Annotated in this window: 216 protein-coding genes and 4 tRNA genes (1 of these 220 only partly in view); 129 read left to right on the top strand and 91 right to left on the bottom strand. The window is 65.7% G+C overall.

Translation table 11 applies throughout. The features are described from left to right. Positions 1 to 207 (top strand): hypothetical protein (locus H7X47_RS25905; protein WP_227010644.1); only part of this gene is annotated, 207 nt, incomplete at its 5' end. A 245-nt stretch (positions 208 to 452) separates the two neighbouring features. After that, the gene (locus H7X47_RS19495; RefSeq protein WP_193370427.1) at positions 453 to 1,091 is read left to right on the top strand and encodes an imm11 family protein; all 639 of its coding nucleotides are present in this window, start codon (positions 453 to 455) and stop codon (positions 1,089 to 1,091) included. A 239-nt stretch (positions 1,092 to 1,330) separates the two neighbouring features. Here H7X47_RS19495 and H7X47_RS19500 read toward each other — a convergent pair whose 3' ends face one another. After that, positions 1,331 to 2,242, bottom strand: a complete 912-nt coding sequence (locus H7X47_RS19500) for a LysR family transcriptional regulator (RefSeq protein WP_193370428.1) — start codon at positions 2,240 to 2,242, stop codon at positions 1,331 to 1,333. Between the two features lie 333 nt (positions 2,243 to 2,575). On the opposite strand from H7X47_RS19500, the gene torT reads away from it, so the two are divergent. The 11 genes from torT to H7X47_RS19555 all read left to right on the top strand — a co-directional run bounded on the left by torT (position 2,576) and on the right by H7X47_RS19555 (position 13,996). After that, complete coding sequence (gene torT, locus H7X47_RS19505) at positions 2,576 to 3,649, top strand: TMAO reductase system periplasmic protein TorT (RefSeq protein ID WP_193370429.1); 1,074 nt, start codon at positions 2,576 to 2,578, stop codon at positions 3,647 to 3,649. Between the two features lie 20 nt (positions 3,650 to 3,669). Further along, on the top strand, positions 3,670 to 5,220 hold the full coding sequence (locus H7X47_RS19510; RefSeq protein WP_193370430.1) for a sugar ABC transporter ATP-binding protein: 1,551 nt from the start codon (positions 3,670 to 3,672) through the stop codon (positions 5,218 to 5,220). Continuing rightward, on the top strand, positions 5,217 to 6,245 hold the full coding sequence (locus tag H7X47_RS19515; RefSeq protein WP_193370431.1) for an ABC transporter permease: 1,029 nt from the start codon (positions 5,217 to 5,219) through the stop codon (positions 6,243 to 6,245). Before H7X47_RS19510 ends, H7X47_RS19515 begins: the two co-directional genes overlap by 4 nt. A gap of 13 nt (positions 6,246 to 6,258) precedes the next feature. Beyond that, positions 6,259 to 6,987 (top strand): 5-oxoprolinase subunit PxpA, encoded by a 729-nt coding sequence (gene pxpA, locus H7X47_RS19520; protein WP_193370432.1) that lies wholly within the window; start codon positions 6,259 to 6,261, stop codon positions 6,985 to 6,987. Between the two features lie 31 nt (positions 6,988 to 7,018). Then, positions 7,019 to 7,258 (top strand): acetyl-CoA carboxylase, encoded by a 240-nt coding sequence (locus H7X47_RS19525; protein ID WP_193370433.1) that lies wholly within the window; start codon positions 7,019 to 7,021, stop codon positions 7,256 to 7,258. 7 nt (positions 7,259 to 7,265) lie between these two features. Then, positions 7,266 to 8,657 (top strand): acetyl-CoA carboxylase biotin carboxylase subunit, encoded by a 1,392-nt coding sequence (locus tag H7X47_RS19530; protein ID WP_193370434.1) that lies wholly within the window; start codon positions 7,266 to 7,268, stop codon positions 8,655 to 8,657. Further along, the gene (locus tag H7X47_RS19535; RefSeq protein ID WP_193370435.1) at positions 8,654 to 9,526 is read left to right on the top strand and encodes a 5-oxoprolinase subunit B family protein; all 873 of its coding nucleotides are present in this window, start codon (positions 8,654 to 8,656) and stop codon (positions 9,524 to 9,526) included. The genes H7X47_RS19530 and H7X47_RS19535 overlap by 4 nt, the downstream gene beginning before the upstream one ends. Further along, the gene (locus H7X47_RS19540; RefSeq protein WP_193370436.1) at positions 9,516 to 10,490 is read left to right on the top strand and encodes a 5-oxoprolinase subunit C family protein; all 975 of its coding nucleotides are present in this window, start codon (positions 9,516 to 9,518) and stop codon (positions 10,488 to 10,490) included. The genes H7X47_RS19535 and H7X47_RS19540 overlap by 11 nt, the downstream gene beginning before the upstream one ends. Before the next feature lie 18 nt (positions 10,491 to 10,508). Continuing rightward, positions 10,509 to 11,093 (top strand): biotin transporter BioY, encoded by a 585-nt coding sequence (locus H7X47_RS19545; protein ID WP_193370437.1) that lies wholly within the window; start codon positions 10,509 to 10,511, stop codon positions 11,091 to 11,093. Between the two features lie 144 nt (positions 11,094 to 11,237). Next, positions 11,238 to 12,512, top strand: coding sequence for a 4-aminobutyrate--2-oxoglutarate transaminase (locus H7X47_RS19550; RefSeq protein ID WP_319633641.1), 1,275 nt, complete (start codon positions 11,238 to 11,240; stop codon positions 12,510 to 12,512). Beyond that, complete coding sequence (locus H7X47_RS19555; RefSeq protein WP_193370438.1) at positions 12,509 to 13,996, top strand: NAD-dependent succinate-semialdehyde dehydrogenase; 1,488 nt, start codon at positions 12,509 to 12,511, stop codon at positions 13,994 to 13,996. The genes H7X47_RS19550 and H7X47_RS19555 overlap by 4 nt, the downstream gene beginning before the upstream one ends. Before the next feature lie 392 nt (positions 13,997 to 14,388). Here the strand turns inward: H7X47_RS19555 and H7X47_RS19560 are convergent, their stop codons facing one another. Further along, positions 14,389 to 15,090: a response regulator transcription factor gene (locus tag H7X47_RS19560; RefSeq protein ID WP_193370439.1), complete on the bottom strand. Its 702-nt coding sequence runs from the start codon at positions 15,088 to 15,090 to the stop codon at positions 14,389 to 14,391. A gap of 15 nt (positions 15,091 to 15,105) precedes the next feature. After that, positions 15,106 to 17,046, bottom strand: coding sequence for a PAS-domain containing protein (locus H7X47_RS19565; protein ID WP_193370440.1), 1,941 nt, complete (start codon positions 17,044 to 17,046; stop codon positions 15,106 to 15,108). A 373-nt stretch (positions 17,047 to 17,419) separates the two neighbouring features. Between H7X47_RS19565 and H7X47_RS26180 the strand changes: the two genes are divergently transcribed. From H7X47_RS26180 to H7X47_RS19595, 6 genes are read left to right on the top strand one after another with little or no spacing between them, the layout of a single operon-like run. Further along, positions 17,420 to 18,553, top strand: coding sequence for a PAS-domain containing protein (locus H7X47_RS26180; RefSeq protein ID WP_227010666.1), 1,134 nt, complete (start codon positions 17,420 to 17,422; stop codon positions 18,551 to 18,553). Continuing rightward, entirely contained in the window at positions 18,546 to 19,271 is a 726-nt protein-coding gene (locus H7X47_RS19575; RefSeq protein ID WP_193370441.1) for an ABC transporter ATP-binding protein, read from the top strand. Before H7X47_RS26180 ends, H7X47_RS19575 begins: the two co-directional genes overlap by 8 nt. A gap of 3 nt (positions 19,272 to 19,274) precedes the next feature. Further along, positions 19,275 to 20,507: an ABC transporter substrate-binding protein gene (locus H7X47_RS19580; protein WP_322096519.1), complete on the top strand. Its 1,233-nt coding sequence runs from the start codon at positions 19,275 to 19,277 to the stop codon at positions 20,505 to 20,507. A gap of 32 nt (positions 20,508 to 20,539) precedes the next feature. Further along, a complete protein-coding gene (locus H7X47_RS19585) occupies positions 20,540 to 21,457 on the top strand; it encodes a branched-chain amino acid ABC transporter permease (protein WP_193370442.1) in 918 nt (305 codons plus the stop codon). 3 nt (positions 21,458 to 21,460) lie between these two features. Further along, entirely contained in the window at positions 21,461 to 22,420 is a 960-nt protein-coding gene (locus tag H7X47_RS19590) for a branched-chain amino acid ABC transporter permease (protein WP_193370443.1), read from the top strand. A gap of 50 nt (positions 22,421 to 22,470) precedes the next feature. Beyond that, positions 22,471 to 24,096 (top strand): acyl-CoA synthetase, encoded by a 1,626-nt coding sequence (locus H7X47_RS19595; RefSeq protein WP_193370444.1) that lies wholly within the window; start codon positions 22,471 to 22,473, stop codon positions 24,094 to 24,096. 232 nt (positions 24,097 to 24,328) lie between these two features. Here H7X47_RS19595 and dhaK read toward each other — a convergent pair whose 3' ends face one another. The 13 genes from dhaK to H7X47_RS19660 all read right to left on the bottom strand — a co-directional run bounded on the left by dhaK (position 24,329) and on the right by H7X47_RS19660 (position 35,730). After that, the gene (gene dhaK / locus H7X47_RS19600; RefSeq protein ID WP_193370445.1) at positions 24,329 to 25,321 is read right to left on the bottom strand and encodes a dihydroxyacetone kinase subunit DhaK; all 993 of its coding nucleotides are present in this window, start codon (positions 25,319 to 25,321) and stop codon (positions 24,329 to 24,331) included. A 37-nt stretch (positions 25,322 to 25,358) separates the two neighbouring features. After that, positions 25,359 to 25,823 carry a hypothetical protein gene (locus H7X47_RS19605; RefSeq protein WP_193370446.1) on the bottom strand — a complete coding sequence of 155 codons (465 nt, stop codon included), beginning with the start codon at positions 25,821 to 25,823 and terminating at the stop codon, positions 25,359 to 25,361. Beyond that, positions 25,816 to 27,468 (bottom strand): phosphoenolpyruvate--protein phosphotransferase, encoded by a 1,653-nt coding sequence (ptsP, locus tag H7X47_RS19610; RefSeq protein WP_193370447.1) that lies wholly within the window; start codon positions 27,466 to 27,468, stop codon positions 25,816 to 25,818. Before ptsP ends, H7X47_RS19605 begins: the two co-directional genes overlap by 8 nt. Positions 27,469 to 27,472: 4 nt before the next feature. Then, the gene (locus H7X47_RS19615) at positions 27,473 to 27,769 is read right to left on the bottom strand and encodes an HPr family phosphocarrier protein (RefSeq protein ID WP_193370448.1); all 297 of its coding nucleotides are present in this window, start codon (positions 27,767 to 27,769) and stop codon (positions 27,473 to 27,475) included. Beyond that, complete coding sequence (gene dhaM, locus H7X47_RS19620) at positions 27,766 to 28,155, bottom strand: dihydroxyacetone kinase phosphoryl donor subunit DhaM (RefSeq protein ID WP_193370449.1); 390 nt, start codon at positions 28,153 to 28,155, stop codon at positions 27,766 to 27,768. Before dhaM ends, H7X47_RS19615 begins: the two co-directional genes overlap by 4 nt. Beyond that, a complete protein-coding gene (gene dhaL, locus H7X47_RS19625; RefSeq protein WP_193370450.1) occupies positions 28,152 to 28,766 on the bottom strand; it encodes a dihydroxyacetone kinase subunit DhaL in 615 nt (204 codons plus the stop codon). The genes dhaM and dhaL overlap by 4 nt, the downstream gene beginning before the upstream one ends. Further along, the gene (locus H7X47_RS19630) at positions 28,763 to 29,821 is read right to left on the bottom strand and encodes an ABC transporter ATP-binding protein (protein WP_193370451.1); all 1,059 of its coding nucleotides are present in this window, start codon (positions 29,819 to 29,821) and stop codon (positions 28,763 to 28,765) included. Before H7X47_RS19630 ends, dhaL begins: the two co-directional genes overlap by 4 nt. Continuing rightward, entirely contained in the window at positions 29,814 to 30,926 is a 1,113-nt protein-coding gene (locus tag H7X47_RS19635; protein ID WP_193370452.1) for an ABC transporter ATP-binding protein, read from the bottom strand. The genes H7X47_RS19630 and H7X47_RS19635 overlap by 8 nt, the downstream gene beginning before the upstream one ends. Before the next feature lie 6 nt (positions 30,927 to 30,932). After that, on the bottom strand, positions 30,933 to 31,142 hold the full coding sequence (locus tag H7X47_RS19640) for a hypothetical protein (RefSeq protein WP_193370453.1): 210 nt from the start codon (positions 31,140 to 31,142) through the stop codon (positions 30,933 to 30,935). After that, positions 31,139 to 32,086, bottom strand: coding sequence for a carbohydrate ABC transporter permease (locus H7X47_RS19645; protein WP_322096520.1), 948 nt, complete (start codon positions 32,084 to 32,086; stop codon positions 31,139 to 31,141). The genes H7X47_RS19640 and H7X47_RS19645 overlap by 4 nt, the downstream gene beginning before the upstream one ends. A gap of 2 nt (positions 32,087 to 32,088) precedes the next feature. Further along, positions 32,089 to 33,039 carry a carbohydrate ABC transporter permease gene (locus tag H7X47_RS19650; protein ID WP_193370455.1) on the bottom strand — a complete coding sequence of 317 codons (951 nt, stop codon included), beginning with the start codon at positions 33,037 to 33,039 and terminating at the stop codon, positions 32,089 to 32,091. 114 nt (positions 33,040 to 33,153) lie between these two features. Beyond that, a complete protein-coding gene (locus tag H7X47_RS19655; RefSeq protein WP_193370456.1) occupies positions 33,154 to 34,473 on the bottom strand; it encodes an ABC transporter substrate-binding protein in 1,320 nt (439 codons plus the stop codon). Between the two features lie 459 nt (positions 34,474 to 34,932). Further along, positions 34,933 to 35,730 carry a methyltransferase gene (locus H7X47_RS19660; RefSeq protein WP_193370457.1) on the bottom strand — a complete coding sequence of 266 codons (798 nt, stop codon included), beginning with the start codon at positions 35,728 to 35,730 and terminating at the stop codon, positions 34,933 to 34,935. 816 nt (positions 35,731 to 36,546) lie between these two features. On the opposite strand from H7X47_RS19660, the gene H7X47_RS19665 reads away from it, so the two are divergent. The 8 genes from H7X47_RS19665 to H7X47_RS19700 all read left to right on the top strand — a co-directional run bounded on the left by H7X47_RS19665 (position 36,547) and on the right by H7X47_RS19700 (position 45,321). Beyond that, positions 36,547 to 36,771: a hypothetical protein gene (locus H7X47_RS19665; RefSeq protein ID WP_193370458.1), complete on the top strand. Its 225-nt coding sequence runs from the start codon at positions 36,547 to 36,549 to the stop codon at positions 36,769 to 36,771. Between the two features lie 6 nt (positions 36,772 to 36,777). Beyond that, entirely contained in the window at positions 36,778 to 38,169 is a 1,392-nt protein-coding gene (locus H7X47_RS19670; RefSeq protein WP_193370459.1) for a class I SAM-dependent methyltransferase, read from the top strand. Continuing rightward, positions 38,159 to 39,754, top strand: coding sequence for a sulfatase-like hydrolase/transferase (locus H7X47_RS19675; protein WP_193370460.1), 1,596 nt, complete (start codon positions 38,159 to 38,161; stop codon positions 39,752 to 39,754). The genes H7X47_RS19670 and H7X47_RS19675 overlap by 11 nt, the downstream gene beginning before the upstream one ends. Positions 39,755 to 39,924: 170 nt before the next feature. After that, positions 39,925 to 40,407, top strand: coding sequence for an Lrp/AsnC family transcriptional regulator (locus H7X47_RS19680; RefSeq protein WP_193370461.1), 483 nt, complete (start codon positions 39,925 to 39,927; stop codon positions 40,405 to 40,407). Positions 40,408 to 40,567: 160 nt separating this feature from the next. Then, positions 40,568 to 42,070 (top strand): NAD-dependent succinate-semialdehyde dehydrogenase, encoded by a 1,503-nt coding sequence (locus tag H7X47_RS19685; protein WP_193370462.1) that lies wholly within the window; start codon positions 40,568 to 40,570, stop codon positions 42,068 to 42,070. Between the two features lie 13 nt (positions 42,071 to 42,083). After that, on the top strand, positions 42,084 to 43,460 hold the full coding sequence (locus H7X47_RS19690; RefSeq protein WP_193370463.1) for an aspartate aminotransferase family protein: 1,377 nt from the start codon (positions 42,084 to 42,086) through the stop codon (positions 43,458 to 43,460). A gap of 109 nt (positions 43,461 to 43,569) precedes the next feature. Next, positions 43,570 to 44,886, top strand: coding sequence for a DUF2254 domain-containing protein (locus H7X47_RS19695; protein ID WP_193370464.1), 1,317 nt, complete (start codon positions 43,570 to 43,572; stop codon positions 44,884 to 44,886). A gap of 141 nt (positions 44,887 to 45,027) precedes the next feature. Then, on the top strand, positions 45,028 to 45,321 hold the full coding sequence (locus H7X47_RS19700; RefSeq protein ID WP_193370465.1) for a ferritin family protein: 294 nt from the start codon (positions 45,028 to 45,030) through the stop codon (positions 45,319 to 45,321). A gap of 22 nt (positions 45,322 to 45,343) precedes the next feature. On the opposite strand, the gene H7X47_RS19705 is transcribed toward H7X47_RS19700, so the two are convergent. From H7X47_RS19705 to metC, 10 genes are all read right to left on the bottom strand, one after another. Next, positions 45,344 to 45,484, bottom strand: coding sequence for a hypothetical protein (locus H7X47_RS19705; protein ID WP_193370466.1), 141 nt, complete (start codon positions 45,482 to 45,484; stop codon positions 45,344 to 45,346). A gap of 107 nt (positions 45,485 to 45,591) precedes the next feature. Continuing rightward, positions 45,592 to 45,936, bottom strand: a complete 345-nt coding sequence (locus tag H7X47_RS19710; RefSeq protein ID WP_193370467.1) for a hypothetical protein — start codon at positions 45,934 to 45,936, stop codon at positions 45,592 to 45,594. A gap of 54 nt (positions 45,937 to 45,990) precedes the next feature. Beyond that, a complete protein-coding gene (locus H7X47_RS19715; RefSeq protein ID WP_193370468.1) occupies positions 45,991 to 46,953 on the bottom strand; it encodes a hypothetical protein in 963 nt (320 codons plus the stop codon). A 166-nt stretch (positions 46,954 to 47,119) separates the two neighbouring features. Next, positions 47,120 to 47,395 (bottom strand): hypothetical protein, encoded by a 276-nt coding sequence (locus H7X47_RS19720; protein ID WP_193370469.1) that lies wholly within the window; start codon positions 47,393 to 47,395, stop codon positions 47,120 to 47,122. Positions 47,396 to 47,496: 101 nt separating this feature from the next. Further along, a complete protein-coding gene (locus tag H7X47_RS19725; RefSeq protein WP_193370470.1) occupies positions 47,497 to 47,745 on the bottom strand; it encodes a hypothetical protein in 249 nt (82 codons plus the stop codon). A 99-nt stretch (positions 47,746 to 47,844) separates the two neighbouring features. Continuing rightward, positions 47,845 to 49,023 (bottom strand): molybdenum ABC transporter ATP-binding protein, encoded by a 1,179-nt coding sequence (modC, locus tag H7X47_RS19730; RefSeq protein WP_193370712.1) that lies wholly within the window; start codon positions 49,021 to 49,023, stop codon positions 47,845 to 47,847. Between the two features lie 16 nt (positions 49,024 to 49,039). Beyond that, positions 49,040 to 49,732: a molybdate ABC transporter permease subunit gene (gene modB / locus H7X47_RS19735; protein WP_193370471.1), complete on the bottom strand. Its 693-nt coding sequence runs from the start codon at positions 49,730 to 49,732 to the stop codon at positions 49,040 to 49,042. An 8-nt stretch (positions 49,733 to 49,740) separates the two neighbouring features. Beyond that, entirely contained in the window at positions 49,741 to 50,556 is an 816-nt protein-coding gene (gene modA / locus H7X47_RS19740; RefSeq protein WP_193370472.1) for a molybdate ABC transporter substrate-binding protein, read from the bottom strand. 4 nt (positions 50,557 to 50,560) lie between these two features. Then, positions 50,561 to 50,971: a phosphoribosyl-AMP cyclohydrolase gene (gene hisI, locus H7X47_RS19745; protein WP_193370473.1), complete on the bottom strand. Its 411-nt coding sequence runs from the start codon at positions 50,969 to 50,971 to the stop codon at positions 50,561 to 50,563. A gap of 39 nt (positions 50,972 to 51,010) precedes the next feature. Continuing rightward, complete coding sequence (gene metC / locus H7X47_RS19750) at positions 51,011 to 52,252, bottom strand: cystathionine beta-lyase (RefSeq protein ID WP_193370474.1); 1,242 nt, start codon at positions 52,250 to 52,252, stop codon at positions 51,011 to 51,013. 378 nt (positions 52,253 to 52,630) lie between these two features. Between metC and H7X47_RS19755 the strand changes: the two genes are divergently transcribed. The 5 genes from H7X47_RS19755 to H7X47_RS19775 all read left to right on the top strand — a co-directional run bounded on the left by H7X47_RS19755 (position 52,631) and on the right by H7X47_RS19775 (position 58,165). After that, positions 52,631 to 53,650 carry an amino acid ABC transporter substrate-binding protein gene (locus H7X47_RS19755; RefSeq protein WP_193370475.1) on the top strand — a complete coding sequence of 340 codons (1,020 nt, stop codon included), beginning with the start codon at positions 52,631 to 52,633 and terminating at the stop codon, positions 53,648 to 53,650. A gap of 125 nt (positions 53,651 to 53,775) precedes the next feature. After that, positions 53,776 to 54,966, top strand: a complete 1,191-nt coding sequence (locus tag H7X47_RS19760; protein ID WP_193370476.1) for an amino acid ABC transporter permease — start codon at positions 53,776 to 53,778, stop codon at positions 54,964 to 54,966. A 16-nt stretch (positions 54,967 to 54,982) separates the two neighbouring features. Further along, complete coding sequence (locus H7X47_RS19765) at positions 54,983 to 56,107, top strand: amino acid ABC transporter permease (RefSeq protein ID WP_193370477.1); 1,125 nt, start codon at positions 54,983 to 54,985, stop codon at positions 56,105 to 56,107. 57 nt (positions 56,108 to 56,164) lie between these two features. Then, a complete protein-coding gene (locus tag H7X47_RS19770) occupies positions 56,165 to 56,941 on the top strand; it encodes an amino acid ABC transporter ATP-binding protein (protein WP_319633642.1) in 777 nt (258 codons plus the stop codon). Positions 56,942 to 57,085: 144 nt separating this feature from the next. Further along, complete coding sequence (locus H7X47_RS19775) at positions 57,086 to 58,165, top strand: radical SAM protein (RefSeq protein ID WP_193370478.1); 1,080 nt, start codon at positions 57,086 to 57,088, stop codon at positions 58,163 to 58,165. On the opposite strand, the gene H7X47_RS19780 is transcribed toward H7X47_RS19775, so the two are convergent. The 5 genes from H7X47_RS19780 to H7X47_RS19800 all read right to left on the bottom strand — a co-directional run bounded on the left by H7X47_RS19780 (position 58,152) and on the right by H7X47_RS19800 (position 62,591). Continuing rightward, on the bottom strand, positions 58,152 to 59,165 hold the full coding sequence (locus tag H7X47_RS19780; protein WP_193370479.1) for a GNAT family acetyltransferase: 1,014 nt from the start codon (positions 59,163 to 59,165) through the stop codon (positions 58,152 to 58,154). The genes H7X47_RS19775 and H7X47_RS19780 overlap by 14 nt on opposite strands. A gap of 2 nt (positions 59,166 to 59,167) precedes the next feature. Beyond that, entirely contained in the window at positions 59,168 to 60,043 is an 876-nt protein-coding gene (sseA, locus tag H7X47_RS19785; protein ID WP_193370480.1) for a 3-mercaptopyruvate sulfurtransferase, read from the bottom strand. Positions 60,044 to 60,089: 46 nt separating this feature from the next. Then, positions 60,090 to 60,797, bottom strand: a complete 708-nt coding sequence (locus H7X47_RS19790; RefSeq protein WP_193370481.1) for an alanyl-tRNA editing protein — start codon at positions 60,795 to 60,797, stop codon at positions 60,090 to 60,092. 48 nt (positions 60,798 to 60,845) lie between these two features. Then, entirely contained in the window at positions 60,846 to 61,856 is a 1,011-nt protein-coding gene (locus H7X47_RS19795) for a cysteine synthase A (RefSeq protein WP_193370482.1), read from the bottom strand. Positions 61,857 to 61,979: 123 nt separating this feature from the next. Continuing rightward, on the bottom strand, positions 61,980 to 62,591 hold the full coding sequence (locus H7X47_RS19800; protein WP_227010647.1) for an NUDIX domain-containing protein: 612 nt from the start codon (positions 62,589 to 62,591) through the stop codon (positions 61,980 to 61,982). Positions 62,592 to 62,754: 163 nt separating this feature from the next. On the opposite strand from H7X47_RS19800, the gene H7X47_RS19805 reads away from it, so the two are divergent. The 6 genes from H7X47_RS19805 (at position 62,755) to H7X47_RS19830 (ending at position 71,532) form a co-directional block, all read left to right on the top strand. Continuing rightward, positions 62,755 to 63,987 carry a bifunctional alpha/beta hydrolase/OsmC family protein gene (locus H7X47_RS19805; protein WP_227010648.1) on the top strand — a complete coding sequence of 411 codons (1,233 nt, stop codon included), beginning with the start codon at positions 62,755 to 62,757 and terminating at the stop codon, positions 63,985 to 63,987. 472 nt (positions 63,988 to 64,459) lie between these two features. Continuing rightward, positions 64,460 to 66,175: an ABC transporter substrate-binding protein gene (locus H7X47_RS19810; RefSeq protein WP_193370484.1), complete on the top strand. Its 1,716-nt coding sequence runs from the start codon at positions 64,460 to 64,462 to the stop codon at positions 66,173 to 66,175. 160 nt (positions 66,176 to 66,335) lie between these two features. Then, positions 66,336 to 67,268, top strand: coding sequence for an ABC transporter permease (locus H7X47_RS19815; RefSeq protein ID WP_193370485.1), 933 nt, complete (start codon positions 66,336 to 66,338; stop codon positions 67,266 to 67,268). An 11-nt stretch (positions 67,269 to 67,279) separates the two neighbouring features. Continuing rightward, positions 67,280 to 68,167: an ABC transporter permease gene (locus H7X47_RS19820; protein WP_193370486.1), complete on the top strand. Its 888-nt coding sequence runs from the start codon at positions 67,280 to 67,282 to the stop codon at positions 68,165 to 68,167. 11 nt (positions 68,168 to 68,178) lie between these two features. Further along, positions 68,179 to 70,290, top strand: coding sequence for an ABC transporter ATP-binding protein (locus H7X47_RS19825; RefSeq protein WP_193370487.1), 2,112 nt, complete (start codon positions 68,179 to 68,181; stop codon positions 70,288 to 70,290). 273 nt (positions 70,291 to 70,563) lie between these two features. Further along, positions 70,564 to 71,532, top strand: a complete 969-nt coding sequence (locus tag H7X47_RS19830; RefSeq protein WP_193370488.1) for an SPOR domain-containing protein — start codon at positions 70,564 to 70,566, stop codon at positions 71,530 to 71,532. Between the two features lie 33 nt (positions 71,533 to 71,565). Here H7X47_RS19830 and H7X47_RS19835 read toward each other — a convergent pair whose 3' ends face one another. Beyond that, the gene (locus H7X47_RS19835) at positions 71,566 to 71,796 is read right to left on the bottom strand and encodes a hypothetical protein (RefSeq protein ID WP_193370489.1); all 231 of its coding nucleotides are present in this window, start codon (positions 71,794 to 71,796) and stop codon (positions 71,566 to 71,568) included. Between the two features lie 223 nt (positions 71,797 to 72,019). On the opposite strand from H7X47_RS19835, the gene H7X47_RS19840 reads away from it, so the two are divergent. Beyond that, positions 72,020 to 75,163 (top strand): PAS domain-containing hybrid sensor histidine kinase/response regulator, encoded by a 3,144-nt coding sequence (locus tag H7X47_RS19840; protein WP_193370490.1) that lies wholly within the window; start codon positions 72,020 to 72,022, stop codon positions 75,161 to 75,163. Between the two features lie 90 nt (positions 75,164 to 75,253). Here H7X47_RS19840 and H7X47_RS19845 read toward each other — a convergent pair whose 3' ends face one another. The 21 genes from H7X47_RS19845 to H7X47_RS19945 all read right to left on the bottom strand — a co-directional run bounded on the left by H7X47_RS19845 (position 75,254) and on the right by H7X47_RS19945 (position 95,903). After that, entirely contained in the window at positions 75,254 to 76,228 is a 975-nt protein-coding gene (locus H7X47_RS19845; protein WP_193370491.1) for a type II secretion system F family protein, read from the bottom strand. Continuing rightward, positions 76,225 to 77,235, bottom strand: a complete 1,011-nt coding sequence (locus H7X47_RS19850) for a type II secretion system F family protein (RefSeq protein ID WP_193370492.1) — start codon at positions 77,233 to 77,235, stop codon at positions 76,225 to 76,227. The genes H7X47_RS19845 and H7X47_RS19850 overlap by 4 nt, the downstream gene beginning before the upstream one ends. Continuing rightward, complete coding sequence (locus tag H7X47_RS19855; RefSeq protein ID WP_319633643.1) at positions 77,232 to 78,875, bottom strand: TadA family conjugal transfer-associated ATPase; 1,644 nt, start codon at positions 78,873 to 78,875, stop codon at positions 77,232 to 77,234. Before H7X47_RS19855 ends, H7X47_RS19850 begins: the two co-directional genes overlap by 4 nt. A gap of 5 nt (positions 78,876 to 78,880) precedes the next feature. After that, positions 78,881 to 80,194 carry a CpaE/TadZ family protein gene (locus tag H7X47_RS19860; protein ID WP_193370493.1) on the bottom strand — a complete coding sequence of 438 codons (1,314 nt, stop codon included), beginning with the start codon at positions 80,192 to 80,194 and terminating at the stop codon, positions 78,881 to 78,883. Then, complete coding sequence (locus tag H7X47_RS19865; RefSeq protein WP_193370494.1) at positions 80,191 to 80,913, bottom strand: CpaD family pilus assembly lipoprotein; 723 nt, start codon at positions 80,911 to 80,913, stop codon at positions 80,191 to 80,193. Before H7X47_RS19865 ends, H7X47_RS19860 begins: the two co-directional genes overlap by 4 nt. 10 nt (positions 80,914 to 80,923) lie before the next feature. After that, complete coding sequence (locus H7X47_RS19870) at positions 80,924 to 82,276, bottom strand: type II and III secretion system protein family protein (RefSeq protein ID WP_193370495.1); 1,353 nt, start codon at positions 82,274 to 82,276, stop codon at positions 80,924 to 80,926. Positions 82,277 to 82,296: 20 nt separating this feature from the next. Beyond that, positions 82,297 to 83,190, bottom strand: coding sequence for a Flp pilus assembly protein CpaB (gene cpaB / locus H7X47_RS19875; RefSeq protein ID WP_193370496.1), 894 nt, complete (start codon positions 83,188 to 83,190; stop codon positions 82,297 to 82,299). 96 nt (positions 83,191 to 83,286) lie between these two features. Beyond that, positions 83,287 to 83,793 (bottom strand): A24 family peptidase, encoded by a 507-nt coding sequence (locus H7X47_RS19880; RefSeq protein WP_193370497.1) that lies wholly within the window; start codon positions 83,791 to 83,793, stop codon positions 83,287 to 83,289. A 155-nt stretch (positions 83,794 to 83,948) separates the two neighbouring features. Next, positions 83,949 to 84,140, bottom strand: coding sequence for a Flp family type IVb pilin (locus tag H7X47_RS19885; RefSeq protein ID WP_193370498.1), 192 nt, complete (start codon positions 84,138 to 84,140; stop codon positions 83,949 to 83,951). Between the two features lie 224 nt (positions 84,141 to 84,364). Beyond that, on the bottom strand, positions 84,365 to 85,414 hold the full coding sequence (locus H7X47_RS19890) for a glycosyltransferase family 2 protein (protein ID WP_193370499.1): 1,050 nt from the start codon (positions 85,412 to 85,414) through the stop codon (positions 84,365 to 84,367). Between the two features lie 120 nt (positions 85,415 to 85,534). After that, on the bottom strand, positions 85,535 to 87,376 hold the full coding sequence (locus H7X47_RS19895; RefSeq protein ID WP_193370500.1) for a hypothetical protein: 1,842 nt from the start codon (positions 87,374 to 87,376) through the stop codon (positions 85,535 to 85,537). A gap of 65 nt (positions 87,377 to 87,441) precedes the next feature. Continuing rightward, a complete protein-coding gene (locus H7X47_RS19900; protein WP_193370501.1) occupies positions 87,442 to 88,500 on the bottom strand; it encodes a phosphatase PAP2 family protein in 1,059 nt (352 codons plus the stop codon). Positions 88,501 to 88,631: 131 nt separating this feature from the next. Then, positions 88,632 to 88,970, bottom strand: coding sequence for a HesB/IscA family protein (locus H7X47_RS19905; RefSeq protein WP_193370502.1), 339 nt, complete (start codon positions 88,968 to 88,970; stop codon positions 88,632 to 88,634). 80 nt (positions 88,971 to 89,050) lie between these two features. Beyond that, positions 89,051 to 89,452: an SUF system Fe-S cluster assembly protein gene (locus H7X47_RS19910; RefSeq protein ID WP_193370503.1), complete on the bottom strand. Its 402-nt coding sequence runs from the start codon at positions 89,450 to 89,452 to the stop codon at positions 89,051 to 89,053. 16 nt (positions 89,453 to 89,468) lie between these two features. Continuing rightward, positions 89,469 to 89,939 carry a Fe-S cluster assembly sulfur transfer protein SufU gene (gene sufU, locus H7X47_RS19915; RefSeq protein ID WP_193370504.1) on the bottom strand — a complete coding sequence of 157 codons (471 nt, stop codon included), beginning with the start codon at positions 89,937 to 89,939 and terminating at the stop codon, positions 89,469 to 89,471. 5 nt (positions 89,940 to 89,944) lie between these two features. Continuing rightward, complete coding sequence (locus H7X47_RS19920; protein ID WP_193370505.1) at positions 89,945 to 91,213, bottom strand: aminotransferase class V-fold PLP-dependent enzyme; 1,269 nt, start codon at positions 91,211 to 91,213, stop codon at positions 89,945 to 89,947. A gap of 2 nt (positions 91,214 to 91,215) precedes the next feature. Continuing rightward, complete coding sequence (gene sufD / locus H7X47_RS19925; RefSeq protein WP_193370506.1) at positions 91,216 to 92,535, bottom strand: Fe-S cluster assembly protein SufD; 1,320 nt, start codon at positions 92,533 to 92,535, stop codon at positions 91,216 to 91,218. 8 nt (positions 92,536 to 92,543) lie between these two features. Continuing rightward, positions 92,544 to 93,296: a Fe-S cluster assembly ATPase SufC gene (sufC, locus tag H7X47_RS19930; RefSeq protein ID WP_193370507.1), complete on the bottom strand. Its 753-nt coding sequence runs from the start codon at positions 93,294 to 93,296 to the stop codon at positions 92,544 to 92,546. Between the two features lie 36 nt (positions 93,297 to 93,332). Then, positions 93,333 to 94,784: a Fe-S cluster assembly protein SufB gene (gene sufB, locus H7X47_RS19935; protein ID WP_193370508.1), complete on the bottom strand. Its 1,452-nt coding sequence runs from the start codon at positions 94,782 to 94,784 to the stop codon at positions 93,333 to 93,335. A 46-nt stretch (positions 94,785 to 94,830) separates the two neighbouring features. After that, complete coding sequence (locus H7X47_RS19940) at positions 94,831 to 95,319, bottom strand: SUF system Fe-S cluster assembly regulator (RefSeq protein ID WP_193370509.1); 489 nt, start codon at positions 95,317 to 95,319, stop codon at positions 94,831 to 94,833. A gap of 206 nt (positions 95,320 to 95,525) precedes the next feature. Continuing rightward, complete coding sequence (locus tag H7X47_RS19945) at positions 95,526 to 95,903, bottom strand: hypothetical protein (RefSeq protein WP_193370510.1); 378 nt, start codon at positions 95,901 to 95,903, stop codon at positions 95,526 to 95,528. 293 nt (positions 95,904 to 96,196) lie between these two features. Here H7X47_RS19945 and H7X47_RS19950 point away from each other — a divergent pair, with 293 nt between their 5' ends. The 3 genes from H7X47_RS19950 to upp all read left to right on the top strand — a co-directional run bounded on the left by H7X47_RS19950 (position 96,197) and on the right by upp (position 99,754). Then, entirely contained in the window at positions 96,197 to 96,586 is a 390-nt protein-coding gene (locus tag H7X47_RS19950) for a c-type cytochrome (RefSeq protein ID WP_193370511.1), read from the top strand. A gap of 154 nt (positions 96,587 to 96,740) precedes the next feature. After that, positions 96,741 to 98,993: a mechanosensitive ion channel family protein gene (locus H7X47_RS19955; RefSeq protein ID WP_193370512.1), complete on the top strand. Its 2,253-nt coding sequence runs from the start codon at positions 96,741 to 96,743 to the stop codon at positions 98,991 to 98,993. A 116-nt stretch (positions 98,994 to 99,109) separates the two neighbouring features. Continuing rightward, on the top strand, positions 99,110 to 99,754 hold the full coding sequence (gene upp / locus H7X47_RS19960; protein ID WP_193370513.1) for a uracil phosphoribosyltransferase: 645 nt from the start codon (positions 99,110 to 99,112) through the stop codon (positions 99,752 to 99,754). Between the two features lie 6 nt (positions 99,755 to 99,760). On the opposite strand, the gene H7X47_RS19965 is transcribed toward upp, so the two are convergent. Beyond that, positions 99,761 to 100,939, bottom strand: a complete 1,179-nt coding sequence (locus tag H7X47_RS19965) for a 3-phenylpropionate MFS transporter (protein ID WP_193370514.1) — start codon at positions 100,937 to 100,939, stop codon at positions 99,761 to 99,763. Between the two features lie 240 nt (positions 100,940 to 101,179). Here H7X47_RS19965 and H7X47_RS19970 point away from each other — a divergent pair, with 240 nt between their 5' ends. Then, on the top strand, positions 101,180 to 101,869 hold the full coding sequence (locus H7X47_RS19970) for a cytochrome P460 family protein (RefSeq protein ID WP_193370515.1): 690 nt from the start codon (positions 101,180 to 101,182) through the stop codon (positions 101,867 to 101,869). An 84-nt stretch (positions 101,870 to 101,953) separates the two neighbouring features. After that, entirely contained in the window at positions 101,954 to 102,373 is a 420-nt protein-coding gene (locus H7X47_RS19975; protein WP_193370516.1) for a hypothetical protein, read from the top strand. A 20-nt stretch (positions 102,374 to 102,393) separates the two neighbouring features. Here the strand turns inward: H7X47_RS19975 and H7X47_RS19980 are convergent, their stop codons facing one another. Both H7X47_RS19980 and H7X47_RS19985 read right to left on the bottom strand, forming a co-directional pair. Further along, positions 102,394 to 102,636, bottom strand: a complete 243-nt coding sequence (locus H7X47_RS19980) for an Lrp/AsnC ligand binding domain-containing protein (RefSeq protein WP_193370517.1) — start codon at positions 102,634 to 102,636, stop codon at positions 102,394 to 102,396. Between the two features lie 162 nt (positions 102,637 to 102,798). Next, positions 102,799 to 104,298, bottom strand: a complete 1,500-nt coding sequence (locus H7X47_RS19985) for a DEAD/DEAH box helicase (protein ID WP_437126587.1) — start codon at positions 104,296 to 104,298, stop codon at positions 102,799 to 102,801. A 261-nt stretch (positions 104,299 to 104,559) separates the two neighbouring features. Between H7X47_RS19985 and H7X47_RS19990 the strand changes: the two genes are divergently transcribed. Together H7X47_RS19990 and H7X47_RS19995 are read left to right on the top strand one after the other, a co-directional pair. Beyond that, positions 104,560 to 105,078, top strand: coding sequence for an isochorismatase family protein (locus H7X47_RS19990; protein WP_193370519.1), 519 nt, complete (start codon positions 104,560 to 104,562; stop codon positions 105,076 to 105,078). Between the two features lie 88 nt (positions 105,079 to 105,166). Continuing rightward, positions 105,167 to 105,874, top strand: coding sequence for an alpha/beta fold hydrolase (locus H7X47_RS19995; RefSeq protein ID WP_193370520.1), 708 nt, complete (start codon positions 105,167 to 105,169; stop codon positions 105,872 to 105,874). Here the strand turns inward: H7X47_RS19995 and H7X47_RS20000 are convergent. Continuing rightward, positions 105,871 to 107,157, bottom strand: coding sequence for an MFS transporter (locus H7X47_RS20000; protein WP_193370521.1), 1,287 nt, complete (start codon positions 107,155 to 107,157; stop codon positions 105,871 to 105,873). The genes H7X47_RS19995 and H7X47_RS20000 overlap by 4 nt on opposite strands. Positions 107,158 to 107,263: 106 nt before the next feature. Continuing rightward, entirely contained in the window at positions 107,264 to 109,279 is a 2,016-nt protein-coding gene (gene parE, locus H7X47_RS20005) for a DNA topoisomerase IV subunit B (RefSeq protein ID WP_193370522.1), read from the bottom strand. 156 nt (positions 109,280 to 109,435) lie between these two features. Between parE and H7X47_RS20010 the strand changes: the two genes are divergently transcribed. Continuing rightward, positions 109,436 to 109,891 (top strand): acyl-CoA thioesterase, encoded by a 456-nt coding sequence (locus H7X47_RS20010; RefSeq protein ID WP_193370523.1) that lies wholly within the window; start codon positions 109,436 to 109,438, stop codon positions 109,889 to 109,891. Continuing rightward, a complete protein-coding gene (locus tag H7X47_RS20015; protein WP_193370524.1) occupies positions 109,888 to 110,280 on the top strand; it encodes a hypothetical protein in 393 nt (130 codons plus the stop codon). The genes H7X47_RS20010 and H7X47_RS20015 overlap by 4 nt, the downstream gene beginning before the upstream one ends. A 30-nt stretch (positions 110,281 to 110,310) precedes the next feature. On the opposite strand, the gene H7X47_RS20020 is transcribed toward H7X47_RS20015, so the two are convergent. The 4 genes from H7X47_RS20020 to H7X47_RS20035 all read right to left on the bottom strand — a co-directional run bounded on the left by H7X47_RS20020 (position 110,311) and on the right by H7X47_RS20035 (position 114,684). Next, complete coding sequence (locus tag H7X47_RS20020) at positions 110,311 to 110,826, bottom strand: transglutaminase-like cysteine peptidase (RefSeq protein ID WP_193370525.1); 516 nt, start codon at positions 110,824 to 110,826, stop codon at positions 110,311 to 110,313. A 591-nt stretch (positions 110,827 to 111,417) separates the two neighbouring features. Further along, complete coding sequence (gene glnA, locus H7X47_RS20025) at positions 111,418 to 112,827, bottom strand: type I glutamate--ammonia ligase (RefSeq protein ID WP_193370526.1); 1,410 nt, start codon at positions 112,825 to 112,827, stop codon at positions 111,418 to 111,420. 101 nt (positions 112,828 to 112,928) lie between these two features. After that, the gene (locus H7X47_RS20030) at positions 112,929 to 113,267 is read right to left on the bottom strand and encodes a P-II family nitrogen regulator (protein ID WP_193370527.1); all 339 of its coding nucleotides are present in this window, start codon (positions 113,265 to 113,267) and stop codon (positions 112,929 to 112,931) included. A gap of 229 nt (positions 113,268 to 113,496) precedes the next feature. Then, positions 113,497 to 114,684, bottom strand: coding sequence for a pyridoxal phosphate-dependent aminotransferase (locus H7X47_RS20035; RefSeq protein ID WP_193370528.1), 1,188 nt, complete (start codon positions 114,682 to 114,684; stop codon positions 113,497 to 113,499). Positions 114,685 to 114,872: 188 nt separating this feature from the next. Here H7X47_RS20035 and H7X47_RS20040 point away from each other — a divergent pair. Both H7X47_RS20040 and H7X47_RS20045 read left to right on the top strand, forming a co-directional pair. Beyond that, positions 114,873 to 114,949, top strand: a tRNA-His gene (locus H7X47_RS20040). 320 nt (positions 114,950 to 115,269) lie between these two features. Next, complete coding sequence (locus H7X47_RS20045) at positions 115,270 to 115,605, top strand: helix-turn-helix domain-containing protein (RefSeq protein ID WP_319633652.1); 336 nt, start codon at positions 115,270 to 115,272, stop codon at positions 115,603 to 115,605. 24 nt (positions 115,606 to 115,629) lie between these two features. Here H7X47_RS20045 and H7X47_RS20050 read toward each other — a convergent pair whose 3' ends face one another. Next, positions 115,630 to 115,965 carry a hypothetical protein gene (locus tag H7X47_RS20050; protein ID WP_193370529.1) on the bottom strand — a complete coding sequence of 112 codons (336 nt, stop codon included), beginning with the start codon at positions 115,963 to 115,965 and terminating at the stop codon, positions 115,630 to 115,632. 3 nt (positions 115,966 to 115,968) lie between these two features. Then, positions 115,969 to 116,346 carry a hypothetical protein gene (locus tag H7X47_RS20055; protein WP_193370530.1) on the bottom strand — a complete coding sequence of 126 codons (378 nt, stop codon included), beginning with the start codon at positions 116,344 to 116,346 and terminating at the stop codon, positions 115,969 to 115,971. Positions 116,347 to 116,912: 566 nt separating this feature from the next. On the opposite strand from H7X47_RS20055, the gene H7X47_RS20060 reads away from it, so the two are divergent. The 12 genes from H7X47_RS20060 (at position 116,913) to H7X47_RS20115 (ending at position 127,935) form a co-directional block, all read left to right on the top strand. Further along, the gene (locus H7X47_RS20060) at positions 116,913 to 117,665 is read left to right on the top strand and encodes an HpcH/HpaI aldolase family protein (protein ID WP_193370531.1); all 753 of its coding nucleotides are present in this window, start codon (positions 116,913 to 116,915) and stop codon (positions 117,663 to 117,665) included. A 25-nt stretch (positions 117,666 to 117,690) separates the two neighbouring features. Then, entirely contained in the window at positions 117,691 to 119,235 is a 1,545-nt protein-coding gene (locus H7X47_RS20065; RefSeq protein WP_193370532.1) for an NAD(P)H-hydrate dehydratase, read from the top strand. Between the two features lie 111 nt (positions 119,236 to 119,346). Beyond that, positions 119,347 to 119,616, top strand: coding sequence for a hypothetical protein (locus H7X47_RS20070; RefSeq protein ID WP_193370533.1), 270 nt, complete (start codon positions 119,347 to 119,349; stop codon positions 119,614 to 119,616). A 125-nt stretch (positions 119,617 to 119,741) separates the two neighbouring features. After that, complete coding sequence (locus tag H7X47_RS20075; RefSeq protein ID WP_193370534.1) at positions 119,742 to 120,098, top strand: hypothetical protein; 357 nt, start codon at positions 119,742 to 119,744, stop codon at positions 120,096 to 120,098. A 106-nt stretch (positions 120,099 to 120,204) separates the two neighbouring features. Beyond that, positions 120,205 to 120,289: transfer RNA gene (locus H7X47_RS20080), tRNA-Leu, on the top strand. A 121-nt stretch (positions 120,290 to 120,410) separates the two neighbouring features. After that, the gene (gene tig / locus H7X47_RS20085) at positions 120,411 to 121,859 is read left to right on the top strand and encodes a trigger factor (RefSeq protein WP_193370535.1); all 1,449 of its coding nucleotides are present in this window, start codon (positions 120,411 to 120,413) and stop codon (positions 121,857 to 121,859) included. Between the two features lie 166 nt (positions 121,860 to 122,025). Beyond that, positions 122,026 to 122,694: an ATP-dependent Clp protease proteolytic subunit gene (locus H7X47_RS20090; protein WP_319633644.1), complete on the top strand. Its 669-nt coding sequence runs from the start codon at positions 122,026 to 122,028 to the stop codon at positions 122,692 to 122,694. A 328-nt stretch (positions 122,695 to 123,022) separates the two neighbouring features. Further along, positions 123,023 to 124,288 carry an ATP-dependent Clp protease ATP-binding subunit ClpX gene (clpX, locus tag H7X47_RS20095; RefSeq protein ID WP_193370536.1) on the top strand — a complete coding sequence of 422 codons (1,266 nt, stop codon included), beginning with the start codon at positions 123,023 to 123,025 and terminating at the stop codon, positions 124,286 to 124,288. Positions 124,289 to 124,459: 171 nt separating this feature from the next. Further along, positions 124,460 to 126,871, top strand: a complete 2,412-nt coding sequence (gene lon, locus H7X47_RS20100) for an endopeptidase La (RefSeq protein ID WP_193370537.1) — start codon at positions 124,460 to 124,462, stop codon at positions 126,869 to 126,871. A gap of 194 nt (positions 126,872 to 127,065) precedes the next feature. Beyond that, on the top strand, positions 127,066 to 127,338 hold the full coding sequence (locus H7X47_RS20105; RefSeq protein ID WP_193370538.1) for an HU family DNA-binding protein: 273 nt from the start codon (positions 127,066 to 127,068) through the stop codon (positions 127,336 to 127,338). A gap of 99 nt (positions 127,339 to 127,437) precedes the next feature. Next, a tRNA-Val gene (locus tag H7X47_RS20110) sits at positions 127,438 to 127,513 on the top strand. 344 nt (positions 127,514 to 127,857) lie between these two features. Then, positions 127,858 to 127,935 (top strand) — tRNA-Asp (locus tag H7X47_RS20115). 154 nt (positions 127,936 to 128,089) lie between these two features. Here H7X47_RS20115 and H7X47_RS20120 read toward each other — a convergent pair. Continuing rightward, complete coding sequence (locus H7X47_RS20120; RefSeq protein ID WP_193370539.1) at positions 128,090 to 128,260, bottom strand: hypothetical protein; 171 nt, start codon at positions 128,258 to 128,260, stop codon at positions 128,090 to 128,092. A gap of 78 nt (positions 128,261 to 128,338) precedes the next feature. On the opposite strand from H7X47_RS20120, the gene H7X47_RS20125 reads away from it, so the two are divergent. The 25 genes from H7X47_RS20125 (at position 128,339) to H7X47_RS20245 (ending at position 152,316) form a co-directional block, all read left to right on the top strand. Next, the gene (locus H7X47_RS20125) at positions 128,339 to 128,704 is read left to right on the top strand and encodes an NADH-quinone oxidoreductase subunit A (protein WP_193370540.1); all 366 of its coding nucleotides are present in this window, start codon (positions 128,339 to 128,341) and stop codon (positions 128,702 to 128,704) included. Continuing rightward, positions 128,695 to 129,243 (top strand): NuoB/complex I 20 kDa subunit family protein, encoded by a 549-nt coding sequence (locus tag H7X47_RS20130; RefSeq protein ID WP_193370541.1) that lies wholly within the window; start codon positions 128,695 to 128,697, stop codon positions 129,241 to 129,243. The genes H7X47_RS20125 and H7X47_RS20130 overlap by 10 nt, the downstream gene beginning before the upstream one ends. Positions 129,244 to 129,282: 39 nt before the next feature. Next, positions 129,283 to 129,918 carry an NADH-quinone oxidoreductase subunit C gene (locus tag H7X47_RS20135; protein ID WP_193370542.1) on the top strand — a complete coding sequence of 212 codons (636 nt, stop codon included), beginning with the start codon at positions 129,283 to 129,285 and terminating at the stop codon, positions 129,916 to 129,918. After that, a complete protein-coding gene (locus tag H7X47_RS20140) occupies positions 129,918 to 131,096 on the top strand; it encodes an NADH-quinone oxidoreductase subunit D (protein WP_193370543.1) in 1,179 nt (392 codons plus the stop codon). The genes H7X47_RS20135 and H7X47_RS20140 overlap by 1 nt, the downstream gene beginning before the upstream one ends. Continuing rightward, a complete protein-coding gene (gene nuoE, locus H7X47_RS20145; RefSeq protein ID WP_193370544.1) occupies positions 131,093 to 131,713 on the top strand; it encodes an NADH-quinone oxidoreductase subunit NuoE in 621 nt (206 codons plus the stop codon). Before H7X47_RS20140 ends, nuoE begins: the two co-directional genes overlap by 4 nt. Further along, on the top strand, positions 131,714 to 133,000 hold the full coding sequence (gene nuoF / locus H7X47_RS20150) for an NADH-quinone oxidoreductase subunit NuoF (protein ID WP_193370545.1): 1,287 nt from the start codon (positions 131,714 to 131,716) through the stop codon (positions 132,998 to 133,000). A gap of 11 nt (positions 133,001 to 133,011) precedes the next feature. Beyond that, positions 133,012 to 135,090: an NADH-quinone oxidoreductase subunit NuoG gene (gene nuoG / locus H7X47_RS20155; RefSeq protein WP_193370546.1), complete on the top strand. Its 2,079-nt coding sequence runs from the start codon at positions 133,012 to 133,014 to the stop codon at positions 135,088 to 135,090. Position 135,091: 1 nt separating this feature from the next. Beyond that, positions 135,092 to 136,135, top strand: coding sequence for an NADH-quinone oxidoreductase subunit NuoH (nuoH, locus tag H7X47_RS20160; RefSeq protein ID WP_193370718.1), 1,044 nt, complete (start codon positions 135,092 to 135,094; stop codon positions 136,133 to 136,135). Between the two features lie 16 nt (positions 136,136 to 136,151). Further along, the gene (nuoI, locus tag H7X47_RS20165) at positions 136,152 to 136,640 is read left to right on the top strand and encodes an NADH-quinone oxidoreductase subunit NuoI (protein WP_193370547.1); all 489 of its coding nucleotides are present in this window, start codon (positions 136,152 to 136,154) and stop codon (positions 136,638 to 136,640) included. Between the two features lie 114 nt (positions 136,641 to 136,754). Next, positions 136,755 to 137,369: an NADH-quinone oxidoreductase subunit J gene (locus tag H7X47_RS20170; protein ID WP_193370548.1), complete on the top strand. Its 615-nt coding sequence runs from the start codon at positions 136,755 to 136,757 to the stop codon at positions 137,367 to 137,369. A 4-nt stretch (positions 137,370 to 137,373) separates the two neighbouring features. Beyond that, on the top strand, positions 137,374 to 137,685 hold the full coding sequence (gene nuoK, locus H7X47_RS20175) for an NADH-quinone oxidoreductase subunit NuoK (protein WP_193370549.1): 312 nt from the start codon (positions 137,374 to 137,376) through the stop codon (positions 137,683 to 137,685). A gap of 10 nt (positions 137,686 to 137,695) precedes the next feature. Beyond that, complete coding sequence (nuoL, locus tag H7X47_RS20180) at positions 137,696 to 139,642, top strand: NADH-quinone oxidoreductase subunit L (protein WP_193370550.1); 1,947 nt, start codon at positions 137,696 to 137,698, stop codon at positions 139,640 to 139,642. A 7-nt stretch (positions 139,643 to 139,649) separates the two neighbouring features. Continuing rightward, positions 139,650 to 141,212 carry an NADH-quinone oxidoreductase subunit M gene (locus H7X47_RS20185; RefSeq protein ID WP_193370551.1) on the top strand — a complete coding sequence of 521 codons (1,563 nt, stop codon included), beginning with the start codon at positions 139,650 to 139,652 and terminating at the stop codon, positions 141,210 to 141,212. Then, entirely contained in the window at positions 141,209 to 142,654 is a 1,446-nt protein-coding gene (nuoN, locus tag H7X47_RS20190; protein ID WP_227010650.1) for an NADH-quinone oxidoreductase subunit NuoN, read from the top strand. The genes H7X47_RS20185 and nuoN overlap by 4 nt, the downstream gene beginning before the upstream one ends. Then, positions 142,651 to 143,436, top strand: coding sequence for a biotin--[acetyl-CoA-carboxylase] ligase (locus H7X47_RS20195; RefSeq protein WP_193370552.1), 786 nt, complete (start codon positions 142,651 to 142,653; stop codon positions 143,434 to 143,436). The genes nuoN and H7X47_RS20195 overlap by 4 nt, the downstream gene beginning before the upstream one ends. Before the next feature lie 26 nt (positions 143,437 to 143,462). Beyond that, positions 143,463 to 144,248, top strand: a complete 786-nt coding sequence (locus tag H7X47_RS20200; RefSeq protein WP_193370553.1) for a type III pantothenate kinase — start codon at positions 143,463 to 143,465, stop codon at positions 144,246 to 144,248. A 4-nt stretch (positions 144,249 to 144,252) separates the two neighbouring features. Further along, a complete protein-coding gene (locus H7X47_RS20205) occupies positions 144,253 to 145,932 on the top strand; it encodes a ribonuclease J (protein ID WP_227010651.1) in 1,680 nt (559 codons plus the stop codon). Positions 145,933 to 146,035: 103 nt separating this feature from the next. Then, complete coding sequence (mce, locus tag H7X47_RS20210; protein ID WP_193370554.1) at positions 146,036 to 146,440, top strand: methylmalonyl-CoA epimerase; 405 nt, start codon at positions 146,036 to 146,038, stop codon at positions 146,438 to 146,440. Positions 146,441 to 146,447: 7 nt separating this feature from the next. Then, positions 146,448 to 146,711: a DUF1467 family protein gene (locus tag H7X47_RS20215; protein WP_193370555.1), complete on the top strand. Its 264-nt coding sequence runs from the start codon at positions 146,448 to 146,450 to the stop codon at positions 146,709 to 146,711. Between the two features lie 11 nt (positions 146,712 to 146,722). Then, entirely contained in the window at positions 146,723 to 147,292 is a 570-nt protein-coding gene (locus H7X47_RS20220; RefSeq protein ID WP_193370556.1) for a DNA-3-methyladenine glycosylase I, read from the top strand. Between the two features lie 350 nt (positions 147,293 to 147,642). Continuing rightward, positions 147,643 to 148,104: a hypothetical protein gene (locus H7X47_RS20225; protein WP_193370557.1), complete on the top strand. Its 462-nt coding sequence runs from the start codon at positions 147,643 to 147,645 to the stop codon at positions 148,102 to 148,104. 194 nt (positions 148,105 to 148,298) lie between these two features. Next, complete coding sequence (gene proS, locus H7X47_RS20230; RefSeq protein WP_193370558.1) at positions 148,299 to 149,627, top strand: proline--tRNA ligase; 1,329 nt, start codon at positions 148,299 to 148,301, stop codon at positions 149,625 to 149,627. 12 nt (positions 149,628 to 149,639) lie between these two features. Continuing rightward, positions 149,640 to 150,887 carry a lipoprotein-releasing ABC transporter permease subunit gene (locus tag H7X47_RS20235; protein WP_193370559.1) on the top strand — a complete coding sequence of 416 codons (1,248 nt, stop codon included), beginning with the start codon at positions 149,640 to 149,642 and terminating at the stop codon, positions 150,885 to 150,887. After that, the gene (locus H7X47_RS20240) at positions 150,880 to 151,587 is read left to right on the top strand and encodes an ABC transporter ATP-binding protein (protein ID WP_193370560.1); all 708 of its coding nucleotides are present in this window, start codon (positions 150,880 to 150,882) and stop codon (positions 151,585 to 151,587) included. Before H7X47_RS20235 ends, H7X47_RS20240 begins: the two co-directional genes overlap by 8 nt. Positions 151,588 to 151,851: 264 nt before the next feature. Next, the gene (locus tag H7X47_RS20245) at positions 151,852 to 152,316 is read left to right on the top strand and encodes a PAS domain-containing protein (protein ID WP_193370561.1); all 465 of its coding nucleotides are present in this window, start codon (positions 151,852 to 151,854) and stop codon (positions 152,314 to 152,316) included. Between the two features lie 34 nt (positions 152,317 to 152,350). Here H7X47_RS20245 and H7X47_RS20250 read toward each other — a convergent pair whose 3' ends face one another. Beyond that, on the bottom strand, positions 152,351 to 153,100 hold the full coding sequence (locus H7X47_RS20250) for an SDR family NAD(P)-dependent oxidoreductase (protein ID WP_193370562.1): 750 nt from the start codon (positions 153,098 to 153,100) through the stop codon (positions 152,351 to 152,353). 203 nt (positions 153,101 to 153,303) lie between these two features. Here H7X47_RS20250 and dnaE point away from each other — a divergent pair, with 203 nt between their 5' ends. The 17 genes from dnaE to lpxB all read left to right on the top strand — a co-directional run bounded on the left by dnaE (position 153,304) and on the right by lpxB (position 172,447). Next, a complete protein-coding gene (gene dnaE, locus H7X47_RS20255; protein WP_193370563.1) occupies positions 153,304 to 156,777 on the top strand; it encodes a DNA polymerase III subunit alpha in 3,474 nt (1,157 codons plus the stop codon). Between the two features lie 101 nt (positions 156,778 to 156,878). After that, a complete protein-coding gene (locus H7X47_RS20260) occupies positions 156,879 to 157,376 on the top strand; it encodes a DUF2059 domain-containing protein (protein WP_193370564.1) in 498 nt (165 codons plus the stop codon). Positions 157,377 to 157,630: 254 nt separating this feature from the next. After that, a complete protein-coding gene (gene rpsB / locus H7X47_RS20265; RefSeq protein ID WP_193370565.1) occupies positions 157,631 to 158,485 on the top strand; it encodes a 30S ribosomal protein S2 in 855 nt (284 codons plus the stop codon). 143 nt (positions 158,486 to 158,628) lie between these two features. After that, complete coding sequence (gene tsf, locus H7X47_RS20270; protein ID WP_193370566.1) at positions 158,629 to 159,555, top strand: translation elongation factor Ts; 927 nt, start codon at positions 158,629 to 158,631, stop codon at positions 159,553 to 159,555. A 239-nt stretch (positions 159,556 to 159,794) separates the two neighbouring features. Next, positions 159,795 to 160,541, top strand: coding sequence for a UMP kinase (pyrH, locus tag H7X47_RS20275; protein WP_193370567.1), 747 nt, complete (start codon positions 159,795 to 159,797; stop codon positions 160,539 to 160,541). 39 nt (positions 160,542 to 160,580) lie between these two features. Next, on the top strand, positions 160,581 to 161,102 hold the full coding sequence (frr, locus tag H7X47_RS20280) for a ribosome recycling factor (RefSeq protein ID WP_227010671.1): 522 nt from the start codon (positions 160,581 to 160,583) through the stop codon (positions 161,100 to 161,102). Positions 161,103 to 161,156: 54 nt separating this feature from the next. Next, entirely contained in the window at positions 161,157 to 161,894 is a 738-nt protein-coding gene (locus tag H7X47_RS20285; RefSeq protein ID WP_193370721.1) for an isoprenyl transferase, read from the top strand. Between the two features lie 8 nt (positions 161,895 to 161,902). Next, entirely contained in the window at positions 161,903 to 162,691 is a 789-nt protein-coding gene (locus H7X47_RS20290) for a phosphatidate cytidylyltransferase (RefSeq protein ID WP_193370569.1), read from the top strand. Continuing rightward, on the top strand, positions 162,692 to 163,894 hold the full coding sequence (locus H7X47_RS20295; RefSeq protein ID WP_193370570.1) for a 1-deoxy-D-xylulose-5-phosphate reductoisomerase: 1,203 nt from the start codon (positions 162,692 to 162,694) through the stop codon (positions 163,892 to 163,894). Positions 163,895 to 164,080: 186 nt separating this feature from the next. Next, entirely contained in the window at positions 164,081 to 165,217 is a 1,137-nt protein-coding gene (gene rseP, locus H7X47_RS20300; protein WP_193370571.1) for an RIP metalloprotease RseP, read from the top strand. Positions 165,218 to 165,250: 33 nt separating this feature from the next. Then, positions 165,251 to 167,551: an outer membrane protein assembly factor BamA gene (gene bamA / locus H7X47_RS20305; RefSeq protein ID WP_193370572.1), complete on the top strand. Its 2,301-nt coding sequence runs from the start codon at positions 165,251 to 165,253 to the stop codon at positions 167,549 to 167,551. Between the two features lie 50 nt (positions 167,552 to 167,601). Continuing rightward, entirely contained in the window at positions 167,602 to 168,135 is a 534-nt protein-coding gene (locus H7X47_RS20310; protein WP_193370573.1) for an OmpH/Skp family outer membrane protein, read from the top strand. A gap of 9 nt (positions 168,136 to 168,144) precedes the next feature. Then, a complete protein-coding gene (gene lpxD / locus H7X47_RS20315; RefSeq protein WP_193370574.1) occupies positions 168,145 to 169,182 on the top strand; it encodes a UDP-3-O-(3-hydroxymyristoyl)glucosamine N-acyltransferase in 1,038 nt (345 codons plus the stop codon). Next, positions 169,175 to 169,645, top strand: coding sequence for a 3-hydroxyacyl-ACP dehydratase FabZ (gene fabZ, locus H7X47_RS20320; protein WP_193370575.1), 471 nt, complete (start codon positions 169,175 to 169,177; stop codon positions 169,643 to 169,645). Before lpxD ends, fabZ begins: the two co-directional genes overlap by 8 nt. After that, the gene (gene lpxA, locus H7X47_RS20325) at positions 169,645 to 170,436 is read left to right on the top strand and encodes an acyl-ACP--UDP-N-acetylglucosamine O-acyltransferase (RefSeq protein WP_193370576.1); all 792 of its coding nucleotides are present in this window, start codon (positions 169,645 to 169,647) and stop codon (positions 170,434 to 170,436) included. Before fabZ ends, lpxA begins: the two co-directional genes overlap by 1 nt. Beyond that, positions 170,436 to 171,278: an LpxI family protein gene (locus H7X47_RS20330; protein ID WP_193370577.1), complete on the top strand. Its 843-nt coding sequence runs from the start codon at positions 170,436 to 170,438 to the stop codon at positions 171,276 to 171,278. Before lpxA ends, H7X47_RS20330 begins: the two co-directional genes overlap by 1 nt. Next, on the top strand, positions 171,275 to 172,447 hold the full coding sequence (gene lpxB / locus H7X47_RS20335) for a lipid-A-disaccharide synthase (RefSeq protein WP_193370578.1): 1,173 nt from the start codon (positions 171,275 to 171,277) through the stop codon (positions 172,445 to 172,447). The genes H7X47_RS20330 and lpxB overlap by 4 nt, the downstream gene beginning before the upstream one ends. Positions 172,448 to 172,507: 60 nt before the next feature. Here lpxB and H7X47_RS20340 read toward each other — a convergent pair whose 3' ends face one another. Both H7X47_RS20340 and gltX read right to left on the bottom strand, forming a co-directional pair. Continuing rightward, entirely contained in the window at positions 172,508 to 173,821 is a 1,314-nt protein-coding gene (locus H7X47_RS20340; RefSeq protein ID WP_193370579.1) for a citrate synthase, read from the bottom strand. A gap of 107 nt (positions 173,822 to 173,928) precedes the next feature. After that, a complete protein-coding gene (gene gltX, locus H7X47_RS20345) occupies positions 173,929 to 175,350 on the bottom strand; it encodes a glutamate--tRNA ligase (RefSeq protein WP_193370580.1) in 1,422 nt (473 codons plus the stop codon). A gap of 188 nt (positions 175,351 to 175,538) precedes the next feature. Between gltX and H7X47_RS20350 the strand changes: the two genes are divergently transcribed. Both H7X47_RS20350 and H7X47_RS20355 read left to right on the top strand, forming a co-directional pair. Further along, a complete protein-coding gene (locus H7X47_RS20350; RefSeq protein ID WP_193370581.1) occupies positions 175,539 to 177,704 on the top strand; it encodes a ComEC/Rec2 family competence protein in 2,166 nt (721 codons plus the stop codon). Positions 177,705 to 177,854: 150 nt separating this feature from the next. Beyond that, entirely contained in the window at positions 177,855 to 178,022 is a 168-nt protein-coding gene (locus H7X47_RS20355) for a hypothetical protein (RefSeq protein WP_193370582.1), read from the top strand. 280 nt (positions 178,023 to 178,302) lie between these two features. Here the strand turns inward: H7X47_RS20355 and lexA are convergent, their stop codons facing one another. Further along, positions 178,303 to 179,037 carry a transcriptional repressor LexA gene (lexA, locus tag H7X47_RS20360; RefSeq protein WP_193370583.1) on the bottom strand — a complete coding sequence of 245 codons (735 nt, stop codon included), beginning with the start codon at positions 179,035 to 179,037 and terminating at the stop codon, positions 178,303 to 178,305. A gap of 327 nt (positions 179,038 to 179,364) precedes the next feature. On the opposite strand from lexA, the gene H7X47_RS20365 reads away from it, so the two are divergent. After that, the gene (locus tag H7X47_RS20365) at positions 179,365 to 181,815 is read left to right on the top strand and encodes a PAS-domain containing protein (RefSeq protein ID WP_193370584.1); all 2,451 of its coding nucleotides are present in this window, start codon (positions 179,365 to 179,367) and stop codon (positions 181,813 to 181,815) included. Here the strand turns inward: H7X47_RS20365 and H7X47_RS20370 are convergent. The 5 genes from H7X47_RS20370 to H7X47_RS20390 are packed head-to-tail and all read right to left on the bottom strand — an operon-like array spanning position 181,812 to position 185,973. Beyond that, entirely contained in the window at positions 181,812 to 183,026 is a 1,215-nt protein-coding gene (locus H7X47_RS20370) for a molybdopterin molybdotransferase MoeA (RefSeq protein ID WP_193370585.1), read from the bottom strand. The genes H7X47_RS20365 and H7X47_RS20370 overlap by 4 nt on opposite strands. Then, positions 183,027 to 183,503 carry a cyclic pyranopterin monophosphate synthase MoaC gene (gene moaC / locus H7X47_RS20375; RefSeq protein ID WP_193370586.1) on the bottom strand — a complete coding sequence of 159 codons (477 nt, stop codon included), beginning with the start codon at positions 183,501 to 183,503 and terminating at the stop codon, positions 183,027 to 183,029. Between the two features lie 9 nt (positions 183,504 to 183,512). Then, positions 183,513 to 184,334, bottom strand: a complete 822-nt coding sequence (trpC, locus tag H7X47_RS20380; RefSeq protein WP_193370587.1) for an indole-3-glycerol phosphate synthase TrpC — start codon at positions 184,332 to 184,334, stop codon at positions 183,513 to 183,515. After that, a complete protein-coding gene (gene trpD, locus H7X47_RS20385; protein WP_193370588.1) occupies positions 184,331 to 185,368 on the bottom strand; it encodes an anthranilate phosphoribosyltransferase in 1,038 nt (345 codons plus the stop codon). The genes trpC and trpD overlap by 4 nt, the downstream gene beginning before the upstream one ends. A gap of 17 nt (positions 185,369 to 185,385) precedes the next feature. Continuing rightward, a complete protein-coding gene (locus H7X47_RS20390; protein ID WP_193370589.1) occupies positions 185,386 to 185,973 on the bottom strand; it encodes an anthranilate synthase component II in 588 nt (195 codons plus the stop codon). 186 nt (positions 185,974 to 186,159) lie between these two features. On the opposite strand from H7X47_RS20390, the gene cueR reads away from it, so the two are divergent. Both cueR and H7X47_RS20400 read left to right on the top strand, forming a co-directional pair. Continuing rightward, entirely contained in the window at positions 186,160 to 186,555 is a 396-nt protein-coding gene (gene cueR, locus H7X47_RS20395; RefSeq protein WP_193370590.1) for a Cu(I)-responsive transcriptional regulator, read from the top strand. Between the two features lie 116 nt (positions 186,556 to 186,671). Then, positions 186,672 to 187,844, top strand: coding sequence for a divergent polysaccharide deacetylase family protein (locus tag H7X47_RS20400; RefSeq protein ID WP_193370591.1), 1,173 nt, complete (start codon positions 186,672 to 186,674; stop codon positions 187,842 to 187,844). Here the strand turns inward: H7X47_RS20400 and H7X47_RS20405 are convergent. From H7X47_RS20405 to H7X47_RS20445, 9 genes are all read right to left on the bottom strand, one after another. Further along, a complete protein-coding gene (locus H7X47_RS20405) occupies positions 187,841 to 188,293 on the bottom strand; it encodes a hypothetical protein (RefSeq protein ID WP_193370592.1) in 453 nt (150 codons plus the stop codon). The genes H7X47_RS20400 and H7X47_RS20405 overlap by 4 nt on opposite strands. A 254-nt stretch (positions 188,294 to 188,547) precedes the next feature. Further along, positions 188,548 to 188,985, bottom strand: a complete 438-nt coding sequence (locus tag H7X47_RS20410) for a GFA family protein (RefSeq protein ID WP_193370593.1) — start codon at positions 188,983 to 188,985, stop codon at positions 188,548 to 188,550. Positions 188,986 to 189,247: 262 nt separating this feature from the next. After that, positions 189,248 to 190,054: an HvfC/BufC family peptide modification chaperone gene (locus H7X47_RS20415; RefSeq protein WP_193370594.1), complete on the bottom strand. Its 807-nt coding sequence runs from the start codon at positions 190,052 to 190,054 to the stop codon at positions 189,248 to 189,250. After that, positions 190,038 to 190,931 carry an MNIO family bufferin maturase gene (gene bufB / locus H7X47_RS20420; protein ID WP_193370595.1) on the bottom strand — a complete coding sequence of 298 codons (894 nt, stop codon included), beginning with the start codon at positions 190,929 to 190,931 and terminating at the stop codon, positions 190,038 to 190,040. Before bufB ends, H7X47_RS20415 begins: the two co-directional genes overlap by 17 nt. Before the next feature lie 91 nt (positions 190,932 to 191,022). Further along, on the bottom strand, positions 191,023 to 191,280 hold the full coding sequence (locus tag H7X47_RS20425; protein WP_193370596.1) for a BufA1 family periplasmic bufferin-type metallophore: 258 nt from the start codon (positions 191,278 to 191,280) through the stop codon (positions 191,023 to 191,025). A gap of 36 nt (positions 191,281 to 191,316) precedes the next feature. Next, on the bottom strand, positions 191,317 to 191,568 hold the full coding sequence (locus H7X47_RS20430) for a BufA1 family periplasmic bufferin-type metallophore (protein ID WP_193370597.1): 252 nt from the start codon (positions 191,566 to 191,568) through the stop codon (positions 191,317 to 191,319). 212 nt (positions 191,569 to 191,780) lie between these two features. Then, positions 191,781 to 192,044, bottom strand: coding sequence for a hypothetical protein (locus H7X47_RS20435; protein ID WP_193370598.1), 264 nt, complete (start codon positions 192,042 to 192,044; stop codon positions 191,781 to 191,783). A 180-nt stretch (positions 192,045 to 192,224) separates the two neighbouring features. Further along, a complete protein-coding gene (gene manD, locus H7X47_RS20440) occupies positions 192,225 to 193,433 on the bottom strand; it encodes a D-mannonate dehydratase ManD (RefSeq protein ID WP_193370599.1) in 1,209 nt (402 codons plus the stop codon). An 81-nt stretch (positions 193,434 to 193,514) separates the two neighbouring features. Continuing rightward, positions 193,515 to 194,231 carry a GntR family transcriptional regulator gene (locus tag H7X47_RS20445; protein ID WP_193370600.1) on the bottom strand — a complete coding sequence of 239 codons (717 nt, stop codon included), beginning with the start codon at positions 194,229 to 194,231 and terminating at the stop codon, positions 193,515 to 193,517. Between the two features lie 115 nt (positions 194,232 to 194,346). Here H7X47_RS20445 and H7X47_RS20450 point away from each other — a divergent pair, with 115 nt between their 5' ends. From H7X47_RS20450 to H7X47_RS20460, 3 genes are all read left to right on the top strand, one after another. Then, positions 194,347 to 195,336 carry a C4-dicarboxylate TRAP transporter substrate-binding protein gene (locus H7X47_RS20450; protein ID WP_193370601.1) on the top strand — a complete coding sequence of 330 codons (990 nt, stop codon included), beginning with the start codon at positions 194,347 to 194,349 and terminating at the stop codon, positions 195,334 to 195,336. 126 nt (positions 195,337 to 195,462) lie between these two features. After that, positions 195,463 to 196,017, top strand: coding sequence for a TRAP transporter small permease (locus tag H7X47_RS20455; protein WP_227010653.1), 555 nt, complete (start codon positions 195,463 to 195,465; stop codon positions 196,015 to 196,017). Next, entirely contained in the window at positions 196,014 to 197,291 is a 1,278-nt protein-coding gene (locus H7X47_RS20460; protein ID WP_193370602.1) for a TRAP transporter large permease, read from the top strand. The genes H7X47_RS20455 and H7X47_RS20460 overlap by 4 nt, the downstream gene beginning before the upstream one ends. Before the next feature lie 24 nt (positions 197,292 to 197,315). Here H7X47_RS20460 and H7X47_RS20465 read toward each other — a convergent pair whose 3' ends face one another. The 3 genes from H7X47_RS20465 to H7X47_RS20475 form a co-directional block, all read right to left on the bottom strand. Beyond that, on the bottom strand, positions 197,316 to 197,780 hold the full coding sequence (locus H7X47_RS20465) for a GNAT family N-acetyltransferase (protein ID WP_193370603.1): 465 nt from the start codon (positions 197,778 to 197,780) through the stop codon (positions 197,316 to 197,318). 382 nt (positions 197,781 to 198,162) lie between these two features. Next, positions 198,163 to 199,674 (bottom strand): anthranilate synthase component I, encoded by a 1,512-nt coding sequence (gene trpE, locus H7X47_RS20470; protein WP_193370604.1) that lies wholly within the window; start codon positions 199,672 to 199,674, stop codon positions 198,163 to 198,165. A gap of 5 nt (positions 199,675 to 199,679) precedes the next feature. Next, a complete protein-coding gene (locus tag H7X47_RS20475; RefSeq protein WP_193370605.1) occupies positions 199,680 to 201,560 on the bottom strand; it encodes a SurA N-terminal domain-containing protein in 1,881 nt (626 codons plus the stop codon). 246 nt (positions 201,561 to 201,806) lie between these two features. Here H7X47_RS20475 and tpiA point away from each other — a divergent pair, with 246 nt between their 5' ends. The 4 genes from tpiA (at position 201,807) to H7X47_RS20495 (ending at position 205,973) form a co-directional block, all read left to right on the top strand. Continuing rightward, positions 201,807 to 202,550: a triose-phosphate isomerase gene (tpiA, locus tag H7X47_RS20480; protein WP_193370606.1), complete on the top strand. Its 744-nt coding sequence runs from the start codon at positions 201,807 to 201,809 to the stop codon at positions 202,548 to 202,550. A 198-nt stretch (positions 202,551 to 202,748) separates the two neighbouring features. Continuing rightward, entirely contained in the window at positions 202,749 to 203,096 is a 348-nt protein-coding gene (gene secG, locus H7X47_RS20485) for a preprotein translocase subunit SecG (RefSeq protein WP_193370607.1), read from the top strand. Between the two features lie 234 nt (positions 203,097 to 203,330). Then, complete coding sequence (gene pyrG / locus H7X47_RS20490; RefSeq protein ID WP_193370608.1) at positions 203,331 to 204,956, top strand: CTP synthase; 1,626 nt, start codon at positions 203,331 to 203,333, stop codon at positions 204,954 to 204,956. Between the two features lie 63 nt (positions 204,957 to 205,019). Next, positions 205,020 to 205,973, top strand: coding sequence for an SH3 domain-containing protein (locus tag H7X47_RS20495; RefSeq protein ID WP_193370609.1), 954 nt, complete (start codon positions 205,020 to 205,022; stop codon positions 205,971 to 205,973). Between the two features lie 206 nt (positions 205,974 to 206,179). On the opposite strand, the gene kdsA is transcribed toward H7X47_RS20495, so the two are convergent. Next, a complete protein-coding gene (gene kdsA / locus H7X47_RS20500; RefSeq protein ID WP_193370610.1) occupies positions 206,180 to 207,040 on the bottom strand; it encodes a 3-deoxy-8-phosphooctulonate synthase in 861 nt (286 codons plus the stop codon). Between the two features lie 339 nt (positions 207,041 to 207,379). Here kdsA and H7X47_RS20505 point away from each other — a divergent pair, with 339 nt between their 5' ends. The 13 genes from H7X47_RS20505 (at position 207,380) to H7X47_RS20565 (ending at position 222,601) form a co-directional block, all read left to right on the top strand. After that, complete coding sequence (locus H7X47_RS20505; RefSeq protein ID WP_193370611.1) at positions 207,380 to 209,122, top strand: methyl-accepting chemotaxis protein; 1,743 nt, start codon at positions 207,380 to 207,382, stop codon at positions 209,120 to 209,122. Positions 209,123 to 209,258: 136 nt separating this feature from the next. Further along, positions 209,259 to 211,721 (top strand): ammonium transporter, encoded by a 2,463-nt coding sequence (gene amt / locus H7X47_RS20510; protein ID WP_193370612.1) that lies wholly within the window; start codon positions 209,259 to 209,261, stop codon positions 211,719 to 211,721. A 177-nt stretch (positions 211,722 to 211,898) separates the two neighbouring features. Next, positions 211,899 to 213,176, top strand: a complete 1,278-nt coding sequence (eno, locus tag H7X47_RS20515) for a phosphopyruvate hydratase (protein ID WP_193370613.1) — start codon at positions 211,899 to 211,901, stop codon at positions 213,174 to 213,176. A gap of 222 nt (positions 213,177 to 213,398) precedes the next feature. Beyond that, positions 213,399 to 213,740: an FtsB family cell division protein gene (locus H7X47_RS20520; protein WP_193370614.1), complete on the top strand. Its 342-nt coding sequence runs from the start codon at positions 213,399 to 213,401 to the stop codon at positions 213,738 to 213,740. Positions 213,741 to 213,918: 178 nt separating this feature from the next. Continuing rightward, the gene (pdhA, locus tag H7X47_RS20525; protein ID WP_193370615.1) at positions 213,919 to 214,953 is read left to right on the top strand and encodes a pyruvate dehydrogenase (acetyl-transferring) E1 component subunit alpha; all 1,035 of its coding nucleotides are present in this window, start codon (positions 213,919 to 213,921) and stop codon (positions 214,951 to 214,953) included. A gap of 64 nt (positions 214,954 to 215,017) precedes the next feature. Then, on the top strand, positions 215,018 to 216,400 hold the full coding sequence (locus H7X47_RS20530; RefSeq protein WP_193370616.1) for a pyruvate dehydrogenase complex E1 component subunit beta: 1,383 nt from the start codon (positions 215,018 to 215,020) through the stop codon (positions 216,398 to 216,400). 24 nt (positions 216,401 to 216,424) lie between these two features. Continuing rightward, positions 216,425 to 217,750 carry a pyruvate dehydrogenase complex dihydrolipoamide acetyltransferase gene (locus tag H7X47_RS20535; protein WP_193370617.1) on the top strand — a complete coding sequence of 442 codons (1,326 nt, stop codon included), beginning with the start codon at positions 216,425 to 216,427 and terminating at the stop codon, positions 217,748 to 217,750. Between the two features lie 29 nt (positions 217,751 to 217,779). Continuing rightward, complete coding sequence (locus tag H7X47_RS20540; protein WP_193370618.1) at positions 217,780 to 218,406, top strand: hypothetical protein; 627 nt, start codon at positions 217,780 to 217,782, stop codon at positions 218,404 to 218,406. Further along, positions 218,403 to 219,050 (top strand): hypothetical protein, encoded by a 648-nt coding sequence (locus tag H7X47_RS20545; RefSeq protein WP_193370619.1) that lies wholly within the window; start codon positions 218,403 to 218,405, stop codon positions 219,048 to 219,050. The genes H7X47_RS20540 and H7X47_RS20545 overlap by 4 nt, the downstream gene beginning before the upstream one ends. A 24-nt stretch (positions 219,051 to 219,074) precedes the next feature. Then, positions 219,075 to 220,478: a dihydrolipoyl dehydrogenase gene (gene lpdA / locus H7X47_RS20550; protein ID WP_193370620.1), complete on the top strand. Its 1,404-nt coding sequence runs from the start codon at positions 219,075 to 219,077 to the stop codon at positions 220,476 to 220,478. A 199-nt stretch (positions 220,479 to 220,677) separates the two neighbouring features. Continuing rightward, positions 220,678 to 221,640, top strand: a complete 963-nt coding sequence (gene lipA / locus H7X47_RS20555) for a lipoyl synthase (protein ID WP_193370621.1) — start codon at positions 220,678 to 220,680, stop codon at positions 221,638 to 221,640. A 34-nt stretch (positions 221,641 to 221,674) separates the two neighbouring features. Next, complete coding sequence (locus H7X47_RS20560) at positions 221,675 to 222,145, top strand: type II toxin-antitoxin system RatA family toxin (protein ID WP_193370622.1); 471 nt, start codon at positions 221,675 to 221,677, stop codon at positions 222,143 to 222,145. Between the two features lie 129 nt (positions 222,146 to 222,274). Beyond that, a complete protein-coding gene (locus H7X47_RS20565; RefSeq protein WP_193370623.1) occupies positions 222,275 to 222,601 on the top strand; it encodes a hypothetical protein in 327 nt (108 codons plus the stop codon). 16 nt (positions 222,602 to 222,617) lie between these two features. On the opposite strand, the gene H7X47_RS20570 is transcribed toward H7X47_RS20565, so the two are convergent. The 4 genes in view from H7X47_RS20570 to H7X47_RS20585 are tightly spaced (at most 19 nt apart) and all read right to left on the bottom strand, a layout consistent with a single transcriptional unit that may run on beyond the window. Further along, the gene (locus H7X47_RS20570) at positions 222,618 to 223,343 is read right to left on the bottom strand and encodes a CPBP family intramembrane glutamic endopeptidase (protein WP_193370624.1); all 726 of its coding nucleotides are present in this window, start codon (positions 223,341 to 223,343) and stop codon (positions 222,618 to 222,620) included. After that, complete coding sequence (locus H7X47_RS20575; protein WP_193370625.1) at positions 223,344 to 223,838, bottom strand: CinA family protein; 495 nt, start codon at positions 223,836 to 223,838, stop codon at positions 223,344 to 223,346. Beyond that, positions 223,838 to 224,314, bottom strand: a complete 477-nt coding sequence (locus tag H7X47_RS20580; RefSeq protein ID WP_193370626.1) for a phosphatidylglycerophosphatase A family protein — start codon at positions 224,312 to 224,314, stop codon at positions 223,838 to 223,840. The genes H7X47_RS20575 and H7X47_RS20580 overlap by 1 nt, the downstream gene beginning before the upstream one ends. A gap of 19 nt (positions 224,315 to 224,333) precedes the next feature. Further along, positions 224,334 to 224,394 carry the 3' portion of a bifunctional 2-C-methyl-D-erythritol 4-phosphate cytidylyltransferase/2-C-methyl-D-erythritol 2,4-cyclodiphosphate synthase gene (locus H7X47_RS20585; protein ID WP_193370627.1) on the bottom strand. Its footprint extends 1,127 nt past the window's final position, so 61 of the gene's 1,188 nt are visible here — the last part of the coding sequence; the start codon falls outside the window, past its right edge — the gene reads right to left on this strand; the stop codon is at positions 224,334 to 224,336.

The raw sequence follows: 224,394 nt of genomic DNA on the forward strand, positions 1-224,394 counted from the left end.
GAGGCGCAGCCGTCCTTCGGCCAGATCAGGCCAGAGAGAGGCCGTTTGGTCCGGTCAACCAGCAGAGAAGCCAGGAACGGTACCGAGCATCTGGTTCCTGAGGAGGCTGGCATCGCTACCCGGCGCACCATTTCCGTCCCGGCCCTGAAGGCCCCGCGGCTCGCGGCCCGGCAGCCTTGCGACGGCATTCAGCTCTCTCGCCTCTGATCGGCCGCGAGGCTCCAGTGCCCACCTTCAGAGATTGGATTTGGTTCCTCGGGGTGAGAAGGGGCCAGACTACAGCAAATGTCGCCTCTGGCGCTCCTGACCGACTTCGATAGGTGTCATGTAAAGTTCGGTTTTTGACCCCAAGCGGTACTTCCATATCAATCAGCTCGGCGGTAAGAGTTCGAGATCCGCACGGCAAGATGCCGATATCTAGACTTCTAGCCTAAGATTATTGAGAGTGCTGTATGGCCTTCAAAGTAGACCCTAGCCCCGCACAAAAATTCCAGCCGCTTATAGAATGGGAACGCTTGCCCGAGCGCGGCGCTCCGCGAATATGGGGCGGGGTGGCTCTCATGGAGGAGCAAGTTCCGAAGCGCGGCATTTTGAAATCCAAGCACAAGAGGCTACCGGATGTTTTTCCGTTTAAGGGTGGGCTCGTAGTTTGTGATGCATTCCGCGAGATTGTTGAAGACCTCGAACCCACTGTCCATCAATTCTTCCCTTTCTCGGTGATAAGCAAAAGGGGGCAGCCCGTTCCAGGCAACACCCCCTACTATGTCCTTAATGTGACTCGAAAACTCGACGCCATCCTGGTTTCGAGATCGAACGTCACCTGGATGGATGTTGACCAAAGGCTGGCGGCAGGGGAGAAGTTTCTTATTCCCGGCAGGGGTCCATTGCAACTCGTTATGAGCAGACCAAAGATAGCCGGAAACCACGCTTGGCGTGGAGATCGAGTGTTTGGAACTGACCTTTATTTCTCGGACGGCCTAGTCAGTGCAATCGAAGACGCGGGCCTTTCGAAACTAAAGTTCACTCGGATTGATGAGTCTGATGAGACATGGCGTGAAGAAGGAAACGTGTTTCCTGCCCAGGCAGGATAGAGTCGTCGCTGCGTCCGTTCACTCGCCCCTCACATCTGTCCATTGGAGGGGCGGCGTAGTCAGCGATTGGCACGCCCCCGACATTGGGAGGCAGGTGGAGCATGTCCACTCCGCCTCTGAAAGGTGACATTGGGGGCCGGGCCGCAGAAAACGTCAGCTGAGGGGCTGTTGACGGACCAAGTAGATTGGCACGGGGAAGGCGGCTCGTGACCTAGAGCGGCCTTGTCGGCGGCCGTTGGCTAGCGCGCAAGCTGTTCTTCGCCGATATGCATGAATTCGCGAAATGCCGAGACGGCGGAGTTCTGCTCGACGTTCGTGGCCCAGGCCAGGCCGACATCCATGGTGGGAATGCTGTCGGCGAGCAAGATGACTTCGACGCGGCGGCCGTCCAGTGACCAGGGCCGGTACACCATGTCGGAAAGGATGGTCACACCCATACCGCTGGCGACCATCGAGCGCACAGCCTCTACCGACGAGGTGCGGAATATGGTGTGCGGGCGGTAGCTCGTGCGGTTCCAGTAGCGCTGGGCCGTGTTGCTGGCCTCATCGACCGTCAGCATGATGTAGGGCTCGGCTGCCACGTCGGCGAGCGAGATCGAGGGCTGTTCGAGCAGCGCATGCTGCGACGACAGCCAGAGGCGGCGGCGCGACTGCAGCAGCGTGTCATAGGACAAGCCCTCCTGGTTGACGATATTGGAGGTGAGCATCACGGCCAGGTCGAAGGTGCCGGAGACCAGGCCGTCCTCGATGGCGTTGCGCGAGGCCTCGGTGAGCTTGAGATCCACGCCGGGAAAAGCGTGAACAAAGCGCTCGATATAGGGCGGCAGGAAATAACCAGCCACCGTATAGGTCATGGCCAGCCGCAGCGTTCCCCTGACGTCGTCGCGCCGGCGGCGCGGCGAGCGGACCGCCTCGTCCACCGCCGCCATGATCCGGCGGGCGTGGTCGAGAAAGATGTTGCCTTCATAGGTCAGCGCCACGCCGCCCGGATGCCGTTCCAGCAACTGGGTTCCGACAATCTCTTCCAGCTGTTTGACGGCCGTGGTGACCGCCGACTGGGAGACATTGAGTTCCATGGCGGCACGTGAGATCTGGCCGGAATTCGCCACGGCAATGAAGTAGCGGATCTGTCGGATCGAGGGCTCATTCATTTTTCTGATGGTCCATATCGAAAAAACAGAATCGGAGCTGATGCCTCTTGACCGGCGATTGGACAGGGAGAAGGGCGCGGTTCGGGGTGAGGGGCGATATGAAGTTCATGTATTTCATATAGCTACGCGGCTACCCAACCGCTGCGCAATGAGCGGCGGCGACAAAATGTACCTATTTGTACACCACTCACTAATATTAGAAAATCAGATTTATGGCGTCTGATAATCGTATTTTACTATTTCTTCCCCGCGTTCTTTCATTTTCTGGCCGTCCTCCCGGTGGCGGTCAGCAAAGCGGGCCGTAGCGGCCCGGCGAGAACAGGAGGCTCAATCATGAAAAGAATGCTCAGCGCATTGCCGGCATCTGCGGCGATGGCGCTCGCGCTTACAGGCAGCGCGGTCGCTGGGGACTGGTACCCCTATCCGGTCGAAGTCTGGGACCCGCCGTTCAACATGGAAAGCCCGCGCAAGACGATGGACTACGTGCCACTCGAAAAGGCCGCGGAGAAGTGGGACATCTGCGTTTCCTTTCCGCACATGAAGGACGCCTATTGGCTGGGGGTCGACTACGGCATCACCGAAGAGGCCAAGCGCCTGGGCGTGAAGGCCAACGTCGTCGAAGCGGGCGGCTATACCGAGCTCAACACCCAGATCTCCCAGATCGAGGACTGCGTCTCGGCGGGGGCCGACGCGGTCGTCATCGGCGCGATCTCCTTTGACGGATTGAACAACCTGGTCAAGGAGATTCGATCCAAAGACATCCCGGTCATCGACGTCATCAACGGCATGTCCTCCAGCGAGCTCTCGGCGAAGTCGCTGGTCTCCTTCGGTGAGATGGGCGCTAAGGCCGGTGAGTTCCTCGCCAAGGTGCATCCCGCCGGCGGCAAGGCGGCAAAGGTTGCCTGGTTCCCCGGGCCGGCCGGCGCCGGCTGGGTGGAAGCGGGCAATACCGGCTTCCAAAGCGCGATCGCCGACAGCTCGGTCGAGCTGGTCGACACCAAGTACGGCGACACCGGCAAGGAAGCGCAGGCCAAGCTGGTCGAGGATGCGCTAGAGGCCTATCCCGATCTGAACTACATCGTCGGCACCGCGGTGACGGCGGAGGCCGCCGTACCGATCCTGCGTGCCCGCGGGCTGACCGATCAGGTCAAGATCGTCTCCTACTACTACACGCCAGGCGTCGACCGCGGCATCGCGCGCGGGCAGATTCTGGCGGCGCCGACGGATTCGACGGTCATTCAGGGGCGCATCGCGGTGGACCAGGCCGTGCGTATCCTGGAAGGCAAGGGCTATCAGAAGCACGTCGGGCCGGCACTCTATGTCGTGACCCAGGAAAACCACGGCAAGTTTGACCCCGCGTCGACGCTGGCGCCGAACGGCTTCAGCCCGATCTTCTCGGTCGACTAGGCGCAGGCGACAAACGGACCATGTCGACCTCACAGGCCGCCGTGCAAGGTGGGGGGGCGCCATCATCGCCCTCCCCCCTGCTGCAGACGATAGCCGTGACCAAGGACTATCCCGGCGTCAAGGCGCTGGACGGCGTGCACTTCGACCTGCGTGCCGGCGAGGTGCATGTTCTCTTCGGTGAGAACGGCGCCGGCAAGTCCACCCTGATCTCCATCCTGGCAGGCGCCAGCCAACCGAGCGCCGGCCGTATCCTCATCGATGGAGAACCCGTGACGCTGGCGTCGGTCCACGACGCCCGCGCCTACGGCATCTCCGCTGTGTTCCAGGAGTTTTCCCTGATCCCGCAGATGACCGTGGAGGAGAACCTCTTTCTGGGCGCAGAGCCGACGCGTGGCGGCTTCACCGATCGGGCGCGCATACGCCGCGAGTCGCTGAAGATCCTCGGGGAACTGGGCTTCGCGTTGAAGCCCGAGCAGCGCGTTGATCATCTGACGCGCGCCGAGCAGCAGATGGTCGAGATCGCCAAGGCCTTTCGGTCCGACCTCTCCGTCCTTATCCTCGACGAACCGACGGCTTCGCTCACCAACCACGAGACCGATCGCCTCTTCGAGCTGATCGGCCAGCTGACCGGGCGCGGCGTCGGGATCGTCTACATTACCCACCGCATGGCGGAAATCCAGCGCATTGGCGACCGCATTACGGTGCTGCGGGACGGACGCTACATCGACACCGTCGACGCCAAGACCGCCTCCGAAGACGACCTGGTCCGCCTGATGACCGGCCGGGTGGTTGGCGGCATATTTCCGCCGATCGACCTCGCGGCCCCGGGCGACACGGTTCTGGAGGTGCGCGATCTGACCACGCCCGACGAAGCGGTCGTCCAAGCCTCGATGCACGTGCGGGCCGGCGAGATCGTCGGCATGGCCGGCCTCGTGGGTTCCGGCAAGTCGGAACTGATGCAGGCCTGCTTCGGCGCCGGCCCGATCGCGTCCGGCAAAGTCATGCTGCGGGGCCGCGACATCACCGGACAGGGGCCGCGCCGCAACATCCGCGAAGGATTTCTCTATCTGCCCGCCGACCGGCGCAGCGAGGGCCTGATGATGATGCGCTCGGTGCGCGAGAACGTCGCGCTGGCCTCACTGGGCATCCCCCCCTTTTCCAACGGCCTTGTTCTCGACCGCGCCGGCGAGACGCAGAGGGTTACTGCGTTGGCCGAACGGCTGAACCTCTCACCACCGCGCATCGAGCGTGCCGTGGATCATTTCTCCGGCGGCAACCAGCAGAAGGTGATGTTGGCGCGCAGCCTGACGCGCAACTACGATCTCATCGTTTTCGATGAACCCACCGTCGGCGTCGATGTCGGCACTCGCGCGTCGATCTACGAATTCATCGTGGGGCTGGCACGCAGCGGTGTCGGCATCGTGCTGATCTCCTCCGACCTGCCCGAGATTCTCCACCTGACCACCCGCGCCTATGTCTTCTATCGTGGCGGCGTCCAGGCCGAGTTGCGGGCCGGCGAGCTTACGGAAGAGAACGTGCTCGCCCATTTCTTCGAGAGGGAGGCCGCATGATGGCCAAGGGTACCGCGACTGCGCGGCCGTCGGGCGGCGCGGGCGACGCCGCCAAGCGGCTTTTCGTCAAGCTCGGCATCCTGCCGTTCCTGCTGGTGATCGCTGTGGTGGTGTTCACGCTGATGTCGGACAACTTCCTGACGCCGCGCAACTTGATGAACGTGCTGCGCCAGTCAGTCTATCTGATGATCGTCTCTCTGGGACAGATGATGGCGCTCTTGACCGGTGGTTTCGACCTCTCGGTCGGCACCATCGTGGCGCTTTCCTCTGTCGTGGGGGCGATGGCCATGGCCGCCGTCTTTGCCGCGGCGCCTGACGCGGTGTGGCTGGCGATCGCCGTCGGCTGCCTTGCCGGCATAGCCGCGGGGGTTGCCATCGGCGTCGTCAACGGCATCGGCGTCGCCTTTTTCAATGTCTCCCCTTTCATGATGTCCCTCGGCATGGCCTCGGTCGGCTTCGGCATCGCGCTCTACCTGACTGGCGGCGTCCCCGTCTACGGCATGCCGCAGGCCTTCGGCGACATCTTCGGTTTCGGCATGCTGTTCGGCGTTCCGGCACCAGTCTATGTCGCGGCGCTGCTCGTGGTGGCGCTCTATGCATTCCTCTACCGGACCCCGCAAGGGCGCTATTTCTATGCCGTCGGCGGCAACCTGAAGGCCGCTGCGCTGTCGGGCATCAACGCCACCGGCACTCTGTTCTTCACCTATGTGTTCTGCGCCTTCTTCGCGGCGGTCGCCGGCATGCTCCTGACCGCGCGCCTGGATACGGGCGAGGCCAACATCGGGGCCTCGATGCCGTTGGAATCCATTGCCGCATGCGTGATCGCCGGGGTGAGCTTGCGCGGCGGCGTCGGCCGGCTGGAAAACGTCGTGCTCGGCGCCTTGTTTATCGGCCTGGTGCAGAACGGCATGAATTTGGCGCGCATCGAGTCTTACCTGCAGACCGTGGTCCTCGGCGCCCTGCTGATACTCGCCGTGATCGCCGACCAGATCCGGCTCCGCTATGTCGCCTCGCTCAAGGATTAAGGAGAAAGAGAGTATGCCTGTGGATATTAACTGCGACATGGGCGAGAGCTTCGGTCTTTACAAGATGGGCGATGACGAGGGCATGATGCCCTACATCACGCAGGCCAATGTCGCCTGCGGCTTTCACGGCTCGGACCCGAACCACATGCGGCGCACGGTGGAGCTTGCACAGGCCCACGGCGTGAAGGTTGGCGCGCACTTCTCGCTGCCCGATCTGCCGGGCTTCGGGCGGCGGGAGATGAAGATCGACCGGGAAGAGATGGCGAACATCATCATCTACCAGATCGGTGCCCTGAAGGGTTTTCTGGACGCTGCCGGCGTACCGCTGTCGCACCTGAAACCGCATGGTGCGCTGTATGGGATGGCCGCGCGCCTGGAGCCGATCGCCCACGCCGTCGCCGATGCGGCGGAGGTCTACGAGGTGCCAGTGCTGGGTATGACCGGGACGCTGCATGAGCAGATATACGCCGACCGCGGTGTCGGCTTCCAGGCTGAGTTCTTCGCCGACCTCGACTATGACGACAAGGGCGGGTTGATGATCACCCGTGAACACGACACCGTCGATCCGGCCTTTGCCGCGGCGCGCGCCGTCGAAGCCGTGCGCGACTGCACGATTGCCTCGATCAATGGCAAATCGCTGCAGGTGCGCGCCGAGACCATCTGCGTTCATTCCGATACCCCGAACTCCGTTGCAATCGCCAAGGCGGTGCGCAAGGCGGTCGGAGAATTGGAAGCCGCCTGACAGGCCGCCTGTCCAAGAAGGAGATCAAGCGATGGCAAATCATGAGGTCAAGTCCCCGATCCCGGGCACCTTCTACCGCAAACCGGCTCCCGACCAGCCGCCCTACAAGGAGGTCGGGGATCAGGTCGTCAAGGGCGATACCCTCGGCCTTGTCGAGGTGATGAAGACCTTTCACGAGGTAAGGGCCGACGCCGACGGCACCCTCGCCGCCTTTCCGATCGAGGACGCCGAGCCGGTGATGGCCGGCCAGACCATCGCCGAGCTGGACTGAGGCAATCGTGGCCGGGACTATCAAGAAGCTGCTGATTGCCAACCGCGGGGAGATCGCGGTACGCATCATCCGTGCCGCGCGTGATCTGGGCATTGCCACGGTGCAGGTCCACAGCGAGGCGGATGCCGAAAGCCGTGCGGTGCAAATGGCCGACGAGGCGGTCGACATCGGGCCGCCGCAAGCGGCGAAGTCGTATCTCAACGTCGAAGCGATCCTGAATGCAGCGAAGAAGACCGGCGCCGACGCCATCCATCCGGGCTACGGCTTCCTTGCCGAGAACGCGGACTTTGCTGATGCCGTTGTAGCGGCTGGGCTGATCTTCGTCGGACCGAGCGGGGACACGATCCGCCTGATGGGTGACAAGGCGGCGGCGCGGAAAGAAGCAAAGAAGGCGCAGGTACCAACCGTGCCGGGCAGCGACGGCGTCATCAACGGTATGGAGGTTGCCGCTTCGCAGGCCGAGGCCATTGGCTTTCCGGTGATGATCAAGGCGGCGGCGGGCGGCGGCGGGCGCGGGATCCGCGTTGCACAGGATGCGGCGGAATTCAGCGCACTCGCGCCCCAGGCTTCCTCCGAAGCCAAGGCCGCCTTCGGAGACGGCGGCGTCTATGTCGAGAAGGTCATCGAGCGCGCCCGACACATCGAGGTGCAGGTGCTGGGCGACGGTGAGGATGTCGTCCACTTCTACGAACGCGAATGCTCGCTGCAGCGCCGGCGCCAGAAGGTCTGGGAGGAAGCGCCGTCGGCGGCATTGCCCGAAGCGGTACGCGACTCCCTTTGCACCGCAGCCGTCGCGCTTGCCAAGGCGGTCCGCTACAAGGGCGCCGGCACGGTCGAGTTCCTCTACGACGACGAAAGCGGCCAGTTCTACTTCATCGAGATGAACACCCGCATCCAGGTCGAGCACCCGGTGACGGAGATGATCTGCGGCGTCGACCTGGTGGCCGAGATGATCGCCATTGCCGGTGGAGAGAAGCTGCGCCTACGTCAGGAGGAAATCCGGCGTCATGGCCACGCCATCGAGGTGAGGCTGAACGCGGAAGACCCCGCCAACAATTTCATGCCCTTTCCCGGCATCGTCGGGGCGTTGGCGGTGCCTTCGGGGCCGGGCGTGCGTTTCGACCATATGCTCTACCCGGGCTACGCAGTGCCGCCCTTCTACGATTCCCTGCTTGGCAAACTCATCGTCTGGGCCGAGGACCGTGAGAGTGCGCTGCGGCGGCTCGAGCGCGCCCTAAGCGAGCTGCAGGTGTCGGGCCTGCCGACGACGGCGCCGCTATTCCGGGCGCTGCTTGAAAGCGAGGAACTGCGTGCCAGCTCCGTACACACGCGCTGGCTGGAACCCTGGCTCGAAAACAACATCGATCTCATCAGGCAAAAAGGAGGTGCAGGCGCATGAGCCGATACACATTTGGCGGCGACGAGCACATTTTCGTGGAGGTCGACGAGGCGATGACGCTGGAGGCCTTCTTCGTCAGCCTTTCCATGACCAATGCAGTGCGGGATGCCGGGATCAAGGGTGTCACCGAGATCTGCCCGGCCAATGCCTCCTTCCAGATCAAATTCGATCCTGACGTGATCCGCCCCGACGACCTGCTGGCGGAACTGAAGCGGCTGGAGGCAACGGCCGAGAACGCCGATCGCGTGCTGGACACGCGTATCATTGAAATTCCCGTCTATTACCAGGATCCCTGGACGCACGAGACGCTGATGCGGTTCCGCGAGCGGCACCAGGAACCGAATGCGACCGACATTGAGTACGCCGCTTCGATCAACGGCTTCGACAGTGTGGAGAAGTTCATTGAGGCACACTCAGGGGCGCCGTGGTTCGTCTCCATGGTCGGCTTTGTCTCCGGGCTTCCCTTCCTCTATCAGATGGTCGACCGTCCGCGGCAAATCAAAGTACCGAAGTACCTGCGCCCGCGCACGGACACGCCGCGCCTGACGGTGGGCTACGGCGGCTCCTTTTCCTGCATCTACTCGGTGCGCGGCGCCGGGGGCTACCAGATGTTCGGCATCACGCCCATGCCGATCTTCGATCCAGAGCAGAAGGTCTCCTACTTGAACGACTTCATGGTGTTCTTCAAGCCGGGTGATATCGTCAAGTTCAAGCCCATCGACCGCAAATCCTACGATGCAGCCGTCGCCGAGGTTCAGGCCGGAAGTTTTGCGCCGAAAAGCAGCAGCGTCCGCTTCTCGCTCGACGACTACAACGCCGATATCGACGGCACCAACGCCAAGCTGATGGGGGCCCTCTATGCCGATTAACGTGATCTCCGCCGGTATCGCCACCACGATCCAGGACCTCGGGCGGCCAGGCTATTACCACCTGGGAATTCCCATGGGCGGCGCGATGGACCGCTTGGCCCTGCGGGCGGCCAATCTGCTGGTCGGCAACGACGAAGGGGCGGCGGGGCTCGAATCTGTCTTCGTCGGTCCGGAGCTGGAAATTACCGAAGATGCAATGGTTGCCGTCTGCGGGGCGGAACTGCCGCCCAAGGTTGACGGCGAGCCGCGCGAGACGTGGACCGCTTTCCAGGTCAGGGCCGGCCAGGTTCTGTCCTTCGATTTCCTGCAGTCGGGTGCGCGCGCCTACATCGCGATTTCGGGCGGCATAAATACGCCACCAATGCTCGGCAGCCGATCGACTTACGCCATCGGTGCGCTGGGCGGCGTCAACGGCCGCGCCGTTCAGCCCGGCGACACCCTGCCGCTGGGCAACGGTGCGGACGCTAGAAAGGAAGGCTTGTCCGTGCCGCAGAAGCTGCGTCGCGGGCCGGGAAATGCCGCCGAGCTGCGCGTCCTGCCGGGGCTGTACTGGCATCGCATCACCGAAGCGGCCCAGCAGAACTTCTTCGCGGACACCTGGAAAGTGGCCAATGAGGCCGACCGCATGGGATACCGCTTCCAGGGTGGCCGTACGTTGGAGTTTGTGGAGCGCGAGCAACCATTCAGCGCCGGCGCCGATCCCTCCAACATCACCGATGCCTGCTATCCCTACGGTTCGGTCCAGGTGCCCAGCGGCACCGAGCCGATTGTGCTGCATCGCGACGCGGTCTCGGGGGGCGGCTACTTCATGCTGGGTACGGTCATATCCGCAGACATGGATCTGATCGGCCAGTTGCAGCCGCATACGCCGACGCAGTTCGTGCGGGTCGACATGGACAGCGCGCTCACCGCGCGGCACGACCGCACCGCGACCATGAACGCCATCCGTGAAGCTCTCTCCTGATCCAGAGGACCCAAGACCATGACCACGACCACCTATCCGACCCTCTCCCTCGCCGTCGGCGGCGGCAAAAGGGGCGCGCTTCGGTCGATTCTCCTTGCCCTGGCCGGCTCGGCCTTGCTCTGGACCTCAGCCAAGGTCCAGATTCCCTTTTATCCGGTGCCGATGACCATGCAGACCTTTGTGGTCCTCTTCCTCGGCTTCGTACTGGGGCCACGCCTCGGGGCGGCGACAGTGCTGCTCTACCTTGCCGAGGGCTTGGTCGGCTTGCCGGTCTTTGCCGGCACGCCGGAAAAGGGGCTGGGGCTGGCCTATATGGCCGGACCGACCGGCGGTTACCTGGTGGGTTTTGTGATCTCGGCCTACATCGTCGGCTGGTGTGCGGAACGTGGCTTTGACCGTCGGCTGGTTCCTGCCGCGCTGTCCGCGCTTGTGGGGCTCATTGTACTCTACGTGGCCGGCCTCGCTTGGCTCGGCTTCGTGGTCGGCTGGGACAAGCCGGTGTTGGCCTGGGGCCTCTATCCGTTCCTTCCCGGAGAAGGTCTGAAGCTCGCCCTGCTGGCGGCGACGCTGCCTCTCGTCTGGCGTGGCATAGTCCGGCGCTGAATGGACCAGACCCGGCGTCGTGAGGGACATGCCCTGCGCCGGCAAATGCACGTGCCTTCGGAGGAGTCGAATACTTGGACCCCGACGACGGCTCACGCCCCAACGATATACAGTTTCGGGTCATGCCGGCCGGAGGAGTTGCGCGTGCCTAATGCCAAGATTGAAGAACGCCGCACAGATGCGATAGCCCGCGGCGTTGGTGTTCAGACACAGGTTTTCGCCGACCGTGCCAGAAACGCCGAACTATGGGACGTCGAGGGTCGTCGCTATATCGACTTCGCCTCCGGGATTGCCGTGCTGAACACCGGGCACTGCCATCCGAAGGTCATGAAGGCGGTTCATGAGCAATTGGATCGATTCACGCACACCTGCCATCAGGTGGTGCCCTACGAGAACTACGTTTCACTCGCGGAGCGGCTGAATGCCGTCGTGCCGGGCGGCGGCAGGAAGAAGACGATCTTTGTCACCACCGGCGCGGAAGCGCTCGAAAACGCCGTGAAAATCGCCCGCAGCGCAACCGGGCGCAACGCCGTCGTTGCTTTTTCCGGTGGATTCCATGGCCGCACGTTCATGGGAATGGCGATGACCGGAAAGGTGTTCCCATACAAGGCGGGCTTCGGGTCTATGCCGAACGACGTTTACCACGTCCCCTTTCCGATGGACCTGCACGGCGTGACCGAAGAAACGTCCATCGCTGCGCTCGACCGCCTGTTCAAGTCGGATGTCGATCCGGCGCGCGTCGCGGCGCTGGTCATCGAGCCGGTGCAGGGCGAAGGCGGCTTTTATGTGGCACCAAAAAGTTTCATGCGACACCTGCGCACGGTTTGTGACCGGCACGGCATTCTGTTGATCATTGACGAGGTGCAGACCGGCTTCGCGCGTTGCGGTACACTGTTTGCCATCGAGCAATACGATGTCGAGCCCGACCTCGTCACCATCGCCAAGAGTCTCGCCGGCGGCTTTCCGCTGGCTGCCGTCACCGGCAAGGCGAGCGTCATGGATGCGCCGTCACCGGGCGGACTGGGCGGCACCTATGGCGGCAGTCCGATCGGGATTGCGGCGGCCCATGCCGTGCTGGACATCATAGAGGAGGAGGGACTCTGCGAGCGTGCCAATCGCCTCGGCGCACGATTGAAACATCGGCTGGAATGCCTGCGTGACGAGGTCCCGGAGATCAGTGACATTCGCGGTCCCGGGTTCATGATTGCCGTTGAATTCAAGGATGCCGCCTCGGGCGCGCCCAGTTCGGCCTTCGCCGGCCGCGTGCGCGAGATCGCGCTTTCAAAGGGATTAATACTGCTTACCTGCGGTGTCCATGCCAATGTGATCCGCTTTCTGGCACCGATCACTATAGAGAACGCGGTCTTCACCGAAGCCCTCGACATCCTTGAGGCATCCATCCGGACGGCGCGGGCATGACGCCCTCGATAGAAGACGCCCTGAGTTCGCGCCTCTCTGATCCCACTCTTGTGCGACCGGCCGGCCTGGTGGGGCCGGATTGGATCGATGCTGCCGGAAGCGGCGCCACATTCGCGGTCGACAATCCCTCGACCGGCGAAATCATTGCCAGACTGCCCGAGATGGGTGCGGAAGAAACACGCCGTGCCATCGAGGTCGCCTACACTGCCCAGAAAGAATGGGCTCGGCACACCGGCAAGGAGCGCGCCGCCCTCTTGAGTGCGCTCTATGGGCTGATGGTCCGGCATGCCGACGATCTGGCGGCGATCCTGACCACGGAGATGGGCAAGCCTCTCGCCGAGGCGCGGGGAGAGATCCTCTATGGTGCGTCCTATCTGGAATGGTTCGCCGAGGAGGCAAAGCGCATACATGGCGATCTGCTGCTCGGCCACCAGCGCGACAAGCGCATCATGGTGATGAAGCAGCCCGTCGGCGTTGCCGGCCTGATCACGCCGTGGAACTTCCCAAACGCCATGCTGGCGCGCAAGCTGGCGCCGGCACTGGCGGCTGGCTGCGCAGTCGTCGCCAAGCCGGCCGAGCAGACCCCGCTCTCAGCCATCGCGCTGGGCGTCCTGGCCGAACGTGCGGGGCTGCCGGCTGGCCTGTTCAACCTAGTCCTCGGCACCGACGGGCCGTCGATTGGTCAGGAGATGTGCGCCAATCCCAAGCTGCGTAAGATCAGTTTCACCGGCTCCACCGAGGTCGGCCGCATCCTGCTGCGCCAGGGCGCCGAGCAGGTTCTCAAGATGAGCATGGAACTGGGCGGCAACGCGCCCTTCATCGTCTTTGACGATGCCGACATCGACGCCGCTGTGGAAGGAGCAATGGTGTCGAAGTTCCGCAATGCCGGCCAGACTTGGGTCTGTGCCAACCGCATTTACGTCCAGCGCGGTGTCTATGATCTCTTCGCGGCGAAGCTGACCCAGAGGGTCGCCGAACTGAAGGTTGGAGATGGCTTTGAGGAGGATGTGACGACCGGGCCTCTGATCGACGGCCATGGGTTGGCCAAGGTAGAGGATCACATAGGCGATGCGGTTGCCAAGGGTGCCCGCATCGCCGCGGGCGGCAAGCGCTCGCAGAAGGGGGCGCTGTTTTTCGAGCCGACCATCCTTGCCGGCGTGACGCCGGCGATGAAGATCGCGCGCGAAGAAACCTTTGGACCGGTCGCCCCGCTCTTCGCCTTCGATACTGTCGAAGACGTGATCGTGCAGGCGAACGATACGGAGTTCGGACTTGCCGCCTATTTCTATGCCCGTGACCTGTCGCGCGTCTGGCGCGTTGCCGAGGCGTTAGAGTACGGCATGGTCGGCGTGAATACCGGCCTCATCTCTACAGAAACCGCTCCTTTCGGCGGCGTGAAACAGTCGGGCCTGGGCCGGGAAGGCTCCTACTATGGAATCCAGGACTATCTGGAGGTGAAGTATGTCTGCTTCGGTGGCATCTAATGTGTTGCCGAGGATCGCCTTTTCGAGGTCGGCTTGTCCGGAGTTGGCACGACCCCGACATTGGGAGGCAGGCGGAGCATGTCCACTCCGCCTCTGAAAGGCAACATTAGGGGCCGGGCCGCAGAAAATGTCAGCTGAGGCGCCGTTAACGGACCAAGTAGATTGGCACGGGGAAGGCGGCTCGTGACCCGTTCCGGACATGTGTGTTCCTTCCAATGAAAGTCGTTTCTAAATGGTTGTACCTCTGTCTGCTTGGAATGCGGGGGCCTTCTATTCTTTCCATTTCTCGCGATCACCTGGCCGATACTCGTTCAGACAACAGCGGGCCACATATCGGCTTGGCGTGGCTTGATTGATCGGGGGCATGGGGGCGGCAGGGCCCAGCTTTCGACTCAGCCGGCTTCGACTTTGGCGGTGAACATGTACCCGGCGCCATAGACGGTTCGGATCAGACGCGTGGAATCCGACGCCTGCGCCAGGGTCTTGCGCAGCCGCGCCACGCGGACGTCGATCGCCCGATCCAGCGTGTTCTCCCGTCCCGCCTTGTCGAGAAGATATTCGCGTGACAGCACCCGGTTCGGCGCTTCGATGAAGGCGCGCAGGAGGTTGGATTCGGCGGCGCCGAGCTCGATCCTCTCACCATCCGGCTTGACCAGCATCTGGGCGCCGATGTCGAAGAGATAGCCTTCGAAGCGGACGCTTTGCGCTCCTTCGGCCGGTCGCGCACCGCACTTTGCGCGCCTCAGGGCGCTGCGCACCCGTGCGATCAGCTCGCGCGGCTCGAAGGGTTTGATAATGTAATCGTCGGCGCCCAGCTCCAGGCCAATAACCCGGTCGCTTGTGTCCCGGCGCCCCGACAGGATGATGATCGGAAAACGCTGCGATTGCCGGATCTGTCCCATCAGGGCAACACCGTCGCCGTCGGGCAGGCCAAGATCGAGAATGCAAAGATCGGGCGTCGAAGTAGCTAAGCTTCTCAGGAAGTCGCTGCCACAGGAGTGACTGGCGGTCCGGAACCCGAACTCTGACAGGCAGCGTTCCAGGACCTTCCTGACCTCCGGATCGTCTTCGATGATCGCGATAGTTTCCGGCATCTCGGCACCGCTCCTCTAGACGGTGCGGCCAATCAAGGTGGCCAGCGCCTCTGTCGCGAAGGGCTTGGCCAAAGTGGGATAGGGGCAGGTGGCCGGCAAGTGGCCGTCCCGCGGCTCGGCATAACCGGTGATCAGGCCGATCCGGATCTCGGGAGCGACTTCCTTGGCCGTCTCGGCCAGGGACAGGCCGTTCATTTCCCCCTGCATGACGATATCCGAGATGAGGTAGCGAATCTCCCCCACAGAGTTGATGAACTGCAGCGCCTCCTGTGCGTCTTCGGCTTCCAGCACCCCATAGCCGAGATCGACCAGTTGGCGCCGGACCACCGCGCGCACCGTTGGATCGTCCTCCACCAGCAGAACCAGTTCGCCCTTGCCGTGCGGTGTCTCGACGGCCGCGTCCGGCGTCTTCTCCAGTTCGGCATCGCTCTTTGCTTTGGCGCAGGGCAGGAAGAGCGCGACGCGCGTACCGCCGCCAGGTTCCGATTCGATCGTCACCCCGCCGCCGGACTGACGCACAAAGCCGTAGACCATGCTCAGTCCCAGCCCGCTGCCCGATCCAAACTGCTTGGTCGTGAAGAAGGGCTCAAAGACTCGCCGCCGAGTTTCTTCATCCATGCCCTGGCCGCTGTCCTCGACCAGCAGCCGCACGTAGTCGCCGGTCGAAACCTCGAGGTGCTGTGCCTCGTCCCCCGCGAGGTGCAGTTCCGAGACATCGAAGACGATGCGCCCTGCATCGTGCATCGCGTCGCGGGCGTTGAGCGCCAGGTTCAGCAAGGCGTTCTCGAGCTGCCCCGGGTCGGCCAGAACGCTGCGCGGCACCCCCCGGACCTTGGTCGCCACCTCGACCGAGCTAGGGAGCGAGCGGCGCAGCAGGCGCGACATGTCGGCCACCACTGCCTCGACGTCGACGGACTGCACCTGAAACTCCCCGCCGCGGGCGAAGGTCAACAGGCGGTTGGTCAAATCGGCGCCCCGCTGGGCAGCGTGGACGGCCGGCTCGAGGTAGTCCGTTAACTGTTGCTCGTCCTCGATCTTTCCTCTCAGGGCCACCAGATTGCCGAGGATGATGGTCAGCAGATTGTTGAAGTCGTGCGCGATGCCGCCGGTAAGCCGGCCGACGGCTTCCATCCTCTGCGCCTGGCTCAACACCGCCTCCTGATGCCTCTGCTCCGTTACATCGAGCGAGAGCACGAAACAGCCGCGGATCTTTCCCTCGTCGTCGCGGTCGGGAATCAGGGTCGAGCGCATCTCGGCATGCCGTCCGTCAGGACCCTTGCGGCGATACTCGTAGGTCACCTCGCGACCCTCGAGTGCGGCGCTGACAGGGAGCTGCAACTCGGCATAGAGGTCCGGCTCCAACACCTGTTCCACGCGCATGCCGACGATCTCGTCCACTGTCCGACCGAACCACTCGGCATAGCGCTTGTTGGCGAAGGTGTATTTGGGTTCCGTATCGATCGTGGCGATGAGGGCAGGGATGGCATCCGTTATCAACCGCAAGCGCTGCTCGCTTTCGTGCAGGTCCCGGGTCCGCTCGGCCACCACGCGGGCAAGGATTTCCTGCCGCTGACGCTGCTCGGTCACGTCCGTATAGGTGGTCACGAAGCCACCCTCCGGCAACGGGGTGCCACGAACGGAAATAATTTCCCCGGTCGGCCGCCGACGTTCCAGCTCATGGGGCTCGAAGGCCGCCGCCCGCGTCACCCGCTCCGCCACCAGTTCGTCGATGTCGCCTTCGCCATACTCACCGCGTTCGGCGTTGTAGCGCATGAAGGCAGAGAATGGCGTGTCCATCCGAGCGAGCGATAGCGGAAACCCCAGCAGCTCGAAAAACCGGCGGTTCCAGCCGACCAGCCGCAGGTCGTTGTCGAAAACGGTGAATCCCTGGTTGATGTGATCCAGGGCGGCTTGCAGCAGCCTCAGCTGTGCGCTTTCCGGCGAATCCTTCGTCATGGCTCCAACCTTGCCAGCACCAATCTGCACAACGCGAAAAACAGGCATTTCAAGTCGATGGGCCTGGAGCGGAAGCCGTCTCCGGGCCGGAAGAGGCTTCTCGCAGGTGAGCGGGAAGCAGGTCCTCTTCCTTCTCCCATGCTGCTGCCAAGGTAGCACAGTCTCTGCGGGAAATCGCGACACCTTGTGGCGTCGAACACTTGAACATTGTTTGCAACACTTTGAAACAATCGGCGCATATCAGTGAAAAGGCTTCCTCCTACAGTCGGCGCCAAGAGAAATCGTCAGTACTGGGCGATCACGGAGAGCCGGTCCAAGGCAACAGCCTGCTTCAGGGCCGGAAAGGGAGGAAGGAATGGTGCCTGCCGGTCCGATGCAGGACGACACTCTATCCGCAGCGGCCCAACTGGACGTGCTGCAGGCCGCGCTGGATCAGCTGGACCAGGGGATCACGGTCTTTGACAGTGAACTGCGGCTGGTCGGCTGGAATCACCGCTTTTTCGAACTCCTCGACTTTCCCGCCGAGCTGGCCCGCCGGGGTTCGCATTTCTCGGATTTCATGCGCTACAACGCCGAGCGCGGCGAGTACGGCCCCGGCGACGTGGACAAGCTAGTCGAGGAACGGGTCGCGCAAGCACGCCTGTTCCAGCCGCACAGTATGGAGCGGGTGCGCCCGAGCGGCAACGTCATCGCGGTCAAGGGGATACCTTTGCCGGGCGGCGGCTTCGCCAGTATCTACACCGACATCACCGCGCAGCGGGGTTACGTCCTCAAGACCAAGGGGCTGACCAAGGAGTTCAAGGGCTTCGTCGCGGTCCGGAACGTCGACCTGAATGTCCGCAAGGGCACGATCCATGCCTTAATCGGCCCCAACGGTGCCGGCAAGACGACGGTGTTCAATCTGCTGACCCGCTTCCTTGGGGCCACGGCCGGCACCATCACCTACAAGGGACAGGACATCACCCATACGCGCGCCGATACCATCGCCCGCCTGGGCATCGTCCGCTCGTTCCAGATTTCCTCGACCTTCGCGCATCTCAGCGTGCGCGAGAACGTCCGCGTCGCCCTGCAGCGCAAGCACGGCATGGACATCCACTTCTGGCGGCCCCTGCGCTCGCTCGATGTATTGAATGACGAGGTCGACCGCCTGCTCGCCGATGTCGGGCTGGAGTCTTTCGCGGAAATCCCAGCGGTTGAGCTTCCCTATGGCCGCAAGCGCGCACTCGAAATTGCCACCACGCTGGCGCTCGACCCCGAGATGATGCTGCTCGACGAACCAACCCAGGGCATGGGGCATGAGGATGTCGGCCGGATCGCCTCCCTGATCCGCAAGGTGGCGGAGGGACGTACCGTGCTGATGGTCGAACACAACCTCGGCGTCGTCGCCAATCTGTCAAACTGGATCACGGTCCTGCAGCGCGGCGAAATCCTCGCCGAGGGCACCTACGGCGAGGTTTCCCGCAACCCCGCGGTGATCGACGCCTACATGGGGTCGGCCCATGCCTGAGACCGCGGACCAGCTTCAGCCGCTGATCGAGGTCGAGGGCCTGCACGCCTACTACGGCGAGGCCCATGTGCTGCACGGCGTCGGGCTCAAGATCTGCAAGGGAGAAGTGGTGACCCTTCTCGGCCGCAACGGCGCCGGCAAGACGACGACTCTGAAGTCCATCATGGGAATGATCGGGCAGCGGCGGGGAGCGATCCGTTTCCGCGGCGTCGAGACCATTGCCATGAAGTGCAATCGGATCGCCCGGCTGGGCATCGCCTTCTGTCCGGAGGAGCGCGGCATCTTCTCCAGCCTCACGGTGGAGGAGAACCTTTATCTCCCGCCGGTGATTGCCGAGGGTGGACTCACCATCGACGAGCTCTATGACCTCTTCCCGAATCTGAGCGAGCGGAGGCATACCCGCCAGGGCACGCGGCTTTCCGGAGGCGAGCAGCAGATGCTTGCCATCGCCCGCATCCTGCGCAGCGGCGCCAGGGTTCTGTTGCTCGACGAGCCGACAGAGGGCCTGGCGCCGGTCATCGTCGAGCAGATCGGCAAGGTTATCGAACAGCTCAAGAACCGCGGCTTCACCGTGCTTCTCGTCGAGCAGAACTTCCATTTCGCCTCCCGACTGGCCGACCGGAACTACGTCATGGAGGACGGCCGGATCGTCGAAATGGTCGACCGCAGCGAGCTCGAGGAAAAGGAAGCATTGCTGCAGGAATACTTAGGAGTCTGACCAGTGAAGCAATACAGGAGGAAAAGCCAGATGTTGAAGAGATTAGCCCTAGCGGCCATGGTCGGCGGCCTTGCCGCGCATCCTGCCGCGGCTGCCGAGATTTCAGACGATGCCGTGCGTATCGGTGTGCTGACCGACATGGCCGCGGTCTATGCCGACCTTTCAGGTAAGGGGTCCGTCATCGCCGCCGAGATGGCGGTGGAAGACTTCGGCGGCAAGGCGCTCGGCAAGCCCGTCACGGTGATTTCCGCCGACCACCAGAACAAGGCGGATATCGCAGCTGCCAAGGCCCGCGAATGGATCGATACGCAAGGCGTCGACATGATCACGGACCTCGTGACCTCTTCAGTTGCTTTGGCCGTTTCCGAGGTCGGGCGGGAGAAGAACCGGGTCACCATGGTGGTCGGTGCCGCGACCTCCCGGCTCACCGGCAAGGACTGCTCGCCGGTCGGCTTTCACTGGGCCTACGATACCTACGCCCTGGCCAATGGCACCGGAACGGCGGTGGTCAAGAACGGCGGGGACAGCTGGTTCTTCATCACCGCGGACTATGCCTTCGGTCATTCCCTGGAGAGCGACGTCTCCAAGATCGTCGAGGCCAACGGCGGCAAGGTCCTGGGCGCCGTGCGTCATCCTTTTCCTTCGTCGGACTTTGCCTCCTTCCTGCTTCAGGCCCAGGCATCGGGAGCCAAGATCATCGGTCTCGCCAACGCCGGTGCGGATACCATCAACGCCATCAAGCAGGCTTCCGAGTTCGGAATCGTCGCGGGTGGCCAGAATTTGGCGGGCCTGCTGATGTTCGTCACCGACATCCACAGCCTCGGCCTGAAATCTGCTCAGGGGCTGTACATGACCACGGGCTGGTATTGGGATCTCAACGATGAAACCCGGAAATGGGCGGCGCGTTTCGAGGAGAAGGCGGGCAACAAGCCGACAATGGTTCAGGTCGGTGTTTATTCCTCCGTGCTCAACTACCTGAAGGCGGTCGAGCAGGCAGGTACCGACGAGGCCACTGCGGTCTCCACCACGCTAAAGTCGATGCAGATCGACGATGTCTTCGCCAAGGGTGGCAAGGTCCAGCCAAACGGCCGGATGGCGCACGATATGTACCTCGCCCAGGTCAAGAGCCCTGCCGAGTCCAAGGGCGCCTGGGACTATCTCAATATCGCGCGCACTATTCCGGGTGACGAGGCCTTCCGCGACCCGGCGGCCTCCGGCTGCCCGCTCGTCAACTGATACTCAAACCGACGCGCCGTGGGTGAAGACCGATGACGATGATCTTTGATCTCCCCCTGTCCTACCTCGGGCTTCAGCTCCTCATCGGGCTGCAGAACGGCGCATTTTACGCGCTTCTGTCGCTTGGTCTGGCCGTGATCTTCGGCATGCTGAACGTCATCAACTTCGCCCACGGTGCGCAATATATGATGGGCGCATTCCTTACCTGGATGTTGCTGGATTGGGTCGGAGTATCCTATTGGTGGTCTCTGCTTCTGGTGCCGCTTGCGCTCGGCGCCTTCGGGATCCTGATCGAGCGCGCACTTCTGCGCTGGCTCTACGATCTTGACCACCTCTACGGTCTGCTTCTGACCTTCGGTCTGGTCCTCATCATCGAGGGCGTGTTCGTCGAGAGTTTCGGCGCCTCAGGACTGCCCTATAACAAGCCGGACCTGCTCGCCGGGGCCCAGCGCATCCCCCTGGGCGCACTAACCGGCAATGAGAAAGACGTCATGATGATGCCAGTCTACCGCTTGTGGATTATAGGCGTCTCGCTGGCGATCTGCCTCGCCACCTGGTTCGGGATCGAGAAGACGCGACTCGGCAGTTATCTGCGTGCCGCGACCGAAAATCCGATGCTGGTGCGTGCCTTTGGCATCAACGTGCCGGTCATGATCATGTTGACATACGCCTTCGGTACCGCCCTGGCCGGCTTTACCGGCGTCCTGGCCGCGGGCCTGCAGGCCGTGACGCCGCATATGGGCGCCAATCTCATCATCGTCGTCTTTGCGGTCGTCGTGATCGGCGGTATGGGGTCGATCATGGGGTCGGTCCTGACCGGCTTCGCGTTGGGCCTGGTGGAGGCCTTCGTAAGGATCGCCTATCCCGAGGCCTCCAACATCGTGATCTTCGTCATCATGATCGTCGTTCTCCTGGTCCGGCCGGCGGGCCTCTTCGGACGGGAGGCCTGAATCATGTCATTGTTTGACGGAGGTTACACCATCCGCCGCTTCGCCCTTTCGCCGCGCCGGCTGGCGCTGTGGATCCTCACGGCCGCCGTTCTGGCCTCCTTGCCCTTCGTCGTCTACCCCGTGTTTCTCATGAAGGCGATGTGCTTCATGCTTTTCGCCTGCGCCTTCAATCTGATGCTGGGCTTCGCGGGCCTTTTGTCCTTCGGCCATGCCGCCTTCTTCGGTACAGCCAGCTATGTCGTCGCCCATGCGCTCAAGGTCTGGGGGCTGACGCCGGAGCTGGCCGTTGCCCTTTCCGTGCTCGCGGCAGCTTTCCTCGGCCTCCTGTTCGGCCTCGTCGCAATCCGCCGCCAGGGGATCTATTTCGCGATGATCACCCTCGCGTTGTCGCAGATGATCTTCTTCTTTGCCCTTCAGGCACCCTTCACCGGCGGCGAGGACGGCATCCAGGGTGTGACGCGTCAGCCACTCTTCGGCGTGATCGACATCTCGAATAACCTGACGCTCTACTTCGTCGTGCTCGTAGTATTCCTCTTCGGCCTTTTCGTCGTCTATCGCACCGTGCATTCACCCTTCGGACAGATCTTGAAGGCCATTCGCGAGAGTGAGCCGCGCGCGATCTCACTCGGCTACCGGGTGGATCACTACAAGCTGACGGCCTTTGTCATCTCCGCCGCCCTGTCCGGCCTGGCCGGCGGGACCAAGGCTCTGATTGTCCAGGTGGCCAGCCTGACTGATATCGGTTGGCAGATGTCCGGCGAAGTCATTCTGATGACCTTGCTGGGCGGCATGGGAACCGTGTTCGGCCCGGCCGTAGGCGCCGTCGTCGTCGTGACCCTGCAGAATTATCTCAACGCCTTCGGATCGCTTGTCAGCATCGTGATCGGGGTGATCTTCGTCATCTGCGTCTTGCTGTTCCGGCGCGGGATCGTTGGGGAGATCCAGGCCAGGATTGGACGCTAGCCTCGGCATCGCATTGGGAGAAAGCATTGCATCAGGAAGGAGGAACCATCGTGACCACGCCATACGACACGGGGCTTGACCGTAACAGCGCCAACTATGTTCCCCTGTCGCCGCTTTCCATGCTGCGCCGGACGGCACGGGTCTATCCGGAGCGGACGGCGGTGATTCACGGCAAGGTCCGCCGCAGCTGGGCCGAGACCGAGACCCGTTGCCGCCGTCTTGCCTCGGCGCTGGTCCGCCGTGGCATCGGCCTGGGTGACACCGTTGCCATCATGGCCCCGAACATCCCGGAGTTCGTCGAGGCGCATTTCGGCGTACCCATGGCCGGTGCCGTGCTCAACTCGCTCAACATTCGCCTGGACGCGGAAGCCCTGGCCTTCACCCTGCGCCACGGCGAGGCCAAGGTCGTGCTGACCGACCGGGAGTTCTCTGGGGTGATCGCGGCGGCGCTGGCTCAGCTCGAGGAGCGGCCCCTGGTCATCGACATCGATGATCCCCAGGGCGCTGGTGGCGAACTGATCGGCGACACCGACTACGAAGCCTTCCTGGAGGAAGGCGATCCGGACTTTGCCTACGGTCCGCCCGCGGACGAATGGCAGGCGATCGCTCTCAACTACACCTCCGGGACCACGGGTGACCCCAAGGGGGTCGTCTACAGCCATCGTGGCGCCTATCTCAATGCCATCAGCAACGCGGTGGATTGGGCGATGCCCCACTTTCCGGTCTATCTCTGGACCCTGCCCATGTTCCACTGCAACGGCTGGTGCTTCCCTTGGACGGTGACCGCCAAGGCGGGGACCCACGTCTGCCTGCGCAAGCCGGAGGCCTCCGCGATCTTCCAGGCGATCCGCGAGCACGGCGTGACCCATCTCTGCGGCGCGCCGATTATCATGTCGATGATGGTGAACGCGGCCGAGTCCGAGCGTCGCGCGATCGGCCAGGGCATATCCATGATGACCGCCGGCGCCGCACCGCCGGCGGCGGTGATCGAGAAGATGGAGGCGATGGGCATCGAGGTGATCCATGTCTACGGCCTGACCGAGGTTTACGGCCCTTGCGTGGTCTGCGCCTGGAAGCCCAAGTGGGACGCGTTACCGGTGGCGGAGCGGGCGGCGCGGAAGGCCCGGCAGGGCGTGCCCTACACGATGCAGGAAGACCTTACCGTCATGGATCCTGACAGTCTGCAGCCGGTGCCTGCCGATGGCAAAACCATCGGCGAAATTATGATCCGCGGCAACATCGTCATGCGCGGCTACCTGAAGAACCCCCGAACGACGACCGCGAGCTTTGGAGGCGGCTGGTTCCATTCCGGCGACCTGGGTGTGATGCACCCGGACGGCTATATAGAGATCAAGGACCGCTCCAAGGATATCATCATTTCCGGCGGCGAAAATATCTCCTCGATCGAGGTCGAGGCCGCCCTCTACAAACACCCCTCGGTAGCGGCCGCGGCCGTGGTCGCGAAGCCGGACGAAAAGTGGGGTGAGACGCCCTGTGCTTTTGTCGAACTGCGGCCCGGCATAGCGGCGGAGGAGGGTGAGATCATCGCCTTCTGCCGAGAGCGACTGGCGCACTTCAAGTGCCCGCGCCAGGTGGTCTTCGTCGAACTGCCCAAGACCTCGACCGGGAAGATCCAGAAGTTCAGGCTGCGCGAAATGGCGAAGGCGTTGATCTGATCAGCCGGCTAGTGTGACGTCTGTTTCTGGCACGTAGCGGCAGTGCCGCTGGATCGGCGGACAGGTCTGCTGCCAGGCGGCAAGCCGACAGCGGGCAGCCGCGTCGCTTCCAGCGTCAGCTAAGGCGCAGCAATCCGACGAACGCGAATTGCCTGCCTGAAGGCCCCTTTTGACCCTGGGCAGATTTCCGGAATTCCCAGCCGCGTGGCGGTGTCGCAGCGCTGTTTCCCGATCACATTCCCCAGCGCAGCGCGGCGCTGTGCACCGGCGCGTCCCAGTAGGACGCCATCTCGGCATCCAGCTTGACCAGCGTGAGGGAGCAGCCGGCCATTTCCAGCGAGGTGCAGTAGTTGCCGACCAAAGAGCGGACCACCTTTAACCCGCGCGCGTCCGCCTCGCGCACCGCTGCGTCGTACATGCCGTAGAGCTCCAGCAGCGGCGTGCCGCCCATGCCGTTGACCAGCAGCAGTACCTCCTGGCCTTTGTCCGGCTTGATGTCGTCGCAGATCGCCTCCATCAGGGTAGCGGCCAGGGCATCGGCGGGCATCATCGTGGTGCGTTTGCGACCAGGCTCGCCGTGGATGCCTACACCCAACTCGATCTCGTCGTCGCCGAGCTCGAAGTTCGGTTTTCCTGCTGCCGGCACGGTGCAGCTGGACAAAGCCACGCCCATGGAGCCGGAGGCGGCATTGACCCGCTCGCCCAGGGCGACGCAGTCGGCCAGGGCGGCGCCGGCCTCGGCCGCTGCCCCGACGATCTTCTCAAGGACAACCGTGGCGGCGACGCCACGCCGTCCCTGGCTGTGGGGCGAGTTCTCCCCTGAAACGTCGGCGGTGGGGGGCACCGGGGCCCGTTCGCCCGGGCTCATTTCCGACGCCATCTCGAAGTTCATTACATCGCCGGCATAATTCTTGACGATGAAGAGGGTGCCGGCGCCGCCGTCGACCGCCTCAGCGGCGGCCAGCATCTGGTCCGGCGTCGGCGAAGTGAAGACCTGTCCCGGGCAGGCGGCGTCCAGCATGCCGTGGCCGACAAAACCGGCGTGCATCGGCTCGTGGCCCGAGCCGCCGCCGGAGATCAGCGCCACCTTGCCCTGGCGGGGGCTGCCCTTGCGGATGACGAACATGGGATCGAGGTTGACGGAGACGATGTCCGCGTGCGCATGCCCGAAACCGCGCAGGCTCTCCGTCAGGACGCCGTCGACGGCGTTCATAAGCTTTTTCATAAGATAGGTCTCCCTCTTGACTGCGCTCTCCCGGCGCTTACTTCTCGTCGTCTTTCCGCGGCAGGTCCGGCTGACCGCCCCCCGATTGGGCGAGGGCGATGACCCGCTCGGCGAAGTCGTGAATGAGCTGGCGCACCTGGTTTCGGCGCGTCTCGTCCATACCGTGGGGCAGGGGGATGCGCAGCACGTCCCGCTCGATGGAGGCGAGTTCCTCCATGGCCACGGACTGGGCTGGATGGGCGCGGCCGTAGAGCTCCAGGAAGTGGCGCTGCTCTTCCTCGCTCAAGTGGCAGACACGGAACATCGCCGGGATGTGCTGGGCCGGCAGCGGCACCCGGTAGGCGGGGTTGGTGACCTGGGAGATGAAGCTCTTATGGGTGCCGAAGGCCTCGGCGAGCTTCTGGCGCGTGCCCGAGGGCCGCCGGTCCAGATAGCGCTTCAGCAACACCTTGTATTCGGCGACCGGATCGTCGGCCTCGCGCTTCGGGGCGTCGTCAGCCATGGTCCGCGCCGTTCCTCCCTCTGCCGTCATAGTCTGCAATAGCCAGCTTGACCGGCCCGATCTGGGCCGGCGCGCAGCTTAGCATGGTCAGGCCGCAATCCAGCAGGCTGGAGATCAGGGCGGGCGATGAGGCCATTTCGCCGCAGAGGCTGACCTCGACGCCACGGGCCTCGCCGGCGGCGACCACGCGGCGGATGAGTTCCAGCACCGCCGGTGTGCGCGGGTCGGCCAAGGCGGCTACCGCCGGATTGTCGCGGGCGCAGGCGGCGGTGTATTGGATCAAGTCGTTGGAGCCGATGGAGTAGAAGTCGGCCTCGAAGTCGCCGGCCATGAGCGCGGCGGCCGGGACCTCGATCATAATGCCGAGCGCTGGGTGGGCGCAGGGGATGCCAGCCTGCCGCAGCCCGGCGATTTCCTCGTCGAGCATGGCCCGGGCCTGATCCAACTCCCAGGGCGCGGTGATCATTGGCAGCATGACCTTGAGGTTGCCGGCCTCCTCCGCCGCGCGTACCAGGGCGCGCAGCTGGCAGCGGAAGACCTCCGGCCTGGCGAAGGAAAGCCGCAGGCCGCGCACGCCCAGAAAGGGATTCGTCTCGCCGTCGATGGTGACCCCGGGCAGCGGCTTGTCGCCGCCGGCGTCCAGGGTGCGCACGGTCACCGGCCGCCCATCAGCCCAGGCCAGCAGGCGGCGGTAGAAGGCGAGCTGTTCCTCCTCGTCCGGCTGCCGCCCACCCGCGAAGAGAAACTCGGTGCGGGTGAGTCCGACGCCGTCGCAGATGTCCGATGAAACCTGGTCCAGCAGGGCGGGGGCGTCGATATTGGCCAGGACCATGACGGGTATGCCATCGGCAGTACGCGCCGGCTGGTGAAGCACGGCGGCAATAGCGCGCTCCTTCTCGGCCTCGGCGGCGCCGGCGGCTTCCGCCGCGGCGCGGGCAGCGCTGTCGGGATTGACGGTCAGGCGTCCGGCCGCGGCGTCCAGAATGGCCGTGCCGCCGGCCGGCAGTCCCTCGACGGCCAGGCGGGTGCCCACCACCAGACTGACGCCACGGGCGCGGGCCAGGATGGCGACATGGCTGGTCGGGCTGCCGCCGGTGGTGACCGCTCCCGCCAGCCGGCTCCAGTCGATGTCGAGGAAGAGGGATGGAGTCAGATCCTCGGCCACCAGGATTGCCCCGGCAGGCACCTCGGCCAGCGCCGCCGAAGAACCGGTCAGGGCACTCAGCACGCGGTTCTTGAGGTCGCTCAGGTCCTCGGCGCGGCCTGCCAGCACGCCGTCGCCGTCGCCGCGGTAGTCGGCGATTTCGGCGTCCATTTTGTCGATCCAGGCGCGGTCGGCCGGCGTGCCCCCGGCGATCGCCGCCAGCACCGGAGCGGTGATGTCGTCGTCTTCCAGCAGCGCCAACTGGAACTCCAGGATATCGCCGGCCAAGCTGTCCTCGGCCTCGATCAGGGCCTGCAACGCCGTTGCTGCCTCGTTGAGCGCCGCCTTGAAGGCAGCGGCCTCCTGGACCGGGTCCCCCGCCCGGCGCGCGGTCGCTCCCGGTCCGCGCAGCACGTGCAGCGGGCCCAGGGCGACGCCGCCGCTGACGGCGATGCCTTCGTAGACCTGGGGCTGGGTTTGGGGCTGGGCGGGGGCAGTCATCGGCTCAGTCGTCGAAGTCGCGGTTCAGCAGGTCGATGAGGGCCGCCACCGCCGCCGGGGCGTCGGCACCTGCCGCGCGGACGTGCAGGGGCTCGCCGTGCGCGGCCTTCAGCTTCATCACCTTGTTCGGCGACTTGGCATTGGTCCAGTTGTTGCCGTGATTGGCGCGGATCTCCACCGCGGCCTCGAAGGTCTTCGCCAGTCTGGTCAGCTTCACGGCGGGACGCGCGTGCAGGCCGGTCGGATCCTGGATCACCGCGGCGTCAGAGACCCATTCGACGGTCGGCTCAATATCGCTCATGATTGGAACTCCTCCGCCGTCGCGCAGACCACGGAGAGCGCGGCACCGCCCGCCGCTTCCGTCGCCGCCATCACGGCGCCCTCGACAATGGGTGCGTTGCAGATCTTCACGTTTTCCGCCTGCCCCTCGGGCAGCATCTCGATCGCCATCTCGCTATTGGTCTCGGCTCCGCCCAGGTCGACCAGCACCGCCACGCCCTTGGGCGTGTAGACGCTCTGCAGCGCCTCGAGGATCGCCGCTACGTCGGTGCCCAGGCCGCCGTCGCCGTTGCCGCCGCAGAAGGCCACGCGGACTTCCTCGCCGACCATCTGGCGCACCATGTCGGCCGCGCCCTTGGCAACCTCGGGCGAGTGGGAGACGATCACAATCGAAACGTTGTCGGTCATTCTTCCTCCAGGACGTCGCAGACCGCGTGCACCAGCAGCGCCGAAGAGCGGGCGCCGGGATCGAGGTGGCCGATGGAACGTTCGCCCAGGAAGGACGCGCGCCCCTTGGTGGCCAGCATGGCCTCGGTCGAGGCCAGACCTTCGTCGGCGGCAGCGCGCACGGCGGTGGCATCGCCACCCGCCACCAGGGCCGCCTGGACCGGGACCAGGACATCGAGCATGGTCTTCTCGCCGGCCTCGGACTTGCCGCGCGCCTTCACCGCCTCGACCCCCGCCGCAAAGATCCCGGCGAGCGTGGAGATATCCTCGGGCGCCTCGTCGCCCGCCTTGCCCATGGCCATGAGCAGCGAGCCGTAGAGCGGCCCGGAGGCGCCGCCGACTTTCATTACCAGTGTCATGCCGGCCTTCTGCAGGGCCTTGCCGAAGGGCTGGGCGCCGATCTCTGCCGCCGCCTCGCGCATGGCATCGAAGCCGCGCACCATGTTGTGGCCATGGTCGCCGTCGCCGATCGCCTGGTCGAGGGCCGTCAGTTCCTCCGCGTGGGCGGTGATGGTCGCCTGCGCGGCCTCGATGAAGCGCTGCAGCGAGAGCCTGGTCTGGGCGGCGGTCATGGCCGTCTCTCCTGTAAACCCGTGGTTCCCGTGGCAAGGCGGCGTCCCTCGCCGTCGAAATAGAGCACCGCGCCGGGCCGCACCGCGGCGGTCACGCTGTCGCCCTCTGCGACGCCGCGCTGGCTGCCGAGCAGGGCGTGAACCTGCTGCGGCGCCCCGCCGGCTCCCGCCACCTCCAGCAGCGCGATGGACTCGACGCCGAGGTGCTCCAGGGTCAGCACCCTGGCCGCAACGCCGCGGCCGTTCAATACAACATCCTCCGGGCGTACGCCCAGGGTTTCCGTGCCGCCGGGGCCGTTTTCCAGACCCAGGGTTCCGGGCCGGAGCAGGTTGATCGAGGGGCTGCCCAGGCGCTGGGCGGCATAGACGCTGGTCGGGCGCTCGTAGACTTCCCGCGGGTCGTCGATCTGCACCAGCCGCCCCTCGGCGAGCACGCCGATGCGGTCGGCCAGGGTCATGGCCTCGAGCTGGTCGTGGGTGACGTAGAGGATGGTCGCCCCCAGCTCCCGCTGGATGCGCTTCAGCTCCACGCGCAGGTCCTCGCGCAGCTTGGCGTCGAGAGAGGAGAGGGGCTCGTCCATGAGGAAGAGGTTAGGCTGGCGCACCAGGGCGCGGCCGATGGAAACCCGCTGCATTTCGCCGCCGGAAAGCTCGGTGGCGCGGTTGTTCAGCTTGCTCTCGATGCGCAGCATTTCGGCGATTTCCTGGACCCGCCGGCGGATCGCCTCCGGCGAGCCGCGGCGTCCCGGTGCTCGCAGGGGAAAGGCCAGGTTCTCGAAAACCGTGTAGTGCGGGTAGAGCGAATACTGCTGGAAGACGAAGGCGACATCGCGCTCGGCCGGGGCCTGGCAGGTCACCTCGTGGCCGGCGATATGCACGCTGCCTTCCTCCGGCTGCTCCAGGCCGGCGAAGAGGCGCAGGGTCGTCGTCTTGCCCGCGCCGGTCGGGCCGAGCAGGACGATGAACTCGCCGTCGGCGATATCGAGCGACAGCCCGGAGACTGCCGTGGTCTCGCCGAAGCGCTTGGTCACTTGGTGGAGCGCTACCTCAGCCATGGGCACCTCCTTGCACCGGCGGGGCTTCGAAGAGGGTGCTGGCAACTGAGCGGTCGGTCTCGGCATTGAAGACCACCAGGCGCTCCGCATCGAACGCCAGGCCCACGTTCTCGCCGTAGTCGACGGCGACGGTATTGGGCGCGCGCACGCGCAGGCGCCCGGCGGGGGTGTCGACGGTCACCATCTGGCGCGCCCCCATGTATTCGACGGCGAAGACCTCGCCGCGCAACGGGCCGTCGTCGCGGATGGTGATGTGCTCTGGGCGGGCGCCCAGCACCGCGTTGCGGCTCGTCAGCGGTTCGCGCGTCTCCGGCATCGGTACCCGGGCACCGGGGATGCGGATCTCGCGGGCGCCGGCGGGCAGGCCGCCTTCGGCCTCCAGGAAGTTCATCGAGGGGCTGCCGATGAAGCCGGCGACGAAGCGGGTGGCGGGGCGGGCATAGACCTCCATCGGCGCTCCGATCTGCAGCACTTCGCCCTTGTTCATGATGCAGATGCGGTCGGCCATGGACATGGCCTCGATCTGGTCGTGGGTCACGTAGACCGTGGTGGCGCCGACGCGGTTGTGCAGCAGGCGCAGTTCCTCGCACATGAGGTCGCGGAACTCGGCATCCAGGGCGCCCAGCGGTTCGTCCATCAGGAAGGCCTTGGCTTGGCGCACGATGGCCCGGCCCAGGGCGACCCTTTGCCGGTCGCCGGCCGCCAGCCCGCCGACGCCGCGGTCCAGCAGGTGCTCGATGCGCAGCAGCTTCGCCACCTCCTCGGTGCGCCGCCGCACCTCGCGGCGCGCCATTCCCTGCACCCGCAATGGGAAGGAGATGTTGCGCCTGACGGTCATGTGGGGATAGAGCGCGAAGAGCTGGAACACGAAGGCGATGTCGCGTTGCGAGGCGCGGTTGAAGGTGACGTCCTCGCCGTCCAGCAGGATCCGCCCTTCGCTCGGCAGCTCCAAGCCGGCGATCATCCTGAGCGTCGTGGTCTTGCCGCAGCCCGAGGGGCCCAGCATGACGAAGAACTCGCCGTTTTCGATGGTGAAGGTCGAATCGTTCACTGCGACGAAATCGCCGAAGTGTTTCTTGAGGTTCTCGATGCGGATCTCTGCCATTGCCCTCTACTCCGGAAAATGGCTGACGACGACGAAGCCCAGCGTGCCGGTCAGGATGACCCCGAAGGACCAGCCGTAGAGCCAGGCAGAAAAGGGCTGCATCAGCATGAGTACGCCCAGGGCGATCAGCACGGTGGCCGCGTTCTCCCAGGGACCGCGGCGGAAAAGGCGCCGCTGCCGTGGGGCGGTATCTCGGGTGGTGTTGAGATCGCTCATTTGCGCACCGCTCCGAAAGTGATGCCGCGCAGTAGCTGGTCGCGCAGCAGCACGGTGAAGATGACCACCGGCAGCAGGAAGAGGGTGGTTCCCGCCGCCACCGCCGGCCAGTCCAGCCCGCCCTCGCCGATGATGATGGGAATGAAGGGTGGCGCCGTCTGCGCCTGGCCGCTGGTCAGCAGCAGGGCGAAGGCATATTCGTTCCAGGCGAAGATCAGGCAGAAGATGGCCGTCGCCGCGATGCCGGCGCGCATCTGCGGCAGCACCACCTTGACGAAGGCCTGCAGGCGGGAATAGCCGTCGATCACGGCGGCTTCCTCGTATTCGCGCGGGATCTCGTCGACGAAGCCCTTCAGCAGCCAGACCGAGAGCGAGAGGTTGACGGCCGTATAGAGCAGGATAATGCCCAGCGCCGTGTCCGAGAGGCCGAGTTCCCGGTACATGAGGAAAATTGGGATGGCCACGGCGATCGGCGGCATCATGCGCGTGGAGAGGATGAAGAACAGCAGGTCGTCCTTCAGCGGAATTCGGAAGCGCGAGAAGGCGTAGGCCGCCAGGGTGCCGAGGAAGACGGCAAGGAAGGTCGAGCCGAAACCGATGACGATGGAGTTCCAGTAGCGCCCGAGGAAGCGCGACGGCCCAGTGATGACCATGTTGCGCTCGCGCACCAGCGCATCGTACCAGGTCTGCGGCGGGCCCAGGCTCTCGATGTATTCCGGGGTCTGGCGCGAGCGGCTGGTGAAGAGGTTCACGTAACCTTCCATCGTCGGTTCGAAAACCACCTTGGGCGGATAGGCGATGGAGTCCGGCGGCGACTTGAAGCCGGTCAGCACGATCCAGACCAGCGGGATCATGCTGACCAGGGCGTAGACGACGACCATGCCGCCGGCCAGCCACTTGGTGCGCTTGCCGGACTCGCTGACCGAGTAAGCTTTCGTGCTCACGCTCATGACTTCACCCTGTTGAGCGCCTTGACGTAGATATTGCCGAGGCCGAAGACGGTAACGAAGAGGATGATGGCGAAGGCCGAGGAATAGCCGGTGCGCCACTTCTCGAAGGCCTCGCGCTTCAGGTTGATGGAGGCCAGTTCCGTGGTGGAGCCCGGCCCGCCGGAAGTCAGCTCGACTACCATGTCGAACATCTTGAAGTTCTCGATGCCGCGGAACAGCACCGCCAGCATGAGGAAGGGCAGCACCCGCGGCAGGGTGATGTACCAGAACTTCTGCCAGGTGTTCGCGCGGTCGACCTCCGCTGCCTCATAGAGGTAGTCGGGGATCGAGCGCAGCCCGGCAAGGCAGAGCAGCATGATGTAGGGGGTCCACATCCAGGTGTCGGCGATGACGATGGCCCAGGGCGCCAGCTCGACCGAGCCGATCATGTTCAGCGGCCCGACGTCGGCGAAGAGGTTGACGATGTAGCTGAAGATGCCGGTCTGCGGCTGGTAGAGGTAGGTCCAGAAGGTGCCTACCACCGCCGGCGAGAGCATCATGGGGATCAGGATCACCGTGGTCCAGAAGCTTGCGCCTTTGAAGTTACGATTGATCAGGAGGGCCAGACCCAGGCCGAGCAGCACCTGCAGGGCCATGGTCCAGCACACGAAGTGCGCCGTCGCCTGCATGTAGCCCCAGATGTCCTCGCTGCCCAGCAGGCGCTCGTAGTTGCGCGTGCCGATCCAGCGGATCGCCCGCCCCGGCTGGTTGGCCCGGTAGTTGGTGAACGAGAGATAGATCGTCCACAGTAGCGGGAAGATGTTGATGGCGAGCAGCAGCACGATGGTCGGTGAGACGAAGAGCCAGGCGATGGCGCCGTCCGAGAGGCCGGCGATCCGCCGGGAAAGGCCGCTCGGCGTCGCCTGCGCGACGCGCTCTGCTGCACGCTCGATGGTCTGGGTAGACATGCCTGTCGGTGTCCTGGGCTTCAAGGATTGCTCCGCCTTCGACGGAAGAGGGCAAGGCCCGCAAAATCGGCGCGCCCACCCGCCAAGGCGGGCGCGCCAGTTCAGGGAGAGTAACTATATCTTGCCGTCGTCCTCGAAGGTAATCGTCCAGTCCTCGATCAGCTTGTCGAGGGCCTCCTGCGCCGTGCCCTTGTCGGCTACGACGTAGTCGTGGACGCGCTTCTGCATGGCGAGCAGCAGCTCAGCGTAAGTCGGCTCCTGCCAGAAGTCCTTGACCGAGCCCATGGCTTTCAGGAACTCCCCGGCGAAAGGCGTCGAGGTCGGGAAGTCGGGCGCGCCGGCCACCGCCTTGTGGCAGGAATAGCCGCCCAGCTTCCACCACTTGGCCTGCACCTCCGGCTGGGCGAACCACTTGATGTACTGCAGCGCCTCTTCCTGCTTGTCGGAATAGGCTACCACCGAGATTCCCTGACCACCCAGGGTCGAGCCCTCGACCGTTTCCCGCGGGTTGGCGAAGAACCCGGAGACGTCACCGCCCACGGCCTCGTCCTTGGCGATGCCGGGGAAAAAGGCGAACCAGTTCATCTGCATGGCGACCTGACCGGACTTGTAGGCGTCCAGGTTGGCGACCATGTAGGCGTCGGAGTGGCCCGGCGGGGTGCAGCACTCGTAGAACTTCTTGTAGGCTTCCAGCGCCTCGACGGCGGCGGGCGAGTTCACCGCGCCGTCCATGTCGTACTTGCCGGGAGTGTTCTCGTACTTGAAGCCCCAGGCATAGAGCGCCGCGGTGACGCCCATGGTGATGCCTTCCGAGCCGCGCTCGGTGTAGATGGCGGCACCATAGACCTTCTTGCCGTCGATCTCGCGGCCCTGGAAGAACTCGGCGGTCTCCATCAGCTCGTCCCAGTTCTTCGGCACCTCCAGGTCGCGGCCGTACTTCTCCTTGAAGGCGGCCTGGATCTCCGGGCGTGCGAACCAGTCCTTGCGGTAGACCCAGCCCAGCGCGTCGCCCATGGCCGGCAGGGCGTAGTAGTTGGGGGTTCCCTTCGGCCAGGTGGAGTAGGCGTTCACCGTGGCCGGCAGGAAGTCATCCATGGAGATGCCTTCCTTGTCGAAGAACTCGTTCAGCTTCACATAGTGGCCGTAGACGGCACCGCCGCCGATCCATTGGCTGTCGCCGATCATCAGATCGCAGAGCTTGCCGCCGGAGTTTAGTTCATTGAGCATGCGGTCGGCGAAGTTCGTCCAGGGGACGAACTCGAAGTTCATCTTGATGCCGCTCTCGGCCGTGAAGTCCTTGGACAGCTCCACCAGCGCATTGGCCGGGTCCCAGGCGGCCCAGCACAGGGTGATCTCTTTTTCCTGGGCGTAAGCGCCATTCACGACACCTGCCGTCAATACGGCGGCCACGGCGCAAGTCTTCAGAACTCGCATTCCTTCCTCCCTAAGAGTAGCTGGGGCCCGCGCGCGTTCTGGTGCGGATTATCCGCGGGCCGGAGTGTCCGGCGGATCGAAGTCAGGGCACTAAACTTCCCGCCGGCTGAACTAAACTAAACTTCGTCACTAAACTCTGTCAAACACAAAATGTCGCATGGATGTATTGCAGCGCAGCATTATTGCGCTGAACGTCGCGTGATCTGGGAAACATTGCTGACGAGTCAGGCCGGTAGCGGGCTGGTTTAGTCGAGATTAAACCTCGATGGCTGCGCTGCAGTCGTTGACGGCCACGAATTGGATTCCAGATTTCCCCCGTGAAAGTCCCCTCCTGGCACTAGGCGGAAGTGGGCACGCCCGCTGCGTTGGTGCGGTTTGCCCCGATTAGCAAACCTGGAAGACAGCAATCGTAGTTAAACGGGCGCCGCGAGTGAGTGTTGGTGACCTGCCGGCCGAGCCTCAAAGGAGGCTCATTTGCTCGGCGTCGGGGGCGGGGAGGTTCGTTGACGATGCGGCCTGCTCGGGCGCGCGGTCGGGAAACTCGCAGCAGACAACTTCGCAGCGGGGGGAGACGTCGCGCCAGCCGTCCTGGTGGACCGTCGTGTCGATGCCGCAGCCGGCTTCCAGGTGAAGGCCTGTCTGGCGGGCAAAGCGGCGGTATTCCTCGCTCTCCCGGCGCGCATAGCAGGGAGCACCGGAGTAGACGAAGCCTGCCGACTTCTGAGGAACGATGAAGGCGCCGAAGGTCGCCAGGTCAGAGGCCAAGTCGATGACCTTGTACTCGAAGTCAGGGCCACGGTACCGGGGCGCCGCCGGGCCCTTGATGCCGCGCCCAAAGGGCGGATTGGCGATGGCCACATCGAAGCCCCCCAGGGTACGGCAGACCTTGAAGATGTCGCCGCAGATCCAGGTTGCCTCGGGGAGGACCTTCTTGCCGACCTCAACATAAGCCGGGTTGATGTCAATGCAGGTGATATCGGGCCGCCGGTCGTGGGCCTGGCGGTGGTAGTGCATGAAGCTCAAGACGCCGATCCCGGCGCAGAGGTCGATGACCTTCGAGCCGCAGATCTCAAGCTTGAAGTCGCAGGCGAGGTCCACAGGGGTAAAGAAGGCCCCGGCGGCGGTGTTCAGATGGCTGGCGCCCTCGTGCCAGTTCTCCAGAACGAACCATTTCTCATCGAATGTCAGTTCGTCCTTCTCCAGCAGGGCGCAGGCCTGCTCGTGCCGGCGGGTCTGGCTCTTGGTGAGTTTTGCCATGTCGCTGTCCTCCGTTGTTGTTCAATCCCCGAAGGGGGTTGATGCCGTGCATCAACCCCTGCCTCGTGGCGAACAGCGGAGGGGAAGGGGGCAAGGGGAATCTGCCGGCGTGGTGCGGCCCGCAGCCGCAGGCGAGGACACGGGGCCCGGCCGATTGTCCTTGCGAGGGAAGGGGGGTCGGAATCCCCCTTCCCACTCAGCACCGAAAGACCGGCGCGGCCGCCCCCAGCGGCCGCGCTCCATCGATAGAGCTTAGCCAACCAGAAAAGGGAGCCTGCCAGGAGCCGCGCCCTCACGCGGCGGGAAGCGGCGGCAAGGCGGAGCGGGGTTCTCGGCGGCACCCGCAGGAGCGGAGGCGAGGCACGAGCGCAGCGGGATCGAGGGCGCCCCCGCACAGCCGGCATCACCAGGCCGCAGGCCTTCCACGCGAGGGATGGCCGCCGATCAGTGGCATTTTTCCTTTCAGACTCCCTCGCGGCACGCCCAGCATTTCTGCGCATCTTCCGGCCCGGCAGTGTTCTGAAATGTCGCAGAAAACCGCCATTTACATAGGCCTTCTAAGCATGGGGTCGCAGGTTCAAGTCCTGCCGGGCGCACCAATTCCCAGACTTTCCAGGTCCCTGGCGCCTGTCCCTCTGTAGGCCGCTGAGCCGCCCGGGTGCTACCTGCGGTTACTTATTGTACATGTTATTCGCACGAACTTCACCATTTCTTCACCTCTGCAGTCGAAGGTTGCAAATGTGCTCCGATTTTAGCGGGCGCATGCTGCGATGAAGCTTTTGGCTGGAGGTCCCCGTGTTGCGAAACGCTTATCTGATGGCGGTTCTGACAGGAATCGCACTGCTCACCTCCACGCAAGATGCCTACGCCTACCTGGACCCGGGGACCGCCAGCCTCATCTTGCAGGGCATCATCGGTGGCATAGCTGCCGCCGCCGCCGTGGCCGCCGCCTATTGGCTGCGCGTCAAACATTTCTTCTCCAGGACCTTCGGGCGCGGCGGGAACAGCTGCATCACGGCCGCCGAAACGGACAACGAGTAGGCGGCTGTGACCGCTTTCGATCCCGGATCTTTTCGGGACCCAGCCGGCCATGTTGTCAGGCAGGGGGATCGCGTATTCCGAGTCGTCGCGCCCGAGAGGGCGGAAGAGACGAGGGCGGTTCTCGAGGCCCCGTTCTTCAAGCGGCGCACGGGCACTTCGATTGTTCCGACCTGGATAGCCTCCGCCCGCGACCGGGTTAGTGTGACATCGGGAATTGAAGGCAACTTCCCGCTCGTGCTCGAGCACGAGCGGATCGAGGTCGTATCCTATCCGTTTGAATGGCCGTTCTCGCTTCTGAAGCGAGCCGCGGAACTTCACCTGGAAATTCATCTCGAAGCGCTCGAGGACGGCTTCGATCTTTCCGACTCCAGCGCCTACAACGTGCAGTTCGCCGGCACACGTCCCCAGTTCATCGATATCTTGTCGTTCCGACGCTACCGGGAAGGCGCCTATTGGGCGGGCTACAAGCAGTTCTGTGAGGAGTTTCTGGCTCCGCTGCTGCTTACCGCCTGCCGGGGCGTTCCCTTCAACGATTGGTACAGGGGCGGCTTGAGCGGCCTGGACCTTGTGTCGCTTTCCAAGCTGCTTCCGCTACGTTCCCGCTTCTCTTTGCAGGCGCAGATGCATGTCTTCATGCATGCGCGGCTGATGAGGCGGATCAGGTCGCATGAAGGCGGCGCGGCGGTCAAACAAGGGAAGCTTCCACTGGCTTCGTTGAAAGGCATCCTCAGGGGGATGCTGAGCTTCGTCCGGTCGCTCCAGCCGAGAGGTCTGGAGAGCACCTACTGGAAGGACTACGAGCTCAACAATTCCTATTTGCCGGAAGATGCCGAACGCAAGCGCGCGGCCGTAAGGGCTTTCATCGAGCGTGAAAAGCCCGATCTTCTCGTCGATGTCGGCTGCAACAGCGGCGACTTCAGCGAGCTGTCCGTTGCCGCCGGGGCCGGATCTAGCGTTGGCGTAGACTTCGATCAGGGCGCTTTGGAAGCGGCGGTTTCACGCGCCGACGAGCATGGCCTGCCGCTTTTGCCGCTGTATCAAGACCTGACGAATCCGAGCGCATCTCAGGGCTGGGCCGCAAGCGAGCGTGGCGGTTTCGTTGAGCGGGTGCGGCCCGATGCCGTGGTTGCCCTCGCTGTCCTCCACCACCTGATCATCGGCAAAAACATTCCCTTCTTCGCGGCCATCAAATGGCTCGTCGATCTGGCCCCGAAGGGACTCCTCGAGTTCGTCCCCAAGTCAGATCCCATGGTGCAGGGCATGCTCGCACATCGCGGGGATATCTTTCCGCACTACACGGAGACCAATTTTCGCGAGAGCCTTTCCCGTCTCGCCAGAATTACCTCCGAGGTGCAGAGCTCCGCGTCCGGGAGAAGGGTTTTTACCTATGAGCGATAGGCGTCGCGTCTGGATCGCGGGTATCGCGGCTTTCCTCCTGGTGCTGCTGCCCTTTGGGAACTTCGTGAAGACGAACTGCAGAGACGGGGCCTTCGTTCCCGTCAATTTCGTCTGTTTCTTCCTTCAGACGGCGCCGCTCGTGTTTGCGGTTGTCGGCGCCTTGGCCTTTCTGCTTTGCCGCTGCACGTCCGGACGAGCGCCGCATGCCTTCTCGCGCGCGGTCCTCACCGTCGGCGGTGCGTTCTTTCTGCTTTTCTTCTATCACCACTACGCGGTTTTGCTTTCCAAGAGCATTGATGGGTCGATAGCGGCAGGCTCCTTTCTTTTTCTTGTCGCGCTTCTTGCCGTGCTCCTGTTCAGGCTGGCAAAGCACCCGCCTGTCTTGGTGGCGGGGCTGGTCTTCGCCGGCGCCAACATGGGGCTCGCATTACCCTCTATCGCGGAGACGACCGCTGAGGCCGTTCGAATTGCAATATTCAGAACCGCGGATGCCGAGGGTCGGAGCGTAGCGGAAACCGAAGCGCGGCCGAACATCTACTATTTCATTCTGGACGCCTACCCGAGCGTCTCTTCCCTGCGGCAGAACCTGACCTACGACAATGGGCCGTTCATCGCGGCCATGCAGCAGCGTGGTTTCTACAACGCCGAGAGCGCTATTTCGTCCTACAATCGAACTGTTTTTACGCTCGCGGCGATCTTCGCGCAGGACTATTTCGTCACCAACGGAATGACCCTGCAGGAAGGGATCAAGGGGCGGCTCACCTACCCGTCGCTTTTGAATGCGCCTCAGCCGCCGAACCTCGTCGCTGAAGCCAGAAGCCTTGGCTATGAGTTCCATATGATCGGCAACTATTGGGCGCCCTGCGCCGGTCCGTGGGTTTCTTGCGATGCGGCGGGAGGCGCAAGCGCCTACTTAGCCGATGTTTTCTGGAGCGCCACACCCGGCGGGTCCCTCGTCGCGATGGCGCGGGCGGGCGATGCTGGGGAGGCGCCAGATGTTGACGCGATTGGGAAGCTGCGCGAGAGGTTGAAGAAAAGCGGGGCGCCGAAAGCGCCGGCTTTTACTTTTGTCCACCACCTCTCGCCCCATGCGCCGTTTATGTTCCACGCGGACTGCAGCCTGAGGGATGAATACGGGGTCGATCTCACGGAATGGGTAGAGAGCACGAAACCCTACTTCCTTGACAATCTGGCCTGCGTGAACATCAAGGCAGTGCAAATCGCCGATGACATCATGGCGCTCGATCCCAATTCTGTTGTCGTCTTTCAGGGGGATCACGGAACGTCATTCACGGTCACCTGGGACGAGCCCTTCGACGCGTGGTCGCCGTCGTCAATCCATGAGCGCTCTTCAATTCTGAACCTGGTTCGGCTGCCGGAGCGGTGCCAGACGTGGCTCACGCCGGATCTCGACAACGTCACCACAGTTCGAGCGGTTATGGGGTGCGTTGCCGGCCGTGCGGCGGTGCCGGACAGGCCGCGTGGCTACGTGACCACGTTTTCCGGAGAGAGCCCTGATCATGGCCAGGTCAGGCTCATAGACCCGCTGACTTTTCGCGCCTTGCCGGAAGCCGGGCGCGACTGACCCGGCGCCCCTGGCCCAGGGGCGCAGGCCCGCCCTCTGCCGGGCGCGCTGACTCCGGCAGGCCCTCCGCCACTAAAACACTACCGAAGATTCTTCGGATTACTGTCGACTGGAACCGAAAGCTGGCTTAAAAGCATGGGGTTCACGGAACGGCGGCCTTTCCACACCCTATGAAGCTCGACAAGCGCGACCTGCAGATCCTGGCCATCCTGCAAGAGGAGGGGCGGATCACCAAATCCGAGCTGGCGGCGCGGATCAGCCTGTCGCCGGCGGCTTGCTGGGACCGCCTGAAACGCCTCGACCAGGCCGGCTTCATCAAGGGCTACCACGCCGAGGTGGCGCTGGAGAAAATCGCCCCGGCGTCCCAATTCCTGGTCCAGATCGAGTTGGAGAGCCACCAGGCCGCCGATTTCCAGCGCTTCGAGGACGCCATGCAGGTCATCCCGCAGGTGGTGCGTTGCGTGGCCGTGGGCGGCGGGGTGGACTATTTCATCGAAATCGTCGCCCGCGACGTGTCGGCCTACCAGGTGCTGATCGACCAGATCCTGGAGAGCCGTATCGGCGTGAAACGCTACTTCACCTTCGTCGTCACCAAGCCGGTGAAGGAGTCGCCGCCGCCCCTGGAACTGCTGCGCGGTGAGGGGGACGATTAGCGGCCCGAATCGCCGGGACCGAATATTCTTAGCCGCGCGCGCCTGGGCGGCGTGGATTCATCGGTCCGGCCCGGCCACTTCCGACCCACCTTCCTCCGGCTCCCCGCTACCATCCGGCGAATCACCCCGCAGAATCGCGTCGATTTGCAGGAGGAAGCGCATGTCGCAGTCGCCGAGCATCAAAGCCGTGCCCAAAGCACCCCTTCAGGACGCCTTCGCCTTGGAGGACCCCGGGTTGCTGGCCGGTCAGTCCTACGTCGACGGCGCCTGGATCGAGGCCGCCGAGGCCGGCGTGCTGCCGGTCGCCAACCCGGCCGACGGCGCGGTGATTGGCGAGGTGGCGGCGCTGGGCGAGGCCGGCGCGCGCCGCGCGGTCGATGCCGCCGAGCGCGCCTTTCCAGCCTGGGCGGCGCTGCTGCCGCAGCAGCGCAGCGACTGCCTGCGCCGTTGGTACGAGCTGATGATCGCGCACAGGGAAGACCTCGCCCGCATCATGACCCTGGAGCAGGGCAAGCCGCTGTCCGAAGCGCGCGGCGAAATCGACTACGGCGCCTCCTTTGCCGAGTACTTCGCCGAGGAGGCCAAGCGCCCGGATATCATGAGCGTCACCTCGCACCTGCCCTCGGCGGAGGTCGAGCTGTGGCGCGAGCCGGTCGGCGTGGCCGCCCTGGTCACCCCCTGGAACTTCCCCAACGCCATGATCACCCGCAAGGCGGCGGCGGCGCTGGCGGTCGGCTGTACGGTGGTGGTGCATCCCTCGAAGGAGACGCCGCTCTCCGCCCTGGCGCTGGCCGAACTGGGCCAGCGCGCCGGCTTCCCGCCGGGCGTCATCAACGTGGTGGTGGGTGAGCCGGCGCTGATCGTCGGTGCCTGGACCGCGGACCCGCGGGTGCGGGCGCTGTCCTTCACCGGCTCCACCGAGATCGGTCGGTTGCTCTACGCGCAGTCCGCGCCCTCCATCAAGCGCCTTAGCCTGGAGCTGGGCGGCCACGCGCCCTTTATCGTCTTCGCCGACGCCGATCTGGACAAGGCGGTCGAGGAAGCCATCGGCGCCAAGTTCGCGACCTCCGGCCAGGACTGCCTGGGCGCAAACCGCTTCTTCATCGAGCGGCCGGTCTACGAAGAGTTCTGCCGCCGCTTCACCGCGAAGACCGAGGCGCTGACCATCGGCTTCGGCCTCGACGACCCCGACATCGGCCCGCTGATGAACGCCGCCGCCGTCGCCAAGCAGGAGGACCACGTGGCCGACGCTCTGGCCAAGGGGGCGAAGCTGCTGTGCGGCGGCGAGGGGCACGACCTGGGGCCGCTGTTCTACCAGCCGACGGTGCTGGCCGATGTGCCGGCCGAGGCGAAGATCATGACGGAGGAGACCTTCGGGCCGGTGGCCGCCATGACGCCCTTCGACGGCGAAGCAGAAATCATTGCGCGGGCCAACGCCACCGACTACGGCCTGGTCGCCTATCTGCACACCAAGGAGCCGGCGCGCATCTACCGCATGAGCCGCGCCCTCGATTTCGGCATGGTGGCGGTCAACCGCACGAAGGTGACGGGTGCGCCCATTCCCTTCGGCGGGATGAAGCAATCGGGCCTCGGGCGCGAGGGGTCGCGCCTGGGTATTGAGGCCTTTTCCGATGTGAAGTACGTATGCCGCGACTGGTCCTGAGAGGAGAGGAATAGTGCTGAAGAACGATCAACTGGAGACTTGGGACCGGGAATGTTTTTTCCACCCCTCGACCCACCTGGCGCAGTTCGCGCGCGGCGAGGCGCCGCAGCGCGTCGTCACCGGCGGTGAGGGCGTCTACATCCGCGACCGCGAGGGCAACAAGCTGCTCGACGCCTTCGCCGGGCTCTACTGCGTGAACGTCGGCTACGGCCGTCAGCAGATCGCCAAGGCCATTGCCAAGCAGGCCGAGGAGCTGGCCTACTACCACGCCTACGTCGGCCATGGCACCGAGGTCTCGATCACCCTGTCGCGCATGATCATCGACCGCGCGCCCAAGGGCATGAGCAAGGTCTACTACGGCCTCTCCGGTTCGGACGCCAACGAGACCAACATCAAGCTGGTCTGGTATTACAACAACATCCTCGGCCGGCCGGAGAAGAAGAAGATCATCTCGCGCTGGCGCGGCTATCACGGCTCCGGCCTGATGACCGGCTCGTTGACCGGACTGGAGCTGTTCCACAAGAAGTTCGACTTGCCGCTGGCCCAGGTGATCCATACCGAGGCACCGTACTATTACCGGCGCCAGGACGACGCGATGAGCGAGGAGGAGTTCTCTGCCCACTGCGCCGCCGAGCTGGACAAGCTGATCCAGGCCGAAGGGCCGGACACGGTCGCCGCCTTCATCGGCGAGCCGGCGCTGGGTACCGGCGGCCTGGTGCCGCCGCCGGCGGGCTATTGGGCGGCGATCCAGGAAGTGCTGGCCAAATACGACATCCTGCTGATCGCCGACGAGGTGGTCACCGGCTTCGGGCGCCTGGGCTCCATGTTCGGCTCCGACCACTACGGCATCCGTCCCGACATCATCACCTCGGCCAAGGGCCTGACCTCGGCCTACGCGCCGCTGTCGGCCTCGATCATCGGCGACAAGGTCTGGAAGGTGCTGGAGCAGGGCACCGACGAGAACGGCGCCATCGGCCACGGCTGGACCTACTCGGCGCATCCCATCGGCGCGGCGGCCGGTGTCGCCAACCTGAAGCTGGTCGACGAGTTGGACCTGGTGAACAACGCGCGCGAGACCGGCGGCTACTTCAACACCGCGATGAAGAAGGCGCTGGGCGATCATCCTCACGTCGGCGAGGTGCGCGGCGAGGGCATGCTCTGCGCCGTGGAACTGGTCGAGGACAAGGACACGCGCAAGTTCTTCGAGCCGGCGGGCCAGCACGGCCCCAAGGTGGCCGCGGGCCTGCTGAAGCGCGGCGTTATCGCCCGGGCCATGCCGCAGGGCGACATCCTGGGCTTCGCGCCGCCGCTCTGCCTCAGCCAGGACGAGGCCGATATCGTCGTCGGCGCCATGCGCGAGGCGGTTGAGGAGGTCTTCGCCGGCGCGTGAGCCCGCAGCCGCCTCTACAAGGGTTCTTCCGGCGGGCTACCTCTTCCGTTAAGGGATGGCGGGCGCGGGCCTTCGCGCCCGCGTCGCTGTCGCTGTTGGGGAGGAAGCCATGACCGGTGCCGGATCGGGCGAACAACTGATTCCACGGGTGAAGAACGAAATCAGGGCGGTGCGCACCGCCTTGTGGTTCCGCCCCAGTGCCTACTGCATCATCGCCGCGTTGACCGCGGCCTTCGTCGCGACCGTCGACGGCTTCCTGCCGCCCCACATCCTGGCCTGGCTGCCGGAGGTGGAGGTGTCGACGGTCACCGAGCTTCTGAAGCTGATGGCCGGCAGCATGCTGACCGTGGCGACGGTGACGCTCTCGGTGCTGATGCTGGTGCTGAGCCTCGCCGCCGGCCAGGCCTCGCCGCGCGCGGTGCCGGAGATCATGGCCGACCCGGTGACGCAGAACGCCCTCGGCACCTTCCTCGCCACCTTCACCTTCGCCCTGGCGGCGCTGCTGCTCTTCGGCTTCGGGGCGGTGGCGGGGCCGGGCGTCACGCTGATTTTCTTCGGTGCGCTCTTCCTGGTGCTGAACGCGCTGCGCTACCTGGTGCAGTGGATCCATCACGTGGCCGACACTCTGAAGATCAACCGCATGCTTCACCGTATCCACCGCCAGGCGAAGGCGGTTTTGCAGGCCTATCTGGAAATGCAATTGAAAGGGGACGGCGAGGCCGTGGAAGCGGCCGCGGGGGAGGAGACGCAGGTCTTTCCAAAGGCCACCGGCTACGTGCAGCTCATCGATGCGGGGCGGCTGCATGATCTGGCGCGCGCACACGACCTGTCAGTTCGGCTCTGCGTGCAGGAAGGCGACTTCGTCCACGACCACCGCAGCCTCATGCTGCTGCGCGGCAGCCGCGCCGACGACGAGGTCTGCGAGGCACTGCGGGCGACGGTGGTGGTCGGTTTCGAGCGCAGCCATGAAGGCGATCCGCGCCTGGGGTTCGAACTGCTGGCGGAGGTTGCCTGCCGCGCCCTGTCGCCGGGCATCAACGATCCGCAGACGGCCCTCGCCGCGATCGAGTATCTCGGCAGCCTGCTGGCTCTGGCGGCGGTCCGGCCGGCCGCCGATTATCCGGCATGCACGACTCCCGACGGCCGCGTCACCTTCCTGCACCCGGATTTCGGCGCCTTGGTGGAGCGCGCCCTGCGGCCGGTGGTCCGCGATGGCGCAGGCGAAGCCGAGGTCATCGCGGCGGTGATGCAGGTACTCTGCGACCTGGCCGCCTGCGCGGCCCCGGACCATCTGGACGCTATCCTGGAGGAGGCAGAGCGCGCCGAAGCCTTCGGCATGTCGGCCCTGACCCTGGAGCGGGACAAGGAGGCCTTCTGCGAAAAGGTTCAGGAGCTGCGCGACCACGTCGCCGGCCGGCGGCGATAGCCCATCCATCAGGGCCGCTTGGCGTTTGTGCCCGTTGCAGTCGCGGGGCGGCCCCGGCACACTGTGCCATGGTCAATGCCCGGCGGACGTGCTTTGCCGTCCGCCGTCGATGGTAGAATTTGGAGAGAGGGTACGACGTCCATGGCAGCCTCCAGCGATAGTTTGCATGCGCCGCGTGAGCGGCTGAGCAAGGAAACCATCCACCTGCATCAAGCCATCGTCTCCTTGATGGAGGAGCTGGAGGCGGTCGACTGGTACCGTCAGCGTGCAGACGACTGTGACGATGCGGAGTTGAAGGAGATCCTGCTGCACAACATGCGTGAGGAGATGGAGCACGCGGCCATGGTGCTGGAGTGGATCCGCCGCAACAGCCCGGACTTCGACAAGCACCTCAAGGAGTTTCTCTTCAAGGAGGGGGACATCTCCCACCATTGACGGCCGTTCGACCGCAGGCTTCTCAGTCGCGTTGTTCCTCGCGCTCCCAGAAGGGGCCGGAGTTGCGCGCGTCGGGGTAGGCCGAGTCGTAGGACGGCGGTTTGCAGGCGGCCAGGAAGACCGCCAGGGCGATGTAGGCGATCAGCAGGGAAAGCCTGGGCATCGGGTTGAACTCCCTCACTTCGCCGCCGGAGTGGCGGCTTCCTGTCTTGATCTGGGGCGCAGCGTCTCGGGGACAAGTCTTCGCCCGGCAGGGGGCGCTGCGGCGGCTCAGACGAGGGCCTTGACGGCCTGCTTCAGGAGCTTGTCGACCAGGCCGAAGACCTTGGTCGCCTTTTCGGCGATCTTCACGATGTCGTCGAGCTCCTTGGTGGCCTTGCGCAGGTCGGTGACGGCCTCGGAAACCTTGTCCTGGGCTTTCTGGAAGGCGGCGGCGTCCTTGTTGAAGCGGGCCGCTTCCAATTCCACCCACTGGGTGCGCAGTTCCTGGGCGCGGTTCAGCAGCGCCTGGCGCTGCGCGATCGGGATATTGGGATCCATGGACTTGTCCACCATTTCCCCGAAGGCATCCAGGAGTTTCTTGCGGACGCTTTTGGTGGCTTTGGTCGCGGGCATGGCTGTTCCTCTCCTTTGGCGCCCGGGCCGTCGCCCGGTCTTCAGCGGATCCTGCTAGCTCGAGGCATCGCCAGCTTTCTTGAAGGCTGCGAAGACCTCTTCGGCGGTGGCGGCGTAATTGCGCACGATGGCCACCAGGTCATAGAGGTCCTGCGGGCCTTTGTCGGAGCGGGCGTAGCGCAGCAGGGAGTCGTGTGCTGCGTCGAACTGGTCGAGAGTCTGGAGGACCGACTGCAGGGTGATGAGGCCTTCCTTGCGGGCACGGATCTTCTGATCGATTTCGCGGAGCTTGGCGAGGCGTACGGGCTCATTGCCCAGCTGCTGAGCCTGGGCATATTCGATGGAAAGCTGCGAGATTTCCTGCTGCTTCAAGGTATCGCGCTGCTGGATGACAAACTCCAGATCCTCGCGCAGCAGCGCCGAGATGTCCTGGATCGCCGGGGCCGCCTTCTCGATCGCCGCGTCAAGGGCGCGGGCCCGCTTGGCATCGATGATCTCCTTTGCGATGACATTGGAAATGGTCCGCAAGGGGGAGATCGCATCGGTGATCGGCAAACTGGCCAGGGAAGGGGCCACGTTGGACAGGTCTTCGATCAGCAGCTCGGCCGCGGCGGCGGTGCGCTCGCTGGCGGCTTTCCAGCGCTCGCTCGCGTCGCTGTCGGCCAGGTCGGCCAACATCTGTGTGTATTGCTTCAATACCGAGAAGGTGCGGTCCCGGGCGCGCAGGGCCTCCGCGGTCAGCACCGGCGTGGCGAGCTTTCTGGCATCCAGCAGGCGGTCCGGGTCCTCGCGCAGGAGCTTCAGTTCGTTCTCGCGCTCGACGTCGTTGATGCCGTGGACGTATTCCAGCGCCACCGTCGCCGTCTGGTCCGTCGCCTTTTGGAACTCGGCGATGGTCTCCTGATAGACCGAGAAGTCACGGGGGGTGCCGCAGGCGGCGAGCAGAAGGGTCAGGGCCAATCCGCTCAAGGCTTGCCGGAACGGAGTGGCGGCGCGGCGGTCGGCCTTGCTGAGCATTTTCCCCTCCCCAGAGTCAGTGCCGCCGGACGACGCCGAGTCGGCACAGCGGCAGCCTATCAGTTTGATTAGGCGAATTGTGAGGTGGTTTCGCCGGCAACCGCAACCGCGAATTCCGGACTAAGCCCTGAGAGGTAGAGGCGCAGGATTTCCGGCGCCGGTCCTTCTAGCGATGGTTGCGGGCCGCGGCGGGACGGGAGCGGGGACGCAGCACCTTGGCCGAGTTGCTCGGCCCGGACTGCCAGTTGAGGTCGACGCCCTGTTCCTTCAGATAGGCCTCGGCGGCGGCGCGGGCCTCGGCATGGGAATCGGCAAAGCCCTGGGCGTAGAAGCGCCCGTCCTTTTCGTAGGAGACGGTCCATCGGAAACCCTCGGTGCCCTTCTGGCTGCGCGGGCCCGGATTGCCACGCCAGGGTTCGATCAGGATATCGTGCTTTTTCATGGTAACTACGATGATTTCTTAACAGTCAGAGTCAAAGGCGGCGACCACGGGGATCATAAGCCAAGCCGAGCACCGTTGTGGACTCCGTTTTGCGGGCCGCGCTAATGGCGCAGCACCAGCAGCGCACCCTCGATCAGCTTAACGACGTCGGTGTGCCCCTCGCTGGCCGCCAGGTCGCGGGCCAGCTCAAGCTTGGCGATGCCTTCGTCCGGCGTGGTGGCCGGGCGCGAGATGATGGTGGCGTCCAACTGGCTCACCGTCGCTTCCATTGTGCCGCGGTCGAGATGGTGATGATCGCGGAGCAGGCGGGCGCGAACAATGGCGAGTTCGTTCAACGTATGCATACTCATGATTAAACCCCGCTCACTGACATCTCACGTGTGACAATTCGCGGTCACCTGCATCCCGCCGAGCGCATCATACAGCAGCGCTCCACCTCTGTCGCCACTTCAGTCATCCTCGCCCCCGTGGCCATTTTCGGGCTGCAGGCCGGCCTCGGTTTCCCGGTCTTCCTCGGCCAGGAAGCGCTCGGCGGCGTCACGCCGGCCCAGGCTCTGGCGGTCGATCGCGACGCTCTTGATCAGCGCATAGACCTGCATCCCGGGCTTGAGGTCCAGGGCCGTCCGCGAACGCGCCGTGATGCGGGCCCAGATAGGGGCGCCGCCGGCGTCGAGCTGGAGGTCGATCTGGGGACTCTGTTCTTCACCTATTTCTTGAATTGTGCATGGGATAATATTGAGAATACTAATATTTTCCGGTGGGCTCAGGGAGATGGAGACATCGCGGGCCCGAACCCGGACGCGCAGCTTCTGGCCCAGCGGCAGGTGCAGGTGCGGGACGCGCAGGCGCCCGCCGGCGAAGCGCAGCTCGGTGAGGCCGAACATGCGGTCCTGGCCGGCGACCGTGGTGCTCAGCACCGCACCGGCCTCGTAGCGCCCGGTCAGGGGTCGCAGGTCCAGCCGGTTGGTCAGCTCCTCCAGCGGGCCCACCGCCTCGATGCGGCCGTTGGACATCAGCACCAGCGTGTCGGCCAGGCGCACGATCTCCTGCATGGAATGGCTGACGTAGACGATGGGCAGGTCCAGCTCCGCCTTCAGTTGTTCGATGAAGGGCAGAATCTCTTCCTTGCGCGGCTGGTCCAGCGCGGCCAGGGGCTCGTCCATGAGCAGCAGGCGCGGGTTGGCCAGCAGGGCCCGGCCCAGGGCGACCCGCTGCTTCTCGCCGCCGGAGAGGGCGTTCGGGCGGCGCTCCAGCAGCTGCTCGATACCCAGCAGGCCGACCACCCGGTCCAGGCCGAGGGGGCGCTCGGCGGCCGGCGCGCGGTTGTAGCCGTAGAGCAGGTTGTGACGCACCGAGAGGTGCGGGAAAAGGCGGCCCTCCTGGAAGACGTAGCCCAGGCGGCGCTTTTCCGGCGGCAGGTCGATGCCCTTTTGCGAATCGAAGAGGGTCTGGCCGCGCAGCACGATGCGGCCGCGCTCCGGACGCAGCAGCCCCGCCAGGGTGTTGACCAGCGACGTCTTGCCGGCGCCGGATCGGCCGAAAATGGCCGTGATTCCAGAGGCTTCGCACTGGAAGTTGGCCTCCAGATCGAGCGCGCCGAGGCGCCGGGCAATATCGACTTCCAACATCATGGCGCCGCCTCCCTCAGTCGCTCATCCGGGCCCGCAGGCGCCGGGCGATGGCCTCGGAGGCCGCCAGGGCGGCCAGGGACAGCAGCACCGAAAGCACGGCAAGCCGCAGGGCGCCGGCCTCGCCGCCGGGCGTCTGGATCAGGCTGTAGAGCGCCAGGGGCAGGGTTCGGGTCTCCCCCGGGATATTGGAGACAAAGGTGATGGTGGCGCCGAACTCGCCCAGGCTGCGGGCGAAGGCCAGGACCGCGCCGGCCAGGATGCCGGGCATGATCAGCGGCAGGGTGATGGTGACGAAGACGTTGGCCCGCGAGGCGCCGAGGGTGCGCGCGGCGGTTTCCAGGCTCTGGTCCACCGACTCGATGGAAAGGCGCATGGCGCGCACCATCAGCGGGAAGGCCATGACCGCGGCGGCCAGGGCGGCGCCTTCCCAGGTGAAGGGCAGGCTGACGCCGAAGGTGGCCAGCAGCCAGGCGCCCAGCGGTCCCTGGCGGCCCAGCAGCACCAGCAGCAGGTACCCCACCACCACCGGCGGCAGCACCAGGGGCAGGTGGACGATGCCGTTCAGCAGGGTCTTGCCGACGAACTCGTAGCGCGCCAGCAGCCAGGCCGTGGCCAGCCCGAAGGGCAGGCTCACGAAGACGCTCCACAGGGCGACCCGGAGGCTGAGGCCCAGCGCTTCGATTTCCAGCGGGGTCAGGTCGAACATCGCGTCCCTTAGCTGCCGAGAGCGGGCCGCGTAAAGCCGTGCTTGCTGAAAATGGCGGTGGCCTCCGCGCTTTGCAGGAATTCGTAGACGCGGCGCACTTCCGGGCGGTCGCGGCCGGCGACAATGGCCAGGGGATAGACGATCTTCGGGCTCGCCGCCAAGGGAAAGCTGTCGACGATGCGCACCCGCGGCGAGATCGCGGCGTCGGTTTCGTAAACAATGCCGGCCACCGCCTCGCCGCGATCGACCAGGGCAAGGGCGGCGCGCACGTTGCTGGCCTGGGCCAGCTTGGCGGCGACCTGCTCCCACAGGCCGAGGTTCCGGAGTGCCTCGCGGGCGTAGATACCGGCGGGCACGTGGTTGGGGTCGCCGATCGCCAGGCGGCCGTTCCCCAGCAGCCGGGCAAGGTCCAACTCCGGCGACAGGCGCAGGCGCAGTTGCGAGTCCGCCGGGGCGATGAGCACCAGGCGGTTGGACAGCAGCGGCAGGCGGCTGCCGTCCTGCAGCAGCTGCAGGCCGGCCAGGTGGTCCATCCATTTCGCGTTGGCGGAAAGGAAGAGATCGGCCGGGGCGCCCTGGGAGATCTGGCGCGCCAGGGTGGAGGAGGCGGCGACCACCGGACGGATCGAGCCCCCGGTCCGCGCGGCATAGGCCTCGGCGATCTCGTTTACCGCGTCGGTGGCGCTGGCGGCGGCGAAGAGGGTGACCGGCTTGTCGTCCTCCGCCGCGCCGGCGGGCGTGGACATCGGGGCGGCCAGGCAGAAGGCCAGCAGGACCCCAAATAACCGGGACAGGCGGCAAGCGCGCTGCGGCCAGGCGGTCATGCGGTCAGGATCCGTAGAGTGCGTTGGGGTCCGCGGTGACCGGCAGCACTTCGGTCAGGCTGCCGTCCGCGGCGACGGCCCGGTAGAAGCAGGAGCGCCGGCCGGTGTGGCAGGCCACGCCCTTCTGGTCGACGCGCAGCAGCAGGGTGTCGCCGTCGCAGTCGACGCGCAACTCCACCAGTTTCTGGGTCTGGCCGGAGGTCTCGCCCTTGCGCCACAACTTGCCGCGCGAGCGCGACCAATAGCAGACCTGGCCGCTGGCCAGGGTCTCGGCCAGGGCCTCGCGGTTCATCCAGGCCACCATCAGCACCTCGCCGCTGTCGTGCTGCTGGGCGACCGCGCAGACGAGGCCCTTGTCGTCGAAGGCGACGGATTCGTCCAGGTCTTTGGGCAGGTCTTGAGGAAGTTCACTCATCGTCGGGATTCCAAGATACGGGCTGCGGGGGGCTCCGTCTTACCCCGCGTGCGCGGATTTTCCACCATGTATTCCCCCGCCGCCGATCTTGGGGTCGAGCTGGGCCAGGCGCGCGAAGCCCGCCTCCAGGTCGGCGATCAGGTCGTCGGCGTGCTCCAGCCCGGCGTGGATGCGCAGGGTCGGACCGGCCGGCTCCCAGCGTGTCGCCGTGCGCATGCTCGCCGGATCGGTGAGAAGGATCAGACTCTCGTAGCCGCCCCAGCTGGCGCCGATGCCGTAGAGCTCCAGGCCGTCGATGAAGGCCATCACCGCCTCGCGGGAGCAGGGCTGCAGCGTGAAGCCGAAGAGCCCCGAGGCGCCGGTGAAATCGCGTTTCCACAGAGCATGTCCCGGATCGCCGGGCAGGGCCGGGTAGAGCAGCCGGTCGACCTCCGGGCGCCGGCCCAGCCAGCCGGTCAGGGCCAGGGCATTGGCCTGGTGGCGCTCCAGCCGCACCGCCAGGGTGCGCAGGCCGCGCAGTCCCAGGTAGACGTCGTCCGGGGCCGCCGCGCAGCCCAGGTATTGGCTGGTGCGGCGCAGACGCTCGTAGTGCGCCTCGCCGCTGACCACCACGCCCAGCATGGCGTCGGAATGGCCGACCATGTATTTGGTGGCGGCGTGCAGCACGACGTCGACGCCGTGCTCGAGAGGCCGGTAGTAGAGCGGCGTGGCCCAGGTGTTGTCGATCACGGTCACCACGCCGGCGGCCTTGGCCGCCGCCACGATGGCCGGCACGTCCTGCACCTCGAAGGTGAGGGAGCCGGGCGATTCCATGTAGACCAGCGCTGTATTCTCGCGCATCAGCTCGGCGATGCCGGCGCCTATCGTCGGATCGTAGAAAGTGGTCTCGACGCCCAGCCGCCGCAGCAGGTCGTGGCAGATCTTGCGGGCCGGGAAGTAGACGCTGTCGGGTACCAGGAAGTGCTTGCCGGCCTCGGCGAAGGCCATCATGGCGACGGCGACCGCCTGCAGGCCGGAGGAGACCGCCACCCCGCCGTAGCCGCCTTCCAGGGTGGCCACGGTGTCCTCGAAGGCGAAGGTCGTTGGGGTACCCGTACGGCCGTAGGAACTTTTTCCCTTGTCCATACGGTGCCGGCCGGCTTCCTGGAAGTCCTCCATGGTTTCGTGGAGCAGGGTGGAGGCGTGGTAGACCGGCGTGTTGACGGTGCCGAAGTGCGAGGCGGGATCGCGGCCCAGATGGGACAGCAATGTCTCGGGACGGCGTGCGGCGGCTTTCTTCATACGGAACGGAATCCAATGGGTTTCGCCGGAGGCTAGAGAGGTCGCCCCCTGCAGCGCAATACGCGCTAGAGGTTCACCTATCATTCCGCGTTAGCCAAGCCGTTTCGCAACCATCGCTCTGTGGCGCCGCGGCCTGGATCGGCGGCTTCAGGTTTGGTGACGGAAGCCTGATAACGGTATCACGCGATCGGTATTTTTTTGACACAGCTCCCGTACCAAGCTGTTGCCTTTCCTCAAATACTGAGACATGGTTCGCGGGTGTGGCGTGAATGCATCCCGCCGGAAGCCTGTAGTCTAACGACTGTATGCAGGTAGTGAGAGCGGGGCTCGCGGTCCACCTTAAGACAATAAACTGTGAACAGCAGGGAAGGTTACTCCATGTCTAAATTGAAGGTTCTGCTTGCGGCGAGCGCACTCACCGTGGTCGGCGCTGCCGGGGCTAATGCCGCGACTCTGGATGACATCAAAGCCAAGGGCTTCGTCCAGTGCGGCGTGTCGACCGGTGTGCCGGGCTTCTCCTTCACCGACGACGCCGGCAACTGGCAGGGCTTCGACCCGGCCGTGTGCCAGGGCGTGGCCGCCGCGATCTTCGGCGACACCAGCAAGGTCAAGTACACCCCGACCACCGGTAAGACGCGCTTCACCGCGCTGGCTTCCGGCGAGATCGACATGCTGGCCCGCAACACCACCTGGACGCTAAGCCGTGATGCCGACCTCGGCTTCACCTTCGTCGGCGTCAACTACTACGACGGTCAGGGCTTCATGGTTCCGAAGGCTCTCGGCGTGACCAGCGCCAAGCAGCTGGACGGCGCCTCGGTCTGCATCCAGACCGGCACCACGACGGAGCTGAACCTGGCGGACTACTTCCGGCTCAACAACATGAGCTATGAGCCGGTGCCGATCGAAACCAACGAAGAAGCGCGCACCAACTACCTGGCTGGCCGCTGCGACGTCTACACGACGGACGCCTCGGGCCTGGCCGCTTCGCGCGCCGCCTTCGACAACGCGGCCGATCACATCATCCTGCCGGAGATCATCTCCAAGGAGCCGCTGGGCCCGCTCGTGCGTGAGGGTGACGAGCCCTGGGGCGACGTCGTCCGCTGGACCCTGAATGCGATGATCACCGCCGAGGAATACGGCGTGAATTCTTCGAACGTCGATGACATGGTCGCCAACAGCGACAACCCGGAAATCCGGCGTCTGCTGGGTGTTGAAGGCAACGTGGGCGAGATGCTCGGCCTCGACGCGAAGTGGGGCTACAATGTCATCAAGCAGGTCGGCAACTACGGCGAAGTGTTCGAGAAGTACATCGGCTCGAACACGCCGATCGGTCTCGAGCGCGGCATCAACGCGCAGTACAAGGACGGCGGCCTGATCTACTCGCCGCCGATCCGGTAACCGCACGACGGTTGACCGAAGCATGACATGAGCCTGGGAACGCCGGTGCAAGCCGCCGGCGTTCCCTCGCGCATTTGAATCATGCGTTGAAAATTTTCCTGGGATCGTCGTAGCTGGGAGTACCCATGGCCGCAATCGAACAGGATTCTGAAAGCTTTTCGTTGGGCCAGTTGTGGTCGGACAAACGCTATCGGGCGGTGGTCACACAGATCCTCGTGATCGCCGGCGTTTTCCTCTTCCTCTCTTTCATCATCACCAACGCGATCGAGAATCTTGAGGCCCTGGGCAAGACCTTCGGCTTCGAGTTCCTGGAAGCTCCCGCCAGCTACGATATCAACCAGGCTCTCATTCCCTACAATTCGCGCGACACCCACCTGCGCGCCGCGGTCGTCGGACTGCTGAACACCGCGCTGGTGGCCTTTTGCGGCTGTGTGCTCGCAACCATCCTGGGCTTCATCCTGGGCGTGCTGCGGCTGTCGACCAACTTCCTGATCAACCGCCTCGTCTACTGCTACATCGAGTTCGTGCGAAACGTTCCGGTGCTGCTGCAGATTCTGCTGTGGCACGGCGTCATCGTCACCTCGCTGGACGTGCCGCGAAATGCCTACAGCCCGGTCGCCGACGTCTTTCTGACCAACCGCGGATTCTACGTGCCACGCCCGGTTTTCGAGCCCGGCTTCGTCTTCGTGGCGATCACCTTCGTCGCGGCCGTCGCCGGCATGGTCATCTTCAGGCGCTGGGCCAAGAAAAACCAGGAAGCCACCGGCCAGATCTTTCCGGTCTTCTCCATCGGCGTTGCGGCGATCATCGGGCTTCCCGTGATCGCCTTTTTCGTGGCCGGCATGCCGATGAGCCTGGATGCACCCGCATTGGAGGGCTTCAATTTCCAGGGCGGCATGGTGCTTAGGCCGGAGTTCACCGCGCTGTGGCTGGCGCTGTCGCTCTATACCGCGGCCTTCATCGCCGAGATCGTGCGTTCCGGCATCCAGTCGGTGAGCCATGGCCAGACCGAGGCGGCCTACGCCCTGGGCGTCAAGCCGAACTGGACCATGCGGCTGATCATCATTCCGCAGGCCCTGCGGGTGATCGTGCCGCCGCTGACCAGCCAGTATCTGAACCTGACCAAGAATTCCTCACTGGCCATCGCCATCGGTTATATGGACATCACCGCGACGCTGGGAGGCATTACGTTGAACCAGACGGGCAAGGAGATGGAGTGCATGATCCTGCTGCTGATGGTCTATCTGACCATCTCGCTACTGATCTCGGCCTTCATGAACTGGTACAACAAGCGCATCGCGCTGGTTGAACGCTGAGGGGAGGAGGGACGACATGACTGATACCGCGACCCAACCCCGCAGCTACGAACCCGGCAACCACCCGGATCTGCCGCCACCGCTGTTGACCAGCGGGCCGCTCGCCTGGGTGAAGCATAACCTCTTCGGCTCGCCGCTCAACATCGCCTTGACGGTGATCTCGCTTTACCTTCTTTATCTCATCGTGCCGGGCCTCTTGAACTGGGCCATCTTCGACGCGGTGATCAATGCCGGGTCTCGCGAGGAGTGCAAGGCAATCGCCGCGGGCGCCTGCTGGGCACTGCCGGCGATTCGCTTCGACCAGTTCCTCTACGGCTTCTATCCGGACCATCTGCACTGGCGCATCAATCTCACGGCAGTGCTCTTCTTTCTCGCGCTGTTGCCGGTTCTCTGGGACAACGCGCCATTCCGGAAACAGTGGCTGATTTACTCCTGCATCTTTCCGGTGATCGCCTTCTTCCTGGTCGTCGGTGGTCTGGGCATGGAGGAGGTGGAGACCACCAAGATCGGCGGCTTTGCCCTCAACGTCATCATCGGCGTCACCGGCATTGTCGCCTCTCTGCCGCTCGGCATCCTACTCGCCCTCGGGCGGCGCTCCCAGATGCCGATCGTGCGCACGCTCTGCGTCATGTTCATCGAGTTCATCCGCGGTGTGCCCTTGATCACGCTGCTCTTCGTCGCCTCGACGATGCTGAACTACTTCCTGCCGCCGGGCACCACCTTCGACCTGATCCTGCGGGTGCTGATCATGGTCACGCTGTTCTCCTCGGCTTACATTGCCGAGGTGGTGCGTGGCGGCCTGCAGGCCATCCCCAAGGGGCAGCTGGAGGCGGCCGACGCCATGGGCCTGCGCTACTGGCAGTCCATGCGGCTTATCGTGCTGCCGCAGGCGCTGAAGATCTCCATTCCCGGTATCGTCAACACCTTCGTGGGCCTGTTCAAGGACACCACGCTGGTAGTGATCATCGGCCTGACCGACGTGCTGGGGGTCGGGCGCGCGTCGCTGTCTGATTCCAAGTGGCAGGGCCTGCCGGAAGAGGTCTACGTCTTCACGGCGATTCTCTTCTTCGTCTGCTGCTTCTCCATGGCGCGCTATTCGACCTACCTGGAAAAGAAACTGCATACCGGCCACAAGCGCTAGGGCCGGCGCCGAACGAACGAGCGCCCCAGCGCGGGCCGAACAAGGAGGCTAAACGGGATGTCTGAAGTTGCTGCTGCACCACAGATGCAGATCTCCGATGAAGTGGCGATCCAGATGATCGGCATGCACAAGTGGTACGGCGAATTCCATGTCCTCAAGGACATCAACCTGACGGTCAACCGCGGCGAGCGGATCGTCATCTGCGGCCCCTCGGGTTCCGGCAAGTCGACCATGATCCGCTGCATCAACCGTCTGGAGGAACACCAGAAGGGCAAGATCATCGTCGACAACATCGAGCTGACCCACGATGTGAAGAACATCGCGGAGATCCGCCGTGAGGTCGGCATGGTGTTTCAGCACTTCAATCTTTTCCCGCATCTGACGGTGCTGGAGAATTGCACCCTGGCGCCGATCTGGGTGCGCAAGATGCCGAAGAAGGACGCCGAAGAGGTCGCCATGGAATACCTGGAGCGGGTGAAGATTCCCGAACAGGCGGACAAGTATCCGGGGCAGCTTTCCGGCGGCCAGCAGCAGCGTGTGGCCATCGCCCGCTCGCTCTGCATGAACCCGCGAATCATGCTGTTCGACGAGCCGACCTCGGCGCTGGATCCGGAAATGATCTCCGAGGTGCTGGACGTGATGGTGAGCCTGGCCGAAAGCGGCATGACCATGCTCTGCGTGACTCACGAGATGGGTTTCGCGCGCAAGGTCGCCAACCGGGTGATCTTCATGGACGGCGGCGAGATCATCGAGGAGAACGAACCGGAAGAGTTCTTCAACAATCCGCAGTCGGCGCGCACCCAGCTGTTCCTCAGCCAGATTCTGCACCACTAGAAGCCCGCTACGGAGGGGCGCCGCGGAGCCGTCACGGCGGCTTCCGGCGCCCTTTTTCGTGCGCTTGAGCCTATGCGAATGTTCACGGGTCTTTCAGGGGCTTCTGCTAGAATTGCGGCCAAGAACACACTTGGGAATGCAGGCATGAGCGAGAGCCAGGCGCCCCGGACCGGCCGGACCGCGGCCGCGCGCAATGCGGGCGACAAGGTCGTCTTCGCCCAGATCGAGCCGACAACCCGCTGCAACTATATCTGCGGCTTCTGCAGCGGCCGGCAGATGGACCAGACGGACTTCGCGGCCGAGGATTTCGCGCGCCTGCTGGACGCCTTTCCCGACCTGGAGCATATCGAACTGCAGGGCGAGGGCGAGCCGCTGCTGCACAAGGGGTTCTTCGACATGGCGCGCCAAGCGCGCGCGCGCGGGATCCGCCTGTCGATGATCACCAACGGCAGCCTGCTGTCGGAGGAGCGCGTGGCAGCATTGCTCGACCTCGGCATGGAGGCCATCAACGTTTCCGTCGAGTCCCCGGACGAGCAGGAGTTCCGCGACATCCGCGGGGGCAGCTTCGCCAAGGTCAAGGCCGGCATCGCGCGTCTGCTGGCGGCACGCCGGGCGCGCGGCCTGGACCGGCCGCTGGTCGGTTTCGCCGTCACTGTCCTCAAGCATACCATCGACCGCTTGCCGGAGATCGCGGCGCTCTACGAGGAACTCGGCATGGACGGCGGCGCGACGGTGCAGCCGCTGAGCCGCATGGAGGCTTACAGCGAAGTCTACGACGAGAAGATCGCAGCGCAGCTCTTGGACGAGGCGGATATGCAACGGCTCGCGCGTCTGCGCAACAGCGACCCGAAGGTGCTCGCGATGAAGCAGCAGGCGACACAAAGCAGCCATTTCTATCCCGAGATGCACAGGCGCTTTCCGATGCTGCACGGCTGTCCCTGGGTGAGGGGCGGTATCTACGTCGACCGCCATGGGGCTCTGCTCAGCTGCTGCATGGTGAAAGACGCGGAGACTCACGGCCTGGGCAAGCTGGGCCTCACCCCCGTCGAGGTCGTGCTGAACAAGCGTCGGGAAATCGACGCGGCGCTCAGCGCCGGGCGGCCGCCGGAGCAGTGCCGGGGCTGTGCCTACTACAGGCCGCCCGAAGAACGGGAAATCCTGCTGCAGAAAGTCCGGGCGCAGATGTTGCGGCGCCGGCAGGCCAAGGCCGCTAAGCCGGAATGATACCGCTGATCTGAGGGTCGATGATTTCCTGCTCCTCCTGGCGGTAGGGCACGAAGCCCATGCGCTGATAGAGGGGCAGGGCGCGCGGGTGGTCCATGGTGTTGGTGTTGACCGTCAGGCGTTGCGGCTCGTAGCTCCAGGCCTGCTCGATGGCCGAGTAGAGCAGGTAGCGACCCAGGCCGCGCCCCACGCAATGCGGCATGAGCCCGAAGTAGGCCAGGTCGATGGTCGGCTCCTCCCGGCGGTCGAGTTCGAAGTAGCCCGCCGGCGCGCCGTCGACGTAGAGCACGAAGACCTCGACCCTCTCGTCGGCCAGGATGCCGGCGAGTTCCTCGTCGGTCATCTGCCGCCGGTACCACCAGCGCCAGTCGCCGCCCACGGAATTGTACAGGTAGCGGTAAAAGCCAACGGTCGGCTGCTCGGCCAGCATCAGCGCAAACTTGGTCTTCATCGGCGGATGCACCGGGGCCAGGGCCGGGCGCTCGGTCATCTCCAGGTAGGTGATGGTGAAGCGCACCTTGGGATCGCGCCCGGCGGCCAGTTCCACCTCGGGCGGCAGGTCGATGTTCTCCGGCGGCTCCTTCGGCAGGCGCAGCCAGCGCGCCAGGATTGCGTGGGGGGTATAAGCGTAGCCGATGGCCGTATAGAAGCCGATCACCGGGCGGTTGCCGTCCCGCACGATCAGTTGGACTTTCAGGATGCCCCGCTCGGCGAGCCAGTTCTCCGCGTGGCGCACCATGCGACGGCCCAGGCCCGCGCCCTGCAATGCCGGATCGATCGCCACGTAGTAGAGCCAGCCACGGTGGCCGTCATGGCCGCAGCAGACCGTGCCGACGATCTTGCCGTCGCGTTCGGCGACGAATATCTCGGCGCAGTCACTGCGTTGCCAGCGGGGAATGTCGAGGCTGGGATCGTTGTACCAGCAGGTAAGGCCGCAGCTGTCCCAAAGCGCGATGCAGCCGGCGAAGTCATCGTCGCCGTAAGGCCTGATCTTCGGCAAGGTCAGGACTGCTCGACGGTCGCCGGGCCGGTCTCGACGGGCGTGTCGCCCTCCAGTCCCCACTCGGACCAGGAACCGTCATAGACCGCCACGTCGCGGTGGCCGAGGCGGTGCAGCGCCAGGCTCAGTACCGCGGCGGTCACGCCGGAGCCACAGGTGGTGACGACGGGGCGGTTCAGGTCGATGCCGGCGGCCGTGAAGCGCTCCTTCAAAGCGGCGGCGTCCAGCAGGGTCTGCGCGCTCTGCTCGACGACCTCGACGAAGGGCAGGTTGCAGCTGCCGGGAATATGGCCGGAGCGCAGGCCCTGGCGCGGCTCCGGATCGCTGCCCTCGAAGCGCCCGCGGCCGCGGGCGTCCAGCACCTGCTCGCCGCCGCTCTTAAGGTTGGCCAGGATCTGCCCGCGGTCGCGCAGCAGGAAGCTGTTCATCCGGGGGGTGAAGTGGCGCTCCTCGGGGTGCGCTTCGCCTTCCTCCACCGGGCGGCCTTCGTTCAGCCATTTCGGCAGGCCGCCGTCCAGCACCGCCACCTCGTCGTGGCCGAAGTAGCGGAAGGTCCACCAGACGCGCGGGGCGCTCCAGATGCCGCGCTGGTCATAGATCACCAGGCGCAGCCCGTCGCCGAGGCCCAGCTTGCGGACCTTCGAGGAAAAGACGTGCGGTGGGGGCACCATGTGCGGCAGATCGCTGGACGGATCCTTGATGTCGTCGATGTCGAAGAAGACGGCGCCGGGAATGTGCTGGGCCTCGAACTCGCGGCGCGGGTCCAGGCCTTCGCCCGGCAGGTAATAGCTGGCGTCCACGACCCGCAGGTCGGGCGCCCCCAGGTTATCGGCCAGCCACTCGGTGGAGACCAGGGCGTCCTTGTCGAAATCGACCATAGCTGCTTTCACTTCCTCCCGAAGGCTCCCCGCCGGGGCCGGGTTCCTATTCGTCAAACAGAATGTTGATGCGCCGGTTCTGGCGGCCCTTGTTCTCGATCTTGCCGACCCTTACGCGGCCGATCTCGCCGGTGTGCCCCACGTGGGTGCCGCCACAGGGTTGCAGGTCGACCCCGGCGATGTCGAGCAGGAGCACGCGGCCGCCGCCCATGGGCGGCTTCACCGACATGGTGCGCACCAGGTCCGGCTGGGCCTGCAGCTCTTCCTCGGTGATCCAGCGCGGCGCCACTGGGTGGTCCTCGGCGATCAGGCGGTTGAGCTCCGCCGTGATGTGCTCCTTGTCCAGCTGGGTGTCCGGCAGATTGAAGTCCAGCCGGCCCTTCTCGGCGCCGATCTGCCCGCCGGTGACGTCACCGGTGACCACGGCGCACAGCAGGTGCAGGCAGGTGTGCATGCGCATGTGCTTGTGGCGACGCTCCCAGTCGATCTCGGCCGTGACCTTGCTGCCGGGGGCGGGGGCGGCGGCGCCGTCCTCCAGGACGTGGACCACCTCCTCGTGGGTCTCGCCCTTCACAGCCTCGGCCACGCGCAGCTTGCTGCCGTCTTCCAGGGTCAGGCTCCCGCAGTCGCCCGGCTGGCCGCCGCCGGTAGGATAGAAGACCGTGCGGTCCAGGCGTAGGCCCTCCGGCCCGCTCGCCGTCACCGTGGCCTCGCAGGACTTCAGATAGGGATCGTCCCTGAACAGCAGTTCCATGCTCTCCTCTCCCGGGCGTTTGTCGGTCGATGTTAGGTCCCTGCGGGCTCAGCCCCGCCAGCCGAGCCACTCGGGCACCGGCAGCCCTTTTTCGCGCAAGAAAGCCGGATTGAACAGCTTGCTTTGATAGCGCATGCCGCCATCGCAGAGGATGGTGACGATAGTATGTCCCGGACCCAGCTTCTTGGCCATGCGCACGGCCCCTGCCACGTTGATGCCGCTGGAGGCGCCGAGGCAGAGTCCTTCCTGCTCCAGCAGGTCGAAGACATAGGGAATGGCCTCACTGTCGGGGATCTGGAAGGGTTCGTTCACCTCGATGCCCTCCAGGTTGGCGGTGATGCGGCCCTGGCCGATGCCCTCGCTGATGGAGGAGCCCTCGGCCTTCAACTCGCCATGGGCGTAGTAATTGTAGAGGGCAGCGCCCATGGGGTCGGCCAGGCCGATGGCGATGTCCTTGTTGCGCTCCTTCAGGGCCATGCTGACGCCGGCCAGGGTGCCGCCGGTGCCCACGGCGCTGACGAAGGCGTCGACCTTGCCGTCGGTCTGCTCCCAGATCTCCGGGCCGGTGGTCTCGTAGTGGCCGCGCCGGTTGGCGACATTGTCGAACTGCTGAGCCCAGATGGCGCCCTGGGGGTGGCTTTCGTCCAGCTCCTTGGCCAGGCGCTCGGAGACGTGGACGTAGTTGTCCGGGTCGCGGTAGGGCACCGCCGGTACTTCCTTCAGCTCGGCCCCGGAGATGCGCAGGATGTCTTTCTTTTCCTGGCTCTGGGTATCGGGGATGACGATGACGCAGCGGTAGCCGCGCGCCCGGGCCACCAGGGCCAGCCCGATCCCGGTGTTGCCGGCGGTCCCCTCGACGATGATGCCGCCCGGCTTCAGCGCCCCGCGCTCCTCGGCATCCTTGATGATCGCCCAGGCCGCCCGGTCCTTCACCGAGCCGCCGGGGTTCTGGAACTCCGCCTTGCCCAGGATTTCGCAGCCGGTCGCCTCGGAGAGCTTGCGCAGGCGGATGAGGGGGGTATTGCCGATTGCGCCGACAAAACCGTCGCAGACGTCCATTTCTTCTTCTTCCTTGCTGAGACGCCGCCGCCGGAGGGGCGCGGCGTCTGGCCGGCGAGAGTAGCTGCCCCGGCCAAGGGGGTTCAAGGGTTGGTCCGATATTCTGACATATTTTCCTGTAGATCACTTCCAAATACGCATAACTTCTGTGTGATTCAAGGCCAACCATTGCAGGGCGGCCGCCGCGATCAGGTTCGTGACCGCCCCGGCGGCCAGGCGGTCCAGGGCTTCCGTGCGGTCCAGGGGCAGCACCCGGATGTCCTCGTGCTCGTGGTCCAAGCCGTGGACGCCCCCGGCACCCCGGCTGTCGATGCACCCGCAGTAGATCGTGACGGTCTCCGAGGAGCCGCCGGGGGTGGCCAGGAAGCGCCCGATGGGCAGCAGTTCACCCAGCGTGCAGCCGGCCTCCTCCACCGCCTCGCGGCGCACCACGGCCTCCGGCGTCTCGCCGGGCTCGATGATCCCCGCGACGATCTCGATCAGCCAGGGCTCCATGCCGGCGGCGTAGGCCCCGGGTCGGAACTGCTCGATCAGCACCACCCGGTCGCGCGCTGGGTCGTAGGGCAGGACCGCCGCGGCGTGGCCGCGCTCGAAGATCTCGCGGGTCATCTCCCCGGTCCAGCCGCCGTCGAACTTGCGGTGGCGCAGGCGGTAGCGGTCGATCTGGAAGTAGCCCTTGAAGGGCGTGGTTTTTTCCAGGATTTCGACGCGTTCATCCTCGGTGGGGTCGCTCATCAACTGGGGTCCCGTCATCTGTTTGTCACATGCATGCCCCGCGCGGAGGCGGCGCAACCTTAGCCGAGCCGCGCCGCCGGACCCAATGGCATTCCCGCGGCTTGCCCGGGGGACGCAGGCGTGCTGCGATCGGCGGGTAGTGGAAGAAGCGGGAGAGGCGGACATGTCGGTGAAGAGCGAGAAGGTAACCTTTACGGGCGCCGGCGGCGACACGCTGGCCGCGCGCCTCGACCTGCCGCGCGGGCGGCCGCGGGCCTATGCGCTCTTCGCGCACTGCTTCACCTGCAACAAGGACATCTTCGCCGCGGCGCGCATCGCGGGCGCCCTGGCGGCGCAGGGCATTGCCGTGCTGCGCTTCGACTTCACCGGCCTGGGCGCCAGCGAAGGCGACTTCGCCAACACCAACTTCTCCTCCAACATCGCCGATCTGCTCTGCGCCGCCGACTACCTGCGCCGGTCTCACGAGGCGCCGAAGCTGCTGATCGGCCACAGCCTGGGCGGGGCGGCGGTCCTCATGGCGGCCGCCCAGGTACCGGAAGCGGTGGCCGTGGCGACCATCGCGGCGCCGGCCGACCCGGCGCACGTCACCGCCCATTTCACCGAGGCGCGCCCGGAGATCGAGGCGGCGGGCGAGGCGGAGGTGCTGCTGGTCGGGCGGCCCTTCCGCATCAAGAAGCAGTTCCTGGAGGACATCGAGCAGCACAAGCTGGAGCGCACGATCGGCGGTCTGCGCAAGGCGCTGATGGTGTTCCACGCGCCGCGCGATGCAACCGTCGGCATCGACAACGCCAGCCGTATCTTCCTGGCTGCCAAGCATCCGAAGAGCTTCGTCTCCCTGGACGATGCCGATCACCTGCTGAGCCGCAAGGCCGACGCCATCTACGTGGCCGACGTACTGGCGGCCTGGGCGGAGCGCTACCTGGGGGCCGGGAAGGCGGCGCCGGACCTGCAGGCCGCCGAGGGCCGGGTGGTGGTGGAGGAGACCGGCGAAGGCAAGTTCACCCAGCGCATCGCCGCCGGGCCGCACCAGCTGCGCGCCGACGAGCCGGAGAGCTATGGCGGCCTGGACAGCGGGCCGTCGCCCTACGACCTGCTGCTGGCCGGGTTGGGCGCCTGCACCTCGATGACCCTCAGGCTCTATGCCGAGCGCAAGGGACTGGCCCTGGACAGGACCCGCGTGACCCTGTCGCACGACAAGATCCACGCCGAGGACTGCGAGACCTGCGAGACCCGGAGCGGCAGGATCGACCGCATCCAGCGAAACATCGAGATCACCGGGCAACTAAGCCCCGAGGAGCGGCAGCGGCTGCTGGAGATTGCCGATAAGTGTCCGGTACACCGGACGCTTGAAAGCGAAATCCTCATCGAGACGAAAGCGGGCGGTCAGAACGGCTAGCCTGCCGTCTTTGCGTCGCTTCTGTTGCAGTGACTGTCGCAAAGCTGCAACTCGCGGGTTTCGGCCAGCGTTAGAGTTTGTTAGGCTTGTCGTTGAAAAGAAACAAAATAAGCCAACGCTTAGCGGCATTCTTTTGCAGAGCGGCAGGGCGGAGAGGCGTTTGAAATACAGGGGAAGCCAGGGGATTGCGGGTGACCGCCGGCCGGCATAGGCGTCTGGCTGCTGCGGTGCGGTTGGGATGTGCGTTGTCGACGCAATTGGCCGTGGCCGGCCATTCCCGGACGGGACCAGGCGGTTTTTGATGATCCCGGAATTCAAGCGAACAAATACGCGTGCCTCGGTATACCGTGCAGATGCTGCGGTCGGGATTTGAGCGGGGCAGAGACGCGGGGAGTCATGAGAAGCGGCCGATTGACTTGCTGAGACGCGGGGCAATCACGCCAAAGGAAATCTCACAGGGAGACCTAAAGCAATGACGAAGAAAAACGAACTGGAAACCATCAACGGGAAACCGTTGCATCCGGGCGTGAAGGACCTCTGCGACCAGTATGAAGAGGGCAAGATGGATCGGCGCGAGTTCGTGCGCCTCGCCGCCTTCCTGGGTGTCTCCGCAGCCTCGGCCTATGCCTTCGCCGGCGATCCGACCGGCGGCGGCCTGGTGCAGGAAGCCGCGGCTCAGACGCCGAAGAAGGGCGGCACCCTGCGCGTCGCCATGCAGGTGCAGGAGATGGTCGACCCGGCGACCTACGACTGGACCCAGAAGTCCAACCAGTCGCGTCACGTCATCGAGTACTTGAGCATCACCGGCCCGGACAACATCACGCGGCCGTACCTGGCTGAGAGCTGGGAAGCCTCCGACGATCTGAAGACCTGGACCTTCAAGCTGCGCCAGGGCGTCAAGTGGAGCAACGGCGACGACTTCAATGCCGACGACGTGGTGTTCAACTTCACCCGTTGGCTCGATCCCGCGACCGGCTCTTCCAACCTCGGTCTCTTCTCCGCCATGACGGAGGAATACGACACCGGCGAGAAGAACGAGGACGGCACCGCGAAGATGGGCAAGCGCATGACCAAGGGGGCCGTCGAGAAGGTCGACGACCACACCGTGCGCCTGCATCTGAACTCGGCCGTGCTGTCGATGCCGGAAAACCTCTACAACTACCCGACTGCCATCGTGCATCGGAACTTCACCAAAGACGGCGGCGACTTCTCCAAGAACCCCATTGGCACCGGCCCCTTCGAACTGGTCAAGTTCACCGTCGGCGAGGAGTGCGTGCTGCGCCGGCGCAGCGAGCCCTATTGGGGCGGCGAAGTCTATCTGGACGAGATCCGCTACATCGACACCGGCGAGGATGACTCCGCGGCCATCGCCGCTCTTGCCTCGGGCCAGGTCGATGCTATCTACCGCCTCGGCATCCCGACCCTGGAAATTGCCGAGCGCATTCCCGGCGTCGTGGTCTCCCAGGCCGTGACCGCCCAGACCGGCGTCATCCGGATGAACGTCAACAACGCGCCTTTCGACAACAAGAAGGTGCGTCAGGCCATGGTGTTGGCTTCTGACAACGCCCAGAATCTGAAGCTCGCGCACCGCGGCATGGGCTCGGTGGGCGAGAACCATCACGTGGCTGAGATTCACCCCGAGTACGCCAAGTTGCCGCCGCTCAAGCGCAATATCGACATGGCCAGGGGGCTGCTGGCCGAGGCCGGCCATCCGAACGGCATCGAGGTGACCTGCAACGTCGGTAACACCGACGGCACCTGGGAACAGGATTCCGTTCAGGTGCTGAAGGAGAACGCGGCCGAGGCCGGCATCAACATCACCATCAACGTGATGCCCTCGGCGCAGTACTGGGAAGTCTGGGACAAGGCGCCCTTCAGCCTGACTTCCTGGACGCACCGTCCGCTCGGCACCATGGTGCTGAGCCTGGCCTATCGCAGCGGTGTGCCCTGGAACGAGTCCGGCTACAACAATCCGGAGTTCGACGCGGCGCTTGACAAGGCCGAGTCCATTCTCGACGTCGCCAAGCGCCGGGAACAGATGGCCGTGGTCGAGAAAATTCTCCAGGACGACGCCATCATGGTGCAGCCCTTCTTCCGCTCCGTCTTCACTGCGGCGAAGGACAACGTCAAAGGCTATCAGACCCATCCGACCCGTTATCACCAGTTCAACAGCGTCTGGTTGGCCTGAACATGAAGGGGCCGCAGTACGGGGGGTGCTGCGGCCCTTAATCTTTTACTGTGGCGGGTTCCCTGCCGCCGGCTCTGCGACGTCGCCTCGACGAAGGGGCGGCCGGAAGAGCGATAACAAGGCCGTAAGCGCAATGCGGGGACGGGAAGGCTAGTTCGCGATGCTGATATTTATGGTTCGGCGGTTCGGCACCATGGCCCTGACCATGCTCGTCGTATCGATCCTGGTTTTCCTGCTGCTCGAGATAAACGTGGAGAGCGTCGCCACGAAAGTTCTGGGGCCCTACACCTCGCAGGAACAGCGTGAACTCTGGCTGGAGCGCAACGGCTATACCGACCCGGCGATCTGGCGCTACCTGCGCTGGCTGGGGAACTTCGTCGTTGGCGACTTCGGCGATTCCGTCCGCTTCAAGGTGCCGGTCAGCGATGTGCTGTGGCCGCGCCTGGCGAACACTGCTATTCTGGGCGGTATCGCGCTGTTCATCGCCTCGATCATCGGCCTGACGCTGGGCGTCATCGCCGGCATGCGCGAAGGCGGAGCCCGCGACCGCGGCGTCTCAGTGGGCGCGGTCCTGACGACCTCCGTGCCGGAGTTCGCCAGCGCGGTCTTCCTGTCGGGTCTCCTCGTCTTTACCTGGCCGGTTCTGCCGGGAACCAGCGGCATGGCCGACGGTTTTGATTTGGTTCAACTCGTCTTGCCGGTGATGGTGCTGGTGATCTACGACTGGGGCTACGTGGCGCGCATGACCCGGGCGTCGATGGCCGAGGTCATGATGACGCACTACATACGCACGGCCGTCCTCAAGGGCTTGCCCTACGGGCAGGTCATCCGCAAGCACGCCTTGCGCAACGCGCTGATCGCGCCCTTCACCGTCATCATGCTGCAGATCAACTGGCTGCTCTCCGGCGTCATCGTCGTCGAGGTGGCCTTCGCCTACAAAGGCTTCGGCAGCCTGCTCTACGAAGCCTCGCTGAACAGCGACATCTATCTCATCGAAGCCTGTGCCATGGTGGCCGTCTTCGTGGCCGTGATGACCCAGACCCTGGCGGATATCGGCTACACCTACCTCAATCCCCGTATCCGCTTCAGCTAGGAGGGCGCGCCATGACCGACCAAGCCGTTTCCGTGCCGCGCCGCGAATCTCCGCTGCTGCGTTTCGTCAAGGGGCTCGCCCTGATCCGCGAAAGCTGGGTCGGGATGATCGGCCTCGGGATCATCGTCTTCTGGTCGCTGGTGGCGATCTTCGCCGACATCCTGGCGCCCTTTCCGCCGAACCAGCCAGGCCTGCCGCTGGCGCCGCCCGGATCGGCGTCGCTCGACGGCCTGGGCGTCTATTGGCTGGGCACGGACCAGCTCGGCCGCGACACGCTCTCGCGGATCATCCACGGCTCACGCCAGGTCCTGCTCTATGCGCCTCTGGCGACCTTCTGCGCCTACTTCGTGGGCATCCCCATGGGGCTGGCCGCCGGCTACCGCCGGGGGCTGACGGACGATGTGCTCTCCTTCATCGCCAACGTCATTCTCTCGTTTCCCGTGCTGGTGCTCTACATCATCATCATCGCCACCATTGGCGCATCGGGATCGAACATCGTGATCGCGGTGACCTTCGCTTCCGCCCCGGGCGTCATGCGTATCGTGCGCGGCCTGGTGCTGGACCTGCGCAATCGCGAGTACGTCTTCGCCGCCGAGACCCGCGGCGAGTCGGCCTGGCGCATCATGCTGGTGGAGATCCTGCCCAATGCCCGCGGCCCGCTGATCGTCGACGCCTGCCTGCGCCTGGGCTACGTGGTGATCACCATCGGGACCCTGGGCTTCCTCGGCCTCGGCCTGCCGCCGCCCGATCCCGACTGGGGCGGCATGGTCTCAGAGCTCAGGCAGTTCGCCATCGTCGATCCCATGCTCGCGGTCTTCCCCTGCATCGCGATTTCCTCGCTGGTGCTGGGATTCAACCTGCTGGCCGACGGCCTGCGCGAAGTTTCGCTGCGCGATTAGAGGAGAGGGCAATGTCGAGCCAAAGCCACAGCTTCGACGGTCCGGTCCTGGAGTGTCGGGATCTCTGCATCTCCTACTTCACCCGGGCCGGTGAGATCCCCGCCGTCATCGATTTCAACATGACCCTGGAGCAGGGGGGAAGCATCGGCCTGGTCGGCGAGTCCGGCTGCGGCAAGTCCACCGTCGCCATGGCGATTATGCGCTACCTCGGCGGCAACGGCGCCATTGTCGGCGGTCAGGTCCTCTACAAGGGCCGCGACATGGCGACCTTCAGCGAGGAAGAGCTGCGTCAGCTGCGCGGCAACGAGATCGCCATGGTCTACCAGGAGCCTATGGCCTCGCTGAACCCCTCCATGACGTTGGGCGCGCAGCTCATGGAGGTGCCGCTGTGCCACGAGAACATCACCGAGGAGGAGGCCTACAAGCGCTCCCGCCAGATGCTGGCCGACGTGAACCTGCCGGACCCGGACCGTATCATGTCGGTCTATCCGCACCAGATCTCCGGCGGCCAGCAGCAGCGCGTGGTCATCGCCATGGCGCTGCTGTCCAATCCCTCGCTGCTGCTGCTGGACGAGCCGACCACGGCGCTGGACGTGACGGTGGAGGCGGGCATCATCGAGCTGATCGGCCAGATTGCCCGGAAGTTCAACACCTCCATGGTCTACATCTCGCACAACCTGGGCCTCATCCTCGAGACCTGCGACCGGGTCAACGTGATGTATTCCGGCGTGGTGGTCGAGAGCGGCACGGTGACCGAGGTCTTCGACCACATGCGTCACCCCTATACCAAGGGCCTCTTCGGCTGCATCCCGCTGCCGGGCGCGGACAAGACGGCGCGGCCCCTGGTGCCGATCCGCGGCCAGCTGCCGCTGCCGCACCAGCGCCCGTCGGGCTGCTACTTCGGGCCGCGTTGCGATTTCTTCCAGGGCGGCCTCTGCGACCGCGATGACCTGACCATGACCCAGGTGCCCAACGAGCCGGGGCACGACGTGCGCTGCCGGCGCTGGCAGGAGATCGACTGGGACAGCTACCACCCCGAAGGCGTCGGCGCCGGCGAGACGCAGGCCGGCGAGGTGGTGCTCTCCATCAACAACATGAAGAAGTACTACGAGCTGACCGACAACTCGATCGCCGCCATGATCACCGGCAAGCGGGTGCGCTACGTGAAGGCCAACGAGAGCATCTCCTTCGATGCGCGCTCCTGCGAGACGGTGGCCATCGTCGGCGAGTCCGGCTGCGGCAAGTCGACCTTCGCCAAGGTGCTGATGGGCCTGGAGACGGCGACCGACGGCAAGGTGGTGTTCAACGGCAAGGACATCTCGCAGGAGGAAGTGCAGAACCGCACGCCTGAGCAGGTCGGCTCCATGCAGATGATCTTCCAGAACCCCTTCGACACCCTCAATCCCAGCCACACGGTCGGGGCCCAGTTGGCGCGGGTCATCCGCAAGTTCGGCGTCGAGTCCAACAAGGACAGGATCGAGCAGCGGGTCATGGAACTGCTGGACCTGGTCAAGCTGCCGCGCGAGTTCGCGCGGCGCCGGCCGCGCCAGCTCTCCGGCGGCCAGAAGCAGCGCGTCGGCATCGCCCGGGCCTTCGCCGGCAACCCGACCACGGTGGTGGCCGACGAGCCCGTCTCGGCCTTGGATGTCTCGGTCCAGGCGGCGGTCACCGGCCTGCTGATGGACATCCAGAAGACCTATCGCACGACCCTGATCTTCATCAGCCACGACCTCAGCCTGGTGCGCTACCTTGCCGACCGCGTCGTGGTGATGTACCTGGGCCACATCGTCGAGCAGGGCACTACCGACGACGTCTTCGCGCCGCCCTACCATCCCTATACCGAGGCGCTGCTCTCGGCGGTGCCGATCGCCGACACTTCGGTAGAGAAGACCCGGATCATCCTGGAGGGCAACCTGCCTTCGGTGACCAACCCGCCGACCGGCTGCGTCTTCAACACCCGCTGTCCGCGCAAGATCGGCTCGGTCTGCGAAACCGAGGTTCCTCCTGTGGTGGAACCGACGCCGGGCCACCAGATCGCCTGTCACCTTTCGATGGAAGACCTGCGTCAGATGAAACCGGTGATCGTAATGGCCGAGGATGCGGCGCCGCCGGCCGCGGAATAGGGCGGTCTCCCTGGGCACAGGGTCCCTGGCGCTTCCGGTCTACCGCCTTTGTGTCGGGCCCCTGGGGCTTTGCGACGCTTGCCGCGAAGCCTGTCCGGTCGTACCTTCGGCGTCATGAAAGCGGCGGAGTCATTAACCATAGCGCGTGTTCCCGGCGCCCTCGGCAGGCGTCCCGGAATCGGAACCAGGGCCCTGGTCCTGGTTCTGGCGTCCCTGATTCTGGGCGGCTGCACGATCGAGGTAGGGCCGCCGCCGGAATCGGATCCTCCCCTGGTGCCGCAGAAGGCGAAAGCCCCGCCGCCCCCGCCCCAACCGACCGAGCCGCAGCCCTGGTCCCGGGATCTGGACCTTGAATCCGGCCCGACACAGATCGACGAAGATCAGTTGGCCGAGGGGCTGGTCGCCAGCGATAGCGGTGTGCTCTACAGCAGCGAGCGCCTGACCTACGAATCCGCCTTCAACGACGAAACGCCGAAGAGCGAGGCAGAGCGTGCCCGCGAACGTGCCAGGGCGCGGGCGGAGGCGGCCGGCAGGCCGGCGCCGCCGCAGGTGGCCTCCGCGCCGGTCGAAGAGGTAAGCGCGCAGAATCTGCCCCCGATCGGGGAAGCCGCGGCGGCTGAATCTGAAGGGACGCCGGCGCCTGGCAAGCGGGACTGGCGCAAGTCGCGTCTGCCCCCGCCGCCGAAGTTCCCGCCCCTGCCACCGGAAGGGGCTGCGGCCTCGCAGCCGGGGGAGGCGGAGGTGGCCGCCGAGGCGGTCGAGGCGCCCGAGGGGCCTGAGGCCGCAACGAAGGAAGCGCCAGCCCGTGAAGCCATTCTGCCGGAAACCGCGTTGGGACCGGCGGAGCCGCCGGCCGGCGAGCCTGCCGCTGCCGAGGCGACGGTCGTGGAGCTGGTCGCCGCGGAGCAGATCGCGGCCGTGGCGCCGGCGGCAGAAGCTGCAGCGCCGGAGGAGGCGGCGGCCTTCGCCGCCGAGGCATGGGAAGCGCCCGCCGGGACCATCCTGGTCCAGGTTTCGGCGGTCGAGAAAAAGGAACATGTCGTCGAGGAGTGGCAGCGCCTGCGGGCCCGCTATCCGCAGGTTCTGAAGCCCCTGAGGCTGGTCGTCGAGGAGGCCAAGCTGGGCGACCGCGGCGTCTTCTACCGCGTCCAGGCCGGGGCCTTCGGCACAGAGGAAGGCGCGACGGCGGCCTGCGGCAGCCTTATCGACGCCGGACAGGCCTGTTTCGTGGTGGTGCGCTGAGGCGTCGGGGCGGCGCTCCGGTGGGCGCCGGCGTCAGTGGGTGACGCGGATCTCGCTGTCGGTGACGGCGGCGAAAGGTATCCGAAGGGCGACCAGCTTCCATTCCGGTCCGCGGCCTTCCGCCCAGTGGCGGAACTGCTGCTTGGCCCGGTGGACGACCTCTTCCTCGGTCTGCTCGTGCGCAGAGATGACCTGCTGGTAGATTTCCAGGTGAATCTGGTGCTCTTCGTCATCCAGCTGGAGTTTTACGTCGTACTTCGGCACGGAAGGACGCTCCGGTATTGCTTGCAATCGACCTCCGCAAGGCTACGGCATGACCTCTTTCCCTTTCGTTAACCGCTGCGGTTCGCCCTAAAGTAGAGTATGGTTAATGGCGTGTTAAGATGCAGAGATCCTTGGGATACCTGTGCCATAGGGTGAATTCTCCGCTGTAATAGCAGTTAATACCGCTATAATCGCACCAGACTGGGTGAGTTAGGACAGCTCTATGGACGGTCTGAAGCGCTTGGGACCAGAGGGAGCGCCGACAGGTGAGGGGGAGAGCCCCGAGCTGGGCCAGTTGGCCGGCGATGCCTTCGAACATCTTCCGGTCGCCGTGGCTTTGGGCCTGCTGCGCGAAGGAGCCTGCGAACCGGAACTCCTGTACGGCAACGGCGCCTTCGCACGCCTGTTCGGCGGCCGGCTTCCGTCGGTCCTGCCCAGCCACCTGGGCGATCTGACGGCGCAAGCGCGTTCGGCGCTGGAACAGCGCCGGGCGGCCGGCCGCTTCACCGCCGGCGAGGCCTTTTCCGAGACCCTGACCCTGACTGTGCCGGAGGGCGGGACGGCTCTGCTGAGCTGCCAGTGGGTCCCCCTGTCGCTGACGTCGGTGGAGGGGCGGTATTGGAGCGCGACGCTGAGCGTCCAGGCGCCGGAGAGCCGCAACGAGGGGGCCCTGCACAGCAGTGCCGACCGCCTGGCCGCGATCTTCGAGTACTCGCCGGTCGATATCTGCCTGAAGGATGCCCAGGGACGCTATCTGCAGGTCAGCAAGCGCTTTGAGGAGCTATACGGCGTCACCAACGAGCAGGTTCGGGGCAAACTACCCATCGACATGGGAGTCGATCCGGTCTGGGCGGAGCAGGTGACCTGCGCCGACAGGACGGTGGCTGAGACGTGCAAGCCCCTGGCCTACGAGGAAACCATTCCCCTGCACCAGGGGGCCGTCGAGGGTTTCACGGTCAAGTTCCCGCTGATCGATGCGACCGGTGAACTGCAGGGCATCGGCACCATCTGCACCGACATAACCGAGCGCAAGGAGGCCGAACGGGCCCTGGCGCGCAGCGAGCGCGAGGCCGCACGCTCCAAGGCGCTGCTCTCGGAGGCGATCGAGAGCATGACCGACGGCTTCGTCTGGTTTGACAGCGAAGGCCGCCTGGTGCTCTGCAATCAGAAATATTGCGATCTCTATCCCAAGCTCGCCGGCGAGCTGACGGCGGGTGCGGCCTATTCAGACCTCATGAAGATCGCCTTCGACCGCGACCAGTTCACGGTCCTGGCCGGGTCGGAAGAAGTGAACGGCGACGCGGCGGTCGCCCATATCTTCCGCAAGCATCCCACCTTCCGCACCAAGACCAGTGAGGGACGCTGGATCGAGGCCCGCAATCACCCCCTGGAGACAGGCGGTTTCATCGGCATCCGCTTCGATGTGACCGAGCAGGTTGCGGCAGAGGACGCCTTGAAGGAAAGCGAACAGCGCTTCAAGGACTTCGCCCAGTCCGGCCCCGGCGGCTTCTGGGAGATGGATGAGAGCCTGCGGCTATCCTCCTTCCTGGATGTCCAGACCGAGGCCGGGCGCTCGCGCCCGACGGCGGGCGAGGCAACCGGACGGACCCTTTGGGGGCTCTTCGCGGCGGATGTCGTGGGCGACCAGTACTGGCGGCGCCTGCGCCGGGACCTGGAGGGGCGGCGGCCGATCAAGGATCTGCGCGCGGCCTTCGTCAGCGACGATGGCGAGCGCTTCTATTGGCGCATCAACGGAAAGCCCTATTACGACCGCACCGGCCGCTTTCGGGGCTATCGTGGGGTCGCGGAGGACGAGAGCGCCGAAATCAAGGCGCGCCAGCGGGCCGAGGCGGCGGAAGAGCGCCTGATCGACGCCATCGAGTCCATCTCCGGCGGCTTCGCCCTCTTTGACTCCGAAGACCGACTGGTGCTCTGCAATCAGACCTATCGCAGCCGCGCTTTCGATCAAGGCCGGCACATCTACCCCGGAGCCACCTTCGAGGAGATCGCCCGCGTCAATGCCGGCGAGGGCTGCATCATGGGGTTGGCCGGCGAGGACGAGAAGGAGGACTGGGTGCGGCGGCGCCTGCGCGCCCACCAGGCCGCGGACGGCAATTTCGAGATCACCTGGAACGACGGGCGCGTCTACCAGATGACCGAGCGGCGCACGCACGACGGTGGCGTCGCCAGCGTCTCCACCGATATCACCGAGCTCAAGCGGGCGCGGGAACTCGCGGAGCAGGCGAACCAGGCGAAGACGCGCTTCCTGGCGGCGGCCAGCCACGACCTGCGCCAGCCCCTGCATGCCATCGAGCTCTTCGTCGCGGCGCTGGAGGCGACGGTCAGCGACGAGGAAACCCACAGCATCATCGGCGACCTGCGCGAGGCGTCCAATGCGGCGGGGCGCCTGCTCAACGCCATGCAGGACGTCTCGGAGCTGGAGAGCGGTAAGCTGGAAGGCCGCTTCATGCAGTTTCCGGTGCAGCAGCTGCTGGACCGCATGGTCCGGGTTTACGGTCCCCAGGCGCGCGAGCGGGGCCTGGAGCTCAAGATGGTGCCATCCAGCCAGGTCGTCTTCAGCGACCCCAACCTGCTGGAGCGGATCCTTGGGAACCTGCTGTCGAACGCGGTGCGCTACACGCCCTCCGGGCGGGTCCTGCTCGGCTGCCGCCGACGGCGCGACAAGCTGCGTATCGAGGTCTGGGACACCGGCCTGGGCATTCCGGAAGGCGAGAAGCAAAGGATCTTTGAGGAGTTCCACCAGCTCGACAACCCGGCGCGCGAACGCCAGCGGGGGATCGGTCTCGGCCTGTCCATCGTCCGGCGGCTGGCGAACATCTTGGGACACGAGATCTTCCTGCATTCGGTGCGCGGGCAGGGCAGCGTCTTTGCCGTTCAACTGGACCAGACCGGGAAGTCCGTCGACTTGTCCCGGCGGGGCGCCGGGCGGCGCCGGGCGAGCATGAAGTCGAACGCCACGGTCCTGGTCATCGACGACGATCGCCAGGTGCGCAAGGGCATGATCCGCGCCCTCGAGTCCTGGGGCTGCCGCGTGGAGGCGGCGGGCGACTACGACACTGCGGCGGATATCGTCACCGCCGCGCCCGATGCCTTCGACCTGATCATTGCCGACTACCGCCTGCCCGCCGCCTGCAACGGCGTGCGCGCGGCCGGACGTCTGCGGGTCCTCTGCAAGCGCATGGTGCCGGTATTGATCGTCACCGCCGACCAGGGTGAGGAGGAAATGCGGGAGATCACCGGGCAGGGCTTTCCCGCACTGCAGAAGCCGGTCGACCCGGAAGCCTTGGCCCTTGCCGTAAGCAGCCTGCTCGAGGACTTTTCGGTGTCGGAGCCGGAGGTGTCCTAAGTAGCGTTGCGGCGCCGGGGAGCCGGATGAGCAGCTCCTCTGGAGGGGCAGCCGGATCGGCCTGCCGCGCTCGCCGGTGCCGTAGGCCGGCTACATCTTGCTGAGGGCGTCGATCGTGCGCAGGATGGCGGGGCCGATCAGCACCACGAAGAGCGGCGGCAGGATGAAGACGATCATCGGCACCGTCAGCAGGGCCGGCAGGCGCGCCGCCTTTTCCTCGGCCTTCATGGCGCGTTCCTCACGCGATTCCGCCGAGAGAACGCGGAGCGACTGGGCCAGCGGCGTACCGTAGCGCTCGGCCTGAATGAGGGTGCCGACCATGCCGCGCAACACCGAGAGATCGGTGCGCTTGGCGAGGTTCTGCATGGCGGTGCGGCGATCCGGCAGGAAACCGAGTTCCAGGCCCGTGAGGCCGAACTCGTCCGACAGCTCCGGCGAAGTCTTTTCCATTTCGTCCGAGACGCGCATCAGCGTTGCGTCCAGGCTGAGGCCGGCTTCGGCGCAGATGACCATGAGGTCGAGGGCGTCGGGCAGCGACTTGCGGATGGCCTCTCGGCGTTTGGACGACTGGTTGTAGACCAGCAGGTCCGGCAGGTAGGCGCCGAGGACCGTGATTCCCAGAGCGGTGCAGGCCTTGGTGACGGGCTGCAGGTGGTAGGCATCCAGGCCGTAGAGCATGAATACTGCGAGGCCGCCGCAGACAAAGGGCAGGGAGAACTTGAAGAAGAAGAAGCGAACCAGCGCGTCCTTGCTACGCCAGCCGGCGCGCAACAGTTTCTCAGAAACCTTGTTGGCCTGGGTACTGCGCAGCAGTTTCAGCCGCTCCACGACCTGGCGCATGACGGTCATGCTGCCCATGTGGGCCTCGCGCCGCCGCGGCGCCATGACGCCCACGCGCATATCCTGGCGCTGCTTGGCGATCATGATGGCGCGTTTTGCCGCGGTGTCCCGATGCAGCAGGGCGAACCAGACGGCCAGGCTGCTGACCAGCACGGACAGTGATGTCATGATGACCAGCATGTCCTCGACCGACATGCCGGGAGGGAGCAGATCGTCGAAGGTCATATCTCGAACTTCACCATCTTGTACATGACGCCGATCCCGATGGCGAAGCTGGTGAAGCCGATGCCGACCAGGAACATGCCGCGGGGGTCGATCCAGAGCTCCGAGATGTAGCCCGGATTGATCAGGTAGATGAGGATCGCCATGATGAAGGGCAGGGAACCGATGATGTAGGCACTGGCCTTCGCTTCGGAGGACAGGGCCTTGATTTTCAGCTTCAACTGGCGTCGGCGGCGAAGCACGTCGGACAGGTTGGCCAGGGTCTCGGCCAGATTACCGCCGGTCTCCGACTGGATCGCCAGGGCAATGGTGAAGAAGTTGAACTCCTGGATATCCAGGCGCCGCGAGGTCTCCCAGAGGGCTTCCTCCAGCTTGGCGCCCAGGCGCACGGAATCGGTGACATTCTGCAGCTCGGTGCCGACCGGGGCGACGATCTCCGCACCGGCGGTGCGGATGGACTCGGTGATTGGCAGGCCGGAGCGCAGGCCGCGGACCATGAGGTCGATGGCCTCTGGAAAATTGGCGATGAACTTGCTGCGCCGGCGCCTGACCAGGAAGCCGACGATGGCGTGGGGCAGCAGAACCGCAGCCAGCAGGCCGACCAGGGTGCTCAGCAGCAGCGGCGCGGTGTTGGTGAACTTCAGGATGCCGAAGACGAACAGCCCCAGCAGCAGCGACATGAGCACGTAGTTGCCGAGCGTGAGATTGAGACCGGCGCTGGCCAGGCGCAGGCGCAGCTTCTCGGGTCGTGGGACCAGGTGCTTGATGAGGTTGTCGAGGAGGGGGATGCCGCTGTCGCCGCTGGCGCGGCGAATGGAGATGATCTCCTCAGGCGTCATCTGCGGCGCATTGCTTTCCTTTACGCGGCTGATGCGCCGGCGCGTCTGCTTCGCGGTGCCGTTGCCGCCGAAGAACAGCAGGAACAGCACCAGGGTGCCGAAGGCCGGAAGACTGATCAGCAGCCATTCGATGGGCACCGAGCCGAGCTGCAGAGGAAGCTCTACGTTCATCCCATGGCCTCGAGCAGCGGCTTGTCCAGGCTGAAGTAGGCGGCCTTGGGCGTGAAGTGCGGCCGCAGGCCGGAGGACTTGTAATTGCCCAGCAGCAGGCCGTCCTTGCCTTCGCCTTGGAACTCGTAGGTGAAGAGGTTCTGGGTGGTGATGATCTCGCCTTCCATGCCGACGATCTCTTCCACGTGGGTCACGCGGCGCATGCCGTCACGCATACGCGACACCTGGACGATCATGTCGATGGCCGAGGCGATCTGCGTTCGCACCGCCTTGGCGGGCAGGTTGATGCCGGCCAGGCCGATCATGTTCTCCAGGCGGGTCAGGGCTTCGCGCGGGCGGTTGGCGTGAAGCGTGCCGAGGGAACCGTCATGGCCCGTGTTCATGGCCTGCAGCATGTCCACGGCTTCGGCGCCACGTACCTCACCCAAGATGATTCGGTCCGGGCGCATACGCAGGGAGTTCTTCACCAGATCGCGCATGGTGATCTCGCCGCTGCCTTCCAGATTTGGCGGGCGCGTTTCCAGGCGCACCACGTGGGGCTGCTGCAGCTGAAGTTCGGCCGCGTCCTCGATGGTGACGATACGTTCGCCGGGATCGATCAGCTGCGACATGGCGTTCAGCAGGGTGGTCTTACCCGAACCCGTACCGCCGGAGATCAGGATGTTGAGCCGGCTGCGGGCGGCGATCTTCATCACCGTGGCCATGGCCGGCGAAATGTTGTTCTGCCGCTGCATCACGTCCAGCGTGATGCCCTTCTTGGAGAACTTACGAATGGAGATCGAGGGACCGTCGATCGCCAAGGGCGGAATGATGATGTTGACGCGGCTGCCGTCCATGAGGCGTGCGTCGACCAGCGGCGTCGTTTCGTCGACGCGACGGCCGATCTGAGAGACGATGCGCCGGGCAATGTTCAGTACGTGCTCGTCGTTCTGGAAGGTGACGTCGGTCAGCTCCAGCTTGCCGCGGCGCTCCACATAGACCTGCTTCGGCCCGTTGACCATGATGTCGGTCACCGCCTCGTCGGCCAACAGCGGCTCCAGTGGGCCGAGGCCCAGCATGTCGTCGAGCATAATATCGACGATGGACTGCTGCTCGGGTCCGTTGAGGTTCAATTTCTCGTCGACGACGATTTCGCGGACGATTTCGCCGATCTGGCGGGTCAGGTCCTCGCGCGGAAGCTGCGAGGCCGCCGAGACGTCCAGGCGCTCCATCACCAGGGGATGGACCTTGTTCTTGGCGGCGGTGACGGTCGGGCTGTGCGAGGTGGCCTTTGTCCTGTCCTGGCCTTCGGGCGGCGTGACGGCGCCCGGCTGGGCCTGCGGAACCGGCGCGCTGTCCATCAGTTCCTGGCGCTCTTCCGGCTGCATGGCGTTGCACTGAAGCAGCCAATCGATCAGGCCGGTGACGAGCTTGCGCCGCTGCAGCAGGCCCAGCTTGGTGCCGCTGCGTTCAATTTCGTAGGTGAGCAGGTTGCCGATGCGCAGCGCCAGTTCCGGGCGCGGGATGCTGGACAGGTCGTCGTCGCCAAAGAGAGAGAGAACCTTAGGCTGCAGCTGCCGGCGATAGGCGTCGAGGCTCTCGTCCGAGACCCCTTGCTCGCTCGCGGCGGGCTCTTTGTCTTCGTTGATAACCCCCGCCACGGCTGTCAGCCCTTCTTAAAGAGGCCGAAGAGCCCCGACTTCTTCTTCTTCGCCGGGGCGGCCTTCTTGTCTGCGCCCTTGCCGCGCTTCATCTTGACCTTGCCCTTGGCCTTGGATTTAGCCTTGTCGGGGTCGTCGTCCTGCTCGGGCAGATGGAATTCGCCGACGAATTTCCGCAGCGCCTTGCAGACCTTGGCCCGGGAGTTGGTCTGGGCCAGCGGCTTGCCGGTGTTGGCGGCGGTGTTGAAGACCTTGGGCTCGTCGGGCAGCACCAGGTCGACCTTATGCTCCAGGGCCTTCTGGAAGTCCTTGAGCTGCATGGCCTGCTTGGGGCCCATGGCGCGGTTGGCGACGACGCGCAGCGGTGTATCCGGAGCTACTTCGCGGATGCCCCGCAGCAGGCGCAGGGAGTCGCGCAGGCCACCGAGGGACAGCTCGGTGACGAGGACAATCTCGGTCGCCGCCTCGAAGACGCGCCGGCGGACCGCGTAGGAGGCGCGGGGCACATCGACGACGATGGTTTCATTGATGCGGCCCAGGGCCTCGAAGAGGGCGTCCACGGCGTTGGGATTGTACTGGACCTCGGAGGTCAAATTCTCCTCGGTCGCCATGATCGAGAGGTGCTCGGTCAGCTTGGCGGTGGCGCTGGCGATGAACAGGCCGTCGACGCGCGCCGGGTTCTCCAGAGCCTCGCGCAGGCCGCGCGTCGGCTCGAGGTCCAGGGCCAGGGCGATGGTCCCGAACTCCAGGTCCAGGTCCACCAGCGCCGTCTTGTACTTGCGCTCCTCGCTGAGGATCCAGGCGAGGTTGAGGGCGACCGTGCTGGCACCGACGCCGCCGCGCGAGCCGATGACGGCGATGCGCGCCTTCTGATCCGCCGCGTTCTCGGGCTGGTGATTGCTGTGCTGAGACTCCTCGGTCCGGTTGAGGGCCGAGGCGAGAGCTTTCTCCGTCACCGGCTTTACCAGGTAATCGCTGGCGCCGGAGTCTACGATCTCGCGGTAGACCGCGATGTCGTTGACGCTGCCGATGCCGATGACTTTGGTGCCGTCCGGCACGGCCGCGGTGAGCGACAGCATGGCGGTCTGCGGAGAGACGGCTTCCGAGACGTCGACGATCAGCAGGGCGGGCGGCACGGTCCCGGCCAGGTACTCGATGGCCTGGTTCGGGCCGCCGTCGCGCACCAACGGTTCGGCGAAGTATTCGTTCAGTACGGAAGCAACCACCGAGTGCGTCTGGTTGTCGCCGACGAATGCTACGCATTCGGCGGCAATCGACTCAGCCGGGTTCTGGTCCAAGATGCGATCCGCCACGCTCATTTAGAGTTGGTATCCTCTTCCTGAAGCGGCTCATCCTTGCCCACGCGATAGCGCAGGACGGACATGCCGTGGCGCTCGGCATCAGCCGGCTCCAGCACGCGGCCGCGTTCCAGATCGGCTGGATCCGCGACCATGACGCCGAGGTTGTAGGCATTCGAGCAGCCAAATCCGCGATTGAAGTCGGGCGTATTGGGCTCCAGCGGCTGCGGCTGGTCGCAGTCCGGCAGGATGGCCATGACCTTGGTCACCGTCAGGCCGACTTCGCCGTCGTCCAGGGGGGCCACACGGGCTTCCGCCGTGGTCGCCAGCGCGCTTTGGTAGCCACGGTCGGCCAGCACCAGCCGCACCGCCTCCAGGCGCTGCAGCGTCAGCCTGTCGAACGTCGCCGGAGCGCCGACGCTGTCCGCTACGCTGAGCCCGATCAGGCTGTTCGGGGTGGGCTCGGACTCCGCAAGCAGGCGGTCGATGGCCCGCCGCGCCCTGCGGTCCAGGACCGCGCCGTCGCCGGCGAAGGAGACGCGCTGCTCAAAGATGATGGTCTCGGCCTGGTTCTCCGGCGTGGCCGGGATCTGCTGCCATTTGCCGTTGTAGAATACGGTGTTGATGGCGTCGGCGACCTTTTGCGCGCCGGGATCACGGTCCGGGTCGCCGGCGCAGCCCGCGGTGGCCAGGCCCAGGCAGAAGAGGGCGCTCAGACGGGTTTTCTTGTGGCTCAGCATCGCAGCGTCCCTAGTCCAGAATGAAGCCGGTGTTCTTGGGGGCACCGCCCAGGCTCGACGCCTGCGCGGGATCGACCGGCACCGTTCGCCGGGTCGGGCCCTCGTCGTTCTTGGCCACCGGCGGCGTGCGATACGGCTCGAGCGGCGTCCGCATCTGGTCGGCGTCGACCGGGCGCACGATGAAGGGGGTGACGATGATCACCAGTTCCGTCTCATTGCGCTGGAAGCGGTCGCTATTGAACAGGGCGCCAATGATCGGCAGGTCGCCCAGGCCCGGGATCTTGTGATTCTCCTGGCGGGTGTTGTCCTGGATCAGGCCGGCGATGGCGAAGCTCTGGCCGGAAGACAGTTCAACGGTGGTTTCGGCGCGGCGCGTCGTCAGCGAGGGGATCGACAAGCCGCCGGCGATTACCTGAACCGCGGTGGAAAGCTGGCTGACCTCCGGACGAACCCGCATGGAAACGCGGCCGCGGCCCAGCAGGGTCGGGGTGAAGGCCAGGCTGACGCCGAACTGCTTGAATTGGACGGTGATCGTGTCTTCGTCCTGGGAGACCGGGATCGGGAACTCGCCGCCGGCCAGGAAGCTGGCGGTTTCGCCGGACACGGCCGTCAGGTTCGGCTCGGCGAGGATCGTCACCAGGTTGTCGTCGGCCAGGGCGTCAATCAGGCCGTCGATCGAGACGTCGCCGATGTTGCCACCGCCGAAGATGGCGTTGACGCCGGCCGTCGGCGGGAAGGACTGCAGGCCCAGCTGGAAAGCGCCGTCGTACAGGACGTCCCAGTTGAAGCCGAATTGGTTGATGACCTCGCGAGAGACCTCGGCAATGCGCACCCTCAGGTTCACCTGGTTTGGCGCCGTGAGCGCCAGGCGGTTGATGACCTCGCCGCCCTCGCCGACGAAACGGGCCGCCAGGCGGCGGGCGTTCTCGGCCTCGGTGGCGGTCTCGACGCTGCCGGAGAGGATGATCGCACCGTCCACCGAAGAGGCGGCGACCAGCCCGTTGGGCACCAACTGGTTCAGCGCCGACTGCAGGCGCTTGAGGCTGTGGGTCACGTTCACCTGGACGTTGGCGATGACGTTGTCGTTGTTGTCCAGGGCGAAAAGCGTAGTCGTGCCGACCGCCTTGCCGAAGAGATAGAGCAGGCGATCGGACTTGGCGCTGACATCGGCAATGCCGGGGTTGGCGATGAAGACCGACGCCATGCCGCGGTCAAGGCGCAGCAACTGGCCTTCACCGATCTCGATCGCAATCGGATCGCCGTTGGTCGGCACGGCGCGTCCCTGCAGGGCCGCCTGTCCGTTCACCGGCAGGAGGCTGACCGACAGCACAATGGCGGCGGCAAGCCAAATCCTTGAAATCATGCGCATAACGATACCCATTCCTAGAAGCGCTGCTCCTGGACCTCATTACCACGGGTAATGTTAACAACCTTCTTATTGCCGCCCTGCTGTCCGCTACGCATGCCGACCAGACGGCTGACTTCGGTGTCCCAGGTATAGGTGTGGCCACGCTCGGGATCCGGCTCTTCCAGCGACTCTTCCTGGCTGCTGGTGAGGCGTTCCAGTTCTTCCTCGTCCTTGGCCAGGCTGCGCAGGCTGATGGACAGGATGCCCAACTCGCGCACCACAGTGAGCATTTCCGTCTGCTTGGGCGTGACCTCGAGCGTGAAGTTCTTGGCGTAGCTCGGCTCGTTCTTGTCCTCATCGACCGTCTGGTCGATGGCCAGGACGCGTACGTTTTCAAGCACCGTTTCGCTGGCCCGCCGCTCTACGGCCTCGGCGCCGGTGCGGTCCACGATGGTATGTGTCAAAATGATGTCAATCCGGTCACCCGGGAACACCAGGCCGCTGACGCCGGACGTGGCGTTCACGCGGATGGCCATGGCGCGATAGCCGGGGCGCAGGACAGCGGCCAGAAAGCCGCGCTCGCCCGGGCGGATGACGCGCTTCGGCGTGATCGGCTCGCCGGCAGTGAAGCCGCGCCGGACGACGGCGCCGTAGAAGGCGTCGATCTTGAACTCTTCGTCGGTGATGTATTCTTCGGGAATCTCGTCATCGGGCCAGTTCTGCCAGCGCAACTGGTCTTCCTGAATGAACACGCCGGTCGGCAGCGAGATCTTGGCGACCAGGACCATCACACCCTTGGGTGCGGGTGCCTGCTGGGCGACCGCGACGGGCTGCGCGCGCTGGCTCTCGAGCCAGCTGCGGGCGACGAAGGTCGTGACGACCGTGATCAGCAGAGCCGCCGCGATAAGAATGATGTTTCTGAGTGACATGGATCAGTCCTCCGAGGCGCCGCGGGCTGAACGCAGCCTGGCGCCATAGCCGGTACCTCCGGCAACGGTGAGGGTGTCGACCACCTGGCGCATGCTCTAGACCCTCGCCAAGAGCTGCAGCGCCACAAAAAGGCCGCCGACCGCAATGGCGACGGCGTAGGGCATCGGTTGCTTGGACGCTTTCAGATCCCGCGACGCGTAGAGCAGGTTCGCGGGAACCGTCGTGCGTTTGAACCTGTGGTTCAGCCACAGGCCGCCGGCCATGATGCCGCCGGCAACCGCCGTGTAGAACAGCATCGCCATGAACCAGGTGGGACCGGCCCAAAGCGTGACGGCCGCGAACAACTTCACGTCGCCGCCGCCGCAGAGCCGCAGAGTGAACAGCAGAAAGCCGACGCCGAAAGCCACGGCGCCATAGATAAGCCCGCCCATCCATTCCACGTTACCGCCGGAAGCGATGACGTAGGACGGGTAGAGGGCCAGCAGCGCGAGGCTGTAGCGATTGGGCACCCGGAAGTGCTTCCAGTCGCTGGCCGCGGCCGCGATCAGCAGGCCGGAAAAGGCCAGGATCGTAAAACGCGCAGTGGCGTCAGAAAAATCCATTACTCAACCTTTCGGGCAAACTCCGCTGCGGCCGGCGCGATATCGCATAAATCACACAGGCCGCCCGAAAGAAGATAGGGCCCGGGACATCGCCCCGGGCCCTACCATCATTGAGCTGAGTTCGACGGACCGGTTGGGCCGCCGCTCTACTCCGGTTAGGTACCTTGGGCGTTGGCCGCCGCATCGCTCAGCTCGTTGGACACGACGCCGAAGATGCTTTCCAGGGACCCACCGAGGGACTGCAGGGCCGCGATGGCAGCCACAGAAACCAGAGCGGCGATCAGGCCATACTCGATAGCCGTCGCACCGGACTCGTCAGAAAGAAAAGTTTTGATCGTTTCGAACATGATTGCGACCTCCTATGCACGCATATCCAAGACGGATAATCCCCTCTCCGTATTAACAAACAGTAAAATACGCAGTCTTTGTTCTGCACGGGATGAAAAATAAAGAATAGAGAGCAAGATGTTATTCAACTAATACTTTATTAAATTGAATGTATAATTGGCTAAAATTTGGTTTATCCTGCTTCAGGTCTGGATAAACAACAACTTGTGTCAGGAGGGAGTGTTTAGCCGGCGCAAGAAAACGGTGCGGAAGACGCTGACTTTTCGTCCTGCGACTGGGCTTCCAGGGCGATAAAAGGCGGGGGCGCCGGCAGATGAAGGTAGTGCAAGCGCTTCAGTTCACGCCGCCCGAGGGCCACGGAATCGAGAATAAAGCCGCAGGCGAGGCTGAGAAACGCCAGGATCATCAGGGCGCAGACCAGGACCGCCGTCGGCAGCCGTGGCACGAGGCCGGTTTCCAGGTAGGTGATCAGCAACGGGAAGGCCAAAATCACCGAGGAGAGAGCAAGGACGGCACCGGCGGCCGCAAAGAAGGGCAGGGGACGTTCTGCCTTGGTCAGCTTCAGGATGGTCAGCAGGATGCGGAAGCCGTCCTTGAAGGTGCTGAGCTTGCTGAGGGAGCCTTCCGGGCGTTCCTTGTATGCGGTCTTCACCTCGCCGACCGGCATGCGGAGTTCCAGTGCATGGACCGTCAGCTCGGTTTCGATCTCGAAACCCTGAGCCAGGGCGGGAAAGGACTTCACGAAGCGCCGCGAGAACACGCGGTAGCCGGAAAGGATGTCGTCAAAGCGCTTGCCGAAGAGCGTGCTGACCATCGTGGTAAACAAACGATTACCGAACTGGTGGCCGCGCCGGTAGGCTTCGGTGCTGGTATTGCTGCGCGCCGCGTTGATCATGTCCAGCTGATCGTGGCACAGGGTCTCGATCAGGCGCGGCGCGGCGGTGGCATCGTAGGTATCGTCACCGTCGGCCAGGACGTAGATGTCCGCCTCGATGTCCGCGAACATGCGGCGCACCACGTTGCCCTTGCCACGCAGGGACTCGCGGACGACCCGGGCGCCGGCGGCGGCCGCCACCTCGCCGGTGCGGTCGCTCGAGGCGTTGTCGTAGACGTAGATCGTGGCCTGGGGCAGCGCCTGGCGGAAGTCGCGGACCACCTGGGCGATCGCGGCTTCCTCGTTGTAGCAGGGCAGCAGCACGGCAATACGCGGCGCCTCCGGCTGCAAGGCCGCGGCGAGGGTCGCCTGCTGATCGTGAACAGGGTTGCGTGACATCCCGGCATACCTGCGTGGCGCCGCGGCGGCTCCTGCCGCCGCCTTGTGGCTTCGCGAAGCACTGTCACAGACGCGGCTCAAGAATTCCCTAACGCTGTTGCCTTCGCCGGCAGGCCCGGATCAGCGCAGCACCCGGTAGAGGCGCGCCTGGTCCCGCAGACCGTCGGGCAGCGCCACGGGCGCGAGCCATTCCGGCGGGGTCCCGCGGTCGAGCTGCAGATAGAGGTTTTCCCCGCTGCCGGCCGGCGCGTAGAAGGCCCGCTCCGCCGAGGTGCGGCAGAGCAGCACCAGGTCGACGTGGCGCTGCTCGATCACCGCGCGGGCAGCCGCCGCGTCGGCGGTGGCAAGCGCCTGGTAGCCGTCCAGGATGCCCTCGGCATTGCGGTGATAGGGTGTACCGACGACGCGGTGGTGGGTTCGGTACAGCAGCTCCGGCCCGATGTCCATGAAGGTCAGCACGGTCTGCGGCGCCGCCGCCCAGCGGGGATCGCTTTCCAGGTAGGCGGCCATCTGGCGTACGTCGCAGCCTGGGGCGCTGGGGGTCGCCGGGGCGCCGGCGCCGGCCGGCCGGATCATCAAGGTGCCGCCGACCAGCAGCGGGCCGATCAGCAGCAGGCCGATGAAGCTGCCCCGCAGCAGGCCGCGCAGCAGGTCGTTGCCGATGCGCCCGCTCCATTGCAGGAAGCGGTCCAGCACCACCGCGAAGCCGAGCACGAAGGCGATCTCCGAGTAGCCGGAAAAGCGCATATGCTTCATTGCCGCCAGGGTGAACAGCAGGCAGGCGAGGGTGACGAAGACCAGGGCGAAGAAGCGGCTGGTCCCGCGCGCCGCCACCAGGACTTTCAGGAGGGGCAGGATGATGAGGAGCACGCCGCCCAGATAGAAGACGAAGCGGCCGAGATTGTGCCGGTCGGTCGGCAGCAGCGGCAGCATCTCCAGCACCCGATCCATCCACAGCGGCGCCAGGCGCGGATCCACCTCCGCCATCGGCCCGCTGAAGAACAGTGGAAAGACAACCGTGGTCAGCAGGGCGACGACGCCTGTGCCGATGACCGAGAGGGCGGCGCGGCCGATGAAGCGCGAGGCGGCGCCGCCGCGGGACTCGTAGGTCTCCACCGCGCGCCAGAACAGCAGCAGGCTGACGGCCAGGAAGTACTGCACGCTGGAAACCCGGTCATAGGCGGGATCCAGAAGGTTGTCGAAAGGACGTTCGGCGAAAAGCGCGGCCAGGAGTACGCCGCTCAGGCCCAGGGCGTACCACTTGCTCTGCGCGGCCCGCTCGCGCTCGCCGAACAGCCAGCCCAGCCCCAGGACGATCTGGCAGAGCGCGACGGCCAGCAGCAGCTCGACGGAGAGCCAGATGCCGAAACCGCTGGCCACGCCGGCAAGCAAGGCCGGACGGGCGTCCAGGGGATTGCGGAGCGCGCGGATCATGAAGCCGGCGATCAACACGAAGACAAGCAGCAGCAGGCTGTGGTGATCGGCGCGGCCGAGGATTGAATAGGCAAGCGCGCCGGGCTGCAGCAGCAGCGCCAGGGCAGGCAGGAACCAGACCGTCGGGCGGATCAGCGGGCGCAGGGCCCAAATCAGCAGCAGGACGCTTGCCAGGTGCAGCAGCGGGGTCACCGCGAGGCCGGCGACGTAGAGGGCCTGCTCGGGCCCGACGACGAGGCTGGTGGGCAGCGCCACCATGAGGATCAACACGTCGAAGGGCCGGGTCCAGTGCAGGACGTCGCCGTAGGGCGCGTTGGCGCGCGCGATCATGCCGTCGAACCACTGGCCGTGCTGCATCAGTTCGGCCACGCGGACCATGCGCATGTAGCTGTCGGGATCGAGAAAGTCGCCCTGGAGGAGCGGCGCTTCGCGGAAAGTGGCGACGCCGGCCTGGATCAGACACCAGAGGGTGATGATCGCCAGCAGGGACAGCAGCTGTCCGGGCCTGACGTGACTTTCAGAGTACACGGACCAAACTCCGAGGATTTCCGCGGCGAGAGCGGCAATCTTGGGAGGAAAGCTCTAATGAAGGATTAAGTCGTTCTATCTGAAAGCGCGCAGAGCCGGTTGGTCAGCCAGATGATGAAGACCGCCAGCAGCGCGCCGACCGGCAGGTCGATCAGGTAGTGCCAGCGTGACACCACGGACTCGATCACGACCCAGAAGCAGATCAGCAGGAAGAAGGGGATCAGCAGAGAGCGCGCCCGGATCATGAACCAGCTCATCACCAGGGCGTGGGTCATGTGCAGCGAGGGCATTGCCGCCAGGCCGCCGGTAAAGTAGCTCGGTCCCGCCTCGGCGATCCAGGACATGCCCTCGCGCATCACCTGCTCGTGTGCCCACAGCATGCCGGCCTGGGCCTCGGTGGCGCGTGCGTTGAGGCCCTGCTCGTAGAGGAAGGGGCCGAGGGCGGGCGCGACGAGATAAGAGAGGGCGCCAAGGCAGATGGTCAGCAGCACCCCGACGCAGAAGCGCGAATAGACGGGATTGCGCGTGACCGCCAGGCTGCAGAAGCCACAGATGAACATCAGCAGGAAGGCGGCCTGGTACCAGGCGTCGGTATTGGGCACCGCCGTGAAGTAGCTGCTGCGGATCCAGTTGAACAGCTCGATGACCGGATAGAAGGCCCGATCGACCGCCATGTAGCTGGCGTCGTAGAGGTTCGGGTTGATGAGCTGCACCCAGGTCTTGAGGCTGAAATGGAAGTAGGTGGCCAGCAGGAAGAGCCCCATGAGGGTGATGTCCGTGCCGACCATCTGGAAAATTCGCCCCAGGCCCTCGCCACGCCGGAAGATCAAGGCGCGGCCCAGGCGCAGGGTCACGTAGAGAATGACCGCGACCACGACCGGCAACACGGCACTGTAGCCCAGGGCCAGGCTGATCCGCTCGCGCGGGTAGGAAAGGGGGGCGCCGTAGACGAAGGCGATGGCGAGAACGGTAAGGCAGAACAGGCCGACGACAATGATGGCGACGCCCAGACTTTCCGGCAGGGCGAGCAGGCGGCGCAGCGCTCCGCCCGCCGCCGGAAACCCGGCGAATCCGGGGGCCTGCCAAGCGGCATCCAAGCGCTCGACCCGCGCCGACCTTTCCATCGCTCCGCCTTCCGACCGTGTTGATTGGCCGTCATCATCGCGGAGAAGGCTTTAGCCAGCGTTAACAGCTAAATGCATTGAGAATGCAGTATTTTTCGGAAATAGCAGGGCTGCGGTTCTGACCCAGCCGATCAGATGTGAAAGGACTCGCCGCAGCCACAGCGGCCCTTTTCGTTGGGGTTGTTGAAGACGAAGCCGCTGTGGAACTTGTCCTCGACGTAGTCCATCTCGCTGCCCAGCAGGAACATGACGGCGGTGGGGTCGATGAAGATCTTCACGCCCTTATCCTCGACCACGTCTTCCAGCTTGCGCTGTTCCTTGGCGTACTCGACCACGTAGCTCATGCCCGAGCAGCCCTTGGTGTCGACGCCGACGCGCAGGCCGAGCACCGGTTCGTCGCTCTTGGCGATGAGATGCTTCACGCGATCCGCGGCCGCGTCGGTCAGAGTGATCAGGTTCGCGATAGCCATTGGTCTTACCTGCTTCCTACCCATGAAATATAAGGATTCCCTTCCGGCGACGAAAGGGGGGGCACAATATGTTGATTTTCCTAGAACATTCCCAAAGCCAGCTTGGCGTCCTCGGACATCCGTTCCGGCGTCCAGGGCGGATCCCAGGTCAGGGTCACCTGCACCTCGCCGACGCCCTCAGTCGCGGCCACTGCGTCGGCAACCTGCTGCGGCATCTCGCCGGCGACGGGGCAGGCCGGGGCGGTCAGGGTCATCTCGATGGCGACGGAGCCATCCTGATGGATGTCCAGGGTGTAGATCAGTCCCAGGTCGTAGATGTTCACCGGAATCTCAGGATCGTGGACCTCGCGGATCGCGTCCTCGACCGTTGCCTTTCCGGCGACCGGCATGCCGGGCTGCAGGGGCGCGCCGGCGCGGGCCGTGAGCCCCTCGGGTGCGGCGCCGAGGCCGAAGGTGTCCATGCCTAGCGGGTGATCGCTCATCGTCTCAGTTCCTGCTCTATTCCGTCGTCGCCTGGCCTTCGCCGTCCAGGGCCGCCGTCATGGCGTGCCAGGCGAGGGTGGCGCATTTGACCCGCACCGGAAACGCGCGCACGCCGGAGAGCACCTGCAGGCGCTCCAGGGCTTCGCGGTCCTCGGCATAGGCCTGGTCCAGGGTGAAGCCGTCCTCCGTGCAGAGGCGGTGAAAGTCGTCGAAGAGGCGCCGCGCCTCGGCCTCGGTCTTGCCGCGCAGCACCTCGGTCATCATCGAGGCCGAGGCCATGGAGATTGCGCAGCCCTTGCCCTCGAAAGCCACGTCGGCGATGCGGCCGTCCTCGTCTTCGACCAGGTAGATGGTGACCTGGTCGCCGCACAGCGGGTTGTAGCCGCGCGCCTGGCGGTTCGCGCCCTCGGGATGGCGCAGGTTCCGCGGGTGCTTGCCGTGATCGAGGATCACTTCCTGATAGAGGTCGCGCAGCAGGTCGTCCATTGGGTTTACCCGAAGAGCTCCTTCACTTTTTCCAGCGCCCGCACCAGAACGTCGATGTCGTCGGTCGTGTTGTAGAGGCCCATGGAGGCCCGCGCCGTGGCCGGCACGCAGAAGCGCTCCATCAGCGGCTGGGCGCAGTGGTGGCCGACGCGGATGGCGACGCCTTCGCGGTCGACGATGGTGCCGATGTCGTGCGGGTGGATGCCGTCCAGGGTGAAGGAGACGATGGCCGCCTTCTCCTTGGCCCGGCCGTAGATGGTCAGTCCTTCGACCGCGCTCAGGCGCTCGGTGGCGTAGGCGAGGAGGCCGGCCTCGTGGGCCGAGATGGCCTCCATGCCGATGCCGTTCACGTAGTCGATGGCCGCGCCCAGACCGATGGCCTCGACGATGGGCGGCGTGCCCGCCTCGAAGCGGTGCGGCGGGTCGGCGTAGGTGGTCTCGGCGAAACTCACCGAGCGGATCATGTCGCCGCCGCCCAGGAAGGGCGGCATCTCCTTCAGCAGCTCCGCCTTGGCGTAGAGCGCGCCGATCGCCGTGGGGCCGTAGAGCTTGTGACCGGTGAAGGCATAGAAGTCGGCGTCCAGGTCGCGCACGTCGACCTTGCTGTGGACCACGGCCTGGGCGCCGTCGACCAGCACCAGCGCGCCGGCCTTGTGGGCCAGGCGGATGATCTCCTTCATCGGCGTGACCGTGCCCAGCACGTTGGAGGTGTGGGTGATGGCCACCAGCCGGGTCCTCGGCCCCAGCATGCTCTCGTAGGCATCCAGGCGGAAGGAGCCGTCGTCGGCAATCGGAACGACTTTCAGGTTAATTCCGACGCGGTCGCGCAGCAACTGCCAGGGCACGATGTTGGCGTGGTGCTCCATCTCCGAGATGATCACCTCGTCACCGGCCGAAAGGCTGTTGCCGAAGCTGTGGGCCACCAGGTTGATGGCCTCGGTGACGTTGCGGGTGAAGACGATTTCCTGGTCGGAGGCGGCGTTCAGCAGACCTGCGACCTTCGTACGTACGCTTTCATAGCGATCGGTGAGATGCTGGCTGAAATAGTAGGCGCCCCGGTGTACGTTGGCGTAGCAGGTACGGTAGACCTCGTCCATGGCCTCCAGGACTGCCTTGGGTTTCTGGGCCGAAGCGCCACTGTCCAGGTAGGTCAGCGGCTTGCCGTGTACGCTCTGCTGGAGCACCGGGAAGTCAGCACGTACGCGCTCCACATCGAAGGCCTGAACGGAGTTGTCACCGGCCGTGGGCGTACGCATGGTTTCGACGCTGGCCATGTCTAGAGATCTCCCCGGCGGTCGGCCAGCCAGTGGCCGATGGACGACATCAGCGCCGGGCAGAGGCCCTGGGCGGCGATGTTATGGACGCTTTCGGCCAGGAAGGCCTCGATCAGCATGGCCCGGGCCGCCTTTTCCGGGATGCCGCGGGACCTGAGGTAGAACAGGGCGTTGTGGTCCAGGTCGCCGGCGGTCGCGCCGTGGCTGCAGACCACGTCGTCGGCGTAGATCTCCAGTTCCGGCTTGGCGTCGATCTCCGCCTGGTCGGAGAGCAGCAGCACCTTGGAGAGCTGGTGGCCGTTGGTGTGCTGGGCGTCGCGGTGGACGGTGATCTTGCCCTGGAAGACGGCGCGGGCCTTGTCGTCGATGACCCCCTTGAAGATCTCGCTGCAGGCGGTGTTGGGCACCAGGTGGTCGATCCTGGTGGTGTTGTCCACGTGCTGCTCGCCGCGCACCAGGTAGGCGCCGTTCAGGTGGCAGTTGGCTTCCTCGCCGGCCAGGCGCACGGCGATCTCGTTGCGCGACAGGCGCGCGCCCGTGGTCATGCCGAAGGCGTCGTAGAGCGCGCCGGCGGCGACCTCGGCATGGACCGTGGCGGTGTGGAAGGCGTTCAGGGCATCGGCCTGCAGCTTGTAGTGATGCAGCACCGCACCCTCTGCCAGGGTCACCTCGGTGCCGCTGTTGGCGTAGTAGGGCTGCTCACCCATATGCGTGTGATGCTCGATCAGGGTCGCCTGGCTGCCGGGCTCCAGCACCACCAGGTTGCGGGGATGATAGGCCAGGGGGCCTTCGCCGGCGCCGCCCAGGTGCACCACCTCGATGGGATCGTGCAGCACCGTGCCCTTGGCGAGGCGCAGCACGAAGCCGTTCATCATCATGGCGGTGTTGAGCGCCAGCAGCGCCTGGCTGTCGTCTTGCGCCTGGGCGCCCAGGTGCGCTTCCAGCCAGGCCGGATCCTTGGCCAGCATCTCCCGCAGGCTGGTCAGTTCCGCGCCCTCGGGCAGCGGGCCGACGGTCGAGAGGTCGGCACGGTGGTGGCCGTCGACGAAGACCAGGCGATGGTGGTCGGAGGCCGAAGGCAAGAGGCTGGGCGCGCGGTCGATGGAGATGCAGGCGCGCGGCGCGCCGTCGGCGCCGAAGCCCGCCTTCTCGATGGGACGCAGGCTGGTGTACTTCCAGCTCTCCTGGCGCGGCGTCGGCAGGCCCGCCTCGGCGAAGCGCGCAAAGGCGTCTGCGCGCAGGCGGCTCAGCCAGGGCAGGTCCTGGCCGGGCAGGGCGTCGCGCAGGGCGCCGTAATGTTCGGTGAAGGTCTCGGTGCTCATCGCAATCCCTAGGCCGCCGCGGTCTCGGTGAAGGCGGCGTAGCCGCTCTTCTCCAGCTCCAGCGCCAGCTCCTTGCCGCCGCTCTTCTGGATGCGGCCGTGCGCCAGCACGTGCACGTGGTCCGGCACGATGTAATCCAGCAGGCGCTGATAGTGGGTGATGACCAGCAGGGCGTTGTCGGGCCGGCGCAGCAGGTTCACCGAGTCCGCCACGGTCTTCATCGCGTCGATGTCGAGCCCGGAGTCCGTCTCGTCGAGGATCGCTAGGCTGGGCTCCAGAATCGCCATCTGCAGCGCCTCGTTGCGCTTCTTCTCGCCACCGGAGAAGCCGACGTTGACGGCGCGCTTCAGCATGTCGTCGCTCATGTGCAGCATCTTGGTCTTCTCGCGCACCAGCTTGACGAACTGCATGGCGTCCAGTTCGTCCTCGCCGCGGGCGCGGCGCACCGAGTTCAGCGCCTCTTTCAGGAAGGTGGTATTGGGCACGCCGGGGATCTCCACCGGGTACTGGAAGGCCAGGAAGACGCCGGCGCCGGCGCGCTGCTCCGGTTCCATGTCCAGCAGGTTCCGTCCCTTGAACAGGACTTCGCCCTCGGTGGCCTCGTAGCCTTCGCGGCCGGTCAGCACGTAGGAGAGGGTGGACTTGCCAGAGCCGTTGGGCCCCATGATGGCGTGAATCTCCCCGGCGTTGACCGACAGGTCGATGCCCTTGAGGATTTCCTTACCGTCAACGGTGGCGTGCAGGTTCTTGATCTCAAGCATCTTCGCTTTGATCCTTGTTACGCTTGTTGTCTCTTGTCAGCCGACGCTGCCTTCCAGGGAGATGCCGACCAGCTTCTGGGCCTCCACGGCGAACTCCATGGGCAGCTGCTGCAGCACCTCTCGGCAGAAGCCGTTGACCACCAGGGCCACGGCGTCTTCCTGCGACATGCCGCGCTGACGGCAGTAGAACAGCTGGTCCTCGCTGATGCGCGAGGTCGTCGCCTCGTGCTCGACGATGGCCCGGCGGTTCTTGCTCTCGATGTAGGGCACCGTGTGGGCGCCGCACTTGTCGCCGACCAGCAGGGAGTCGCACTGGGTGAAGTTGCGCGCGCCCTCGGCCTTGGCGCCGATGCGCACCAGCCCGCGGTAGGTCGAGTCCGACTTCCCGGCGGAGATGCCCTTGGCGATGATGCGCGAGCGCGTGTTCTTGCCGATGTGGATCATCTTGGTGCCGGTGTCGGCCTGCTGGTGATTGTTGGTGATGGCGATGGAGTAGAACTCGCCCACCGAGTTGTCGCCCTGCAGGATGCAGCTCGGGTACTTCCAGGTGATGGCCGAGCCGGTCTCGACCTGGGTCCAGGAAATCTTGGAGTTGCGGCCGCGGCAGGCGCCGCGCTTAGTGACGAAGTTGTAGATGCCGCCCTTGCCGTCCTCGTCGCCCGGGTACCAGTTCTGCACCGTGGAGTACTTGATCTCGGCGTCGTCGAGCGCGATCAGCTCCACCACCGCGGCGTGGAGCTGGTTCTCGTCGCGCTGCGGGGCGGTGCAGCCCTCCAGGTAGGAGACGTAGGAACCTTCGTCGGCGATGATCAGCGTGCGCTCGAACTGGCCGGTGTTCTGGGCGTTGATGCGGAAATAGGTCGACAGCTCCATGGGGCAGCGCACGCCCTTGGGGATGTAAACGAAGGAGCCGTCGGTGAAGACCGCCGAGTTCAGGCAGGCGTGCTTGTTGTCGCCGTAGGGGACCACCGAGCCCAGGTACTTCCGCACCAGCTCCGGATGGTTCTTCACCGCCTCGGAGATCGGGCAGAAGATGACGCCGACCTCTTCCAGGTTCTTCTTGAAGGTGGTGGCCACCGAGACGCTGTCGAAGACCGCGTCCACCGCCACGCCGGCCAGCAGCTTCTGCTCGCTCAAGGGAATGCCGAGCTTCTCGTAAGTCTCCAGCAGCTTGGGGTCGACCTCGTCCAGGCTCTTGGGGCCGTCGCCCGGCTGCTTGGGGGCGGAGTAGTAGTAGGAGTCCTGATAGTCGATCGGCGGAAACTGCACCTTCGACCAAGTCGGCTCCGCCATGGTCAGCCAGTGGCGGTAGGCCTTGAGGCGCCATTCCAGCAGCCATTCCGGCTCTTCCTTCTTGGCCGAAATGAAGCGGACGATGTCCTCGCTCAGCCCCTTGGGCGCGGTCTCGGCCTCGATGTCGGTGACAAAGCCGTACTTGTACTTATCGAGGGCTCTGACCTGTTCGACAGTCTCAAATGTGGCTGCCATCTAATCACTCTCCTGCGTAAGCAAATGCTTGTGCCGCATTCTTTGACTACTGCTCGGTGGCCGGGGTCGGCACGGCGGTCTTTTCGGCGACGTCCGCCGCAAGACCACCGGACGGCACCCCGAAGGTGGGCGGAAAGACCATCATGTCGGCCAGCTTGACCGACGACAGCGCCTCGCGGATCGCGCCGTTGACCCTGTTCCAGTTGCCGCACATCGGACAGAAGGATTCCGCATCGCAGGAATCCGCCGCTCCTTCAACGCAGGCGGTCAGGGCGATGGGCCCTTCCATGGCCTGGATGATCTGGGCCACGGTGATTTCATCCGGCCCGGCGCTCAAGGTGTAGCCGCCACTGGCGCCGCGCTGGGAGGTCACGAGCTTGGCCCGTCCCAGCAGGTTCAGCAGCTTCGATACCGTCGGCAGCGGCACTCCGGTGTCCTCGGAGATCTGCTGCGCCGAGCGGGTTTCGCCGCCGCGCAGAGCCATCTGGGACATCACCACCACGGCGTAGTCGGTCAGCCGGTTCAAGCGGAACATGCCGCCCCCTTAATCCATACCAATCTAGTATGGTTTCTAAATATAAGATATTCCGGCAGATTCAAGTGATAACCGTTCGCAATCGTCGGAATTCCGGCAGCCGATCGCAGTGATCCGGGCAGGCCGGAAAAGGAAAGGGGGAGGCATCGGGTGCCTCCCCCTGATATTGCCGGGCAAGGCCCGGGATTATCGCGCTGAGGTAGAACTCAGGGCTCGCTGCTGTTCTGGCAGTTGCCGGGATAGGAGGTGCCGGTGGCCTCGCTCTCGCAGCCGCCGGTGGCCTCGTATTCCGGATGGTTGTCGCAGGGACCTTCATAGGAAGTCTGCGAGGCGCCGTCGTGGCATCCATTGCTCGCGTTCGCCCCGCCACGGGGCGCGGGGGCGGTCTTCTGGAGGGGGCCCGTCGGCTGCACGGGGCCGCTGGGGCGCGGCTGCAGCTTCAACTGCTGGGCGGCAAGCTGCTCATACTGGGAGCCGTTCTTGACAGGCGCGGCGCCCGCAGAGAGGGAAGGTCCCACCAGGACGATAAGCGCCACGGCCAGGGCATGGGCGCTCGTCTTGGCGATTTTCGAAGTCGTCGGCATTGGAGTCACCTCGTGAGAATAAGTGGGAACCGGGTCGGGACCGACAGGGAGCGCGTGTGTCCCCATCGGCTTCGACACCTCTGGGTCGCGTCATGGGGCTGTGGGGTTCATTTGCGGGCGGAATCAGGGTCCGTGAGGACCGCAATCCCGCCGTGCGGCGCTTTGACGCCAGTACCAATTGACGAGGCCGGAGGGCTTGCTTTTGCGCCGTCGCCTCCCATAGTTTTGATCCGCCCGGACGGGAGATCCGGGGGCTTGCGAAGCAAGGCGGATAATCAAACTTGGAGAGTGACATGCGCGTCAGGAGTGCCCTTTCGATCATTACCTTTACCCTCATTGCAGCGCTTGCCGGTCCGGCCTTCGCCGAGGGCGACGCGGCCAAGGGCGAGAAGGTCTTCAGGAAGTGCAAAGCCTGTCACGCCGTCGAGGAAGGCAAGAACAAGGTGGGTCCCTCGCTCTTCAACATCGTCGGGCGCACCCCCGGCACGGTTGAGGATTTCCGCTATTCCAAGGCGATGGAGGCCTTCGGGGCCGACGGCCACGTCTGGGACGAGGAGACCCTGGCCAGCTTCCTGGAGAAGCCGAAGGACCTGGTCGACGACACCAAGATGGCCTTCGTCGGCTTGAAGAAGCCGGAAGACCGGGCTGACGTGATTGCCTACCTGAAGCAGTTCAGCGAATAGGCATAGGCGGCCTCAGCGACCGCCGATCAATTGCCGGAAGCCAGGCCTGGGCCTGGCTTCTTGCGTTTCCGGGCCATTTCCCCCAGCCGGACCGCTTGGGCTCAACCTCAATTTGTGCTTATAGTCTTACCAACTAACGTTGGTGGGGGAGTCCTTGCGCAGCCTCTGGCCTGTCCTCCTGCTTTGTCTCGTCCTGGCCTTTCCGGCGCCCCAGGCGGCCCAGGGACAGGCCGCCGACGTGCCGGCCGCGGGCGGGTCCGAGGCGTTGCAGGAGCTGCGCGCCTCCGGTCAGCCTCTTTCCGAGGCGGCGGTCCGCGACCTCGTCGCCCGGCTGGACGACGCCGAGGTGCGGCAACTTCTTCTCGAACGGCTGGATGCCAGCGCCCAGCAGGCCAGGCCCGCGGCGGAGCCGGATATGGCCGCCATGATGCTCGGATGGCGCGACCTCGCCGAGGCCTTTCGCGCCAATCTGGGTGCCGTGCTTTCGGCGGTGCCCGAAATCCCGGCGGGCATCGCGGAGGCTTACCGGACACTGCGCGAACAGGGCTCCGGCATCGCGCTCTACTGGCTGGTGCTCGGCTTCGCCCTGATGATGCTGGCGGGCCTAGCGGTGGAGATCGTGGTGCGCCGCTTCCTGCGCCGGGTCTGGCTGCAGGCCGTCAGCCCCGATCCGGACGCGCGCCTCGCCTTGATCGGCGGCCTGCTGATCCGCCTGGTGCTGGAGATCATCTTCCTTGTCGCCTTCGTGGCGGGCGCGCTGGCGCTGTTCTTCGCGCTCTGGCAGGGCAACGAGCTGACGCGCAACGTGGTGATGACCTACCTGACGGTGGTGATCGCGGTGCGCTTCTTCGCCGTCTTCTCCCAGGTGCTCCTGGCGCCCGGCCATCCGGTCCTGCGCCTTTTGCAGATACCGGATGATGGCGCCCGCTACCTGCACCGCCAGAACATCGTGATGGCGGCCATCTCCGCCTTCGGTTTTCTGACCTGCACCCTGCTGCGGCAGCTGGGGATGTCCGTTGACGCATACCGCGCACTGGCCTTCGCCGTCGGCCTCATTCTCTTCGGCACCCTTGTCTACACGATCCTGCGCGCCCGGAAGTGGATCACCGGTGATCTGGCCTGGGACCGGGAAGCCAACGGACGTTGGCGCGGGCTCTTCGCCGAGATCTGGCCGAGCGTCGCCGCGGGCTACGTGGTGCTGCTCTACGTCGTCATCGTCCTGGTCGCCTTCACCGGCCACCCGGTTTCCTATCTCGCCGTCTTCGGCAGCCTGCTGACTGTTCTCTTCGTGCCGCACATCGATGCGATCCTGCTGCGCGGCGCCCTGCGCCTGGAAGAAGAAAAAGCGGTTGTCGAGAATGCCGGGGGACAGGTCCGCATCGTCGGGCTGCGGGCCGCCCGTCTCGCCCTCTACCTTTTCTCGGTGCTGTTCCTGCTGCGCATCTGGGGCCTGGATTTCCTGAGCCTGGCCCAGGCCAGTGTCGGCTCGCGCATCGCCGGGGCCCTGGTCGATATCGGCCTGACCGCCCTGGTGGCCTATGTGCTGTGGGAAATGGCGCGCATCGCCATCGATCGCCGGTTGGCGGCCGAGGGCGGCGGAGGCGAGGGCGCCGCGGAGCCGGGCGAGCAGGGCGGGCAGGGCGTCTCGCGCATCCGCACCCTTCTGCCGCTGATGCGTGTCACCATCCAGATCACCATCGTGGTCATGGCGGTGATGCTGGTGCTCTCGTCCCTCGGCGTGGACATCGGGCCGCTGCTGGCCGGCGCCGGCGTGGTCGGCCTGGCCGTCGGCTTCGGGGCACAGACCCTGGTGCGCGACATCGTCTCCGGCGTGTTCTTCCTGGTCGACGACGCCTTCCGGCTGGGCGAGTACATCGACGTCGGCAGCGTCAAGGGCACGGTCGAGAAGATTTCCCTGCGCTCCCTGCGCCTGCGCCATCATCGGGGCGCTCTGCACACCATACCGTTTGGCGAGATCCAGCATCTGACCAACTACAGCCGCGACTGGGCCATCATGAAGCTGGAGTTCCGGGTGCCTTTCGATACCGACCTCGAAAAGGTTCGCAAGATCTTCAAGCGGATCGGCCAGGACCTGTTGAAGGACGAGGAGATGGGCCCCGATTTCCTAGAACCGTTCAAGTCGCAGGGCGTCCTGCAGACCGACGACAGTGCCTTCGTCCTGCGTGGCAAGTTCATGGCCAAGCCGGGCAAGCAGTTCCTCATCCGCCGGGCGGTGTTCCAGGAGGTGCAGAAGGCCTTCGCCGAAGAGGGCATCCGCTTCGCCGACCGCCGCGTCACGGTCAACGTGCCCGGCGCCGAGCAGATGGAGCCGGAGGAGCGCGCGGCGGCGGAGAAGGCGGCAGCTTCCGCCGTGGCGGCGGCTGAGGCGCAGGCCGCGAAGTCCTGAGATTTTCGCGGCGCGGCGTGGCCAAGAGGCTCGACAGAATCGTTGCGGTCTTCTAACACTCGCGGCACCCCAAGAACCCGATCGTCACCCGACAGAACCAAGGAAAAGGCAGGGACATGCAGGCAGATGTCACCCCAGAGGTCACCGTAGTCGACCACCCTCTGGTGCAGCACAAGCTCACCATCATGCGCGAGAAGGACACGGCCCTGCCGGAGTTCCGGCGCCTGCTGAGGGAAATCAGCCTGCTGCTGGCCTACGAGGTGACCCGGCACCTGGAATTGAAGCAGGTCGAGATCGAGACGCCGGTCTCGAAGACCGTATCGCCTCTGCTGGCCCGGCCGGAACCCTGCCTGATCACCATTCTGCGCGCCGGCAACGGCCTGCTGGACGGGATGCTTGACCTCATCCCCTCGGCCTCGGTCGGCCATGTCGGCCTCTATCGCGATCCCCAGACCCTGGAGCCGGTGGAATACTACTACAAGGTGCCCAAGGACATGGGCGAGCGCCTGACCATCGTGGTCGACCCCATGCTGGCCACCGGCCACACGGCCGTCGCCGCCCTCGACATGCTGAAGAAGGACGGCGCCAAGGACATCAGCTTCGTCTGCCTGGTGGCGGCGCCGGAGGGAATCGGCGAACTGCGCGGCGCGCATCCCGATGTGCCGATCTTCACCGCCGCGGTGGACGAGAAGCTCAACGAGAAGGGCTATATCGTCCCCGGACTGGGGGATGCCGGCGACCGCATCTTCGGCACGAAATAAAGCCGCTCAGGCCGCTTCCGAAGCCGGCCGACCCAGCCGGCCGGCCGCCAGGGCGCAGCCCGAGGCGGCAAGCGCCACCGCGGCCATCCCCAGGAAGGCGAAGCCGGGGGCGGCCTCGTAGAGGCGGCCCGCCAGCAGCATGGCCCCGCCCATGGCCAGGCCCCCGGAAAGCGCCGAATAGAAGCTCTGCATGGAGGCGGAGAGCGCCGCGGGCGTCGTCCGGGTGATGTAGTGCATGGCCGCCAGATGGGTCACGGCGAAGGTGGCCGCGTGCAAGGTCTGGACCGCCGCCAGCAGAGCGAGGTCGGTGGTGGCCGCCGTGACCGCCCAGCGCAGGCCGCCGAGCAGGCCGGCGGCGATCAGCAGGGCCGCCGGCGAGAACCGCCGGGTCAGGCGGCCGCTCACGGCAAAGAACAGGATTTCGATCACCACTCCCTCGGTCCACAGCAGGGCGATGGTGGTCTCGCCGATGCCGCTGGCGCGCCAGTGCAGGCTGGAAAAGCCGTAATAGGCCGCGTGGCTGGCCTGGATCAGCGCCGCGGCGAGCAGGAAGACCAGCAGTCCGGGACGGCGCAGCAGGCTGAGCAGGCGCCGCAGCGAGCGGTCGTCTTCGGCGGGTTCGGTGGCCGCGCCGCTGTGCAGGCGGCCGGGCAGCGCCACGGCGGCGGCGAAGGTCAGGACCAGGGCCGCGAGGATCAGCCACAGGACCCAGTCGGCGGAAAAGGCACCGAGCAGGCGCCCGGCGGCGAGGCTGCCGGCGATGAAGGCGAGGCTGCCCCACAGGCGGATGCGCCCGTAGTCGAGGGAATAGCGGTAGACCGCCGCCATGGTCTGGCTCTCCCCCAAGGGCACCAGCAGCGGAAAGCTGGCGGCCACGACGACCTGGACCGCGAGGATCCAGGCGAAGCCCGTCGCCGGGACGAAGGCGGCAAAGGCCAACAGGCTGATTCCGGCCAGCAGCACGATCGTGCCCTTGCCCCAGCCGGCCCGGTCGGAGAGGTGGGCCAGCGCCGGGGTGGCGGCGACCTTCACCCAGGCGGCGAGCGCCAGCAGCAGGCCGATCTGACCGGCGCTCAGCCCCCGCGATTCCAGCCACAGCGGCCAGAACGGCAGGTAGCAGCCAACGGTCAGGAAGACGGCCCCGTAGTAGAGGGCGAAGCGGAGGGAGAGCGCCTGGGGAGACATGAACCTGGGTGGGGGACTCCGGCAAACGGGATCACGAAGAGGTCCTGTCAGCAGCTATCGCCTCGCCGGGCGTCGCGCAAGCCGAAAGCGCCTTTGGCAGGAGCTTGGCGGGACAGGTCCCGAGATCACAATCGTTTGATGGGCGATAAACGAGCGGCGTCCTATATCTCATGAAATTCAAAGCCGTAGAGCTAATCGTCACTTCAAGGGGGGGACGGTCGTCGAGGAAGGAGATTTCTCATGACAGTCCCGAAGTTGGTCCGGCGCGCCTGCCTGGCGGCCGCATTGCTGGCGATTGGCGCCGGCGCCCAGCCTGCAGCGGCCCAAACCGCAACCGGCAGCCAGGCTGCGGTTGGGGCGGAAGGGCCGGCCCAGCGTTTCAGCGGGCCGGCGGAACGGCCGCGGCGGCACTTCCGTGTCAGTGATCCCGTGGAGCTTTCCGCCGAGGAGGCCGAGGAGATCTATCTCGGCCTGCGGCGTGAGCTGGCGCGCGGCTACGCCGCGAGCGGCGACGCCGCCGCCGGGGCCTATCAGGGCTGGACCCGGTTCAACACGGCGCCCTACGGCTCCATGACCCACGGACGGCGCTACGTGAACAACTACGCCAACGAGATTGCCCGGGCCTATGGCGCTCCCGAGCAGGCCGGCCGCTTTCCGGTGGGCTCGGTCATCGCCAAGGACAGCTTCGTCGTGACCGACACCGGGGATATCCGGCCCGGGCCGCTGTTCGTCATGGAGAAGATGCCGCCCGGCTTCAACTATGTCAGCGGCGACTGGCGCTACAGCGTGGTCACCGCCGCGGGCGAGTTGGCCGGGCGCACGGCGGGGGCCGGGGCCGAGCGGGTCGAGTTCTGCATTGCCTGCCACCTGGCCCGCGAAGCACAGGACCACCTGTTTTTCGTGCCGGAGGCTTTCCGCAGTGCCCCGTGAGAGTCCCTTGGGAAAAGGGGGCAAAAAGTGGTGTGGGAGAGCGGCGGCGTTGCACGCGCCGCCGGGCCTGCGCCAAGATGGGCCATGCAGTTCGGACTGATTCCATACCGGCCCGGCATCGGGGGCTACCTGGCCGAGTTCCATCCCGGCCCGCCTGCGGGTTGCGCCTGGTCCGAGGACTCGGTCTACATGGACGGGGACGTCTTCGAGGCCCTGGTCTTCCTGGTCGGCGCCTTCTCCGTGAAGCAGCGCATCACCGTTGTCGAGGGCGACGCCCTGGGCCGGCTGGGCGACGACCTGCAGGATGCGGCGCGCCGGGTCTCCCACGCCGACAGCCCCAAGGCGATCTGGCCCTACAGCGCCGGCTACGGCTATACGCAGTTCAACTCGGTGCAGGACTGGCCGGCCGAGCGCCAAGCCTTCACCGCGATGCTGCGCGATCTCGGCGCCTGGGTGGAGGCCAGGGCCGCCGACGGCAAGCCGGTCACCATCCGCAGCGTTTGAGGGTGCTGGCGCCCCTACCCTTAGGAAAACGCCTTGAAGGCGATGAGGGTGAAGGTGTCCTTGATGCCGGACAGGGTCTGGATCTTCTCGTTGACGAAGTGGCCGATGTCGGCGCCGTCTTTCAGGTAGCATTTCACCAGCAGATCGTACTGGCCCGAGGTGGAATGCACCTCCGAGACCTGCTCGACGTCCTGCACCAGTTCGTCGGCCACGGAGTAGGCCTTGCCGAGGTCGCACTTGATCATGATGAAGATGGTCTGCATGGCACCTAGCCGTGTTCGTCCCGTTGAGGGGAGGCGAATCCCCGGCCGCCATCATAACCGCTGTTGGCCAGAGACCAAGAGACCCTTTGGATAAGAAAAACGCGCGGAACCGGAGCGGCCCGCGCGTTTCGCCTTTCGGCTTCGGCCGGCAAGCTCAGCCGGTCAGGCGACCTTGGCGGGGCGCAGCATGAAGGCCGGCACGTGATCGCCGAAGGCGGTCTCGCCGGGCTGCGGCTCGTCGTCATCGTCGTCATTGCGCTTGCGCGTGCGACGGCCGCGCTTGGCGCCCGTGTCACTGCCGCGCGCGGCCGCGGGCTTCTTCTCTTTTTCACGCTGCCGCTCGAAGGGGACGACTTCCTGCTGATCGCTCTGTTCTTCGGTCACCGCCACGCTCTCCTCTTCGGCTTCGGCGCTCTCGGAGACGATTTCTTCCGGGACGGCCTCTTCGGTCTCGTCCTTGCGCTTGGCCGAACGCCGGCCGCCGCGTCCGCGCCGGCTGCTTTCGGTGCTCTTGCCGCCGCGTCGACGACCGCCACGATCCCGGCCGCGGCCGCCGCTCTCGGCGTCCTCGGCGGTCCAGCTGTCGGCATCCTCGAGAGTCACCGCGGGGATCGTCATGCCGAGCATGCGCACGACGTTGTCGAGGTACTTGCCTTCTTCCGGCAGGGCCAGGGTGAAGGCCTTGCCGCTGCGTCCGGCCCGGCCTGTGCGGCCGATGCGGTGGACGTAGTCCTCCGGGTTGGAGGGGACGTCGAAATTGAACACGTGGGAAACCGCCGGGATGTCCAGGCCGCGCGCGGCGACGTCGGAGCAGACCAGGATCTGGACATTGCTGTCCTTGAAGCCTTGCAGCGTTTCCATGCGCACCGGCTGCGCCATGTCGCCGTGCAAGGCGGCAACCGAGAAGCCGTGGCGCTCCAGCGAGCGGTACACGATATCGACGTCGCGCTTGCGGTTGCAGAACACCAGCGCCGACTTCACCGCTTCGCCTTCACTTCTGATGATGCTGCGCAGGGCGGCGCGCTTTTCCTTGGCGGCGCCGCGGACCTTGATGAGGCCCTGGGTCACCGTCTCGGCGGCCGAGGCCGGCGGGTCGACGGAGATCTCCTTCGGGTTCATCAGGAACTTGTCGGCCAGGCGGCGGATCTCCGGCGGCATGGTGGCCGAGAAGAAGAGGGTCTGGCGGATTTTCGGCAGCAGGCCGACGATGCGCTCGACGTCGGGCATGAAGCCCATGTCCAGCATGCGGTCGGCCTCGTCGATCACCAGGATCTTTACGTCGGCGAGCAGGATCTTGCCGCGCTCGAAGAGGTCGATCAGGCGGCCCGGCGTGGCAATCAGCACGTCGACGCCGCGATCCAGCTTCTGCTCCTGCTCAACGAAGGAGGAGCCGCCGATCAGCAGCGCCATCGACAGCTTGCCGTGCTTGCCGTAGAGCTCGAAGTTCTCCGAGACCTGGGCGGCAAGCTCACGCGTCGGCGCGATGATCAGCGAACGCGGCATGCGGGCGCGGGCCCGGCCGCTCGACAGGATGTCGATCATCGGCAGGGTGAAGCCGGCGGTCTTGCCGGTGCCGGTCTGGGCGCAGCCGAGGACGTCACGTCCCATGAGCACCACAGGGATGGCTTTTTCCTGAATGGGGGTCGGCGTGGTGTAACCCACGTCCTGAACGGCCCTAAGGACCTCTGGACTCAGTCCAAGATCTTCAAACGTCATGCAATCCGTTTTTCGGTTTGGAGTAGCTTTGTCGATTGAACTTCTAGCAATCGAACTTTGGCGGGATCATAGGATTTAGACCTGCATTGTCAATCATAACTGGCCGTTAACTGCCGAAATTCTTTGGCGATTCACGCGCCGGCCGTTGGCCTTGCAATATTCTTCCTGTATCCTGCTACTTATATGGTTAATATTTCTAAACCTGAAATGGTGCTTCCCAGGCAAACATTCAAGGGGGCAGGACTACTTCTGGTCGATATCCAGGAACGCCTTGCTCCTGCGATTGCCGAGACGTCCCGGGTCCTGCCCCGCATCGCCGAGCTTGTCCGGAACGCCCGAGTATCGGAACTGCCGATACTTGCGACCGAACAGTATTCGCGCGGCCTGGGCCCGACGCTGCCCGAGCTGCGCGGCCTGCTGCGGCCGGAAGAGGTGGTCGAGAAGATCCACTTCGCCGCGCCGCGCGCGCCGGCCTTTCGTGCGGCGCTGCAGGCGCGCGGGATCACCCGCTGCTTCGTCGCCGGCATGGAGGCCCACGTCTGCGTCCTGCAGAGCGTGCTGTCCCTGCTGTCGGAAGGGGTGGCCGTCACCCTGATCGGCGACGCCGTGGCCTCGCGGGTGGACCTGAACCGCCGCCTCGCCGTGGCGCGCATGGCCCGTGCCGGCGCCGAGGTGAGCGACAGCGCGGCGGTCTGCGCCGGCATGGCAGCCCTGGCGGCCCCATAAGACGGCATTGTCGCCCCGAGCCTCATCGCCCAGAATGGCCGCCCCACCGATTCTGTCAGATCGCCCCCAAGACCCTTTCCCCATCTCCATGACCGACAAAGTACCTCTCGTCCTGCTGCCCGGCCTGCTGTGCGATGCCGCCCTCTGGCAGCCGCAAGTGGACGCGCTCTCCGACATCGCCGACTGCCGGGTCGCCGATCTGACGACCCAGGACTCCATCGAGGCCATGGCCGAGAGCGTACTGGCGGGCGCGCCGGGCCGCTTCGCCCTGGCCGGACTCTCCATGGGCGGCTACGTGGCGCTGGAGATCATGGCCCGGGCGCCGGAACGGGTGATCCGCCTGGCCCTGCTCGATACCCGCGCGCAGGCCGACGATCCCCAGGAGAGCCGGCGGCGGCGCGGGCTCATCGAACTGGCGGAGAAGGGGCAGTTCAAAGGGGTGACGCCGCGCCTGCTGCCGCTCTTCATCCACGAGGCACGCCTGGACGACGCGGCGCTGACCGGCACCGTCACCCGCATGGCCCAGCATGTCGGCAAGGAAGCCTTCATTCGCCAGCAGCGCGCGATCATGGGGCGCCGCGACCAGATGCCGACGCTGGTGAAGATCCACGTGCCGACCCTGGTGCTCTGTGGGCGCGAGGACGCTCTGACGCCGCTGGCCGATCACAAGGTCATGGCGGCGGGAATCGCCGGCGCGCGCCTGACGGTGATCGAGGACTGCGGGCACCTGGCGACTTTGGAGCGCCCGGAGGAGGCCAACGCCGCTCTGCGCCGCTGGCTGACGGAGGAAGACTAGAGCGGGGGTGCTGATTCCGGCGGCGGCTTTGCATCTCCCACCGCTTCTTCGGTCGCTATGTCATCGGCCAGGGGATCCACCGTGGAGACGGTCTGCGCCAGGGTCAGGGATTCGGTGAAGGCGACGTGGTCGGCCTCCGGCGCCGGGGCGCGCTTGCGCATGCGGTGGACGGCGAAGGCGGCCAGGCAGAGCTGGACCCCCGCGGTCATGGCGAAGAGCGCGTCGGGGCCGAAGACACGCGTCAGGCTGGAGGCGGCGAGCGGTCCGGCCACCGCGCCCAGGGCGAAAATCAGCAGCAGGCCGCTGGCCGCTTCCACATAGCCGTTGGGCTCTACGTAGTCGTTCATGTGGGCGACGCTGAGACCGTAGAGGGGGAAGGCGAAGAGCCCGAAGAGGAAGGCCAGGGCGAAGGCGCCCTGGCCCCAGGGCGGCGACCAGAAGACGAAAAGCAGGCCAGCGATTGCCGACCCGCAGGCGGCGCCGACGATGACCCGGCGGCGGTCGGTCTTGTCGGAGAGGCGACCCAGCGGCCACTGGCCCAGAGCTCCGGCGATCACTGCGATGCTCATGAAGAGGGCGACGCCCCAGGAGTTGGCGCCCTTCACCTGGGCGAAGACCGGCGCCAGGGCCCAGAAGGAGCCGTTGGCCAGGCCGACCGCCAGACAGCCGACGACACCGACCGGCGACAGCTTGTAGAGGTGCTTGAGGCGGATCCGGACCGACTGCACCGGCGCCGGGGCTTCGGCCTTGGTCATGGCGATCGGCACGGCGGCCAGTGAGACCAGGATGGAGGCCAGCAGGAACAGCGGGAAGTTCTCCGGCTGGTCGAGGCCCAGCATGAGCTGGCCGATGGTGATGACCGTCAGGTTGATGATGGTGTAGAGCGAGAAGACGAAGCCGCGGGTCTCGTTGGTCGACTTCTCGTTCAGCCAGCTCTCGATGATCATGTAGAGCGCGGCGAAGCAGAAGCCGGTCATGGCGCGCAGCACCCACCAGAGGAAAGCGTTGAGAAACAGCGAGTGCACCAGCACGACGCAGGAGGCGATGGCGACCAGGGCGGCGAAGGCGCGGATGTGACCGGCGCGGCGGATGAGGTACGGGCCGTAGAGACAGCCTGCGGCGAAGCCCAGGAAGTAGGACGAGCCGAGAATGCCGATGTCGGTGTCGGTAAAGGCCTCGAGATTCGCGCGCACCGGCAGCAGAGTGCCCTGCAGACCGTTGCCCATGAGCAGCAGAGCGACGCTGAGCAGCAGCGCGGTGATCGGGGCAAAGGCTTTGGTCATCGCGGGGCCGTTCCTGTCGAGAGCAGCAGATGCTCTAGCACATCGCCGCGGCTCGTTCGAGGGGGGCGGTCAGGTCCACGAAATCGGCGCGGGGCGGACAGGGGAGCTAGAAGTCCAGTTCCTCGACGAAACGGGCGTTTTCCTGAATGAAGGCGAAGCGCGTCTCCGCCTTGCGGCCCATGAGGCGTTCGATCAGGTCGGCCGCCTTCTTTTCCTCCGCCGCCGGGTTCTCATCCTTCTCGCCGACGATGGTGACCCGCAGCAGGGTGCGCTTGCCGGGGTCCATGGTGGTCTCTTTCAACTGCCGGGCCGGCATCTCGCCCAGGCCCTTGAAGCGGCTGACCTCGATCTTGCCGCGGCCCTTGAAGTGTGACTTGAAGAGCTCTTCCTTCTCCTTGTCGTCCATGGCGTAGACGCTCTCGCTGCCCTGGGTCAGGCGATAGAGCGGCGGCTGGGCCAGGTAGAGCCGGCCGTTTTCGATGAGGCCGGGCATCTCCTTATAGAAGAAGGTGATGAGCAGCGAGGCGATGTGGGCGCCGTCGACGTCGGCGTCGGTCATGATGATGATGCGTTCGTAGCGCAGCTTGTCGACATCGAAGTTGCCGCGCGAGCCGCAGCCCAGCGCCTGGGTGATGTCGGAGATCTCCTGGTTGCCCTTCAGCTTGTCGGCCGAGGCGCTGGCGACGTTCAGGATCTTGCCGCGCAGGGGCAGCACCGCCTGGGTCTCGCGTGAGCGCGCCTGCTTGGCCGAACCGCCGGCGGAATCGCCCTCGACCAGGAATATCTCGGTGCCTTCGGAACGGTTGCGGCTGCAATCCGACAGCTTGCCCGGCAGGCGCAGCTTGCGCGTCGCCGTCTTGCGGCTCTGCTCTTTCTCCTCGCGGCGGCGCCGGCGTTCCTCGGAACGCTCGACGATACGCTCCAGCAGCATGCGCGCGCGCTCCGGGTGGCCGGAGAGCCAGTGATCGAAGTGGTCCTTGATGGAGGTCTCGACCAGCTTGGTCGCCGAAGCCGTGGCCAGCTTCTCCTTGGTCTGTCCCTGGAACTGCGGGTCGCCGATGAAGAGCGACAGCATGATGCAGGCGCCGCCGCAGACGTCGTCGGCGTTCACGTTGCCGGCCTTCTTGTTGCCGGACAACTCGGCATAGGCCTTGATGCTCTTCAGCAGACCGCTGCGCAGGCCCGCCTCGTGGCTGCCGCCTTCGGGCGTCGGCACGGTGTTGCAGTAGGAGTTGAGGAAGCCGTTCTCGTCCATCGGCCAGGAGATAGCCCATTCGACGCGGCCCGGATCGCTGGGGAACTTGCCTTCGCCGACGAAGGGGTCGGGCGTCAGGGTCTTGCGCTTGTCCAAGGTGGCGGCCAGGAAGTCCTCCAGGCCGTTGGGGAAGTGGATGTTGTCCTTGTCCGGGGTGTCGTCGCCCGTGGCGATGAGGCTCTTGTCGCAGCTCCAGCGGATCTCCACGCCGCGGAAGAGATAGGCCTTGGAGCGCGCCATGCGATAGAGCCGCGACGGCTGGAAGGCCGCGTCCTTCTCGAAGATCGAGGGATCGGGGTGAAACTGGATCGTGGTGCCGCGCCGGTTCTTCACCGGCTTGCCCTTCGACAGCTTGGTCTTCGCCTTGCCCTTGCTGTAGCTCTGCACGTAAAGCTTCTGGTCGCGTGCCACCTCGACGGTCATGTCGTCGGAAAGCGCGTTGACCACCGAAACGCCGACGCCGTGCAGGCCCCCGGAGGTGGCGTAGGCCTTCTGCGAGAACTTGGCGCCCGAGTGCAGGGTGGTGAGGATCACCTCCAGCGCCGACTTGGGCTTGTACTTGGGGTGCGGGTCGACCGGGATGCCGCGGCCGTTATCGCTGATCACCACCACGTTGCCGGGCTTTAGTTCCATCTCGATGCGGGTGGCGTGGCCGGCCACGGCCTCGTCCATGGCGTTGTCCAGTACCTCGGCCACCAGGTGGTGCATGGCACGTTCGTCGTTGCCGCCGATGTACATGCCGGGGCGGCGGCGTACGGGCTCGAGCCCTTCAAGGACCTCGATGTCCTTGGCCGAATAGCCCGATTGTTTGCCGCCCGATCGATTTCCGGGAGATTTCTTGGAAGCAGTCTGGAAGAGGTCCGCCATCTTGGCCCGTGTTGTGGACGAATAGGTGATGTGAACGAAAACGTGGTGCCCGGGGCGACACCCCGGCCTGCGGCGAATCGGGACAAGAGAATCGCCGATAGAGTAGGGTAGCTTATCTCGAGACCCAGTATCTAGTTAGTGAGAGACAGTCTGTCCATGCCTTCGAAAAGTGAAACGCCGCCCATCGGGGGCAAGCCGCGCGGCGGCCTGGCTACCCGGACCCTCGCCATGCCCGCCGACGCCAATCCCAATGGCGACATCTTCGGTGGCTGGGTCCTGTCGCAGATGGATATCGCCGCCGGCATCGCCGCGGGCGCACGCGCCCGCGGACGGGTCGCAACGGTGGCCGTCGACGCCATGGTGTTTCACCTTCCGGTTTATGTGGGCGACGTGCTGGGCACCTATACGGAAGTCATCCGGGTCGGGCGCACCTCCATGGCGATCCATGTCGAGGCCTGGGCGCTGCGCGGCAGCATCAGCGCCAGCGGGCCCAACGAGCATGTCCGGGTGACCCAGGGAACCTTCACCCTGGTCGCCATCGACGACAACGGGCGGCCTCGCCCGGTTCCTGAAAAACCCCTGCCGCCGGAAAACGAGGAGGGAGCCGCATGAGACGCCTGCTTATCGCCAGTCTGCTTGTAGCCAGTCTGCTTGTTGCCTGTCTGCTGGGCCTTCTGCCCGTGACGCCGGCCCTGGCCGGAGAAGCCGACGTGGTTGCCGCCGAGGCCGAGCAGGAGAGCGACGGCACCTGGCGCTTCCGGGTCACGCTGCGCCACGGCGACGAAGGCTGGGACCACTATGCCGACCGCTGGCAGGTGGAGACCCCGGAGGGACGCGTCCTCGGCACCCGGGTGCTGCTGCATCCCCACGAGAACGAGCAGCCTTTCACCCGCGCCCTGGGCGGCGTGGTGATCCCGCCGGAGGTCGAGGAGGTGCTGATCCGCGCCCACGATTCAGTGCACGCCGACGGCGGCGCCACGCTTACCGTCAGGCTGCGCTGAGCAACGCCGCCGGCATCGGAGCAGGCCGCCTCAGGTGGCGAGGGAGCGCCACAGCCGAAAAGGGGCGCCGGGCTCCTCCCGCGCGACCCAGCTGTAGGGCAGCTCACGCCAGGGCATGACCCGGTAGGTCAGGTTGTCCATGACATAGACGCCCCTGTCGCTGTGGACCAGGAGGACGGCGTGACCGCGCCCCCGGTCCAGCTTGCAGGCGGCGAGGGTAAGGGCGCCACGCGGAAAGCCGTGTTCCTGGATCAGGGTCTGCAGTTTGCGGATCGCATAATCCTCGCAGTCGCCGGCCCGGTCGCCGACCTCCCAGATATCTTTCCCGGCGTCGTCGCGGAACTGGATGCGTTTGTTGACCTCCTTGTTCACCTTCATGAGCTGCGAGGCGCGTCCCAGGGTCAGCTTGACCGGCTCGAAGCGGGTCTCTGCCGGGTCCAGTTCCGGGTGCTGGCGCAGCAGCGCGAACCAGGCCGACGGCGCGGGGATCAGCTTGCCGGCCGACATGGTGGAGGACTTGGGTAGGGGGCCTGGCAGGCCGTTCATGGCCGATTGCACGGGTGCGGGGAACGCGATGCTGGCGGCAGTGCCGCCCAGGCCCAAGAGCAAGTGTCTTCGTGACAGCAAGAGGCTACTCCGAACGTGGTAATCCGTTTGATAGAGGAGTAGCGTTTTACTTGATGTCTGGGCGTGATTTATTCGGGGGGATTGTATGACATCAAAATTAGAAAGTCGGGGTATTCGGAATATGTTAATATAAAATTAGTCTTCTCGCCTTACGTTAGAGGTATATTTAATTCTTTCTCAATATTCCCTGCCAAAAGGTTGCCGTTCCCGGCCCCGCTCGCGCTTTTGGAGCAGCGAACACTGCGAACTCTATCCTATTAGCCCCATCGATGCTTGTGATGCCTGGGTGACCACTTCACGGCAGAAGTGTGGTGAAAAAAGATCGCTTCTGTGTTTACGGCGCACTCTTTACTTGCCGTTAACCATATTGGTTTTGGCAGCGAGTCGCCGCCGGGAGGCGGTCGCGGGCAAAGAAAAAGCCCCGCCGGCGTCGTGCCGGCGGGGCCTTCTTTTGCGAGGGGGCGGCGGGCCGCCCCCTCCGGACGTCACTGGGACGTCACAGGGGCTGCATCAGGACGAGTAGTACATCTTGAACTCGACCGGGTGCGGGGCGTGCTCGAACTCGTAGATCTCTTCCCACTTCAGATCCATGTAGCCGTCGATCTGGTCGCGGGTGAAGACGTCGCCGGCCAGCAGGAACTCGTGGTCGGCTTCCAGGGCCTCCATGGCTTCCCGCAGGGAGCCGCAGACCGTCGGCACGCCGGCCAGCTCTTCCGGCGGCAGGTCGTAGAGGTCCTTGTCCATCGGATCGCCCGGGTGGATCTTGTTCTTGATACCGTCCAGGCCGGCCATGAGCATCGCCGAGAAGGCGAGATAGGGGTTGGCGGTGGGATCCGGGAAGCGGATCTCGACGCGCTTGGCCTTGGGGCTCTCGCCGTAGGGAATACGGCAGGAGGCCGAACGGTTGCGCGCCGAGTAGGCGAGCAGCACCGGCGCCTCGAAGCCCGGGATCAACCGCTTGTAGCTGTTGGTCGAGGGGTTGGTGAAGGCGTTCAGCGCCTTGGCGTGCTTGATGATGCCGCCGATGTAGAAGAGGCACATCTCCGACAGGCCGGCATAGCCGTCACCGGCGAACAGCGGGTTGCCGTCCTTCCAGATCGACTGGTGGGTGTGCATGCCCGAGCCGTTGTCGCCGGCCACCGGCTTCGGCATGAAGGTCGCCGTCTTGCCGTACTGGTCGGCAACCTGCTGAACCACGTACTTGTAGATCTGCATGCCGTCGGCGGCTTTCACCAGCGGCTCGAACTTGATGCCCAGCTCGTGCTGAGACGGCGCCACCTCGTGGTGATGCTTTTCGACGTCGAGGCCCATCTCGTCCATGACCTTCAGCATCTCGGCGCGCAGGTCCATGGCCGAGTCGACCGGAGGCACCGGGAAGTAGCCGCCCTTGATGCCCGGACGGTGACCCAGGTTGCCCTGCTCGAAAATGGCGCCGGTGTTGTAGGGGCCCTCGTTGGAGTCCAGGAAGTAGAAGGTCTGGTTCTGGGAGACCTCGTAGCGCACGTCGTCGAAGACGAAGAACTCGGCTTCCGGACCCCAGAAGGAGGAGTCGCCGATACCGGTCGACTTCAGATGCTCGACGGCGCGCACCGCGGTCGAGCGCGGGTCGCGGCCATACAGCTGGCCGGTCGACGGTTCCACGATGTTGCAGAAGAGGATGAGCTGCGGAAGGTTCGAGAAGGGATCCATCACCGCCGTGCTCAGGTCGGGCTGCAGGATCATGTCGGACTCGTTGATCGCCTTCCAGCCGGCGATCGATGAACCGTCGAACATGATGCCTTCGGTGAGGGCGTCCTCGTCGATGGCCTTCACGTGCATGGCAACGTGCTGCCACTTACCGCGCGGATCGGTGAAGCGGTAGTCGACGTAGACGATGTTCTTCTCTTTGATCATCTCAAGGATGGTTTTAGCGTCAGACATGGATGCTCTTTCCGTTTCTTCTGTAAACCGTGATTGACGTTAGCCTCTGCCGGCTGTCCCCGGCCGCGAAGTGGCCACCGTGACCTGGCCGGCGCGCCGTCTCAGACGGCGGCCGCGCCGCGCTCTCCGGTGCGGATGCGGATGGACTCCTCGATCGCACTGACAAAGATCTTGCCGTCGCCGATGCGGCCCGTGTGGGCGGCCTGTTGAATGGCCTCAACGGCGCGCTCGACCAGTTCGTCCTCCAGGACCACTTCGACTTTCACCTTGGGCAAGAAATCGACGACATACTCGGCGCCGCGGTACAACTCGGTGTGACCCTTTTGCCGGCCGAAGCCCTTGGCTTCGGTCACGGTAATGCCCTTGATCCCAACCTCGTGCAGCGCTTCCTTTACCTCATCAAGCTTGAACGGCTTGATGATCGCTTCGATCTTCTTCATCGCGTATATGGGCCCCGTGTCTCTTTATAGGGTGAGTCTTAGCTGGGTAGCTCTGGCCTGTTGTCTCTTCCGTTTGCTGGCGAACCAGTGTCCACCTTCGCGTAAGCATGAGCCGTGCCAAGTCGTGGGAGCCCGGCGAAACCTGGGCCCGCGGAACGAAAAGGCCCGGATTGGCTCACAAAATCCGCGCATTGCTGCCCAATTACTAAGCAGTTTGCACGCAAACTAATCATGCGCTCCGGGCCTGCTGATCCGCCAGATAGACGGCGATGCGTTCCAGGGCGGCGCGGATGTTGTCCTGGGAATTCGCGTAGGAGAGGCGCAGGTAGCCTTCGCCGAACCGCCCGAAGGAGGTGCCGGCGATGGTCGCCACCCCGGCCTGCTCCAGCAGCTTCACCTCCAGGGTCTTGGCGTCGATGCCGGTGCCGGACACGTTGGGGAAGGCGTAGAAGGCGCCGGCGGGCTCCACGCAGGAGATGCCGGGGATGTCGTTCAGCGCCCGGTGGATGGTGCGCCGGCGCATGTCGAAGGCGCTCATCATCTCGGCCACCGCGTCCTGGGGACCGCGCAGGGCGGCGATGCCGGCATACTGGCTCGCCGCGTTGACGCAGGAGTGGCAGTTGATCGCCAGGCGCGTGGCCGCCTCGACCAGGGCTTTGGGCCAGACCGCGAAGCCCAGCCGCCAGCCGGTCATGGCGTAGGTCTTGCTCCAGCCGTCCAGCATGATCACCCGGTCGCGCAGCTGCGGGTACTGCAGCAGGCTGACGTGCTCACGCCCGTCGTAGAGCATCTGGCTGTAGATCTCGTCCGACAGGATGGCGACGTCGGGATGGGCCTCGAGCCCCTCGACCAGGCGGTCGACCTCCTCGCGCGGCGTCACGCCGCCGGTCGGGTTGGCCGGGCTGTTGAGGATGATCAGGCGGGTCTGCGGCGTGATCAGACTCAGCACCTCCTCGGCGGAGAAGGCGAAGCCGCTGTCCTCGCGCAGCGGGATCGGCACCGCCGTGGCGCCGGAGAAGTTGATCACCGACTCATAGATGGGAAAGCCGGGGTTGGGGTAGAGGATCTCAGCGCCGGCCTCGCCGAACATCAGGACGGCGAAGAACATGGTCACCTTGCCGCCCGGCACCACGACCACGTTGGCCGGATCGACGCTGACCCGGTGGCGCAGCTCCAGGTCTTCGGCCACGGCTTCGCGCAGTTCGGGGATTCCGTTGGCCGGCGTGTAGCCGTGGTGGCCGTCGCGCAGCGCCTTGACCGCCGCCTCCACCACGTGCTCGGGCGTCTGGAAGTCGGGCTGGCCGATGCCCAGGTTGATAATGTCGCGCCCCTGGGCCTCGAGCTGCTTGGCGCGCGCCAGCACCTCGAAGGCGCTTTCGGTGCCCAGCCGCGCGATCGCAGCCGCGGTCTTCAGCATTTCCGCCCCTCCTGGCTTGTTCTTGTACCCGGATTTTCGGCTGCACACTATGGCAGAGCGGGGCTGGGCCGCAAGGCGGCTGAGAGAGCGGAAAACTTGGGGATCAGCGCGCCCTTGACGGCTGCGGGCCGGAGGTCTAAACACGCCCATCCGAGGCGCCGCGCCTTTCAGTGCGGCCCGCCCTGATGGTGGCTGTAGCTCAGTTGGTTAGAGCGCCTGGTTGTGGTCCAGGAGGTCGTGGGTTCAAATCCCATCAGCCACCCCAAACTCTCCCCAGCCTCTTCTTTGTCACGCCTGCGGGCCCTTTGGTCCCGGCGATGACGCTTCCATGAAATTCTTCGTCGTCGGTGCGGCGGAAGCGCGAAAGGCTTGTCCTCAAGTTGACAAAGCGGGCACTGGCCGTAAGGTCAGGGTACACCCAACACCGCCGCCGCCGCGCGCCCATGACAGGTTCATGGCCGTCGCCGCCGCACGGCGCATGCCGGGACCTGCCGGTCCCAGACTAAACCGCCGGAGGATATAGCCATCACTAGTGATCAGAACGAGACCAACGCGCTGGACCAGTCCGACACCATCGGTGGGCGCATCGGCCGCGCCCGCGAAGCCGCCGGTCTATCGGTGGCCCAGGCCGCGCGCCGGCTGGGCGTGAAGACGGCGACCTGGCAGGGCTGGGAGAACGACCGCTCAGAGCCGCGCTCCAACAAACTGACCATGATCGCCGGAACCTTGGGGGTCAGCCCCGCCTGGCTGCTCACCGGGCTGGGCGATGGTCCCACCGAGGGGATCGATGACGAGGTTCAGGCGCTGCGCCAGGAGGTCGGCTTGATCGTCCAGGATGTGGCCTCGGCCCAGGCCCGCCTCGACGCGGTGCTGAAGCGCCTGGAGGCCTTCCATTCCTTCCACCATGTGGAGCCCAACTAGGGCAGGGGAGATCGCTACGCCGGGTCAGTCGCCGTCCAGCAAGGTGCCGCTGGCAGCGGCCAGCGGCGGCCGGCGCTCGGCGTTGAGGACAGACAGCATGGAGGAGAGGCGCCAGCCGTCGGCCTGCGCCGCGTCGTCCAAAGCCAGAGAGAAGCTGATTCCCAGGCTGTAGGCCCCGGCGCTGTCGGCCACGAAGTCGGAGGTCATATCGAAGGCCCCGATCGGCAGGCGGAAACCGAAGCGGGCCTCCGAAATTCGCTCCAAGGGCCGGTGGTCCAATCCGGCCCGCAGCGTTCCGCCATCATCGAATTGCCAGTCGGACTGAATGCCCAGCCGCGTCACCTGGGCCGTCGGCAACACATCCTATTCGACCACGCCTTGCTGCCGGCCGCCGAAAAAGCTGCCGGCCAGGCTGAAACGGCCGCTGCCGTGGCGGGTCTCGCTGCCGTCGATCGCGGTGCTGCGGATAAGAGGATTTTCCTCACGGCCGTCTTCCCGGTAGTTCCGGTTGAGGTAGGCCAGGTACTCGCTGTGACACAGCGCCAGGGCGACGCCCCCCAGGTCTGTCCGGGCCGATATTTCACCGATGGGATGGGAAACGTCATGCAAGGCCAGGTCGAAGTGGTCGGCGCGGCTCTCCCCGCAGAACAGGATCGCCGCCAGAACCAGCCCTGCCGCGCCGGCAAGGCCGCGGATACGGCAGGAAGGCTGCCGGAAAGCCGGGAGAGGCAGGGGTTTCAAGTGGTTGCTGAGCGTTCGGGGAGGGAAACGCACGGGAACCGGGGTTCTCTGCAAGGGTTAATCAGATATTAAGAACAGATAAAGTAAAAAGTTTAATATCCCATAAACCATAGTTGTGTGCGTACGTTTCACGTGAAACAAATTACTTATCATGAGTTAACAAGACGCGATAGATCAACTATTCACCTCCTTGGTTGGTTTAATTACATAGAAACAAAAGAATTCATCGGCTGTGGGCAAATTATGTCGCCGCCGAATCGGGCTGTGGCAAGATTGTGGTCGTGGTGCGATTTCAGATTCTTGCGATCCGGCGCTGCGCTTTATTGCCGGCCGCTCGCCCGGACCGGCCAAAATATTGGACGGGCGCACCGCGGCCACTAAAACGCCGAATTCAGCGAAAGACTCTTTGGCATTACTTGCGCCGAGAGGCGCACGCGGGCCTCTATCGCCCGCCGACCGGTTGACGCTAAGCTTGCCGCGCCCGGGAGTCGGGCCGCGCCGTTGCCGGCGGGTATCAGGTGTTCAGGGAGGCGAAGGGCAGGGTGAGCCAGTCATTAAAGGCGAGAATGCAGGGCGGAACGGCGGCTTTCGGCTATTGGACGGAGCTGTTCAGCCCGACGGCGACGGAAATCATGGCGGTGGCCGGCTATGATTGCACGATGATCGACCTGGAGCACGGCGCGGCGGACCTGGGCGACGCCGTAGCCGTGATGCGGGCGCTGGGCGGCAGCGGCTGTACGCCCCTGGTGCGCGTGCCGGCCAATGACCCGGCCTGGATCAAGCGGGTCCTGGACGCCGGTGCCCGGGGCGTCATGGTGCCGGCGGTGAACTCTGCGGCGGAAGCCGAGGCGGCCGTAGCGGCCTGCCACTACCCGCCGCGGGGCTTCCGTGGCATGGCGGCGCCGATCGTACGTGCGGCACGCTACGGCGACGACTGGCGGGGCTACGTGCGCGACATCGCCGAGAGCCTGCTGGTGATCTGCCAGGTGGAAACCCAGGAGGCGGTGGAGAGCGTGGCTGAAATCGTCGCCGTTGACAGGCTGGACATGGTCTTCGTCGGCCCCTTCGACCTCTCCGGCAGCCTGGGCCGCCTGGGCGAGCCCGATCACCCGGACGTACGCGCCGCCATCAGCCGGGTGGAGCAGGCGGCCAAGGCGGCGGGCTGCCTGCTGGGTGGCATTCCCACGCCCGAGCGCTCCCCGAAAGCCCTCTACGAGGCGGGTTATGACCTGGTGCTGGCCGATATCGACCTGGTGATGCTGCGTGAAGGTGCGCTGGCCGGGGTGACGGCTTTGCGCGAAGCGGCCGGGCGCGGCTAGCGGCGCCCCGGCTGAGATTTCCACCATGCACCCCGAGGATCTCGCACTTCTGACCACCGAGCAGATGTACCGCGCCGACAGCCTGGCGATCGCCGGCGGGACGCCCGGCAGCCTGCTCATGGAGGCCGCCGGGGCGGCGGTCGCGGGGGCGGTCATGGCCCGGCGCGGGATCTCCCCGGTCCTGGTGCTCTGCGGCCCCGGCAACAACGGCGGCGACGGCTTCGTGGCGGCGCGCCACCTGCAGACCGCCGGCTGGCCGGTGCGGCTGGGCCCGGTGGGCGGGGGCGGTAGGGTGGAAGGGGGCGCCGCCGCGGCGGCGGCGGCCTGGTCCGGACCGGTGGCGCCGCTGGAGGCGGTCGCGCCGCGCCCCGGTGAGGTCGTGGTCGACGCCCTCTTCGGTGCCGGGCTGACCCGCGCCCTGGGTGGCAAGGCCGCCGAACTGGCCCGCGAGGCGGCGGAACTGGGCCTCGTGGTCGTCGCGGTGGACGTGCCGAGCGGCCTGCCGGGCGACGGCGCCGAACCCCTGGACGGTCTGGCTTTCCGGGCCGAGAAGACTGTAACCTTTTTTCGTAAGAAACCGGCTCATCTGCTTGTTCCAGGCCGTGAATTCTGCGGCGAGGTCGTTCTGGCGGATATCGGGATCCCGGCCGCCGTGCTGGCGGAGATCGCCCCGCAGAGCTTCGAGAACGCGCCGGCCCTGTGGCTGGGCGGCTATCCCTGGCGGACCACCCGGTCCCACAAGTACGACGCCGGGCACCTGCTGGTGGCCGGCGGCACCTCCATGACCGGGGCGGCGCAGCTCGCCTGCCGGGCCGGCCTCAGGATCGGGGCAGGGGTGGTCTCCGTGGCCTGCGACGCCGCCAGCCTGCCTATCTACGCGGTGTCGAACCCCGGGGTCATCACCCTGGAACTGCCGACCCCGGCGGACTTCGCGGCGGCGCTGGAGGATCCGCGCCGCAATGCTGTGCTGGTCGGGCCGGGCAACGGCGTGAGTCCGGAAACCCGGGCCCGCGCCGAGGCCGCGCTCTCGGCGGGCAGGCGGGCGTCGGGAAAGCAGGTGGTGCTGGATGCCGACGCTCTCAGCGTCTTTCAGGACGACCCTGCGGCGCTGTGGCAGGAAATTCAGGCAAATACAGACGGCGCAACAGTCTTGACGCCCCATGACGGGGAGTTCCGGCGCCTTTTTCCCGACATTGCGGGCGACCGGCTGGCGCGCGCCCGGGCGGCGGCGGCGCGCAGCGGGGCAGTGGTGGTCCTGAAGGGGCCCGACAGCGTCATCGCGGCGCCGGACGGGCGCGCCGCGGTCACCGCGGTGGCGCCGCCCTGGCTGGCGACCGGGGGCACCGGCGACGTTTTGGCGGGCATGATCGGAGGGCTGCTGGCCCAGGGCATGGCCGCCTTCGAGGCGGCGGCGGCGGCGGTGTGGATCCATGGACGGGCGGCGGCGGCGCAGGGGCCGGGGCTCATCGCCGAGGATCTGCCCCAGGCCCTACCTGAGGTTTTGCGCGGGCTTTGGGCGCACTCCCACAATGCGGAACACGAACGGAATTTATTCAATAGTTTTAGATAGTTCCGTCATATTCGTTAACGAAAGTTTCACGTCTGCGCGTGCAATATGAAACCTCGTACAGGAAGGGGAGTTCGGTCGGGGGCCGGCCTTGATTGAAAAGGTATTGAGATCATGCTCGCAGACCACTGGTTCAAACAGCCGCTGAAGGCGGAGGCCATCAAGGTCGGATCCGTCTATAAACTGGCCCATGAAGGCAACATCGTCGAGATCGCCAAGGTGGTCGATGTCGGTCCTGATGCTTTGGGCATTCCCCACGTCACCTATGACGTCTCGGTGGAGCGCGCGCGCCTGGCCAAGTACGAAGAGCGTCGCACCCTCGGCCTGCAGACCTTCGCCGAGCGTTTCCGCGACGCCATCACGCCGGAAAAACAGGACGCGTGAAGCAGGGCGCCCGAAGCCGTCTCCCGGCGGCGCCTTTGTGGCGGGAGGCGAGACGCAGATAGGGTGAAAAGAGTTTCCAGACATTAATCCTATCTCAAAGAATTGCCTCTAAAATTCGCTGCATCATGATCACGACGCGGCACAGCAAGTCCCAGACGACGGAGCAGGCTTCGCCCCGCTCCAACGGATTCTGGCAGAGCCTCTCCGGTGCCCTGGGCGGCAGCGGCGACCGCCGCAGCCTGTTTTCCCGTCGCGGCGCCAATCCCACCCAGGTGAAGGCCGGGCGCGTGTTCCGCCACGACGACGGCACTGGCCGCCAGGAAACGGCGACGGTCATCGGCCTCTGCGAGATCCTGGGCATGACCCACGTGCGCTACGACCTGCGCATCGACCAGCCGGGCCACCGCCCCTTCGAGGACGGTCCGCGGGTGCTGGGCATGAAGACCTTCCTCGACCACTTCTGCGAGCCGGTCAGCTCCTAAGCCCAGTTCGGGCCGCCAGCTATTCCTTAGAATCCTTGGTGCTTTCGCGCCCCCTTGCTATTGCGCGACCGGCTGCGATGTTATACATCGGCCCTCCGCAGTAAGCGCGGGCGTGGCGGAACTGGTAGACGCGCTGGTTTTAGGTACCAGTGGAGCAATCCGTGGGGGTTCGAGTCCCTCCGCCCGCACCAGCGCCAAGCGGAGATTGAAGGTTTCTCTCAACGGAGAGTTTGCCGGTCCGGGCGGTCCCCGGGCGGCTGAGTTCCCCACGGATCATCATCCAAGACGAGGCTGAGGAAGGCCTAGCCGAACATGCAGGTCACGGAAGTAAGCAGCGAAGGCTTGAAGCGCGACTTTAAGGTCGTCATTGAAGCCAAAGAAATTAATGAGAAAGTCGAAAACCGGCTTCGTGAAATCAGCGCTCGTGTGAAGGTCCCCGGCTTCCGTCCGGGCAAGGCGCCGATCAAGCTGCTGAAGCAGCGCTACGGGCCCTCGGTGATGGGGGAGGTGCTGGAGCGCGCCGTGACCGATTCTTCGGCCCAGGCCATCAACGAGCGCGGCCTGCGCCCCGCCGTGCAGCCGAAGATCGAGATCGACTCCTTCGAGGACGGCAAGGACCTGGAATACTCCATGGCGGTCGAGCTGCTGCCCGAGTTCGAGCCGATGGACTTCTCCAAGATCGAGCTGGAGCGGGTGAAGATCGCGGTGCCGGAGGAGGAAGTGACCTCCGCCCTGGAGCGTCTGGCGGCCAGCCGCAAGGAGTCCAAGCCCCTGGAGACGCCGCGCGCGTCGCAGTCGGGTGACGTGGTGGTGCTCGACTTCAAGGGCACCGTGCACGGCGAGGCGCTGCCCGGCATGGCCGGCGAGGACCACCACCTTGAGCTCGGCTCGAACACCTTCATCGGCGGCTTCGAGGAGCAGCTGATCGGCGCCGAGGTGGGCGAACAGCGCACCGTCAACGTGACCTTCCCGGAAGGTTACGGCAACGAGAAGCTCTCCGGTCAGCCGGCGGTCTTCGAGTGCACCATCAAGGAGATCCGTGAGTCGGTGCCGGCCGAGCTGAACGACGAGCTGGCCACGTCGATGGGCGCCGAGAGCCTGGACGACCTGAAGGAAAAGGTGAAGGAGCGCCTGGGCCAGGACTATGAGGGCCTGTCGCGCATGCGCATGAAGCGCGAGATCCTCGACCAGCTCGCCGAGGCCCACGACTTCGCGGTGCCCGAGAGCATGGTCGACATGGAGTTCGACGCCATCTGGCAACAGGTCCAACACGACCGCGAGCAGGGCCGGCTCGACCCGGACGACGAGGGCAAGGACGAGGAGGAGATGAAGGCGGAATACCGCGACATCGCCGAGCGCCGGGTGCGCCTGGGCCTGCTGCTCTCCGAGGTCGGCCGCCTGAACCAGATCGAGGTGGCCCAGGACGAGGTCAATCGCGCCCTGTTCCAGGAGGCCCAGCGCCATCCCGGTCAGGAGCAGCAGGTGCTGGAGTTCTACCGCTCCAATCCGGAAGCTCTGGCCCAGCTCCGCGCGCCGCTGTTCGAGGACAAGGTCATCGACTTCATCATCGACCTCGCCAAGGTGAGCGAGCGGGAAGTCTCGCCCGACCAGCTGCGCGAGGAAGAGGAGAAGGCGGCGGCCGAGGCGGCCGAGAAGCCGAAGAAGGCCGCCAAAAAGAAGCCGGCCAAGAAGGCGGCTGCGAAGTCCAAGGCCAAGACCAAGAAGGCGGAGGGAGACGAGGCGGGCGCGGAAGACGCCTGAACGCCGCTCAAGGCCCTGGCGGCGGCGGGAAGGTTTTTCGCGGAGGCGACTCCACGAGGGGCTTTCCCTGGCCGCCGACAGTCCTTAAATGTGCTCTCCAGACTTTATCGAGGGCTCCCGACGCCCGGTGTCGGCGGGCGGGATCCAACAAAACCAAGGAATGTCCATGAGCGATCTGTTCAGCCGCGATCACCATGAGTTGGTCATGAATACCCTGGTCCCCATGGTCGTCGAGCAGACCAGCCGGGGTGAGCGGGCCTACGACATCTATTCGCGCCTGCTCAAGGAGCGCATCATCTTCCTGACCGGGCCGGTACACGACGCCGTGGCCAGCCTGATCTGCGCCCAGCTGCTCTATCTCGAGTCCGAGAACCCGACCCAGGACATTTTCTTCTATATCAACTCGCCGGGCGGCGTGGTGACGGCGGGGCTGGCGATGTACGACACCATGCAGTACATCCGCCCGGAGGTGCAGACGGTGTGCATCGGCCAGGCCGCTTCGGCCGGCTCGCTGCTGCTGATGGCCGGGGCCAAGGGCAAGCGCTTCGCGCTGCCCAACTCCAAGATCATGATCCATCAGCCCTCCGGCGGCTTCCAGGGCCAGGTGACGGATATCCAGATCCACGCCGAGGAGATCCTGCGCACCCGCCAGCGCCTGAACGAGCTTTATGTCCACCATACCGGCCAGGACATGGCGACCATTGAAAATGCCATGGAGCGTGACAACTTCATGGACGCCGAGAAGGCGAAGACTTTCGGCCTGATCGACGAGGTGGTCAGCCACCGCCCGGCCAGCGAATCGCCGACCCCGACCGGCAGTAGCGGCAAGAGCTGACCGTAAATCCCCCATTTCGCCGCCACGGCCCGGCCCGGCCGGCCCCGGCGGACGAAAAAAGTGGGGGTAGGGCGCTTTGGTAAAGGGGGCTCCGGGGCTGGCGGTGGAAAGTATGTTCGCTAACTAACCGGCCCCCGGAAAAGGGCGGGTTAATCCGTTCGTTAATAAATTGTTGAGCCCTTAGAATTAGGCTCAAATTGTCCCGTTAGCCATGGCCCGGAGCCAGACCTTCCCACATAGCTCAAATACTGCGGTTTTTGTCATTGTGTGGGGGTGGGCCGTTTGACTAACATGGCGTAATGACAAACAAACGCTTAGTTGTAGCGGTATGACAAAGTCCAGCGGAAGCGACTCCAAGAATACTCTCTACTGCTCCTTCTGCGGCAAGAGCCAGCACGAGGTGCGGAAGCTCATCGCCGGTCCGACGGTGTTCATCTGCGATGAATGCGTCGAACTGTGCATGGACATCATCCGGGAAGAGCACAAGACCACTCTTGTGAAGTCGCGCGACGGCGTGCCGACGCCGCAGGACATCTGCACCGTCCTGGACGACTACGTGATCGGGCAGAGCCACGCCAAGCGGGTGCTCTCGGTCGCGGTCCATAACCATTACAAACGCCTGGCGCACGGCGCCAAGTCGGCCGACGTCGAACTGGCGAAGTCGAACATCCTGCTGATCGGCCCGACGGGCTGCGGCAAGACGCTGCTGGCCCAGACGCTGGCGCGCATCCTGGATGTGCCCTTCACCATGGCCGACGCCACGACCCTGACCGAGGCCGGCTACGTCGGTGAGGACGTCGAAAATATCATCCTGAAGCTGCTGCAGTCCGCCGACTACAATGTCGAGCGCGCCCAGCGCGGCATCGTCTATATCGACGAGGTCGACAAGATCAGCCGCAAGTCCGACAACCCCTCGATCACCCGTGACGTGTCGGGCGAGGGCGTGCAGCAGGCGCTGCTGAAGATCATGGAAGGCACGGTGGCCTCGGTTCCGCCGCAGGGCGGCCGCAAGCATCCGCAGCAGGAATTCCTGCAGGTCGACACCACGAACATTCTCTTCATCTGCGGCGGCGCCTTCGCCGGCCTCGACAAGCTGATCGCGGGCCGCGGCAAGGGGACCTCCATCGGCTTCGGCGCCGACGTGCGCGGCCCGGAAGACCGCCAGACCGGCGAGATCCTGAAGGACGTGGAGCCCGAGGACCTGCTGAAGTTCGGCCTGATTCCCGAATTCGTCGGCCGCCTGCCGGTGGTCGCGACCCTGGAGGACCTTGACGAGAACGCCCTCATCGAGATCCTGACCCAGCCGAAGAATGCCCTGGTGAAGCAGTACGAGCGCCTCTTCGAGATGGAAGACGTCCGCCTGGAGTTCACCGAGGACGCCTTGCGCGCGATTTCGGGCAAGGCCATTGCGCGTAAGACGGGGGCCCGTGGCCTGCGCTCCATCATGGAGAGCATCCTGCTGGATCCCATGTATGACCTGCCTGGTTTGGAGAATGTCGAGGAGATCGTCATCAACCGCGAGGTCGTCGATGGGCGCGCCAAACCGCTGTACATCTATACCGATCGCCGCGAAGACTTGGGAACGAGCGCTTAATCGCTTGTTTTACAATCACAGATTGCAGGGTCCGTCAGGGGGCCTTGAAGTCCGTGCGAGAATCTACAATTTTTAAATACGAACCCGGTATTCTGGGGCGTCCTGATCTACGGGCGTCCGTCGTTTCTCGCCTGCACACGGTAAACGCCCCTCAGTTTCATACGAGGTAATATGTTGGAACTTGCTCGCGGTAACCTCTTCCCGGTGCTGCCTCTGCGCGACATCGTGGTTTTCCCGCACATGATCGTGCCGCTCTTCGTCGGCCGCGATAAGTCGGTGCGCGCCCTCGAAGACGTGATGAAGGACGACAAGCAGATCCTCCTGGTCACGCAGAAGAACGCCGCCCAGGACGATCCGACGCCGGCCGACATCTACTCCGTCGGCACCATCGGCACCGTGCTGCAGCTGCTGAAGCTGCCCGACGGGACCGTGAAGGTCCTGGTCGAGGGCGGCCAGCGCGCGCGCATCAACAAGTACGCCGACACCGAGGACTTCTTCCAGGCCTACGCCGAGCCGATCGAGGATGACGCCGGCGACGACCGGGAACTCGATGCCTTGGCGCGCACGGTGGTCTCGCAGTTCGAGCAGTACATCAAGCTGAACAAGAAGATCCCGCCGGAGGTACTGGTCTCGATCAACCAGATCGACGACTTCTCGAAGCTGGCCGACACGGTTGCCTCGCACCTGGCGCTGAAGATTCCCGAGAAGCAGGAACTGCTGGAAAGCGAAACCGTCAGTGACCGCCTCGAGAAGGTCTACGCCTTCATGGAAGGCGAGATCGGCGTGCTGCAGGTCGAAAAGCGCATCCGCAACCGCGTGAAGCGCCAGATGGAGAAGACCCAGCGCGAGTATTATCTGAACGAGCAGCTGAAGGCGATCCAGAAGGAGCTTGGCGAAGGCGAGGACGGCCGCGACGAACTGGCCGAGCTGGAAGAGCGCATCAAGGCAACCAAGCTGACCAAGGAAGCTTCCGAAAAGGCGCTGGCGGAGCTGAAGAAGCTGCGCTCCATGAGCCCGATGTCGGCCGAAGCCACCGTGGTGCGCAACTATCTGGACTGGATCCTCTCGATCCCCTGGAAGAAGCGCACCAAGATCAAGCGCGACATCAAGCACGCGCAGGAGATTCTGGATGCCGACCACTATGGCCTGGAGAAGGTCAAGGAGCGCATCCTCGAATACCTCGCCGTGCAGCAGCGCATGAAGAAGGTGAAGGGCCCGATCCTCTGCCTTGTCGGACCGCCGGGCGTCGGCAAGACCTCGCTCGGCAAGTCGATCGCCAGGGCGACGGGACGCAACTTCGTGCGCATGAGCCTCGGCGGCGTGCGTGACGAAGCCGAGGTGCGCGGTCACCGCCGCACCTACATCGGCTCGATGCCCGGCAAGGTCATCCAGTCGATGAAGAAGGCCAAGTCGTCGAACCCGCTGTTCCTGCTGGACGAGATCGACAAGCTCGGCGCCGACTGGCGCGGCGATCCTTCCTCGGCGCTGCTCGAGGTGCTGGACCCGGAGCAGAACAGCAACTTCAACGACCACTACCTGGAGGTCGACTACGACCTCTCGGACGTGATGTTCGTGACCACGGCCAACACGCTGCGCATGCCCGGGCCGCTGCTCGACCGCATGGAGGTGATCCGCATCCCCGGCTATACCGAGGACGAGAAGGTGCAGATCGCCCAGCGCTACCTGATCCCGAAGCAGATGAAGGATCACGGCGTGAAGGAGAACGAGTGGTCGATCTCCGAGTCGGCGCTGCGCGACATGATCCGCCTCTACACCCGCGAGGCCGGGGTGCGTAACCTGGAACGCGAGCTGGCCAACCTGGTCCGCAAGGCGGTCAAGGAGATCGCGCTCGGCAAGTCCGAGACCGTGAAGGTGGACCGCCGCAATATCGACAAGTATGCCGGTGTCGCCCGCTATCGCTACGGCGAGGCGGAACTGGAGGACTTGGTCGGCGTTTCCACCGGCCTGGCCTGGACCGAAGTCGGCGGCGAGATCCTCTCGATCGAAGCGGTGATGCTGCCGGGCAAGGGCAAGGTGACCTCTACCGGCAAGCTGGGTGACGTCATGAAGGAGTCGATCCAGGCGGCCGAGTCCTTCGTGAAGAGCCGCGCCATCACCTACGGGATCAAGCCGACGCTCTTCGAGCGGCGTGACATCCACGTCCACGTGCCCGAGGGGGCGACACCGAAGGACGGTCCGTCGGCCGGCATTGCCATGGTGACGGCGATCGTCTCCGTGCTGACCCAGAACCCGGTGCGCCGCGATGTGGCGATGACCGGCGAGGTGACGCTGCGCGGGCGCGTGCTGCCCATCGGCGGACTGAAGGAAAAGCTTCTCGCGGCGCTGCGGGCCGGCATCAAGACGGTGCTGATCCCGGAGGAGAACGAGAAGGATCTCGCCGACATTCCGGACAACGTAAAGCGCAAGATGGACATCGTTCCGGTTTCAAATTGCGACGAAGTGTTGGCGCGTGCGCTGGTCAATGAACTGACCCCGATCGAGTGGAACGAATCGGATGAGGACGTGCAAACGACTCGGGCGCCGCAAGGTGAAGACGCACCGCCGGGTGTGCTGACCCACTAATCGGAAACGCGTATTCTTCGATTCGTTTTGGGAATGCAGGGGGTCTTTAGCCTGAAAATGGCTAAAACCCTTGCTTTTCCGCCCTTCTCACGTTGACGCCCCTGAATAGCGCGATCTACAATTCGCACCTCCTCGGAGCGGTTTCTTTATCTCTCTGCACATCCTATTCCCTACTGTTAGGAGGGGGGTTAAACGTGAATAAAAATGATCTGGTAGCAGTCGTCGCAGACAAGACCGGTCTGTCGAAAGCCGACGCCACAAAGGCCGTTGATGGCGTCTTCGACGCGATCACCGATTCTTTGAAGTCGGGCACCGAGGTTCGCCTCGTTGGTTTCGGCACCTTCAATGTCACCCGGCGCGCTGCTTCCGAAGGCCGCAATCCCCGCACGGGTGAGCGGATTCAAATCCCCGCGTCCAACCAGCCGAAGTTCAAGGCGGGCAAGGGGCTCAAAGACGCCGTCAACTGACGCTCGAAGCCTTCTGCTTCTCAAACCCGGCCGCCCCGTTGATTCGGAGGCGGCCGGTGCTATTTTTAGAAGTCGGTATTTACCTGGTGAAGTCCCTCCGGGCGGTTAGCTCAGCTGGCAGAGCATCGCGTTTACACCGCGAGTGTCGGCGGTTCGATCCCGTCACCGCCCACCATCCCCCTCGGGCATCCCCCTCGGGCCGGCCCGCAGCGCCGTGAGGGCAGGGGACGGCCCTCACCCCACAGCCTGGCAGCTTCGGGCGGCCGAGACCTCTCAGCGGGCGCCGCAGGCCCCTCGGGGCCGGGCGGCGGGCGGTCTTTCCTTGCCCTTAAGCATTCCATGGGATAGTGGCCCCTTGCCGGCCCAGGCGGCCCCCCTAGGCCCTCGAAAGCCGGGGCGGGGGCCCCGGCGGCCCGCGGGAAGCCGCGGGATGCCTGGGGATAAAAAAAGCGGTCCTCCGTACCTTGGCACCGCTTGACACCCTGGGGGTGGTGGAGTACATCACCGCCTCCCGGATACGGGGGTGTAGCTCAGTTTGGTTAGAGCGCCGGCCTGTCACGCCGGAGGCCGCGGGTTCAAGTCCCGTCACTCCCGCCATTTCCCCTTCTGAAGACTTTCCTGACCCTGCTGCGTCCAGCCCCCCAAGGGGGCCTGGCCCGCTCGCCGTGCCTCTTGCGGGCGCAGTGGCCTGAATTGTGATCAGGCGGGACGACGACCGGTTCACCGCGCGGACCGGCAATCTACCCCAGCGTCAGTCGCCGGCGCGGCGGCGGGCGATTTTCCCTCTGGCGGCAAGCGTTTCAAGGGATTGGCGCTTTTCCGCGATTTCCTTCCGCTCTATATTCGGACCCGACGCGAAGCCGTTGGGTTGCCAGCGATGATTGACCTTGCAATGGCGCATCCCTTGCGGCAGTAAACGCACGCCGGATTGACGTTTCTAGACGGTCGTCCACGCCCGGCAAAACGACACGCCACGAACGGCGGGTTAGGAGAGTGACGCATGGATGCCTTGTTGGCGGAATATTTGCCGATCCTGATCTTCCTCGGCATCGCGATCGGACTCTCGGTGGTCATCGTAGCCGCCTCCTACATCGTCGCGCGGCAGCGCCCCGACTCGGAAAAAGTCTCGTCCTACGAGTGCGGCTTTGAAGCCTTCGACGACGCCCGCAGCCGCTTCGACGTCCGTTTCTACCTGGTCGCCATCCTTTTCATCATCTTCGACCTGGAGGTCGCCTTCCTCTTCCCCTGGGCCGTGGCCCTGGGCGACATCGGGGTCTTCGGCTTCTGGTCGATGGTGATCTTCCTCGGGATCCTGACCGTCGGCTTCGTCTACGAATGGAAGAAGGGGGCGCTGGAATGGGAGTAGACACCCTGCAGAACACGGGCGCGCCGCTGCCCCCGGGTGAGCAGCAGGACGCGGTGCTGAGCCGCGTGGCCACGGAGATCTCCGACAAGGGCTTCGTGATCGCGCAGATGGACAAGCTGGCGGCCTGGGCCCAGTGCGGCTCGCTGTGGCCGATGACCTTCGGCCTGGCCTGCTGCGCCGTCGAGATGATGCACACCGCTTGCAGCCGCTACGACCTGGACCGCTTCGGCATGGTCTTCCGCCCCAGCCCGCGCCAGTCCGACGTGATGATCGTCGCCGGCACCCTGACCAACAAGATGGCGCCGGCCCTGCGCAAGGTCTACGACCAGATGCCGGAACCGCGCTGGGTCATCTCCATGGGGTCCTGCGCCAACGGCGGCGGCTACTACCACTATTCCTATTCCGTCGTGCGCGGCTGTGACCGCATCGTGCCGGTGGACATCTACGTCCCCGGCTGCCCGCCGACGGCGGAGGCGCTGCTCTACGGCGTCATCCAGCTCCAAAAGAAGATCAAGCGGAGCGCGGCCCTTGCGCGTTGATCGCTTGCTGCCTGTGGCACAGGGATAATCGGAAGTTCGATGAACGAAGCGCTGCGAGACCTTGGCGACTTTCTCGACGCGGCAATCGGTGACGATCTGCTGGGCGTCGACATCGCCTACGACCAACTGAACCTGCACGTCAAACGGGACGCGATCATCAAGGTCCTGACCTTGCTGCGCGACGACCAGAACTGCCAGTTCAAGCAACTGGTCGACGTGACCGCGGTGGACCACCCCGACCAGGCCGAGCGCTTCGAGGTCGTCTACAACATGCTCTCGCTGAAGCTGAACCAGCGCATCCGCGTGAAGCTCACCACCGACGAGCGCACGCCGGTCGCCTCGGCCTGCGGCGTCTTCTCTTCGGCCATCTGGCTGGAGCGCGAAGTCTGGGACATGTTCGGCATTTTCTTCTCCGACCACCCCGACCTGCGCCGCATCCTTACCGACTACGGTTTCGAGGGGCACCCGCTGCGCAAGGACTTCCCGCTGACCGGCTTCAAGGAAGTGCGCTACGACGAAGAGCAGAAGCGGGTGGTCTACGAGCCGGTGAAGCTGACCCAGGAGTTCCGCCGCTTCGACTTCATGAGCCCCTGGGAAGGCATGCTGCGGCTGCCGGGCGACGAGAAGGCCGAGCCGGCGGCGGGTGAAGCCAAGAGCGAGGGGAGTGGCGCCTGATGCCCGAGGTACAGATCAAACCGCTGACCCTCAACTTCGGTCCGCAGCACCCGGCCGCCCACGGCGTGCTGCGCCTGGTGCTGGAGATGGACGGCGAGGTGATCGAGCGCGCCGACCCGCACATCGGCCTGCTGCACCGGGGCACCGAGAAGCTCATCGAGTACAAGACCTACCTGCAGGCGGTACCCTATTTCGACCGCCTGGACTACGTGGCGCCGATGAACCAGGAGCACGCCTTTGCCCTGGCCGTGGAGCGCCTGCTCGGCATCGAGGTGCCCAAGCGCGGCCAGTACATCCGCGTGCTCTACTGCGAGATCGGGCGCATCCTCAACCACCTGCTGAACATCACCACCTTCGCCATCGACGTCGGTGCCATGACGCCGATCCTCTGGGGCTTCGAAGAGCGTGAGAAACTCATGGAGTTCTACGAGCGGGCCTGCGGGGCGCGGCTGCACGCCGCCTACTTCCGCCCGGGCGGGGTGCACCAGGACCTGCCGGCCGGCCTGCTGGAGGACATCGCGACCTTCTGCGAGACCTTTCCGAAGGTCATCGACGATATGGAAGGACTGCTGACCGAGAACCGCATCTTCCGCCAACGCACCGTCGACATCGGCGTGGTGAGCAAGGAGGAGGCCAACGACTGGGGCTTCTCGGGTCCGATGCTGCGCGGCTCGGGCGTTCCCTGGGACCTGCGCAAGTCGCAGCCCTACGACTGCTACGAGGAGCTGGAGTTCGACATTCCCGTCGGTAAGAACGGCGACTGCTTCGACCGCTACCTCGTGCGCATCGAAGAGATGCGCCAGAGCCTGCACATCATGAAGCAGTGCATCGAAAAGATGCCGGGCGGAGCGGTACAGGTCGCCGATCACAAGATCACGCCGCCCAAGCGCGGCGACATGAAGCGCTCGATGGAAGCCCTGATCCACCACTTCAAGCTCTATACCGAGGGCTACCACGTGCCGCCGGGCGACACCTACGCCGCGGTCGAGGCGCCCAAGGGCGAGTTCGCGGTCTACCTGGTGGCCGACGGCGGCAACCGGCCCTACCGCTGCAAGATCCGCGCACCGGGCTTCCTGCACCTGGCGGCCATGGACTACATGTGCCGCGGCCACATGCTGGCGGACAGCGTCGCCATCCTGGGCTCAATGGATATCGTCTTCGGGGAAGTGGACCGATGAAGATCAGCAGTTACCCCGAGCCGCAGAGCGAAGGCTTCAGCTTCACGGCGGAGAACGAGGCGCGGGCCAAGACCATCTGCGCGCGCTATCCGGAAGACCGCCGGGCCAGCGCCACCATCGCGCTGCTCGACCTGGCGCAGCGCCAGAACGACGGCTGGCTGTCGCGCGAGGCCATCGAGTTCGTCGCCCAGTACCTGGAGGTCGCCCCGATCCGCGTCTACGAGGTCGCGTCGTTCTATACGATGTTCAACCTGAAGCCGGTCGGGAAGCACTTCATACAGGTCTGTCGCACTACGCCCTGCTGGCTGCGCGGCTCCGACGGCATCACCAACGCCTGCAAGAAGAAGCTGGGCGTTGGCATCGGCGAGGTCACCGAAGACGGCATGTTCAGCATCATCGAGGTGGAATGCCTGGGCGCCTGCGCCAACGCGCCGATGGTGCAGATCAACGACCACTACTACGAAGACCTGACGCCCCAGCGCATGGAAGAGATCATCGACGAGTTGCGCGCCGGCGAAGCGGTCAAGGTCGGATCGCAGACCGGGCGCCTGGCCTCGGCGCCGGAAGGCGGCCCGCAGACGCTGCTGGAAGTCGTCAAGTCGGGGGAGGGCGACTAGATGCTGCAGGACAAGGACCGCATCTTCACCAACCTCTACGGCCAGGACGACTGGGCCCTGGCCGGCGCCAAGCGGCGCGGAGTCTGGGACAACACCAAGGCCCTCTTGGAACTGGGCCGCGAGAACATCGTCGAGCAGATCAAGGAATCGGGCCTGCGCGGGCGCGGCGGCGCCGGCTTTCCGACCGGCCTCAAGTGGTCCTTCATGCCCAAGGACCGCGGCGACCGCCCAGCCTACCTGGTGGTCAACGCCGACGAGTCCGAGCCGGGCTCCTGCAAGGACCGGGAGATCCTGCGCAACGATCCGCACCGCCTGCTGGAAGGCTGCCTGGTGGCGGGTTTCGCCATGGGCGCTTCGGCCTGCTACATCTACATCCGCGGCGAGTACTATCACGAGAGTTCGCAGATCCAGAAGGCGATCGACGAGGCCTATGACGCGGGGCTCATCGGTAAGAACGCCTGCGGCAGCGGTTACGACTATGAGATCTACCTGCGCCGTGGCGCCGGCGCCTATATCTGTGGCGAGGAAACCGCGCTGCTGGAGAGCCTGGAAGGCAAGAAGGGCCAGCCGCGCCTGAAGCCGCCCTTCCCGGCGGCCTGCGGCCTTTACGGCTGCCCGACCACCATCAACAACGTCGAGACCATCGCCGTCACGCCGGAAATCCTGCGCCGCGGCGTTTCCTGGTGGAGCGGCTTCGGCCGGCCCAACAACACCGGCACCAAGATCTTCTCGATCTCCGGTCACGTGAACAAGCCGCTGAACGTGGAAGAGGAGATGAGCATCCCCTTGAAGGAACTCATCGAAAAGCACGCCGGCGGCGTCATCGGCGGCTGGGACAACCTGCTGGCGGTGATCCCGGGCGGCTCCTCGGTGCCCTGCCTGCCGGCCTCGACCTGCTCGAACATCCTCATGGACTTCGACTCGCTGCGCGAGGCGCAGTCGGGCCTCGGCACCGCGGCGGTCATCGTCATGGACAAGTCCACGGATATCGTCGAGGCCATCGCCCGGCTGTCGCATTTCTACATGCACGAGAGCTGCGGCCAGTGCACGCCCTGCCGCGAAGGCACGGGTTGGATGTACCGGGTGATGACCCGCCTGGTGCGCGGCGAGGCGGAGCTGGAAGAGATTGATACGCTGCTGGATGTGACCTATCAGGTCGAGGGCCACACCATCTGCGCGCTCGGCGATGCGGCGGCCTGGCCGATCCAGGGCCTGCTGCGCCACTTCCGCCCGGAGGTGGAGCGCCGCATCAAGGAGCGCAGGCAGTCCATGGCGGCGGCGGAGTAGGGGGTTTAGCGATGCCGAAGCTGACAATCGACGGCAAGGAGATCGAAGTCGCGGACGGCCTGTCCGTCCTGCAGGCCTGCGAACTCGCCGGGGTCGAGATCCCGCGTTTTTGCTACCACGACCGCCTTTCTGTGGCCGGCAACTGCCGCATGTGCCTGGTTGAGATGGAGCGCGCGCCCAAGCCGATCGCCTCCTGCGCCATGCCGGTGGGCGAGGGCATGGTCATCAAGACCGACACCGACAAGGTGAAGAAGGCGCGCAACGGCGTCATGGAGTTCCTGCTGATCAACCATCCGCTCGACTGTCCGATCTGCGATCAGGGCGGCGAGTGCGACCTGCAGGACCAGGCCATGGCCTATGGCTTCGACCGCAGCCGCTACGATGAGAACAAGCGCGCGGTCTCCGAGAAGTACATGGGCCCCCTGATCAAGACGATCATGACCCGCTGCATCCAGTGCACCCGCTGTGTGCGCTTCGCCACCGAGATCGCCGGCGTCGAGGAGATCGGCCTGGTGAACCGCGGCGAGCACGCCGAGATCACCACCCTGGAACAGGCCATCGACTCCGAGCTCTCGGGCAACCTCGTCGACGTCTGCCCGGTGGGTGCGCTGACCTCCAAGCCCTACGCCTTCACGGCCCGGCCCTGGGAGCTGCGCAAGACCGATTCAATCGACGTGCTGGACGCCGTGGGTTCCAACATCCGCGTCGACACCCGCGGGCGCGAAGTGATGCGCGTGCTGCCGCGCCTGCACGAGGAGATCAACGAGGAATGGATCAACGACAAGACCCGCCACGCCTGTGACGGGCTGTCGCGCCAGCGCCTCGACCGGCCCTACCTGCGCAACCAGTCCGGCCGCCTGGAGGCCGTTTCCTGGGACGTTGCCTTCAAGGCCATCGCCAAGCGCCTGAGCGGGCTCTCCGGCGACAAGATCGCCGCCCTCGCCGGGGACCTCTGCGACGCCGAGTCCATGCTGGCATTGAAGGACCTTATGGCCGGGCTGGGTTCGCCCAACCTGGACTGCCGCCAGGACGGGGCCAAGATCGACGCCTCCTGCCGCGCCGGCTACATCTTCAACAGCTCCATCGCCGGCATCGAGTCCGCCGATGCGATCCTCATTGTCGGCTCCAACCCGCGTTGGGAAGCGGCCATGGTCAACGCCCGCCTGCGCAAGCGTGTCCTGCAGGGCGGCGTCAAGCTGGGTCTCATCGGCCAGCAAGTCGACCTGACCTATTCCTACGACTACCTGGGCGCCGGACCGGAGAGCCTGAGCGAGATCGCCGAGGGCAAGGGTGCCTTCGCCAAAGTGCTGGAAAAGGCCGAGCGGCCGATGATCATCCTCGGCATGGGGGCGCTCGCCCGCGCCGACGGCGCCGCGGTGCTGGCCGCCGCGCGCAAGATCGCCGAGCGCAGCGGCATGGTTTCCGACACCTGGAACGGCTTCAACGTCCTGCACACCGCGGCAGCGCGGGTCGGCGGCCTGGACCTCGGCTTCCTGCCGGGCGAGGGCGGGCGCGACACCGACGCCATCCTCGCGGGCTGCGAGGACGGCGCTATCGAGGCGCTTTTCCTGCTGGGCGCCGACGAGCTCGACATGGGCCGCCTGGGCGAAGCGGGCAAGGGGCCCTTCGTCATCTACCAGGGCCACCACGGCGATGCCGGCGCGCACCGCGCCGATGTGATCCTGCCGGGCGCGGCCTACACGGAAAAGAACGCCACCTACGTGAACACCGAGGGACGGGTGCAGCTCGCCCGCCTGGCGGCCTTCCCGCCGGGTGAGGCGCGCGAGGACTGGACCATCCTCAGGGCGCTGTCCGAGGTGATCGGCAAACGGCTGCCCTATGACAGCCTGGGTGAACTCCGCCAGCGGCTGATCGAGACCAATCCGGTCTTTGCCGCCGTGGACCAGGTCGGGGCGGCCGCCTGGGGGAGCTTCGGTACGGAAGGCCAGATGGAGGCCTCGCCCTTCGTCTCGCCGGTAGGGGTGTTCTACATGACCGACCCGATCAGCCGCGCCTCCGAAACCATGGCGCAGTGCGTCGAGGCCTTCGCCCTCGGCGTCAGGAAGGGGGCGACCGGCACTCATGGCTGATATGTTCGATCTCGCCTACGACTGGCTCAACACCGATCCTTTGGGTCAGGCGGCCTACATCCTGATCAAGATCGTAGCGATCCTGATCCCGCTGCTGCTCTCGGTGGCCTACCTGACCTACGCCGAGCGCAAGGTCATCGCCGCCATGCAGCTGCGCAAGGGTCCCAACGTGGTCGGGCCCTTCGGCCTGCTGCAGCCCATCGCCGACGCGGTGAAGCTGCTGTTCAAGGAAACCATCCTGCCTTCCGGCGCCAACCGCATCGTCTTCCTCATGGCGCCGATGCTGACCTTCATCCTGGCGATGATCGGCTGGGCGGTGATCCCCTTCGACGCGGGGCTGGTGCTGGCCGACATCAACGTCGGCATTCTCTACCTCTTCGCCATCTCCTCGCTGGGCGTCTACGGCGTCATCATGGCGGGCTGGGCCTCCAACTCGAAGTATCCCTTCCTGGGGGCCCTGCGCTCGGCCGCGCAGATGGTGTCCTACGAAGTCTCCATGGGCTTCGTCATCATCACCGTGCTGCTGCTGGTGGGCTCGCTGAACCTTTCCGACATCGTCATGGCGCAGCAGGGCGACTACGGCATCTTCAGCTGGTTCTGGCTGCCCATGCTGCCGATGTTCGTCATCTTCTTCATCTCGGTGCTGGCGGAGACCAACCGCTCCCCCTTCGATCTGCCGGAAGGCGAGTCGGAGCTGGTGGCCGGTTTCTTCGTCGAGTACTCCTCGATGACCTTCGCCCTGTTCTTCCTGGGCGAGTACGCGAACATGATCCTGATGAGCGCGATGACTTCGATCCTGTTCCTCGGCGGCTGGCTGCCGCCGGTGGACATCGCGCCCTTCACCTGGATCCCGGGACCGTTCTGGCTGATCGCTAAGATCTGCGTGGTCCTGTTCTTCTTCCTCTGGGTCCGGGCAACCTTCCCGCGCTACCGCTACGACCAGCTGATGCGTCTCGGCTGGAAGGTGTTCCTCCCGTTCTCGCTGTTCTGGGTGGTGCTGACCGCAGGCGTGCTGGTCGCCTTCGACTGGGTGCCGCACACATGACGGCAGGAGACTAGATATGGGCATGATCGACCGTGGCCTGCGCAGCCTGCTGCTCAGCGAGCTCATCTCGGGCATGTCGCTGACGCTGCGCTATTTCTTCAAGCCGAAGGTTACGCTGAACTACCCCTATGAAAAGGGGCCGCTGAGCCCGCGCTTCCGCGGCGAGCACGCCTTGCGGCGCTACCCCAACGGGGAAGAGCGCTGCATCGCCTGCAAGCTCTGCGAGGCCATCTGCCCGGCCCAGGCCATCACCATCGAGGCCGAGCCGCGCGACGACGGCAGCCGGCGCACCACGCGCTACGACATCGACATGACGAAGTGCATCTACTGCGGCTTCTGCCAGGAAGCCTGTCCGGTGGACGCCATCGTCGAGGGGCCGAATTTCGAGTTCGCCACCGAGACCCGCGAAGAGCTGTTCTACAACAAGGAAAAGCTGCTCGCGAACGGCGACCGCTGGGAATTTGAAATCGCCCAGAACCTGGAGCTTGATGCGCCCTATCGCTGAGGCGGAAAGCCTTGAGCGGCAGCGGGGCAACGACCTGATTGGGGGAGCAACCGTGCGAGTGAAAGAAGAGGCCGGCGTGTCAGCCGGCCGAGAGAAGGCGGGGAGGCTGGAGGCATGATCATTCAGGCCCTGGCGTTCTATCTCTTTGCCGCGGTCACCGTCGCCGCCGGCGTCATGGTGGTCAGCGCCCGCAATCCGGTGCATTCCGTGCTGTTCCTGATCCTCGCCTTCTTCAACTCGGCGGGCCTCTTCGTGCTGATGGGCGCGGAGTTCCTGGCCATGATCCTGGTGGTGGTCTACGTCGGCGCGGTGGCCGTGCTGTTCCTCTTCGTGGTCATGATGCTGGACATCAACTTCGTGCGCATGCGCGAGGGCTTCCTGCAATACCTGCCGCTGGGCGGCATGATCGGCCTGATCCTGCTGGTCGAACTGGTCATGGTGGGCGGCGCCTGGATCGTCTCTCCGGCGGCCGAGACGGCGGCGCTGCATCCGGCGGCCCCGGCCGGCGAGCTGCACAACACCCGTGCGCTCGGCGGCGTCATCTACACCGACTACATTTACCTCTTCCAGGCGGCGGGCCTGATCCTGCTGGTGGCGATGATCGGCGCCATCGTGCTGACCCTGCGCCAGCGCGAAGGGGTGCGCCGCCAGTCGATCTCCAGGCAGACCTCGCGCACCCGCGCCGAATCGGTCGAAATCAAGCAGGTTCCCAGCCGGAGCGGGGTATAGCGCTATGTTCGAAATCGGCCTTGGGCACTACCTGACGGTTGCCGCGATCCTCTTCACCCTGGGGATCTTCGGCATCTTCCTGAACCGCAAGAATGTCATCATCATCCTCATGTCCATCGAGCTGATGCTGCTGGCGGTGAACATCAACTTCGTGGCCTTTTCGACCCACCTGCAGGACCTGGTCGGGCAGATCTTCGCGCTCTTCGTTCTCACCGTGGCGGCCGCCGAGGCGGCCATCGGCCTGGCGATCCTGGTGGTCTTCTTCCGCAACCGCGGCTCCATCGAGGTCGAAGACATCAACATGATGAAGGGTTAGGGCAGGGGTCATGGATCAACTTATCGTCCTGCTGCCGCTGCTTGGCGCCATCATCGCGGGCTTCTTCGGGCGCCTGATCGGCGACCGCGGCGCCATGTACGTCAGCAGCGGCCTGCTGCTGATTTCGATGGTGCTGTCCTGCATCGTGTTCTACGACGTGGCCTTCGCCCACAACGCCCGGGTGACCGAGGTCTTCACCTGGATCGATTCAGGCAGCTTCGAGGTGAGTTGGGCGCTGAAGGTCGACACCCTGACCGCGGTCATGCTGATCGTGGTGACCGGCGTATCCTCCATGGTGCACGTCTATTCCATCGGCTACATGAGCCACGACCCCTACAAGCCGCGCTTCTTTGCCTACCTCAGCCTCTTCACCTTCTTCATGCTGATGCTGGTGACCGCGGACAACTTCGTGCAGATGTTCTTCGGTTGGGAGGGCGTCGGCCTGGCCTCCTATCTGCTGATCGGCTTCTGGTATGAAAGGCCGAGCGCCTGTGCCGCCGCCATCAAGGCTTTCCTGGTGAACCGCGTGGGCGACATCGGCTTCGCGCTCGGCATCTGCGGTGCCTTCGTGCTGTTCGGAACTGCCGGCTTCGATCAGGTCTTCGCTTCCGTGCCGGGCATGGCAGATGCCCAGTTCGAGGCCTTCGGCATCTCCGGACATGCGCTGACCATTATCTGCATTCTGCTGTTCATCGGCGCCATGGGTAAGTCGGCGCAGCTGGGCCTGCACACCTGGCTACCGGACGCCATGGAGGGCCCGACCCCCGTCTCCGCCCTGATCCACGCCGCGACCATGGTGACCGCCGGCGTCTTCATGGTGGCGCGTCTCTCGCCGATGTTCGAGTACGCCCCCACGGCCCTGGAACTGGTGACCTACGTCGGCGCGCTGACGGCCTTCTTCGCGGCCTCCGTAGGCCTGACCCAGAATGACATCAAGCGGGTCATCGCCTATTCGACCTGTTCGCAGCTCGGCTACATGTTCTTCGCCCTCGGTGTCTCCGCCTACTCGGCGGGCATCTTCCACCTGATGACCCACGCTTTCTTCAAGGCACTGCTGTTCCTCGGCGCCGGCTCGGTCATCCACGCCATGTCCGACGAGCAAGACATGCGCAAGATGGGCGGCATCTACAAGATGATCCCGGGGACCTATCTCCTCATGTGGATCGGCACCATTGCGCTGCTTGGCGTCGGCATCCCGGGCGTCTTCGGCTTCGCCGGCTTCTATTCCAAGGACATCGTGGTCGAGGCGGCCTACGCCTCGCACTCCACGCACGGCACCTTCGCCTTCGTCATGGGCGTGGTGGCGGCCTTCATGACCGCCTTCTACTCCTGCCGCCTGATGTTCATGACATTCCACGGCACGCCGCGCGCCTCCAAGGAGGTCATGTCACACGTGCACGAGTCGCCGCAGGTCATGCTGGTGCCGCTCTACGTGCTGGCCTTCGGCGCGGTTTTCGCGGGCCTGGCCGCTTACGAGTACTTCGTCGGCCAACACATGGAGGAGTTCTGGGGCGAGGCCCTGAAGGTTCTGCCGGAGAACAACTCGGTCGAGGCGGCCCACCATGTGCCGCTGTGGGTAAAGCTGTCGCCGCTGGTCGCGGGCCTGGGCGGCATCGGCCTGGCCTATGTCTTCTACATCGCCTCGCCGGCTCTGCCGGCCAAGACCGCCAAGGCGCTGCGTCCGCTCTACCTCTTCTCGCTCAACAAGTGGTACTTCGACGAGCTTTACGACCGCGTCTTCGTGCGCCCGGCGCGCGTCCTCGGCTTCGGCCTGTGGAAAGGCGGGGACGGGGCCGTCATCGACCGCCTCGGCCCCGACGGTATCGCGGCGACCACCCAGAACGCCTCGCGCCGCACCTCGCTGCTGCAGAGCGGCTACGTCTATCACTATGCTTTCGCCATGCTGATCGGGGTCTTCGTCCTGGTCACCTGGTATTTCCTGAGCCAATTGGGGTGATCCAGAAATGACCAGCTGGCCAATTCTTTCGACGATCACCTTCCTGCCGCTCGCCGGCGCGCTGTGGATCCTGTTCTTCGTGCGTCACGAGGACGAGGCCTTGGCGGCCAAGAACGCCCGCTCCATGGCGCTCTGGGCCTCGCTGGTGACCTTCGTGGTCTCGCTTTTCGTGTGGTTCAACTTCGACCGTTCCAGCGCCGACTTCCAGTTCGTCGAGCGTGTTGATTGGATCCCGGCCTTCAACATCAGCTACCACATGGGCGTGGACGGCATCTCGATGATGTTTGTGCTGCTCTCGACCCTGCTGACCCCGCTCTGCGTGCTGGCGAGCTGGGACGCGGTGAAGGTGCGGGTCAAGGAGTACATGGTCGCCTTCCTGGTGCTCGAGACGCTGATGGTCGGCATGTTCTGCGCCCTGGACCTGGTGATCTTCTACGTCTTCTTCGAAGGCGTGCTGATCCCGATGTTCCTCATCATCGGCATCTGGGGCGGCGGCCGCCGGGTCTACGCGGCCTTCAAGTTCTTCCTCTATACACTTGCCGGCTCGGTGCTGATGCTGCTGGCGATCCTGGCCATGTACTACGACGCCGGGACCACCGACATTCCGACGCTGCTGGCGCACGGCTTTCCGGCCTCCATGCAGACCTGGCTGTGGCTGGCCTTCTTCGCTTCCTTCGCGGTGAAGGTGCCGATGTGGCCGGTGCACACCTGGCTGCCGGACGCCCACGTCGAGGCGCCGACGGCGGGCTCGGTCATCCTGGCCGGCGTGCTGCTGAAGATGGGCGGCTACGGCTTCTTGCGGTTCTCGCTGCCGATGATGCCGGAAGCCTCGGCTTTCTTCGCGCCGCTCGTGTTCTCGCTCTCGATCGTCGCGGTGATCTACACCTCCCTGGTGGCGCTGGCCCAGGAGGACATGAAGAAGCTGATCGCCTATTCCTCGGTGGCTCACATGGGCTTCGTGACCATCGGCATCTTCGTCGTCAACCAGCAGGGCATAGAGGGGGCCATCTTCCAGATGCTGTCCCACGGCGTGGTCTCGGCGGCGCTCTTCCTCTGCGTCGGAGTGATCTACGACCGTATGCACACGCGCCTGATCGAACGCTATGACGGACTGGTCGGCCGCATGCCCGGCTATGCCCTGGTCTTCATGATCTTCATGCTCGCCTCAGTCGGCCTCCCGGGTACCAGCGGCTTCGTCGGCGAGTTCCTGGTCCTGGTCGGTGCCTTCCAGGCCAACACCTGGGTGGCCCTGCTGGCGGCCAGCGGCATGGTGCTGGGCGCCGCCTACATGCTCTACCTCTACCGGCGGATCATCTTCGGCAAGATGACCAAGGAGGATCTCATGGCGATCCTCGACCTCAACTGGCGGGAGAAGGTGGTCTTCGCGCCGCTCATCGCGCTGGTGTTTTGGATGGGAATCTACCCGGCGTCCTTCATCGACGTCATGTCACCTTCGGTCGAGCGGTTGATCGACGGCTACGAGGCGGCCCTGGCGCGCGCCGAGGGTCCGACGACCCTGGCCGAACTTTGGAACGGCGTTAGGGTCGGGGCGCTGGGAGAGGCAAGATGATGTCCGAGCTGAACCTCACCGCCGCGCTGCCCGAAGTCTTCCTGGCCGCCGCCGGCATGATCCTTCTGATGCTGGGCGTGTTCCGGGGCAACAAGGGCACCCGCCTGGTGCTGTCCCTGACCGTCGCCTGCTTCGCCCTGGCCTTCATCATCGTCTCCGTCTCCATGGGGCGCAGCGAAGTCGCTTTGGGCGGCCTCTTCATCGCCGACGCCTTCGGCGACTTCATGAAGCTGCTGGTTCTGGCCGGGTCGGCGGTCACGCTGATCATGGCCATGCGCTACATAGAGCGCGAAGACATGGCGCGCTTCGAGTATCCCGTGCTGGTGCTCTTCGCGACGCTCGGCATGCTGCTGATGATCTCGGCCAACGACATGTTGGCCCTTTACCTGGGCCTGGAGCTGCAGAGCCTCTCGCTCTACGTGGTCGCCGCCTTCCGGCGCGATCACTTGCGCTCCAGCGAGGCGGGCCTCAAGTACTTCGTCCTGGGGGCGCTGTCTTCGGGCATGCTGCTCTACGGCATGTCGATGATCTACGGTTTCGCCGGCACCACCTCTTTCGCCGGCCTGGCGGCTCAGTTCTCCGCCGGGCAGCCGGCCTCCCTGGGCCTCATCGTCGGCATCGTCTTCCTCTCCGCCGGCCTGGCCTTCAAGATCTCCGCCGTGCCCTTCCACATGTGGACGCCGGACGTTTACGAAGGCGCGCCGACGCCGGTCACCGCCTTCTTCGCCACGGCGCCGAAGGTGGCGGCCATGGCGTTGATCGTGCGGGTGATGGTGGGGCCCTTCGGCGAACTGGTGGAACAGTGGCAGCAGATCATCTGGTTCGTTTCCGTCGCCTCCATGATCCTGGGCGCCCTGGCGGCCATCAGCCAGACCAACATCAAGCGTCTGATGGCCTACAGCTCCATCGGCCACGTCGGCTATGCCCTCATTGGTCTGGCCGCCGGCACCCAGGAGGGCGTGAACGGCATCCTGCTGTACCTGACGATCTACATCGTCATGAACCTCGGTACCTTCGCCTGCATCCTCTGCATGCGCCAGAAAGAGGTCATGGTTGAGCGGATCGAGGACCTGAAGGGGCTCAGCAAGACCAACCCGCCCATGGCTCTGGCCTTGGCGATCTTCATGTTCTCCATGGCGGGCATCCCGCCGCTGGTCGGCTTCTTCGGGAAGTTCTACATCTTTCTGGCGGCCATCGAGGCGGAGCTCTACGTGCTGGCGGTGATCGGCGTGCTGACCTCGGTGATCGGCGCCTTCTACTACGTGCGCATCATCAAGCTGATGTATTTCGACGATCCCATCGAGGCTTTCGACCGTCCCATCGGCCGCGAGATGTCGGCCATCCTCGTCGCGACCAGCCTGACGATCGTACTGCTGTCGGTAGGTATCGCCTATCTGCTGGACGGGACGGCGATGGCGGCGGCGTCGTTGTTCCCAGGATGATCCCGGAGCCGGACCGGAACCGCGCACCCCACCTGCCGCCGGCCTATCGGCTGGTGGCCCTGGAGGAAGTCGACAGCACCAACAGCGTAGCCAAGCGCCTGGCCGCCGAGGGCGCCGAGGACGGCACCTTGGTCTGGGCGCGCAGGCAGACCGGCGGCTACGGCCGCCAGGGCCGTGACTGGGCCAGCGCCTCCGGTAATCTCTTCCTCTCCCTCATCGTGCGTCCCGACTGTCCGCTGTCGGCCGCGGCGCAGTTCAGCTTCATCGCCGCCGTGGCCCTGGGGGACGCGATCGGCAGCGTTGCCCCGCCGTTGATCGAGGTCACCTTCAAGTGGCCCAACGACGTGCTGCTGAACGGCCGTAAGGCGGCGGGCATCCTGCTGGAGTCCAAAGGCGACGCCGGGCAGAACCTGGAATGGCTGGTGATCGGCGTTGGCGCCAATATCAGTTCCTATCCGTCGGAAACCCGCCTGCCGGCCACCAGCCTGCACTTCGAGGGCGCGCCGCCCAGCGTCTCGGCGGTCGACCTGCTGGAGGCCTTCGGCCGGCATATGCTCTCCTGGATCAACATCTGGCTGGACGACGGCTTCGGGCCGGTGCGCCACGCCTGGCTGCGCCATGCCCAGGGCCTGAAGGAGCAGATCGAGGTGCGCCTGCCGAACGAGACCCTGCAGGGTACTTTCACCGACCTGGAGGGCGACGGGACGCTGCTGCTGACCCTGGCGGACGGGAGCACGCGCCGCATCGCCGCCGGCGACGTCTACCTGCCGGGCGAAGGCTGAAGGGCCGGAAAGGGAAGGGGAGCGCCATGCTCGTCACCATCGACGCCGGCAATACCAACGTGGTCTTCGCGCTCTTCGAGGGCGACACCATGAAGGCCAAGTGGCGTGCCTCCAGCGACGCCAAGCGCACGGCCGACGAGTACGCGGTCTGGCTGACCCAGCTCATGTCGCTGCAGAACCTGAAGGCCGCCGACGTGAACGGCGCCATCATCGCCAACGTGGTGCCGGCGGCCAGCTTTACTCTCACCACCCTCTGTTCGGAGTTCTTCAAGGTCACGCCGATGGTCATCGGCGACCCCAAGGTCGACCTGGGTATCGAGGTCCACATGGACCACCGGGAGAACGTCGGCGCCGACCGCCTGGTGAACGCCCTGGCGGCACACCGCGCCTATGGCGGTCCGCTGATCGTCATCGACTTCGGTACCGCCACCACCTTCGATATCGTCGGCCCCGACGGCGCCTACGAGGGCGGTGTCATCGCGCCCTCGGCGCAGCACTCGGTCGAGGCGCTCTACCGGGCCGCGGCCCAGCTGCCCCGGGTCAAGATCGAGCGACCCGACAAAGTCATCGGCAAGGACACCGTTCCGGCCATGAAATCCGGCATCTACTGGGGCTACGTCGGCCTCATCGAGGGGCTGACGACCCGCATCAAGGAGGAATACGGCAGCTCCATGAAAGTCATAGCCACCGGCGGCCTGGCGACCCTCTATTCGGAGGCCACGCCGGCGATCGAAGTGGTCGATTCCGATCTCACCCTTCGCGGACTGCGCCTTGTCCACGAAGCCAACAGCCAGGCGTGGGTCGGGGGCTGACCCTTTGAGCAAGAGCTACAGCGGCAAGGACCTCGGCGCCGAGGATCTCTACTTCGTGCCCCTGGGCGGCACAGGCGAGATCGGCATGAACCTCAATCTCTACGGCCACAAGGGCGCCTGGCTGATGGTCGACCTGGGCATCACCTTCGGCGACCCGCGCCTGCCGGGCATCGACGTGGAAATGCCGGATCCCACCTTCATCGTCGATCGACGCGACGACCTGGCCGGCTTGGTGCTGACCCATGCCCACGAGGACCATATCGGCGCCGTGCCCTATCTCTGGGAAGAGCTGCGCTGCCCCGTCTACGCCACCAAGTTCACCGCCGCGCTTCTGCGCCGCAAGCTGGCGGAGGTCGGCCTGCTGGACGAAGTGCCGCTGACCGAGGTGCCTCTTTCCGGCACCTTCTCGGTCGGTCCCTTCGAGATCGAACTGATCACGCTCACCCACTCGATCCCGGAGCCCAACGCGGTCGTGATCCGTACCGCCGCCGGTACGGTGCTGCACACCGGCGACTGGAAGCTGGATCCCGATCCCCTGGTGGGGGACAACTATGACGAACAGCGCCTGAAGGCCCTGGCCGACGAAAACATCCTGGCCATGGTCGGCGATTCCACCAACGCCATGGTCTGGGGGGAGGCCGGCTCAGAGGCGGAGGTGCGTGAGCACCTGCTGTCGGTGGTGAAGGGCCTGAAGCAGCGCGTCGCCGTGGCCTGCTTCGCCAGCAACGTGGCACGCCTGGAGACGGTGATCCGCGTCGCCGAGGAATGCGGGCGGCGGGTCTGCCTGCTCGGCCGTTCCATGCACCGCATCGTCGACTGCGCGCGTGAGGCCGGCTATCTGACCGGGCACCAGCCCTTCCTCTCGGAGGAGGAGATCGACTACCTGCCGCGTGGGGAGGTGCTGCTGCTGTGCACCGGCAGCCAGGGCGAACCGCGGGCCGCACTGTGGCGCATCGCCCGAGGCGATCATCCCCACGTCGGCCTCTCGGCGGGGGATTCCGTGGTTTTCTCCTCGCGGGTCATCCCCGGCAACGACACCGCCATTTTCGAGCTGCAGAACTCCCTGGCCCGCGCCGGGATCGAGGTCATCACCGACCACGACCACGACATTCACGTTTCCGGTCATCCCGGCCGCGACGAGCTGATCCAAATGTACCAGTGGGTGCGCCCGCAGGTCGCGGTGCCGGTGCACGGCGAAGCCCGCCACCTCATGGCCCATGCGGAGATCGCCAAGGAGTGCCAGATCCCGCAGCAGGTCGTGGGCCACAACGGCGCCGTCATTCGCCTGGCGCCGGGCGAGGCGGGGATCGTCGACGAGGTGTCCAACGGGCGGCTGATCTATGACGGCGGGCGCCTGCTGTCGCAGGACAGCCCGGTCATCAAGGGTCGCCAGAAACTGATGTTCAACGGCGCCGTGGCCGTGACCCTGGTGATGGACGAGCGCGGCCAACTGGACGGCGAGCCGGACATCTCCACCGTCGGCCTCTTCGAGGAGCACGAGGAGGAGGAAGACCTTGGTGCCGTGGCGATCGCAATCCGGGATGCGGTCCAGCGCCTCGGCCGGCGCGAGCGCAAGGACGACGCGGCGGTGGAGGAGGCGGCCCGCCTGGCCGTGCGCCGCACCGTCAACCGGCTGCTCGGCAAGAAGCCCATGACCATGGTCCATGTCATTCGCTTCGAATAGCTGCTGACCGGGGCTGTCAGGAGTTATCTGCCCGCAGGCGTCCAGGGCCTTGCGCCGGGCGGCCCGGGGCCACAAATTACGGAAAACACGGAGGAGGAACGGAATGATCGGCAGGTTGAATCACGTGGCCATTGCGGTGCCGGACCTGGAGGCGGCGGCCGGGGTCTACCGCAGCATGCTGGGGGCGGAAGTCTCCGAGGCTGTACCGCAGCCCAAGCATGGAGTGACGGTGATCTTCGTCAACCTGCCCAACACCAAGATCGAGCTGCTCCAACCGCTGGGCGACAGCTCGCCGATCGCCAGCTTTCTGGAGCGCAACCCGGCCGGCGGCATCCACCATGTCTGCTACGAGGTCGACGACATCATCGCCGCCCGCGACCACCTGAAGGCCGAAGGCGCCCGGGTGCTGGGTGACGGCGAGCCGAAGACCGGCGCCCACGACAAGCCGGTACTGTTCCTGCACCCCAAGGACTTCTGCGGCACCCTGGTCGAGCTCGAGCAGGCCTAGTGCGCCCATGACCTGGTTCACCGGCCTTCTCGTCTACGGGATGATCTGGATGGTGGTGCTGCTCACCGTGCTGCCCTGGGGCGTGCAGCGGAGCGAGGAGCCGGAGCCGGGTCACGAGCCCGGGGCCCCGGAAAAGCCGATGATGTGGCGCAAGGTGCTGGCCACCACCCTCATCTCGGCGGTGATCTGGGCCGGCGTCTACATGGTCATCGACCAGGGCTGGATCACTTTCCGCGAGTACACGCCCCTGGGCACCAGCGCCCCGAAATGAGCCGTTTCTGAATGAGCAGCTACTGCGACTACGCCCCCGGCAACCCCATCCATGCTCACTACCATGACCGGGAATACGGCTTTCCGGTGGACGACGAGGCCGTGCTCTTCGAGCGCATGATCCTGGAGATCAACCAGGCGGGGCTGTCCTGGGAGCTGATGCTGAAGAAGCGGGAGGGCTTCCGCGCCGCCTACGACGGCTTCGACGTCGACAGGGTGGCTGCCTACGGCGAGCGCGAGCGGACCCGGCTGCTGAACGACGCCGGCATCATCCGCAACCGCCTGAAGGTCAATGCCGCCATCGTCAACGCCCAGCGCATCGTCGAACTGCGCCGGGACTATGGCTCCTTCAAAGGCTGGATCGACGCGCACCATCCCCTCGACAAGGCGGCGTGGGTGAAGCTGTTCCGCAAGACCTTCAAGTTCACCGGCGGCGAAATCGTCGGTGAGTTTCTTATGAGCACCGGCTATTTGCCCGGCGCCCATCGTGAAAGTTGCCCCATCTATCAGGAGATTGCCCGGCTTTCTCCACCCTGGATGTCAGAGGGGTGGCAGAAATCCGCGAAAAAGACAAAAAAATAGGCAAGCTGCAGCTTGCCCTCGCCAGTTCCCTGTTCAGCTTTTAGACCTGATTATTCAGGCTCTCTTGGTATTGGACGGCCCCGAAGGACCGTCTGACGGCGTGTCCACCCTAAACCTGGGCCGCGCTGCGCTGTTTCGCGCAGTTCTTACTGGCACGAGTAATATCCCATTCGGGCTCCGCCGTCACCCATTTTCTAACAATGTTATGCAGATACCCCATGTTGCATTGCAACAATTGCGCGGAGGTAGAACTCTGGGAAGAAGACGCGTCTGCGCTCTCTATCTGAGAGAGAATCACCCATCCGGTTTGTTTATTGCTTTGTTAAGTGCGCAACCCCTAGGCTCGGCCCATGAGATCCTCGACCACCCTCGGGCGCTTCCTGCCCGGCGTTATCCTGTGTCTTCTGACCGCCCTCGGGTCGGCGCAGCCGGCCGCTGCCGAGGACGGCTACCTCACCATCACCAAGGCCGACTGCGCTCGTCTCGCCCTCCACTATCCGGCGCCGGACGTGGCCTATCAGCCCGGCCGCGACGTGCGCGGGAAGAAGGTGGTGCCGGCGGACCTGGACGGCGGCAACGGCCTGGTGCTGCCCGAGGAGGTGGTGATTCCCATCGAGGTGGACCTCTTCGACCGCTACGGCATTCCGGCCAACGGGATCAACTACAAGGGCGATATCTTTATCGGAGAGGTGGTGGTGGACGTCGCCACGGGGCGGGCCATCTTCAACGGCCAGCCGCTGCAGAGCGAGGCCGAGGCGGAGCTTGCCGCCCGCTGCCAGCGCATCGTGCGGGACCGCGCCGAGGGGCAGTAGGCCCGCCGCCCCGCAAGCGGTTGTCCCCTGGCCAAGGCCCGTGGACAAGGCCCCGGGGCTCCCCTATACAAACTGCACGCATTCCCCCGAGCCATCCAGGGCCTCGCAGGCCTTGCGAAGCGGCTGTTTCCCGGTCATTTTCGGGGCCGGCAGGCGTCTCGCCAGCCGCTCAGTAGCAAGGACAAGAGTTTCGTATGCGCCTCTCGCAGTATTTCATGCCGACCCTGAAGGAAACCCCGAAGGAGGCGGAGATCGTCTCCCATCGGCTCATGCTGCGCGCCGGGATGGTCCGCCAGGCCAGCGCCGGGATCTACTCCTGGCTGCCGCTCGGCTACCGGGTGCTGCGCAAGATCGAGCAGATCGTGCGCGAGGAGCAGGATGCGGCCGGCTGGCAGGAGTTGCTGATGCCGACCATCCAGTCAGCCGACCTGTGGAAGCAGTCGGGGCGCTACGAAGACTACGGCAAGGAGATGCTGCGCATCACCGACCGCCACGAGCGCGAGATGCTCTACGGCCCGACCAACGAGGAACTTATCACCGAGATCTTCCGCAACGGCGCCAAGAGCTACCGTGACCTGCCCCAGGGCCTCTATCACATCCAGTGGAAGTTCCGCGACGAGGTGCGTCCGCGCTTCGGCGTCATGCGCGGCCGCGAGTTCCTGATGAAGGATGCCTATTCCTTCGACATCGACTACGAGGCCGGACGGCGCGCCTACCAGAAGCAGTTCGTCGCTTACCTGCGCACCTTTGCGCGCATGGGTCTCAAGGCCATCCCCATGGAAGCCGACACCGGCCCCATCGGCGGGGACCTCAGCCACGAGTTCATCGTGCTGGCCGAGACCGGCGAGTCCGAAGTGTTCTGCGACCGCGAGTTTCTCGATCACGACGTCCTGGGCGCGGACGTGGACTACGACGACAGCGCCAGCGTGGAGAAGGTGGTCGACTACTACACTAACCTCTACGCGCGCACCGACGAGAAGCACGACCAGGCGCTCTTCGAGAAAGAGGTGCCGAGCGAACGCCGCTACACCGGCCGCGGCATCGAGGTCGGGCACATCTTCTTTTTCGGCACCAAGTATTCCGAGCCCCTGGGCGCCTATGTGACCACACCGGACGATGACAGTGTGCCGGTGCAGATGGGCTCCTACGGCGTCGGCGTGTCGCGCCTGGTCGGCGGCATCATCGAGGCCAGCCACGACGACAACGGCATCATCTGGCCGGAGGCCGTGGCGCCCTTCAAGGTCGGCCTCATCAACCTGCGCGTCGCAGACGCGGACTGCACCGCCGCCTGCGACAAGCTCTATGGGCAGCTCTCGGAAGCGGGGATCGAGGTGGCCTACGACGACCGCGACGAGTCCGCCGGCGCCAAGTTCGCCAACATGGACCTGATCGGCCTGCCCTGGCAGCTGGTGGTCGGTCCGCGCGGGCTCAAGAACGGCGTCGTCGAGCTGAAGCAGCGCGGCGGCAACGGCGAGCGCGAGGAGCTGTCGCCCGAGGCCGCCGTCGCCAAGCTGGTCGGCTAGGGCAGGGAGCGGATGATCTTCAACGCTTTCGAGCGCTTGGTGGCCTCGCGCTACCTGCGTGCCCGCCGCGAGGAGGGTTTCGTCTCGGTCATCGCCGTCTTCTCCTTCCTCGGCATCATGCTGGGCGTGGCGGTACTCATCATCGTCATGGCGGTGATGAACGGCTTCCGCCAGGAACTGCTGTCCCGCATCCTGGGCGTCAACGGCCACCTGACGGTCTTCTCCAGCGGCCCGGCAATCCAGGACTTCGACGACGTTGCCAAGCGCCTCATGGGAGTTGACGGCGTGGTCTCGGTGACCCCGCAGGTGCAGGGCCAGGTCATGGTGACGGTCCAGGGTTCGGCCACCGGGGCCCTGGTGCGCGGCATGCGGCCGCAAGACGTGGCGGCGCGACCGATCCTGGCCGACAACATCGTTGCCGGCAGCATGGACGATTATGGCAAGGACGACGGCATCCTCATCGGCCAACGCCTGGCGCAGACGCTGGGCGTCTGGGTCGGCGACAAGATCACGCTGGTCTCGCCTTCCGGAAACACGACTGTCATCGGCACGGTACCGCGCCTCAAGAGCTACCGCATCGCCGCGCTCTTCGACGTCGGCATGTACGAGTATGACAACGGCTTCATCTACATGCCCCTGGAGGCGGCGCAGCTCTTCTACCGCCTGCCCAAGGCAGTCAATGCGATCGAGGTCTTCGTCGACGATCCCGACCACACCAGGGCGACCCTGAACGCCATGCAGGCCTCTCTGGGCGCCGACTACCGCACGGTGGACTGGCAGCGCTCCAACGCCGCCTTCTTCGGCGCCATCCAGACCGAGCGCAACGTGATGTTCCTCATCCTGTCGCTGATCATCGTGGTGGCCGCCTTCAACGTACTCTCGGGCCAGACCATGCTGGTGAAGGACAAGGGCCGGGACATCGCCATCCTGCGCACCATGGGCGCGACCCGCGGTATGGTCATGCGCATCTTCTTCCTCAGCGGCGCCAGCATTGGCGTGGTGGGCACGGCCTTTGGCTTCGTCCTGGGCTTTCTCTTTGCCGACAACATCCAGACCATCCGGGAGTTCTTGCAGAACCTGACGGGCATCGGACTTTTCCCGGCGGAGATCTATTTCCTTTCCCGGCTTCCGGCGGTGGTCGATGTCGGCGAGGTGGTCCTGATCGTCGGCCTGGCTCTGGCGCTGTCCTTCCTGGCGCCGCTCTATCCGGCCTGGCGGGCGGCGCGGCTCGATCCGGTCGAGGCTCTCCGCTATGAGTGATCTCAGCAAGGTCGGCAGCCGGAACGGCCAGGGCCTGGAGCTTGCCGGAGTCCGCCGGACCTTCAAGCAGGGCCGCGAGAAGCTGGAGGTGCTGCAAGGCGCCTCCTTCAAGGTCGGCGGCGGCGAGATCGTCGCCCTGGTCGGCCCCTCGGGCGCCGGCAAGTCGACGCTACTGCAGATCGCCGGGCTGCTGGAGCGGCCCGACGAGGGCGAGGTGCTGATCGACGGGGAGCCCTGCCTGAACCTCTCCGATGCCCAGCGCACCGAACTGCGCCGCCGCGCCATCGGCTTCGTCTACCAGTACCACCACCTGCTGCCGGAGTTCTCGGCCCTGGAGAACGTGGTGCTGCCGCAGATGATTGCCGGAGTTTCCAGGGGCAAGGCCAGCGAGAAGGCGGCGGCGCTGCTGACCTCGGTCGGCCTGGCCGAGCGTCTCACCCACCGCCCGGCGCGGCTTTCCGGCGGCGAGCAGCAGCGCGCGGCCATCGTCCGGGGCCTCGCCAACGATCCCTCGATCCTGCTGGCCGACGAGCCGACGGGCAACCTGGACCCGGACACCGCCGACGGGGTCTTCGCCCAGCTCATGGGCCTGGTGCGCGACGGGGGACTGGCGGCGGTCATCGCCACCCACAACATGGAACTGGCCCAGCGCATGGACCGGGTCCTGCGCCTGGAGCACGGGCACATCGTCGAGGGGTAAGGCGTTTCACGTCCGCCCTCAGGCAGAAATAATCGGAAAGAGAGAAGTTATAATCGCCGTCCAACCAGAGGGCGCGGCGGCCAATTCATTGTTTTCATACAAGCATTTGAATGCTGTATTAGTCGAATAGCTCAGATGGTGTAATCCGATTCGACAGGGTTCCGCTTTCAGCGACCGCATAAGTAGAGGTGGATCTAGATGCATTCCAGGACCGCTACGGAAGAAGTTTTTCGATCTTTTGAGGAAGACGTCAGCTCTCCACCGATGGACCTCAAGCGTCTGACGCTGGAGGAAGCGCTGGAGGCGGCTCCCGATTTCCGCGGCATGCTGGAAGTATGGAGCAGCAAGCGCCGTGACGAGCAGATTCCGGGCTGGAGTGATTTCGACTTCCCGGATTTCGTTGGCTGGCATTCCGATCTCGTCTTGAGCATCTTCAAGACGGAGGAGCCCGATCCCTATTTCGTCCTCTCCGGCGAAACCTTCACGCGGGCTATCGACTTCAATGTGAAGGGCGTGCATTTCAGCCAGGGCTGGCCGCGGCTCTTCGACTTGCAGTTCCGGGAGCATTTCGGCGCGATCAGGGACACCGGCCTGATTGGCCTGACCGAAGGGAAGGTTGCGACCTCGAACCGGAACTTTCTCTCCATCCGGGTTCTCGAGCTGCCTGTCCGAGACGGTGGAGACGAAGTTCAGCGCATGATCCATGTGGTCAGGGTCTTGAGCGACTGAACCCCGGGCCCGCGATACCGGGCCGCCGCGCGCTTCAACGCATGATCCTTCCGCCATCGATGATGATCGTCTGCCCGGTGATAAAGGCGGAGTTCTCGGATACGAGGAACTTCACCGCGGCGGTGATCTCGTCAAACTCCCCCATGCGCTGCAGCGGTGTGGCGTCCACGACCTCGGCGACCTGCGCTTCGGTGAAGTATCTCTCGACGGCCTCGCTGCGAAAGAAGCCGAGTGCCAGGCCGTTGACCCGGACATGGGGAGCGAGCTCCAGGGCGGCGCACTTGGTGACCATATTCACGCCGGCCTTCGACGCAGAGTAGTTGACGGCGTTCTTGCGGGCGTAGAACGCAGTGACCGCGGAGATGTTGACGATGTGGCCACAGCGCGCCGCGGTCATGATCCTGCCGGCGGCCTGGGTACAGAGAAAAACGCCCTTGAGGTTGACGTCGATGACGCTATCCCAATCGTCCTCGCTCAGCTCGAGGAGCGGCCGGTCGATATTGATGCCGGCGTTGTTGACCAGAATGTCGACGCCGCCGAACACCTCCAGCGTCTCCGCGAAGAGCCGTTCCACGTCTGCGGACTTCGAGACGTCGGCGCGGCAGAGGTGGGCCTTGCCACCCTTGGCGCGGATCTCCTCGGCCACGCGGGCGGCGCCTTCCTCCGACGTCGCGTAGTTGACGACCACGTTGGCGCCGCCGCCGCCCAGGTCCGTTGCGATATCGCGGCCGACACCGCGCCCGGCCCCCGTTATGACGACCGTCTTGCCTGCGAATTCACTCATCCGTCACCGACCTCGATCTGAATGGGCCTCGATCTGAATGGGTCCCGGAGAATTTCTCCCGCTGCGACAATCGTAGTGCAGCCTGTTTTCGCTGTCGCCTATGGCGGTGGCTGTCGGCCTTCGGTCCTGCGTTCAACTTACCCACAGTTGTTGCTATCCTGTTCTTCCTGACTCGACTCCTTCTCTGAGGGCAGACTTGCTCCATGCCGCGCGCTGATTTCGTCCATCTGCGGGTCCATTCCGCCTATTCGCTCTCGGAAGGGGCGATCCCGGTCAAAGGCCTGGTGAAGCTGTGCCAGGACCAGCAGATGCCGGCGGTGGCGGTGACCGACAGCGGCAACCTTTTCGGCGCCCTGGAGTTCGCCCAGACCGCCCAGAAGGCCGGCATCCAGCCCATCATCGGCTGCCAGCTGCACATCACCCGGGAGACCGCCGCCCAAGAGTTTGGGGAGCCGCGCAGCGGCACCGCGCCCGCGCCCGACCAGATCGTCCTGCTGGTGCAGAACCAGAAGGGCTACGAGAACCTCATGCGGCTGGCCTCCCGGGCCTTCCTGGAGAGCGAGCCCAGCGAGGCCGCCCAGGTGAGCCTGGCGGTGCTGGAGGAGCACGCCGAGGGCCTGCTGGCGCTGACCGGCGGGGCCGGGGGCGCCGTCGGGCGCCTGCTGGGCGCCGAGCAGAAGGACGCCGCCGGGGCCATGCTGAAGCGCCTCCTGGGCATCTTTCCCGGGCGGCTCTACGTGGAACTGCAGCGCCACGGCCTGCCGGTCGAGGAGGCCATAGAGCCGGGCCTGCTGGAGCTGGCCTATGCGCACGACGTGCCCCTGGTGGCCACCAACGAGTGCTTCTTCCCCACGGCCGACGACTACGAGGCGCACGACGCGCTGCTGTGCATCGCCGAGGGCGCCTACATCTCCCAGAGCGACCGCCGCCGACTGACCCCGGACCACGCCTTCAAGAGCGCTGGCGAGATGCGCGCGCTCTTTGCCGACCTGCCGGAGGCGGTGGACAACACCTTGGTGGTGGCCGAACGCTGCGCCTACTTCCCCGAGTTCGTCAGCCCCATCCTGCCGCCCTTCACGACCGAAGGGGGGCGCAGCGAGGAAGAGGAGTTGCTGGCCCAATCGGAAGGCGGCCTGGAAGCGCGCCTGGAAAAGCAGGTGTTCACCGAGGATATGGACGCGGCGGCGCGGGAGGCCGCGGCCAGGCCCTACCGCGAGCGCCTGGCGTTCGAGCTGGGCGTCATCCAGGAGATGGGATTCGCCGGCTACTTCCTCATCGTTGCCGACTTCATCAAGTGGGCCAAGGCGCACGGCATCCCGGTGGGGCCGGGGCGCGGCTCCGGCGCCGGCTCGGTGGCCGCCTGGGCGCTGACCATCACCGACCTGGACCCGCTGCGCTTCGCCCTGCTGTTCGAGCGCTTCCTCAATCCCGAGCGCGTGTCGATGCCGGACTTCGACATTGACTTCTGCCAGGATCGCCGCGACGAGGTGATCCGCTACGTCCAGAACAAGTACGGCTACGACCACGTCGCGCAGATCATCACCTTCGGTAAGCTGCAGGCCCGCGCGGCGCTGCGCGACGTCGGGCGCGTGCTTCAGATGCCTTATCCGCAGGTCGACCGCATCTGCAAGCTGGTGCCCAACAATCCGGCCAACCCGGTCACCTTGCAGCAGGCCCTGGACGGCGAGCCGGTGCTGCAGGAGATGCGCCGCGACGACGAGACGGTCGACAAGCTGCTCACCATCGCCCTGCGCATCGAGGGGCTGTACCGTCACGCCTCTACCCACGCCGCCGGCGTGGTCATCGGTGACCGTCCGCTGGACCAGCTGGTGCCGTTGTACCGCGACCCGCGCTCCGACATGCCGGTGACGCAGTTCAACATGAAGTTCGTCGAGCAGGCCGGTCTGGTGAAGTTCGACTTCCTGGGCCTGAAGACCCTGACGGTGCTGCAGCGGGCCTGCGAGTTGCTGGCCCGGCGCGGGGTCGAGATCGACCTCACGCTGATCCCGCTGGACGATCCGAAAACGTTCAAGATGATGAGCCGGGGCGAGACGACCGGCGTGTTCCAGTTTGAATCTTCGGGCATGCGCAGTCTGCTGCGAGAGGCGCACGTCGACACCTTCGAGGACATCATCGCCCTGGTCGCCCTCTACCGCCCGGGGCCGATGGAGAACATCCCCAAGTACGTCGCCTGCAAGCACGGTGATGAAAAACCGGAGGTCCTGCACGAGACCATCGAGCCGGTCGTCAAGGACACCTACGGGGTCATCATCTACCAGGAACAGGTGATGCAGATCGCGCAGGTCTTCGCCGGCTACACCCTGGGCCAGGCCGACCTGCTGCGCCGCGCCATGGGCAAGAAGATCAAAGCGGAGATGGACGCCCAGCGCGACATCTTCGTGAAGGGCGCCATGGAGAAGGGCGTCACCAAGGAACGCGCCAACTACGTCTTCGACCTGGTCGACAAGTTCGCCGGCTACGGCTTCAACAAGGCGCATTCCGCCGGCTACGCCCTGGTCGCCTATCAGACCGCCTACCTGAAGGCCAACTACCCGGTCGAGTTCTTCGCCGCGTCCATGACCTACGACATGGGCAACACCGACAAGCTGAACGTCTTCCGCCAGGAGCTGCAGCGCCTCGACATTCCGCTCCTGCCGCCGGACATCAACCGCTCGGAGCCGGACTTCGACGTGGAGCTGCAGGACGACGGCCCCCCGGCGATCCGCTATGCCCTGGCGGCGCTGAAGAACGTCGGCGCCAACGCCATGGCCGCGGTCTCGGCGGAACGGCGCGAGAAGGGACCCTTCAAGAGCCTGGCCGACTTCGCCGACCGCCTGGACGCCAAGCTGATCAACAAGCGCCAGATCGAGAACCTGGCCTGCGCCGGGGCCTTCGACAGTCTCAATCCCAACCGCGCCCAGGTCTTTCATGCGGCCGAGACCATCGTGCGCCACGCCAGCGCCGCCGCCAGCGAGCGCGACAGCGACCAGGTGAGCCTCTTCGGCGCGGCGGGCGACACGGAGCCGGCGCCCCTGCCGCTGCGCCCGCGAGAAGACTGGCCGGAGATGGAGCGCCTGAGCCACGAGTTCGGGGCCATCGGCTTCTATCTCTCGGCCCATCCGCTCGACACCTATGGCGCCACCCTGGAGAAGATGCAGGCCACGACCTACGTGCAGCTCAAGGAAAGCGGCGCCTCGGGTCTCTACACCCTGGCCGGGATCTTCAACAGCAAGCGGGAGATCAACAGCCGCAAGGGCAATCGCATGGCCTTCGTGCAGTTCTCCGACGCGACCGGGGTCTACGAGGTGACGCTGTTCTCCGAGACCCTGGGCCAGTACCGGGAACTGCTGGAAAGCGGCCAGACCCTGCTGCTGCGGGTCTCCTCGGAGCCGCGCGACGGCGACGAGCCGCGCCTGACGGCCCAGTCCCTGGAGCCCCTCGACAACGCCGCCGCGCGGGCCTCCAAGGGCCTCGACATCCATCTCAACTCGCCGGCCCCCCTGGAGAGCCTCAAGGCGCTGCTGGACCGCGAGGGCCGGGGCCGGGGCAAGGTCCGCCTCATCGTCACCCTGGAAGACCAGGAGGTTGAATTCGACCTGGGCCAGACCTACCGCCTGTCCCCGGAAATCCGCCAGGCCATCAAGGCCGTCCCCGGCGTGGTCATGCAGGATCGCTAGCCCTGGGGCTCCTTAAGGGCCCCATTAACTAGTGCTTCGTTAACCAGACCTTCGTCCCGCAGCCCTAGACTGTGCCCTTGAGACGAACAAGGGAGGGGCCAATGGCGGCTCTTGCGAGAATTTCCGCGGTCTGCGTCCTGGTTCTGGCCGGCCTGGCGCCGGCCGGGGCGACAGAGGTCCAATCCAGGAAGCTCGAGCTGATCCGCGAGCTGCTGGAGACCAGCCAGACCGAGAGCCTGCTGGAGGAGGTCCTGCCGGACGTCCTGCAGCAGCAGCGGGCGGTGCTCAGCGAGGTGCTGCCGGACGTCCCCGACGAGGTCTGGGACCTGGCCCTCAAGGAAGCCGAGGCGGCCTTTCGGGAATCCATCGACGCCTTCCTGGAGCAGACGATCCCGATCTACGACGCCTACCTGACGGAGGCGGAGGTCGCCGCGCTGCTGGAGTTCTACCGCACGCCGGAGGGGCGCAGCGTAGTCCAGAAGCTGCCGCTGCTCACCCAGGAAGCCATGGGCGCCAGCCACCAGTGGGGGCTGGCCGTGGGCGAGGAGGTCCGCCGCCGGATCGTGGGCCGCCTGAAGGCCGCGGGCTACCGGATCTAGGCGGCCCGGAAAAGGGCCTGGGAAGGGGCCGGGGAGGGCCAGGAGAGCCGCGGAAATCCGTCCGTTTTTCCTTGATTCTTGGGGGCTCAGGGGGTATCACCCGCCCACTTTCAATCTCACACGCGGGCATTGCGGCCTTCGGGGAGAAATCCCGACAGTCGCTCCGGTGTCTGAAACCCTCGGTTTTCCGCCATTTTTGCGGTAATCCAGGGGCCAGATGACAGGCCCGCGGTGGACCAACCGGAGAAGATCTTATGGCGCTCCCGAGCCCCTCGATGCGTCAGCTCCTCGAAGCTGGCGTTCACTTTGGACATACCACCCGTCGCTGGAACCCGCGCATGGCCCCGTACATCTTCGGGACCCGCAACGGCGTTCACATCATCGACCTGGAGCAGAGCCTGCCGCTGCTGAACCAGGCCCTGGTGACCGTGCGCGACATCGTCGCCGGCGGCGGCCGCGTGCTCTTCGTCGGCACCAAGCGCCAGGCCAGCGAGAAGGTGGCCGAGGCCGCCAAGCGTTGCGGCCAGTACTACGTCAACCACCGCTGGCTGGGCGGCATGCTCACCAACTGGAAGACCATCTCCAACTCCATCAGGCGCCTGCGCACCGTCGAGGAGCAGCTGGCCGAGGAGAACAGCGGCCTGACCAAGAAGGAGCTGCTGGTTCTGACCCGCGAGCGCGACAAGCTGGAGCGCGCACTGGGCGGCATCAAGGAGATGGGCGGCCTGCCGGACGTGCTCTTCGTCATCGACACCAACAAGGAGCACATCGCCGTCGACGAGGCGCGCAACCTCAACATCCCGGTGATCGGCGTGCTGGACTCCAACTCCAATCCGGATGGCGTGACCTTCCCGGTACCGGGCAACGACGACGCCCTGCGTGCCATCGGCCTCTACTGCGATCTGATCGCCGATGCGGTGCTGGACGGCATCCAGGCCGAGATGACCGCCAGCGGCGGCGACGCCGGCGAGTCGGTCGAAGGTCCGGTCGAGAAGCTGCCGGAAGAGCCGGCGGCCGCGGCTGAGCAGCCGGCCGCCGAGCCGGCCCCGGCCGAGCCGGCTGCCGAGGCGCCCGCTCCGGCGGCCGAAGAAAGCACCCAGCAGGCCTGAGCCGGCGTCAAGCGCAACGGGAGCCGGCCGGCCCAGGTGGGTTGTCCGGGCCGGTTTCCCCAAACGGCAAAGAAACCTCTGTAGAACCTTCCCGGGGGATGACCCTCAGGGGGTTCGAGACATGAAAGAAAAAGGGTTCCGTGATGGCTGAAATCACAGCGGCACTGGTCAAAGAACTGCGCGAGTCCTCCGGTGCGGGGATGATGGATTGCAAGAAGGCGCTGACCGAGACGGGCGGCGATCTGGAGGCCGCGGTCGACTGGCTGCGCAAGAAGGGTCTGGCCGCCGCGGCCAAGAAGGCCGGCCGCGTGGCCGCCGAGGGTCTGGTCGGCGTCGCCGCCGAAGGCACCTCCGGTGCCGTGGTCGAGGTCAACTCCGAGACCGACTTCGTGGCCCGCAACGACTCCTTCCAGGACTTCGTGCGCAACGTCGCGGAGGTCGCCCTGGCCGAAGGCGGCGACCTGGACAAGATCCAGGCCGCGACCTATCCGGGCGCCGGCCACAGCGTCGCCGACGAACTCACCAGCATGATCGCCAAGATCGGTGAGAACATGGCGCTGCGCCGCACCGCCGGCATCTCCGTCGACGAGGGTGTGGTCTGCTCCTACATTCACAACCAGACCGCGCCGGGCCTGGGCAAGATCGGCGTGCTGGTGGGCCTCGCCTCCAGCGGCGACAAGGCGAAGCTGGAGGCCCTGGGCAGGCAGCTGGCCATGCACGTGGCCGCCGCCCAGCCGCAGGCCGTGGATCGCGACGGCGTCGACGCCTCGGCGCTGGACCGCGAGCGCGACGTGCTGAGCGAGCAGGCGCGGGCCAGCGGCAAGCCCGAGGAGATCATCGCCAAGATGGTCGAGGGGCGCCTGCGCAAGTTCTACGAGGAGGTCTGCCTCCTGGAGCAGGTCTTCGTCATCGACGGCGAGAACAAGGTCAGCAAGGTGCTGGAGGCCGCCGCCAAGGACGTCGGCGCGCCGGTTTCCATCGCCGGCTTCGTGCGCTTCCAGCTCGGCGAGGGCGTGGAGCGCGAGGAGCAGGACTTCGCCGCGGAGGTCGCCGCCACCCTGGGCGGCTGAGCCGCAAAGCCTCGACGCCGCCGCGAAATCGCCATTTTTGCCTGGCACAGAAGGGGCTTGCGCCCCCTGGGCCGTGTCAAATGGCGGTGGCTCGCGGCGGCGGGATCGGCCCGCTGGCGTGAATCGGCCCGCCGCATTACCATGTGCGCTCTTTGGCCGGCCGGCGCCTTAACCGGCGGTTTCCCCCGCCGGCTCGCAGTTGCACCCTGTCCTCCTCTTGCCAGACAACAAAGGGGCTCATGTCAGAATCGCAGACCCGGGTCGATAGCCCCCCCAAGTACAAGCGCGTTCTTCTGAAAATCTCGGGCGAGGCCCTGATGGGCGGGCGCGAATACGGGCTGGACGCCGATATGGTGGCCCAGATCGCCGCCGATGTCGCCAAGGTCCGCGACCTCGGCGTGGAGGTCTGCCTGGTGGTGGGCGGCGGCAACATCTTCCGTGGCGTCTCCGGCGCCGCACGGGGCATGGAGCGGGCCTCGGCCGACTACATGGGTATGCTGGCCACGGTGATTAACGCCCTGGCCCTGCAGAACGCCCTGGAGAACGCCGGCGTCAAGACCCGCGTGCTCTCGGCCATCCCCATGGCCACCGTGGCGGAGCCCTATATCCGCCGGCGCGCCGTGCGCCACATGGAGAAGGGGCGGGTGGTCATCTTCGCCGCCGGCACCGGCAATCCCTTCTTCACCACCGACACCGCGGCGGCGCTCAGGGCCTCGGAGATGGGCTGCGACGTGCTGCTGAAAGGCACCAAGGTCGACGGCGTCTACGATGCCGACCCGGCCAAGAATCCGGACGCCACGCGTTACGACACCTTGAGCTACATGCGGGTGCTGACGGAGGACCTGGGGGTCATGGACCATGCCGCCATCTCCCTTGCCCGCGAAAACGCTATCCCTATCCTTGTGTTCTCAATATACAGGCCGGGGGCTTTCGCTGAGGTCCTGTCCGGCAAGGGCTGTTTTACACTGGTGAGAAACGAGGAATGACCCGTGGCAGATCCTGATCTAAGCGACATCAAGCGCCGCATGGACGGCGCCATCGACGCACTGCACAAGGAATTTGCGGGCCTGCGCACCGGCCGCGCCTCGGCGGGCCTGCTGGAGCCCATCCACGTTGACGCCTACGGCGCCTCCATGCCGTTGAATCAGGTCGGCTCGATCAGCGTGCCGGAGCCGCGCATGGTCACCGTGCAGGTCTGGGACCGCGGCATGGTCGGCGCGGTGGAAAAGGCGATCCGCGAGTCCGGCCTGGGCCTCAACCCGGCCACCGACGGCCAGCTGATCCGGGTGCCGATCCCTGCGCTCTCCGAGGAGCGCCGCGTCGAGCTGACCAAGATCGCCGGCAAGTACGCCGAGCAGGCGCGGGTGGCGGTCCGCAACGTGCGCCGCGACGGCATGGAAATGCTCAAGAAGATGGAAAAGGACCACGAGATCTCGAAGGACGAGCATCATCTCTGGTCCGAGGAGATCCAGAGCCTGACCGACCGCCACATCAAGGGCATCGACGATGCGCTGGCGCATAAGGAAGAGGAAATCCTCCAGGTTTAGGGTCGCGCGGCGGCCCCTTCAGTCCCGATCGACGAAGGCCCATTGACCAAGGTTATGGACGACGCACGCCTCACTCCGAACCAGGCCTCACCGCGCCATGTTGCGATCATCATGGACGGCAACGGGCGCTGGGCCAACGCGCGCGGCCTGCCGCGCACCCTGGGACACCGTCAGGGCGCGGAGGCGGTGCGCCGCTGCGTCGCCGGGGCCCTGGAGCTGCAGATCCCATTCATCACGCTCTTTGGCTTCTCCTCGGAGAACTGGCGCCGCTCGACGCGCGAGGTCGAGGATCTCATGAGCCTGCTGCGCCGCTACCTGCAGAGCGAGATCGCGGAGTTCCACAAGAACGGCATCCGCCTGCGCGTCATCGGCGACCGCGAGCGGCTGCCCCAGGACATCGTGCGCCTCATCGCCGACGCGGAGCAGCGCACCGCGGAGAACCAGGCCCTCGACCTGGTCATTGCCATCAGCTACGGCGGGCGCCAGGAGATCGCCGCCACGGCCCGCCGCCTGGCCGAAGCCGTGGCCGCCGGCGAGCTGGATCCGGAGGACATCGATGAGGACAGCTTCGCCGCCGGCCTGCTGACGGCGGGCATTCCCGATCCGGACCTGGTCATCCGCACCTCCGGCGAACAGCGGCTCAGCAACTTCCTGCTCTGGCAGTCGGCCTACAGCGAGCTGTTCTTCGTCGACAAGCTGTGGCCCGACTTCGACAAGAGCGACCTGGAAGCCGCCGTGGCGGAATTCCGGCGGCGTGAGCGGCGTTACGGCGCGGCTGCAGAATCCCTCTAGGACCTTCCTTGCTGGTCACGCGGATCATCTCTGCGCTCGTTCTGGCGCCGCTGGTGTTGCTGGCCATCTGGTTCGGCAGCTGGTGGTTCGCGGGCCTGGTGGTGCTCGCCGCCGGCCTCATGGGCTGGGAACTGGTGCGGATGTGCAACGGGGGGAAGCTCGGCTGGCCGGGGGTGGTGGTGATCGCGGGGCTCGTGATCGCGGCAGCGCTGTTCAGCTTAGGCCACACGATCGCTGCTCTGTCTGCCGCTGTCGCCGCTGCGTTGATCGGCGCGGGCGGGGTGTCGGCAAGAGCCAAGCGGGGCGATCCCCGTCTCTTCATTCTCTTGGGAACGCCTTACATCGGCATCGCCTGCCTGGCTTTTCTGTGGCTGCGCAGCGTGCCCGAACACGGGCGGGACCTGGTGTTCTGGCTCCTCGCCGTGGTCTGGGCGACGGATATCGGCGCCTATTTCGCCGGGCGCGGCATCGGCGGACCGAAGCTGGCCCCGAAAATCAGCCCCAACAAGACCTGGGCGGGCCTGATCGGCGGCGCGCTCGCCGCCGGGCTGGTCGGCGCCCTGGCCGCCGGCTTCCTGGGGGGCGACGCCATGCTGCTGGTGGTCGGCGGTATGATCCTTGCGATTATTGCTCAAGGGGGGGACCTTCTGGAATCCTGGTGTAAGCGGCATTTCGGCGTGAAGGATTCCAGTCACATAATTCCGGGACATGGTGGTATTCTGGATCGTGTGGACGGGCTCCTGGCGGTTTTCCCGGTCGCATTCGTGTATTTCTGGGCAGTGGGAGCTCACTTCTGAATGTCATTGGCGTCAACATCGCCCAAGAGCGCCAACCAACCGCGGCGCCTCTCAATCCTCGGCTCCACCGGCTCGATCGGTTGCAGCACGTTGGACCTTGTCGAGCGCAATCCCGACGCCTTCACCATTGAGGCCCTGACCGCGAACCGCTCGGTGGCGCGTCTGGCCATGCAGGCCAAGCGTTTCGGCGCCCGCCTGGCCGTGGTCGCCGACGACAGCGCCTATGCGGACCTGAAGGAGGCGCTCTCCGGCAGCGGCATCGAGGTGGCGGCGGGGGCCGAAGCCGTGGCCGAGGCGGCGGCGCGGCCGACCGACTGGGTGATGTCCGCCATCGTCGGCGCCGCCGGCCTGGCGCCGACCCTCTCGGCGATCCGCCAGGGCACCGTGGTGGGCCTCGCCAACAAGGAAACCCTGGTCTGCGCCGGCAGCCTGATGACCGCCGAAGTGCGGCGTTGCGGCGCCCAGCTGCTGCCGGTGGATTCGGAGCACAACGCGATTTTCCAGGTCCTCGACCTGGATCAGCCGCAGAGCGTCGACAAGCTGATCCTGACCGCTTCCGGCGGGCCGTTCCGCAGCTTCAGCCGGGCCGATATGGCGGCGGTGACGCCGGCCCAGGCGGTCGCCCATCCCAACTGGGACATGGGTGCCAAGATCTCCGTCGACTCGGCGACCATGATGAACAAGGGCCTGGAGCTGATCGAGGCGCATTTCCTCTTCGACATGCCCGAGACGCGCATCGACATCCTGGTGCATCCGGAATCGGTCATCCACTCGATGGTCTCCTATGTCGACGGCTCTGTCCTGGCCCAGCTCGGCCAGCCGGACATGCGCACCCCCATCGCCTATGCCCTGGCTTGGCCGGAGCGCATGGCGACGCCGGTCGAGCGCCTCGACCTGGCCGCCATCGGCCGGTTGACCTTCGAGCCGCCGGACGAGACCCGCTTTCCCTGCCTGCGCCTGGCGCGCGCCGCGCTCAAGGCCGGGGGCACCGCGCCGGTGACCCTCAACGCGGCCAATGAAGAGGCCGTGGCGGCTTTTCTGGCCGGCCGGCTCGGCTTCCTGGAAATCCCGGAGGTGGTCGAGCGGGCCCTGGAGGCCCATCCGGCTGTCGAGCTGACCTGCCTGGAAGAAGTCGAGGCGGTCGACAGCCGGGCCCGGCAGACCGCCAAAGCGCTGCTTGAAGCCCGGGCGACAGGCGCCTAAGTGCTCCTTAAGACTTGGCCTAAATCCTTTCTTTGGTAACTATTTTGCGGTATCTAGCTGGGTCGCCCGCGGGTTGCCGCGGGGATCAGGGACCGGCGTCGTCCCGGGGTGGTGCCCCGGGTCAACCAGAACGAAGCGGGCTACCGCTCTTTCCTCACAACAATTAGTAGGACAGCGCTGTAAGTCATGGATTTTTCTGGTGGTCTCTACGGCTTCGGTATCCCGTTCCTCGTCATCCTCACCGCTCTCGTCTTCGTTCACGAGCTGGGCCATTACCTGATCGCCCGCTGGAACGGCGTACGAGTGGAGGTTTTCTCCATCGGCTTCGGCCCGGAGCTGTTCGGCTGGGATGACAAAGCGGGCACCCGATGGAAGTTCAGCCTCATCCCGCTCGGCGGTTACGTGAAGATGTTCGGCGACGCCAACGCCGCAAGCATGCCCGGCGACGGTAGTGAGCAAATGAGCGCCGCCGAGCGCGCGGTGGCCTTTCCGCACAAGCGCCTGGGGCAACGCGCCGCCATCGTCGCGGCGGGACCGATTGCCAACTTCCTCTTTGCCATCGTCGTTCTGGCCGCGTTGTTCATGTTCTACGGCCAACCCTTCACGCCGGCGGTGGTGGGCGAGGTGGTCGGGGACTCCGCGGCGGATGCCGCCGGATTCCAGGTCGGTGACAGGGTGGTCGCCGTCGACGGCACCACGGTTGCCAGATTCGAGGAATTGCAACGTATTGTTGCGCTTCGGCCCGGTGAAGAACTGGAAATCACCGTGGAGCGCGGCGGCCGCGAGGTCGACCTGCTGGCGACCCCGGACCGGGTCGAGCGGCCCAACGGTCTGGGTGAAACCCAGGTGGTGGGTCTGTTGGGCCTGCGCGGCGGCGCCCCGGAATACACCCGTCACGGCCCGCTGAGCGCGGTGTGGCAGGCGACGCGCGAGACGGTCTCCATCGTCGACCAGACCATGACGGCCCTGGGCCAGATCATTCGCGGCGCCCGCGGGACCGAAGAACTGGGCGGCCCGATCCGGATCGCTCAGATGTCGGGTCAGGCGGCGCAGCTGGGACTGCTGACGATGGTCCACTTCGCCGCGATGCTTTCCATCAACCTGGGTCTGATCAATCTCTTTCCGGTGCCCATGCTCGACGGCGGGCATTTGTTGTTCTACGCGATCGAGGCAGTGCGGGGGCGGCCTCTGGGCGAAAGGGCACAAGAATACGGTTTCCGGATCGGTCTGGCTCTGGTATTGACGTTAATGGTCTTCGTGACCTGGAACGATCTGCTTCGGATCGACAGTTTAGTGAATTTCGTCAAAGGCCTGGGCACATAAACGCACCAGTGCCACGGGGGAAGGACAAGGGACGTGTGTCGCGGACGGTTGCTCGTCGTCGTCTTGGCGTATCTGCTGTCCAGTGCAGCGTGGTTGGGGGTTCCTGATACGGGTTTTGCTCAGTCGATTCTGTCCGGCGGACGAATCGAGGCAATCCGGATTGAAGGCACGCAGCGCATTGAGGCGGCGACTGTACGCTCCTACATGCGAGTCAATCCGGGCGATCCTTTCGACCCGGTGCGCCTGGACGACTCGCTGAAGAATCTCTTTTCCACCGGTCTGTTCGCCGACGTGCGCCTGGAGCGCGAGGGCAACACCCTGATCGTCGTGGTCAGCGAGAACCCCATCGTCAACCGCATCGCTTTCGAGGGCAATCAGCGGATCGACGACGACACTCTGGCCCAGGAAATCGAACTGAGGCCCCGCGTCGTCTTCACCCGTACCAAGGTGCAGTCGGATACCGATCGCATTCTCGAGATCTACCGCCGCTCCGGCCGCTTTGCGGCGACCGTCGAGCCGAAGGTCATCCAGCTGGAACAAAACCGCGTCGATCTTGCTTTTGAGATCGACGAAGGCCCGCTGACCTCGATCCGCGCAATCAACTTCATCGGCAACCGCGAGTTTTCCGATTCGACCCTGCGCGATGAGGTGACCACCTCGGAGGAGTCGTTCTGGAACTTCTTCTCCACCTCCGATACCTACGATCCGGACCGTCTCACCTTCGACCGCGAACTGCTGCGGCGCTTCTATCTGAATGAAGGCTATGCGGATTTCCGCGTTGTCTCCGTCATCGCCGAGCTGACGCCGGATCAGCAGGACTTCATCATCACCTTCACGGTGGAAGAGGGGCCGCGCTATCGCTTCGGCCGGATCGGCCTGGAGACGGGCCTGCGCAATCTCGACCCGGAGACCCTGCGCAGCGAAGTCACTACGGAAGAGGGCGACTGGTACGACGCCGGCGAGGTCGACAAGACCATCGAAGTTCTGACCGACGCCGTCGGCGACCTCGGCTACGCCTTCGTCGACATCCGCCCGCGCGTGCAGCGCGACCGCGAGAACCTGACGATCGATATCCTCTATGACATTCAGGAAGGCCCGAAGGTCTTCGTCGAACGCATCGATATCGAGGGCAATTCCCGCACGCTGGACCGGGTGATCCGCCGCGAGTTCCGCCTCGTGGAGGGTGACGCCTTCAACACCTCGAAGCTGCGCCGCTCGCGCCAGCGGGTGCAGAACCTCGGTTTCTTCAAGACGGTCACGGTCGAGAACGAACCGGGCAGCGCGCCGGACCGGACGGTTGTCAAGGTCGCGGTGGAGGAACAGTCGACGGGTGACGTCACCTTCGGCGCCGGCTTCTCCTCGTCCGACGGCCCGATCGGCAACATCGGTATCCGCGAACGCAACCTGCTGGGCCGCGGCCAGGATCTGCGCCTCGGCTTTACCTTGGCGGGCGAGGCGACCGAACTCGATTTCAGCTTTACCGAGCCTTATTTCCTGGACCGCAATCTCGCGGCCGGTATCGACCTTTATCGCACCACGGACGACCGGACGGACGAGAGCGGCTACGAGGAGGAGCGCCTTGGCGGCTCCGTGCGTGCCGGCTTCAATATTACGGACGAGATCCGCGACGTCGTACGCTACACGCTGGAAAATCGCGACATCACTGACGTCGACAACAGTGCTTCACTGCTGGTCCGCTCCGAAAGAGGCGCCACCTTGCGCTCGGGCATCAGCAACGAGCTGACCTACGACACGCGCGATTCGCGCTTCGATCCGCGTGAAGGCGTCATCAGCAGTCTGCGTACGGAGTTCTTCGGCCTGGGCGGCGACGCAAGCTTCGTGCGCGCCTCGGCGACGGCGGGCTACTATTATACCGTCTTTGAGGACTACACACTGAGCGTCCGGGGCACGGGCGGCACGATCGTCGGCGTCGGCGAGGATACCCGCATCTCCGACCGCTTCTTCAAGGGCGGCGGTTCCCCGCGCGGCTTCGAATACGGCGGCATTGGCCCGCGCGACGGCAGAACCAATGACGCACTGGGCGGCAAGAACTTCTACACCGGTACGGTGGAGGCTTCCTTCCCGCTGAATCTGCCCTTCGATCTGGATATCCGCGGCCGTGTCTTTACCGACGTGGGCGCAGCCTGGGATATCGACGACAACAGCATTCCGGTAAATCTTCAGGACTCCAGCGATCCGCGCGTCACCGTCGGTACGGGCATCTCCTGGAACTCTCCCTTTGGCCCGGTTGTCGTGGACCTGGGTATCGCTGTGATCAAAGAGGATTTCGACGAGACCGAGCTCTTAAGCTTCAGCTTCGGAACGCAGTTTTAGGACATATGTCGAGGCTTCGCCGCAGGTCGCTGTACCTTGCCGGAACGCTCATGCTGTTGTCGGCGCTCTTCACTGCGGCCTCTTCTCCGGTAGCTTGGGCCCAGATCGAGCGGGCTCCGCTGATCGGCATCATCGACATCCAGGCCGTGCTTCGGGAATCCGAGGCCGTGCATGCCCTCTCACGAAAAATCGAGGCCCGGCGTGAAGCTGCCCAGGCCGGTATGCAGGATCGTGAAGAGGCACTGAGGGCGGCCGACCTGGACCTGGCCCAGCGGCGCAGCGCCCTGTCGGTCGAGCAGTACGCCGAGGAACGCGGCAAGCTGGAGGACGAGGGCATCGCCCTGCAGCGCGAGGCGCAGGAGCAGCGCCGCCAGTTGGATCAGATATTCAGCCGCGGCATGAGCCAGGTGCAGCAGGTCCTGGTCCAGATATCCCAGGACATTGCCCGAGAGAACAACCTTGACCTCGTGCTGGCCAAGACCACAGTTATCCTAGTCCGCTCGGAGTTCGACTTCACCGAGGAGGCCCTGCAGCGGCTCAACGCCCGCCTCGCCGACGTGACTCTGCCGGATGTACCGAATTAAAGGTGGCCCATGGCTGACCCTCGTTTCTTTAACAATGCCGGGCCCTTCAAGCTGGCTGATCTGGCCGCCATCGCAGAAGCGGAACTGCTGCCCGGCGGTGAGGAGGGTACGCGCAGCTTCACCGACGTTGCGCCGCTGGACACGGCGGGACCGGATGACGTGAGCTTTCTCGACAACCGCCGCTATCTGGGCCAGTTCACCGAAAGCAAAGCCGGAGCCTGCATCGTCGATCCCGAGTTCGCCGAGCGCGCCCCCGAGGGCATGGCCCTGCTGCTCACCAAGCGCCCGTACCGCGGTTACGCCAAGATCGCCCAGGCCTTCTATCCCGTGCCGCCTCCGCACCCCGGCATCCATCCCACAGCGGTGGTCGATCCCGGCGCGCGTATCGGCGAGGGCAGCGAGATCGGCGCCGGCGTAGTGATCGGCGCCGGTGCCGAAATCGGTCGGGGCTGCCGTGTCGAGGCCAACAGCGTGGTGGGCGAGGCGGTGGCCGTCGGCGACGGCACGATCATCGGCCCCAACGTCTCCCTGGCCTACTGCCGCATCGGACGGGCCTGCCAGATTCACGCCGGGGCGCGAATCGGGACCCGCGGCTTCGGCTTCTCCATGGATCCGGAAGGCTTCGTGGACGTGCCGCAACTGGGCCGCGTGCTCATCGAGGACGGGGTCGAAGTCGGGGCCAATTCGACGATCGACCGCGGCGCCGGACCGGACACCGTGATCGGGGCCGGGGCGAAGATTGATAATCTCGTGCAGATCGGGCACAACGTGCGCATCGGGCGCGGTTGCGTGCTCGTCGCTCAGTCGGGGGTGGCCGGCAGCACGGTCCTGCAGGACTTTGTCGCCGTCGCCGCTCAGGCAGGCATCTCCGGCCACCTGAAGGTGGGGGCCGGTGCCCAGATCGGCGCGAAATCCGGGGTCATGCGTGACATTCCCAGTGGGATGACGGTTCTGGGCAGCCCTGCGCGGCCAGTTCGGGAGTTTTTCCGGCTCGTTGCCCTGTGGGAGCGCCAGTTGAAGGCAAGGGGCAAGAAGAAGGATGAATAAAGAAACCTCAGAGCAGGAAGAGATCGGCACGCTGAACGTCCATGACATCATGGCGCTGCTGCCGCACCGCTACCCGTTCCTCATGATCGACCGGGTAGAGGATATCGTCCTCGGTGAGAGCGCGACGGGAATTAAGAACGTCACCATCAATGAGCCCTTTTTCCAGGGACATTTCCCGGAACAGGCGGTGATGCCGGGGGTCCTTCTGGTCGAGGCCATGGCGCAGACCGCGGCGGCCCTGGTGATGTACACCCTGGGTAAGGAAGCTCACGGCAAGCTGGTCTACTTCATGACCATCGACGAAGCGCGCTTCCGCAAGCCTGTGGTGCCCGGCGACACCGTGCGCATCCAGGTCACGCGCATCCAGAACCGCCGCAGCGTCTGGAAGTTCAAGGGCGAAGCCCTTGTCGGCGATGCCCTCGTGGCCAATGCCAGCTATTCCGCCATGATCGTGGGGTACTGATGTCGGAAATTCACCCGACAGCCGTTATCGACCCTGGCGCGAAAATCGCGGACGGCTGCTCCATCGGCCCCTACTGCGTGATCGGTTCCAACGTGACCCTGGGCGAGGGGGTGCGTCTGCACAGCCACGTGGTTATCGACGGGCGCACCACCGTGGGCGCGCGCACGCGCATCTATCCTTTTTCCTCCATCGGCCAGCCGCCACAGGATCTCAAGTACAAGGGCGAGCCTTCGGAGTTGCACATCGGCAATGACAATGTGATCCGCGAGCACGTGACCATGAATCCCGGCACCGAAGGGGGTGGCATGGTCACGGAAGTGGGCGACGGCTGCCTCTTCATGCCGGGCAGTCACGTTGCCCACGACTGTCGTCTGGGCAACAACGTGATCATGGCCAACAACGCCACGCTGGCCGGCCACGTGGTGCTGGAGGACTACGTCATCATGGGTGGCCTTTCCGGCGCCCAGCAGTTCGTGCGCGTCGGGCGCAACGCCATTATCGGCGCCATGGCCGGCGCCAAGAGCGATGTCATTCCCTTCGGTATGGTCATGGGCCGCCCGGGGATACTGGCCGGGCTGAATCTGGTGGGGCTCAAACGCGCCGGCGTCGACAGCAAGGAGATCCAGGCGCTGATGAAGGCCTACGACCATCTCTTCGGCACCGAAGGCACCTTCGCCGAGCGCATCGACGCGGTGGACGATCAGTATGGCGGCCGGGGCACCATCGACGCCCTGGTCGGCTTCCTGCGCGCGGAGACCTCGCGCCCCATCCTGCAGCCGGAAGAAGACTGATGTCCGGGCCGCTCGGTATCGTTGCCGGCGGCGGGTCCCTCCCACGCCGGCTGGTGGAAGTCTGTCAGGCCAACGGCCGTGGCGCTTTCGTCATCGCTATCGAGAACCATACCGACCCGGCCACCGTGGAGGGCGCGGATCACCTCTGGATCCGCATGGGTCAGAGCGAGAAGGCGGTGCAGGCCCTCAAGGGGGCCGGGGTCAAGGACCTGGTCCTGGTCGGCGCCGTCAAGCGGCCGAGCATGACCGAACTGCGCCCCGACCGGAAGACCTTCAAGTTCCTCGCCAAGATCGGCTTCAACAGCCTGGGCGACGACGGCCTGCTGGGGGCCGTGGTGAAGGGCCTGGAGGACGAGGGCTTCACCCTGCGCGGGATCGAGGAATTCGTGCACGACCTGCTGGCCGCCGAGGGCAGCTTCGGCCGCAACCAGCCCGACGAGACCGCCTGGCGCGACATCCGGCGCGGCATCGACGTGGTGCGGGCCATGGGCGCGGCCGACGTCGGCCAGGCCACGGTCATTCAGGACGGCCTGGTCCTCGGCGTCGAGGCGCTGGAGGGAACCGACGCCCTCCTGGCGCGCTGCGGTCCCCTGCGCCGGGCCGGCCCCGGTGGGGTCCTGGTGAAGCTCAGCAAGCCCGGACAGGAACGCCGGGCCGACCTGCCGACCATCGGCGTCAAGACGGTCGAGGGCGCGGCGGCCGCCGGACTGCGCGGCATTGCCGTTGAAGCGGGCGGCACGCTCGTGGTTGATCTGCCCGCCGTCACCTTGGCCGCGGACCGGGCCGGCCTCTTCATTGTCGGCATCAGCCACGAAGCGGCGACCGGCGCCGCCGCCGGATGACCGCGCCCGAATTCGCGGATGTCGGGCAGGAGGAAGGTCCGCTGATCTTTCTCATTGCCGGCGAGCCCTCCGGCGACCTGCTGGGCGCCCGCCTCATGACGGCCCTGCGCGAGGAGACCGGCGGGCGCGTCCGCTTTGCCGGCATCGGCGGCGAGGCCATGACCGCGGCGGGGCTGAAGAGCCGCTTCCCGATCCACGAACTGGCGGTCATGGGGCTCATCGAGGTGCTGCCGCATCTCTTCACCATCCTCAAGCGCATGCGCGAGACCGTCGCCGCGGTGAAGGAGCTGCGCCCCGACGCCGTGGTCACCATCGACTCGCCCAGCTTCACACTGGAGATCGCCGAACGCCTGAAAGGGCAGGGCATCCCGTTGATCCACTATGTCGCCCCGCAGGTCTGGGCCTGGAAGGCGTGGCGCGCCAAATCGGTCGCCCGCTACCTGGATCACCTTCTGGCGCTGCTGCCCTTCGAGCCGCCTTATTTCGAACGCCACGACCTGCCGACCCACTTCGTCGGCCATCCGGCGGTCGAGACCCGATCCGCGGCGCAGACGGGCGCTGCCGCGCAGAGCCCCTGCCTGGCGGTGCTGCCGGGCAGCCGCAAGGGCGAGGTGGCGAAGCTGCTGCCGGTCTTTGCCGAGGTTGTGCGCGCCCTGGCGGCCAGGCACCCGGAGCTCAAGGTGGTGATCCCGACGGTGGAGACGGTCGCCGAAGTGGTGCAGGCGCAGGTGCGGGACTGGCCGCTGCCGGTCACGGTGGTGCGCGGCGCCGAAGCCAAGGAGAAGGCCTTCCGCGAGGCCACGGCGGCCTTGGCGGCCTCCGGCACCGTGGCCCTGGAACTGGGCGTTGCCGGGGTGCCCACGGTGGTGGCCTACCGCTTCGCCGGCATCGTCGGGCTGCTGCCGCCCTCGCTGCTGCGCGTGCCCTTCGTCAGCCTGGTGAATCTCATCGCCGGGCGGGAGGTGCAGCCGGAGTTCCTGCAGCGCCGTTGCCGGGCGGCGGAGATCCTGCCGGCGGTGGAGCGGCTGCTGAGCGATCCGGAGGCCCGTGCCGCCCAGCGCGAGGGCTGCCGCGGCGTGGTCGAGGCGCTGACCCCGCCCGAGGGCAATCCCAGCCGCGCCGCGGCCCGGCGCATCCTGGCCTGCCTGAAGAAGCAGCCTTCGAGCTGACAAAGGAAAAGGGCGCCGCTGCTCTCGCAGGGCGCCCTTTGGTTCGTTCTATGCGGCCGCTCAGCGCTTCTCGAGCGGCACGTAGGCGCGCTCGGTGGCGCCGTGGTAGAGCTGGCGCGGCCGGCTGATGCGCTGCTTGGGATCCTCGATCATCTCGCGCCACTGGGCGACCCAGCCGACGGTGCGGGCGACGGCGAAGAGCACCGTGAACATGGAGGTCGGGAAGCCCATGGCCTTGAGGATGATGCCGGAATAGAAGTCGACGTTGGGGAACAGCTTCCGCTCGACGAAGTAATCGTCCTCCAGGGCGATCTTCTCCAGCTCCATGGCCATTTCAAGCATCGGGTCATTGATGCCCAGCTCGCCCAGCACCTCGTGGCAGGACTTCTGCATCACCTTGGCGCGCGGGTCATAGTTCTTGTAGACCCGGTGGCCAAAGCCCATGAGGCGGAAGGGATCGTCCTTGTCCTTGGCCCGCTTGATGAACTCCGGAATGCGGTCTTTGGAGCCGATCTCGGAGAGCATCTGCAGCACCGCCTCGTTGGCGCCGCCGTGCGCCGGCCCCCAAAGGGAGGCGATACCGGCGGCGATGCAGGCGAAGGGGTTGGCGTTACTGGAACCGGCGATGCGCACCGTCGAGGTTGAGGCGTTCTGTTCGTGGTCGGCATGCAGGATGAAGATCCGATCCATGGCGCGGGCCAGTACCGGGCTGATCTTGTATTCCTCGCAGGGCACCGAGAACATCATGTGCAGGAAGTTCTCGGCATAGTGCAGGTCGTTGCGCGGGTACACGAAGGGCTGGCCGACGGAGTACTTGTAGGCCATGGCGGCGATGGTCGGCATCTTGGCGATCAGGCGGTGCGACGCCACCATGCGCTGATGCGGATCGTTGATGTCCGTGGAGTCATGATAGAAGGCCGACATCGCGCCCACCACGCCGACCATGACGGCCATGGGGTGCGAATCACGCCGGAACCCCCGGAAGAAGTTGTTCATCTGCTCATGCAGCATGGTGTGATAAGTAATTGATTTCTCGAACGCCGTCTTTTCCTTCACGCTCGGGAGTTCGCCATGCAGCAGCAGATAGCAGACATCCATGAAGTCGCTGTGCTCGGCCAGATCCTCGATCAGATAGCCGCGGTGCATGAGGATGCCTACTTCGCCGTCGATGTAGGTGATGTCGGAATCGCAGCTGGCCGTGGAGGTGAAGCCGGGGTCGTAGGTGAACATCCCCGTCTCGGCGTAGAGCTTGCTGACATCGATGGCGCGGGGGCCGACGCTGCCGTCCAAGACCGGGAGTTCCAGGCTCTTCCCGGTGCTGTTGTCCGTCAGGGTCACGGTGGCCCTGTTGGCGATCGGTTTGGCGTCGTTCATAGTCCCATCCCTCAACTTAAAATGCCCCGCAGGCGGGTGCCCAATGTTGGCCGCGAGCATAGAGAATCCGACCGATTCAATCAATTGCCGCGGCGCAACATAGAGCGCTAGGAAGAAGTGCTCTGATCGGCGATCCGGGCCAGGGATTCCTCCCGCCCCAGGATGCTGGCGACCTCAAAGATGCCCGGCGAAACGTTTGATCCACTGAGTGCCGCCCGCAAGGGTTGGGCGACGTCTCCCAGCTTGCAGTCCTCGGCCTCGGCGAAGGCGCGTACCGCCGCTTCGACGGCCGCTTCGTTCCACTCCGGCAACTGGCTCAGGCTGCTGAGTAAACGGCCCAGACGGGCACGCGCTTCAGGCTTGAGGATCTTGTCCGCTTTGGGAGTCAGGCGCAGCGGCCGCTCGATGACGTAAAATACCGCATTTTCAGCGAGTTCGACAAGATTTTTCGCCCGCGCCTTGAGGCCGTCCATGCCGGCTGCGAGGCGCTTTTGGGCCAGTTCCGACAGCGGCCGTTCCAGAGTCTTTTCCAGGCGCGGCACGAGCAGTTCCAGCAGGCGCTCCGAGGCTGCCTCGCGCAGGTAATGGCCGTTGAGGCTCTCCAGCTTGACGAAGTCGAAACGCGCCGCCGACTTGCCGACGCCGTCCAGGTCGAACCATTCGACCGCCTGCTCGGTGGAGATAATCTCGTCGTCGCCGTGGCCCCAGCCGAGACGCAGCAGATAGTTGCGCAGGGCCTCCGGCAGATAGCCCATTTCCCGGTAGGCATCGACGCCCAGGGCACCGTGGCGCTTGGACAGCTTGGCGCCGTCGGGGCCGTGGATCAGCGGGATGTGAGCGAAAAGCGGCGTCTCCCAGTCCAGGGCCCGGTAGAGCTGGGTCTGGCGGAAGGCGTTGGTCAGGTGGTCGTCGCCGCGGATCACGTGGGTGACGCCCATGTCGTGGTCGTCCACCACCACCGAGAGCATGTAGGTCGGGGTGCCGTCGGCGCGCAGCAGGATCATGTCGTCCAGCTGGTTGTTGCGCACTGTAACCTCGCCCTGCACCACGTCGGCGATCACCGACTCTCCCTCCTGGGGCATTTTCAGGCGCACCACCGGGTCGATGCCGGCCGGCGCCTCGGAGGGATCGCGGTCGCGCCAGCGCCCGTCATAGCGCATCGGCCGGCCTTCGGCCCGTGCCTTGGCGCGCATCTCTTCCAGCTCTTCCGGCGAGCAGTAGCAGTGATAGGCGCGGCCCTGGGCCAGCAGGTCGCGCGCCAGCTCCGCGTGCCGCTCGGCCCGGGAGAACTGGTAGACGATTTCCCCGTCATGCTCGAGCCCCAGCCAGTCCAGGCCGTCCAGGATGGCGTCGATGGCCTCCTGGGTGGAGCGTTTGCGGTCGGTGTCCTCGATGCGCAGGCGGAACTCCCCGCCGTGGTGGCGGGCGAAGAGCCAGTTGAAGAGCGCCGTGCGGGCGCCGCCGATGTGGAGGAAGCCGGTGGGCGAGGGCGCAAAGCGCGTCACGACGGTACTGGTGTCGGTGGTCATCACTCAATCGCTTGCTGGAACCAGGGTCTGGGGGCCGGGGGACCGGCGCCGGTCCCCTGGAGATCAGGATGGCGGGGTTTACCACAGCCGGGGGAAGCTCGGCAAACCGCCGATGCTCCTCTTTTGCGCGTGTTCCACTAAATCTATAATCGTGAAAGTAAAAGGGGGATTTGACGGGGGAAACCACCATGCGGGCGCTGCCTGACGGCAGGGAAAGCGGGCAGGACAAGGGCGGGCCGTCGGACCTTGTTCGACTGGCCGGGCGGGCCCGCGACGACCTGCTGGCCGAGCGCGGGCGCTGGCCGCTGTGGGTGCCGGCGCTGCTGGGGTTGGGCGTCTGCTTCTATTTTTGGGGCAAGGCGGAGCCGCCGGTCTGGCTGGGGCCTGCCGCCGCTGCGGTGCCGGGCATCGGTGCCTGGGGCCTGCGCCGCGCACCGGGCCTGAGCCTGGTTCTCCTCGCGCTGTTCACCGTAGCCGCCGGCTTCGCCCTGGCGCAGCTGCGCACCCAGCTCGTGGCCGCGCCGGTGCTGGAGCGGAACTGGGGACCGGCCGCGCTGACGGCGGAACTTCTGGACAGCGAGCCGCGGACGCTGGGCCGGCGGCTCTACCTGCGCCCGCTGGAGATGCCGGGGCTCGCGCAGGAGGATCTGCCGGCACGACTGCGGGTCACCGTGACCGCCCTGGAGACCGCGCCGGCGCCCGGCAGCCTCCTGCGCCTGCGCGCCGCCCTCCGGCCACCGAGCCCGCCCGTGCTGCCCGGTGCCTTCGATTTCGCCCGCCAGGCCTATTTCCAGCGTCTCGGCGGGATCGGTTTTGCCTACGGCACCGCCGAGGTGCTGGCGCCGCCGCAGGATGGCGGCGGGGCTACCGCCGCCTGGCAGCGCTGGTGGGCAGGGCTGCGCCAGACCATCGCCGGACGCGTCGCGGCGCAGCTCGAGGGACAGGCGGGAGCCGTCGCGGTGGCGCTCATCACCGGCCAGCGCGGCGCCATCAGCGAGGCGACCCGCGCCGACATGCGCGTCGCGGGCCTGGCCCACCTGCTGGCGATCTCGGGCCTTCACATGGGCCTGGTCGCGGGCTGCCTGTTCTTCTTCCTGCGCGCCGGCCTGGCCCTGATCCCCGGCCTGGCGCTCTATCACCCGATCAAGAAGTGGGCGGCGGTGGCCGCCGCCGCCGGCGCCTTCGTCTACCTGAACCTGGTGGGCGCCAGCATTCCGGCGCAACGCGCTTTCCTCATGATCGCCGTGGTGCTGCTGGCGGTGCTGCTGGAACGCCGCGCGCTCTCTCTGCGCCTGGTCGCCTGGGCCGCCGTGGTGATCCTCATCGCCGCGCCGGAAAGCCTCATGTCGGCCAGCTTCCAGATGTCCTTTGCCGCCGTCACAGCGCTGATCGCCGCCTACGAGGCCTGGGACGGCCGCCGCCCGCAGTACCGCGAGGCGAGGGGTATGGCAGAGCGGTTGCTGACATACTTCGCCGGCGTTGCGGCGACCTCGGTGATCGCCATTCTCGCCACCGGGCCCTTTGCTGCCTTCCACTTCCAACGCCTGGCCCTATACGGGCTCCTGGCCAATCTGGTGGCGGTGCCGCTGACCGCCTTCTGGATCATGCCCTGGGCCGTCCTGGCCCTGCTGCTCATGCCCTTCGGCGGCGAAGCCCTGGGGCTCGTGCCCATGGGTTGGGGCCTCGAGGTGCTGCTGGGGCTTGCCGGGACCGTGGCCGCCTGGCCGGCGGCCAGCCTGCAGGCGCCGCCCATGCCGGACTGGGGCCTGGGGCTGGTGGCGCTCGGCGGGCTCTGGCTCTGCCTCTGGCAGCGGCCCTGGCGCCGCCTCGGTCTCGCGCTGATCCTGGCCGGGGCGCTCTCCCCGCTGAGCTTCGAGCCGCCGAGTCTGCTGGTCAGCGGCGACGGCCGGCAGGCGGGCCTGCGTGACGTCGAAGGGCGGCTGTGGGTGGGCTGGCCGCGCGGCAGCAGCTTCGTGCTCGACAGCTGGGCGCGGCGGGCCTTCGCGTCGCAGACCTTGCCTTGGCCGGCCCTCGGAGAAGGGAGCGCTGCCGGTATGAGCTGCGATCCCCTCGGCTGCCTCTACCGGGAGAACGGCTGGACACTGGCGGTGCTGCGCGACCCGCGCGCCGCCGCCGACGACTGCCGCCTGGCCGAGGTCGTGGTCAGCTTGGAGCCGCTGCGCCGCCAACCCTGCCGTGGCCCGGCGGTGGTCATCGACCGTTTCGATCTCTGGCGCCAGGGCGCCCAGGCGGTGTGGCTGGGGCCGGAGGGGCCCGTCGTGCGCACCGTGGCCGGGCAGCAGGGCGCACGTCCCTGGTCGCCCTATCCGGCGCGGGCTTTCGGGAATGACTAGAGACGACCAAATGAGCAGCTTTGCTCACAGCGCGAGGCGCGTTGAGGCTGTCGCAATCTACGCGCCGGAGCGCTAAGATGATTGAATTTAATGCTCCCCGTTCCCGCTCTGCGGGAGGACAACGATGGACCAATAGATCTGGAGCACAGTATGAGTGAATTCGCAGATCAGTTGATTGCTCTCAATGTCCCCAGGTCGAGTCTGGAATTTATGGGACTTGTCGCCTGGGTCATCGGCGCCGCCAGCTTTTGCGTATTGGCCGTACTTTGGGTGCTCCTGCCTTTCAACATGGCGCCTGAAGCAAAAAAAACAGGATGATGCTGCTCCCCCTGATCGTGTTTCTCCCGGGGTCTTTTTTCACGCCCAGGGGCACGACGATCCGGTCATGGCTTATACCCGTTATTCTTTTGTTTCTCGGTGCGTGGATTGTGGGGTTCACATTGGCGATGACCCTGCAGCGAATGCCTGCTGCAAGCTAGCGGGCCCAAGTCTTGAGCAACGCCCCGCCGTCGTTTTGGCAGTGGGCCCCGGCCTCGGAGATCCGGATCGCAGCGAGGCCCGGGTTTAGCTCCCGCCCAGGCTGTCCGCCTGGTCCCGACTAGTAGCGCCGCAGCAGACCCACCAGGCGGCCCTGGATGGCGACGCGCTCGGGCGGGAAGATCCGTGTCTCATAGGCCTGGTTGGCCGGCTCCAGGGCGATGGCGCCGCCCTTGCGGCGCAGACGCTTCAGGGTGGCCTCTTCGTTGTCGACCAGGGCGACCACGATGGTGCCGTTCTCGGCGCTCTCGCAGCGCTCGATGATCACCGTATCGCCGTCCAGGATGCCGGCGTCGACCATGGAGTCGCCGTCGACCTCCAGGGCGTAGTGCTCGCCGTTGCCCATGATGGAGGAGGGCACGTCGACGTAGTTGGAATAGTCGCGCAGGGCCTCGATCGGCGTGCCGGCGGCGATCCGGCCATAGAGCGGCAGCTGCATCGCGTCGCTGTCGTTGGCGGCCTGGGCACCGGGGATCGACGAGGAGAACCCGCCCCGGATGACCTTGGGGGCGAAGCCGCCGCGGGCGTCGCCGCCCTGCGGCGGCGTTTCCGCGCCCGTGTCCTCGACCTCGCCGGCCATGTCATTGGGCAGGCGCAGCACCTCCACGGCCCTGGCCCGGTGCGGCAGGCGGCGGATGAAGCCGCGCTCCTCCAGGCCGGTGATCAGCCGGTGGATGCCCGACTTCGACTTCAGCGCCAGCGCATCCTTCATTTCGTCGAAGGACGGGGAGACCCCGTTCTTCTGCAGGTGGCGGTGGATGAAGAGCAAAAGCTCGTGCTGCTTTTTGGTGAGCATGGATCGATTAACCCCAGGGTGTCGTCCTTCGTCATGGAAGCGACACAAAATATGGAACAAAACAAAAACCTGGGCACATGTTCTAGTTTAGTTCTCATTTGCCGTCAAGGGCTATGTCAGGAGGCGGCAGCGGCCCTCGGGGCAGGTCGGCCGAAAAGGGGAACAGGTTCTCCCCGGCCGAAGCGGGGTAGGGAGAATGGCCCGCGCTCCGCGAGGGTTTCGATAGTCGGTCCCTTCCTGGTCGATTATCCTTGCCGCACACTTCCGCCGGAGGGCGCTGTGGAGCCAAAGAGTCCGGTCCAGACACTTATGCGGACGCCGGGTGACATGCCGGCCGATGTCGGGGCTGCGGTCATAGACGAAGAAGCTCCGGCGGCTCGGTTTGGGATCAAGGCCAGGCTCTACGCGGCGCTGATGATCCTGGCGGCGCTGACGGTGCTGACGGGCGTGGTCGCCTGGTCGATCTTCCACCACATGCACCGGTCCCTGACGCAGGTCGCCCACGAGCATATACTCGTCATGGTGGCCGCTGTGGACCTGTCGGATCTCGGAAGCGAGATCTCCAGTTCCGCGGCAGCCCTCATCGCGAGTTCCACCGGCGAGGAGCGGGCCCGCGAGAGAGCGACATTGCGACAGCTGGAACAGACCTTCGCCGCCCATGTCGCCGCTTTGCAGGAGCACGCCGTCGCCAATACGGCTGCCGCCGGGATCGCCGCCATCGGCACCCGCTTCTCGGAACATTTCACCGAAATAGAAGCGATCACCGATCGGCGTCTGGAGCTCCAGGTAGACCGCAACGAGGCGGCGGCACGGCTGACCGATTTGCATGACGATCTGCTGCATGCGTCAGACCGGCATCTTGAAGAAGTGACGCGCCACGCGACAGCGGCAGGCGAGGGGCCGGCGGGTCTGATCGACCTGCTCGAGCTCCAAAGCGAGGCCGAACACGCGGTCGGTCTGCTCAACGAGGCTTTGGCGGCTCTCGATGCCGAACGACTGAATGCCTTGCGCGCCGAATTCGACGCCGCCATCTCTGCCGCTCATGCGGCTGCAACCCGGCACGCAGAGGCGACTGGGGAGGCCGGCCTGTTCTCGGCAACGACGACGATCACCGGCTTGGACGCTGAGCGCGAAGGGTTTTTTGCCCTCAGGCAAAGCGAACTCGCTGCTAGAGCCGAAACACTGGCACTCTTCGATTCCATTCGCGCGCAGGAAGCCGAGCTCAACATGGCGGTTGCCAATCTCGTCGCCGGAGTCCATGAGACGAGCGATGAGGTCGCTGAGCGCGCCGAGTTGATGATCGGTTGGGGCGAGAAAGTAACGGCCTCCCTGACGATCGCCAGCGCCCTCTTCGCCCTGGCCGTGATGTTTGTCTATGTGCGCCGGCACATCCTGCACCCGATCGGGGAAATCACGGGCGCGATGACCCGGCTCGCCGGCGGCGACACCACGGTCGACATTCCGTTTCGCACACGTCGCGATGAACTGGGCCACATGGCCAAGGCGCTGGGCGTATTCCGCGACACCGCCATCGAGGTGCAGGAGTCCAACTTGCGCGAAATCCGCACCGCGCGGCGCCGCCTCTCGGACGCCATCGAGAGCATCTCGGAGGCCTTCTCGCTCTACGACGCCGAGGACCGGCTGGTCATCTGCAACGAGAAGTACCGCACCCTGCTGTATCCCGGCATGGCGGATGAGATCGTGACCGGCACCGACTTCGGCGCCATCATCCGCCGGGCGGTCGAGCGTGGCATGATCCGCGACGCCGCGAACTGCGAGGAGGAGTGGATTGCCGACCGCCTCGCGCGCCACCGCGATCCCGGCGAGCCGCACATGCAGCAGCGCGGCGACGGGCGCTGGATCATGGTCAGTGAGCGCCGCACCCAGGAGGGCGGCATCGTGGCGGTCTACTCCGACATCACCGACCTCAAGGAACGCGAGCAGGCCCTGGCCGACAAGTCGGCGGCGCTTGAGCGACTCTCGGCTCAGCTCTCCAAGTACCTCTCGCCGCAGGTCTACGAGTCCATCTTCACCGGCCGCCAGGAGGTGCGGATCGCCAGCCAGCGCAAAAAGCTGACGGTTTTTCTCTCCGACATTGCGGACTTCACCGAGACCTGCGACCGCATGGAATCGGAAGAACTCACGGCACTCCTCAACCACTACCTGACGGAGATGTCGCGGATTGCGATGGACCATGGCGCCACCGTCGACAAGTACATCGGCGATGCCATCCTGGCCTTCTTCGGCGATCCGGAGAGCCGGGGCACTCGTGAGGACGCCCTGGCCTGCGTGCGCATGGCGCAGGCGATGCAAGCGCGCATGGACGAGCTTCGTGAACTGTGGCGCGGCTCCGGCATCGGCCGGCCGCTGCGCACGCGCATGGGCATCAGCACGGGTTATTGCACGGTGGGCAACTTCGGCAGCGACGACCGCCTCGACTACACGATCATCGGCGGTCCCGTGAACCTCGCAAGCCGGCTGGAGAGCGCAGCGGAGCCCGGCGACATCCTCCTCGCTTACGAAACCTATGCCCTGGTGCAGGACACGATCCCCTGCGAAGAGCTGCCCTCCGTGACGGTCAAAGGACTCGCCTATCCGGTCACACCTTACCGGGTGCTTCGTGATGACGGCCGGTACCGCGCCGGCACCGGCCGGATTGCGGAAACGACCGAGAGCATGAGCCTCGACCTCGACCCCGATTCAATGTCCGAGGAGGAGAGAGCCCGCGCGGCAGCCCTGCTCAAGGCGGCGCTGGAGCGGGTTCAGCGCCGCAGCTAGAGGCCGGGCAGGAGGTCCGGGAAGGACAGCACCTCGACGAGCTCGCCCTCGGCGGCGGCGGGGGCGTGGGGGGCGCGCACGATGAGGCCGTCGGCGGCGGCCAGCAGCGCCAGCATGGAGGAGTCCTGGCGGCCGTAGGGCGTTACCGTGCGGCGGCCGTCGCCGTTCTCGGCGATGGTGGCGCGCAGGTAGTCCTGGCGCTGGTCGTTGGGCCCGAGGTCGCCCCCCAGCACCATCTGCTGCAGCGGATGGGGCGGCAGGTCGAGGCCCAGCAGCGCGTTCAGCGCCGGGCGGGCGTAGAGCAGGGAGCAGACCACGGCGGAGACCGGGTTGCCGGGCAGCCCGATCATCGGCGTGCCGCCCAGCTGGCCGAACATCAGCGGCTTGCCCGGACGCATGGCGATGCGCCAGAAGTCGAGCTCCAGGCCCTGCTTGCCCAGCACCTTCTGCACCAGGTCGTGCTCGCCCACCGAGGCGCCGCCGGCGGTCAGCAGCAGGTCGGCCCCCTTGGCGCCGGCGGCCAGGGCGGCCAGCTGTTCTTCCTTGTCCGGGGCGATACCGAGCTGGACCGGCTCGCCGCCGCAGGCCCGCACGAAGGCGGCCAGGGCAAAGCCGTTGGAGCTGACGATCTGGCTCGGGCCCATCGGCTCGCCGGGCATCACCACCTCGTCGCCGGTGGCCAGGATGGCGACGCGCGGGCGGCGGCGCACCTGCACCCAGGGAAGATTCATGGCGGCGATGAGGCCGACGTCTCGCACACCGAGGAGGCGTCCGGCGCGCGGGCCCGGATCGCCCTCGGCGAAGTCGAGCCCGGCGGGACGGACGTAGTTGCCGGGCTTGCAGGACTCCTGCACCGTGACCTCACCGTTGCCGGCCTCGGTATCCTCCTGGATGATGATGGAATCGGCGCCCGTGGGCAGGGGCGCGCCGGTGAAGATGCGCACCGCCTCGCCGGCGCCCATCTCGCCCTCGAAGAGCCCGCCGGCCGGGACGGCGCCTATGACCTTCAGCGTCACCGGCACGCTGGCCACGTCGGCGGCGCGCACCGCGTAGCCGTCCATGGCCGAGACCGCGTGCGGCGGCTGCGTCACCCGGGAGCGCACGTCGGCGGCCAGCACCCGGCCGAAGGCTTCCGCGATGCTCACCGTCTCGGCGGGCAGGGGGGCGAAGTTCTTGAGGATACGGTCCAGCGCCTCGGCGACGGAGATCATCTAGGAAGCCTCATAGGTACCGGACTTGCCGCCGGCCTTGTGGATCAGGCGCACCTCGGTGATGCGCATGCCGCGGTCGACCGCCTTGCACATGTCGTAGACCGTGAGCGCCGCGACGCTGACGGCGGTGAGCGCTTCCATTTCGACGCCGGTGCGGCCCTTCAGCTTGCAGGTGGCGGTGATGTCGACGGCATTGCGCGCCTCGTCCAGCGTGAGGTCGACCTTCACCGAGGTCAGCGCCAGCGGATGACAGAGCGGGATCAGATCCGGCGTGCGCTTGGCGCCCATGATGCCGGCCAGCCGCGCCACCGACAGCACGTCGCCCTTCTTCACGCCGCCCTCGCGGATCATCGCCAGGGTTTCCGGCTGCATGATCACCGATCCCCGGGCGGTGGCGCTGCGCTCGGTCACGTCCTTGTCGGAGACATCGACCATGACGGCCTTGCCCTCGGCATCGAAGTGGGTGAAGTCGGCCATCGCGCGTTCCTAAGCCGCCCCGTGGATGCTTTGGGGCGCTTCGCCCTGCACCAGCTCGGCGGTAGCGGCGGCAACGTCGTCCTGGCGCATGAGGGATTCGCCGATCAGGAAGGCGCGCGCGCCGACGTTGGTCATGCGCGCCAGGTCGGCCGGCTCGTAGAGCCCGCTCTCGGCGACCAGCAGGCGGTCCTTCGGTACCCGCGGCGCCAGCTCCTCGGTGGTCTTCAGGTCGACCGCCAGGGTTTTGAGGTTGCGGTTGTTGATGCCGACCAGCGGCGACTTCAGTTTCAGCGCACGGTCCAGTTCTTCGCCGTCGTGGACCTCGACCAGCACGTCCATGCCGAGCTCGAGCGCCAGGGCCTCCAGTTCCGCCGCCTGGGAGTCCTCCAGGGCGGCCATGATCAGCAGGATGCAGTCGGCGCCCAGGGCGCGGGATTCGACGATCTGGTAGGGATCGAGCATGAAGTCCTTGCGCAGGCAGGGCAGGGGCACGGCGTCGCGCGCCATGACCAGAAAGCCGTCGGCGCCCTGGAAATAGGGCTCGTCGGTCAGCACCGAGAGGCAGGCGGCGCCGCCCGCCAGATAGGCCTCGGCCAGGCGCGGCGGATCGAAGTCGGCGCGGATCAGGCCCTTGCTGGGCGAGGCCTTCTTGATCTCGCAGATGAGGGCATTGGCACCACTCGCGGCCTTGGCTTCCAGGGCGGCGCGGAAGCCGCGCGGGGCCGAAGCGGCGGCGGCGCGCTCTTCCAGCACCTCCAGCGGCGTCACGGCCTTGCGCGCGGCGATCCAGTCGCGCTTGTCGGTGCAAATCTTCTGCAAGACGTCGCTCATGCCGGCACCGTCTCGTTGGTGATGCGCACCAGGCGGTTCAGGGTTTCCAGGGCGCGGCCGGAATCGATGGCCTCGGCGGCCATGTCGGCGCCCGCCTTCAGGTCGCCGACTTTGCCCGCAACGATCAGCGCCGCGGCGCTGCCCAACAGCACGATGTCGCGGTAGGCACTCGGCTTGCCCTCCAACAGATCGCGCAGGGCCGCCGCGTTGTGCTCCCGGTCGCCGCCGACGATATCTTCCAGCTTCGCTGTCGGCAGGCCGGCATCGGCCGGCGTGATCTCGAAGGTGGCGATCTTGCCGTCCTTCAGTTCGGCAACCTGGGTCGGGCCCAGGGTCGAGACCTCGTCCATGCCGCCGGCGCCGTGCACCACCCAGGCGCGCTCGTGGCCCAGGTCGCGCAGCACTTCGGCCAGCGGTTCGATCCAGGCGCCGTCGAACACGCCGATCAGCTGGCGCTTCACCTTGGCCGGGTTGGAGAGGGGGCCCAGCAGGTTGAAGATCGTCCGCGTGCCCAGTTCGACGCGCGCCGGGCCGACGTGGCGCATGGCGCTGTGATGGCGCTGCGCCATAAGGAAGCAGGTGCCGGCCTCGACCAGGGCGCGCTCGACCAGAGCGAAGTCGGCCTCGATGTTGACGCCCAGCGCCTCCAGCACGTCGCTGGCGCCGCTCTTGGAAGAGGCGGCGCGGTTGCCGTGCTTGGCGACCGGCACGCCACAGGCGGCGACCACGAACTGGCTGGCGGTGGAGATGTTGTAGCTGCCGGTCTTGTCGCCGCCGGTGCCGCAGATGTCGATGGCACCTTCCGGACGCTTCACGGTGGTCATCTTGGAGCGCATCACCGTGGCGGCGCCGGTGATCTCCTCGACCGTCTCGCCACGCACGCGCAGCGCCATGAGGAAGCCGCCCATCTGCGCCGGGGTGGCGTTGCCGGACATCATGATGTCGAAGGCCTGCTCGGCTTCGTCACGGGCCAGGCTGGCGCCGGTCGCGACCTTGCCGATCAGGCCCTTAAGATCGGGCATGTCGCCGCTCATCTGCCGGATCTCCGCGTTTAAGCCGCCGCGGCCGGGTCGGCGAGAGTGAGGAAGTTGCGCAGCAGGGCGTGGCCGTGCTCGGAGGCGATGCTCTCCGGATGGAACTGCACGCCGTAGATCGGCAGCGTCCTGTGCTGCAGGCCCATGATGACGCCGTCGTCGGCGGTGGCCGTGATCTCCAGCTGGTCGCTGGGGAAGCTCGCCGGATCGATGGTCAGGGAGTGATAGCGCGTGGCCGTCAGCGGAGAGGGCAGCCCGGCGAAGACGCCTTTGCCCTCGTGGGTCACCTGGCTCAGCTTGCCGTGCATCGGCTCTGGCGCGCGCACCACCTTGCCGCCGAAGTGCTGGCCGATGGCCTGATGACCCAGGCAAACGCCGAACAGCGGCACCTTGCCGGCAGCGGCCGCGATCAGTTCCAGGCAGACGCCCGCCTTGTCGGGATCGCAGGGACCCGGCGAGATGACGATACCCTGCGGCTGCAGGGCCAGGGCCTCCGCCGCGTCGATCTTGTCGTTGCGGCGCACCTCGACCTTCGCCCCCAATTCCCCCAGGAAGTGGAAGAGGTTGTAGGTGAAGCTGTCGTAGTTATCGATTAGCAGAAACATTTCAGATGCTTGCGCCGCGCTTTTCAGTCTTGATTTCGCCTCTTGGTTTCCTCTTATAACAGGCCGGCGGGCGCTACGGAAAGCGGGCAAATCGCCGCTGACGGCCCTGGTCAAGGACTTGGCTTGACCTTACAGTTACTAGAAGGTTGAATCTCCACCAAATCGCCTCAGCCAGGGAGCAGATTCATGAACATCGGCACCGCCGCAGCACATTCCGGGGTCCCGGCCAAGACCATCCGCTACTACGAGTCCGTGGGCCTGATCCAGCCCGCCGACCGTACGGCTTCGGGCTATCGGGTCTACGGCGAGCAGGACGTGGAGACCCTGCGCTTCGTGCAGCGGGCGCGCAGCCTCGGGTTCTCGGTGGAGGATGTGGGCAGCCTGCTGGCCCTGTGGCGCGACCGCAGCCGCACCAGCGCCGAAGTGAAGGCCCTGGCCCGGCACCGGGTCGAGGACATCGACCGCAAGATCACCGAGCTGACCGAGATGCGCGAGACCTTGCTGCACCTGATGGAACGCTGCAAAGGCGACGAACGTCCGGAGTGCCCGATCCTCCAGGGTCTCGCCGGCAAGACGGCCTGAGCGGCCGGCCACCCGGCACCGCCTCGAGCAGCAGGGTGCGGTCTCCACCGCAAGGCTCTAATGGCCAGGTTTCCGCCTCAGCTTCGTTAACCAACGCGTGCTAGGCTCCGCCCGCCATGAAGAAGGGCGATTCGCATAAGAAGCGGCGGCGGCGCAAGCCGAGCGGCGAGACGCTGTGGAACACGGCCGCCGTGGCCGGGCTGCTGCTCATCGGCCTGCTGCTGGGCGGGATCCTAGGTATCTTCCTCGATCGCCAGGGCCTTCTGGGCATGCCGCCGGCGCCGCAGAGCGCCCTGCGTGAAGTCCCGGCACCCCCGGCGCCCAAGCCGCCGCATCCCGACCCCCGCGTCGTGACCGCCGCGCCCGAAATCGACCGTGAGGCCCTGGAAGCCCAGTACCACGAGGTGCTGCGCGCCGAGCGGGAGGGCAGGACGCCGGAAGCGGTGGGCAATACTCCCAGCGGCTGGCAGGGCGATGCCGCGCAGCGGCAGGCGGCCTTGCCGCCGATCCCCGTGCCCGACCGCGGCCTGGCCGGCCCCCCCCTGTGGCAGCAGCATGCCGTGGCCGTGGCGCCGGCGCAGGGCCGGCCGATGATCGCCATCGTCCTTGACGACGTGGGGGTCAACCGGCGCGGCGCTCAGAAAGCTGTCGCCCTGCCGGGGCCGCTGACCCTCTCTTTCATGACCTACGCCCGCGACCTGCCGCAGATGACGGCCAAGGCGCGGGAGGCCGGTCATGAACTGATGCTGCACGTTCCCATGGAGCCGCGCAGCACCGAGATGGACCCGGGGCCCAACGTGCTGCGCGAGGATATCCCGCGCGCCGAGCTGCTGCAGCGTCTCACCTGGGGCCTGGCGCGCTTCGACGGCTACGTCGGCATCAACAACCACATGGGCAGCCGTTTCACCGCCTCGCCAGAGGGCATGGCCCTGGTCATGGGCGAGTTGAAGGCGCGCGGCCTGCTGTTCCTCGACTCCGTGACCGCCGCCAATTCAATCGCCGGGCAAGTGGCGGCAAAGGCCGAGGTGCCCTATGCGGTGCGCGACGTCTTCCTGGACAACGAGCCCGACGACCTCGCGGCGATCCACCGCCAGCTTGCGATCCTGGAACAGCAGGCGCGGGAGCGAGGCTATGCTGTCGGCATCGGCCATCCCCACGACGGCACTGTGGCGGCGCTTCAGGAGTGGATTCCGCAGATGCAGGAGCGCGGCTTCGCCCTGGTGCCGATCTCGGCCATCGTGCGCCACCGCCAACGGCTGGCGGCGCGGCAGACCGCCGGCGCCGGCTAGAGCCCTTCCAGTTCTTCCTGAAACGTCTCGGGCGCCGGGTCTTCGTGTCCGAGCCACGCCAGCGCCTCCGGCAGATCGCGAAAGCACCTGACGTAGATGATCGCATCTTCCAATTCCATAATGGCCCGGAACAATTTCATGATTCCTTCGTTCGGCGTAGGGGGCGCGAGCAAGGCGACACGAAACAGGGGGGCTCCGTCCGTGTCGGGAAGGGAACCGCCGAAGGAGTTTGCGACAACCTCGTCTTTCACGGCGAGTACCGTGGAGAAATTGGCGTCCGAAAGATCCAGGCCATATTGCAGGAAGATGAGGCGATCCATCCCGGGATTGAAATCCGGCTCTCTGGCGTTTCGTTGGATCGTCTCAATAACGTCCGACATGGTCACCCTACCGCTCAGGGCCGCGACGAAGAGCTGGGCGTCCTTCAAAATCCGCGTGCTGATAGCCATAGGTAGCTTGCGCCTCGCCGTGCCTTCTTTCGCAGGCAGAACAGCTGCCCGGTGGTTTTCGTCGGATCTGCCCGGCGTTCAGGATGGGGCAGTTCCGAGAAAGCTGGCAAACAAATGGCGAGACCCGCACTGCCGTCAGCGGCCCGCCCAGAGAGCTGGACAAACCTGGCACTGCGGCTCAGCAAAAGCAGAACGCCCCACACCGGGTAACCGATGTGGGGCGCTTTGGACGTCTCAAGAAATCGAGACGTGTCTCAGGAGGGTTCCGGCCAGGTGAACTCGGGACGCAGGCCCTCGTAGACAGGGCGGCCGTCGCTCGGCTTCGGCTCACCGGTCGCCGGATCATAGAAGGCGTGGTAGGTGGCCGGCAGGCTCGCCGCGTCGTAGCCCATGAGGTTCGGCACGATCACGCGGATGCGGTTCTGCTTGTCATCCAGCATGATCGGGCTACCGCAGGTGGCGCAGGTGCACAGCTCCAGCGGGCCGTCGGGGTTATTTGCGTTGAACGGCTGCCGGTTCAGCCCGTCGGGATTGTCGACGGCGACGTCACCGTGCCTGAAGAACACCACATGGGTCGTGTCTTGACCGGTAACACTCTTGCAGACAGAGCAATGGCAGGTGTGGTTGTCGATCGGTTCAGCGTCCGAGTGGGTGTGCACATGGTCGCACCCTCCGGAATACTTGTGGGACATGATCTCCTCCCTATTTCAGTCGTTGGACCATTTTTTGGCCGCGGGAGTTCGCTCGGAATCCCCCACGCATAGGATGCTCTTGCCCGCATACATCACGTCAAACGCGCCGATGTCGGCGAACAGACTGCTGGACTTCCGTTTTTCGGCGCCCGTCGGCTTCCCGGGGGGTTGCTGTATCCACGGAAAACCCGGCAGGGATCACTGCTCGATCCCGGCAACGGGTAAAGAGAACCATGCTCCCGGCCCGCTAGCCAATTAGCCTTTAGTTCGAAGCCGTGCGGGGTTGCGCATCGGTGGTAGAGGGGAGAATGACGTCAGAAAAAGTGGCGCGCTGCAGGTGGCGCGCCAGCAGGGGTGGCAGTTCCAGCCCCGGCTCGCGCGCCAGGGCCGCCGCCAGGGCTTCGCCGAGTGGCTGCGCCGCGAAGAGCGCTTCCAGGAGGGCGCACTCACCGTCGCCCAGCTCAAGCAGGCGGATTGCGGTCTGGTTGCGGTCAACCAGCACGCGGCAGAGGCTGTTCTGCGCCAGGTCGATGTCGGCGAAGTCGCCGTCGCCGTGATGGGCGCGCCAGATCCGGTCGACCGGGAACCGGGAAGTGACGATGCGGCAGGCCGGGTGCGGCGTGAAGCGCAGGCCGTCATAGTGCGACGGGGCGATTGCGGCGACGCACGCTGGGTCGAGCGCCGCCGCGTCGGGGGCATGGAACGCCCGATGCACGGCCCAGTCGAGCCGGGCCGCATCGGGCAGATAGGGCAGGGCGCGCGCCGGCTCGAAGCCGGCCAGGAAAGCGGGAAAGCCGGCCCCGTATTCGGCGAGGCAGGACGTGGCCGGCGGCTCGGCATAGACGAAGGCCTGCGCCACCGCGGCGAAGAAGCGCTCACCGACCAGCTGGCAGACCACCGGAAAGGCGTCCGCCAAGGCATCGCTCAAGGCGCCCAGGGTGTTGCTGCGGTAGACATCGAGACGCTGGGCCGCGGGGATGCCGTCGCAGCGGATTGTGGCGGGGACCGCGGCGCCCTGCGTCAGGATGGCCACGGCCATTTGCGACTGCAGTTCAGCCAGCGTCGGCACGGGCGGCCTCCCTCTGTGTGCCAAGGATGTGCTGCGCCTTCTCCGCTTCACCGAGCAGGCCCTGCAGCGGCGGTACCGCGCTGTCCCATTCGATAAGGGTCGGGCGCGGACCGAGACGCGCCATCGTCTCTACGTAGAGCGCCCAGACATCGTCGCAGACGGCGGAGCCGTGATCGTCGATGCGGAGCTCCCGGCCGCCGACCAGGCGGACCGAGTGGCCGGCAAGGTGGATCTCGCCGACCGCCTCGGCCGGCAGCGCGTTCAGATAGCGCAGCGGATCGAAGCCGTGATTGCAGGCGCTGACGTAGACGTTGTTGACGTCCAGCAGCAGGCCGCAGCCCGTACGTTCAACGACGGCGGCGAGGAACTCCCACTCAGGAATGGTCGAATGATCGAAGGCGAGGTAGCTGGACGGATTTTCGACAAGGATCTGCCGGCCGAGGAAGTCCTGCGTCTCTTCCACGTGGGTGCAGAACAGGGCCAGAGCCTCTGGCGTATAGGGCAGAGGCAGCAGGTCGGCGAGAAAGGCGCCGGGGGCGCTGCTCCAGGACAGGTGCTCCGACATCATGGCCGGCTCGATGCGACATTGCAGAGCCTTGAGGCGCTGCAGATGGTCGCGGTTCAGCGGGCCCGCGCTGCCCAGCGACAGGCCGACCCCGTGCAGGCTGACCGGATAGTCAGCGCGCAGGCTTTCCAGGACTGCGAGCGGACGCCCGCCGCCGAAATAGTTCTCGCTGTGCACTTCCAGCCAGCCGACCGGCGGCGGTGTGTCACACCAGTCGCGGTAGTGCTGGTGCTTGAGGGCGATCCCCACACCCGGCACGGCTTGCGGCGGCTGCCGGTCGCGGCGCAGGGCGCTGCTTGTCGGGGGCGACATGACTGTTCTTCGTTTGGGGCCTGCCGAGCGGCGCTCTCAGAGATGCTTGCTCAAGTAAATCATTCCGAGAGCGCCGGCCCGGCGCTGCCGGTCAGCCGAGCGAGCCGCCGGCGATCTTGTCGCAGGTGCCCGCCGGCAGAACGACGAAGGAGGCCGGATCGCCGTCGACGGTCGAGTGGCCCGCGCAGTCATGGCTGCCGGCCTTGCAGTCATTGGCACCGGCCTTGGCGACGCCGAAGCACTTCTCGACCGCGCTCTGCTGGGCGGCCGGCTTTCCCTCGTTGGAGGCGCAGGCGCTGAGCGTAAAGCTCAGGGCGACAGCGCTCATGAGAACATGGGTGGTTTTCATCTTGCTTCCTTTGCTTTCGAGAGGCCCGTTCGGGGCTTAGCTGCTTTGCGGCGTGGTGTGGCCGCCGACCAGCTTCTCGCAGGTGCCCGCCGGCACCAGGATGAAGGAGGCGGGGTCGCGGTCCTTGGTGGCATGGCCGGCGCAGTCGTGACTTCCGGCCTTGCAGTCGTTGGCGCCGGCCTTGGCGACGCCGAAGCATTTTTCCTGCTCGGCGGCCTGTGCAGGCGCGGCAGCGAAGGTGGCGGTTGCAGCGAGAAGAACGGCTGCGGCAATGAGGTTCGGGTTCATGGAATTTCCCTCCGTCCCATGTAGGTGAGGGAGGGAGTGTCACCCGCTCATTTTAGCGGGTCGATAGAGAAGTCTCTTCGCTCACGCAGAGTTCAAAAGCCGTGAGCCGGTTTCAAGCAAACGTGATCCCGCGCGACCAGTCGTGATTTCTCTGACGACCAATTTTGCGTTAGCCTTGCTTTGTTGCCGCACTGTCGCCGGCAACGGACAATTCATTGCGCCTCTTCACCGTCGCAGCGAGTCTTGACGCTGCGCGTGGTCAGCCGGTTCAGGGCGATCTCGATGGCCAGGGTCAAAACGAAAAAGGCGGCGATCCACAACAGCAACATCGGAGAGTTCTCCGCCAGGTGATCGCCGCCCGGCAGAATCGCGCCGATGAGGAAAGACAGCCAGACGGTGCTGCCCGCGATCGCCCCCGGCGTGGCCCAGAAGGGCGAAGATGCCGGCGCCGACCATGGCCCCGATGCCCATGGCAACGGCCGACCAGAAGGATTCTTCGTTGCCGGAGCGATGCATGGCCCGTTCTTTTCCGCCCTGAATCAGCGGCGACGCCGCCAGCCTACGCCAGGGAATACAAGACGCGGCAGGGAGACAAGATCAATCGGGGATGCCTGCGGCCGCTTGTCACCCGACGGCAAGCGCCCGGCGGCACCGTCTCACCAATCCCACAAGGTGCCGTCGGTCAGGCGGTTGACCGGCAGGTAGGCCGGCTCGTAGGGATAGTCGGCGGCCTTGGCCTCGTCGATCTCGACGCCATGGCCCGGTTTGTCGCCGGTGACGAGGTAGCCGTCCTCGAAACGATAATCGCAGCTGAAGACCTCGCCCGTCACCGGCTCGTGCAGCATCAACTCCTGAATCCCGAAATTGGGCACCCAGGTGTCGAAGTGAACCTGCGCGCCCAGGGTGACCGGCGAGAGGTCGGTGGCCCCGTGCATGCCTGTGCGCACCTGGTGCAGGCCGGCGAGGGCGGCGATGGTGCGCATGTGGGTCACGCCGCCGGCGTGCAGGATGGTGGCGCGGATGTAGTCGATGAGCTGCTCCTCGATGAGCTGCTTGCAGTCCCAGACCGTGTTGAAGATCTCGCCGACGGCCAGCGGCGTGGTGGTGCGCTGGCGGATCAGGCGGAAGCCGGCCTGGTTCTCCGCCGGGGTCGGGTCCTCCATCCAGAACAGGCGGTAGGGCTCCAGGTCCTGGCCCAGGCGCGCCGCCTCGTTGGGGGAGAGGCGGTGGTGCACGTCGTGCAGCAGCAGCGGGCCGTTGCCGAACTCCGCGCGCACCTTCGCGAAGACCTGGGGCACGAAGCGCAGGTAGTCGGGCGTCGACCACTGTTCTTCCGGCGGCAGGCCTTTTTTGGCCGGCTCGTAGGGGCCGTCGCCGTTGGCCACGCCATAGACCTTCTCGATGTCGGGCAGGCCGCACTGCACGCGGATGGCGCGGAAACCCTCCGCCTTGAACTGGGCGACCGCCGCCAGGGCTTCGTCCAGGGTGCGTCCGTTGGCATGGCCGTAGACCAGCGCACCGCCGCGGCTGCGCCCGCCGAGCAGCTGGTAGAGCGGCATGCCGGCGCACTTGGCCTTGATGTCCCACAGCGCCACGTCGACGGCGGATATCGCGGCCATGGTCACCGGGCCGCGCCGCCAGTAGGCGCCGCGGTAAAGGTACTGCCAGGTATCTTCGATGCAGCGCGCGTCGCGGCCGATGAGGCAGGGGAGGACGTGATCTTCCAGGTAGCTGACCACCGCCAGCTCGCGCCCGTTCAAGGTCGCGTCGCCCAGGCCGGTGACGCCGTCCTCGGTCTCGATCTTCAAGGTGACGAAGTTGCGCCCCGGACAACAGACGATGACGCGCGCATCGGTAATCTTCACGTTTCCATCCCAACGCTATGAACTGCGGTACTGTTTTTGATTGCCACCGCCCGCGCCCGGCTCCCCGCACTGATTCCGAAACTAGCCTTCTTCCGAGAACAGCTCGGCGTGCTCGGCGGCCAGCTTGGGCAGGGAGACCAGAATTTCCGACATATGCTTGCGCACGGCTTTTTCGGCTCGCTCCGGGTCCTTGCGGCGGATCGCTTCGACGATGCTGCGGTGCTGGTCGATCAGTTTGTTGATGGGCGTCGCCGTCGGCAGGCTGAGGAAGCGTACCCGGTCCATCTGCGCCTTCAGGTCCTCGATAATGCGCCAGCCGTAGAGGCAGTCGGCGCTCTGGGCGATAGACTGGTGAAAGGCATCGTCGAGACGCAGAAACCACTCCTGGTCGTCCGTCTCGGCGGCGCGGCGCTGGTCCTCGATCAGCCGCTGCAGCTTCGCCATGTCGCTGTCCGTGGCCAGTTCGCAGGCTTTGCGTGCGATGGCCACCTCGACCGCTTCGCGGATGAAGCGCGCGTTCTCAACGTCGCGGGCGGAGATCTTGATCACGAAGGTGCCGCGTTGGGGCTGGATCTCCACCAGGCCGATTTCCTGCAGCTTGATGAAAGCCTCGCGCACCGGCTGTCGCGAGGTCCCCATCTGCTTGGCGACCTCCGCCTCGGAGAGGGAGTTCCCCGGCAGCAGACGCAGGCTGACGATGGCCTCGCGCAGTTGGCGGTAAACGCGCAACGCGATGGTCGAGCGCCCCTCCTGGGGGCTGGCCGAGAGCGGCGTAAAGGCTGGTGCTTGCAATGACATCACGACTTCCTTGACAGGGATTATCATACTACCATACTAGTATGAAGGCAACGAAGAATGGTCCGGCGCCGCGAGGGGGGATGTTCCGGACGACAATCGACTGGGAGGAGGAAAGATGCACAAGAATTTAGCTGTGGCCTGTCTCGGCGCGGCCCTATCCGTTGGAGTCCTGTCGGCCAACATAGCTGCGGCCCAGGCCGCCGACTACACGCTCAACGTCAACACCGCGCTGACCACCGACGATCCGCTCTACAAGGGGCTGGAGTCGTTCCAGGAAAATGTGGCAAAGCGCAGCAACGGCGCCCTGGAAATCAAGCTTTTCCCCAGCTCGCAGCTCGGCAAGGACGAGGACGTGCTGGAGCAGGCCCGCGCCGGCGCCCCGGTGGCCGTGGTTGTCGACGGCGGCCGCCTGGCGGTCTACGTGAATGAATTCGGCGTGCTCGGCGCGCCCTTCCTGGCCAGCGGCTACGACGGCATCCGCAAGGTCGTGACCTCGGATCTCTTCGAGACCTGGGTCGACAAGCTGAACGACAAGGCCGGCCTGCAGGTGCTGTCCTTCAACTGGTGGCAGGGTGAGCGCCATCTGCTGACCAACAAACCGATCTCCGTGCCCGCCGATCTGGCCGGGGTGCGCATGCGCACCCCCGGCGCGCCGGTGTGGATGGAGACCATCCGCGCCATGGGGGCGACGCCGACGCCGATGGGCTGGACCGAGGTCTACAGCGCCCTGCAGCAGAAGGTGATCGACGGTGCCGAGGCTCAGGACCCGGCGACCTACGGCTCAAAGCTCTACGAGGTGATCTCCCACATCACCAAGACCGGTCATATCAACCTGATCACCGGCGTGGTCACCAGCGGCGGCTGGTTCGACAGCCTGCCGGCGGACCTGCAGACCATCCTGCGCGAGGAGGCGCGGAAGGCCGGCGACGTGGCATCCTACGGCACGCAGGATGCCCTGGCCGACCTCGAGCAGAAGATGCAGGCCAAGGGCGTGACCATCACCGAGATCGACGTGACGCCGTTCCGCGAGGCAACGGCGCCGGTTTACGACAAGCTCGGGTACGGCGAACTGCGCGACACGCTTCGCGAGATCGCCGCCCAATAACAGCGTGTCTGAGGGCCTCCCCATGCGGCCTTAGCACTCTGCCACCCGGGGCAGACACTAGGGTGGCGGCAGACAGCAATGTCGTGCCGCCACCTCTTTCTTTTCGTTTCAGTCTTTGAGTCCGCCATGATGTCCAAGGGCGTGATGACCAAGGGGTTGCTGTCGCAAATTGAGCTGGTGGTGGGAGTTGTCCTGCTCGCCGCCATTGTCGGCTTGGTGTTCCTGGCCGCGGTGATGCGTTTCTTCGGCACGCCGCTCATCTGGTCGGTCGACCTGGCCCAGCTTCTCTTCATCTGGCTCTGCTTCCTGGGTGCCAACCGGGCGCTCCGGCGGCGCGTCCACCTGGGCATCGACCTGCTGATCCAGGCCTGCGACCACCGCCGGCGCCTGGTCCTGGACCTTGTGCTCGGGGTCCTGGTGGTGGTCTTCCTGGGCGTTCTGGCGGTGGAGGGCGTGAAGCTCACCCTGCTCAACACCGAGCGCCTCTTCGGCGACAGCGGCATTCCCTACGCCTTCGTCACCATCGCCGTGCCCGTGGGCTGCGTCTTCCTGGCCTTCACGGTGATCGCCAACGCGCTGGAGGCGATCCGCCGGCGCGGGGAGGGGCGCCTGCTGGTCTTCGGCCGCCGCCCCGGCGACGCGCCGGGCGACCTGGAGAACGAGTTGAGGGACGGCCTATGATCTGGATCGGCCTGCTCTTCGCGATCCTGCTGCTGCTCGGCCTGCCGGTGGCCTTCACCATCGGCATCGCCGGCTTCCTCTTCTTCGTCCTCTCCGACATTCTGCCGATGTCCATCGGGGTGCAGAAGATCGCCAGTGTGTCCCAGAGCTTCCCCCTGCTGGCGGTGCCCTTCTTCGTGCTCGCCGGGCACCTGATGAACGAGAGCGCCATCACCGAGCGGCTGTTCCGCTTCTCCAAGGTGACCGTCGGCTGGATGGCCGGTGGCCTGGCGCAGGTCTCCGTGGTGCTTTCCACCCTGATGGGCGGCGTCTCCGGCTCGGCCGTGGCCGACGCCGCCATGGAGGCGCGGGTGCTGGGCCCGACCATGACCGGGGAAGGCTACGCCAAGGGCTACACCGCGGCGGTCATCGCCATCTCCTCCCTCATCACCGCGACCATCCCGCCCAGCCTGGGTCTCATCCTCTACGGCTACGTCGGCAGCGTCTCCATCGGTCAGCTCTTCCTGGCCGGGATCCTGCCGGGCCTGCTGATGATGCTGGTCCTGATGCTGACAGCCTACGTCATCGCCCGACGCCGCGGCTATCGCAGCGAAGGCGCGAGACCGCCGCGCTTCGGCGAGGTCCTACGGGCCCTGGGCGATGCCAAGTTCGCGCTGGCTTTTCCGGTTCTGCTGGTGGTCAGCATCCGCGGCGGCCTGTTCACGCCGTCCGAGGTCGGCGCCTTTGCCGTGGTCTACGCCATCCTGGTCGGCAAGCTGGCCCACAAGGCCCTGGACGGGCGCGCCGTGCTGCGAGCCTTCGAGGCCGCCATCTGCGACATCGGCATGATCATGCTGATCATCCTCATGTCGGGGATGATCGGCTATGCCATCATCTTCGAGCAGATGCCGCAGTCGATCGCCCAGGCCATGCTCGGGCTCTCCTCCGAACCTCTGGTGATCTTCGCGCTGATCCTGGTGATGCTCTTCGTCGCCGGGCTGTTCATCGAGAGCACGGTGCTGGTGCTGCTGCTGACGCCGATCTTCGTACCCATCGTGCAGAAGATCGGTGTCGACCCGGTGCACTTCGGCGTGCTGATGATGACCATCGTCACACTCGGCTCCATGACCCCGCCGGTCGGCGTCGCCATGTACACGGTCTGCGCCCTGCTGGACTGTGATATCGGCAGCTACGTGAAGGAATCGCTACCCTTCATCCTGGCGGTCCTGCTGCTGGTCGCCGCCCTCGTGCTGTTGCCCGACCTGGTGCTCTTCATCCCGCGGACGTTCTTCTGACGCCCCCTTCTGACGCCCGGCCGCTCAATTGCCGGCCGACAGCGGGATTCGCATGACCCAGAAGTCTTCCTCGACCTGCTCGTGTACCTCGGCGCCGAAGCGGCGGTAGAAGTCGGGAATGTGCGTGGTGAGGTAGACCGTCCGGCAGTCGAGCCGCGCCGCTTCCTCCAGCAGCCGCTCGGTCAGGCCGCGCGCATGGCCGCGGCCGCGAAACTCCGGCTCGACGTAGAGCGCCGCCAGCCAGGGGGACAGGTGCGGGCGCTCAGGGTCGTCGTTCTCGATGAGGTTCACCGTGCCCACCGGCGCGTCGCCGTCGAGGGCCAGCAACGACAGGGGAATGCGGTCCGGATCGCGCGCTTCGCTCAGGCGTTGCGCGAAGAAGTCCGGCGTATAGCCTTCCTGGCCGAACCAGAAAGCTTCGTAAATCCAGGCGGCGACCTGCGGCAGGTGCCCGGGCGCGTCGTAAAGATGGCAGATCCTCTGGGTCATGCGTCTATCCTAAAACGTCCCCCCAAGAGCTTGTGAAGCCCCCAATTTGGCCTGTCGGACTGTTTGCCTGACCCTGAAAGCTCAAAGGGGCCGCATCGCTGCGGCCCCTCCATGAGCTGGTAAGTCGAGGACCCCGAAAGCGGGATCCGCTTCGAAGGTGTTACGAGTCGGAAGAAGGCTGCTCCATCAAACCCGTAAAACATCCAAGGCCCTGCGACTTCACCGAAATCTCATGAGACATTGGATCACCTCCTTTCAGCTGTTGAAACAGGATTCAACTATCAACCCGATTCGCGAAATCCGGCAACAGGAATCTTCGCTTCATGCTGCACGTCAGGAGTGGCTAAATGGTTAATTTGCCGCCCGAATCGGCAAGGAGGTGTCAGTTGCCGCGCCGCGCGGCGAAGCGCACGGCTTCCTCGGCGGCGCGCAGGATGGCGCGGGCCTTGTTCCAGCATTCCTGGTGTTCGGACTCCGGCTTCGAGTCGGCGACGATGCCGGCGCCGGCCTGGATGTACATGATGTCGTCCTTCACCACGGCGGTGCGCAGCGCGATGCAGGTGTCCATGGCCCCGCCGGCACCGAAGTAGCCGACGCAGCCGCCGTAGATGCCGCGGCGCTCCGGCTCCAGCTCCTCGATGATCTCCATGGCCCGTACCTTGGGCGCGCCGGAGACGGTGCCCGCCGGAAAGCCGGCGATGAGCGCGTCCATGGCGTCCTTGCCCTCGGCCAGCTTGCCCTCGACGTTGGAGACGATGTGCATGACGTGGCTGTAGAGCTCGATGACGTTCTTCTCCGTCACCTTGACGCTGCCGACCTCGGCAACGCGGCCGACGTCGTTGCGCCCCAGGTCGAGGAGCATCAGATGCTCGGCCAGCTCCTTGGGGTCGGCCAGCAGGTCCTCGGCCAGGGCGCGGTCCTCCGCCGGGGTGGCGCCGCGCGGGCGGGTGCCGGCGATGGGGCGGATGGTCACCGTGTCGTCGCGCAGGCGCACCAGGATCTCCGGGCTGGAGCCGACGATGGCGTGGCTGCCGAAGTCGATGAAGAACAGGAAGGGCGAGGGGTTGAGGCGGCGCAGCGCCCGGTAGAGCGCGAAGGGCGGCAGCTTGAAGGGCAGGGAGAGGCGCTGCGAGAGCACCACCTGGAAGATGTCGCCGGCCAGAATGTAGTCCTTGGCCTTGGCGACCATGGCCTGGTAGTCGGCCTGCGCCATGTTGGCGCCGGGCTCCGGCAGGTCCTCCAGGTCGGCGATAACGTCGCGGCGCTGCGGCAGCGGGCGCTCGAAATCCTGGGCCACGTCGGCCAGGCGCTCGCAGGCCTGGGCATAGGCGGCGCGGGCCGAGACGTCGGCGCGCGGCCAGACCGGGGTGAAGACCGTCACCAAGTCCTCGACGCGGTCGAAGACGGCTACTACCGTCGGGCGGACGAAGAGGCCGTCGGGCACCTCGATGGCCGCCGGGTTTTCCTCCGGCAGTTCCTCCATCAGCCGCACCGTGTCGTAGCCCATGTAACCCAGCAGGCAGGACGCCATGGGCGGCAGGCCTTCGGGCAGATCGAAGCGGCACTCTTCGATCAGCTCGCGCAGGCTGTCCAGCACCGGCTTGTCCAGGGGCTCGAAGCTGTCGGCCTCGAAGCGGGCATCGCGGTTGATCTCCGCCTTGCTTCCGCGGCAGCGCCAGATGATGTCGGGGCGCATGCCCAGGAAGGAATAGCGCCCGATGATCGAGCCGCCTTCGACGGATTCGAAAAGAAAGGCGTTGGGCTTGCCCTCGGCCAGCTTCAGGAAGGCGGAGACCGGCGTCTCCAGGTCAGCGATCAGCGCGGTGTGGACGACCTGCGCCCGCCCGGCACCATAAGCCGCCTCGAAGGCGGTAAAGTCGGGTTCCGTCAGCATGGGTCCTAAAACCCTTCGACGACCGCATCGACGAGGCGTTGGTTCACGGTGACGTCGAAGTCCTGCTGCAGGGCCACCAGGAACTGCTGGAAGATGTCGTCCTGCAGAGAAGCGGTGAGCTGATCCTCCAGCTGCGCCAGGCGTGCGTCGCGGCCTTCCTCGGCGGGCGGCAGTATCTCTTTCAGCTGCACGACGATCTGGCTGCCGGGAATGCTGAAGGTGGCGGCTTCGCCTTCGGCGATCTCGAAGAGTTGCTGGGCGACCAGCGGATGGGGGATGCGCTGCGCGTCGCTCTCGCTGCGCGTCACCGGCTGAGTTTCCTGGAGCTCCAGCCCCTCGGCCTCGGCGACGGCGGCGAAGTCCTCGCCGGACTTGAGACGATCAACGATGGCCTGGCCCTGCTCCCGCGCCAGGCGCTCTCGCTCGCGCGCCTGCCACAGCTCGACCACGTCCTCGCGGACGTCCTGCAGCGGCTTCTTCTCCGCCGGGGTGACATCGTCGATACGCACCATGAAGAAGTCGCCGGCGCTCGATTCCTTGAGGGTGCTGGCCTCGCCGGCCTGCAGGGCGTTGAGGGCTCCGAGGAAGTCATTCAGCGGCGGGAGGTTCTCCACCGTCTCGCCGTCGGGGTTGCGGCCCTGGTCGTCGATGGCCGGGATCTCGCGCACATCCAGGTTCAGGAACTGGGCGGCCTGTTCCATTGTGGAACCGTTCGCCAGCTCCTCGTCGAACTGGTTGGCGATGCCGATCAGCACGTCGACGGCTTCGGCGGTGGCGATGTCCTTGCGCAGCGCGTCGCGGTGTTCCTCCAAGGTGGCTTCCTTGGCGGGCTCGATCGAGGAGACCTTCAGCACATGCCAGCCGAGGACGCTCTGCACCGGCGCGCTCGCCTGTCCCTCGTCGAGGGCGAAGACGGCCGCGCTCAGCTCTTCAGGCAGGTCTTCCTGGGTCACCTCGCCCAGGTCGACGGGCGCGCGCCCCGTGGCCTCCTCGACCACGGCGGCGAAGTCACCGCCCTCGGCCAGCTTGTCGACCAGCGCCTGAGCCGCGGCTTCGTCCGGCAGCACCGCCTGGCTCACGCTGCGCCGCTCGGGCTGGTAGAACTCGTCCTTGCGCGCCTCGAAGGCCTCCATCAGGCGTTCGTCGGACACGGCGATCTTCGAAGCGGCCTCCTCCAGATCCAAGAAGACCATGGAGACGCTCCTGTAGGACGGCTTCATGAAGCGCCCGCTGGCCTCGTCGTAGACCGTCTGCAGGGCCGCTTCCTCGGGCGTGCCGAGATCTTCGAAGCTCGACTGCTGAATATCCACGTAGTCCGCGACCCGGCGCTCCTCGCGATAGATGAAGACCCGCTCGGCCAGGCTGCTGGGCGCGGCGGCGCCGTCGACCACGGCCCCGACCAGTTGCTGACGCTTGGTGTCGTCGCTGACCTGCGCCATGTAGCCCTGCTCGCTCATGCCGAGCTGGCGCAGAAAGGTGGCGAAGCGGTTGCGGTCGAAGTTGCCGGCGCCGTCCTGGAAGGCCGGGTTCTCGAGAATCTGCTCGCGCATCTGCTGCTCGGTGATCAGCAGGCCCATGCGCCGGGCCTTCTCGTCCAGCACGGCCCGGCTGATCATCTGGCTCAGGACCTGTTGGGGGATCCCGAAAGCGCGGACCTGCTGGCCGGAGAGCTGGGTGCCCAGCCGGCGGTTCAGGTTGGCCACCTCGCGGGACAGCTCGTTGGAGAAGTCGCGCTGGTCGATGACCGTCTCGCCCACTTCAGCCACCACCTGAGCCTGGCCGCCACCGCGGAAGATGTCGCCGATGCCCCAGACGGCGAAGCTCAGGATCAGCAGGCTGAACAGGATGACCGTGACGATCTTGATGAGCAGGTTACGGGCTTTCATGGCAATACAACGACTTCACTGAGGTTTGTGGGGCAATCGGCGGTTCTGCCGCGCCGTGGGCCGGGGCCTTGGGCGCGGGCCCGGGGTAGCGGGCGCGGCAGTGTAGAAAGGCGTCTTGGCCCCGGCAATAAGCAATTCCGCCTCATTTTTGCGGCAGCGCCGGGCATGGCCTTGCCCCAAACCCTGTGCTAGTTAGGCCCGGCCTGACACAAATAATCCTGCCAGGGGGCACTCGGGGGAGCTGCGATGAGAGCATTGATTGCCGGCAACTGGAAAATGAACGGCCTGGCCGAGGACGCCAAGGCCCTCGCCGCCGGGCTGAAATCCCTGAGCGGGGAGGCGGAGCTGCCCGCCGATCTGCTGGTTTGCCCACCTTTTCCCTACCTTGGGCTGGTGGCGCAGGAGCTGGCCGGCAGCCGTATCACCCTGGGCGGCCAGGACTGCCACGGCGCAAACTCCGGGGCCCACACCGGCGATACCGCTGCCCCCATGCTGCGGGATGTCGGCTGCAGCTACGTGATTCTGGGCCATTCCGAGCGCCGCGCCGACCACGGAGAGACCGACGCCCTGGTGCGCGGCAAGGCCGAGGCGGCCCTGGCCGCCGGGCTGGTCCCCATTGTCTGCGTCGGCGAGACGGAGCAGGAGCGCAACGCCGGCCAGGCCCTCAGCGTCATCGCCCGCCAGGTGAAGGGCTCGGTCCCCGCCGGCATGGAGGCGGAACGCCTGGTGGTGGCCTACGAGCCGGTCTGGGCCATCGGAACCGGCCGCACGGCCACCGCCGCCGACGTGGTGGAGGTCCATGCCGAGATCCGGCGCCTGCTGGTCGGGCTGGTGGGCGAGGGGGCCCAGAGCGTTCGGATCCTCTACGGCGGCTCGGTGAAGCCCGATAACGCCGCCGAGTTGCTGTCTCAGGCCAATGTGGACGGGGCCTTGGTCGGCGGCGCCAGCCTGAAGGCCGAGGATTTCTGGGCCATCGCCCAGAGCGCCTGAGGTAGGGACTCCGGCGCCGTCCCAGGGGCGCCCAGGCGGCCAGAAAGGCCGAATTTCTGAGTGTTTTCTCTGGTCTTTCAGGGCCGGAGCCATTACATAGCCGGGCGAAGCCAGCCCCCCGCCGGCCCCAGGGTGCGATCCCGGCGCCATGGCAGGGGACCGGCAGGCCCGCGAGAAAGCCAGCAGGTAAAAGGCATCATGGTAGAAGTACTCCTGGTTGTTCACATTCTTCTGGCGCTGGCGCTGATCGGCGTGGTGCTGCTGCAGCGAAGCGAGGGCGGTGGCCTGGGCATCGGCGGCGGCGGAGGCGGCGGCGGCGGCATGGGCGGCTTCCTGACCGGGCGCGGCACGGCCAATCTGCTGACCCGGACGACGGCCATCCTGGCGGCCGGCTTCATGGCGACGAGTATCCTGCTGACCATCCTGGCAGGGGGCGACAAGCCGACCTCGATCCTCGACCCCCTGCCGGGCGACACGCCGGCACCGTCGAGCCCCACCGCACCGGCACCGATCGAGCCGAGCGAACCAACCGTTCCGACCCAGTAATCGACACCGCCGCGGACGAATCGGCGCGCCCGGCGCGCGCGGATTCGCACGCGCCATCGGTCCTTCAGGGGTTTCCAGACCCCAGCGACAGGGCCATGCCGCCGGCGCGGTCATCGAAGAGCGACAAACTTCGCCAGGATTTCGGCGGGGTTTTCATATCCGGCTGTGCGTCATCGCAGAGTCACCCTTGGAAGGCTTGCTTACACCCTCATGATTGTTCAATAGTGTTCGCCCATGGCGCGGTTCATCTTCATCACCGGCGGCGTGGTTTCCTCCCTCGGAAAAGGTCTCTGCGCAGCGGCGCTCGGTTCGCTGCTGCAGGCCCGTGGGTTCAAGGTCCGGCTTCGTAAGCTCGACCCCTACCTGAACGTGGATCCGGGAACCATGTCGCCGTATCAGCACGGCGAGGTCTATGTCACCGATGACGGTGCCGAGACCGACCTGGATCTCGGTCACTACGAGCGCTTCACCGGCGTTCCCGCTCGCAAGAGCGACAATGTGACCACGGGGCAAATCTACTCTCAGGTTCTGGCGCGCGAGCGGCGCGGCGACTATCTGGGCGCGACGGTGCAGGTCATTCCGCACGTCACGGATGCCATCAAGGCCTTCGTGCGGGCCGACCTGACCGACGAGGATTTCGTGATCTGCGAGATCGGCGGCACCGTCGGCGACATCGAGGGGCTGCCGTTCCTCGAAGCGATCCGCCAGCTCGGCAACGAGTTGGGGCGTGAGCAGAGCCTCTTCCTGCACGTGACGCTGATCCCCTTCATCGCCGCGGCCGGCGAGCTGAAGACCAAGCCGACGCAGCACTCGGTGAAGGAGCTGCAGTCGGTCGGTATCAAGCCGGACATCCTGGTCTGCCGCGCCGAGCAGGAGATCCCCAAGGACGAGCGCCGCAAGATCGCGCTGTTCTGCAACGTGCGCGAGGAGGCGGTGATCCCGGCGCTCGACGTGAAGTCGATCTACGCGGTGCCGCGGGCCTACCACGAAGAGGGGCTGGACGACGAAGTCTGCCGGCACTTCCAGCTCGACGCGCCGCCGCCGGATCTGTCGAGCTGGGACTACGTGACCGGGCGCATCAACGAGCCGGACGGCGAGGTGACCATCGGCGTGGTCGGCAAGTACGTGAGCCTGCTGGACGCCTACAAGTCGCTGGCCGAATCGCTCGCCCACGGCGGCATCGCCAACAACGTGAAGGTCAAGGTCTCCTGGCTCGATTCCGAGATCTTCGAAAGCGACGGCACCATCCAGCAGCTCGAAGGCGTGCACGGCATCCTCGTGCCCGGCGGCTTCGGCGAGCGCGGGGCGGAAGGCAAGATCGCCGCCGTACGTTTCGCGCGCGAACGCCAGATCCCGTACTTCGGCATCTGCTTCGGCATGCAGATGGCGGTGATCGAGGCGGCCCGAAACCTGGCCGGCCTGCCGCAGGCGGGCTCCACCGAGTTCGGCAGCCCGGGCGACCCGGTGGTCGGCCTGATGACCGAGTGGTCGCGGGGCAACGAGGTCGAGCGTCGCAACATGGAAAGCGACCTGGGCGGCACCATGCGCCTGGGGGCCTATCCCTGCGTCCTCACGGAAGGCTCCAAGGTCCGCATGATCTACGACAGCGAATCGATCAGCGAGCGCCACCGCCACCGCTACGAGGTGAACATCAACTATCGCGAGGCCTTGGAGCGGGCGGGGCTTCTGTTCTCCGGCCTGTCGCCCGACGGCGTGCTGCCGGAGATCGTGGAGCTGCCTTCACACCCCTGGTTCGTGGGCGTACAGTTCCACCCGGAACTGAAATCGAAGCCGCTGGATCCGCACCCGCTGTTCACGTCCTTCGTCGCCGCCGCCGTGGAGCAGTCGCGCCTGGTCTAGCGGACCGGTTCAGCGAATCGCGAGCAAGGGAGCGCTATGCGTCTTCTTCCAGGACTTCTGACGTTGTCCGTCATCCTCCTGGCCGCGGCGGCAAGCGGCGGCCGGGCGGAGGCCCAGATCACCAGCGCAGCGGTCGAGTTTCCCGCCGGCAGCGAGGATGTCGTGCTGCAGGGCTCGTTGCGCGGCCCCGCGATCGCGATCTACGAGGTCGCCGGCGTGGCGGGCAAGAAGCTGGCGGTCGGCCTGGAAACCAGCAACCCGGCCAACTACTTCAACATTTCCGAGCCTGGCGCCAAGGAAGCCGCCTTTATCGGATCGACCCGAGGCAACTACGGCGAGGTCCTCCTGTCCCAGCCCGGCACCTACAGGATCACCGTCTACCTGATGCGCAGCGCCGCGCGCCGCGACGAGATCGCCGACTACAAGCTGTCGGTCAGCCTGCTGCCGGCCAGTGATTTCGCCGACGGCATGAGTGGTGGGCCCGACTACTGGGAAGTGCACGGCGTGCGCAGCGCGCTGCGTCTCAGGGCCGGGCCGTCTCCGGAGCACGGCGTGATCGGCGCCCTCAACAACGGCGAGGTCGTGCGCAATCTCGGCTGCCGGATGAGCGGCGGCGCCCGCTGGTGCCGGGTCGAGACCCTGCGGGGAGGGCAGCAGGGCTGGACGGCCGGCGGTTTCCTGCGGGAAGGGACGCCGCCGCGCGAGCCCGACCGCCGGGGCCTGGTCGGCAACGGCCAGCGCTTCGACGCCACCGGGGCGCTGCCCTGCGCGCCGCTCCTGGGTCAGCCGACCACCTCCTGCGACTTCGGGGTAATCCGTGAGGAAAAGCCCGGCTACGCGGGCCTCTGGATCGCCATCGGCGGGGACGAAGAGCGCTATTTCCTCTTCGAGGAAGGCAAGCCGGTCTCCACCAACGGCCCCGGTGAGATAACCGTGGAGCGCCTCGGCGACCTGCAGCTGCTGCGCCTCGGTGAGGAGCGCTACGAGATTCCCGATGCGGTGATCTACGGCGGGTGAGTAAAGCAGGCCGCCTTGCGGATTTTCCGGGGCGCGACCTCCGACACTGACCGTGCCGTCTCGTCCTTGCGCCACAAAGGCTGTCATTCCGGCACCTGTTGCCGGGATCCATGGCTGCATCCGACCAGCTCGTTCAAGGCTCTCGCCCGGCACAGCCGCCAATGGGTCCCGGGGTCAAGCCCCGGGACGACAGAGGTGTCCTTGCATCAGAAGGCGTTGTAGCCGTGCACGGTGGTATGCAGGGCCCTCAGCTTGCCGAGCAGCTCGGCGGCGCCTGACAGCGGCAGGCAGCTCGGCCCGTCGCACAGCGCCTTGTCCGGGTCCGGGTGGAACTCCAGGAACATGCCGTCGACACCCGCCGCCACGGAGGCCGCGGCGAGGACGGCCACCCCTTCGCGCCGGCCGCCGCTGGCAACGCCGTCGGCGTCCTTCTGGGCGCCGGGCAACTGCACCGCGTGGGTCGCGTCCATGGTGACCGGCGCGCCCAGCCGCTGCATCTCCGGGATCGCCAGCATGTCGACGATGAGATTGTTGTAGCCGAAGGAACTGCCGCGCTCGCAGAGGATGGTCATGTCCTTGGCCGCGGCTTCCTCGATCTTGCGCAGCAGGGAATGGCAGTCCCAGGGCGCCAGGAACTGGGCCTTCTTCACGTGCAGCAGGCCCTCGTTCTTCAGCGTCGCCCGGGCGGCGGCCACCACCAGATCGGTCTGGCGGCAGAGGAACGCGGGGATCTGCACCAGGTCGGCGACCTCTGCCACCGGCTCGGCCTGCTCGACCTCGTGCAGGTCGGTGCAGATCGGCACCTGGAAGGTCTCTTTCACCTCCGCCAGAATTTTCAGACCCTCCGCCATGCCCGGCCCGCGGTAGCTCTTGAAGGAGGAGCGGTTGGCCTTGTCGAAGCTGGCCTTGAAGACGAAAGGCAGGTCCAGGGCCGTGGTGACTTCCTTCAGGTGACGCGCGGTCTCCAGCGCCAGGTCCCGGTCCTCCAGCACGTTGAGGCCCAGAATGCAGAACAGCTTCTGGCCGCTGCCGATCGACAGGTTCCACTTGCGGAGGGTGAGCTGCATGGAGAGGTCCCTTGGTCCGGAGAATCGCGGGGCCGCTCCCTTATCCTGCGCCGCCGCTCTGTGCGCTGCTTCTTAGCCGCCGGCCCGCCTGGCCGCAAGTGGCCTGCGGCCTCCGCGCGGCGCTGCGGGGGTTCTCCTGCCGGTACAATTATTCAGGGAATAAATACATCATTAATCTCTTTATGCAGGAATCTGGCATTCAAATTAGTCCATATTGTTTATCCATAGGGCCATATTTTGCCGCTGTGATTATTTCTCTCCTCTTCCGAGGTCCGATCAAATTGAGCCAAGGAGCGTGACGTGACCGTATTGAGGTTCCCCCGTCTTAGAGACCTGAAGTTGCGCACCAAGATCCTGGGTCTTGTATCGGTGCTTTTGCTGATTGTGGTGATCAACGGCGGGATCACTCTTTGGAAGCTGAACCTCATCGGTGCCGAGATCGCGGACGTCGCGGAACTGGACGTGCCGCTGACCCGGCTCGTCACCGAGGTCACCGTGGCCCAGCTGGAGCAGAACACCCGTTTCGAGCGTGCGCTCAACTCCGCTTCGGATCTCTCTGAGACAGCGGCTGAGCGTCCTGCCTTCCAAGAGGCTCGGACAAGTTTCGCGGCCTTCGGCGAGAAGGCGGAGGAGGCGCTTGCCGCGGCCTCCGATCTTGCCCGCCGGGCTACGGCGATGTCGCACAGCGACGCGCAGCGTGAAGAGTTTGCGAGCATGGTGGTCCGGCTGCAGAAGATCGGCGAGGCGCACCAGAACTATCAGGCCCATGTCGAGGAAGCCCTGGAGCATCTCTTCGCGGGAGAGTTGGCCGGCCTTGAGGACGCGATCGCCAAGACCGAGCATGAGCAGGACGCGCTGGAGCAGGAACTGACTTCCGTGCTGGAGGAACTGGGCCGCTTCACCGACGACGCAGCACACCAGGCTGAAGCCGACGAACAGAGGGCCATGGTCCTGCTGAGTGTGGTTTCGGTCATCGGTCTGGTCCTCGGCATCGGCCTGGGCGTCCTCATGAGCGGGGCCTTGACGCGCCCGCTGGCCCGCGCCGTCGCCACGGTGAGAGCCCTGGCCAAGGGCGACACCTCCGTCGAACTGAAGGTCGAGTCCAGGGACGAGGTCGGCCAGCTTGCCGAGACCATCGAGGTGTTCCGCCAGACGACCATCAAGGCCAACGCTCTCGCCGAACAGCAGAAGGCCGAAGAAGCCAAGCGGACCAAGCGTTTGGAGCGCCAGGCTGAGCTGACGCGGGAATTCGACGAAAAGATCGGCATTGTGCTGAAGACGGTTTCCGCCGCGGCCGTGGAGATGCATTCGACGGCTGAATCGCTGAGCTCGACGGCCGAGGAAACCTCGGCCAGCGCGCGCACGGTCGCCGCCGCCTCCCAGGAGGCCTCCGCCAACGTCCAGACCGTTGCCGCGGCGACCGAGGAACTCTCCACCGCGATCACGGAGATCAGCAGCCAGGTCGCCCAGTCCAGCTCGGTCACCCAGGACGCCGCCTCACAGGCGGTCGATGCCGATCGGGACATGAAGCATCTGGACGAAGCCGCCGGACACGTCAGCAAGATCATGGAGCTGATCCAGGACATTGCCGAGCAGACCAATCTGCTGGCCCTCAACGCCACCATCGAAGCGGCGCGGGCGGGAGAAGCCGGCAAGGGCTTCGCCGTCGTGGCCCACGAGGTGAAATCCCTGGCGACCCAGACGGCCAAGGCCACGGAGAACATCGCGCAGCAGATCGGGGATATGCAGACCGCGACCGGCAGTGCCGTGCAGCGCCTCAAGGGCATCACCCAGACCATCGCCAGCATCAACGAGGTTTCCACCTCCATCGCCTCGGCGGTCGACCAGCAGACGGCGGCAACCCAGGAGATCGCCCGCAATGTCGAACAGGCCGCCTCGGGCACCGAGGATGTCGACAAGAACATCTCTGCGGTGTCGGATGCCGCGACCGAGACCGGCAAGTCCGCCAAGGACGTCCTGGAAGCTGCGGAACAGTTGTCGCGCCAGGCCGACGCCATGCAGGGCGAGGTCCAGACCTTCCTGAACGGCATCCGGGCCCTGGACGAGGTCGGCGCCGCCTGAAGGAGGCCCATCTGGCCACCCCTCTCAGGTGTATACGAACAACTATTTATAACTTTTTAAGCGAATTTGCCTTTATATCCCACCACCTAGCGGCGACTTGATGCCGTCATAGGGTGGACGGGGGATAGTTCAGATCATGCGATTTCTTGTAATTCTGGCGGCAGTCACCTTGGTGGCAGGCGCCGGCGCCGACACGGCCTGGGCCGCGGTCAGCCAAGCCGAGTTGGAGGCCCTGCGCCAGGAATTGGCGGCCGGCCTGGAAACGCAGCAGAACAACCTAAACCACGTCTGGACAATGGTCGCGGCGGCCCTGGTCTTCCTCATGCAGGGCGGTTTCCTGTTGCTGGAAGCCGGCATGGTGCGTTCCAAGAACTCCATCAACGTGGCCCAGAAGAACATCGCCGACTTCATCATCGCCGGCTGCGCATTCTATTTCCTGGGCTTCGGCCTGATGTTCGGGCCGTCCTTCGGCGGCTGGCTGGGTTTCGAGATGCCGTTCTGGAACCAGCGGGACGACTGGGACTTCACCTTCTTCGTCTTCCAGCTCGTGTTCTGCGGCACCGCGGCCACCATCCTTTCCGGCGCGGTGGCCGAGCGCATGCGCTTCAGCGGCTACCTCATCGCCGCGGTCTGCGTCGCCCTGTTCATCTATCCGGTCTTCGGCCACTGGGCCTGGGGCAACCTGCTGATCAGCGACAATCCCGCCTGGCTGGCCGACATGGGCTTCATCGACTTCGCCGGCTCCACCGTGGTCCACTCCGTGGGCGGCTGGATCGGCCTGGCCGCCATCGTCGTCGCCGGCGCCCGCATCGGCCGCTTCGACGATGACGGCAACGCGCTGCCCATCCACGGGCACAGCGCGGTGCTGGCCACCATGGGCGCCATCGTCCTCTGGGTCGGCTGGATCGGCTTCAACGGCGGCTCGACCACCGCGGGCACGCCGGCCTTCGCGCACATCATCTCCAACACCATCCTCTCGGCCTGCTTCGGCGGCGCCGTGGCCATGATCCTGGGCCGCCTCCACGACGGCCTGCACCGGCCGGTCTGGCCGATCAACGGCGTCCTCGCCGGCCTGGTCGGTATCACCGCGGGCTGTGACGTGCTGGATACCTTCGGCGCGATCATCATCGGCCTGACCAGCGGCATCGTCGTTGTCTATGCCACCATGTTCATGGAGCGCCGCCTGAAGCTGGACGACGCGGTCGGCGCCGTGGCCGTCCATGGCGTCTGCGGTGCCTGGGGCACCGTCCTGCTGGCCGCCATCATGCCCGCCGAGCACCTGGGCGAGGCCGGCCGCCTGGCCCAGATCGGCGTTCAGGCGCTGGGCGTCGCGGCGGCCTTCGTCTGGTCCTTCGGCAGCGCCCTGGTGATGTTCAAGCTGATCGACGCAACCATCGGCCTGCGCGTCTCCGCGGCCCACGAGCTGGAAGGCCTTAACTCGGCCGAACACGGCACCACCCTGGGCACCGGCCTGCTGCAGAAGGCCCTGGAAGACCTGGCCAACGGCAACGCCGACATGGGACGCCGCCTGGACGAGACCACCGGTGACGAGGCGGCGGAGCTGGCCTACTCCTTCAACCGGCTGATGGCCAAGCTGGAGGAGATGATCGACGGTATCGCCGCCGGCGCCCAGCGCCTGGTCGTCGCTTCCGACGACCTCAACAGTACCTCGCAGCAGCTGACGAACAGTTCCCAGGGCATGCTGTCGCGCGCCGAGGTCGTCTCCCAGGCGACCGAGAGCGTCTCCGGCAACGTGACCAGCATGGCCAATGCCGTCAGCGGGGTGAACGACAACGTCACCGACATCTCCGGCAATGCCGCCGAGGTCTCGGAGCACATGGCCGTGGTCTCGGCGGAGGTGCAGAACATGGCCGGCGCCATGCAGGCGATCGCGTCCAGCGCCCACGAGGCCAAGGAAATCGCCGATACCGCCGTCGACAGCGTCACTCAGGCCACCGGCACCATCAGCACCCTGGGCGAGGCGAGCGATCGCATCGGCGCCGTCCTGGAAGCCATCCGCCGCATCGCCAAGCAGACCCGGATGCTGGCACTGAACGCCACCGTGGAGGCCGAGCGCGCCGGCGAGGCGGGCAAGGGCTTCGCCGTGGTGGCCGGCGAGGTGAAGCGCCTGGCCGACGACACCGCCAGCGCCACCGAGCAGATCGAGGATCGTGTCGCGGAAATCCGCGGCGGCACCCACCAGGCGGTCGACGCCATCGCCGCCATCAGCAGCATCATCGACCAGGTCAACCAAGCCATCGTCGGCATTTCCGGCTCGGCCGACGCCCAGATCGAGGTCAGTCAAACGATCTCCGGGCGGGTGGCCGACGCCGAGAGCCGCGCCGGGCGCATGGCCGAGCGCATCCGCGAGGTGGCGGACACCGCGCGCGCGGTCTCCGACGAGGCCCTGCGCGCCGCCGACGGCACCCGCTCGGTGACCGCAGACCTGGCCGAGGTGAAGCAGGCCGCTTCCCAGACCAGCAAGGGCGCCTCGACGGTCAGCGAGGCCAGTGCCGATGTCTCCTCCATCGCCGACCAGCTGCGCGACGCGGTAGGGCGCCTGGGCAGCGCCGGACGCTTGGCGGAGCCGGCGGAGTGAGCCCGGCGGCGGGCTGAACACCGCTTATTCACCGCCTTCTTGCCGGCCGGCGCCGCTCGCCGGTCGACAATCCCTCCCGGCTCGCCTATAGGTCTGGCGCAAGTGTCCGTCCCGCCGGGGCAACGCCAAGAGGGCGGCCCGGCGGGGACGATGAACCCTAAGAACGCCGAGAGGGCCATGACTGCAATCATCGATATTCAGGCCCGGGAAATCCTGGATTCCCGGGGCAATCCGACCGTTGAAGTGGACGTCACCCTGGAAAGCGGCGCCTTCGGCCGCGCGGCCGTGCCCTCCGGCGCCTCGACCGGCGCCCACGAGGCCGTCGAGCTGCGCGACGGCGACGCCAAGCGCTACGGCGGCAAGGGCGTCCTCAATGCGGTGGACGCGGTCAACCACGAGATCTTCGACGTGCTCTCGGGCCTGGACGGCGAGGACCAGGTCCACGTCGACCAGACCCTGATCGAGCTGGACGCCACGGCCAACAAGGCGCGGCTGGGCGCCAATGCCATCCTCGGCGTCTCCCTGGCGGTGGCCAAGGCGGCGGCGGAGGAGGCGGGCCTGCCGCTCTACCGCTACGTCGGCGGCACCTTCGCGCGGACCCTGCCGGTGCCGATGATGAACATCGTCAACGGCGGCGCCCACGCCGACAATCCGATCGACATCCAGGAATTCATGATCATGCCGGTCGGCGCCGAGAGCTTCGCCGAGGCGGTGCGCATGGGCTCCGAGATCTTCCACGCCCTGCGCAAGGGCCTGAAGGACGCCGGCCACAACACCAACGTCGGCGACGAGGGCGGCTTCGCCCCCAATCTGGCCTCCACCGACGAGGCCCTGGGCTTCGTCGCCCGCGCCACCGAGGCCGCCGGCTACAAGCTGGGCGACGACGTCATGCTCGCCCTCGACTGCGCCTCCACCGAGTACTTCAAGAACGGCAAGTACCTGCTGGCCGGCGAGGGCAGGGAACTGGAGCCCGGCGCCATGGTCGACTATCTGGCCGACCTCTGCAGCCGCTATCCGATCCTCTCCATCGAGGACGGCATGAGCGAGGACGATTGGGAGGGCTGGGCGGCCCTGACCGAGCGCCTGGGCGGCGAGGTCCAGCTGGTCGGCGACGACCTCTTCGTCACCAACCCGGTACGCCTGCGCGACGGCATCGAGAAGGGGGTGGCCAACTCCATCCTGGTGAAGGTCAACCAGATCGGCACCCTGAGCGAGACCCTGGAAGCGGTGGAGACCGCCCACTGCGCCGGCTACACGGCGGTCATGTCGCACCGCTCCGGCGAGACCGAGGACGCCACCATCGCGGACCTGGCGGTGGCCACCAACTGCGGCCAGATCAAGACCGGCTCGCTGTCGCGCTCAGACCGCCTGGCCAAGTACAACCAGTTGATCCGCATCGAGGAAGAGCTGGACACCGCCGCGACCTACGCCGGCCAGTCCATCCTGCGCGGCTGATGGCCAATTCTCCGATGGGTTCCGGGGCTTGCCCCCGGGGCCCGGGGGCGTCAGCAGAGGGCTCCTTAGCGGCTTGATTCCCGCGCCCAGGTTCAATAGCCGACTCCGGTTTTGAGTCCAAAACGCGAACTTCAGGGCTTCCGAGTCGTTTTTTGAATCTATTTGGAATCTTTGACTCTTTTTGCCTTGACCGAGCGAATCGGGATGTGATTCGCTCCGGGCATGAAGTTGCTTCGCGAAATAAAGTCAAGGGCCCGTCAGGCGGCGCCGCAGGTGCTGGCCGCCTGCATGGTCGCTTACTTCGCCTACCACGCCCTGCACGGCGACCGGGGCTTCTATGCCTGGATCATGCTGAAACAGGAAAAGGCCCAGACCGAGGCGGCGGCTGAGCGCATCGCGGCGCGGCGCGGCGAACTGGAGCACCGTGTCGGCCTGCTGCGCCGCGACCACCTGGATCCGGACTTGTTGGAGGAGCGTGCGCAGGCGATCTTGAACTACGGCCTGCCTAGCGATCATATTATCTTTCTGGACGCGGATCTCAGGCGCTCCGGCGGCACGCCCTAAACAGAGCGGCTACCGGCGAGCGGATTGCTTAACTTATTTCGCGTTTATTCATATTTTTGTTATGTAGTTCAACGCGTTAACCACGATTGATCAACTCCCAGCGATAGGCTAGAGTGCAGTTCGAGAGGCGGCCTCGGACCGCCTCCTTTTGCTTTGCGCGAAGGCTGGGAGTCTCCTGATGGCAAACACCAAATCGACGGGCACGCGTGGCGGCGGCAAACGTAAGGCGGCCGCGGCGCCGCCGAAGGCCAGCGTCGAGGATCTGCAGCAATATTACCGCGACATGCTGCTGATCCGGCGCTTTGAGGAGAAGGCCGGCCAGATGTACGGCATGGGCCTGATCGGCGGCTTCTGCCACCTCTATATCGGCCAGGAGGCCGTGGTCGTCGGGATCCAGGCGGCCATGGGTCCGAAGGACACGGTCCTGACCTCCTACCGCGACCACGCCCACATGCTGGCCTGCGGCATGGATCCCAAGGGGGTCATGGCGGAGCTGACCGGCCGCGAAGGCGGCTACTCCAAGGGCAAGGGCGGCTCCATGCACATGTTCAGCCACGAGAAGCGCTTCTACGGCGGCCACGGCATCGTCGGCGCCCAGGTCCCGATCGGCACCGGCTTCGCCTTCGCCCACCGCTACCTGAACGAAGACGCGGTTTCCATCACCTATCTGGGCGACGGCGCGCTGAACCAGGGCCAGGTATACGAATCCTTCAACATGTCCGCCCTCTGGTCACTGCCCGCGGTCTACGTGATCGAGAACAACAAGTACGGCATGGGCACCTCCACCGAGCGCTCCTCGGCCAAGTCCACCGAGCTCTACCATCGCGGCCAGGCCTACGGCATTCCCGGCGTCCAGGTCGACGGCATGGACGTGCTGGCGGTGCACGAGGCGGCGGAGAAGGCGCTGGGCCACGCCCGCTCCGGCAAGGGCCCCTACATCATGGAGATGCTGACCTACCGCTACCGCGGCCACTCCATGTCCGACCCGGCCAAGTACCGCTCCAAGGAAGAGGTGCAGAAAGTGCGCCAGGAGCGCGATCCCATCGAGCGCCTGCGCGGTATCATGATCGAGCGCAAGGTCATGGACGAGGCCAAGCTCAAGGAGCTGGACAAGGAAGTGAAGGCCATCGTTTCCGAGGCCGCCGACTTCGCCCAGACGAGCCCGGAGCCGGACGTGTCGGAGCTCTATACGGATGTTTACGTCGGCGCCTGACGGGGCCTGACGAAAGAAGAGATCAGCGCGGGGCCTTGGCCCTGAATGAATTCCCGGAGGGGATATGCCAATCGAAGTTCTCATGCCGGCTCTCTCGCCCACGATGACCGAGGGCAAGCTGGCCAAGTGGCTGAAGCAGGAAGGCGACGAGGTATCGTCGGGTGACATCCTGGCCGAGATCGAGACCGACAAGGCGACCATGGAAGTGGAAGCTGTCGATGAAGGGGTGCTCGGCAAGATCATGGTGCCGGAAGGCACCGACGCCGTGCCGGTGAACCAGGTGATCGCCGTGCTGCTGGAGGACGGCGAGGACGCCTCGGCGATCTCCGAGGCGCCCAAGCCGGCTGAAGCCAAGCAACCGGACCCGCAGGCCAAGGAAGCGCCCAAGGAGGAGTCCGGCAGCGCCCACGCCGCGCCGCCGAAGGAACCCTCGCCGGAGGCTGAGCCGGAATGGACCGGCCCCACCGTCAAGCTGACGGTGCGCGAGGCCCTGCGCGACGCCATGGCCGAGGAAATGCGCGCCAACGAGCGGGTCTTCCTGATGGGCGAGGAGGTCGCGGAATACCAGGGCGCCTACAAGGTCAGCCAGGGCCTGCTCGACGAGTTCGGGGCGCGGCGCGTCGTCGACACACCGATCACCGAGCACGGCTTCGCCGGCCTGGGCGTCGGCGCGGCCATGTACGGCCTCAGGCCCATCGTCGAGTTCATGACCTTCAACTTCGCCATGCAGGCGATCGACCAGATCATCAACTCGGCGGCCAAGACCCACTACATGTCCGGCGGCCAGATCTCCTCGCCGATGGTGTTCCGCGGGCCGAACGGCGCCGCCGCGCGGGTCGCGGCCCAGCACTCCCAGTGCTACGCCTCGTGGTACGCCCACGTGCCGGGCCTGAAGGTGGTCTCGCCCTATTCGGCGGCCGACGCCAAGGGGCTGCTGAAGTCGGCCATCCGCGACGACAATCCGGTGATCTTCCTGGAGCACGAGATCCTCTACGGCCAAAGCTTCGACGTGCCGGACAGCCCCGACTGGACCGTGCCGATCGGCAAGGCGCGCATCGCGCGGCCGGGCAAGGACGTCACCATCACCGCCTTCTCGATCATGGTCGGCAAGGCACTGGAGGCGGCGGAGAAGCTGGCGGAGGAGGGTATCGACGCGGAGGTTATCGACCTGCGCAGCCTGCGTCCCCTGGACAGCGAGACCATCATCGCCTCGGTGCAGAAGACCAACCGCCTGGTGACCTGCGAAGAGGGCTGGGGCTACGCCGGCATCGGCTCCGAGGTCGCCTCGGTGGTCATGGAGCAGGCCTTCGACTGGCTCGACGCGCCGGTGAAGCGGGTCTGCGGGGTCGACGTGCCGATGCCCTACGCCGCCAACCTGGAAGCCCTGGCGCTGCCGCAGGCCGACACCATCGTCGCCGGCGCCAAAGAAGTCTGTTACCGCGGCTGAGCCCGGCGGGGGAGGAATAGCGACATGCCGATCAATATCCTGATGCCGGCGCTTTCGCCGACCATGACCGAGGGCACGCTTGCCAAGTGGCTGGTCAAGGAAGGCGACGAGGTCACCTCGGGCGACGTCATCGCCGAGATCGAGACCGACAAGGCGACCATGGAAGTGGAAGCCGTCGACGAAGGCACCGTCGGCAAGATCATGGTGGCCGAGGGCACTGACGGGGTACCGGTGAACAAGGTCATCGCCGTGCTGCTGGAGGAGGGCGAGGACGCCTCGGCCATCTCCGAGGCGCCGGAGGCCCCGGCACCGAAGGCCGCCGAAACCGAAGCGGCAAAGCCCGCGTCCTCCGGCAACGGCACCACGCCGCCTACGGTCAATCCCCAGGTCACCGATGCCGTGACCCAGGCCCCCGCGGCGCCCTCCGGTCCCGAGGGACGGATCTTCGCCAGCCCGCTGGCCCGGCGCATCGCCAAGGACAAGGGCGTCGATCTCGCCGCGGTAAAGGGCAGCGGCCCGCACGGCCGCATCGTGAAGGCCGACGTCGAGGCCGCGCAGCCTGGTGCCGCGCCGGCCGCCGCACCGGCGGCTGCCGCCGCGGCTCCCGCGGCCGCGGGGCCCCAAGCGACTGGTCCGGGCGCCAAGGCGCCGGGCGGCCTGCTGGGGATGACCTATACGCAGGAGCCGCTCAGCGGCATGCGCAAGACCATCGCCAAGCGCCTTACCGAGTCCAAGCAGCAGGTGCCGCACTTCTACCTGACGGTCGACTGCGAGCTGGACGAGTTGCTGAAGGTGCGCAAGGAGCTGAACAGCCGCTCCGATGCCTACAAGATCTCGGTCAACGACTTCGTCATCCGCGCGGTTGCCCTGGCCTTGAAGCAGGTGCCGGCGGCCAACGCCTCCTACGACGAGTCCGGCCTGCTGTTCTACGAGCACGCCGACGTCTCGGTCGCCGTGGCGACGCCCTCGGGCCTCATCACGCCGATCATCAAGGCCGCCGAAGGCAAGGGGCTGGCGACCATCGCCAACGAGATGAAGGACCTCGCGGGGCGCGCGCGCGACGGCAAGCTGAAGCCCGAGGAGTACCAGGGCGGCACTTTCTCCGTCTCCAACCTCGGCATGTTCGGCATCAAGGAGTTCTCCGCCGTCATCAACCCGCCGCAGGGCTGCATCCTGGCGGTGGGCGCCGGCGAGCAGCGTCCGGTGGTCAAGGACGGCGCGCTGAGCGTGGCCACGGTGATGAGTTGCACCCTTTCGGTCGACCACCGCGTTGTCGACGGCGCGGTGGGGGCTCAGTTCCTGTCGGCCTTCAAGAAGCTGATCGAGGATCCGCTTTCCATGCTGCTGTAGCGGCGGCCACCCTATAGGGGGAACGACCCATGCGAAGCCTCTCCGCCCTTCTGCTCGTCTTCTGCCTGGCCACGCCGGCGGCCGCCGAACCGGTGGACGACGTCAAGGAGAGCTTCCTCACCTACAAGACGGCGATCCTGGAGGCGGACGGCGCGGCGGCGGCCAAGGTGGTGACGCAGAACTCCCGCGACTACTTCCGCGACCTGGCCGACCAGGCCCTGACGCTGGACCGTGCCGGACTGCATGATATCCACCTGACCGACCGGCTCTACGCCATGCTGCTGCGCCACAAACTGGACCGCAGCCGACTGCAGCAGATGTCCGGCGGCGAGGTCGTCTCCTACGCGGTCGACAACGGCTGGATCGGCCGCAACGGCGCCTCGCAGCTCCGCCTCGGCCACTACGAGATCGAAGGTGACCATGCCAACGGCACCATCCTCAGGCCCGACGGCCTGAAGAGTCCTTTCAGGATGGAGTTCGTCAAGGAAGACGGCCGCTGGCTGCTGGACCTCGTCGCGCTGATGAAGCTGACGCGCACCGCCTTCGAGTATGCCGTCCAACAGTCTGGCCTCAGCGAGGACGAGTTCGTCCTGCTGATGCTGGAGCAGGGCACCGGCGTGAAACCCGGCCCGGAGATCTGGAGCCCGCCGTCGTGAAGCTGCGTCTCGTCATCGCAGCCTTGGTGATGCTGTTGGCTGCTCCGGCCGTGGCGCAGTCGGACCCGGCGGCGGTGCAGGAGAGCTTTGCCGCCTACAAGCAGGCCCTTATCGACGGGGACGGGGCCAAGGCCTCGGCGCTGACCTCTTCCGACACCCACGCCTTCCTGAAACAGACCCTGGACCGGGCGCTGACCATGGAAGCGGCTGAGGTGCAGGCGCTGCCGCTGCTCGACCAGATCTCGATCCTCATGCTCCGCCACAACATGAAGGCCGAGCAGCTGCGCGAGATGAAGAACGGCGACCCGGTCGCCTACGCGGTGGACCATAAGTCCTTCGACATGAACGAGGTGGAGAAGCTGGAAGCCGCGGAGTTCACCGTCACCGGCAGTCAGGCCCAGGCGCCGATCTCCAACCTCAAGGGCTCGCCGATCCCGGTCAACGTGTACTTCAAGGAGGAGGAGGGCACCTGGCGCTTCGACCTGCTGTCCTCCATCGCGCCTTTCCGCGCGGTCTTCGACGCCCAGGCCGGCTTGCTCGGCGCCTTGAAGACCAAGGACGGCAACAGCGGCGCCGTGCCCTTGATCATCCATCTCATCACCGGCCGCGCGCCGGATCCGAACATCTGGAATCCGCCGGGCTGAAGGCCGGCGAAAGGGAGAACTTCTGTGGCTGATACCAACTTCGATCTCATCGTCGTCGGCGGCGGGCCGGGCGGCTACGTGTCGGCGATCCGCGCCGCGCAGCTGAAGATGAAGGTCTGCGTGGTGGAGCGCGCGCACCTGGGCGGCATCTGCCTCAACTGGGGCTGCATCCCGACCAAGGCGCTGCTGCGCTCGGCGGAGATCTACGAGTACATGCAGCATGCCGACGCCTACGGGCTCTCGGCCGAGAAGGTCGGCTTCGACCTCGCCAAGGTTGTGCAGCGCTCGCGCAGCGTCTCCAAGCAGCTGAACGGCGGCGTCGGACACCTGCTGAAGAAGAACAAGGTCACGGTGGTCGACGGCGAGGCCAAGCTGAACGGACCCGGCAAGCTGGTCGTGACCAAGGACGGCAAGAAGGTCAGCGACCTGACCGCCAAGCACGTCATCCTGGCGACCGGCGCGCGCCCGCGCGCCCTGCCGGGGATCGAACCGGATAAGAAGCTGATCTGGACCTACTTCGAGGCCATGGTGCCCGACGCCATGCCCAAGTCGCTGCTGGTCATCGGCTCGGGCGCCATCGGCATCGAGTTCGCCTCCTTCTTCCACTCCATGGGTGCCGATGTGACGGTCGTCGAGGTCCTGCCGCAGATCATGCCGGTGGAGGATGAGGAAATTTCCAAGCTGGCGCGCAAGCAGCTGGAGAAGCGCGGCCTCAAGATCATGACCGAGGCCAAGGTGACGGCGGTGAAGAAGGGCTCGAACAACGTCACCGCCACCGTCGAGGACAAGGCCGGCAAGAAAAGCGAGATCACCGTCGACCGTGTGATCTCCGCCGTCGGCGTGCAGGGCAACATCGAGGACATCGGCCTGGAGACCACCAAGGTGAAGACCGACCGCGGCTGCATCGTCATCGACGACTACGGCCGCACGGCCGAGCCGGGCATCTACGCCATCGGCGACGTGGCCGGCCCGCCTATGCTGGCCCACAAGGCCGAGCACGAGGGCGTCATCTGCGTCGAGAAGATCGCCGGCCTCAACGACGTTCACCCCATGAAAAAGGAGCAGATCCCCGGCTGCACCTACTGCCATCCCCAAGTGGCCAGCGTCGGTTTGACCGAGAAGAAGGCCAAGGAGGCCGGCTACCAGGTGAAGGTCGGGCGCTTTCCCTTCATCGGCAACGGCAAGGCCATCGCGCTGGGCGAGCCCGAGGGCATGGTGAAGACCGTCTTCGACGCCAAGACCGGCCAGCTGCTGGGTGCCCACATGGTGGGGGCCGAGGTCACCGAGCTGATCCAGGGCTACGTGGTGGCCATGGGCCTGGAGACCACCGAGGCCGAGCTGATGCACACGGTCTTCCCGCATCCGACCCTCTCGGAGATGATGCACGAGTCGGTGCTTGACGCCTACGGCCGCGTCATCCACATGTAGTTGGAGGAAAGGACCGTCGGGTCTCCAAATGGATGCAGCGCTCTATATGCTTTTGGGCCTTGGCGGGATCGTTTTGGTCTACCTGCTGCACAGGAACTCGCAGCTGGCCGGCGCGGTCTTCCTGCTTTCGGTCACGGTGGGCGCCGCCGTCTATCTGCTGCAGTAAGGACCGAGCGGATTTGAGAACCAGGACGACACAATGAGTGGTAGCGAAACGACAACCGGGAAGCCGCGCCTCCGCCATCCGGAGAAGGCCCACAAGCCGGACCAGGAGGTCAAGCGCAAGCCGGCCTGGATCCGGGTGAAGGCCCCGGTTTCCCGGGAATATCAGGCGACCCGCGCCGTGGTGAAGGAGAACAACCTCCACACGGTCTGCGAGGAGGCCGCCTGCCCGAACATCGGGGAGTGCTGGGCCCAGCGCCACGCCACCATGATGATCATGGGCGGGATCTGCACGCGCGCCTGTTCCTTCTGCAACGTTGCGACCGGCAAGCCGAACGCCCTCGACCCCTTCGAGCCCACCAACGTCGCCACCGCCGTGGCCAAGCTGGGCCTGAAGCACGTGGTCATCACCTCGGTCGACCGCGACGACCTGGCCGACGGCGGGGCCGAGCACTTCGCCCAGGTGATCAGGGCGACCCGCGAGGCGGCGCCGGAGACCACCATCGAGATCCTGACCCCGGACTTCCTGCGCAAGGAAGGGGCCCTGGAGGTCGTCGTGGCGGCCAAGCCCGACGTCTTCAACCACAACCTGGAGACCGTGCCGCGGCTCTATACCGAGGTGCGGCCCGGCGCGCGCTACTTCCACTCGCTGCGCCTGCTGGACGAGGTGAAGCGCCTCGATCCCTCGATGTTCACCAAGTCCGGCATCATGGTCGGCCTGGGCGAGAGCAAGTCCGAGGTGCTGCAGGTCATGGACGACCTGCGCTCGGCCGACGTCGACTTCCTCACCATCGGCCAGTACCTGCAGCCGACCCCCAAGCACCACGTGGTCGACCGCTTCGTGACGCCGGAGGAGTTCAAGCAGTATGAGGCCATGGCCTACAACAAGGGCTTCCTCATGGTCTCGGCGACGCCGCTGACACGCTCCTCCTACCATGCAGGCGAAGACTTCGCCCGTTTGCGCGCCGCACGTGAGGCCAAGCTGGCGGCGGCAGGTTAAAGACCCGGCAAGTTAAGGCTGTTATTCTTTCGTCATGCCGGTTCATAAAGAAAGACGGGTGCTGCCCTACACGCCGGATCAGCTCTACGAGCTGGTCGTGGATATCGAGCGCTATCCGGAATTTCTGCCCTGGTGCCTGGGCGCGCGCATCAAGACGCACCAGGAAAGCCTGATCGTCGCCGACCTGATCATCGGCTTCAAAATGTTCCGCGAGCGCTTCACCAGCCGCGTCGTGCCCAACGCCGCCGAACAGCGCATCGACGTCACCTACGCGGAAGGACCCTTCAAGTACCTGGAGAACCACTGGGTCTTCGTCGACCATCCGCAGGGCTGCGAAATCGACTTCTACGTCGACTTCGAGTTCCGCTCCAAGCTGCTGCAGAAGGTCATCGAAGGCCTGTTCCACGAGGCCGTGCGCCGCATGGTCGCCGCCTTCGAAACCCGCGCCCGCGACCTCTACGGCCTCCCCGACGCGGCGCCCTCGTCGAGTTCCGCGAACACCTAGTATCCGATCGACAAAATCGCCGTTCGGTTGTGCTATCCTCTCGCCGGAGAGCGACAAGCAACGGCGGGCGATGTGAAGGACTCTAACCTCGTTACGGTCGGCTGGGCCTACGGGCAGGCCGAGGCTGCCTTGGCCCAGGCGCTGCTCGGCGCCGCTGGGGTCAAGGTCTTTCCCGACACCTGGTACGTGGCATCGGTGCAGTGGCACTGGACGCACGCGCTCGGCGGGATCGCACTGCAGGTGCCGGCGGCGCAAGCGGCCGACGCCATTGCGCTGCTCGCCGACAACCCGATAGTGCGGCGTCCGCGCCACTGGCTTTGGCGCCTGCCGGTGGCGGTCGTCGCAGTGATGGTGTTGTTCTGGGTGGGCTTCCCGCCGCCGCCGTCCGGTTTCTTTCCGACCGTGCTGCGGCCGGCCTCGGGACGCCTTGCCGAGGCCCCTGGCGGCACCGACTGAGGTCTTTCCGCCCGCGCTAGAACCCTTCGCCGAGGGCCAGGCCGGCGTAAAGGGAGATTGTCATGGCGCTATTGAAGACGCCGTGCACCACCACCGAGGGCCAGAGCGAGCCGCTGCGCCAGGCGACGGTGGCGAGGATCAGTCCCATGACCGCCAGGGCCGGGATCAGCTGCGGCAGACCGTGCGCCACGCTGAAGATCACCGCCGAGATCGGCGCCGCGTAGGCAAAGCGCATTCGTTTCAGCAGCCAGCCCAGCAGCACCCCGCGGAAGATGACTTCCTCGATGAAAGGCACCAGCACGCCGACCAGGGCCAGCATGAGCAGGAGGCTGGTCCAGCTGAAGCCCTCGGGCGCCAGCGCCTGCATCTGCGGATTCTCGACGACCTCGCCCATCAGCTCCTGGACCCCCAGATTGATGCCGGAGATCAGCGGCATGCAGAGCAGTCCCAGGCCGACGGCAATGCGGTACCAGCCGTTGTAGGTCGGGCGCAGGCCGATGTCGGCGAGACCCAGGCCGTGGCGCCGCAGGACAACCAGCCAGGTGAAGAACAGCATCAGCACCGACTGCCCGACCAGCAGGCCGACGGTCACCGGCAAGGCCGTGAGGTTGGTCTCCGGCCGCAAGACGGTCAGGGTGAGGGGAATGGCGAAGACACTGACCACCACCAGCAGGGCCAGCAGGATCAGGTCGCCAAGACGCACCGGCGAGGGCGGCAGCGCGGGCAGGCGCGGGGGCAACATTCAGTCCAAAGCCTCCGTGAAGAGTCTGAGGGCCTCGCGCACCGTCGCCAGGCGCACCGCCGCACGGTCGCCGGGGAAGACCTGGTGCAGGGCCTGCGCCGGGCCACCGCGCGACGCCCAGCCGAGATAAACCAGGCCGACCGGCTTGCTCTCCGTGGCGCCGCCCGGCCCGGCGATGCCGGTGGCCGAGACGGCAACGTCGGCCTGGGAGGCGTGCAACGCGCCCGTGGCCATGGCGACGGCGACCTCGGCGCTGACCGCGCCCGGGCCCGGGGGCTCCAGGAGAGACGCGGAGACGCCCAGCATCTCCACCTTGGCTTCGTTGGAGTAGGTGACGAAGCCGCGGTCGACCACGTCGGAGGACCCGGCGATCTCCGTCAGGCAGCCGGCGATCAGCCCGCCGGTGCAGGATTCCGCCGTGGCCAGCTTCTTGCCGGCCTGACGGTAGCGCGCAAGGACATTCTCGGCCTCCTGCAGCAGTTGATCGTCGAACATCAGGCGCGCTCCCAGAGCCACAACAAGCCGTAGACCAGGGCGGCGGCGTAGAGCCCGGCGATGATGTCGTCGGCCATGATCCCGAAGGCGCCCTTCAAGTGGCGGTCGGCCCAGCCGACGGGCCAGGGCTTGGCCACGTCGAAGGCCCGGAACAGGATGAAGGCCAGGATCACGCCCACGGGGTTGAGCCCGGCCGGAATGAGGGCCAGCCACTGGCCCGCTACCTCGTCGATGACGATGGCGCCGGGGTCCTTGATGGCCGCGACCTGCTCATAGCTGTGCGCCGCCCAGAGCCCGATCACAAAGACCGCCACCGTGGCCAGCAGCAGCCCCAGCGGTCCGGAGAGCCAGAACAGCGCCACGCCGAAGGGCAGCGCCGCCAGCGATCCCCAGGTCCCCGGCGCCCAGGGCAGAAGGCCGGCGCCGAACCAGGTGGCGAGCAGCGAAGAGGGCAGCCAGGGGGAGGGGGCGGTCATCGTTCCTAGTGTAGCCGGTTCAGTCCGAGGGCGGCAGGGCCAGGGTGGCGGCGGCCTGGGCGGCGATGCCCTCGCCGCGG

This window comes from Pelagibius marinus, assembly GCF_014925385.1.
In the GTDB taxonomy this organism is placed as follows: Bacteria; Pseudomonadota; Alphaproteobacteria; order Kiloniellales; family Kiloniellaceae; genus Pelagibius; species Pelagibius marinus.

Excerpts from the sequence above, each read along its gene's own strand:
- H7X47_RS19495 (WP_193370427.1), top strand. The coding sequence starts at position 453 with ATGGCCTTCAAAGTAGACCCTAGCCCCGCACAAAAATTCCAGCCGCTT.
- H7X47_RS19500 (WP_193370428.1), bottom strand. The coding sequence starts at position 2,242 with ATGAATGAGCCCTCGATCCGACAGATCCGCTACTTCATTGCCGTGGCG.
- torT (WP_193370429.1), top strand. The coding sequence starts at position 2,576 with ATGAAAAGAATGCTCAGCGCATTGCCGGCATCTGCGGCGATGGCGCTC.
- H7X47_RS19510 (WP_193370430.1), top strand. The coding sequence starts at position 3,670 with ATGTCGACCTCACAGGCCGCCGTGCAAGGTGGGGGGGCGCCATCATCG.
- H7X47_RS19515 (WP_193370431.1), top strand. The coding sequence starts at position 5,217 with ATGATGGCCAAGGGTACCGCGACTGCGCGGCCGTCGGGCGGCGCGGGC.
- pxpA (WP_193370432.1), top strand. The coding sequence starts at position 6,259 with ATGCCTGTGGATATTAACTGCGACATGGGCGAGAGCTTCGGTCTTTAC.
- H7X47_RS19525 (WP_193370433.1), top strand. The coding sequence starts at position 7,019 with ATGGCAAATCATGAGGTCAAGTCCCCGATCCCGGGCACCTTCTACCGC.
- H7X47_RS19535 (WP_193370435.1), top strand. The coding sequence starts at position 8,654 with ATGAGCCGATACACATTTGGCGGCGACGAGCACATTTTCGTGGAGGTC.
- H7X47_RS19540 (WP_193370436.1), top strand. The coding sequence starts at position 9,516 with ATGCCGATTAACGTGATCTCCGCCGGTATCGCCACCACGATCCAGGAC.
- H7X47_RS19545 (WP_193370437.1), top strand. The coding sequence starts at position 10,509 with ATGACCACGACCACCTATCCGACCCTCTCCCTCGCCGTCGGCGGCGGC.
- H7X47_RS19555 (WP_193370438.1), top strand. The coding sequence starts at position 12,509 with ATGACGCCCTCGATAGAAGACGCCCTGAGTTCGCGCCTCTCTGATCCC.
- H7X47_RS19560 (WP_193370439.1), bottom strand. The coding sequence starts at position 15,090 with ATGCCGGAAACTATCGCGATCATCGAAGACGATCCGGAGGTCAGGAAG.
- H7X47_RS19565 (WP_193370440.1), bottom strand. The coding sequence starts at position 17,046 with ATGACGAAGGATTCGCCGGAAAGCGCACAGCTGAGGCTGCTGCAAGCC.
- H7X47_RS26180 (WP_227010666.1), top strand. The coding sequence starts at position 17,420 with ATGCAGGACGACACTCTATCCGCAGCGGCCCAACTGGACGTGCTGCAG.
- H7X47_RS19575 (WP_193370441.1), top strand. The coding sequence starts at position 18,546 with ATGCCTGAGACCGCGGACCAGCTTCAGCCGCTGATCGAGGTCGAGGGC.
- H7X47_RS19585 (WP_193370442.1), top strand. The coding sequence starts at position 20,540 with ATGACGATGATCTTTGATCTCCCCCTGTCCTACCTCGGGCTTCAGCTC.
- H7X47_RS19590 (WP_193370443.1), top strand. The coding sequence starts at position 21,461 with ATGTCATTGTTTGACGGAGGTTACACCATCCGCCGCTTCGCCCTTTCG.
- dhaK (WP_193370445.1), bottom strand. The coding sequence starts at position 25,321 with ATGAAAAAGCTTATGAACGCCGTCGACGGCGTCCTGACGGAGAGCCTG.
- H7X47_RS19605 (WP_193370446.1), bottom strand. The coding sequence starts at position 25,823 with ATGGCTGACGACGCCCCGAAGCGCGAGGCCGACGATCCGGTCGCCGAA.
- ptsP (WP_193370447.1), bottom strand. The coding sequence starts at position 27,468 with ATGACTGCCCCCGCCCAGCCCCAAACCCAGCCCCAGGTCTACGAAGGC.
- H7X47_RS19615 (WP_193370448.1), bottom strand. The coding sequence starts at position 27,769 with ATGAGCGATATTGAGCCGACCGTCGAATGGGTCTCTGACGCCGCGGTG.
- dhaM (WP_193370449.1), bottom strand. The coding sequence starts at position 28,155 with ATGACCGACAACGTTTCGATTGTGATCGTCTCCCACTCGCCCGAGGTT.
- dhaL (WP_193370450.1), bottom strand. The coding sequence starts at position 28,766 with ATGACCGCCGCCCAGACCAGGCTCTCGCTGCAGCGCTTCATCGAGGCC.
- H7X47_RS19630 (WP_193370451.1), bottom strand. The coding sequence starts at position 29,821 with ATGGCTGAGGTAGCGCTCCACCAAGTGACCAAGCGCTTCGGCGAGACC.
- H7X47_RS19635 (WP_193370452.1), bottom strand. The coding sequence starts at position 30,926 with ATGGCAGAGATCCGCATCGAGAACCTCAAGAAACACTTCGGCGATTTC.
- H7X47_RS19640 (WP_193370453.1), bottom strand. The coding sequence starts at position 31,142 with ATGAGCGATCTCAACACCACCCGAGATACCGCCCCACGGCAGCGGCGC.
- H7X47_RS19650 (WP_193370455.1), bottom strand. The coding sequence starts at position 33,039 with ATGTCTACCCAGACCATCGAGCGTGCAGCAGAGCGCGTCGCGCAGGCG.
- H7X47_RS19655 (WP_193370456.1), bottom strand. The coding sequence starts at position 34,473 with ATGCGAGTTCTGAAGACTTGCGCCGTGGCCGCCGTATTGACGGCAGGT.
- H7X47_RS19660 (WP_193370457.1), bottom strand. The coding sequence starts at position 35,730 with ATGGCAAAACTCACCAAGAGCCAGACCCGCCGGCACGAGCAGGCCTGC.
- H7X47_RS19665 (WP_193370458.1), top strand. The coding sequence starts at position 36,547 with ATGGCGGTTCTGACAGGAATCGCACTGCTCACCTCCACGCAAGATGCC.
- H7X47_RS19675 (WP_193370460.1), top strand. The coding sequence starts at position 38,159 with ATGAGCGATAGGCGTCGCGTCTGGATCGCGGGTATCGCGGCTTTCCTC.
- H7X47_RS19680 (WP_193370461.1), top strand. The coding sequence starts at position 39,925 with ATGAAGCTCGACAAGCGCGACCTGCAGATCCTGGCCATCCTGCAAGAG.
- H7X47_RS19685 (WP_193370462.1), top strand. The coding sequence starts at position 40,568 with ATGTCGCAGTCGCCGAGCATCAAAGCCGTGCCCAAAGCACCCCTTCAG.
- H7X47_RS19695 (WP_193370464.1), top strand. The coding sequence starts at position 43,570 with ATGACCGGTGCCGGATCGGGCGAACAACTGATTCCACGGGTGAAGAAC.
- H7X47_RS19700 (WP_193370465.1), top strand. The coding sequence starts at position 45,028 with ATGGCAGCCTCCAGCGATAGTTTGCATGCGCCGCGTGAGCGGCTGAGC.
- H7X47_RS19705 (WP_193370466.1), bottom strand. The coding sequence starts at position 45,484 with ATGCCCAGGCTTTCCCTGCTGATCGCCTACATCGCCCTGGCGGTCTTC.
- H7X47_RS19710 (WP_193370467.1), bottom strand. The coding sequence starts at position 45,936 with ATGCCCGCGACCAAAGCCACCAAAAGCGTCCGCAAGAAACTCCTGGAT.
- H7X47_RS19715 (WP_193370468.1), bottom strand. The coding sequence starts at position 46,953 with ATGCTCAGCAAGGCCGACCGCCGCGCCGCCACTCCGTTCCGGCAAGCC.
- H7X47_RS19720 (WP_193370469.1), bottom strand. The coding sequence starts at position 47,395 with ATGAAAAAGCACGATATCCTGATCGAACCCTGGCGTGGCAATCCGGGC.
- H7X47_RS19725 (WP_193370470.1), bottom strand. The coding sequence starts at position 47,745 with ATGAGTATGCATACGTTGAACGAACTCGCCATTGTTCGCGCCCGCCTG.
- modC (WP_193370712.1), bottom strand. The coding sequence starts at position 49,023 with ATGTTGGAAGTCGATATTGCCCGGCGCCTCGGCGCGCTCGATCTGGAG.
- modB (WP_193370471.1), bottom strand. The coding sequence starts at position 49,732 with ATGTTCGACCTGACCCCGCTGGAAATCGAAGCGCTGGGCCTCAGCCTC.
- modA (WP_193370472.1), bottom strand. The coding sequence starts at position 50,556 with ATGACCGCCTGGCCGCAGCGCGCTTGCCGCCTGTCCCGGTTATTTGGG.
- hisI (WP_193370473.1), bottom strand. The coding sequence starts at position 50,971 with ATGAGTGAACTTCCTCAAGACCTGCCCAAAGACCTGGACGAATCCGTC.
- metC (WP_193370474.1), bottom strand. The coding sequence starts at position 52,252 with ATGAAGAAAGCCGCCGCACGCCGTCCCGAGACATTGCTGTCCCATCTG.
- H7X47_RS19755 (WP_193370475.1), top strand. The coding sequence starts at position 52,631 with ATGTCTAAATTGAAGGTTCTGCTTGCGGCGAGCGCACTCACCGTGGTC.
- H7X47_RS19760 (WP_193370476.1), top strand. The coding sequence starts at position 53,776 with ATGGCCGCAATCGAACAGGATTCTGAAAGCTTTTCGTTGGGCCAGTTG.
- H7X47_RS19765 (WP_193370477.1), top strand. The coding sequence starts at position 54,983 with ATGACTGATACCGCGACCCAACCCCGCAGCTACGAACCCGGCAACCAC.
- H7X47_RS19770 (WP_319633642.1), top strand. The coding sequence starts at position 56,165 with ATGTCTGAAGTTGCTGCTGCACCACAGATGCAGATCTCCGATGAAGTG.
- H7X47_RS19775 (WP_193370478.1), top strand. The coding sequence starts at position 57,086 with ATGAGCGAGAGCCAGGCGCCCCGGACCGGCCGGACCGCGGCCGCGCGC.
- sseA (WP_193370480.1), bottom strand. The coding sequence starts at position 60,043 with ATGGTCGATTTCGACAAGGACGCCCTGGTCTCCACCGAGTGGCTGGCC.
- H7X47_RS19790 (WP_193370481.1), bottom strand. The coding sequence starts at position 60,797 with ATGGAACTGCTGTTCAGGGACGATCCCTATCTGAAGTCCTGCGAGGCC.
- H7X47_RS19795 (WP_193370482.1), bottom strand. The coding sequence starts at position 61,856 with ATGGACGTCTGCGACGGTTTTGTCGGCGCAATCGGCAATACCCCCCTC.
- H7X47_RS19800 (WP_227010647.1), bottom strand. The coding sequence starts at position 62,591 with ATGAGCGACCCCACCGAGGATGAACGCGTCGAAATCCTGGAAAAAACC.
- H7X47_RS19805 (WP_227010648.1), top strand. The coding sequence starts at position 62,755 with ATGTCGGTGAAGAGCGAGAAGGTAACCTTTACGGGCGCCGGCGGCGAC.
- H7X47_RS19810 (WP_193370484.1), top strand. The coding sequence starts at position 64,460 with ATGACGAAGAAAAACGAACTGGAAACCATCAACGGGAAACCGTTGCAT.
- H7X47_RS19815 (WP_193370485.1), top strand. The coding sequence starts at position 66,336 with ATGCTGATATTTATGGTTCGGCGGTTCGGCACCATGGCCCTGACCATG.
- H7X47_RS19820 (WP_193370486.1), top strand. The coding sequence starts at position 67,280 with ATGACCGACCAAGCCGTTTCCGTGCCGCGCCGCGAATCTCCGCTGCTG.
- H7X47_RS19825 (WP_193370487.1), top strand. The coding sequence starts at position 68,179 with ATGTCGAGCCAAAGCCACAGCTTCGACGGTCCGGTCCTGGAGTGTCGG.
- H7X47_RS19840 (WP_193370490.1), top strand. The coding sequence starts at position 72,020 with ATGGACGGTCTGAAGCGCTTGGGACCAGAGGGAGCGCCGACAGGTGAG.
- H7X47_RS19845 (WP_193370491.1), bottom strand. The coding sequence starts at position 76,228 with ATGACCTTCGACGATCTGCTCCCTCCCGGCATGTCGGTCGAGGACATG.
- H7X47_RS19850 (WP_193370492.1), bottom strand. The coding sequence starts at position 77,235 with ATGAACGTAGAGCTTCCTCTGCAGCTCGGCTCGGTGCCCATCGAATGG.
- H7X47_RS19860 (WP_193370493.1), bottom strand. The coding sequence starts at position 80,194 with ATGAGCGTGGCGGATCGCATCTTGGACCAGAACCCGGCTGAGTCGATT.
- H7X47_RS19865 (WP_193370494.1), bottom strand. The coding sequence starts at position 80,913 with ATGCTGAGCCACAAGAAAACCCGTCTGAGCGCCCTCTTCTGCCTGGGC.
- H7X47_RS19870 (WP_193370495.1), bottom strand. The coding sequence starts at position 82,276 with ATGATTTCAAGGATTTGGCTTGCCGCCGCCATTGTGCTGTCGGTCAGC.
- cpaB (WP_193370496.1), bottom strand. The coding sequence starts at position 83,190 with ATGTCACTCAGAAACATCATTCTTATCGCGGCGGCTCTGCTGATCACG.
- H7X47_RS19880 (WP_193370497.1), bottom strand. The coding sequence starts at position 83,793 with ATGGATTTTTCTGACGCCACTGCGCGTTTTACGATCCTGGCCTTTTCC.
- H7X47_RS19885 (WP_193370498.1), bottom strand. The coding sequence starts at position 84,140 with ATGTTCGAAACGATCAAAACTTTTCTTTCTGACGAGTCCGGTGCGACG.
- H7X47_RS19890 (WP_193370499.1), bottom strand. The coding sequence starts at position 85,414 with ATGTCACGCAACCCTGTTCACGATCAGCAGGCGACCCTCGCCGCGGCC.
- H7X47_RS19900 (WP_193370501.1), bottom strand. The coding sequence starts at position 88,500 with ATGGAAAGGTCGGCGCGGGTCGAGCGCTTGGATGCCGCTTGGCAGGCC.
- H7X47_RS19905 (WP_193370502.1), bottom strand. The coding sequence starts at position 88,970 with ATGGCTATCGCGAACCTGATCACTCTGACCGACGCGGCCGCGGATCGC.
- H7X47_RS19910 (WP_193370503.1), bottom strand. The coding sequence starts at position 89,452 with ATGAGCGATCACCCGCTAGGCATGGACACCTTCGGCCTCGGCGCCGCA.
- sufU (WP_193370504.1), bottom strand. The coding sequence starts at position 89,939 with ATGGACGACCTGCTGCGCGACCTCTATCAGGAAGTGATCCTCGATCAC.
- H7X47_RS19920 (WP_193370505.1), bottom strand. The coding sequence starts at position 91,213 with ATGGCCAGCGTCGAAACCATGCGTACGCCCACGGCCGGTGACAACTCC.
- sufD (WP_193370506.1), bottom strand. The coding sequence starts at position 92,535 with ATGAGCACCGAGACCTTCACCGAACATTACGGCGCCCTGCGCGACGCC.
- sufC (WP_193370507.1), bottom strand. The coding sequence starts at position 93,296 with ATGCTTGAGATCAAGAACCTGCACGCCACCGTTGACGGTAAGGAAATC.
- sufB (WP_193370508.1), bottom strand. The coding sequence starts at position 94,784 with ATGGCAGCCACATTTGAGACTGTCGAACAGGTCAGAGCCCTCGATAAG.
- H7X47_RS19940 (WP_193370509.1), bottom strand. The coding sequence starts at position 95,319 with ATGTTCCGCTTGAACCGGCTGACCGACTACGCCGTGGTGGTGATGTCC.
- H7X47_RS19945 (WP_193370510.1), bottom strand. The coding sequence starts at position 95,903 with ATGCCGACGACTTCGAAAATCGCCAAGACGAGCGCCCATGCCCTGGCC.
- H7X47_RS19950 (WP_193370511.1), top strand. The coding sequence starts at position 96,197 with ATGCGCGTCAGGAGTGCCCTTTCGATCATTACCTTTACCCTCATTGCA.
- upp (WP_193370513.1), top strand. The coding sequence starts at position 99,110 with ATGCAGGCAGATGTCACCCCAGAGGTCACCGTAGTCGACCACCCTCTG.
- H7X47_RS19965 (WP_193370514.1), bottom strand. The coding sequence starts at position 100,939 with ATGTCTCCCCAGGCGCTCTCCCTCCGCTTCGCCCTCTACTACGGGGCC.
- H7X47_RS19970 (WP_193370515.1), top strand. The coding sequence starts at position 101,180 with ATGACAGTCCCGAAGTTGGTCCGGCGCGCCTGCCTGGCGGCCGCATTG.
- H7X47_RS19975 (WP_193370516.1), top strand. The coding sequence starts at position 101,954 with ATGCAGTTCGGACTGATTCCATACCGGCCCGGCATCGGGGGCTACCTG.
- H7X47_RS19980 (WP_193370517.1), bottom strand. The coding sequence starts at position 102,636 with ATGCAGACCATCTTCATCATGATCAAGTGCGACCTCGGCAAGGCCTAC.
- H7X47_RS19990 (WP_193370519.1), top strand. The coding sequence starts at position 104,560 with ATGGTGCTTCCCAGGCAAACATTCAAGGGGGCAGGACTACTTCTGGTC.
- H7X47_RS19995 (WP_193370520.1), top strand. The coding sequence starts at position 105,167 with ATGACCGACAAAGTACCTCTCGTCCTGCTGCCCGGCCTGCTGTGCGAT.
- H7X47_RS20000 (WP_193370521.1), bottom strand. The coding sequence starts at position 107,157 with ATGACCAAAGCCTTTGCCCCGATCACCGCGCTGCTGCTCAGCGTCGCT.
- parE (WP_193370522.1), bottom strand. The coding sequence starts at position 109,279 with ATGGCGGACCTCTTCCAGACTGCTTCCAAGAAATCTCCCGGAAATCGA.
- H7X47_RS20010 (WP_193370523.1), top strand. The coding sequence starts at position 109,436 with ATGCCTTCGAAAAGTGAAACGCCGCCCATCGGGGGCAAGCCGCGCGGC.
- H7X47_RS20015 (WP_193370524.1), top strand. The coding sequence starts at position 109,888 with ATGAGACGCCTGCTTATCGCCAGTCTGCTTGTAGCCAGTCTGCTTGTT.
- H7X47_RS20020 (WP_193370525.1), bottom strand. The coding sequence starts at position 110,826 with ATGAACGGCCTGCCAGGCCCCCTACCCAAGTCCTCCACCATGTCGGCC.
- glnA (WP_193370526.1), bottom strand. The coding sequence starts at position 112,827 with ATGTCTGACGCTAAAACCATCCTTGAGATGATCAAAGAGAAGAACATC.
- H7X47_RS20030 (WP_193370527.1), bottom strand. The coding sequence starts at position 113,267 with ATGAAGAAGATCGAAGCGATCATCAAGCCGTTCAAGCTTGATGAGGTA.
- H7X47_RS20035 (WP_193370528.1), bottom strand. The coding sequence starts at position 114,684 with ATGCTGAAGACCGCGGCTGCGATCGCGCGGCTGGGCACCGAAAGCGCC.
- H7X47_RS20060 (WP_193370531.1), top strand. The coding sequence starts at position 116,913 with ATGCAGGGCGGAACGGCGGCTTTCGGCTATTGGACGGAGCTGTTCAGC.
- H7X47_RS20065 (WP_193370532.1), top strand. The coding sequence starts at position 117,691 with ATGCACCCCGAGGATCTCGCACTTCTGACCACCGAGCAGATGTACCGC.
- H7X47_RS20070 (WP_193370533.1), top strand. The coding sequence starts at position 119,347 with ATGCTCGCAGACCACTGGTTCAAACAGCCGCTGAAGGCGGAGGCCATC.
- H7X47_RS20075 (WP_193370534.1), top strand. The coding sequence starts at position 119,742 with ATGATCACGACGCGGCACAGCAAGTCCCAGACGACGGAGCAGGCTTCG.
- tig (WP_193370535.1), top strand. The coding sequence starts at position 120,411 with ATGCAGGTCACGGAAGTAAGCAGCGAAGGCTTGAAGCGCGACTTTAAG.
- H7X47_RS20090 (WP_319633644.1), top strand. The coding sequence starts at position 122,026 with ATGAGCGATCTGTTCAGCCGCGATCACCATGAGTTGGTCATGAATACC.
- clpX (WP_193370536.1), top strand. The coding sequence starts at position 123,023 with ATGACAAAGTCCAGCGGAAGCGACTCCAAGAATACTCTCTACTGCTCC.
- lon (WP_193370537.1), top strand. The coding sequence starts at position 124,460 with ATGTTGGAACTTGCTCGCGGTAACCTCTTCCCGGTGCTGCCTCTGCGC.
- H7X47_RS20125 (WP_193370540.1), top strand. The coding sequence starts at position 128,339 with ATGGATGCCTTGTTGGCGGAATATTTGCCGATCCTGATCTTCCTCGGC.
- H7X47_RS20130 (WP_193370541.1), top strand. The coding sequence starts at position 128,695 with ATGGGAGTAGACACCCTGCAGAACACGGGCGCGCCGCTGCCCCCGGGT.
- H7X47_RS20135 (WP_193370542.1), top strand. The coding sequence starts at position 129,283 with ATGAACGAAGCGCTGCGAGACCTTGGCGACTTTCTCGACGCGGCAATC.
- H7X47_RS20140 (WP_193370543.1), top strand. The coding sequence starts at position 129,918 with ATGCCCGAGGTACAGATCAAACCGCTGACCCTCAACTTCGGTCCGCAG.
- nuoE (WP_193370544.1), top strand. The coding sequence starts at position 131,093 with ATGAAGATCAGCAGTTACCCCGAGCCGCAGAGCGAAGGCTTCAGCTTC.
- nuoF (WP_193370545.1), top strand. The coding sequence starts at position 131,714 with ATGCTGCAGGACAAGGACCGCATCTTCACCAACCTCTACGGCCAGGAC.
- nuoG (WP_193370546.1), top strand. The coding sequence starts at position 133,012 with ATGCCGAAGCTGACAATCGACGGCAAGGAGATCGAAGTCGCGGACGGC.
- nuoH (WP_193370718.1), top strand. The coding sequence starts at position 135,092 with ATGTTCGATCTCGCCTACGACTGGCTCAACACCGATCCTTTGGGTCAG.
- nuoI (WP_193370547.1), top strand. The coding sequence starts at position 136,152 with ATGGGCATGATCGACCGTGGCCTGCGCAGCCTGCTGCTCAGCGAGCTC.
- H7X47_RS20170 (WP_193370548.1), top strand. The coding sequence starts at position 136,755 with ATGATCATTCAGGCCCTGGCGTTCTATCTCTTTGCCGCGGTCACCGTC.
- nuoK (WP_193370549.1), top strand. The coding sequence starts at position 137,374 with ATGTTCGAAATCGGCCTTGGGCACTACCTGACGGTTGCCGCGATCCTC.
- nuoL (WP_193370550.1), top strand. The coding sequence starts at position 137,696 with ATGGATCAACTTATCGTCCTGCTGCCGCTGCTTGGCGCCATCATCGCG.
- H7X47_RS20185 (WP_193370551.1), top strand. The coding sequence starts at position 139,650 with ATGACCAGCTGGCCAATTCTTTCGACGATCACCTTCCTGCCGCTCGCC.
- nuoN (WP_227010650.1), top strand. The coding sequence starts at position 141,209 with ATGATGTCCGAGCTGAACCTCACCGCCGCGCTGCCCGAAGTCTTCCTG.
- H7X47_RS20195 (WP_193370552.1), top strand. The coding sequence starts at position 142,651 with ATGATCCCGGAGCCGGACCGGAACCGCGCACCCCACCTGCCGCCGGCC.
- H7X47_RS20200 (WP_193370553.1), top strand. The coding sequence starts at position 143,463 with ATGCTCGTCACCATCGACGCCGGCAATACCAACGTGGTCTTCGCGCTC.
- mce (WP_193370554.1), top strand. The coding sequence starts at position 146,036 with ATGATCGGCAGGTTGAATCACGTGGCCATTGCGGTGCCGGACCTGGAG.
- H7X47_RS20215 (WP_193370555.1), top strand. The coding sequence starts at position 146,448 with ATGACCTGGTTCACCGGCCTTCTCGTCTACGGGATGATCTGGATGGTG.
- H7X47_RS20220 (WP_193370556.1), top strand. The coding sequence starts at position 146,723 with ATGAGCAGCTACTGCGACTACGCCCCCGGCAACCCCATCCATGCTCAC.
- H7X47_RS20225 (WP_193370557.1), top strand. The coding sequence starts at position 147,643 with ATGAGATCCTCGACCACCCTCGGGCGCTTCCTGCCCGGCGTTATCCTG.
- proS (WP_193370558.1), top strand. The coding sequence starts at position 148,299 with ATGCGCCTCTCGCAGTATTTCATGCCGACCCTGAAGGAAACCCCGAAG.
- H7X47_RS20235 (WP_193370559.1), top strand. The coding sequence starts at position 149,640 with ATGATCTTCAACGCTTTCGAGCGCTTGGTGGCCTCGCGCTACCTGCGT.
- H7X47_RS20240 (WP_193370560.1), top strand. The coding sequence starts at position 150,880 with ATGAGTGATCTCAGCAAGGTCGGCAGCCGGAACGGCCAGGGCCTGGAG.
- H7X47_RS20245 (WP_193370561.1), top strand. The coding sequence starts at position 151,852 with ATGGACCTCAAGCGTCTGACGCTGGAGGAAGCGCTGGAGGCGGCTCCC.
- H7X47_RS20250 (WP_193370562.1), bottom strand. The coding sequence starts at position 153,100 with ATGAGTGAATTCGCAGGCAAGACGGTCGTCATAACGGGGGCCGGGCGC.
- dnaE (WP_193370563.1), top strand. The coding sequence starts at position 153,304 with ATGCCGCGCGCTGATTTCGTCCATCTGCGGGTCCATTCCGCCTATTCG.
- H7X47_RS20260 (WP_193370564.1), top strand. The coding sequence starts at position 156,879 with ATGGCGGCTCTTGCGAGAATTTCCGCGGTCTGCGTCCTGGTTCTGGCC.
- rpsB (WP_193370565.1), top strand. The coding sequence starts at position 157,631 with ATGGCGCTCCCGAGCCCCTCGATGCGTCAGCTCCTCGAAGCTGGCGTT.
- tsf (WP_193370566.1), top strand. The coding sequence starts at position 158,629 with ATGGCTGAAATCACAGCGGCACTGGTCAAAGAACTGCGCGAGTCCTCC.
- pyrH (WP_193370567.1), top strand. The coding sequence starts at position 159,795 with ATGTCAGAATCGCAGACCCGGGTCGATAGCCCCCCCAAGTACAAGCGC.
- frr (WP_227010671.1), top strand. The coding sequence starts at position 160,581 with ATGGACGGCGCCATCGACGCACTGCACAAGGAATTTGCGGGCCTGCGC.
- H7X47_RS20285 (WP_193370721.1), top strand. The coding sequence starts at position 161,157 with ATGGACGACGCACGCCTCACTCCGAACCAGGCCTCACCGCGCCATGTT.
- H7X47_RS20295 (WP_193370570.1), top strand. The coding sequence starts at position 162,692 with ATGTCATTGGCGTCAACATCGCCCAAGAGCGCCAACCAACCGCGGCGC.
- rseP (WP_193370571.1), top strand. The coding sequence starts at position 164,081 with ATGGATTTTTCTGGTGGTCTCTACGGCTTCGGTATCCCGTTCCTCGTC.
- H7X47_RS20310 (WP_193370573.1), top strand. The coding sequence starts at position 167,602 with ATGCTGTTGTCGGCGCTCTTCACTGCGGCCTCTTCTCCGGTAGCTTGG.
- lpxD (WP_193370574.1), top strand. The coding sequence starts at position 168,145 with ATGGCTGACCCTCGTTTCTTTAACAATGCCGGGCCCTTCAAGCTGGCT.
- fabZ (WP_193370575.1), top strand. The coding sequence starts at position 169,175 with ATGAATAAAGAAACCTCAGAGCAGGAAGAGATCGGCACGCTGAACGTC.
- lpxA (WP_193370576.1), top strand. The coding sequence starts at position 169,645 with ATGTCGGAAATTCACCCGACAGCCGTTATCGACCCTGGCGCGAAAATC.
- H7X47_RS20330 (WP_193370577.1), top strand. The coding sequence starts at position 170,436 with ATGTCCGGGCCGCTCGGTATCGTTGCCGGCGGCGGGTCCCTCCCACGC.
- lpxB (WP_193370578.1), top strand. The coding sequence starts at position 171,275 with ATGACCGCGCCCGAATTCGCGGATGTCGGGCAGGAGGAAGGTCCGCTG.
- H7X47_RS20340 (WP_193370579.1), bottom strand. The coding sequence starts at position 173,821 with ATGAACGACGCCAAACCGATCGCCAACAGGGCCACCGTGACCCTGACG.
- gltX (WP_193370580.1), bottom strand. The coding sequence starts at position 175,350 with ATGACCACCGACACCAGTACCGTCGTGACGCGCTTTGCGCCCTCGCCC.
- H7X47_RS20350 (WP_193370581.1), top strand. The coding sequence starts at position 175,539 with ATGCGGGCGCTGCCTGACGGCAGGGAAAGCGGGCAGGACAAGGGCGGG.
- H7X47_RS20355 (WP_193370582.1), top strand. The coding sequence starts at position 177,855 with ATGAGTGAATTCGCAGATCAGTTGATTGCTCTCAATGTCCCCAGGTCG.
- lexA (WP_193370583.1), bottom strand. The coding sequence starts at position 179,037 with ATGCTCACCAAAAAGCAGCACGAGCTTTTGCTCTTCATCCACCGCCAC.
- H7X47_RS20365 (WP_193370584.1), top strand. The coding sequence starts at position 179,365 with ATGCCGGCCGATGTCGGGGCTGCGGTCATAGACGAAGAAGCTCCGGCG.
- H7X47_RS20370 (WP_193370585.1), bottom strand. The coding sequence starts at position 183,026 with ATGATCTCCGTCGCCGAGGCGCTGGACCGTATCCTCAAGAACTTCGCC.
- moaC (WP_193370586.1), bottom strand. The coding sequence starts at position 183,503 with ATGGCCGACTTCACCCACTTCGATGCCGAGGGCAAGGCCGTCATGGTC.
- trpC (WP_193370587.1), bottom strand. The coding sequence starts at position 184,334 with ATGAGCGACGTCTTGCAGAAGATTTGCACCGACAAGCGCGACTGGATC.
- trpD (WP_193370588.1), bottom strand. The coding sequence starts at position 185,368 with ATGAGCGGCGACATGCCCGATCTTAAGGGCCTGATCGGCAAGGTCGCG.
- H7X47_RS20390 (WP_193370589.1), bottom strand. The coding sequence starts at position 185,973 with ATGTTTCTGCTAATCGATAACTACGACAGCTTCACCTACAACCTCTTC.
- cueR (WP_193370590.1), top strand. The coding sequence starts at position 186,160 with ATGAACATCGGCACCGCCGCAGCACATTCCGGGGTCCCGGCCAAGACC.
- H7X47_RS20400 (WP_193370591.1), top strand. The coding sequence starts at position 186,672 with ATGAAGAAGGGCGATTCGCATAAGAAGCGGCGGCGGCGCAAGCCGAGC.
- H7X47_RS20405 (WP_193370592.1), bottom strand. The coding sequence starts at position 188,293 with ATGGCTATCAGCACGCGGATTTTGAAGGACGCCCAGCTCTTCGTCGCG.
- H7X47_RS20410 (WP_193370593.1), bottom strand. The coding sequence starts at position 188,985 with ATGTCCCACAAGTATTCCGGAGGGTGCGACCATGTGCACACCCACTCG.
- bufB (WP_193370595.1), bottom strand. The coding sequence starts at position 190,931 with ATGTCGCCCCCGACAAGCAGCGCCCTGCGCCGCGACCGGCAGCCGCCG.
- H7X47_RS20425 (WP_193370596.1), bottom strand. The coding sequence starts at position 191,280 with ATGAAAACCACCCATGTTCTCATGAGCGCTGTCGCCCTGAGCTTTACG.
- H7X47_RS20430 (WP_193370597.1), bottom strand. The coding sequence starts at position 191,568 with ATGAACCCGAACCTCATTGCCGCAGCCGTTCTTCTCGCTGCAACCGCC.
- H7X47_RS20445 (WP_193370600.1), bottom strand. The coding sequence starts at position 194,231 with ATGTCATTGCAAGCACCAGCCTTTACGCCGCTCTCGGCCAGCCCCCAG.
- H7X47_RS20450 (WP_193370601.1), top strand. The coding sequence starts at position 194,347 with ATGCACAAGAATTTAGCTGTGGCCTGTCTCGGCGCGGCCCTATCCGTT.
- H7X47_RS20455 (WP_227010653.1), top strand. The coding sequence starts at position 195,463 with ATGATGTCCAAGGGCGTGATGACCAAGGGGTTGCTGTCGCAAATTGAG.
- H7X47_RS20460 (WP_193370602.1), top strand. The coding sequence starts at position 196,014 with ATGATCTGGATCGGCCTGCTCTTCGCGATCCTGCTGCTGCTCGGCCTG.
- H7X47_RS20465 (WP_193370603.1), bottom strand. The coding sequence starts at position 197,780 with ATGACCCAGAGGATCTGCCATCTTTACGACGCGCCCGGGCACCTGCCG.
- trpE (WP_193370604.1), bottom strand. The coding sequence starts at position 199,674 with ATGCTGACGGAACCCGACTTTACCGCCTTCGAGGCGGCTTATGGTGCC.
- H7X47_RS20475 (WP_193370605.1), bottom strand. The coding sequence starts at position 201,560 with ATGAAAGCCCGTAACCTGCTCATCAAGATCGTCACGGTCATCCTGTTC.
- tpiA (WP_193370606.1), top strand. The coding sequence starts at position 201,807 with ATGAGAGCATTGATTGCCGGCAACTGGAAAATGAACGGCCTGGCCGAG.
- secG (WP_193370607.1), top strand. The coding sequence starts at position 202,749 with ATGGTAGAAGTACTCCTGGTTGTTCACATTCTTCTGGCGCTGGCGCTG.
- pyrG (WP_193370608.1), top strand. The coding sequence starts at position 203,331 with ATGGCGCGGTTCATCTTCATCACCGGCGGCGTGGTTTCCTCCCTCGGA.
- kdsA (WP_193370610.1), bottom strand. The coding sequence starts at position 207,040 with ATGCAGCTCACCCTCCGCAAGTGGAACCTGTCGATCGGCAGCGGCCAG.
- amt (WP_193370612.1), top strand. The coding sequence starts at position 209,259 with ATGCGATTTCTTGTAATTCTGGCGGCAGTCACCTTGGTGGCAGGCGCC.
- eno (WP_193370613.1), top strand. The coding sequence starts at position 211,899 with ATGACTGCAATCATCGATATTCAGGCCCGGGAAATCCTGGATTCCCGG.
- H7X47_RS20520 (WP_193370614.1), top strand. The coding sequence starts at position 213,399 with ATGAAGTTGCTTCGCGAAATAAAGTCAAGGGCCCGTCAGGCGGCGCCG.
- pdhA (WP_193370615.1), top strand. The coding sequence starts at position 213,919 with ATGGCAAACACCAAATCGACGGGCACGCGTGGCGGCGGCAAACGTAAG.
- H7X47_RS20530 (WP_193370616.1), top strand. The coding sequence starts at position 215,018 with ATGCCAATCGAAGTTCTCATGCCGGCTCTCTCGCCCACGATGACCGAG.
- H7X47_RS20535 (WP_193370617.1), top strand. The coding sequence starts at position 216,425 with ATGCCGATCAATATCCTGATGCCGGCGCTTTCGCCGACCATGACCGAG.
- H7X47_RS20540 (WP_193370618.1), top strand. The coding sequence starts at position 217,780 with ATGCGAAGCCTCTCCGCCCTTCTGCTCGTCTTCTGCCTGGCCACGCCG.
- lipA (WP_193370621.1), top strand. The coding sequence starts at position 220,678 with ATGAGTGGTAGCGAAACGACAACCGGGAAGCCGCGCCTCCGCCATCCG.
- H7X47_RS20560 (WP_193370622.1), top strand. The coding sequence starts at position 221,675 with ATGCCGGTTCATAAAGAAAGACGGGTGCTGCCCTACACGCCGGATCAG.
- H7X47_RS20570 (WP_193370624.1), bottom strand. The coding sequence starts at position 223,343 with ATGTTGCCCCCGCGCCTGCCCGCGCTGCCGCCCTCGCCGGTGCGTCTT.
- H7X47_RS20575 (WP_193370625.1), bottom strand. The coding sequence starts at position 223,838 with ATGTTCGACGATCAACTGCTGCAGGAGGCCGAGAATGTCCTTGCGCGC.
- H7X47_RS20580 (WP_193370626.1), bottom strand. The coding sequence starts at position 224,314 with ATGACCGCCCCCTCCCCCTGGCTGCCCTCTTCGCTGCTCGCCACCTGG.